The following is a 230,686-nucleotide window of genomic DNA, read 5'->3' as shown; positions in this document are numbered from 1 at the left end:
AGATTATTAAGGGCGAAAAGGCTAAATTCCCCATCGTTAATGACAGAAATATGGAGACGATTATGATTCTGCTGGTGGTTGCGACGATTCTTTGGAGTGTATATTTGTACTATCGTATCAATAAGAGCAACAAAGTCATCACGACCGGAAAATTGATTTTTTCATCGGTCGGAAGACTGTTCCCTACCTTGATTCTTTTGTTTCTGTCACCCTTAGCTACATTTATTGGCGCTGGGCGAGTTTTGCCTTGGTTTGGACTGTGGACCACCATGCCATCTTTGATTATTTGGCTTATTGTATTATCGCTGGTAAATATAATGTATATGGTATGGCGCTTCCGATTGAATTACCATGCTTAACTCAGAACAACTATTCCTTATTTCGATTGCAGGAATTCGAGCACGGTACTCAGGAATTCGGCTTGATACTCAACATTCGACAGATGAACTGCAGGTAGCATGACGAGCTTTGCGTTCGGCACCGTCTTGGCTATCAATTCACCGTGGCTAGGAAGAGTTACTGTATCATACTGGCCAGCAATTACTAGTGTGGGTCTGCTGATAAGAGCGACAGTCCGGCGCATATCCATATCACGGATCGCAGCCCAGCTCCCTGCAATTCCCTGCGGACGAGTAGCAAGTACCATCTTACGAAAAGACGGGACGAGTGCGTTCTCCGAATGCAGCATATGCGAAGGAAACCAGTTCTTCATGAACATATCAGCGAATTCGGTTAGGTTCCCTGGCTGCAGCACTGAAGTGATTAGGCCCTCCCATTGCTCTGCCGGCCCTAGGTAGGAGGAGGTATTGCACAGAATTAGCCGATCTATCCGATCGGGAGCATAGATGCCGAGCCATTGTCCGATGACACCGCCTAGCGACAGTCCAAGGAAATGCACACGGTCGATGTGAAGTACGTCGAGCAGTTCAATTACATCTCTTCCCAGTCTGTCGAACGAATAAGCACCGGCAGGCGTATCCGAGTCGCCATGCCCCCGATAGTCGTAGCGAAGCACACGGAAATGCCGAGAAAATTCAGGTAACTGGCCATCCCACATGTTCATCGAGGTGGCAATAGAGTTCGCAAGTAACAATACAGGCTTATCGGGTGATCCATTGATTCGATAAGCAATCCGAACTCCATCACCGGTCGTGAAAAAGTTTAACTCATCAGTCTCTATGGTTTCGTTTAATTTCATTGTTCTCATTCTCCCTTACTGTTGTTAGTGACATTTTATTGTAATCGGCCTACAATTTAAATGAGATTATTAAGAAGTTTAGGGCCCAAAAACTTAAAACTATCGTTGTTTTCCGGTCCTAACTTATAAAAATGAGGTGTTTTGATCATGGATCACATAGATTTCAAAATATTATCAACACTTCACGATAATGCCAGGATTACGATCTCCGAGATGAGTCGAATAATCGCAATGTCACAGCCGGCTGTAACGGAACGACTTCGGAAGCTAGAGGAGCAGGGGGTCATAACGGGCTATCAAGCGAAACTTTCTCCATCTAAGTTAGGCAAGTACACAACCGCGTTTATACTCTTTAAATCAAATAATTGTAAGGAGTTCGAAGCTTTCAGCGAGGCAGCCCCTGAGATAGTCGATTTCTACAGAACCAGCGGAGAGTATAATTATTTATTGAAGGTTGTAACCGAAACTAGCGGAACCTTGGAAAGCTTCCTTGAAACTTGCAACACATTCGGATTTTCATCGACCCTCGTTGTTCTCTCCACGCGATTCGAGGATAAAAGTCTTGTCACAATCGATGATGGATTTATTTAAATTTAACTGAGTTTAATAAACGACCAAGACGTGGCTGCTGGCATGGATCGGCAGCCGCGTTGTGCTAACTGGCAGTTATGCTTAAAACACCACCCACACAAGATTCAATAACTTAAGATGCTTGTTCCGTTCACATGATATCTATAAGCAGCTACAATTAATTCAACATATCCTTTGTAGTAAGGGAGTGGTAGACGTGGAAGAGAAGCATTTATCACATAAATCACAGGAAGCTGTTCAGTCCATTATTTCAGCTATTACCGAGCATTTGGTTGGACGAACCAGTCCTTTGGTCGTGTCTTTGGATGGAGGGAGTGGTGCAGGTAAATCTACGTTGGCTGCTGAGGTTGCTTCGCAACTGGGTGCAGTAGTCATCCACTACGATGACTTCTTCGATGCGACTATCACTAACGATGAATGGGACTCCTATACATCGGAGCAAAAATGTCGCCATTGTATGAACTGGCAGCGTATGCGAACTGAGGCATTATTACCAATGATTAGAGGTGAAAAAGCAGAATATCACCCTTTTTCCTTTTCGTCCGGGAATGGATTGGCATCGTACTTAGTTACAAAAGATCCTTCACAGGTAATTATTCTTGAGGGAATTTATAGCTCGCGCCCCGAACTATCCGATGTTGTCGATCTTACAATTCTCGTGGATGTATTACCCCAACTACGACGCAATAGGCATAATATTAGAGAGGGTACTGACGATGTGGAATGGCATCTTCGATGGGACTCGGCAGAGGACTACTATTTCTCAGTCCTTCGTCCTCCATCATCATTCGATTTAATAGTGGCTAACAATTGAGTTTTGGGAAACGTGAATTTCATCTGAACCTCCACTTGATGTAAATTTATACCAGAAAAAATCCACGTTAAATATTATCACTATTGAGTCAAATGTTGAATAATAAATAAAATTTGGAGACGAAAAGGCCATCAAACCCCTATAAGATCAACTCCGCAAGACGATGAATCCCCTGCTCAATCGATGCTTCATCTACTTTTGCAAACCCCAACACCCATCCCTTTCGTTTGCATTCCAAACAATAGGGCCCAAGAGGGTATATACGTATTCTCTTTTGAAGGGCTAACTTTGTCACGGTTTCTTCGTCGTATGACTCTTCAGCTTCAAGGAACATATGCAATCCCGTTTCTACTCCACTTAGTGTGAAACGCTCCCCTAAACCGCTAGCCATAATAGCCTTTGTCATGGCTTCGTGTCTTCGTCGGTACACATTTCTCACCCTTCTCATATGGCGCATAAAATGCCCATTCTTGATGAAGTGGGTTAGTGTTAGCTGATCCATAATTGGAAGATGGCGGTAAGTCAACTCCTGTACCCTAGCTAGTTGAGCAATGGCCTCGACAGATCCAACGATAGCCGAAATACGAATGCCTGGAGCAATCATTTTAGAAAAACTCATGAGGTACAAGGTATTATTAGATGCCTGACTAAACAGCGTTGGAAGCGGCTCCCCACGATATCGAAATTCACTATCATAATCGTCCTCAATGATCCAAAATTGTTCTTGAGCTGCTTTATGCAGCAATTGTTGCCTGCGCGGCTCCGACATAACGACCCCGACCGCGCATTGGTGCGAAGGGGTAACAAAGATCAGTTTGGACTGTGGGTGAATACGCTCAACCACAAGACCATACTCATCAACGGGAACCGGCACCACATTCATACGCCGATATTTCATCGCTATCCAGGCAGCTGGAAAACCGGGATCTTCTACAGAGACAGTATCCCCATCAGATAAAAGCGATTGTGCTATTAAGTCAATGCTATGCTGAGCTCCTGAGGTCAACAGAATCTGATTTGCTTGGATATGGATTCCTCGTTCAAGTGATAAATAACGCTGAATTTGCTCACGTAATGGTGTGAAACCATAGGGATTACCGTAAGCCCAGCTTGATAATTCCATTGCAGCGGAAGCGTGGAGAAGTGATTGTCGCCAGTTCTTTTGAAATTGTCCATCCAAATAAGGTTCATGGGGACTAAAATCAATATCCACTTCTCGATGTTCTTTGCCTCTGAACCAGTCATGTAATTGATCGACCGCCGAGTTCAACAAGGGGAGTGAGGGGGGGATGGGGCCATAGGCTATTGTTTCCTTCGTAGACTCAGTGACGTGATTCCATTTACTAACTCGCGTTCCTCCTCGGCGAGATGTAACCGTATAGCCCCGGCTTAGCAATTCCTCATAGACAATCTGTATAGTTGAGCGAGAGACACCTACTAGATGAGCGAGTTCGCGGGAAGGAATCAGCAATTCTCCTGGGGCCCAGATTCCGCTTGTAATATTATGAATCGCTTGATCAAGCAATTGCTGCCAGATCGGTCTCTTATCATTACGAATTACTTTCAACATCGTGCACACCTCCAGATAGAAAGCTCTAACCAAATAATAATAATTATGGATTGCTTGAAACTATGATGTTTGGATGTGTAAACACACTCCATTGACTGATATACTACCGTAATAACGCTGGTATTTGCAATCTGGTCGTTACTGCACTCTAGAAGAGAATCGTGGTTAAGACAATTGGAGTGGGATGAATATCTTATGAGTGAAAGGAGAGATTTTGAAATGGATTCGGTTCGTTACAAGATCAGGGAATGTCAGGATCAAGAGAAAATTGAAAGTTTCCTTCACCAAGCGAGAATTGGGTATCTTGGATTGGTTGATGGGAACCTGCCCTATGTTGTACCGCTTAATTATGTATGGATTGATGGGAAGCTCTATTTTCACGGAGCTGGAGATGGAAGACGTAATCAGGTCATGAGTGAAAATCCAGAGGTATGTTTTACCGTATGTGAGGAATACGGGACCATTACGGATCCGGTACCTGCCAAAACGGATACGGCTTATATGAGCGTAATGATATTTGGACAAGCAGAGCCGATCACAGATTTGGATGAAGCCACCCATGTACTTCAGGAAATGCTCAATAAATATGTACCTGGCTATTATAACCGCTCCTTGCCCAAGCAGCATGTGGAGAAGTATAGGTCGGCTGTATTCGGCGGGCCGGTTCAAGTTTGCCGGGTAATCCCGCACCATGTTACGGCAAAAGAAAGTCCTATTGAAGCAGAAAAAATGTATAGAACGGTCATGAATGTCAGACGAGAGATTTAACGACAAAATACCGTTCTACGCAAGATTCCTCTCTTCGGCAGCAGACATTGTCTCTACTTACTTAGCCATGCCAAATGAGTCGTCAAGCTATTTGTATTGAACTAGAGGGGAACTATAGCTTAATAAACAATGAAGAAGCGGCTACCGGTATGGATCGGTAGCCGCCTTACGCCGTTAACGGGCAGATAGTTTCAATATGTGGTAGTGTTTGAGGTTAGTGTGACAAATGGGAAAACAATTCTTCGCATCGTTTAGTGTTATACTCCGCTCCCTGTGACTTGGATGCGGAGATTTTTTTGTACATAATGAACTTTAATAACCTCTGCGATCTCTTATCTATGAAAAGGGGTGAGAACATGAATGTAAGCCGTCTTGTCAAACAAGCCCAAAAAGGCAACAAGGAAGCCTTATTGCAACTAATCATAGCCGATCAGGACGCTTATTATCGTCTTGCCTACAGCTATATGAGAAATGAGCATGACGCGATGGATGCAATGGAAGATATGATTGTTACGCTTTATGAAAAGCTGGATCAATTACAAAAGGGCGAAGCCTTCTACAGTTGGAGCAAAACAATTCTCGTTAATCGTTGCAAAACATTACTCCGCAAAAAGGAACGATTTATTTCACTGGAAGACGAGCGAGAACAATCAATTGCTGCCTTAACTGACGATAATCCATATCGCTATACGGAGTCTGAGATGGATATGCAACTGCTACTCTCTCATCTGAATACACGGCAACGGGAAGCGATCGAACTTCGTTACGTACATGATCTTCCGTATCAGACGATTGCGGACATGACCGGTGCACCAGTTGGCACAATCAAATCAAGAATTTCGCAAAGCATACAAAAACTGAAAGTCATGATCGGAGGTGATCGTTATGAAAACGATCGAGGAGAGATTACAGGAACACAAACAGACCTTGAATATCGTACAGGCTCCGTCAGAACTTGAGGGCAGACTTCGAAATGCACTTGAGCGTGTTCCCACTAAGAAAAGAAGCATGAGTAGAGCGATGATATGGGTTGCATCATCAGCTGCAGCATTCCTTCTGATCGCTGGAACTTATCAATATCCTGCATTTGCTTATTACGGAGGTAAGCTGCTTAATAAAATCGAGCTGATCTCTCTAAGCTTTTCTGAAGTGGCAAAGCAAGGATACGGACAACCGGTCAACAAAACCAAAACGCTTGATGATGGCACGGTCATTACCATCAATGGGATTATTGCGGACAATAACGCATTGCTAATGTATTACACTATTGATCGACCAGCAGGCTCCGTATTTACTGACAATAGCTCATTTCGTTACGACGTAGGTAAAATGAAAGGGTTCTTGACTGATTCAGATCCGAAAGAAGGAAGTGGAAATTATAGCAAAGACGAGACCCAGTACGAGGGGGTATATAAATTCGAGCCGGTTAGTCCATTCTCCAGAACATTAACCGTTACATTCAGTGAGTGGCTAGATAATGGAGAACGGGCATCATATCCGATCTCCTTCAAGTTTGAAGCGAATAAAGCAATGAACAGTATGCTAGAGAAGGGCATTTCAAAATCCGTTTCTGTCGATCAGGGGACTGTCCACTATGACTCCATTACGGCTTCGCCAACCTCAACTATCGTGAAGGGACATTATGAAATGGATTATGAGGGATACCCGAGATTTTCAGCTGAAACAAAGCTTTATGTGAATGGAACAGAAGTGAAATCATGGGGAATGCGGTCGGATCGTTTCGCTGAAGAGGGCGTTCCTGGATTTGAACTTGAATATGATGTGATTCCGACAGACAAGATAGAGAACATTGAGCTTGTACTTGAAAATTTTTCCGGATATCAGAAAGTAGAAGAGCTCATCTCCCTAGCCTCACCATCAGATCAATCCATCAAAATTGGCGATGAAAAGGTATGGATTCGAAGCGTCACAAGAACCGATACAGGCTATGACATCGTTATCGCCAGAAAACAATTTACAATCTTGGAAACGAAAAATTTATCCGTTCAAGCTAGTGGTATCGTAGTTCCCGTATCATCAATTTCCTCATCACGCCAGTGGGATCTGAAAAACGGTAACATCCTGTGGGAGCAGACGTTTTCTTTTAATACAATGGAAGAACCGGATCTCCTGCTGCTGGACGGATTTCATTATATTAAAACTTACGACAAGACAATATCTATTCCTGTAGATATAAAAAAATAAATGAATATGCTTGTTACCACCGCTTAATATATTCAAACCTATCGAGCAAGCGACTATACTATAATAAGAACACACAAAAGAACGATTTCAAGTGCAGACTAAACTGTAGCCCGGAAGTTACACACTTTTGGGACTGAACTAACGGGACACGTTAGCTGAAAATTGAGAAAGAGCTGCTAAGGTGCTCTTATACTTCCAATTCGATTAGAAATTGAGGTGTTGTATTTATGAAATTAGCGATGATCGGTGCTACCGGGCACACCAATTATGTGTTCGGTGGGCTGCGCGAGTTGCCGGAGGTCAAGCTGGCCGCCGTGTCCGTCGGTTCCGCCGGCGAGACACTGGACAAGGTCATACAAACAGCGCATAAGGAGGGCCACTCGCCCGTCGTTTATGCGGATTACATGAAGTTGCTGGACGAAGTAGAGCCGGATCTTGTGGCGGTCGCTTGTCATTTTCACGACCATGCCCGAATTACTGCTGAGGCGCTGCTCCGAGGCATCCACGTGTTTGTCGAAAAGCCAATCGCGACGACGCTGGACGACTTGGCTATGCTGCGTGAGGTGTATGCTGTTGCAGAGGGCAAAGGCGTGCATCTCGCAGCGATGCTCGGTATCCGTTATCAGCCTGCTTTTTTGACTGCATGGCTTGCGGTTTGCGACGGGGCGGTGGGCGAAGTGCGGCAATTGCAGGCACAGAAGTCATACCGGCTCGGCCGCCGGGGTGAGCCTTTTACGAAGCGGCAAACTTATGGCGGCACGATTCCTTGGGTCGGCAGCCATGCAATTGATTGGGTCCGTTGGTACAGCGGTCAACGGTTTGAAACGGTGTACGCAACGCATTCTACCTTATATAATGAAGGGCATGGCGAGCTGGAGCTTACGGCACAGTGCCAATTTACCATGTCCGGCGAAACCAGCGCCTCGGTCAGCATCGACTACTTGCGGCCGAACGAGGCGCCGTCGCACGGCGACGATCGGATTCGCATCGCCGGAACGTCCGGCGTGCTAGAGGTCCGGGATCAGCAGGTGCTGCTGATCAATGAACGGCAAAGTGGCGTGCAGGAGCTACCGCTGGTGCACAAACGCGAAATATTCGCCGACTTTGTGCGACAGATTAACGGAGAAGGGCACTGTTTGGTCAGCGCCGAGGATTCGTTTTACGTGACGGAGGCTTGCCTCCGGGCACTTATGTCGGCAGATGAGAAACGAGTCGTTCATTTTGGGTAAGGAGCCATAAGCATAAACCCCCGGGTACTAAAGTATCGGGGGTTTATGCTTATGTTCCGTTAACATTCGGGATTTTGTTATAGATCCAAATGTTGGGGCAAAAAGATTTTATGAAAAAAATAATTTTATTGAAGTTTCTTGTTTTGTTGAGCATACTTACATTTCATAATCTATCATACAGATTTTGTTGAGTTAACGGGCACGATAGTTCAATAAACTACAAAGATGCGGCTGCCGATCTATGTCGGCAGCCGCGTTATGTTATCAGGCAGTTGTATTAATAAAAGGAATTTAATGAGAATTCTAGTATTAATATACTAAATGAATTATCAGAGGAGTTGAGAAAATGAATATACGTAAAGCAGATATTAATGACATCCCGCAATTAATAAGCATGCGGTGGCAATTTACTTTAGAACATGAAGTTGTGCAACCTGAAGTATATAAAGAATGTACAGATATTTATGCGGAATTTTTAAAATCGGCATTAAATGATTCACGATGGACTATTTGGCTATCCGAAAGAGAGGGTAAAATACTGTCTCATGTTTATATTCAACAAGTGGATGTAGTTCCTCGACCGGGTAAGAAGCTTTCTCCTTTAGGATATGTTACAAATGTTTATACTCTTCCAGAGTATCGAAATAGAGGAATATGTGGAGAGATTCTTGAAAAGGCAAAATTATTTGCAAAAGAGGAAAATTTAGAGTTACTTATAGTTTGGCCAAGTAATAAAAGTATTAACTTTTATCAAAGACATGGCTTTTCACAAAATACCGAGAACATGGTTGCGGTTTTAAATGCCTATTAACCTTATACACACAGACAAGGAACAAGTTGCTAGCGCTGCTATTACCTGAATAGTTTGGGTTTTGAGATGGCCTTGAGTTGCTTTACATGTCGTTAAAAAAATAATATTTTCACATGATGTAGAAATCCATCGATCGGGCTCGTCATTATTTGTGAAAGACGTTGTGAAACAACCCACTATGAACTTTGAGAGGAGCAATAACCATGAATTACACATTGTTAATGTATGAAACGACAGAGGATTTCGCCAAACGAACCGATCCGGTTCACAAGGAGGCATATGCCGCAAGCTGGGCTCATTATGTCACAGCGTTGCGCGATTCCGGCATTGTTGTAAGCAGCGCGGGTCTCCAGTCCCCGGAGACAGGGACCACGCTCAGCCGTAAGGACGGCAAATTGCTGGTTCAGGATGGCCCGGTTGCTGAAACGAAGGAGCAGATCGGGGGTTTGATTATCATTGATGTGTCGGATATGGACGCCGCATTGGAATGGGCGGCACGTTGTCCGGGGAGCTCGGTTGAGGTCCGCCCCAACTTGCAACCGATTTTGAAATGAGCGACATGCAAACTCGCCAAATAATCGAACAGACGGCCCGTGAATCTTACGGCCGTCTGGTTGCATTTCTGGCTGTTCGTTGGCGCGATCTGGCCGCGGCGGAGGATGCGCTTGCAGACGCTTTTCTGGCCGCGCTGGAAAAATGGCCTGTGACTGGAGTGCCGGATACACCAGAGGCATGGCTGCTCACCGCTGCACGGCGTCGGCTGATCGACGGCACCCGGCATACCCGCGTGGAAGCCGGTGCAAAGCAAGCTTTGATTACAATGGCAGAAGACGCACAGCAATGGGCCGGAACCGAGACATCATTCCCGGATGAACGGCTCAAGATGCTATTTATTTGCTCTCATCCCGGAATTGACCCTGCTGTGCGCACACCGCTTATACTCCAGTCCGTGCTTGGCCTTGACGCGGCCCGCATTGCTTCGGCTTTTGTCGTTAAACCTGCTACGATGGGGCAGCGTCTTACCCGGGCTAAAGCTAAACTGAAGAGCGATGGCATTAGATTCGACTTGCCCGGAAAGGATGAATGGCCGGAGCGCCTTGATGCCGTGCTTGAAGCCATTTATGCAGCTTATGGAAGCGGCTGGGATGATATAGCCGGCATAGATCCGCGCAGGAAGGGGCTGGCCGAAGAAGCGATTTTCATGGGAAGGCTGATTGTGCGATTCATGCCGGACGAACCGGAAGCGCTCGGATTGCTGGCTCTTATGTTGCACTGCGAAGCGCGCCACCATTTGCGGCGCGAGGAGGCAGGCGGCTATGTACCATTATCCGAACAGGATCATTCACGTTGGTCGATCGAGATGATCGAGGAAGCGGAGCATTGCCTTCGTACTGCCGCTCAAGGGAAGCGCATCGGGCGGTTCCAGCTTGAAGCGGCGATTCAATCCGTACATGCTCAGCGTGCCTGGACTAGCCGTACGGAATGGGAAGAGATTGCTCTTCTGTACGAGGGGCTGGTAGGCATCGCTCCAACGATCGGCGCAATTGTCGGCCGCGCGGCAGCAGTTGCCGAAGCGCGCGGCACCGAATCCGGGATGGCGCTGTTGGATGAAATACCGGCAGAAGCGGTTAAGAGCTATCAGCCATATTGGGCGCTACGCGCCCATTTGTTCAAAAAGATGAAGAGATTCGAGGAGGCTCGCGCTGCATACAGCAGGGCCATCGGACTGTGCATGGATCAATCCATTCGAGAGTTTCTGGAGAAGCAATCCGTCGAATGTTAGGCAGATGATACGATAGCGCAATAGTCACCATCACGAGGCTGCCGTTTTGGAACCAATATATTAACACTGGCTAACCCAGGTGATTTGTATTAGTTTGACCCACGAATTTTTCCTTCTAAGCATCAATTTTGATTTGAATGACAGATATGAGATTATACGGGGTATAAAAAAAACGCCGGTGACCTTAAGCAGGTGACCGGCGTTTCCATATTAGCGTTTCGGCATTTTGCTCTCATCCATGTACAGCAGGTTCCAGCGGTGACCGTCCAGGTCGGCAAATCCTGCGCCGTACATCCAGCCGTCAATTTCACTCGGCTTGCCAAAGATGCTTCCTCCGGCAAACTCTACTTTTTGAATAAAGACATCTACTTCTTCTCTGCTTGCAGCGCTGATGGAAAATATTACCTCTGCGCTATGGGAAGTATCTGCGGTTTTTGAACCTGTAAATTGCTCAAACGCCGCATCCGGGAACAGCAGAATCGTTGTTTGGCCTATGGCAAGCTTGGCTCTCTCGTTACCAACACTCACCGCATGGAATCCAATCTCATTGAAAAAGGCAGTTGATCTCTCAACATCTTTGACCGGCAGGTTAATCCAAATCTCCTGTGACATGGCTATAGCCTCCTGGAATATATTTTCAACTACTCCTACTATACTCTACTTCTGGTAGCAAAAGCGAATCTTATAAAAGAAACCGCAAGGTATGACATTCCCGTCATGAATCCTGCGGTTTCCTTAGGAAACTTATTTACTTGTCTGCAGCTGCTCCCTGTTTTCGTTAAGCTAAAGGGCTGGATACTTGAATAGGTTGAATTACTTGGCCAATAATATTAAAATTGATAACTTATAACTTTTTAGATATTGGGGGAATGAAACAATGCAAATTCGTGAAATTGAAGAAAAGGACAATCAAACAATAGAGTTAATTATTAAACGCTCATTGAAATCATTTAACCTAAACATTCCGGGAACAGCATATTTTGACCCTCAACTGAACAGTCTGGCACAATATTACAAGGAACAATCAAATTCAAAGTATTGGGTTGCAGTGAATGATCAAAATGAAGTGGTAGGTGGTGTGGGGATTGCACCATTTGGACAAGAACCGGGAATTTGCGAGTTGCAAAAGCTATACATTACACCAGAAGCTCAAGGTATGGGTCTGTCGAAGGATCTTATGAAAGTAGCACTCGACTTCGCCAAGGAACACTATACACACTGTTACTTAGAAACATTGAAGAAACTTCAAACAGCAAATCTCCTATACATCAAATTAGGTTTCCAACAACTTGAAAGACCACTAAATGGTTCAGAGCATAATGCTACGGACGCTTGGTTTATAAAAGATTTATCGTTTTTGGGTTAGTGTAATTTTAAGAAATAATTCATTCAACTAAACATTCCTGTTAGTCCTAAGCAAAGGACTTTGTCAAAAAAGGAGCGCCTCGGTATGATGGGTTTGTCAACGGGTTTGATACCCAACACCATCAGGGAGGCGCTCTTACTATGAAATTTAAACAATCGGATAGACAAAATCAACGGCTTGAACGAATTACCACCTCTCATCTTGTTATCGGAATTGACATAGCCAAGGAGACGCATGTAGCGCAAGCTACAAATTTTCGTGGTATTGTTCTTACGAATCGGCATCTTTCGTTTAAAAAAAACACACAGGGCACTATTCGAACAACCTTGCGAATTGGCTGGTTGGGAAGGGATTCAACGTCTTTTCGTGAATCCAGCGACAACGAAACGAAACAAGGAAAACAGGGATAACTGCCCTTCCAAGAGCGGTCCCAAAGACGCTCTCGTCATTGCAGGCGTTGTCAGCTGTGGATATTACTACGATTACACTCGGCATTTCTTCTATTCCTGCATACCTAAAACAGGGTTTCCCAGTACCCAATAGCTTAGAATTCCGATAAAGGTTACATAATTAGTTGATGAAATCCTGCGAAGGAGTGAGTATATGTGAGATAGACCCTTAAAACCGGGACGGGTGCGAGAGTTCAATAAAAAACTAGGACGAGGCAGCCTGCAAAAATCGAAGGCCTCGTTACGCTAACTCGTATATTAATTTATTGAAAATTAACTAGATTATGGTAATATAACAAGCGATAATATTACCAAGGGGTGTATTTAAACTACATGGATTCAGGATCAGTATTTTCGATTTTATCGGTATTGCCGATAGTTTTGTTTATTATCTACGGATTATTTATACTGCTTGGGTTATATAGCCTCTATTTATTCATTAAATTTATGATCAGGGGGATTACAGCATTGGATATATACATTGATGAAAAGAAAAATAAGCGATTATAATCCAGATAATCCTCACATTGCGTAAAATCGTTTGAGTGGACGAAGCTTTCAACATTTTTATCCTCAGTACGTTGATTTACTCCTCGAAGCAGCCCCTGACGTATGACTTGAACCTGGTGTCCCGGATTTTTTATCAACATAATCCACCAAGATTTGAGACCAACGCCTTTTGTCACATTTTATGATAATGTCTATAATACTGGTATCCCGCGAGAAATAGGTTAGGTACATGTGGCGGGTGTAACTGTATGAACCTCCGCTCCGATCGATCGGTGACCATGGTTTTCATGAATTCAGTTGTTTACTCATGGCCGGACCGTCGTCAAGGGAGACGTCCCGCTCGCACGAGGTCGGCTTTAAAAGGAGGCGACCGTAGTGAATACGATATGGTCCATTCGAACCGGAATTCGGGATTTCCTTGAGGCCATCTACCGAACTTACCAAGCATGGATTGAGAAATATCCGTTTATTAAAACGGTGTATATGATTTTTTCCTGGTTGTCGCTGATCATGTATGTTGTAAGCTTGTTGTTCGTTAAAGAATCGCGCACCATGATGGTTCAATATTTATGGTCGTTTTATGTACTGCTGCAGTTTTGGTTTCTATGTCGAAGCAAAACCATGCCGTGGAAATCGATAGTTCTGTTCGTTCTGGCAGGCGTTTTTCTTGTCGTACCGTTCACGACGCTTACGGTCAATGCTTTCCACGTTCTTTTCGGCGGAAAAACTGCCGACACTTGGTCTATTGCTGTTATCACGCCAATTTTCGAAGAATTGTGGAAGCTCCTTCCAATCAGTATATTCCTATTGTTTTCACGTCGAGCCTCCGCCTTGAGTTTGAGCGATTATACACTCATCGGAGCGGCGACCGGCGTCGGCTTCCAACTGATGGAAGAGCTGTCCAGAAGGTGGCTAAGTACCGGGATTCTTGCGAAAAAGTTCGGTTACAGCTTTACGATGCTGGGCGGCGAAACGATCCATTGGGACTTTTTTTCGCTGTTTCCCGGGCGTTTCGAAGAAAGTGTTTTTCCTACATTAATGACCGTCGGTCATCCCGTACATACCGCCATGATCGCGCTTGCGTGCGGAATTGCCTATCGGCTGCGGGCAAGACTGACGAAATGGTTTTTTCTGCTCCCGGCAATCTTTTTGCTTTGGTCTATCCTGGATCATGCTGCGTATAACGGCCAACACAAGCTGCCACGTTGGGTGTTCCGGCTTCATGATTGGACCGGCAGCGGTTATAAAACTCAACCGGTTTTCCTGCTGATGCTGGCTGGATCGCTCGTTGCCGATTACTGGTCGCTGAACAAAATACGAAACCGTCTTCCGTTGCTGCCGAACGAGACGCTTCTTAATCCGTTCACAGAGCTGTGGAATATGATCCGCTCTTTTTGTCTGGACAGGGGGAAATTCATATATTGGCTAGGCTTTTACCGGGAGCGCAGGGAGCTGGGATTTCATATGCTCTACGGGAACGAGGAAGCGGCCGATAGGCAGGAGCCTATCCGGATGCGTGTGAATGGTCTTTGCCAGGCGCTGACCGGGCTCGCGGTAATTTTACTTGTTGCCGGTCTGTTCGCAGGCATTGGGGCTCATACGGGCGGAGGGGAAACGGCGTGTTTCGCCTGCATGTTCGATTCGCTGCAAAATTGGTGGGATCGGCTGGAATGGTATGAGCAGGGAGCGATCGTGCTCGGTGCCCTTGCCTTGTCACTGCTGTTCGTCGGATTCTGGCCGGCATTAGGCTTCGCGATGACTGCGGCGGGGGTTGCCGGGAGTGGACATGAGATTGCCGGTTACATCCGCGATCCCAGGAAGCTGCTGACTCCAGAGAATTTGCTTTCCGTGGCGGTAGGCATTGTACTAAACCGAATCCCGTTCGGCAAAGCGTTAAGATTTGCAGGAGCGAAAGGGCGCCGGTATGTGCGCAAGCTTCTGGATAAGCTCGGCTCTCGGAAGCCGGATGTTGACGTGCCGCGTAAACCTCCGAAAACCGAAGGTAAAAGTCCAGATAAGCATCCAGACGATCCCGAGAAACAGAATAAGGATACGCCGAATAAGGATAAAGCCGATGAGGGGACGGGAGACCTAAAAACCGAAGAGGTTATTGCTCCACAGAGTGGGAAAGCAATTAAGGTTTATACAGATGGGAATACGATAATACCCGTTGATAAAATCGAGAAATATTTGAGGGGTAAGGTCAACGTTAATATTCAAGAAGTGACACAAGAACTTCGAGATTTAAAGCAATTAAGACAGACTCAAAGAAAGGTATTTGATGCAGACCCTCAAAACGCCAAACGAATTAAAAGACTTGAACAGATGAAACATAATTTTGACCGTTCGGACGATATGAGACAAAAACTCGAGTCGATAGGACTTAGTGATACAATAGAGAATAACCAGTCTATTGCAAAACATTTATTAGAAGTAGGCCAACAGATCAGACCTGAAAATACGCTGGATTTCCCAAGTCTACTGGAAGGTCCTAATGGAAAACTCAAAGTTTTAACAACATGGAAGATGGTTGATGGACAGCCGTATTTATCAACTATAAAATTAATCCCAACTACCATTTAGTTATGGAGGTGTATTATGGAAGACAATAAGAAAATAGCAGACGCAACAGCCTTGGACAAAATTGTTAATTATGACACGTATATTCCCAATATGAATAACGACCAATTAATTGCGATTGTAAACAGTTTAGAAAATTTTGACGAAGTCGCTACTACTTTAACAGAACTATCAATAAGGGATAAGGATAAAGCGATACCTTTCTGCTCTAAGATACTGGAAGAAAACTTGGGTGATGAGTTTCTCCAAGCGGTTGCATTTAATTTGCTTTATGAAGGTGACCATGAAAAAGCTATGGAGATAGTTAACAAAAATGTATTAAGTGCTCCTGCGGCATTATTAGGGGCAATCATGGATAACTTGTCCACGGATAGTTTACAACCATTTGGACAGTCACTTTCTTCGGGGGTTCTAACTTCAATTATAGATAGATATTTAGAATTGAGTGATGCTGATAAGAAACGTATTCATGAGAATTATGAATGGTTTCAGGAATCCTATGAAGACAAACTTGTATAAAATAAGGTTCTAATAGTAAATACGTCAATATAAAAGCAAGAGCCACTCCTGTTTGTTGGAGTGGTTTTTTTAGATAGATCTTCTTATTCATTTTTATTTAGTATTGTTATGCTGTATAGCAACAATATGGAATTACATGGTATAATTTTATTTTAAAGGAAAATCATTTCGAGGGGGTTTAAGATGAGTCTACGATATGGGCATCCTAATGAAGCGGGAATGTGTGAATCGCGAATTGCCAGATTGGAATCATTGCAGCAGCAATGGGTTGACAGCGGAGTGTCCCCGATTATAGTTTCATTAATTGCGCGCAAAGGTATCATTGTTTCGCATAAGCTGTTTATTGACCCCGCATACGATAAAGCGTACGGTCCGATGGACCTCAATACCATATTTCAGCTTGCTTCTATCTCGAAGCCGGTGACGGCTGCAGCTATCCTGCTATTAGCGGAAGAAGGTAAGGTTGCGGTTGCTTTACCCGTACAAGATTACATACCGGAATTTGTCGGCGAGAAAAAAGAAAACGTTCTCATCCATCATTTAATGACTCATACGTCCGGAATCGATGTATCAAAAATTTGGCAATCGGCGAATAACGGTGAGGCTGGAATCGATATGAGCCAATGTCCAGAGAATCAGCATCCTGGAGTATACAAATATGTAACGGCGGGGTATGCGGCGCCATTGTCTTCATTTCCCGGGACGGAAATGAGCTACTGCAGCTACGGCTTTGTATTGTTGACTGAAATTATCCGACGTGTGACGGGTCAAAGCTTTGAGAATTTCATGACGGAGCGCCTATTTCGACCGTTAGGTATGAAGGACACATCGTTCATCGTACCGCCAGACCAATATCCAAGGGTAGCCAAACATCCGTCGAATGCACCGTTTCCGCGCTTTGCCGATTACGAGAACTTGACTGTTCCTTGGGGAAGCAGCGGGCTATGCTCAACGGCATACGATATGGCGGTGTTTTGCCAAACTTTCTTAAATGGCGGGATATATGACGGTCACAGGCTTCTTAGCAAGCTGAGCGTGCAAAAAATGACCATGAACCAAGTCCCGGGTGTTTCCTCTCGATTGGGTGACGAATTTTTTAAAGAAGCTTACTGGGGATTAGGCTGGAACGTTAGCGGGACCAAACACGATTACACGGGGACCTTAAGGTCCGAGAAAACGTATTCACATTCCGGACGCGGCAATACGCAAATTATGGTTGATCCGGAGAATGAGCTTATAACGATTAATTTTCAAGTGACGATGAAACGAGTCAAAGACCGGCCTTATCATCATTTTGAATATTTTAATGATGCTGCGTTAGCTTGTATTGTAGATTGATTTTTACTTGAGACAGCAGGGAGCTTGCTTATCAGCGGCTCCTTGTTTGTAGTTGAAATGGGAACCTACGTTTGGTAAAATAAGGATTACTTACAAACATTCGGGCTTTAGTGGAGCTGATGAAGCAGATGAAGAGGCACTCTCGCGATCCCTATTTGAGACAGATCGAATTGATACGCGATCGCATTCCTTCTTTTCAACAATACCCGTTCAATTTGGGTTCTATTAAGAGCTTGCATACATTATCCTTCCATCCCAAGGTTACCTATATAGTGGGAGAGAACGGAATGGGAAAATCGACGTTAATGGAATCTATTGCCGTTGCATGGGGATTTAATCCCGAGGGAGGCACGAAGAACTTCTCATTCTCAACGCAAGCCACTCATTCAATACTGCATGAGTACATTCGGTTGGTGAGCGGCGGGCGTAAGCCTCGGGACGGATTCTTTTTTCGAGCGGAGAGCTATTATAATCTGGCATCACATATTGAGGAGTTGGATAGCGAGTTTTCCTTCGGCCCGCCGATCAAGGATTCCTACGGTGGAAAGTCGTTACATGAGCAATCTCACGGCGAATCGTTTTTTGCCGCATTCCTTCATCGATTTGGAGGGCAGGGGTTATATATACTGGATGAGCCAGAAGCCGCACTGTCCCCATTCCGGCAGATGGCTATGCTGTCGCGTATTCATGAGCTGGTCCTACAAAATTCCCAATTCATTATCTCGACGCATTCGCCTATTCTGATGGCGTATCCAGATTCGACAATCTACTATTTGACACCAGATGGGATAGAGAACAGACGGTTGGAGGATACGGATCATTTCATCATCATGAAGCAGTTCCTCAACAATAAGGAGCGGATGATCGATGAACTGTTTGATAGTCGTGATGAAGAATAATTATCAACTATACCTAGCAAGCCAAAGGCGCTCGGTATCATCCGCGGCGCCTGAAGGAAAGCCTTATTAATCGTATTTCTCATCATCGATTCTAATCTTATTTTCCACAATAAGCTCGGCTTCTGTTTCAAAGTTCAAGTACAACGGTACCGGGAGCTGGTCCGTAATTTCTTGAACGAAGGGATGCTCTAGCAATTCATCTAGGGTTTGTGGCCGTGATTCTAACTCATTTACCCATTCGCGTACAGCTTCAATGAATCTATAAAAGGATGCTTCAAATGCATTTGCCATCTCTTCCGCCTCATCTTGGTCTGAGCGCGACATGGAATTCCAATGGTTTAAAGTTGTGTCCAGCGCCTTGGTTACTTTCTCATTCATCCTAGATCCCCCCTAATCCAATCGTATGTTTCCTATATCCTATTATACTTGCGTTTCACTATAGAATCTCTCTATCCGCTAAAGATATGATTTTTGTTTGAAAGATGACAAAAATGAGGTGTCGACATTGCTGGCTAAGGATGACCGAGTATCGATTCGTTTAATGATTGATACCAATGAAGATTATTCAAGACTAATGAAATGGCTCAATGACGAGCAGGTGCTGCGCTACATCGAAGGACCCGGAACCCAGTATACCCTAGAGCAAATAATGGATAAATATGGACCTCGGGCAAGAGGCGAGCATTACGTAACACCTTGTATGATAGAGCTTGAGCATGCTCCTATAGGTTTTTTACAGTTCTATCCTTTGCAGCAGGAAGAGATCGAAGCTTACGAGGCCAAGGAGGATAAACCGCAGTACGGCATGGATATTTTTATTGGAGAAAGCGATTATTGGAACCAAGGGATCGGGACAGCGGCCTTGCGGTTGGCGATTCATTATTTATTCGACGAGCAGGGCGTGGAGGACATTTACATCGATCCCCGAACCTGCAATACAAGAGCAATCAGAAGCTACGAGAAATGTGGATTTGAAAAGGTTAAGGTGTTGTACGGACGCGAGTTGTTCGATGGGGAGTATAAAGACAACCAGATCATGCGGCTTTCATCTGATGCATAGGAGGAGGAAACTATGGATATCCGGGAGCTTCTGAGGACGGACTAAAGTCGGAGAAGAATGTTTCAAAATGGATTGGAAAGCGTTGCTATCCAAGTACAGTCAGCGCATTGCAGGAAGCGGAATACTTATTGCTTGCAGGGGCAACCATGCAAATCTATAATGAAGCTAATCTTTCAAATGAGGTGAAATGAATGCAAATCCGTACGATTCGAGATATTTAGTTATCGGGCTGGGTAAAACGCGTGCCAGCTATCAAGGGGGAGCTCTGCTCTTTTGATCGTATGACTAAGGCTTGAGTGGTATGGATGTATGTATTCTCATTTTGAAAGGTGGTAATTCCATGAATGGTTTTGATTATAAAAACTTTTACGATAAGGTTGGAGCTATAAACGGATGGGATTTCAGTCGAATCCAGTGTCACTCTGAAGGAGTGAAATGGGACTTTTACCACGAGGTGGCACAAAGGTGCAAGCAGTCGCATCTATTGCTGGACATAGGGACTGGCGGAGGAGAGCAGCTATTAACTATCGTTAACGAGGTGCTGCTGTTAGTAGGAATCGACATTTCGGACAGTATGATTCGAACAGCGAATAGCCAGCTTGCCAAAGAGAGCAATGTCCGTTTTTTGCAAATGGATGCGGGGAAGCTATCATTTCCTGATTCATTTTTTAATGTGATTTCATGCCGTCAATCCGACTTTACTGCTCTTGAAGTGGCTAGAGTATTAGCTGAAGATGGGGTATTCCTCACTCAACAGGTTGCCGAGGGCGATAAGCTCAACTTGAAGCAGGCGTTCCAACGGGGACAAAGCTATGGTGAAGTGGATGGGCTACTGAAACACCAATATATACATGATCTGCAGGAGGCTGGCTTCAAGGAGATTCAATCCTTTGAGTATGACGTAACAGAGTATTATCGAACCTATGAAGATCTAGTATTTCTGTTAAAGTATACTCCGGTTATTCCGAATTTTGGTCAAGAGGAGCATGACTTCGACCGGCTTCGGTCATTTATAGAAGAAAACGGCACCGCCAAAGGGATACTGACGAACATAAAGAACGAGGTACCTGATGATGTTTACGATTAGAGAAATGAAGATTGAAGATTATGAGCAAATGATTGCTTTATGGCAAGGTATCGATGGACTGGTGTTAAGAGAAGCAGACTCCAAGGAAAATATTGAAGCCTATTTACTTAGAAACTCAGGACTAAGTTATGTATGTGAGGATAACGATTCTGTAGTCGGAACGGTACTATGCGGGCATGACGGGAGAAGAGGATTCATCTACCATGTAGCAGTGAATCCGGACTATCGGAAGCAAAAGATCGGACACAAGCTTGTTGAAATCAGTTTAAATAAGCTGAAAGAGCAGGGGATTGATAAATGCCACATTTTTGTTCTTGAGGACAATAGGATCGGAAATCAATTCTGGACAGCAAGAGGATGGGAAAAGAGAAGCGGGTTTTATGTCTATACCAAAAGTACCGGTCAGAAAGCAGCCATCGGTAAATAATAATCGTTTCCGAGGTGAGGTAGATGATCTTTTTTGATTTGGATGGAACGTTAATGGATTTTAAAGCGGCGGAGCTTTTGGGAGTTCAAGCTTTTCAGCAGCATTACGGCAACAGGTATGATTATAATTGCAGTCAGGAAGATTTTTACGATGCGTGGTGCCGTATTGGACAAAAGCATTACTCGCGTTTTTTGAGCGGAGAGTTGACCTTTGAGCAGCAGCAGGTGGAACGAATGAAAGAGCTGGTGTCTAAGGAGATCAATGATGAGGAAGCGGCAGCTTGTTATCAGACGTATATTCAACATTTTGAGATGCACTGGCAGCCTTATGAGGATGTAATTCCGTGTCTTCATAAACTCGCAGGTCGCCGACTAGGTGTGATTACGAATGGGGACTCCAATCAACAGAGGCTCAAGCTGGAACGGATGGGGCTGACGGATTACTTTGAAATGGTGATTACATCGGGAGAGCTGGGATACTCCAAGCCGGATGCCGCCATTTTCCATTATGCTCGTGAACGCGCAGGAACTGATTTACATGAGATGATCTATGTAGGTGATGATGTACGAACGGATATCGTCCCATGCGAAGCCCTCGGCATCAAGGGAATATGGCTGAACAGACGGAATGAAAGCCCAGCCGCACCCGTAAAATATAAGATAACTACGCTGAACGATTTATTCGAATATCTATCTTCATGATCAGAAAAGGGGAAATCCTATGAAAGCCATTCAACTTCGTCCTTTTATCCCGTCAGGGCAAGATTATGGTCTTGCTCAGCGTTTTTTCGAAGCACTAGGCTTTGAAAAAATATACTCGGATAATGGTTTGAGTATTTTTCGGATCGATGGTCAAGATTTTTATCTGCAAAATTTTCACAATCAAGAGTTTCAGGAAAATTTCATGATCGAGCTGTTAGTTGAAGATCTTGATGGCTGGTGGAATCAAATCCAAGCTTTGGAGCTTGTGAAGAAGTTTCCTGTTCGGGTGAAGGAACCGACTCTATACCCTTGGGGAAAGCGTGAAATTCATCTGATTGACCCGGCAGGGGTTTGCTGGCATATTGCTGAAGCATCCGCAAGATCCTAACAGAGCGAGGGATAAAACGATGCTTTCTATCTTTAAAGGATGAGATGGAACAAATTCCTCGATAAATTTCAAAAAAGCGTTGGGCTAATGTCAGATTATCAGCTTGTGATGGCATCCTTCATTTTATCAGGCAAAATGCCCTGAACAAATCCATTATTCAGGAGGCTTAAAATGAGCGTACAGATGAAATCGGAGGACCAAAACAAAACGTTTGAATGGAAAGGGTTAGCTTGTGTCTATATTCCAACAAGGGATGTAGTCAAGGCTTCGGAATGGTACTACCAAGTACTGGGGATGAAAGCTAGCATTCTTGAACCTGGAAGTCATGCCATGTTATCGATGCCTGGAATGGGATTGTTTTTAATTCATACCGATCATGAATCGACAGTCAACTTTTATAAAGAAGAAGGCGGCGAGCCGCAGGCTGCTTGGTGCTTTAGTGTCAAAAATATTGAAGAGCTTTACAGCAATTTGAAGGCCAATAACGTACAAGTTACGGAATTGAATGATCGTGACGATTGTGGGATTAACTTTCAGTTCTATGACCCAGACGGCAACTATTTTGATGTAAATGATGATCATCGGATTTTTGTTCCTTTGAATAGGGTTAAGAAGGAAGAAGAAATTTTTGCATTGCTAAAGCGTAAGATCGGATCGAAGGAAGCTTTGGCTGATTGGGATGCTGTTACCGAAGCATTAGGCAACAATAAAAGATTGCCGTGCCGGTTCGTCCTTCATGGTTGGGAGGAATTTGGTTCGAGCTGGCCAGCACAGGCGGCGGAATTAATGCAGCGGCTGGAGAAGCACAATGAGATACATGCAGATAGACGGGCAGAAGTTATTGTCCGATAATACGATTAAACTTATAGGATTTGAAAACGGTTGCTTCGGCTGCCGTTTGTTTTTTATTTCTAATCACTTTCAATAACGGAGGAATGTTCATAAATAAATGAATTTTTACTGCCGGGGTAAAGGAAGCATGTGGTAATTTGTTATTAGGGTGAAGAAAGGAGGGGAATTAGTATGATCCTTTTAGAAGGAAGCCGTATTTATTTGCGAGAATTTAACCTCCCCGATTGGGTTGGTGTACACGCCTATGCTTCGCAGGAAAGAGTGTGCCGATTCCAGCCTTGGGGACCTAATGATGAGGAACAATCGAAATCATTTGTTAAACAGGTCATGGTAGATGCTGAACAAATGCCTAGAACACGTTTTGTATTCGCCATAGTGGAGCGGGCTACTGAAAAGATGATAGGTGCAGGGGAATTCAATATTAGAAGTATGAATGACAGAAGCGGCGAGATTGGTTACATCGTCAATCCAGATTATTGGGGTCAAGGCATTGCTACGGAGACAGCTAAATTATTAGTGAATTTTGGTTTCGAGGAGTCCCAGATGCATCGTATTTACGCTACTTGCGACCCAAGGAATGTAGGATCGTCGAAAGTCCTTACCAAAATAGGGATGACTCAGGAAGGAAGATTAAGGGATGTACTTTTAATAAAGGACGGATGGCGTGATTCGTTTGTATTCAGCATCCTCGAGCATGAATGGAAAGCGGGGATGTGTAATCGCCCTGGAGCCTAATTTCGATCCCTCGATCAAGGATGAAAGGCTGAAGGATGTATTGGATATGATAAATGAGGAATTGATAGCAGCTAAGAAAATTATGAATATACAAAAAGTAAAAAAGGAGAATGGTCATGATGGAGAAGAACGGTAATATATCTAAGGTAGATAACGTTGCTAAACTAGAATCAGACCTTCCTGTTGGTTTAGCGAAGCCTGCATTAAGGGCACTCATAGGGGCTGGCTACTTACGTCTGGAGCAATTTACCAAGCTTAAGGAATCTGAGGTTCTTCAGCTGCATGGCATGGGTCCTAAAGCTATCGACCTGATTCGTCGTGCTCTTGCAGAGAAGGGACAGACCTTTGCAGATGGATCTTAATAAGTGCCAGCAGACACCAAACCAGACAGAGAGGAAGCAACATATGATTAGAAGCTTTGTACAGGGAGAAGAACCCTATATCATTCAATCCCACTATGCTTATTATAATAAAGAACATCAATTTGATTTATCCTTTAAGCAGTTTATCCAAGCTTATGCAGCATTACGATGAAGCTAAAGATCATTTATGGGTCGGATTGTTGGGTGAAGTAATTGAAAACTTCGCAAGTGGAATCATGCTAAGGAAAAACCTAAGTAAGATGATTCCGACAAAAACGACTGCCTCCTTAGTTATGCTGAATTCAGGATACTATTACCTTAAAATCTTTATGAGACGGTCGATCTCATTCAGCCAACCTTTTGCAGGGGCTTCCTGCAGCATCAATCCCGTTATTATGGAGAAATAGAGTATTAGTAGTTCGTAAGGATCCCCCTCGCAAAAATCCCCTGTTTGTTGTCCTTTCGTCAGTATGGGAACCAGTCGATCGATTGTTTCTTTAGGAGAATATTGAAGCAGGATTTCTTTTGCTTTGACGGGAACATCTTCTGATTTTTGGGCATTCTGCAGGAGGAGAAAAATATATTTGTGACTCTCATCAAGCATTTGTATCGTCAATGCTTTGATTTGCTCCAAGGGAGTACCCGACAGATGATGAATGTTATTTAATGCGAATTGGGCCTCTTCCATGGCTTCTTGCACAAGTATAGTAAAAATCTCTTCTTTGGATTCAAAATAACGATAGGAAAGTCCTTGGCTTACGCCGGCCTCAGACGCAATCATGCTCATTTTAGTACCGGTGATGCCTCGTTCTGCAAACACTTTAAGCGCCGCTTTCTTAATTCGTTCTTTCCGCTCATCTTGAGCGTGCTCGATTCCGGTTTCATTCGATGGTATCAACTTTATTCACACTCCAATTTTCGTTTGTCGTTTGTTCCATGCTTATTTCCCATAATTGCTTAGCTGCAGCCTTATTCTGAGCGGGTAGCGATGGAGTCTTTACCTGCATATTAGCATAGTAAAGTCCGCTTTGACCGGCGACCTCGTCTGAGTCAGCTAGCCAAACCAACGTTTCAGCACCTTTCTCGGGGCTGCGGGAAAATAATTTCATGGCTCCCATCGTCATACGTGCAAGCCGCCCGTTATTTTGATTGAAATTGGTAGAAACAAGGCCGGGATCAAAGCAATAGGTGGATACTCCAGTTCCCTCCAGCCGTTTAGCCAATTCAGTAGTAAATAAAATATTAGCCAGCTTGGTTTCCGCATAGCGAAGGGTTGCACCCCCTAGCACATTATGGGGAAAGCTGTACATGCGCTTCGCGCTGATATCTTCAAAGCGAATTCCCTGCTTTGCCATCTTATGCCCGTGGGAGGCGGTCGTAATGATGCGTGCAGCCTCGCTTTGTTTCAGCCGATCAAGTAACAGATTGGTCAAAAGAAAAGGGGCAAGATGATTGACTGCCCAAGTCATTTCTATCTCATCGTCAGTGAGCTGACGGGTCTCGAACATAGCCCCTGCGTTGTTAATTAAGATATCGATCTTGGGACACCGGGTCAAAATGTCGTTCGCAGCTTGTTGGATAGATGCTTGAGACGTCATTTCCGCTTGGAAAATGTCTACCGTTGTGTGTCCATTGGTTAGAGAGTGGATTTGAGCAGCCGCTTCATTCGCTTTGTTTTGATTACGGGCAACGATGCCTAAGTGCGCACCCCGAGAAGCCAGTTCCTTTGCCGCGGCCCATCCGATACCGCTGGTAGCTCCAGTAATGACAACATACTTGCCTTGTACCGTCCAATGACTATTATTCATTATTTTCTTCATGGTTACAATGCCTCCGTTAATGAATGAACAATTCATTCATTTTTATTCATTGTAACTCCATTTCCAGTTGTTGTAAACGGTTTTTGGTCCAGTCGATGCAAAAGATATCAATATCGTGAACAAGGGCAGTTCAACATAGGAGATTATGGCCATACTTATTTTTTCACTTCAAGGGCTCTTAATCTGTATGGTAAAATAAAACAATTAAGGATGTAGTTTGACGAAAACATAACGGGATAATTCACATACAGCAAGCAGTTATAAAATAGACAGGGAACTTGAAAGGATGGTTTCTATGCAGATTATCGATTTAACTATAGACGATAAGAAAAGTATACAAAAGGTTGCAGGCTTATTAATGGCAGGCTTTACTGAAGCATGGAATGACATTGAGGAAGCTCTGTCGGAAGTGGAAGAAAGCTTGCCGAAGGATCGAATAAGCCGAATTGCTGTTGAAAAAGACGGTACCGTCGTAGGTTGGATTGCAGGCCAAAGCAATTATAGAGGCAACGTATGGGAACTGCATCCGCTGGTCGTAGATGAAAGCTGCCGGGGTAAAGGCATCGGCAGAGCATTGGTTGCTGATTTTGAAGCGTGTGTCAAATCTAGAGGCGGTATCACGATATATCTAGGTACAGACGATGAAACGAACAGTACAAGCCTATATGGAAAAGACCTTTACCCGGATGTGCTAGGTAAAGTGATGAACATGACGAATCGGAACAGACATCCGTATGGATTTTATAAAAAGCTAGGGTATGAAGTGGTTGGAGTATTACCAGATGCGAACGGATTCGGCAAGCCGGATATTTTTATGGCAAAACGAGTCCAGGCGAGTGAGGAGAGCTTGTAGCATGGATTGTTTAGGCTGCCGAATTGCAAATGGTACTGAACCCGATGTCAAGGTGGTTTACGAGAATGAGCATGTAACCTGTGTTCTGGACATTGCTCCTTTTAACGAGGGACATACGCTCATCCTCCCGAAAAAGCATGTTGTGGATGTTGAGGAAATGGACATGGTAACCGCACATTGCATCATGGAAACCTCGATGAAGCTATCTTCGCTACTTAAACAAGTATTCCATCCGGATGGAATCTCGGTATGCCAGAATGGCGGCGTATTCAATGACTTGACTCATTATCATATGCATCTAATCCCAAGGTACAAAGAGGATGGCTTCAGTTGGAGCGAGCCTTTATTTTCTCATGGAGAGGACAAAAGATTAGAAGAAACGAGAGATAAATTGATAGAAGCACTATCCACTCAAAATAGCCTTTGCCGCAATGATGCGAACAAAGGCTATTAGGTTTCAGAACAGGCGTAATCAGCAGCTGTACCGCTGTCCTACTGTTGTTGACCTTCGGTAAAGATTTGGAAAGTGATACCGAACTTGTCCCTTACATTACCGAAAGCAGGACTAAAATGTGTTTCCTCCAGAGGCATTTTCACATGACCGCCCTGCTGCAAAGCTTCATACATTTGTTTGGATTCGCTCGCATCTCTAGTTGAAATGCAGATCGTAACTTGATTGCCGCTTTGGTGAGGCTGGCCTGGGAAGGTATCGGAGAGCATTAGGTCCGTTTCGCCGACCTTCAATAGTGCGTGAGCAATCAGCTCCTTAGCGGAATCAGGCATTGGAAATTCCGGATTTTCCGGCATATTCGCGAACGTCAGACTTTGAATTACCTTGGCATTCAATGCTTTTTCATAAAATTCAATAGCTTCCTTTGCGTTACCGTTCATGACTAAATAAGGGATCAATCTAACCGTCATAATATAATTCAGCTCCTTGAGTTCTTTTTAGTTTGATGATGCTTCGACTACGAATCGGATACCAATTGAACAACCCCACCTCCCATTATTACCCATAATACAAATGTATAACATAGAACATATGTTTGCAACACATTATTTTGACATGCCCGGTCGTTTCCATAGTTTTATGATAAAATGGAAGAGAGTTGTAAGTTTGATATTAGGGAAGCGGGGTGATTACCATTCGAATTTCAGAATTGGACCCTGATCGTTTAACGATAGAGCAGATGACGAAGTTATTATTTGAAGGAATAGCAGATGACGATCAATGCGGCGACTGCATTTTTGTTTTCGGAAGTAATAGAAGCTTAAAATATAGATTGCCGGCAGCGGTGGATTTATATAAAAAAGGCAGGGCTCCGAAGCTTCTCCTCTCTGGCGGTAACGTATGGGCGGGACAATCCAATAAATCCGAGGCTGTGTTAATGAGAGATAGAGCTATCGAGCTGGGTGTTGAACCGCAGCATATTTTAATAGAAACCGAATCGAAGCATACGAAGGAAAACGTTCTTTCATCGTTGCTGGTACTCGACAGAGCTTTTATGCTCCACAATATCCGAAGACTATTGGTCGTTACGTCCGCATATCACGTAAGAAGAGCACATTTGACTCTAAAAACCTATATGCCCCATTGGGTTGATTACACCCTATGTCCTGTAGATGACCAGTCAACAAGAAAGGATAACTGGTGGTTGAACACTGAAGGGGCTAAGAGAGTAGAAGCCGAATCCCGCAAAATTATAACGTATATAAAAATGGGCGCGATTGAAGACGACGTATTACCGTAAGCCATCAATAAAGAGGGGGATTCAGCATGATTAAGGCGGTTGTATTTGATTTTGACGGATTGATTATTGATACGGAAAGTGTATGGTATGAATCATATAAAGAAGTGTTCGAGATTTATCAAATCGAGTTTCATTGGGAACTGTTTGTGAGATGTGTCGGGACGGATGATTCCGTCCTGAACCAGTATATTGATGAGAAGGTTGCAGGTTTACAAGTGACCAGAGATGATATCAAACGTCAAGCCAGAGAGCTGCATAAAGTAAAAATGAAAGCGATTCCTATGAGAGAAGGGGTCAGGGATTATTTGAACGATGCCAAATCGTTAGGACTCAAAATTGGGCTGGCCTCCAGCTCTACAAGAGAATGGGTTGAATTTTTTCTGAAAAAATTGCAAATTGACGACTACTTTGAAGTCATTTCTACAGGGGATCAAGTAGAGAAGGTGAAACCGGACCCGACCTTATATTTGAGAACGTTAGAGCATCTAGAGGTATCAGCTCATGAATCCGTCGCTTTCGAAGATTCATCCAACGGGGCCAAGGCGGCAACAAGGGCCGGACTGAAATGCGTTATTGTGCCGAACGAATTAACTCAATTTTTAACATTCGAGAAGTATGATTTGCGACTCTCTTCTATGGACGAAATGAGTCTGGAGCAAGTCATTCAGCGTTTGAATTAAAAGACGATCAGGACACGATAACATCAAGGCCGGCTGCGAAGCCGGCTTTTTACTATGCATACAAAGCAGCAGGTTTAGTATCGCTTTGAATGATGTCGGTTAACGCTAAGTAGACATTCGGGGGAAACTCGGCAATTCGGTGGCATATGTACAAATACCATTCTTCTCCATAGGTGAGATAGATACGCACGGGGAAGCCGGCGGCATGCAGATTCGAGCTGAGCTCCGGACGAATCCCATACAACATTTCGAGCTCAAAATAAGAGATATCGAAATATCCTCGCTCCCTCATTTCCGTTATTAATGCATCATCATGGGTTGCCGCAGAGATAGAACAGCCAGCCTGTATACAGCGGGCCACGAGCTTTGAAAATTGATCGTTCAACGCCTTAGAACGAGGCATAGCGTCTAAGGCAGACTCTTGATAAGCCCCTTTCACAATACGTATGCATCCTCCTAGAGGCAGCAGCGTCTCCAAATCCTGCGGCGTTCGGTAGAGATGTGCTTGCAGTGTGATACCAAGATTGGAACAATGGACGATAGCTTGCTTATATACCGAAAGAATCAGATCTGTTTTGGCGGCTTCCTCCATGCTGATGAGGATCGTCAAGCTATGCCTTACGGCTTCCTTGGCTAGTAGAATAAGGTTGTTGTAAGCCAACTGAGGATTGATAGACAATCCGATGTGGGATAGGTCCAACGAAATTCTGGATGCCGCACCTGTTTCTCCGCAGGCCCGGATAAGCTTCAGAAACTCCTTTACGGCCTGCTCACAGTCGGACTGCATTCGAATATTTTCCCCTATATATTCCAGGGATACATTGTAGCCTTTGTTTCGGAGAAGTGTGCCTGCGTTTAAACCGTCTTCTAGGACATCACCGGCGACATATCGCCCTGCAGCCCGACTCAGCAAGCTATACAGTAGAGGAGTTTCTTTGATGTACGCCTTAATATCCTCGCGGCGTGCAACCGATTTTAAGGCTTCGGAAAAATGTTGTTCAATAAGCAGCGTGTTCAAGTCTCGTGCCCCCTTTAGGTCGTATTAGGCACATTATACTTCTGGTTGCACGGGGCGTATTGTATAAAATTGCTGGGTTATACTCTGATCGAGGATGCATATTTTTGCGGGGGAAGACCCACCGTGTTTATGAATAATTTGGTCATATGACTCTGATCATAAAATCCGGCTTCCAAAGCAATGTCTGCAATAGGTCTTGACCGGGATAACTCCTTCTTGGCGTAGTTGATTCGCAGCAGATTTAGATAGGCATGAGGGGGGAGGCTGCTCCCTTTTTTGAATAAATGGCTAAGATGAAATTTGCTGATCCCCGTCTCCCGTTCCAAGTCGTCTAATGTTATCTTTTCTTTGAAATGTTCATGCAAATAGTCTTTGATCAGATTCAAGTGCTTTGGCAATGATGCGTGACGAACATGCTTTATATTCTCGCTGTCGTTGTCTTTAATTGTCCTGATCATATCGATAAAGCTAACTTCAGTTTCCATGGGACCCATGGTGGTTTCCAGCGTGCTCACACATTGATTAACGCATGCGGCTGCCCTTTTATTATTATGGTTTTGGAACAGGAACGGAATGTCAGGGGACGTATCCTCACGGAAGGCAGACTGAATCCACTTGGGATGAATAAACAGCATTTTATATGTCCAATTATAGTTGGACTCCGGACTGCAAGCATGCGGCATATAAGCTGGAAAGCAGAGGACACTGCCGGCTTCGACCTGGAGCTTTTTCCCATCGCACCAAACCTTGCTTGTACCCTTGTCGATAAGGCCTATGGAGTGCTCCTCGTGAAAATGCTTTTTATAGGAAATCGCATATGCCTCGCACCTTTTGGCTTCCAATAGAGGCAATGATGCATTTCGATAATAATGTATGCCTGACATCTTTGCACATCCTTTCTTTCCACAGTAAGAAGATATAAAAGGTTATTGGATATTATACAATGAGAGGACAAGAAAGTGGAGACGTAACAAAAACACCGCAGCATCCCTTGAGAGGAGTACTACGGTGTAGTGATTATCTATCAACTGGGGTTACATTACATCGTATGAATAAACCGCTCCAGCTCGTTAGCCACGGCATAGAGGCTGGCCCGATTCTCGAATTCATGCCGGGTTTCCGGTAGCGGGAGAAGCTTATGATATTCGCGGATTGCGCGCAGCGTTTCTCGCAGATGAGCAGTAGAACGCCCTGAACTCGAGTCGCTGACCTCCAAAATAAAGTCCCCTATTCGAATGCCTTGTTCCATCTTAACCGATATTCTCGAAATGAATGGGAGCATTCGCTCCAGTATTTCGTACTGCTGCCTTTTTACATCAAAATAATGTTCGTAAGAGTTGGTTTTGCGCAGCAAATTGTTCTCGGCATCGAGTACCGCGAGCCTCTTGGCTTGCTGAAGCTCATCGCCCAACTGCAATAATTCCTTACCGTCCCAAAGAGTGTAGCCCTCCTTGAGATAGGCAGCCATTTCTTTTAGAATAACGGCAATGAGTCGGTCCACTTCTTCCTTACGCCGATTAAGCTCCTTATCGATACTGGGCATGTACCAATTCACCAGCAGCGCGACCCCAAGACCGATCAATATAACCATAAACTCATTGAGGAAAAAAGCCGGTTCTATGCCTTGATGCATATAGACATGCATGACGATGACCGAGCTGCTCGCAATGCCTTCCTGCATACGGAACCGCACACAGAAGGGGATGAACAACAGCAGGTAGACTAGAAAAGAATACGAATGATAGCCGATAATGACAAACAACAGGCTGGAGAACAGAAGCCCGGACAGACAGGCAAAGAATCGGCTGATGACGGCTTGAGTCGATTGTTTTCTTGATTTTTGAATACAAAGCAGTGTAAGAATGCCCGCTGCGGAATAGTATTCGAGCTGCAGCAGCTGGGCAAGTAAAATGGAAAGACTGACGCCGACGGCGGTTTTGAGGGTGCGAAAGCCGATCTTCATCTTCATCATGTTGTCACCACCATTTGCGTTTTGCTATATTGTATAGCGCATAGTCAAGTGTGTAAATATAATTCACGCAAAAACAACATTATTCAACACAGTTGTAGTGGAAAAAGGGAATATTTCGTCAAAATATAAGGAATCAGGTCTTTTTAAATAAAATCATGTCATATTATATTACATTACATTACATTAAAATGGATTAGGAAAAAAGTGAATAGACTCTTAATGTAAATAAGGCGCACCGCAGCGGAACGCCTTAAATCTTCTATGTTCTATGAAGCCGCAGCCTGTACGGCCGTTCTGCGGTTGGATATGGCTACGCCTGCAAGGATGAGAACCCCTCCAGCGATTTGCACTATCTGTATCGTATCTCCCAGAACCAAATAAGCCACGATAATCGCAACGAACGGAGGAATATTCATAAACATGGAGCTGGTGGATGCGCCAACTTCAGAAATGCCCTGATTCCACCAAAACCCGGCTAAGCCTTGGCCAAAGATAGCGGCACAAGCCAACACCAGCCACATCGTCATATGCAGGCTGAAATGCATTTGTCCTTGACTCGCTTCCCACAAAGCAGCAGGCGTCATCAAGACAGTGCCCATCACGGTAGCAAAAATGGTAATGTCGTAGGAAGGCATGCTGGTAGTCAGTTTACGGATGAACAGCAAGCTGACAGATAGAGCGATCATAGCTAATAGCAGCAGGATATCCCCTTGTGAGATGCCGATCGATTTGCCTCCGAACAATACGATAAGGACAACACCTACCAGAGCCAGGCCGGCACCGGTCAATTTGTTTACCGTGATGGCTTCTCTTAGAAAAATTCGGGCAAGCAAGGTCGTAGCGACCGGCGAAAGTGCAATGATGAGCGACGCATTGCCAGCTGTAGAGTGCTGGAGGCCTATGAAATAGAAGAACTGGTTGAACAGGGTGCCGAACAGGCCTGCAAACAGCAGGATAAGCCACTCTTGAACGGTTGGACGCTTCATTTTCCTATTGATTAAAGCGACGGAAATTAAGAAGAGCGAGGTTAATACTAAACGAGAGTAAGACAAGAAAATAGGAGAAAAATCTCTCAGCAAATAGGCGCTTGCAACATAATTGCATCCCCACAATAAAGAGACGCCAAGCAAACGCCAAATAACAGCCTGTTGGGCCATGGTTATATAATCCCTTTCGATTTTCATGAATGATTCGTCCATTATAATCAGCGGCAAGTTTCATTGTAAAACGAGAAATAAGGCAAAAAAAACAGAAATTCGAGCGTATGATCTCATTGTTGTGATTCAGCGGTGGCCGTTCTCAGGTTTATTACCGTTCGAAGCCTCTAAGTCTGCATAACGGGAAAAAAGTATTCTGGGGAAGCGGCTGCTGCTCTTTTAACCCATATATATGAAAAACAAAGGACGATTGGACTTCATTTCGCAAAAGTCGGCTTTTTTGTTGATTCGTTATATAATAGAATGGGTAATATAAAAAAATGCCCTCACGTTGGGGCTAGTTTTGCTTTTTTTTCGGACGTATCAACGAAAATCCGGACTAAAGTCCGAACTATATGAGTAAGATGGATAGGGTATTTAAAGAGAAAGGGGGCTGCTATAGATGGAAGATCGCATGGAACAGAGATATGTGCCTGAGCAACCAATCCTACCTTTGGACGGCGGAATGGTTTATATGGGTAAAGATTTATCGTTAAATCGAAAAGTCATTCTGTATTCTCTCGATATTCCGGACGATGAGTTTGTTCAGACATATACACAAATGATAGGGGAAGCATCCCAATTTACGGACAGGGCTTTCATACACATTTTAGATACCGGCTACAGCAGCACGGCTAATCGGCTAATTGCCGTGTTGAAGCCATGCAACGGCACGCTGCTGGTTGAAGAAATTGATAAAAAAACGATGAACTTTCCGGAAATGATATCCATTGTGCATAAGCTTGCGTTAGGTATGCAAAAAGCTTTGGAGGACGGCATCGTCGGGTTCTCCGTTCGTCCGGATAATATTTGGCTGGATTCGGAGCGGCACCCAGTCATTATGAATTATTGGGAGCAGGGAGCGAGCACACAGCGTGGGACTCGGGGGTTGAGCAGCTTACTGCTGCAAATGCTGTCAGGCTTGACTGGAACACAGCCGAGTGTAGATGATGCTGCTGTGCAGCAAGCGTTAAGGGATATCCCGACTGAACAAAGAAGCGTGCTAGTTCCGTTAATACAGCAGGCAATGACGGAGGATGTTCCGTTAAAATTATTTATTACCCAGCTCGCCCGTGTGGTAATCATGAGAAGCTCACAAAGCATGACGAGGACCGAGGAGCCCGAAGTGAAGAAGAAGCCGGTTTCGACTGTGATGAAATCATCAGCAGCCGAAGTGCCGACGCGCAAGAAGGCTGTAAACCTAGACGAGCCTGAACGACATGCTGCTAAAGTCGAGGAAGAAGATGAGGAAGAGGATGAGCCGCGTCGATTCACGGTGGGGAGCGTAATGAAAAAACTGCTCTTCATCGGCGGAGCGATCGTCGTCATCGGAATATGCTCGGTGCTTATTTTGATGGGACTTATCGAGACGTTGAAGCCGGATAAAGGCTACATTCCTCCGAGCAATGCCGTTACGGAAACGACACCAACACCGACACCCGAGCCGTCAGCAACACCCAAGCCGGATGCGCCGAAGGAGACGAAGCAGCCTGATAATGGCAGCGTGAAGCCTGAAGGCAGTCCGACACAGGTGCCGAGCTTGATTGGTATGACTCAGGAGGAAGCGGGCAAAGCTGCTTTGGCAGCGGGGCTTCACTTCAATTTTAATATTGAACCGAATGATATGGAAAAAGGAAAAGTGTTTAAGCAGGACCCGCAGCCGAATGCGGCGGCACAGGTGGGTGGCAACGTGACATTTTGGGTCAGCAAGGGCCAATAAGGAATTCAAATGACTAAGCCCGGTAACCGCTGTAAAGCGGGTTACCGGGCTGTTGATCGTTATTTTAAAAAAATGGATAAATGTGCGATTAAGTATAACTAAGACCGTTTAACTGAGGTAGCGGGATGGAAGTCCATCCAGGCAGCCGATCTGCGTGAGCGGATTCGGGATTGAACAGCAGAGAGACCATTTCCTCTGCTGTCAGCTCCAGGCTGCCGCTTCCATCAGGAAGCGCTACGCTGTATTGGCCATCCTGCAGTGCGGTGACTGCAGGAATAGGACTGCCGCTCGCGCGCAGATAGGGAGCGGCTTGCTCCAGCAGGCGCTTGGCGCTCACGACGAACACGGTACCGCTGTTCGTCCCAGGCGTCGAGGTTAAGCCTGCTTCGCGCAGCAGCTGCATGAGCTCCTGCTCATGCCAGCCAACCGCAACCTTGAGCTCCGCAAGGTTGAAGCGCTCTACCGCGTCGGCGAGCAGCGCGCCGACAGCTTCAGCCGGGCCGGCCCACTCGGTGGCCGTCGGCATTCTCTTGCTGTGATAGCGGCCGGGGGCCTCGATCACAGCGTAGCTGTCCACGCCGCCCCCAGCCGGGGCGGCGACGAGCACTTGCTGCGCCAGCTTCGTGCAGCTGGCGTGGGCTTCCGCACCGAGCAGCCGCTGCAGCTCGGTGACGCTTTGCGCGAACGCGACCTCGCGGGCGTTCGCGGCTGCCTGCATCGCGAACGCATCCGTTGGCGCGTGCTGGCGAACGGTGCGGCCGCTAGCACCTGCGGTTAACGTGCGAAGCCGGGCTGCGCCATCGGCATCCAGCGTGAACCGCTCCGTGCGGCCGAAGTGATAGCAGTGCGCCCGCGTGTACAACGAGCGGTCGCCCGAGATAAACACCAGCGACGCGCCGGCCTCCTCGGCGTGCTGCTTGCACAGATCCAGCAGGCGGCCGGCGGTGCCTTGGCCGCGGTAGTCGGGATGGGTGCATACCGAACCCATCGAGAATACATTCAGCCTTGCGTCGCCGACTTGCAGCACGAACGGGACAAAGCCCATAAAGGATACGAGCTTGTCTCCGACAAAGGCTCCGAAGGAATGGCTCTGTCCCGGCGAGAAAATAAGCGGGAAAGCGGTCCCCATCGAGGCTTGCTCAGAATCGCGGAAAATGTCGTCCGCCAGTTGAACGGCTTGATTCAATTCACTGCTTTGTACCAATCGAAATTCCAATTCTAGCGCCTCCTCTTTGGATCGTGTCAATTAAGGTATTTTTAGTATGCGATCATTGATGTCTTTACTTCAATGTATACTCGCAAGAGATCGCTTAGTCGCGGATTTCGACGATGATTTCGATTTCAACCGGCGTATGAAAAGGCAGATCACTCGTACCGATAGCGGAGCGGGCATGACGGCCGCTGTCGCCGAATACTTCGACCAACAGATCGGAGGCTCCGTTCATGACGTAAGGCTGATCTCCGAATCCAGGGGCGCTGTTCACGAAGCCGAGCAGCTTAACGATTTGGACGACGCGGTCCAAGTCGCCCAAGTATCCTTTTAGAACGGCTAGGCAGTTAATAATCACTTGACGAGCAGCTTTCTGGCCTTGTTCGATCGTTAGGTCGCTTCCGATCTTGCCTTCGTACATCAGCTCTCCGTTAATTCGGCAATCCTGCCCGGATAAATAAAGCAGGTTGCCTGTGCGTTTGCATGGAACGTAGGTGAAACGTGGCTCTGGGGACGGTGGAAGGACGATACCCAGCTCTAGTAATCTTTGCTCAACTTTGCTCATGACGATGACCTCCGTATAAATGGGAATAGGTTATGATTGCTGATCCAAAAAACTATAGGGGCTAATGGCTGCAGTAGTGATGCGCCCGAATAAGGATGCCTTCTTTGGCATGGGTGTGGCGATTCCCGAGCAGCGTCGGCTTTCCGCCCACCAGCACGTGGGAGATACCGGCTGGATACTGCTGCGGATCCTCAAAGGTCGCGTTGTCCTGAATCGTCTCAGGATCGAATACCGTAATGTCTGCTGCATAGCCGGGGACTAGCAGACCACGTTTACCGAGCTTGAACCTCTGTACCGGGAATGACGTCAGCTTGCGGACGGCTTGCTCCAGCGTCAACACCTTATCTTGACGTACATATTTGGCAAAGACGCGCGGAAACGTGCCGTATAGCCGCGGATGCGGTTTACCGGTTTCGCAGGTCAGGCTGTCTGATGCAATCAGCGACCGCTCGTAGCCAATGACCTGCTTCACATCCTCGTCGGCCATGTGGAAATAGACAATGGAGATACGGCCTTGCTCTTCGAGGAGCAGGTCCATCATGCAATCCGCAGGGTGCTGTCCGCGCTCCTCACTGATGTCAGCCATGTGCCTGCCTTCCAGATGCCGGTTCGCTTCATTGTGAACGGCGGATATGTAGACGCTCTGCCAGCCGGTAGAGCACACCAGATTGTCCCAATCCTCCTGCTCGCGGCTCAGCTCCTCGCGAATACGTTTACGCAGCTGGGCATCTCTGAATCGTTCCAGTACGCTCCCGATACCGCCTTCTAGCGCCCAAGGGGGGAGAACGGTCGTTAGTGTAGTGGAGCCGGCGTTATAGGGATATACGTCGCAGGTCACATCGAGCCCGCGGGAGCGTGCATCCTCAATGAGCTCCATCGCTTCCAGCACCTTGCCCCAATTGATTTTGCCTGCTGCTTTCAAGTGGCTTATATGAAGGGACACTCCGGCTTTCTCGGCAATCCAGATCACTTCCTTCACGGAAGGGATCAGATTGTTGCCTTCGCCGCGGATATGGGTGGAGAATAGCCCGTTGTACTTGGGCAGCACGGAGCACAGCTCGGCGATTTCCTCCTTCGAAGTATAGCTTCCAGGAGCGTACAGAAGACCGATGGAGAAGCCGATGGCTCCTGCCTTGAGTCCTTCTTCGAGCATGTGCTTCATAAGCATCAGCTCTTGGGAAGTCGCTGGACGATTGGCAAAGCCCATCACTGCGATACGCAGTGCACCGTGCGCGACGTAAGTAGCGATATTTTCCGATAGGGAGGACTTGGAAAGCGTTTGCATATACTGTTCGACGGTTTCCCAAGGCCATTCCCAGGATGTTTTCCCGAGTACCGGTTGGACGTAGCTCTGCAGCAGCTCCGCCTGTTCTCTGACGAAAGGAGCGGGAGCTAGTCCGCAGTTGCCTACCACCTCCGTTGTCACGCCTTGGCGAATTTTAATTTCGCTTAACGGATGATCCAGAATCATCAGGTCGGAATGGCAGTGGCCGTCAATAAAGCCGGGGGAGATGACCTGCCTGTGGACGTTTATCGAGTCGTGGGCCTCCATATCCAGCTGTCCTACCGTTGCAATCTGCCCGTCTTTAATGCCTACATCCCCTATAAACCAGGGGTTGCCCGTCCCATCGACAATACGTCCGTTTTTCAAAATAAGATCCAGCATGTCTTTTGAACCCTCCCTAAGGTCAACTAATTGTTAGAAATCATGTACAGCTGCGTGTGAGGCAAGCATTTCAATATAGGAAAAATAACTATCATTGCTTTATTCCAGCATTCCACGGCCCAACACGGCGAACGGCTCGAGCTTGTCGCCTTGCTGGAACAAGACACGATTATGCAAATTGACGGTACTGCAAATATGGTTAGGAATAATATGAAGTCGATCACCGACCTTTAAGCCTGCTTGCTGAGCTTCAGGCCCTAAGCGAAGCATGCCATGCTCCTCCGATAATCGCTCCAACACGGCGTCCTCCAAGCCAACGACATGGCCAAAGCCCTGCAGAAGGAGCGGCTCGGTATTAGGCTGTACATCGGTGGCGAACGTTTTGCTGCCGCCGTCGATAACGGCCAGATCTGCCGATGGACGGCTTACGACCGTGACGAGCACGCTGCCCGCGCAGTCCTCCATACCGCAGACGCCAAATCGAGCTTGCATCCGATCTTGAAATACGTACGTTCCCGGACGGATTTCGGTAACGCCTTCAATGGCTGCGGCGTAAGCACCTGTTGGGGTCGAGCCGACACTGACATCGGTAATAGGAATACCTTGGGCGCGAATCCGGTCAGCAAGCTCGACCATAATCCGACCTTCCTCTTCACCGGCACTTTTCAGATCCATAGTGGGCTTTTTGTTCATCAACGCTCCACGGAATGTGTAGATACCAGTAAGTCGAAGAGACTCCATCGCATGAATACTAGCTGCCAAGGCCAAGGCATCCTCGTACAGCACTCCTGTCCGCCTTAACCCTGTATCGATCTCTAGCCGCACGTTCAGCGTCTGGCCTAATCGGCTTGCCGTTTGGGACAGACGCATAGCGCCTTCCTCACTGTCTACGGCCAGAATCAGGTCGATCCGCTCGCTCAAAGCCACGGCACGCGTGATTTTGGAAACGGTTACGAGTGGATAAGCAATGAAGATATTTGAGATACCGTGCTGTGCCATCACCTCAGCTTCGGAGACTTTGGCGACCGTAATGCCTACGGCGCCTGCTTCAATTTGTTGATGGGCTACGTGAGGCATTTTATGCGTTTTGGCATGGGGGCGCAGGTTGACCCGATGCCTGCGGGCCGTATGCGCCATGCTCTGAATGTTATGCTTCATGATCTCGTCATTAATGATGATGCAGGGTGTTTCCGATACGAAAGACGAAGATACGGCGTCGTTCATGATTCCTCATTCCCTTCCGATTCCAGTAGTGTTTTGCCTTCCTCCAAGTAGTTATACAAGGTATACTTGGAAATATTCAAATAACCGCAAATTTTCTCTCCGCCTTTTTTAATCAGGAAGGCCCCCTTGCGGTCCAGCAGCTGAATCATCTTCATCTTGTCTTCTTTGGTCATGACAGCGACCGGCTTGCCGATCTGCTCTTGTGCTTCTTGAATCAGGGCATCGAGCAGGTCGCTGACGTTGCTGACGAACGATTCCTTCACTTCCGTTTGCAGACCCGTGGAGGTAAGGGATTGAAGGGTTTTCTCCGCAATCATCAGTTCGGTAATATCAAAGTTAATGCACAGCGCTCCGATCGTTTTGCCTTCACTGTTCTTCATATACATGGACGTTGAACGAAGAATACGTCCGTCCTTCGTCTGGGTGACGTAATTGAATTTGTTGCCGTCGACCTGGTTGCCGCGCAGCAGCTCAAGACCGAGATTCGTGCCTGGATCGCCGACCTTACGACCGGTAATATGACCGTTCTCAATGGCTGTAATCGTGCTTTCGTACGATCCTGTCAGATCATGCAGCACGACCTCACAGTTGTCGCCGAATTGGGCTGCAATGCCTTTAACCAGGCTGCTCAGAAATTCGGATTCCTCACGGATATGCTCCATAGGTAAGTGCGTCTCCTTTCTCCTGATCATCAGGGGACTGTTATGAGAACGATAGTATCATAACCGTTTTAAATGTCAAACAAAAAGTTTGTTCGAAAGAAAAAAAGTATGTTAGTATACAATTAAAAGATGAATGCGATTACAAATACGGGGCTGGGGGAACCTATCATGAGACGATGGTTCGGGAAATCATTAAAACGCAAGCTGTCCTTGTTCCTTCTGTTGGCGATTCTACTGCCTTTGCTGTTAACCGGAGTCGTTTCTTATACGATTGCCACCTCCATTACCGAGGATAAGGCGAAGCAGTCCGGGATGAACACGCTGCGGCAGATTGGAGGCAAGCTGGATTTTATTATCGAGGATGTGGAGAGCATGTCCTTGTTCATTATCGGGCAGCGGGATATTCAAGCTTATCTGGATGATGAAAAAGAGGATGTCGTCCGCTTTACCTTAAACGTCGGTTTTTTGACGAACCTGGCTTTTTCCAAAAAGCATATATCCAATATTACGATCACCAGCGATATAGGAAAGCCGCCGCTTTCCAACACGACTGTATTGCAGTCCGGTCTTTCCGAAGTACTTAAGCAAAATGAGCTGGCCTACAAGAGCAGCACACGCTGGTGGTCGCCTCTGTACGAGAATCAGACCACCGAAGGCTTGAAGAAGGTGATCTCGCTCGTGCGGCCTGTTCGCAGCATTAACAATTTTAAGCCGCTCGGGATGATTTCGATCAGCGTCGATGAGGCTGAAATAAACCGCTATTTGACGGAAGCCGGGTGGGAGGCTAGCGGCTTTGTGCTGCTGCTGGATCAACAGGACCGCATCTTGTCGAGCGGCAAGCCGGAATGGTTGAATCACATGGTCACGGATATTTTTCCGGATATAGGAGAAATGAATGAGGATAGCGGCATTCTGAATTACGGGACGGGCAAGGAGCAGAAGACCATTCTGTACTATACGATCCCCGGACAACGCTGGAAGCTGGTCGGTTTTATCCCGACCCAAATTTACACAAAGCAAAATGGCTTTGTGCTGATGGTTACAGCTGTGGCGGTTGGGCTTGCTCTCGTTATGGCTGCCGGGCTGGTGATCTATTTCCTCCAATGGGTGACTCGTCCGCTGACTAAGCTTACGCAAAATATGAAGGACATTAACCCTGATGAGCCTATTCCTCACTTCGAGGTGCGAAGCACAGATGAAGTAGGCTTGCTGCTGCGGAGCTATAACAAGCTTAGCGACCGTATTCAGCGCTTGAAGGAACAGGTGCAGAAGAACGAGGCAATGAAGAAGGAAGCGGATATTCAAGCGCTGCAGGCGCAGATCAACCCGCACTTTTTGTACAATACGTTGTCGTCGATCCATTGGATCGCCTTGATGAATAAGGATCGGCAAATCGCCGAAATGGTCGGGGCGCTCAGTGATTTTCTGAGATTCAGCTTGAACAAGGGGGAGGAATTTTGCCCTGTGCAGCAGGAGGTAGCTCATGCGCAAAACTATGCGTATATCCAGTCGATTCGCTTTCCCGACCAATTTGAAATTGAGTTTTTCATTGATCCGGCCATGATGCAGACCCCGATGCTGAAGCTGTTGCTGCAGCCATTGATTGAGAACAGCGTTATTCATGGGATACAGAAGAAAAAAGAAAAAGGTCACGTGTATGTTCACGGTGAGCTGTTCGGCGCGTCGCGGATGAAATTTGTCGTGGAGGATACGGGAATTGGTATGGAGCCTGCAAAGCTGCGGGAAATTCGCAGAAATATTACGGCGGAGGAGACCCGCACAGGGGTTACTTCGCCAAGATCCAGCTACGGGCTGCGCAATGTTCACCAGAGGCTGCTGCTGCATTATGGTCATGAATCGGGATTGGTTATAGATAGCGAGCTAGGGAAAGGAACGAAGATATCGTTCACCATTCCGGCAGGGGAGGAAACGACATGAGAATTATGATTGTAGACGATGAGGTTATTATCCGCACCGGATTGTGTACGGTTATTGACTGGAAGGAGCTTGGGTTGGAGCTGCTGGCGCCCGCCTCTTCCGCTGAAGAAGCGCTTGCCCGCATTCCGGAGGAGAAGCCGCATATTTTATTGACTGATATACGTATGTCCGGCATGGACGGAATTGAGCTGGCGCGTAAAGTGAAGGGGATACTTCCCGATACGGAGATTGTTATTCTAACCGGATACGACGATTTTTCCTACGCACAGCAGGCATTGAGGGAAGGCGTAACGGATTATTTGCTCAAGACAAGCCGTCCCGATGAGATAATTAAGGCCGCTATGAAGGCGAAGCAGCGCATATTGGAGAAATGGGAAGCGCTCAAACAGGAAACGGTCCAAACGGCGGCACTGCGCAGCCAATTACTGGATCGTTTGGTTACTCAAGGCCTTGAGCAGGAATCCGTTCATGAGCAGCTGCTTGTCTGGTTTTGCAAGAATGGTTTGCAGCAGGCGCAAAAGGATACAACTCCGATGCAGGTGATGCTGGTATCTGCTTTGGGCTGGGGAGATAACCCAATGGCTCGGCTGTTGCTTGGCGCTGCGGAGAATATGCTGTTCGAGCTGCTGCCGACCGTTACTCTGCTCAAAAAGGATCGGATCGTGCTTGTGCTGCCCGCTGCGCCAGGAATGGCAGATCGTGAAATGCTGGAGAGGGCACGGCTCCGGGTTGAGCAGACGTTGAAGTGCAGCGTCTATGCGGCGCTGGGCTGCACCGTTAACGATTATGCGGAGCTTAAATCGTCTTATATCGAGGCAGAGCATGTATTCTCCTTCCGTGGACTGGCGGGCGTGAGAGGGCTGTATTCGATTCAAGAGGTAAAAGACCGCAAGGGAGGCAGGACGGTGTGCTCCCAGAAGGAGGAAGCGGAGCTCTCCGCCATACTAATGAGCAACAATCCGACGGAGCTGAGGCACTGGGTGAATCAGAAGGTGCGATCGCAAATGGAGGATAGCTCCGTAACTGCCGCTTCTTTTCAGGCTTATTTACAATCCATTTTGTTATCCGGTCACAGGTGGCTGGATCGGGCTTGTACGGGTGCCGTGGAAAAAGCAGACCATCAGGATCAAGGCCGGACACAGACTGCCAATGCTCAGGTGGCACCCCACATCTTCACCTGGGAATCGCCAGGCCAGCCCGAAGAGGATGTATTCCGTCTGCTTTCGGTAATGATGTTGTCTTATCATGATTCTTTAGCAGAGGGTAAGTTCTCCTATATTCAAAAATCGATTGCTTATATTAAAGCAAATCTGGATCAAAACCTGTCGCTCCAGCAGGTAGCTCAATTCGTCCATTTGAACCCTAACCATTTCAGTGAAGTGTTCAAGAGGGAGGCAGGAATGAACTATATCGAGTTCGTAACACAGGAGCGGATGAGACAAGCGGCCGAGTGGCTGCAGGGCTCGCAGGCCAAAATCAGTGAAATTGCCAATCGTGTAGGATATGAGGATATCAAATACTTTGGTCAGCAGTTTAAGAAATATTCGGGACACACCCCAACGGACTATCGCCAATTGCTAAAAGGCTGAAAAAATTCCCCCATCACTCCGAAGTCTCTCCCGTTTTGCATACCGAGGCTGTCCCCTATACTTAAAACTGTAAAGAGAAGAGAATCAGGGAGGGTACAACAATATGAAAAAAGCGGCGGCGATAGCATTAACGGCTGTTATGGCAACAGGCATTCTGGCTGGCTGTAATTCGAGCGGCAGTACGGACGGCAAAGCGGCTGGAGATAGCGGCAGTAAAGATAAAGCGCAAGCCAAAGTCAAGCTTTCTATATGGCACAACTACACCGGCGACGACCTTCGTGCCAAAAATATGAGGGCCATTATGGAGCAATACAAGAAAGATCATCCTAATGTGGATTTGGATATTCAGGGGATTCCACCCGATGGCTATAAGGCGCGTTTGAAAACGGTTGCTGCGGCAAACGAAATGCCGGACTTGTTCGTTATGTGGCCTGGCGTTATGACGAAAGAGTTTGTAGGCGGCGATTTGCTCCAGCCGATTAATTCGCTGCTTGACAGCAAGCCGGATTGGAAAAATGGTTTCCTGCCGAACTCCTTCGACGACTTCACTATCGATGGCAAAACATACAGCGCTCCTATGGGATTGTCTCCTACATCGATTCTTTACTATAACAAATCGATCTTCGATAAATATGGCGTAAAGCCTCCAAAAACATGGGATGACATGATGAGTCTCGTGGATACGTTCAAAAAGAACAATGTCACACCGATTGCCCTTGGCAATAAAGCGGCTTGGCTGGCACAATCGAGCATTTTAAGTTCCCTGGCTGATCGTGTAACCGGTTCGGAATGGTTCTTGAATGCTGCCAATCAAAAAGGAGCAAAGTTTACCGATCCGGAATTCATCCAAGCGTTGACTTACTTGCAGCAATTGAGCAAAGCAGGCGCGTTCCAAGAGGGCTTCAATAGCATCGATAATACGCAAATGGAGCAAATGTTTGCTCAAGGCAAAGCGGCGATGATGATTGATGGTGGTTGGGCATTGACGAACCTTGCGGCAGGAGCGTCCAAAGAAGCTTTGGATAATATGGCAGTAACCTTGCTTCCTTCTGTACCGGGTGGTAAGGGGGACCCGAACACCTTGTCCGGAGTTGTCGGAACCGGTCTTGGCATGAGCAAGAAAACGAGCGGTCCTGCCAAGGAAGCGGCCTATGATTTGATCTATGCTCTGTCCGGCCCTGCTGCTCAAAAGACAACTCTGGAGAGCAATCAGTTGGTTAGCTATAAGGTAGAGCTGGATAAGACGAAAGTGACCTCTTTATTCGCACAAGTGTATGAATTGCTGGGAAAAGTGAAAAGAACACCTGTATATGATGGCGTGCTGAGCTCTGCGGCGAGCGACGTGGTGAACAATGGCTTGCAGGAGCTGCTGATGGGCGGAAAGCCGGAGGACATCGCGAAGAAGATTCAAGAGTCACAGGCTAAGTCATTGGGAGTCAAATAAATTAGCAGGACAGCAAGCGGCTCCAGTCTTGTCGAAAGGCCGGGGCCATTTGTTTCGCTAGAGCGAATCAGCTTGGTGAGAAACCGAGTGTGGGGACAAATTGGCTAGTGTTCCTCCGGTGAGATATGCCCCTCCAGCCGCTGTTGTTATCAGGAAATTTTGAATTTATCTTATAAGGTTACTTCCTGATAACAAAGGCGGACGCTCCGCTCTTCCGAGGCATATCTCACCTCCGTATTTACCCAATTTCTCGAGGTTAGGTTTCTCTGTTTGCCGAGTATCGCTCACGAGAAACTCAATTTATTTTTAATGGAGTTAGTTTCGCTAATGCGAAACTAGGCTTGGCGGTAGACCCTAATTTATTTGAAAATATAAGGTAGTAGGTGGGGTATCTCCTGCAGGAGCGATAGCGACCGCCTTTGTTATCAGGAAATAACCGCTGAAGAGCGGATCGATTAAAAATTTCCTGATAACAACAGCGGCCGGAAGGAGATACCTCACCGAGGAACCTTGTAGAATTTTTCATCTTTACAGGTTTTTCGACACACTGTTTCGCTTACGCGAAACTTTAGGAGGGAAGTCATGACATCAGCGGCACGCATACGGGGGTTCATAACGGTTGCGCTTCTTCCGGCCTTTGTGCTATACGCATTTTTTGTTATCATACCGGTGTTTTGGTCCGCATACTACGGTTTTTTCGACTGGAAAGGAATCGGCGCTGCGAAGTTTATCGGTCTCGATAATTACGCCGAGGTCATCAAGGACCCGATTTTTTGGAAGTCTTTCAAAAATAATATGCTGATCGTAGCCGCTTCTGTATTCGGCCAGGTGCCTATCGCATTGGTGCTTGCGATCCTGTTAATGAAAAGCACACTGTTTCAAAGAATGATCCGAGCTTCCATTTTTATGCCTATGGTGCTTTCTTCTGTAGTTGTAGGTATCATCTGGGGCTACATCTATCATCCGCAAATCGGGATTCTTAATTTTTTGCTTGAAAATTTAGGTCTAGCATCGTGGAAAAAGGCGTGGCTCTCCGATCCGAAGATATCGATGTACGCGATTATGGTGCCGATTATTTGGAACTTTATCGGACCTTACATGATTATGTTCATCGCGGCACTGCAAAACATTTCCCCGGAAATTGACGATGCCTCGCAAATCGACGGTGTTGGTCCGGTACGCAAGCTGTTCGTCATTACGCTGCCGATGATCTGGGATACGATCAAGGTCGCGGTAGTTCTATGTATTTCCGGCAGCTTGAAGGCATTTGACTTGATCTATGTCATGACAGGCGGCGGTCCTGCCCATTCAACGGAGCTGCTGGCCTCATATATGTACAACAACACGTTCAACGTGTTCCGTTACGGTTACGGAAGCGCAGTATCCACGGCGATCATTATTTTGAGCATGGCCTTGATCGTAGGAAGCCAATATTTAATGAAACGGGAAGTGAGATAAACGAATGGGAGGGAATACGATGGAGCCAGGATATGCAGTGAAGACGACCGCCTTCCCTCAGGGTCAAACCGGGCAAAAGGTAAAGAGGGGCTCAATCAACATCATGCTCACGCTTTATGCTTTGGTTACGCTGTACCCGTTATTTTGGTTGTTCATGAGTGCGTTCAAATCCAATGAGGAGTTTTTCTCGGCTCCTTTTTCCTTGCCGGCGCAGTGGCATTGGGACAATTTCAGCCGCGCATGGGAAGTTTCCGGTATGGGCATTTCGCTTATTAATTCAACTATTGTTACGATCGCTTCATTGGTACTGACTTTGGTGCTTGGGGCGCTTGCGGCTTATGTGTTGGCGCGATTCGAGTTTAAGTTGAAGTCTCTGATGATGGGACTGTTTCTGCTCGGGATGCTGATTCCGATTCATAGCACCTTGGTGCCGCTATTTATTATTATGAAAAAAATCGGGCTGCTCGATAGCTATGGCGCGCTTATCCTGCCTTATACCGCATTCGAGCTGCCACTTGCGATATTCGTTACCGCTGCTTATTTGACCTCCGTTCCAAAGGAAATTGAGGAAGCTGCTTTAATGGACGGAACGGGGTATTGGGGCATCTTTTTCCGAATTATGCTGCCGCTCAGCATTCCCGCTCTTTCTACTGTAGCGATTCTGGCATTTTTGCGGTTCTGGAATGACTTTGCCTTTGCCCTTGTATTTATTAGTAAGCCAGCGTTAAAAACGCTGCCGCTAAGTCTCTCGGTGTTTGCCACAGGGTATTCGACGGATTACAAGCTGACGATGGCTGCTTTGTCCATTGCGGTGCTGCCGACGATCATCGTGTTCCTGTTATTCCAAGAGCAGATCATGAAAGGCATGACGGCAGGGGCGGTTAAGGGTTAAAATGGAATGGAAGGAAAATAAATTCAACGAACATGCAGGGAGGAACGGAGAATGACATTGTCGAATCGCATCGGCGTCATCGTCGACAGCTTCGGTATCGGTGTACGCGAAGGGCTGAAGAAGGCGAAGGAGGTTGGCGCCGATGGCGTTCAAATCTACGCGGTGAGCGGAGAGATGGACCCGGCTGCTTTATCTGCGGAAGCGCGGAGGGAGCTTAAAGACTATATCGCTTCGCTGGGTCTTGAAATCTCTGCCCTATGCGGAGATCTGGGCGGGCATGGGTTCCAGGATGGTACAGCTAACGTGGCAAAAGTGGAGAAGTCCAAGCGTATTCTCGATTTGGCGCTTGATCTTGGCACGAACATCGTGACCACACATATCGGTATCGTACCGGAGGACGAGCAGAGCGAAGTGTTTCACAGCATGCAATCCGCTTGCGAAGAGCTTGGTCAATACGCCAAGAGCATGAACGCTTACTTTGCTATCGAAACAGGGCCTGAGCATGCCGCTCATTTGAAGCATTTTCTGGATTCTCTCAGCACGAATGGCGTTTCCGTCAACTTCGACCCGGCGAACATGGTTATGGTAACCGGTGACGATCCGGTCCAAGGCGTTCATTTGTTAAAGGACTACATCGTTCATACTCATGTTAAGGACGGTATCCGTTTTCGTGAAGTAGACCCGAGGGAAGTGTATGGCGCACTTGGCTTTGAGCCAATGGATCACGGCAAAATTGCGCAAATGGTAACCTCGGGTGAAGTTTTTAAGGAAGTACCGCTGGGTGAAGGAAAGGTACCGTTTGACGCGTACTTTGCCGCCCTTCAGGCAATCGGCTACAAAGGCTATTTGACGATTGAGCGTGAAGTGGGAGAGCAGCCGGAGATGGATATTCGCAAAGCGGTGGAATTTATCCGTCGATACAAGTAACATTGAATGATGAAACGAACCAATGAGTGTTAGTGGCCTCAGGCTGCTCAGAATAAGAACAAAAAAACAACCTGCTCTCAACGCGGGTTGTTTTTTTTATTGCTCCGCTTAAAAGCAAACCTCTACATTTACGATTTCTTCAAATCAAGCAAACACTCCATTGATAAAACCGGTTTAAAATCAAAATGTCAGGGAGATTAGATGCGATTAAGACTCCCGTTAGACACAGGTAATGCTTTGTTTTCAAACCAAAATTCAAAAATAACGGATAATTGAGGCGATTCTTATAAGTTCAATAAGATTATTGATATTCAGAAGTATTTCGCCCTTGAATTGGAACGTTCCATTTTTCAAATTGGAACGTTCCAATTCAAGGAGGAGCATAGGCCCCATCAATATAGGAGGTGATCCAACTGAGTCAAAAGGCTGTCAGAGTAAGGGTTGTCAGGAATAATAGGTTAAGCCGATTTTTACTGAGCTGTTTCAAATATAGAGGACTATTATTATTGCTGCTGCCTTCCTTCCTATGGTTTTTTATTTTCAAATACATACCGATGTACGGTGTCATTATTGCATTTAAAGACTATCAGCCGCTGCAAGGAATTATGGATAGCCCCTGGGCTGGATTCAAGTATTTTGAAAGGCTGTTTACGAACAGTCAGTTTTTTACGCTACTAAGAAATACGTTGATTATAAGCTTCTACAAGCTGATTTTTGTGTTTCCTGCACCTATTCTATTGGCGTTGCTTTTGAATGAAGTTCGGAATCAAAGGTTCAAAAAAACAATTCAAACGTTAACGTACCTTCCGCACTTTATTTCTTGGGTGGTTATTGGCGGATTGCTTCAAACCGTGCTTTCACCAACAAACGGAGTTGTTAATTACATCCTGGGTCTGGCGGGATTTGAACCGATCAAGTTCATGATGACACCCGAGCTTTTTAGAGGAATTGTGGTCCTTGCGGATATATGGAAGGAAGTCGGTTGGGGCAGCATCGTGTATTTAGCTGCGATTTCAGGAATAGACCAGGATATGTACGAGGCTGCGGAAATGGATGGAGCGGGAAGATTTCGGCAGGCGATCAACATTACTCTCCCTGCTCTAGTACCGGTCATCATCATGATGTTCATCCTGCGGATCGGCAATATGATGGATGCAGGATTCGACGGGATTATCAACCTGTACAATCCGACCGTTTACAGAGTTGCCGATATATTCGATACGTATGCGTACCGGGTAGGTCTGATCGATTTTAATTTCAGCTATTCGACAGCGATAAGCCTATTTAAGAATGTGGTCGGCTTACTCCTTCTCATCATTGCAAGTAAAGTGACGAAACGACTAAGCGGACATGGCATTTGGTAATTATGAATGGGATCGGAGGAAATCATGTTGTTTGGCAAAACATCAAACGCTGAAACGATATTCAGGGCATTCAATTCCTGTTTTCTCGTTATTATTGCTTTTCTTATGATTTATCCGTTTTGGGAGCTGCTGATCGTTTCCATCAGTCCAGCCGTGGAAGCGTCTAAAACCGGGTTGAAGCTGATTCCGAGAGGATTCACCTTGGAAGCTTACCGTACGGTGTTCGAATCCAAGACGATCGGATACGGATATTTCAATTCGATATTTCGGACCGTCGTCGGAACTTCAATTACTGTGTTTTTGTGCTTTTGTACGGCTTACCCTTTGGCCAAAAAGATGCTTCCCGCCCGCAACGCATTCACGATTTATTACTTAATTCCGATGTTTTTCGGCGGTGGGCTCATTCCAAATTTCCTGCTTATAAAAAGTCTCGGTCTTCTGGATACGATCTGGGCCTTAATCATCCCATCTTTACTGAGTACGTTTCAAATTCTAATTATGCGAAATTTTATTATGTCCATTCCAGAGTCTTTGGAGGAGTCGGCGCTTGTGGATGGAGCCAGCTTCTTCATGATCCTTCTACGAATCATTATCCCGCTTTCCATGCCGATTTTTGCGACAATTGCTTTGTGGGAAGCCGTGGGGCATTGGAATGCCTGGTTCGACGCGATGATTTACACAAGATCGAATCACAATGTGGTACTGCAGCTGTTATTGCGGAGGGTGCTTATTGAGCACAACAATGAGGGAATTACGGATAGTTTGCAAGGCGACGAGGGTATTATTACGAAGACGATGGAAGCCGCAACCGTTCTTGTTACGATTGGCCCTGTCGTTCTCATGTACCCTTTTTTGCAAAAATATTTTATCAAGGGCGTGCTTGTCGGTTCCTTGAAAGGATAACAAGACCTTTCCACACATAGGAGGAGAAACAAAATGTCTATGAGAAGAAAAAAAGCAATATCGGGTTTAGCGATACTGATATCCGCTTCACTTGCTTTGACTGCATGTGGCGACAAATCCTCGACTGAGAATAATACAGGAACAGCTGCTGGAGTGACAGACAAGCCGCTAGAAATCAAATGGCTGGGGAATGGAACGGCCGGCATGTATCCGGAAAAAGATGCTTATATCGTTCAAGAATTGAACAAACGTTTCAATGTGAAGCTGCTGCCTGTAAAAGCTGATTCGTCTAAAGATCAAGAGCTCAGTATGCTGTTTGCCTCAGGCGAAGTACCCGATCATATGCTTGTCAGTGCAAATAGCATCGGAAAAATTCTCAGCCAGGGCGTGGGACGAACGATCCCTGTCGACATGATTAAAGAGGTCGCGCCTAATGTGTGGAAATCGACGCTTCAGAACTATCCTCAGCTTGAGCAAATGTCCATTTACAAGGATGGTCAATTGCTTGCTCTTCCGGAAGGGACGAGAGAGCTGTTCCCTTTTACGGCAGTGAGAACCGACTGGCTGAAGAAGGTTGGGGCAAGCATGCCAACAAATTTGGAAGAATTCAAAGAAGTTGCCCGGCTATTTACAACCGGAGACCCGGATGGAGACGGTAAAAATAACACTTATGCGTTCTCACTAACGACAGGTTATTCTAATATTTATACGCTGGCGGCAGCATTCGGCTTTTCTTTACCCGGTGGAACCGTCAAGGACGATTCATGGCTTAAGGACAATAACGGCAGACTCATCCGGGCTCAAGTGAGCGAAAACTACAAAAACATGATTATTTATTTGGCTGACCTGTACAAGAGCGGATATATACAACCAGATGTCACCATTAAAGATCAGAATGCGTTATTCTCGGATGGGATTGTAGGGATGCAAACGGCAGGCTGGACCTCTTTGATGCCTAAGTACAGACCCAGCGACTGGTATGCCCTTACCTTCAAGAAAAATCCGCAGGCAGCTGCAGATTTCTTGCCTCCATTAAAAGGCCCTGGCGGTAAAGACGCCATTTTTGAAAACCAATCCAGCGTATGGCGTTATATGGTAGTTGGCAAAGATACCTCGGATGCGAAACTGAAAAAGATTCTTCAAATCCTGGATGGACAGCTTGTTGATGCAAAGGTCCACAATTTGGTCTGGAGAGGTGCTGAAGGTGTTCACTTTACTATGAATGAGGAAGGCATGGCTGAATTGACTAAAGAATACGCATCCAATGAAAAGCAAGCGGAAACAGGCATTAAGTTTTTCATTATTAACAATCGGAACGAGGAGCAGTTCAAGCTGTCATTCGGCAAAGAGGCCACTGTTCAATCCAATATTCAGAAGAATTACACAACCGTCAACCAGCTTATCCCAGCTGGAACAATCATTAAAAGCTACAATGAGTATGGCGCTGATGTTAAAAAGGTAGAGGATGAGTTTTTTATTAAAGCGGCTACTGGTAGCTGGGACGTCAATGCGGAATGGGATCATTATGTGAAGCGTTGGAATGCTGCAGGCGGTGATAAGATTACGAAGGAAGTTAATGAAACATACCAGAAGCTAAAGAAATAGATATTGGTTAAAAGGCAGGTGTATTTATGGTGGTTACCATTATGGATGTGGCCAAGGAGGCCAACGTTTCCAAAAGCACGGTATCACTAGTCATGAACAACAGCGATTCGGTGAAGCTGGAAACTAGAATCAAAGTGCTTGATGCAATACAAAAGCTTGGTTATGTCCCTAATATGGCGGCTCGTGAATTGACCACAAAGGTTAAGAATATTTTGGGGCTCGTCTTTTTGACGGACAATGCTACGAACAGATCCTATCAGTTCGATTCCGTCACCGAAACGCTGCTTTATGATACGTTCAACGGTATATCTTCCGGAATGAAGCAAACCGATTTTGGTTTGTTAAGCGAACGCTTCTCCGCTCTTGAGCCTAATCAGGAGTTGCCTTCTCTGCTTAAAAATAACCGTGTCGATGGTGTGTTTATTGTCGGGGGATTGTTTGATGATGCATTCATACAACGTGTTCAGCAGCGTAAAATTGCAGCTGTACTTGTAGGACGCAATTACCCGGGAATCGACTGGGTAGCTCCTGATGTGTTGGATGCCATGTATAAGGGAACAAAGTATCTGTTGGAGACGGGACATCAGGATATTGTGTTCCTTCTTGGCCCTCAAACCAGTCCTGTTGCTCACAAGAAGCTGGAAGGAATTTGCAAGGCACTGGACGAAGCCGGTTTGCCACTTAGGCCAGATGCTTTCAAATACTGCGACTATTCAGGTTCTTCTGGGTATAACTCAATGAAGGAGTTGTGGACTTCCGGTATAGGGATGGATGCTGTTTTTGCGGCAAGTGACGGAATTGCGATGGGTGCCATGCGATTTTTGTATGATCAGAAAGTGCGCATCCCGGATGATATCTCCATCGTTGGCTATGAGCAGTCGGTCATAACCGAACATGCCGTTCCGGCGCTCACGACGATTGATATTAATAAAGAAAGAATGGGAGAGGAAGCGCTTCGCATTTTGCTGAATCGGATTTCCCGGCCGAAGGCGAAGCCTGTTCAACTTATGATTGCACCCTCGCTCGTAATCCGTGACACCGTAAAAAAGCGGCGCTAGAGTCAACACCTCTGACATACACTAAGGAGTAGATTAAAAACAAGGAGATGAGATTGATGAGATTATCAACGATGACGAGCTTTTTTGGCAAGCGTTTAGATGGTGACTACACGCCTTTGATTGAGTCGGTACGCCGAAGCAAAGAGGTTGGCTTTCAAGTGATGGACGTTAGCTTTTGCCATGCCCTCTTTGGAAAGACGGAGCTAGTGAAGGACAACTGGGAGGCGCTTATCTCCGATCTTCGCAATGAAGCCGAAAAGCTTGGTGTCGAATTTTCGCAATCACACCCTGTGTTTCTTACTGGACATCCTGCCAACCATCCGGTTGAAAAGCAGGAGCTGTTTCAAGAAATGATGAGACGCTCCATCATTGCCAGCTCCATTCTTGGTGTTAAATGGGCCGCATTACACCCAATTGAAGAAAAGACAGAAGCGTTATTCGATACAGAAGCGAGCATCAAGGCAAACCTCGAATACTTCTCACCCATTGTGGAGCTAGCGATTAAGCATAATGTCGGAGTCGCATTCGAAAATATGATCGAACGTGCTGCTACGAAACGACGTTTCGCTAGTCATGCCGGTGAGCTTGCGGCATTGGTTGATGCATACAATGATAAGGCAGTAGGAGCTTGCTGGGATTTCGGTCATGGTAATTTCTTGTACAAGGATCAACGATTTGCGCTACGCACGCTCGGTAAGCGGCTTAAATCCACTCATGTGAATGACAATTACGGACAAGAGGATGAGCATATGTTTCCATTTCACGGGAGTGTCGATTGGGCTTCCATTATGCCTGTGTTAACCGAAATCGGATATGAGGGAGACTTTTCGTTCGAGACTCATAAAGAGTTCGATCGGCTGCCTGAGTCAATCAAAGATATTGTAGCAAGAAGCGGCTATGAAATTGGGAAGTACTGCCTGTCGTTGGCCTAGTGGCATAATAATCGCTTTGCGTATTGCATATAAAGAAGGGCTGCGGTGGCGGCCTTTTTTTGTTTGATTAATATGTAAGATGAGTAAGAAGAGAATATTTTTTCATATTTTGTCGAAGAAATTATGTAAAATTTTAATTATGAATCTAGTAATGTTGCATGCTTCATGTATAATGAATATCGCAGTACATAGTAGGACTAGTTACCTACAAGCTTAAACAATACATAGGAATGGGGATGAAGGCCTCAATAACGGGCAACAAGAGTAAAAATTTACAAGAAGGGATATGGTCAAATTAGATGTATAGTAATCGCTGTTGGAATGTCAGGCTGCGGAGTTTTATAGCCCAAGCTTTGGCCTTTTTGTTGATGGTAGGTTTAGTTCACTTAAGTCCTTCAACCGCTGCTGCTGATAGTGCATCTCCAAGGGCAACAGTCACCGGTACAGTCTACGTACAGGAAACGGCGGTACCTGCGGATGGTAGCAGTCAGACCATTGTATCGGCGCTGTTAAAGGATGGGAATGGTAGCGATCTGTCCATTGCTCCCGAAAGAATAAAATTCCATACTTCCCTGGGCAGCTTGGATTCTCAAGTAACGGCTTCGGTTTATGGACAGTATAGTTCTGTTCTCAGGGCCCCTGTTACGTCTGGGGTGGCGTATATTAGCGCAGAAGTAGATGGTATTGTGATTCCCGATATGGCCAGAGTGAACTTTACGGCAGGCGCTGTCTCTGCGTCCCGGACAGTTATCGTGGCAGAACATCAAACTTTGCCGGCCGACGGCTCTAGCCAGACGGTTATTTCGGTGTTTCTGAAAGACAATCATGGCAATGATATTGCAGATCGTGCAGATTCGCTCCAGCTATCTACTACGCTAGGGCAATTAAGCAGCGTAACCTATGTAACTTATGGGCGCTACGAAACGACACTGGTGTCTCCGCTTTATGGAACTCTAGGTCATATAACACCTAATCCTGAATCGGCTTCCCCTTTGGAAGTTAGTCTTGATAAAGGAGCTATTCCTGCAAATGCTCCGAATCAATCTCCAATACCAGTAACACTCTCCGCGACTTATGAGAATCACGGGTATTATAAGGCGATACTGAAGGCCCCATTATCTTCAGGTATTGCGCAAATTAATGGGGTTCTAAACGGAACGCCTATTGCCTCGGGTGCGACAATCATTTTTACAGGCGAAAGCACACAGAACATTCTTACGCAGTTGAGCTTTGACCAAGCGTCCTATTCCATAAGAAGAGGACAAGGGCAGAACACCGTTTTGGAAGCTACATACTCTAACGGCAGCGTAATCCAAGTATCTCCATATGCGAAGTATACCTTATCTGATCCTTCTATTGCTTCGGTAGACAGCGCTGGAAAAATCCAAGGTCTCCAAGGTGGACAAACCGTTTTGACCGCAACCTATGGAGGACTGACTGCCAGCACCAAAATTAATGTAATCGCTAGTAGTAGTGGCGGTTCTTCAGGAAGCGGAGGAGGCTCCCATTCAACACCTTCAGTACCGGATACGCCGTCAGGACTTCAAATTGGGATTATTACGACAGATGGATTGAATAAGCAGCAAGCTCTAACGACGGAGGATATCCAGAAGGGTACTATTGTAATTCAAACGTCGTCCGAGGGTGGGCAAGTTAATATTTCGGCTACTATTTTGAAGCAAATTCAGCAGTTGAATCCTCAGGCCGTATTGATTATTAAAGCGGGATCAGCAACGATGCAGCTGCCTATAGCAGAGCTGGACTTAAAAGCTATCAGCACAAAGTACGGATTTCCGGAAGCTTCTGTAAACTTACAGATTGGTATCCATAAGCCTGATCCGCAGACCATACAAACTATCGAAGCTCTAGGGAAAACCCTCAATGCTCGTTTACTGACGGAGCCGATGGAGTTTGAAGTTCAGGTGACAGGTGAAAATCATCAAAACGTATTTATTACTACTTTTAACCGATTTATAGAAAGGTCTTTATCTATAGGAAATACAAAACCTCCGGAAACGGCAACGGGTGTCTGGTGGGTTCCGGAAAGCAATCAATTCCGATTTGTTCCAACGCACTTTGATTCGAAGGAAGGCCAATGGTCTGCCGTCATGAAACGCCAAGGTACGAGTATCTATACCGTTCTTGACCGTCCTGTATCTTTTGAAGATTTGAACCATCACTGGTCAGAGCAGCTAGTGGAGCAGCTTGCATCCAAGCTTATTATTCAGGGGCGCAGTGACCAAGCATTTGATCCTGACTCTTCCATTACACGTGCTGAAATGGCGGCTTTGGTGGTCAGAGCTCTAGGATTGAACGAATCCAAGGAAGCTAGTCCATTCGCCGATACAAATGGCGGTTGGTATGAAACGGCCGTTGCAACAGCTTATAAGGCCGGCTTGATCGCAGGCTACGACGATGGGACATTCCGCCCTATGCAAAGCATTACGAGGGAAGAACTTGCTGGATTGCTTGTCAAAGCAATGAATTTTACGAAAGCTTCAACGACAGGAGAACGGTTCATTCAGCAGACATTCACGGATGAAGCAGCTATATCAAGCTGGGCGCTCAGTGATGTTCGGACAGCCATGCAGCTGGGAATTGTGGAAGGAAATGAGCAAGGGGAATTCAAGCCAGGGAGCTACACTTCACGAGCAGAAGCAACGACGATGTTGGGCCGGATGTTGAAGCTGATTGAGTTCATGTAATAAGAATTTATTTGGGGAGAGGGATTGGCAATGAAGAAAATCAGTAAATGGAGCATGGCTGCGGCTATCGCGTCTCTCACATTCGCATATCAAGGTAATACGGCACAAGCGGCAACTACACTGCTGGATTCTATTAACGTCTGCGTAAGCACTAGCGGACAAATGAACTTTTTAGCACCAGGAGCTAGCTGCGAGCCCAGTGAAAAGATGTATACATTAAAGCTCCAGGGAGATCAAGGGCCGGCAGGTCCACAAGGACAAAAAGGGGATACAGGCCCACAAGGAGCGAAGGGAGATAAAGGCGATCAAGGTGATGCCGGAGCCGTAGGTTCAGCGGGAGCCGTAGGCCCGCAAGGTCCGAAGGGAGATAAGGGTGACCAAGGGGATACAGGAGCCGCTGGACCAGCAGGAGCCGTAGGCCCGGAAGGCCCGAAGGGGGATAAGGGAGATCAAGGAGATACTGGAGTTGCGGGACCAGCAGGTGCAGTAGGTCCGCAAGGCCCCAAGGGAGATAAAGGTGATCAAGGGGATACTGGCGTTGCGGGTCCAGCAGGAGCTGTAGGCCCGGAAGGTCCAAAGGGAGATAAGGGAGATCAAGGAGTTGCTGGCCCAATTGGTCCTACAGGTGCCACGGGTCCCGCTGGTGCCACAGGTCCAGCTGGTCCAGCGGGCTCGACAGGTGCTACAGGCCCGCAGGGACCAGCTGGTTCGGGAGACGCGGTCAGCTTGTACGGCGACGGATCGGCAGGAGCATTGACGGTTACAACAACATTGGATTTAACCGTGGTCGGTACTGCTACGAATCTTCAATATACCAATCTTACGATTTCAGGCAATCTCAAAGTACCGAGCGGAACGATTATTCGCGCTACAGGGGATATTACGATTAACGGAACCATTACGGTTGAAAAAGGCGCCCGGGATAGCGGTAACGGTAATCCGAATCCTGGCATTTCCTTGGCTGAGGCGGGACCGTTGAACGGTGGGGTAGGTCTTTCTTATTTGCAAGCGGCCCAAGTTACTCTGCCTGGAGCTGCCGCAGGAGGAGCTGGAAGCAGAGATGCTGACGGATCGGGCGGCGAAGGCGGAGGAGCTCTTGTGTTAATAGCAAAAGGTAACGTTAATGTGAGTTCCAGTGCGATAATTAACGCGAATGGCAGCAATGGTATCAACCCGCAAACGGCAAGTTTAGGGATTAATGGAACTGGCGGTGGAGGAGGAGGCGTTGTTGTCATTGGTGGCAAAGCAGGTATAAATATTGGTGGAACTATCATGGCAAATGGCGGCAACGGCTCAGCTGGCTGGGATGGTAATGGAGGAGACGGCGAAGGTGGCGGCGGTGGAGGAGGAGGTGGCATTATCCATCTCATTTCATCCACAGCTCCAACCGTTACAGGAAGTCTGCAGGTAAATGGAGGGGCAGGAGGTGCTAATGCTGGAGCATCCTCCTACGTAGGATTTGGAAATGGAGGAGGAGCTAGCGGAGGAACTGGCGGCAATGGTGGAGGAGGCATTTTTACTCCCGTAGTTGCTAGCCAACCCGGACAGGCTGGCTATTCCATTACAACCGTAGTGCCTACTCCAGAGAATTTATTTATTAAATAAAGCTGGTAAATGAATCGAATCATAGGCATGGGCTATTCAAAAGTCGGCTTTAGACTTTTGGATAGCTCTCTTTGTATTTCTGTAAATGTAGAAAGTGTTATTTTAAAGGAGATTTACAATAAAATGTATAATTCATATACACGGGCATTTTGGGTAAAGGTCAGAACATTACGGATTTTGAGGAGAGTTTATGCAAAATATTCAAGCAGTCTTTATCGATCGTGACGGAACGATAGGTGGGACGGGGCGTTTCATTCATCCTCGTGACTTTGAGCTGTTCCCTTATTCATTGGAAGCGTTGAAACTATTAAAAGACCATGGGATTAAAGTTTTCGCTCTTACTAATCAACATAACATCGCGAAAGGCCTTGCATCCGAACAAGATTTTATTGAGCAATTTGCTTCCTATGGCTTTGATGCTTCTTACATTTGTCCACATGAATCGGATGAGGGGTGCGAGTGCCATAAACCACGACCAGGGATGCTGCTTCAAGCGGCAAATGAGCATGGGCTTGATCTAACCCGTTGTGCGGTAATTGGCGATGTGGGATCGACGGACATGTTAGCCGCAACAGCCGTAGGAGCTGTGAAAGTACTCGTCATGACCGGCTGGGGCAGTGCTTCTATGGATTCTCATCGATACAAGTGGTATGATCAAGCGCCACCGGATTTTGTTGCAAAGGATTTGTTAGAAGCCGTAAATTGGTTGGTAAGCGGGGAATAACCCTTATGACAATCAAGTGGTGTTAACTGTACTTATGATCATATTAAAGCATTTCCACGAAATGCTATCGGTGATAAACTAGAGTCATAGAATCAATGTAAATATTACATCCCTCAGGAGGCGGTTTCTGCAATGCCTAAAATCTTAATGACCTATCCGCAAGGTAAATTTAAAGTGCTGACAATGAGCTATGATGATGGAAGAGCAGCGGATCGCAGACTCGTCAAAATATTCAATGATTATGGGATTAAAGGAGCCTTTCATATTAACTCCGGTCTGATGGGAACCGGCGATAGGATTACGAAGGAAGAGGCCGCTGAGTTGTATAAAGGACAAGAGGTGTCCACCCATACCGTCACACATCCGACGATTGTAAGGTCTCCGAGAGAGCAGCTTCTCGAAGAGGTACTAGAGGATCGTAAAGCGTTGGAGAGTATTGTAGGCTATACGGTTCGCGGACTGTCCTACCCTAACGGTTCGTTCAACCGTCAGATTAAAGAAACGCTGCCTCACCTAGGCATCGAATATGCAAGAGTAGTGGAAGCGACCGGAGGCTTCGGGCTCCCGGATGATTGGATGCAGTGGAAGCCAACATGCCATCATAAGAGAAATCTAATGGCTCTGGCCGAATCTTTCGTAGAATTACATAAAAAGCAGTACCTATACATGATGTATGTGTGGGGGCACAGCTACGAGTTCGACACGGATAACAACTGGGATTTAATTGAGAACTTCTGCCAATATATCAGCAATAAAGACGATATCTGGTACGCTACGAATATTGAGATCGTTGATTATTTCAAAGCGTTCCGCCAGCTTCAATTCTCAGCTTCTTGCGATTTTGTATATAACCCGTCAGCGAAGTCCGTATGGATCAGCGTGGACGGCGACATCGTAGAAATCGCCGGAGGGGCTCAAGTATCCTTGGTATAACGCCAAGCATGGCAATGTTAGGTATGATTGGGTAAAATAAGCTTTGAAACCGCCAAAAGATTAGGAGATGCTTGCATGGACAATTCCAAATGGATTACCTATTTCGGCTCTTACGCAGATAAACAATCGCCAGGGATTTACACCTATGTTCTGGATGAGCAGACTGGAGAGCTTTCTAGTGTAGATACTGTATCGGGCCTGATAAACCCTACCTTTATGACCGTTAGCCAGTCCAAAGGGCTTTTGTATTCCTACACCCAGGCTGATGAGGGGCAGGATAGCGGGGCAGTACTCACGTACCGGATCGATCCGCAATCTGGCGCCTTGTCCTTGGCAGGACAGCAGCCTAGCTCGGACAAATCGGCTACACATATTAATCTCGATCATGCGGAGCAGTTCGCTATGACTGTAAGTTATTCCGAGGGTACGATCAATCTGTTCCCTATTCAGCCCAATGGTGAGATTGGTCCATTATCGGACAAGGTTCGGCATGAAGGATCGAGCGTAGTGGCAAAGCGTCAGGATAGCGCACACCCTCATTCCATCTATACCGATCCAACGGATCAGTTCGTTATGGTTCCGGATCTGGGAATGGATACAATCAAGGTGTACCGTCTAAATCGTGAGGAAGGAAAATTCGTTTCTCATGATGATGTTAAGCTGGCTCCGGGCTCTGGGCCGAGGCATTTTGCATTCCACCCGTCCTTAGCCTATGCGTATGTAATTAACGAATTGAATTCTACGTTAACGGTATTTGCTTACGACGGGCAAGCCGGGAAATTGCAAGAAATTCAAACAATATCTGCTTTGCCGGCAGATTTTAGCGGAACAAGCAGCACAGCCGAAGTGCAGATTTCTTCCTGCGGCTCATTCTTATACGGTTCTAACCGTGGACATGACAGTATTGTCGTGTTTGCTATCGATAAAAGCAGCGGCAAGCTTAGCTTGGTTCAGCATATTTCCACGGGCGGTGAGCATCCTCGCCATTTCAGCCTTACGCCAAGTGGTCGCTCATTGCTGGCGGCTAACAAAGATTCCGATTCGGTTCACGTCTTCACGGTCGATCAGGACAGCGGCAAGCTGACACCAACCGGACAGGTGATCACGATTCCTCAACCGACTTGCGTTCGATTTTACAAGCTGCCTTCATAAGAGACAACAAAGAACGGTCCTTTCCCTTAAGCGGGAGAGGGCCGTTTGCTGTCTTCAAGCAAGCTAATGAACATGATGTCCTTATTGAAACTTTTTGTAATCGGGATCGTCGTTGATTGGCTCATAATCTAGTTCAGCTATTTTGGAATAGGAGTAATGTCCGTATTCATCGTAATAATGAAACGGATTATCCAGTTGATTGGGGAGGAAGTAGTCTTTGAGAATCGTAAGGAAATTACGGATCATGGTTCCACCTCGGCAAAATGACTTATGTAAAGTATTTACAGTTTGGACGATACTATGCATCATTTGCTCTGGGGTTAAAAGTTTTCTTTTTAGAAAAACTAGCCTTTCCTTCTCGTTCCCAAGTTGGTGAAGCTGAGCAATATCGTCAAGACACCTAAGGCCGCACCGATCCATAATTGTTTATGATCGTTGATCGGTTGGATGAACGGTGTGATGGCCATGAACAAGCCTGTAATAAGAGTGATGAGATTAGGAAGTGAGTCGCCAACCGGTCTAAACATGGACCAGAGGGCAGCCATGATTTGAATCAATCCGACCAGGATGCTTGCCCACATAGCTGTGGTTTCTTGCGTGTAACCAAAATACCAAGGAGCAGCCATTAACCAAAGTCCGAAGAGTGCGATCAAGACGCTTCTTACTTTCATAATAAAGCACCTCCCAGTATTTATCATATGTAGGAACTGGGCTGTGTGTTACAAAAATAAAGCGATTTCATTTTATCATTGACAGATGCCAAGGTTTATTTTACAATTTTGGTAACGTTTCCGGTAACGTTACCAATTATCATGCTTATTCACAGTTCTCCTGATTAAACGGATTGGGAGATTATTTTTACAGATTAGGTTAAGCGCTTTCTCTTTTCTTAATATCAACGCTCACAAGGAGGGGGGATAGAATGATGAACATCCTCATTATTACGGTAGATCAGCTGCGCTGGGACGCGCTCTCATGTGCAGGCAACAAAGAAATCCATACGCCTCATATCGATAGACTGGCTGAGGAAGGAGTTCGATTCGCCCATGCTTTTACGAATGCTCCGGCGTGCATGCCGGCGAGGTCGTCGCTGCTCACAGGACGTTTTCCTCATGCGCATAGAGTTCGCGGCGGAGGCGTGCGATTATCCGTTGAGGAGGTGACTTTCCCGCACATCCTCAGCCAGCGAGGCTATCATACGGCTCACATCGGTAAGCTACATGTGCAAAACCATACGTATCGCGATCATACGGCGCCGCATCCGAGCTACGGATACCGTACACTCCAGGTTACAGATGAACGAGGAACTTACAGGGATCCGTACACACAATGGGTAGAGCGCAATCATCCGGAATATGCGGATGCCATTCGACTTGAACCAGGTGCTGTCCGTGTCAGGAGCCATACGGATCATCTGTCGGCCAGAGGAGACTTCCCAGCGAGCGCTTCGCACAGCAAGTGGGTCAGTACGGCATCCATTGAATTTTTGGAGCGTTACGGCGGGGCTCCCTTTCTTCTGTGGTCGAGCTTTTTCGATCCGCATTCTCCCTTTATCGTTCCGACCGATTTGGCCGACCGTTATGACCCTAAAGCAATGTCTTTGCCAAGAAACTGCGAGATCACGTCGGATAATGAAGAAGCCATTCGCCAGAAAAAGGCGGCGTATTACACGCTGGTCTCGCATGTGGATGATTGTGTAGGGGAGATACTTCGACACTTGGACGAATCGGGATTGGCGGATCGGACCGCCGTGTTATTTTCCAGCGATCACGGCGAATTTCTCGGCGATTATGGCCGTTGGGGCAAGGGCAGGTCCGAGGATGAGAGCATTCGTATTCCAATGATCGTAAGAACGCCAGAGATGAAGAAGCAGCCTCCTTCGTCCCGTGTAATTGAGGATGTCGTCCAATTGTTCGATCTGGCACCGACGATTTGCGATTTGACTGGCAGTATGAAGCCTCACTCTATGCAAGCAAGAAGCTTGCTGCCTTTGCTTAAGGGAGAGGGCGACCCGGGCAGGATTCCTTTTGCCTTAATCGAGAATAACTTCGAGGTGTCCCGTATCAATACGGCCGAGGTATTCGAAAAGACGCTGCGCAGCCGTGACTATCGCCTGACCGTGTGGAGCGATCGGGAGGATGGAGAACTGTTTGATTTGCAACAGGACCCACTGCAATCGACGAACGTATGGAATGAACCGAAGTACAAAGAAGTCCGCGCAGAGCTTTTATGGAAGCTGCTTCACAGATTGATGCAAACGGAAAATACGCTTCCGGTGAGGACGAATCCTTTTTAACTCGAAAAATCAAAAAAAAACTAGAAAGGAGATGTAGGTATGCAAAGCCAAAATGCACACCGTATCATCGATGTAGACAATAAGCTCGCACTGCCCAAAAAATTCCGAATGACCGCTCCGTTACCGGATGGATTAAGCGAGCAATCTAATCTAACCGGGTTGGCTGAATTGAATATATCCGGCAGCGGGCAATTTTCGCAAAAAGGGCTGCAGCTAATGCAGCAAACCATAGGCGAAACTCGCATAACGGTCGTGGATTTGCGTCAGGAAAGCCATGGTTTCGTCAATGGAATGGCAATCAGTTGGTATGGACTCAACAACGGCTGCAACAAGCATCTCACGCATGAGGAGATACTTATGGAAGAGGGGAAGCTTCTTCAAGAGGTTGCAGATTCACAGGAGCTTGTTTTCGACCGTTTGGAGAAAAAATCCGTTGATCTGGACAGCCCTGTCATCGGCCAGAAGACGGTCCTGACGGAGGAAGAACTGGTTAAATCCGAAGGTGCGGACTACATTCGTTTCTTTGTTACGGATCATCATAGGCCATCAGATAAAGAAGTCGACCGTTTTATTCGTTATGCGATTGGGCTGCCTCAGGGAGCTTGGCTTCACTTCCATTGCCGTGGCGGAGTAGGGCGCACAACCAGCTTTATGCTCATGTATGATATGCTGCACAATGCCCGCCGGATTAGTAAAGATGATATCATTCACAGACATATTCTGATAGGCGGCAAGGACGTAAACAGCGCAGACCCGAAGGATGAATATAAGTATGGCCCTGCCTTGGAACGACTGGCCTTTCTTCACCGTTTTTATGACTACTGCTCTGACAACCGGGACGACTATGTGACGACGTGGTCGCAATGGCTTGCAGCGAGCGAACCGCAATCTTGATTCATGCGAAAATATTGCCATCGGAGCAAAAGGTTTTCGTTGACAAAGAAAGCGGTTTATTTTACACTTTTGGTAACGTTACCGGAAACGTTACCAAAGGAGAATCCCAACTATGCTAACTATTAAAGATATCGCTAAACAGCTCGGTGTTTCCGTCTCGACCGTCTCGCGTGCACTTAACAATCATCCGGATATCCGGGAAGAAACAAAGCAGGAAGTGCTGGAGGCGATGAAGCGGTTTAACTATACGCCGAATGCTTTGGCCCGAAGCTTGATCCAACGCAAATCCAATACAGTGGGACTTATGATCCCGGACATCACCGATCCTTTTTTCTCGGCAATGGCTCATGATGTGGAGGAAGTGTTATCGGAAAATGGATACCAGGTCGTTTATGTCAATACCTCCCGTAGACCTGACAAGGAAAAACGGTTTTTGACCAGCGTCATGGAGCGGAAAATGGACGGCATTATTGTAACGCCGGATTTTCTGGATGATGAGGCGATCGAGCTGCTGCAAAGATTGAACATCCCGGTTGTCTTTCTCCGCAGACGGCCACCCGAAACGCTGAACATGCCTTTTGTAGACGTTAACCACTATGAAGGCACCTGTCGCGCGATGGATTATTTATTCTCCTTGGGACATAGGCAAATCGGCTTTATCGGAATGCCTCGTTATTCGTTTACCGGTCAGGAACGGTATCGCGGTTATATAGACAGCTTGAAGAAGCAGGGGCTTACCCCGGACCCCCAAGGAATTTCTTGGAACGGTCGGACGATCGAGTGCGGGTATAACGCCATGGGACGGTTGATGGAACAGCTCCCGGCTATGACGGCGGTATTCGCAGCTAACGATTTGCTTGGCATCGGTGCCCTGGAGTATACAGCAAAGAACAAGATAGCCGTACCGGCGCAGATCAGCATTATCGGCTTCGATAATTTGGAAGTAACGGATCTGCATTGGATCAAGCTGACGACAGTAGCGCAGCCACGCAAGGAGATGGGAAGAAAGGCGGCAGAGCTGTTAATGCAAATGATGTCGGACAATATGCTCACGGCAGACTCCATTACGCTGGAAACGCAGCTGATCGTGCGAAACACATGCTCATCAATTACGCAGCAATCTGCCTCAAAAGAATAGAGACTTCGATGTGTGACAAGTCTCCTTTTTTTATAGAATGGCAACGCTTACTTAAGGTGCTAACTTTGCTAATCGCAGGGAGGTCGGCTGTAGATGTCAAATACGGAAGGAACGGATTTGATCCGTCTGGTTGTTGAAAGAGAAAATATCGACCGGCTGCCCAAGCGATTTCGGATGCCATCGATGGTGTCCATACCAGCCGAAGCCGATTTGGATTTAACGGGATTTGGAGAGCTTCGGGCATCGGCTAGCGGTCAATATTCGCATCAAGAGCTGCAGAACCTTAAGCGAAGTGTCGGCCCAGTTCCGATCACGCTGGTGGATCTGCGCCAGGAAAGCCACGGCTTCGTCAATGGCATGGCGGTCAATTGGCTTGGTAGCCACAATGGTGCGAATAAAGGTTTGACCAATGAAGAGGTGCAGGCAGTAAACGATAGGCTGTTAAACAACCTGATTCGTGAAAAATCGATAAGATTCGATTATGTGGAAGGCAAGTCGGTGTTCATAGAGCATCCGCTGGAAGAGACTGTACAGGTACTGAGCGAAGAAGCTTTGGCACAGTTGGAAGGGGTCCAGTATAAACGATTTTTCGTTACGGACCATCATCGTCCTTCTGATGCGGAAGTGGATCGGTTCATTGCCTGGGTCAAAGAACTCCCGGATCCAATGTGGCTTCATTTTCATTGTCGCGGAGGCGTAGGGCGTGCCAGCACATTTTTCTGTATGTACGATATGATGAATAATGCTGCGAACGTTAGTCTTGATCATATTTTACAGCGAAATACCGCTATTGGTGGAAGAGATTTTAACCGTATGGACCCGAAGGATACGTACAAATACGAAGCGGCTCAGGAACGGCTAGCGTTTATCGGACGTTTTTACACTTACTGTATCCATAATAATCATAACCAATATGAGCTTTCCTGGACGCGATGGAAGGAAGAACAAGGCTCCTGATCGTTCTACTGTGAGGAGCTTGTTATTGACTATTAGGGAAAGCGCTTAATCTATTCAATGGCTGTATGTACACAATTAAAAGGGGGGTTACCATGAGCAAGGCAATAAGGAAGTCAACCTTGGCGGCATTGTTATGCTCGATCGCATTAACCGTAAGCGCATGCGGTGGATCAGGAGGAAGCAGCAAAGCCACCGGCGCTCAAGGGAGTTCAGGAACAGCAGCCGGATGGGCTGAGAAGGCGGGACTCAACAAGACGGAGACGGCAGCAGAGCTTTACGCTAAGGCTAAGGAAGAAGGCACGGTCGTGCTTTATTCCATGTCCAGTCGGGTTAGCGATGTCAAAGATTCGTTCGAGGCCAAGTACCCCGGCGTGAAGGTAGAAGCCTACAACATCAGCTCGGTCGATATGCTGGAGAAGCTGGTACGGGAGCATGGCGCCGGCGTTTATAATGCGGATGTTATTTTTACCAAAGACACGGGGGGCACCTTCACGATGGAGCTGCTCAAAAAAGGCATCGTTCACAAATATATGCCGAGCGATCTCGTAGGTAAAATGGTAGAACCGTATAAAACGCAAGTCGAAGGTCTTGTTCCTTATGTAGAAGTCAGAGGCATCTTTTATAACTCTGATGTGTACAAAACGCCTCCGATCTCCAACTGGTGGGATCTGACGACACCTGAATGGAAAGGACGTCTAATGATTAGCGACCCGATGAAATCGGCGGATACGATGGACTTATTCCTGGCTTTTGTACAAAATGCGGAAGATATGAAGCAGGCTTACAAAGAGAAATTCGGCAAGGACATCGAGCTGAACGGTTCACCGAATGCGGGATATGAATTCATTCGACGTTTATCCAAAAACGATCTCATCCTGACCAATTCGGGTGGAGATATCGTTAAAGCGGTTGGTAAAACAGGTCAAACCAAGCCGCCTATCGGGCTGGCTGTCTCAACCAAGCTTCGCGAAGCACAAGGGCAAGGGCTTAAGCTCGGCGTATCGTATGATATTAAGCCGAAGGTATCTCATGTGGAGCAGGCACTCCTGTATGTAGGCGATCAGTCGAAGCATCCTAATGCGGCTAAGCTGCTCATTCGCTGGATGTCTGGAGAAGCGGACGGAAATGCCGACGGTCTGAAGCCGTTCAATATTTGGGGGGCTTGGCCTACACGATCGGATGTTAAGCAGGTGGAGGATTTACCTCTAGCGAAGCTGAATGTATGGAAATATGACCCGGTCTTCTATTACGAAAATTCGCCTAAAGTTCGTGATTTCTGGCTGAAGCAACAATAAACGGCACCGCAATCGCAAGGGAATGAGAGTGATTCTTGCAAGCGTTATCAACGATGGATGTGCCTGCAAATAGGGAAACGGGAGGCTTCATCACAATGAGAACAAAACGCAAAGCGGTTACTGCGCTACTGGTTGCTTTTACGATGATGTTCATGCTGGCTGCGTGCAATTCAGCCCCTGGAAAAGGAAGTCAAGCGGGAGGGGATGGTAAGCAGGGAGCAGCAGGGAATGTTCAGGCAGCGAACGAATGGGCGGAGAAGAGCGGATTGAATAAAACGGAGACGGTCGACGAGCTGTATGCCAAAGCGAAGCAGGAAGGCAAAGTGGTTGTGTATTCCCAATCCAGTCGAATTAAGGATGTGAAGGCGACTTTCGAAGCCAAATATCCGGGAATCAAGGTGGAAGCCTTCAACTTATCGACGAATGATATTGTCGAGAAGGTCATTCGGGAGCAGGCGGCGGGCATTTACAATGCGGACGTCATTTTCGTCAAAGATGCCAGCGGGGCCGTATCAACGGAACTGACGTCGAAGAAGCTGGTCCATAAATATTTGCCGACTGACCTATCCGCGAAGATGGTGGAACCTTACAAGAGCAAGAGCAGTGGTTTGGTTCCGTACTTCAGCTTGCGGGCGATATTCTACAACACGGACGTGTACAAAACGCCGCCTGTTACGAACTGGTGGGATTTGACGATGCCGGAGTGGAAGGGCAAGGTGCTGTTGAACGATCCTATCGATTCGGCGGATATGATGGACTTGTTCCTCGCCATGGTCCAGCATGCGGATGAGATGAAGCAGGCCTACAAAGATAAGTTCGGTAAAGACATTGTCCTTGAAGGAACGGAAAATGCTGCCTATGAGTTCATCAAGCGTTTCCTTAAAAATGACCCCGTGCTGATGAAGTCAAGCGACGAAGTTGTTGAAGCCGTAGGCGTCACGAACCAAGGAAAGCCTCCTATCGGCATAGGCGCATCCAGCAAGCTGAGAGATGTTGTCGATAAAAAGCTGAGCATAGCTGCTACCTATGACGTGCTTCCACGCATATCGGTAGTTGGACCGTCTTACTTGTACGTAGCGGATAAAGCACCGAACGTTAATGCCGCAAAGCTGATGATTCGTTGGATGGCAGGAGAGGCGGATGGAAAAGCAGACGGATTCAAGCCTTTTAATGTCATGGGCTCCTGGTCGACTCGAACGGATAATGGTCGCACGGATCAGCTGCCCATCGATAAACTCCATGTGTGGGATTATGACTCCGACTTTTTTTACAAAAATTATGTGAAGTTCAGAGAGTTTTGGCTGAAAATGCAGTGAGGAACTCACTATAGGAAAGCAGGGGATTTAAATGAAAAAAGCGAGGATGACTTGCGTTTTACTACTGACCTTCAGCATGGTAATCGCAGCCTGCAGCACTTCAACCCCCAAGACTTCAACAGATAAAACGACAAGCGGAGCCGCAGAAGGACAGGGCAAATCGGAGTGGGCCGAACAAAACGGCTTGTACAAGACAGAGACGGCAGATGAGCTTTACGAGAAAGCCAAAAAAGAAGGTAAAGTGACGGTGTATTCTACTTCAGGACGGATTAACGATGTAGAAAAAACATTCGAGGCCAAATACCCCGGCATCCAGGTCGAGGCGTTTGATCTGAAATCCAACGTCATCATGGATAAGGTCATTCGGGAGCAGGCTGCTGGAATTTTTAATGCCGATCTGGTCCTAACGAAGGAAGTGGGCGGCGGCATCGAGGAGGAGTTGGTCAAGAAGGGCATGCTGTTCAAATATCTTCCGAATGATATCGCAGCTCATGTATTCGAGCCGTGGAGGAGTACGGGGATCGCTTTCGTCCCATACCTGGAATTCCGAACGTTGTTCTATAACACAGAGCAGAACAAGACGCCTCCGGTGAACAACTGGTGGGACTTGACGACACCGGAGTGGAAGAACAGAGTGCTCATGGTCGATCCGATGCAGTCTCCGGCGCAAATGGATATGTTCGTAGCGTTCGTCGTCCACGCGGACGAGATGGCCAAAGCGTACAAGGATAAGTTCGGCTCCGATATCGTCTTGAACGGAACGCCGAATGCGGGATATGAATTTCTACAGCGTTTCTATAAAAACGTCATTCTCGTCAAGGCGAGCGGTGACGGTCAGGACGCTGTCGGCAAAGCAGCGCCGAACAAACCGGCTCCCGTGTTCATCGGGGTGTCGGGGGATATCCGCAAAATGGCGGATAAAGGCTTGAAGGCCGATATCATCTGGGATATGAAGCCGAAGCTCTCGGTTGTAGACGAAGGCCTGCTGTTCGTAGGGAACAAAGCTCCTCATCCGAATGCGGCGAAGCTGCTGCTGCGCTGGATGGCCGGAGAAGCGAACGGCAAAGGAGAAGGTACGGCTCCGTTTAATGAGATCGGCTCTTGGATGACCCGTGACGATGTGTCGCATAAGAACAGCAAAAATATCAATGAACTGAATGTATGGCAGTACGACAGCGAGAAATTTTACAAGGTGTATCAGGATGTCGTCAATTTCTGGATCAAAAATCAATAAGTCGATAAAGTACCCAATCGAAACGGAGTGTTGGCCCATGATAGGTTTTTCGATACAAAGCCCTGTATTTCTTGGAAAAGCAAGCAAGGATAGTCCCAACGATCTGATTGCTCATTATGATAGAGTGGAGCTGCTGCTGGATGCGCTCAAGTCGAGCGGAGTCGGTTCCATTGAAGTAAGGATACTGCCTCGCGGAGCGGATGAGTGGGCTTACCGCGATCTGATCCAAACGATTTGGGATGTAGGACTTCAGGTGACCATTCACGGGCATGTGGCGGGGGAGCATCCAGGATCCCGTTTCGCCGAAATCTATCCTTCTATGAGCTATGTGCTGAAGCATTTTCATAAATACCAGGACGGCTTGACGATGGCGCTTCATGCCTTCGATGCCAAGACGGGCTCCGAGGAGGAGCTTCATCGCCAAACGGTCGACCTTTTACAGGATTGGGTCGGAATGATTGAAGCCGAGCAGCTTCCGCTTCGTATCGGGATCGAGAACAATCGCAAAAAGTCGAGTAAGGTAGACCCCGGCGACTCTATTGATGGCGTTCTAAGGATCGTGAACGAGGTGAACAGCCCTTATGTCGGTATCACATGGGATATGGGGCATTTCTACTCCAATCTGCTGGATACTCACGGTTTGAAGGAGCTGCCGGAAGAACCGATGCTCGATTTGCCTCCTGTTGAGTTTTTGCAAAAAGCGATTCATACGCATATTCACGGCATGGGAGCTACGGGGACTCATAATCCTTTGACCCGTAGGAACAGCCTTCCTTTGGAGCATTATGTTTCGGCCCTTCAACAAGCTGGATATAAAGGAAAATATAATTTGGAGCTCACGATGAACAAGTTCGATCAGGACCAATCGCTATGCGCGCATGTTCTGGATTCGGTCAGACGATTGCAGGCTGCGACATTACTCGAATCGACAACATAACAGCAATGGGCTGTAAAGGGGTGTAAGTGGTGAACAATATCGAATATTCAGGCAGGTCGGCTCCCAAGTACTCGATGACACGTGCCGTCAATCTGATAAAAGGCTTTTTTACGAATCCGTTATATTTGATCAGTACCATCGCCATCATTTTTCTTGGCTACACCATTGTCATTCCTATGTGGGAAATTGTGGCGCATACCTTTACCTGGCATCCGGAGGACATTAGAGCCAATCCCGGAGCCGTGCCGGGTGAGTTGACGCTGAATCATTGGCTCCATGTGCTGTACAGTGACATCAGTCAATCGATCTTTTACAAGCCGTTGTTAAACTCATTCAATATCGCTGTATTCGTTTCCGTGTTCTCTATGATTATTGGGGGCGGCCTAGCATGGCTCGTGACCCGGACCGATCTTCCTTACAAGAAGGCATGGGCGTTTCTGGCCATTATTCCTTATATGCTGCCTTCCTGGATCAAGTCGTTCGCGTGGCTGATCGTATTCAAGAATGACCGAGTAGGCGGGACGCAAGGAATGCTGCAATATGTATTCGGCATCAACCCTCCAGACTGGATATCATACGGTTTTCTTCCGATCTCCATCGTGCTCGTTGCTCACTATTACACGTTCTTTTACTTGCTCATTGCCGTATCACTCAGCTCGATCAACAGCAGCTTGGAGGAAACAGCGGATATTTTGGGGGCAAGCCGATTTGCCATTCTTAGAAAAATTACGTTCCCGTTGGTGCTTCCAGCTATTCTTTCCGCATTGATTCTGACCTTCTCCAAAAGTATGGGTACGTTCGGTGCGGCAGCATTTCTCGGTCTTCCGGTCAAATACTATACGATCGCCACGATGCTCTACGGCAGTATGAAAAACCGGATGATCTCTGATGCCTATGTGCTGAGCTTGATACTGATCATCATCTCGTCACTGACCATCTACTTCAACCAACGTGCCATTGGTAAGCGCAAGAGCTATGCTACTATCGGCGGTAAAGATTCAAGGAAAAATTTGAATCCGCTCGGGCGCTGGAAAATTCCTGCCGTCGCTGCCGTCTTCTTGTTTATGTTCTCTGCGGGGATTTTCCCGCTGCTGCTGCTCTTGTGGCAAACGTTCATGCTGCAAGACGGTAACTACAGTCTTAGCAACCTGACGACACACTATTGGTTCGGCGATTCTGACTTTTCTATAGCTTCTGGTGAAGTGGGAATTTTGAAAAGCGATACGATTTGGCTGGGCTTAAAAAATTCTTTACAAATCGCATTGCTGGCAGCATCAATCGCGGCTATAATGGGTTTAATATTCGGATATGTCATTTCCAAAGGAAGGAAAACTCTTTCCGGAAAACTGGTAGAGCAGCTATCATTCATGCCTTACTTGATTCCAGGCATATCCTTCGCCGCCATTTATTTGTCCATGTTCGCACAGCCGCACTTACTGCTTCCTGCTTTGTACGGAACCCTGTCCATCGTCATATTAATCACCATCGTCAAAGAGCTGCCATTCGCTACCCGGTCGGGTACGAGCACCATGCTGCAAATCAGCGGAGAGCTGGAAGAAGCAGCCAAGCTGCACGGAGCCTCCTGGTTCCGGAGATTCTTCAACATCATGGTGCCGCTAAGCCGCAAAGGTCTTATAAGCGCTTTCCTGCTCTTGTTTATAAGTGCAATGAAGGAGCTGGATTTGATCATCTTGCTCGTGACGCCGAAGACAAGCACTTTGACGACATTGACGTTCCGTTACGCGGAAAAGGGTTACCAGCAGTATGCTGACGCTATCGTTATCATTATTATCGCAATTATATTGATTACGAATTTTGTTGCGACGAAGTACGGCAAAGCCGATCTTTCGAAGGGCATAGGAGGATAATATGAGCGGAATACAACTGAGTAAGATTAATAAATACTTTGACAACAATCATATACTGAAGGATCTGGATTTATTTATCGAGGATGGCGACTTTATGACGCTGCTCGGTCCTTCGGGCTGCGGTAAGACGACAACACTTCGCGTAATCACCGGATTGGAGAATCCGGAGGGAGGCATCCTGACGATCAATGGCAAGGAAATGGTCAACGGGGCAAAAGGCTATTACGCTCCGCCTTCCAAGCGCGGATTGAATCTTGTATTCCAAAGCTATGCTTTGTGGCCTCATATGACGGTATTCGATAACGTCGCCTTTGGACTTTCCATTAACAAAACACCCAAGGTGGAAATTCGCACCAAGGTGGAAAGCGCTTTGGAAAAAATGCGAATTATTCAGTACAAAGACCGCTATCCTTCTGAGCTGTCCGGCGGTCAACAACAGCGGGTTGCAATTGCGCGAGCGATTGTAACCGAACCGAGAATCTTATTGCTTGACGAGCCGCTCTCCAATCTGGACGCGAAGCTGAGGCTAGAGATGAGAGCGGAACTGAAGAGATTGCACCGTGAGTTGAAAACGACGATCATCTACGTTACTCATGATCAAGTCGAGGCGTTAACGATGTCTACCAAGATAGCCATTTTCTTCGAGGGTAACCTCGTGCAGGTGGATACGCCAAGGAACATTTATCGCCATCCGGTCGATTTGCGGGTTGCGGACTTCATCGGCAATCCCAAAATCAATTTTATCGATGCCGACGCAGCGTATCATAATGGCAATATGACAGCGGATTCAGAGCTTGGTACCATGGTCATTCCAGGTGTTCAGCCTTTATCCAGCAAGACCGTATTGGCCGTCTACCCGGAGGATATTCGCATATCGCCGGACAAAACCGAGGGAGCGTTCCCATTAAGTATTTATTCGGTGATGCCCGCAGGCTCGGAAACGCTCATTCAGCTTACGACGCGCGGAGACAATCTGCTGCTGGTTAAATTGATTGGAGAAATGGATTATCCGGTCGGCAAGATTGTATGGGTTACAATCCCGCCGGAGAAAGTGAACGTGTACGACAAAGAGAGTGGAAGGCTCATTCCACGAACTAACGAGTCTGCACCAAGCAGCGAGCTGAAACGAAATATTATATGAAAATAACTTAATTTACTGAGCTGGGAGAGAAAGACATTGACAATGGTAAGCGGAAGCGTGTGGGAAATTACTCACTGGGAGCTGGTGCTCCGGATGATATTGGCCGTCGTGTTGGGCGGTTTGATCGGGATGGAACGGGAATGGAGCAACCATGCGGCAGGGTTTCGCACTCATATTTTGGTTTGCCTCGGATCGACTACGATCATGCTGCTGTCCAGCTACGGCTTTTCCCAATTTGTCAATGAGGCGAATGTACGTACGGACCCTGCCCGCTTGGCGGCACAGGTTATCAGTGGTATCGGTTTTCTGGGAGCGGGAGCTATTCTTCGCAACGGCAATATGATCAAGGGCTTGACGACAGCCGCTTCGGTATGGGTTGTGGCAGCCATCGGCTTGAGTGTAGGCGCAGGATTTTACACTGGTGCGTTCTTCTGTACCTTCCTCGTTCTGATCAGCTTGTTCCTGCTGAATAAATGGGAGAAGCATCTGATGAGAAACCGCAGATATCACGATGTCGATATCCAGATTATTGATAAGCCGGGCACCTTGGGCCGCATCGCGTCCATCTTCGGTGATCATGATGTTCAGATTGCCAATTTGAAAATGATGCCTGATGAGCATTCGTCTAGTGAGAGCTCCGCTTCACCATCCATGAACCTGCATTTTAGCTTGAAAATGAAAAAGCAGGAGCAGCTGGTTTCCGCAATGGAACAAATCGCTGCTATGGACGTTGTTATTTCTTTGGAATCCCAGCTGATCTCAGGCCTGAAAACGAATGGAAGTAAAGAGAATTCGCTTTCCATATAAAACAGACAGGGTGGCTGGAACATGTGAAAAATATACTACTCATTTCCGATTTGGACGGAACTTTATTGAATCAAACGCAGCAAATTAGTCCCGAGAATGAAAATGCCATTAGGCGGTTTAAGGAAATGGGCGGTTTGTTTACTTTAGCAACAGGACGAATGGAGGATGCGGTAGAGCCTTTTGTTCAAAAGCTTGGCGTGGATGTGCCTGTCATCTTATATAACGGGGCCAAGATTGTTGATCCTGTAACGAAAAAAGTATTGTATGAGAAAAAGCTGACGATACCCCTTATGTTGTGGTCCCGATTCATGGAAAGCCTGACAGGCTCAGATGATTTAGCGCTGCTTGTATATCGTAACGGTCAAGTCTACGCACCCGTTCGCAACGCTGTTCTGGAAAAACATGAGAACAAAGATGGCGTGGTGTGCTTGCCCTTCTCCGACGACATTATAGCGGAGCCTGTAACCAAGGTGATGATTATCAGCTCCTCGATAGATAAGGCCAAGCAATTGGAGCAGGTCGTTCTGGATAGCGGCTTGCCTTGTGAGATGGTCTACTCGGAATCGAATTATCTGGAAATACTGCCTCAGTATACGACCAAAGGAACGGCTCTGGTAGAGCTCCTGCGAATATTGGGAATCGATCAGCCCTACACGATAGCAGTCGGTGATAACTTGAACGATTTGGCGATGATCCGGCAAGCAGACTTCGGGTATGCGGTCGAAAATGCCCATCCTCAATTGGCGGCAGCCGCCGATGCGGTTACCGTGCACCATGAACGGCATGCCATTGCTGCGATCATTGGAGATTTTATCGAGAAGAGGAGAGAGCTGGCATGAGCTATTTGGAAACAGCAGGAAGAATAGCGAGAGAAGCGGGACGAATGATCCACTCCAAGATGAATTCGGATTTCTCAACCGAGCAAAAAAGCTCCGTCTTCGATGTTGTAACGGAGATTGACAGAGCATCGGAGCAGCTGATACGACAGCGCTTGATGGAGTCTTACCCGGAGCATGGTTTTCTCGGAGAAGAAGAATCATTCGCCCATGCTGGAGAGCTGGCTGACCGGTTGGAGCAGGCGAAGACAGAGCCGTTCATCTGGATCGTCGATCCGATTGATGGCACGAATAATTACGTGCAAGGGATTCCGGGCTTTACCGTATCCATTGCGCTGGCTTCCTACGGAGAGCTTATTGTCGGAGTCATTTATGACCCGTGCAGGGACGAAATCTTCTGGGCGGAAAAAGGGAAAGGCGCTTTTATGAACGGTAACCCGATTGCCGTCTCCGATGCGGTCGAACTGGCACAAACGGTAGTAGGAACAGGGTTCCCATCCAAAGCGGCGAACCGCCAGGCGGTAATGACAAGCCTTCAGGAGATCGCTCCTCAGTGTCGCTCTATCCGTTCCCTTGGATCGGCAGCACTGCATCTGGCCTATGTCGGAGCTGGTAAGCTTGGCGCCTTCTGGGAGTACGGACTTAACGCGTGGGATATTGCGGCAGGAGTTCTTATTATAGAAGAAGCCGGTGGCAGAGTCACCGACACATTGGGGAATCCTTACAATTTGAGTGTGCAACATGTGGTTGGAAGCAACGGCAGTGTTCACGATGCATTACTAAAGCCGATGAAACCTATAGGAATTTAGATACTTGGAATCCGACTTGCTATGGGCAAGTCGGATTTTTGTGGCCGTGGCTCTGTTTCGGATGAGGTTATAGTTCCAACACCTTTTCTCAGCTACTGGGCAGGTTAGTTTGCCAGATTGATGAATTGCAACAACATCTGTTTTCCATTATACTCATAAAAAGTGATTAATCACTAACAAACTGCAGAGGAGTTAGATCTTCATGGCTAAAGACGCAACGACCCCTGTTAACCGCAGATCAGACATCATTTCCGCCGCAATCGAAGTGTTTGCTGAGATTGGTTATTATCGGGCAACTACAGCACAGGTCGCTGAACGGGCGACTATATCGCAGCCTTATATTTTTCGATTCTTCCCAACAAAAGAAGCGCTTCTTATGACTGCATTGGAGGTTTCGTGGGGGCGTATTATTGAATCTTTTCGCCATGTCGTTGAGTCTGCTTCCCCGGAGAAGCTCGAGACAGATTTAATTAGTGCATATGAGAAAATTCTCGAAGATTACCGCAATGAGGTATTTCTTCAGATGCAAGCACAGACAATCCAAGAAGATTCTATCCGTGATACAATGCGGAATGGATTTCGGGAAGTACGTCAAATCGTGCTTGAAGCTTTCCGTAAGGCAGAGATCATGAATCCTGAAGAAAGAACGATGTTATTTCTGGCTAGAGGGATGTTATGCAACATTGCGGAAGCCATTAGCATGCCTGAATTAAAAGAAACGTGAGGGAAACGAAAAAAGGTCTCCCTCACCAAAGAAAGTGTCATTTTAGTAATTGACTAATCAATAACTGGATGATATGATGAGTTTAAGTTAGTGATTGATCAATAACAAAATGAAATGAGGTCGGTAATAATGGAAAAAGCAATAGTAATTGGAGCAACAGGCGGGACGGGAGCAGCGATTACGGAGGAACTTGTCAAACGCGGAGTAAGTACCATTGCTTTTGGGCGTTCTCGTCAGAAATTGGAACAATTAGCCGAAGGACTTGGGAATCCCACACATTTGACGCTTGCCGTAGGGGATGCATTGTGCTCTAAAGAAATTGTAGCTCAAGCAGGCGGCGCAGACGTACTATTCCATTGCGCGAATGTACCTTATCATGAGATGGCAGCCAAGTTGATACCGTTAGGCGAATCGGTAATGGAAGCAGCAGAACAACTCGCCATTAAAGTTGTAGCGATTGATGGGATTTATCCTTATGGAAAAAAACAGATGGATCTTGTCACAGAAGAGCATCCTAAACAGCCTCATACGAAAAAAGGAAAAGTTCGTCTGGATTATGAACGGATGTTATTCAGTAAAAGGTGGAGTAACGCAAAAGTCATGATTGTTCGCTTGCCCGATTATTATGGACCTACAGCTAATGAAGCATCGTATTTAGGTTCAACCCTGGAAGCGATTGCTGCCGGGAAAATGGCCCTTTTCGTTGGCAACATGCACGTTCCTCGAGAATTCGTCTATTTACCGGATGCAGCTAAGATGGTTGCCGAGCTGGCATGTAAAGACTTCGCTTACGGACAAAACTGGAATATACCGGGGGCTGGGCTCATTTCTGGTAGAGAGATCGTACGGATTGCTCGAGCGGCAAGTGGTCATGCTAATCCGGTCATTCCTTTGAAAAAATTAGGTTTATCGTTGCTAGGCATGAGCATGCCCGTCATGAAAGAAGTCGTCGAGATGCTTTATTTAACCGAAGAGCCGCTTACGCTTAGTGGAGATAAATACAAACGCTTCATCGGGCCGATCACCGCAACGCCGTTCCAGGAGGGGATTACCTCGACTGTGTTGGCATTGAAGGAGAGAAAGTTTTCGTTTAAACTTTAGTTATTGATTGATCAATAAATATCGCACCTCAGTCTTTACGAATACCCGGTACCGTATCCTATATGTTACTATGGAAATGACGAGTCCATAACTACAAGAAAAAGTCGAGGTGCCAAGTATGAAAGTAAATAAAGTCGTCTTATTCACATTGAGTGCATGTCCGACCGGAAGGTCTATGGGAACCGTATTAAGGGAAGTCAAAGAGAGAGTGAGCACAATAGAGTTAGAAACGGTATATGTCGATATTCAAATCGAGATTACGAATGAATACCGCATCAAGACCAATCCGACTACGCTATTCCTTGATCATGATGGCAAAGAGCTGTACCGGGTGGAGGGGTTCCAGGAAACGGAGCTTATCCTTGGGCTTATAGAACAACTGAATAATGAAGAGATCACTAAAGGGCAATCGTACGAAGCGAACGCAGAGAGTATGGAGACTTATACAGTTTACCTGTATAACCAAGATTCCATTGAGGCTGTTGAAGTACAGCATCCTAATAAAACTTCTGTTCGGGCGCCGCGTATAACAGCGGTTCAGGTTTTGTTGCAAGCACGTAAAGAGGGCCTTGAGAATCCGTTTCCTGGATCGGCGGCGCTCGAGCTGGTAAGGTTCAATGGAAGCTTTGGAGAAATTACGATCCATATGACCAGAGAGGATGAGCAGCAAGCCAATAAGGAAAAAATGAGGTTGGCGTTAGTCAATACGTTGAATCATTTTGGAATCGACGATGTTAAGCTGACTGTTACCCGCTAAAATAAAAAGCTGATTCACGCAAAGGGGAATCAGCTCCAGGCTGTCGATAAGCCTATCTCCACGAGAAATTGGCTATATAGGGAGGTAGGGCATGCCTCGGAGGAGTTTACGTCCGCCTTTGAAATTCGTGAAAATACCGCTAATTCTAATCAAATTCACGGGTTTCAACAGCGGTTGGAGGGGCATGCCCTATCGGAGTATATTGACAATTTCAAGTTTCTTAGGTTTCTCTCGTCAGACTCAAGCTGATTCACCCTAAGGGGAATCAGCTTTTTTCGCGTCTTCAATGAAATTATTGCCGAGGAAATTGTACGATACGATATTCGAATGGACCCAGCTCCAGCTTACCTGGCTGAACATTCGTTTGCGTTAAAATATCCATTCCTTGCTCAGGTAGGGTGACGGTTCCGCCGTTACCATTCATGTTGACGATGACCCACTGTTCATGAGTGTCTGTATGCCGCGGAGCTACAATGGTGCCAGGTGTCACATCGGTTCTAAGCGTTACACCGGCTTCTACAGCATAATGATCAATGAGCTTTCTTAGCAGCAGATCGCCTTCCTCTCCGATCGGTAGAGAGCCTAGCATCACGATTTTACCTTTGCCGCAGCGGTGTTCGGTAATAAAGGCTTTGCCTGGTGTCAGACCTTCTTCCAGAGTACCGACTGTGGAAGCGCCCTTTGCTTCAAATATTGAGCTCCACATGCTCAGTGACGCAGATACACCGAATGCATTGCCGAGCGTACCGGTGCCCTCCATTGGATACGTAAATAAAGTTTCTACACCCGCCAGCTGTTCCAACTCTTGGCTTAATGCAGCATCGGTATGAATCGTATGATTTTCCGTTCTGCCTCCCGTAAGAGGGCCTATGACCCAAATTCCACCCCGTTCAGCAAGTGCTTTAGCACGTTCTCTATATTCTGGAGAAACGTAATGTAGGAATGGAGTGAAGAGCAGCTTGTAGCCGTCAAGATCAGCTCCTTCCGGAGTCAGATCACGATGGATCCCCATAGAGACGAAACGTTCGTAAAAGGAAGTCACGATGCCCCGATGATTCAGCTTGCGGTGAGGTTCTGTTTTGAGGAACGCTTTGGCCTTATCCGAATACGTAATGGCAACTTCCGCTTGAGTTGGACGTGAAGCAACGATGATGGGCTCGATCTGCTTACGAGCCTGCTCGACCTCCAGCACACTTTGGTAGCCGACAGTCGGTTTGCCCCATGCGCTCAGCACGGAGCCGTGAGGCTGCTCGCAGCCTGCTCGCTGTTGGCGCCACAGCCAGTAACAAAACGCTTCTGCGCCCAGCGCATAGGCAGCCACCGCTTCGGAACGCAAGTAACCGTTCGGATGGGGCTTGGCGTAGCTTTCTAACGAAGCACTGAACGAAGTACTCGTTTCCATAATCCAGTAATCCTTGCCATGTTTGAAGTTTCGGAATAGGTCACAATTGATTAAGTATCCCGGCAAATTATCAAAGTTAGCATACGTATCGAATGAGGCGAAATCCAAATTTTTGAATAAACGCTCGTTATCTACGTGGAAGGCTACGCTGCTGTTATGAGTGATCGGTGCTTTTGAATATTTACGGATGATGGCAGCCTGCTCATCCGAAAACTCGGCTATTTTTTCAAATGAGAACAGCTGGTACATCGTTTTTAATGAAGAATTGTGCAGGAATGGTGCTGCTCCCGGCTGCGGAACTTGATCGAACGTGTGGTAATACTCGCTCCAGATGTCGGTTCCCCAAGCCTCGTTCAACTGTTCAACGGTACCATAGCGCTCTTGCAGCCATTGATGCCACAAGCCTTTGCAGGTCTCACACATACATTCGGCTACATGCGCCTTGAATTCGTTATCGATCTGCCAACCGATGACACCCGGCAGAGGGCCTACGGCCTTAGCGATATGTTCGGTAATGATGGCGGCTCTTTCTCTGAAATAAGCGTTATTGGTACACGCATGCTGTCTCGAGCCGTGGCCCATCACAGTGCCGTTCTCATCTACATACATCCGCTCCGGATGCCCGTGAGTAAACCAAATGGGCGGGGTGGGCGTCGGGGTACACATCACGGTTTGAATGCCGTTGTCATACAGTTGATTGATCACATTTACGAAGAAGCTCATATCAATTCTACCTTCTTCGGGTTCCATCTTGGACCAAGCGAATTCTCCGATCCGCGCTACGTTAATGCCTGCTTCTTTCATGAGCCTTATATCTTGAGCAACTACATCTGCACTCCAAAGCTCCGGATAAAAGGCGGCACCATGATATAATCTTTTTTCCATAAGTCATCTCTCCAACCTTCAGTTAGTTCGTATAATACTGCGATTTTACTCATCTTATTAAAATATGTCCTGCCGTTCAATTGAAGATTCTTGATATTGCCCATCATTTTCCTTAAACATTATTGATTTGTTTGCACTTTCTTGAAAAAAGCCGTTTTTTCAGCCGTTTTATGTGTCTTTTCCCTGTAACATCCATATGCCCAAACAGCTTTTTACAGGTTCCTCATGAACAAGTTAAATCAGGCTGATGGTGTGCCATACAAAATTAGCTAGAATGGGGATAGATGATGAAAGCAGTTGTTTCCCAAGGAGGTTGATACTTTGCTTCGAGCAAGCAAGCTCTTGTACAAATGCCTTAGTCTTTGTTTTATTTGCAGCGCCACATTGGCTATTGCGGAATTGTTTACAGGGAAAGATTCATCTTGGAAATTGTTTATGCTCATCTCAGGCAGTATGGCTTTGATGATGATGGGGCTATTTTACTTGCAGAGGCAATTCATTTACGTAGCTGCACTTAATCAGAAGCAAGGAGATAGTCATAAGGATGTCGTAATGGAAGCGCAGCTGCAATATTTGACTGAAATGAAAAGGCGCTTAGAGCATCAATTGGATGATCAGGCGGCTCAACTGAACCGCTATTTTCTGCAGCAGCTATTTCTCGGAGGCTATACACAGCCGGAGCTGCATTCGCGTCTGGCCCTGATCGGAGGGGCTCCTAGCGAACAAAGGCTGTTTGCGGTCATGACGCTGCGGATGGAGCCAATAGAACATACCCGTTTTGCTGAGAATGACCGGGATTTGCTGCTGTTTGCCATCCGTAATGTGATAGAGGAGCTTATTCCTTCCTCCTCACGACTAACGCCGGTCTCGATCGAAGATAAGATTGTACTTTTGACGGCTGATCCATGCCAGAGCAAAGATACATTCAGGGCCGTTATGGATACTTGGGTCGAAATGATTCAGACCGCGGTATCGCAATATTTATCACTGAAACTAAGCGTTGGGGTCAGTGCTGTGTTTGTAGACAAAATGAGTATTCCTAATGCATACCAAGAAAGCCTGGAAGCTTTTAAATATCGGATTTGGACGAAAGAACAGTCAATTTACTATTATGAAGAGCCTCTTGCAGGAACAATGAACGGCTATCCGCTGCCTCATGAGCTGGAGCAGGAATGGTTAGAGGCTGTCAAGCATTGTGAAATCGAGAGGGCGGATAATCTTCTGCACCAGGTTGTCAAAGAAATGGTTCATCATGCAGGCAACCCGCAAACGCTGGAAATGTCCATGGTACGTCTATTGTTTGCATTTATGGAGCACATGCGGCAGTGGGGAATCGTATACGATATTTGGCAAAACAGCCGGACATCCTTGATCCAGCAAGTAATAAAACTGCAGTCCGAAGCAGAAATCGAACGTTGGTTTAAGCAAGTGTTAATGGATCCATGTCTGACTACATTAGAGGGGAACATGAAATCATACAAAAAAAATCTGCTTGATCAAATCGTAACTATGATACGAGAAGAGTACGATACAGATCTGTCACTAGAAACCGTAGCCTCCCGGCTGCATTACAATCCTAATTACTTAAGCGGCCTGTTTAATAAAGAAATGAATATTACATTCAGCGAGTATTTAGCCAAGCAACGGCATGAAATGGCGCGCAAATGGCTGATTGAAACAGGATTGCCGGTGAAGGAAATCGCTTGTAAGCTGCAGTATAAAAACTCGCAAAACTTTATACGATCCTTCCGCAAAGGGCAAGGGATGACACCAGGCGAGTTCAGAATGAAATACGGCAGAAAGCCGATCTTTGAAGAAATGGGCTATATCACAGAAAGGGGAGCTGACCCTGTATTTGAATAGCTGCGTGACCTGAATAATCATGGGTTTACGATGATAATCACTAGATCATTTTTGATACATAAGTATAGATAAGATGATAGACCGTAACCATCCGCTCTTATATTCTGTTGTTGAAAGTTCAAAAAGAGCTTCAAGAACAAATTAGGAGGGGTCCGAATGAACGTGGGAAAGGGCAGAGTAAAATATAAAAGAAGAGCCGCAATATCTATTGCATGGTTAGCCATTCTTTCTTTGACGATATCCGCTTGTGGCGGCAACGGTTCAGGTGGTAGCGGCAGTGGAAGCAGCGGCACAGACAGCGGGAAGAAGGAAGAAGCCCCCAAGCAGCAATCCTTGGCTCCGGAAAAAGCGGATTTAACCATTACATCCAGCGGCGCGCTGAGCGAAGAGTCGTTCGAGGCGAACTACGGCAAATATTTGAAAGCCAAGTTTCCTAATTACACGTTCAAATACATTAAAAAGGCTACAGGAAGTTTGATCACCGATTTAATGACCGCAGGCACTCCTATTGACATCATATACGAAAGCTCCGGGAATATATTTGATGGGCTCATCAATCCAGGTTTGGCCATGGATATCAGCGATAAGCTTAAGCAGCATAATGTTGATTTAAACCGTTTCGACCAAGGGTCGATCGATGTTATGCGCCAATTGGCCAAAGGCGGAATATACGGTTTGCCTGTTAACGATATGACGATGGTTACTTATTATAACAAGGAAATATTCGATCGTTTCGGAGAAGCTTACCCTAAGGACGGTATGACTTGGGAAGAAACGCTTGATATTGCCAAACGGCTGACCCGAACGGATAACGGAAAAACTTATTTGGGTCTCGTCGTTTCACCTCTGCACTATATTCGGTTAAATCAGCTTTCAGTAGGTGCGGTAGATCCGAAAACGGAGAAATCTTTGGCGCAGGATGATCGTTGGAAACGAATATATCAGGGGATTTACAAAGCACAGGGCGATATGCCGGACTACAAAAAATACGTTGCCTCCAATTCCAACAAAATGCCGTACAAGAATGAGTTTTATAAAGAAAAAAATCTCGCCATGTTCGTCTATTTGTCCGACCTGTATTCGGCTAACACGAATGAGCTGGATCAAATGACATGGAACATGGTATCTTCTCCGGTGTTTAAGGATTCACCGAAAACAGGACCGCAATCTTATCCGACGTTCTGGAATATCGCGTCCATCTCCAAGCAGCAGGACGCAGCTATGGAAGTAATCAAATATTTGACCTCCGACGAATATCAAATGATTGTATCCAAACGCGGAGAGATGACCTCATTGAAAAATGATCAGATTCGTAAAGCAATGGGTCAGGATTTGAAAGTAAAAAACATTAATTTCCAATCCACTTACTTCCTTACTCCGGCAGCTAGCTCGTCACGCAGCTATTTAGAGCCGCTTGCTCAAAAACCATTGGAAGCTGCCATTGTAGAAGTGGCTACCGATGCGACAGATATCAATTCCGCCTTGCGGAAAGCGGAAGAGACGGCGAACAAAGCGATTGAAACGGAGAAGAAGAAATAAAGATTATAGTGTAGCAAATAAGGCATTATCGGGGTGCATTCCGATAATGCTCTTTTTATTTGGCTACAAAGTTAAATTTGGACTATGGATTGTAATCCCATTGTATACCAAGATAGAGAAAGGAACTGCAGTAATAAAAAGTGAATTTTTATGTAAAAGATCACTGTTTTTTAAGGAATAGGACAAACCGATGTTGATTGCAGTACCCTAAGCATTGCTGTATAATGAACCGGAGCCTTCAAAAGGCAGTTTTGTCATACAAACCAAATTGAGCAATCGGGACTTTCGTCTCATGCACAGCAAGTAATCCGTAGTACTGAGGTTGTAGTATATTCATATAGCCCATCTCCGCTTCCAATCGTTCTTTGCAGGATGTTAAGCGGTTTCATTAAATAGAGTGCAGCTAGAGCTGCCAGGCTGCTTACAGGAGGGAATCGTCAGATGCCGAAATATTTAGTGCGTTTGATCAGTTTTACTTTCATAGTAGCGGCGATTCCTGTTATTTCCATTGGCCTTATTTCTTATTTTATAGCTTCAGGCGATATTGAGGATAAAGTCAAGGAAGGAAACATGCAGGTTTTGCTGCAAACCCAGATGAGGGTCGAGCAGGTTCTGAAAACGTTGGAGCTCACCTCTCTTCAATTTGTAAATTCACCGTTGGTCGCTTCGTCCGTGAACGAGAATTTGAGCTATGACGACTTCGCGAAGCTCCGCGATTTATCCAAAGGTCTGTACAACCTGCAGACGTTTACTAGTGTTAGGGAAGCTTATCTGATTAACTTCAATATGGATTGGATGGTCAGTTTCTCTACATTCCGACGTCTTAGCACTCACCCTGACCGGGATGTTCTGACTTCTTATGCGAAGTATCCAAATAGCTTGTTCTGGATTACCCAAAATCCGAAATCGCAGGACAAGCCTGTCGACGAGGATGGCAACACTGAAGAAGCTTCTACGCTGCCGGTAATTCGGATGGTTTATAAAATTCCAGTTATCCCTATGACCAACCAGCCCAAAGGTCTTCTTGTTGTAGAAATATTGAACAGCCAGGTTAAAAACCTGTTGGTGAACAATAAAAAACTAGGCGAAGTATACGTATTGGATAGGGAGGGTCATAACTTCCTATTGGAGGATAATGAGGTAGATAACAATCAGGCTATTCATGCGCTGGTAGCTGACAGGGTTCGCGATACACAGGAAGATTCCGGCTTCTTTAACGCTTATGTTAATGATAAGGAATTAGGTATTTCGTACCGATCTTCTCCGTATAACGGATGGACTTACATATCTGCCGTATCCATCAATGATATTACGAAGCAGTCTAAGAAAATTGCTTGGGTTACTTTTATCGCATGCACGATCATCTTTGTTTTGGTAGGTATTCTTGCTTTCTACGGCAGCAGACGTATGTACTCTCCTATTAAAAGATTATTCGAATTTACGAAGCAAATCGAAGTCGAAGGTCAGGAGCATAAGGACGAAATTGTCCGGATCGAGCAGCGCTTCCGAACATTATTCAGTACGGAGAAACAGCTGCAGCAGCAGGTGCGCGGGCAATTCAGCCAACTTAAAGAGTTTCTCGTGCTGAAGCTGTTTACAGGACAAATTTCGGATAGCGACTTCGCCTACCGTTCGCAAACGTTCGGGTTTCCAATGGAGTGGAAATGTCTTGGTGTCCTAACGGTACAAATCGACACACTGCAGGAGAGCAGGTACCGCGATCATGATAAGGAGCTCCTGTTGTTTGCTATTAACAATATGGTTGGAGAGCTGATTCCGCAGCAGGATAGGTTTAGTCCCGTATTGCTGGATCAATCGCAAGTGACTCTGCTCGTTTGTCGGTTGGACAATGAAGCTGAGCGCAAAGCGTATTTCTTCCAGACGGCTGAAATGATTAAGCAAAAGATTCATGAGTTTCTGCAGCTTCCAATCAGCATTGGAATAAGCCGACCATTCGAAAAAGCAACCGAATCGGTACGGGCTTACGGAGAATGCCTTGAGGCATTGAAATGCAGAATCAGCTTAGGTCATGAAATCATAGTCCATTACGAGGATATTGACGCAGGCAAGAAAGAAATGGAGATTACAGTCTACACTCAGTTGAAGCTGCTCGAGGATCAGCTCGTCAATTCACTCAAGCTGGGTGAAGTTGACCGAGTCGATATGGTGTTTGATAAATATATTGCCGCTATTGTAGAGAAAGGCATTCATTTTAATGAGTATCCGGCTCTTATGATGCAGCTGATTTCTAAGGTATACCAGCTTGTACAGGAGCAGGGAGGCTCTGTGAAAAAGGTGCTCGGCAGTAAAGCGACGATAGACCAATTCCTCAAATTAAATACGCTAGAGGATATTATTAAATGGTTTAAGGTCGAGCTGTTTGAGCCGATTATCGGTTTCTTGAATCATCAGGCCGAGTCTCAGTACGTCAATATCGCCAATCAAATGGTGAAGCTGGTGCATGAACGATTTGATCAGGATATTTCGCTTGAAGCTTGCGCATCGATATTGAACTTCCATCCTGTCTACTTAAGCCGGGTGTTCAAGAAAGAGATGGGCATTAATTTCAGCGAATATTTGGCTGAATACCGCATGAATACAGCCAAAACCTGGCTGGAGAATACGAGTTTGAAAATATCGGAAATCGCCGAAAAGCTGAACTACACGAATACGACAGCGTTTATACGAACCTTCCGTAAAATCGTCGGCATGACACCGGGACAGTATCGTGATCAGTATAATAAAGATAACTCTTGATTGAGCAAACAAAGAAGGGCTGCCCCTAAAGTTCATCAGCGATGAAAAGGGACAGCCTTTTTTAATCAATAAGCGCTTCTGAAATTAAATGGGGCTAAAGTGAAGAGTGCAGGCCATTCCAACGCTTTGTACAAATGCTTCGTGATATTTTTTTTAGTATATTATTGGGTTGTTGAGCGGATATAAATTTAAATGGGAGGACCTTAAGAAATGAAGAGCAAGAAATGGGCTGTATCTTCTTTGGCTCTATTATTATTGAATGGAATCATCACAGGCTGCAGCAGTGGAAAGACAGGCACCACCGATTCGGCTAGAAAAAGTGCCGACAATCCTCCATTCACCATAAGTATCGCTACGGCGCAGGTTGGCGATGTTCCGGAGAAAGATAACGAAGTGGAATTGGCTCTGGAGAAATACACAAACACGAATTTGGATATTCAATGGATCCCGACTGCAGCTTATGACGATAAAGTCAATATTATGATGGCGTCCAACGAGATGCCGATGATGCTTAGAGTCAAATATATTCCAACAGCCATTAGCGCGATGAGATCCGGTTTATTTTGGGAGATCGGTCCTTATTTGAAGGAATTTAAAAATTTGTACGCACAAAATGCCCAGTTTTACGATAATATTGCGGTGGATGGTAAAATTTACGGTCTTCCCATCTATCGGGATATTGCCCGAAGTGCCGTTATCTATCGTAAAGATTGGCTTGATACGCTAGGACTTAAGCCTCCGACAACGCCGGAGGAATGGTATAACGTTTTTAAAGCAGTGGCTACGGGGGATCCGGACAAAAACGGTAAGGCGGATACATACGGGATGGTTCTCGCCAAAAAATACAATGATGGCTCTGCGGCTGTGACAACCCGAATTGCAACGAGCTTCGGTGCTCCGAATAAATGGGGAGTAGACGCCAGCGGGAAGTTTACACCTGAATTTATGACTAAAGAATTTATAAGCATGCTGCAGCTGTTTAGAAAAGCGTATAGTGAAAAGCTGATTAATCCAGACTTCGCAGTTCTGGATGATGCAGAGGTTGAAAAGGCTTACGATACAGGCAAAGGAGCTATTCGGATCGCCGTCTCTACCAACGCCAAAAGTATGCAGGATCGTCTGGTGAAGAACAATCCGAATGGTAAGTTCGATGTTATGCCGCCAACAGGTCCTAAAGGGGTTCGAGTAGCGGGCGAAGTAGGCAACAACGGGCTGTACGTCATCCCGAAATCAACGGTGAAAACCGAAGCGGATTTGAAGAAAATACTCGCATTTGCGGACAAGCTGATGGATGAACAGATGTCTACATTGCAGCTCCGTGGTGTGGAGAGCAAACACTTTGTCAAAACATCTGATGGTAAAACAGAAATGAAAGATTTTACGGCCTTTCAAAAAGAAGTAAAGCCCTATAGAGACAGCTTGTTTAATAATGAAGGCTACAATGTGCTTCCTTTAAAGGATACGGAGCTAGGTGAAAAAGGCGTAAAAATCGTTCAAGACAATTTGAAATCGGCGGTATCTAATCCGGCTTTAAGTCTGGACTCGGCGACCTATACGGAGAAAGGGAAAGAACTCGAAATTTTAATGATGGATGCTCAAACAAAGTATATAATGGGTAAGATTGACGATGCTGGATTCCAGGCGGAAATCGACAAATGGCGTAAAGCAGGCGGAGATTTGATGATTAAAGAGTATGAAGAGGCTTACGCTGCCGCGAAGGGTAAACCATGATGAATTGTTCTTAGGAGGGTCGTGAGTGAAACTGAAAAAAAGTGTGGCCGTTCTCAGCACAGCTGTACTAACAGCCGGAATAGCAGCAGGCTGCGGGGAAGGCGCAAACAGCAAGACCAGTCAAACTACTGCGAATAGTCCGTTCAACTTATCCATGGCATTAATGCAGGTTGGGGACCCTCCGAATAAGGGCAATGATATTGAGCAGGCCATTGAGAAGTATACGAATACGAAGCTGGATATTCAGTGGATTCCGCAGTCCGCTTTTGACGATAAAGTTAACGTAATGATAGCAGCCAATGAAATGCCCAAAATTATGAAGGTCAACTATGTTCCGACGACCATCAGCGCCATACAATCCGGGTTGTTCTGGGAAATCGGTCCATTCCTTAAAAATTATAAAAATTTATCCGTCCAAAACCCGCAGTACTTTGATAATATTTCTGTGGAAGGAAAAATTTACGGGATTCCTAACTTCCGTGATATCGGTCGTGCAGGGATCGTATACCGCAAGGATTGGTTTGATTCGATGGGATTGAAGCTCCCGACGACCGTCGATGAATGGTATAACGTGCTGAAGGCGCAAACGCAGAATGACCCGGATAAGAACGGGAAAAATGACACCTTCGGTACCGTATTATTTAAAAAGTACAATGAAGGTACTCAGCCGGTCATTACTCGTATTGCAGTAAGCCAGGGTGCTCCGAACCGGTGGGGAGTGGAGAATGGCAAATTCACCCCGGAATTTATGACTAAGCCTTATTATGATGTCTTGAAAATGTTCCGAAAGCTGTATGAGGAAAAATCAATCAACCAGGACTTTGCTGTATTTGATGATTCTGAAGCGATCAAGCTGATGGATTCCGGCAGAGTCGGCATGAAGCTGAACGGGGTTTATAACAATGGAAAGAGCTACCAGGATAAATTGGTGAAATCGGCACCTACGGGAGAGTATGATGTTGCTCCCTTTACAGGTCCGCAAGGTATTCGTCTAGCTGGTGAGCCGGGCAATTTTGGTTTTCTCGCTATCCCTAAAACTTCAGTCAAAACCGAAGAAGAGCTGAAGAAGGTTCTGGCTTTCTTGGATATGCTAATGGATCCTGAAATGTCGACGCTGCAGCTGCGCGGAATTGAAGGGAAGCACTACAAGAAAGTGGATGGCGATAAGACCGAATTTACCGATTTGACAGCGTATCAAAGAGATGTGAAGCCGTACCGCGACAACTTGGTTAATATCGAAGGCTACAATGTGGCTGAACAGAAAGACACCCCGCTTGGTGAAAAAGGAACCAAGATGACTCGCGAAAATATTAAATATGCGATTCCGAATCCTGCGCTAACGTTGACATCCGCAACGGTCTCCGAGCGAGGTAAAGAGTTGGATCAAATGATTTGGGATGCTCAAACGAGATACATTATGGGTAAAATCGATGATGCAGGGTGGCAGGCAGAAATCGATAAATGGCTAAAGGCTGGCGGAGACAATGTGATAAAGGAATACGAAGCCGCTTATGCAAAGACTGGTAAAAAGTAACGCTTCACTACACGCTTCAACGGCAGATTATGCTAACGGTATGCTCTAAGAAAAAAGGCTTCCCAAGAGTTGGTGAACTCAGGGAAGCCTCTTTTTATTTAGTTCGGACTGTCTGATTCTCTCTCTATCTCTGTGTGTAGCCCGAAATTCTTCAATATTCGTTACTTTGGGATGACTGCGTTTGCTTCGGGAGATGAAAAATCTAGGCAGATATAATACAGCGGATAGCAATAAAATAAAAACAAGTACAGCAATATCCGTATGCACAAGCATCACCTTCCGAAGTTTGGTTAATTGAACACTTTATGACAATCCAATTGTAACACAGGAGTTGTTATGATGGAAATGCATAATAAATATAAAAACTTATGCATTTAATGAATAAGTGAAATCTAGTGTGGCTGAAAAAATGTGATCTAGTGATTATCAAACCGCGTATGCTATAACTGGTAAAAAAAATGGTTTCCCGGTACAATTGAACAACAGGCAGCGAATGCGCAGCAGCCAGAAGACGCAAGTCTCCCGGCTGCTGCGCATATTTTCATCTTGCCAACGTATTAGTAAGGTACATATCAGGTTAAGTAAAAGAGCAATTGGAGGTGGTTATGATGAAAGAAAATTTCAAACAGACGGCACAGAGATATATTCATGCGGTGCAGCAGTATGCTGACTTGATGATGGACAAAGCGCGCGACCGATATGGCGCAGAGGCAACTCCTTTATTTGCGGACGGGGTTCATTCGGAAACCTATGAACCGGTTCGATGGCTCTCGGAGGGACAGACATGGACATTGTCTAACTTGGCTAATCAGCAAAACTGGCTGCGAACCTTGGATGGTTTGAGTGAGATAACAGGCGATGCTAGTTATAAGACTGCTGCTGAAAGCGCTGTCCGTTATTCCTTCGATAAGCTTCGTTATGGCCGTCTGATGTGCTGGGGAGGCCATATGGCCTTTGATCTGGAGAGTAAGCAGCAGGTGTTTGCGGCAGATAAGGGACCGCAGCATGAATTGAAGTGCCACTACCCTTACTACGAGCTGATGAATCGTGTCGATCCTAAGGCAACCGCTTCGTATATAGAAGCGATGTGGGAAGGGCATATCGCTGATTGGAGCAACCTTGAATTTAGCCGTCACGGCCAACCCGTTGACAGGAATAGGCAGGAGTATTCTATCTGGGAACAGGAATATAAGGCCGATTCTCCTGTGTTTTTTACGGGAAAGGGCTTGACCTTCATTAATGCAGGCAGCGATCTGTACTATGCGGCTGCGATGCTGCACCGTTTTGGAGGCAAAGAGAAGCCGCTAACGTGGGCTAAGCGGTTAGCTCACCGATATGTGGAAACAAGAAATGATAAGACGGGTCTTGGGGGCTACCAATTTAGTATTTCGGTGCTGCCTGGCCAGCGGGGAGACCGTGCCGTTGATCAGTTCGGCGAGCAATTGAAGGAGCATGCTCCTATTGAAGCAACCTTAACTACGGCAAGCCAAGCGCACACGATCATCGGAGAGGCCGCTTTGTGCCGGATGACTTTGGCTGAAGCACTGGGTCAAGCCGGCAAAGAATTTCTGGATTGGGCTGTGCAAGACCTGTTGGCTTATGGGCAATACGCATATGATGCCTCGAATAACACCATTCATCCTATGCTGACCAACGGTACGCGCTTAACCGGATTGGTTATGGAGAAGAGCGGCTATTACGGGCGAGAAGGGCAGCAGCTTCAAGCTCATAAGGTCGACTACTTACTGCTGTGGTCTTACGTAACGGCTTATCGTCTGTCAGGACATGAAGAGCTGTGGACGATTGCCAGAAGTATGGCTGAAGGGCTAGGATTCGGTAATATCGGAGATTCCGCAGGCACAAGACCTGCCTTGAACATGGAAGTACAGTGCACTCACCCTCATGGATTATTCGTTATGCTTGAGTTGTTCAAGACAACAAAGGAGCGGAAATTTATACAGCTTGCGCAAAGAATCGGGGACCGTCTGCTGCTTTATCGCAACCACAGAGGACTGTTTATGCCGAGTGCCGATCATGAATATGCTAAGCTGGATGCGGTGGAACCGCTGGCGCTGCTCCATCTTGCAGCTGAGCTGCAAGGTGTACGCAATCGATTGCCGGTATACTGCGGAGGCAGACCTTTCTTTGCAGCTGCCTACGACGGAGAAGGGCATATGACCGACAATACATTTATTTATTCAAAGGCGAAGACCAGGGCTGCACAATAAGCAGGTAAACCGATAGGAACGGATTATCTTTTATACTTTAATGCGGCGTCTGAAACTGGTATCATGGTAAGTGGTTTACTATACAAAAAGGAGATGACTGGAAAATGTCCGTAGGCATTTTAGCACACAATGTAGGAACGCTTCCTTATGCGGAACTGGCGGCCAAGGTTGCCTCATATCAATATAAATATGTTCAGCTCGCTTTATCCAAAGCGATTTCCGATGTAGATTGCAGCTTGGGGAAGCTGAGCCCAGGATTGGCTAACAGTATCGCTGAAGCATTCGATAGAAACGGAGTGAAAATTCCCGTTCTAGGCTGCTATGTCAGCTTGATCGAGCTGGATGACGCTGCATTCCGCCATAACGTAGACCGGTTTAAGGAACACCTTCGTATGGCCAAACATTTTGGCACAGCGATTGTAGCCACAGAAGTAGGCGTTCCGGATACGGATCAATATGATCGCTACTCTAAACGGCTGAAATCGGCTGTTCAGGAACTGGTGGAGGAAGCAGAGAAGTGGGGCGCATTCATCGGTCTTGAAGCCGCAAATCGTCACTTGATTGGTTCAGCGCCGCAGTTGGCAGAGCTGATCGATGAATTTCCATCTTCCAACATCGGAGTCGTTATCGATCCGGTTAACCTGATGACCCAAGATAATTTCGAGCGCCAGCATGAGGTCATGCAGGAAGCTTTTCGTCTGCTGGGCAATCGAATTGTAAGTGTGCATGCCAAGGATATGAAGCTGAACGAGGCTGGTAAGCTTACGACCGTTTCTGCCGGTAGAGGCATGCTGGACTACGGCATGTTCATGGATTTGGTGCGTCAGCATAAACCACTCGTACATATGACATTGGAAGGCGTAGATATGGAGAATATGGATTTCTCTCGTGAATACGTGTCGAAGCATCGGGCAGGGGTATAAATGTCCCATGTCTAAGGAAAAGGATAATTCGACATTGACAAGACCTAACGCGTTTTTGGAGCGATTGTACGCCGAGAACGTGAGCCATCATGAATCTTATTTCGGCAAGGGAGCGGTTAAGCTCCAAATGAGGGAGAAGCTGCAAGAACTGCTCGGTCCTTTACCCGGAGAGCCTGTGGAGCTTAATTCAGTAGTACTGGAAACGGTAGATTGCGGAGATTATATCCGCGAGCGAGTTGCCTTTTCTACTTATGACGATTTAACGATGCTCGCTTATGTACTGGTGCCCAAGGAAGTGAAGACAACGGGGAGCGGTAAACGACCTGCCGTTCTTGCCGTTCACGGACATGGGTTCGGCAGCAAGGAAGTGGTAGGTTTAACGTCAGATGGCTTGGACAATACAGGCAATTGGAATTTGTACAAGCATTTCTCGATTTCGCTCGTACGAATGGGCTTTATTGTCATTGCACCGGAGCTGCTCGGTTTCGGAGACAGGAGGCTGGAGCAGGATGCCAAGGCGGAGCCTGCCAGCAATTCCTGTTTCCGACTGGCGTCATCGCTCATGCTTATGGGCCAGTCATTGGCTGGTATCAGAGTGTACGAGCTGCTGCGCACATTGGATTATGCCCAGACTCGGGATGAAGTAGATCCGCATCGCATCGGGTGCATGGGAATGTCGGGAGGCGGCATGGTAACGGCGCTGGCTTCCGCACTCGATGAACGGTTCAAAGCAACGGTCATCAGCGGATATACGAATATTTTCAAATCCAGTATTATGGATCGGAATCATTGCTTGGACAACTATGTTCCAGGGCTGCTGCAGTACGGAGAAATGCCGGATTGGATCGGGTTGATTGCACCAAGACCGCTCTTTATTGAATCCGGTACAGTGGATACGGTGTTCCCGATTAACGGCTCCCGTGAGGCCATTACACGGCTGCAGAAGGTATATGAGGATGCAGGGGCAGGCGCACAATTCCAGTTCGATATATTTGAAGGAAAGCACGAAATTTCCGGTGCGCAATCTTACGATTGGCTTGCATCGAATTTAGAGCTTTAATAGATAAAGGACTCACCGTCATGAAGGCGGTCGAGTCTTTTTTTTTGCTCTAATGGCTATTTTTATCGATGCTATTCGGTGCATAAAAACAGGGGAATAATCCCAACCTATGAAAAAGGTGGTGAAGGATATGCTGGGCGATCAATTGAAGACTATGGAGATGGTAGTTCAATGCTTTGGAAATCATGCTGATTTTGTAACCAATTCTATTGTGCTGCTGGAGCAAACGGTCATCGTATGCTATCTTGAGTCGCTAGTCGATTATAAGCAAACGCAAGAAACCTTAAACATAATGGCCTACAGATTCAACGACTTGAATGAGGCTATCTATACGGTTCTGCTTCCTATGAAGGGGAGCTTGAACAGGGATTCAACAGGCATAATTGATGACCTGCTCAACGGAAAAATGGCCGTTTTTCTTAAAGAGGACGGCTCTGAAAATATAACCTTTGATCCGGCGCATCCATCACTCGAACGAAGCATATCCGAACCTCAAGCCGAGAATGTACTCCAATCCTCCTTCGATGCGTTTACAGAGAATTTGTCGACCAACATCGGGCTGATTCGCAAGCAGCTGAAAAACAAGGATTTAGTCATAAAAACGTTCCCTGTTGGAAAGAAGAATCCTTGCAATGTAGGTCTTTTTTATGTGAAAAACAAGGCCAATCCGAACGTCATTCAGCAAATCGAAACCCATCTGCAAAATGGAAAAGATGAGGAAGCATACAATATTCAAGAATTAACCAAAGTACTGGGGCTTCCAAGATATTCCCTCATACCTACTTATCTTTCTACCGAGCTTACTGCCGAAACGATGCACGATCTGTTGGATGGCAAAGCTATCGTCATGGTGGATCATTTTCCCATCGCGCTATCGCTGCCAGTGATCATTTCGGACTTTTGGGCCGTCAAGGTAGATAAAAACCAACCTATCCTGTTTATGCAGTTCTACCGTTTGCTCCGAATAATCGGAATGATTGTTACACTGCTGATGCCTGCACTATATGTCGCAATCGTTTCTGTCAATCCCGAAGTACTTCGTATTCAATTGGGCTTGTCTGTAGCTCAGAGCCGAGAAGGAGTCCCTTACCCCGCGCTGGTTGAGGTGCTTCTTATGATGATAATTATGGAGATGGTTGTTGAAGCCAGTATTCGTCTGCCCAAAAGTATCGGACCTACCATAACGATGGTTGGCGGTATTGTTCTCGGTCAAGCTGTTGTGCAGGCAAAATTAGTCAGTAATTTGCTTATTATCATTTTAGCGGCGACGATGATTGCCAACTTGACTTTAGCCGGCTACCAGAACGCTGTATCCGTCCGAATTACGAAATATGTCATTTTGTTCCTGAGCTCCATGTATGGGGTAATCGGGATTGCCGGAGGGGTAGTATGGCTCTGCTTTTATTTAGGTGGAATTACGACCTATCAAGTCCCTTTTTTAAGCTATAGTATGAAGGAAAATGTCCAGGATGAATAAATATGCCTTACTTACTGCTTTTTTTCTGATTCATTTTGATCTGGCCGCATTCATTTACCCTGGAAAAATTATGGGGTCAACGACCTCGGGCTTTTGGGAGCCGACGATGATCGGTTTTATTCTCGAAGGGCTGTTAATTTGGCTTTATTTAAAGGGATTATTCGCTTTCACGAAAGAAGATTTGATCGACATAATGAAAGACATGACGGGGAAATGGATGGCGCGCATTTTGCTGCTGCCGTTCGCCCTTTATTTGTTTTTGTACATGACTATAGTAATGTGGCACCATTCCGAAATGGTGATTATTACTTTTCTTCCGAGGTTTCCGGCATGGTCCATCCTCTTGCTTTTGGTTATTGTTTTTTACGGGGCATTGAAGGGGGTTCATGCGATATTACGGGCTAGCATGCTCCTTTTCATGCTGTGCATGCCGTTGATTGTATTCTCATTGGTTGCTTCGGTTCAAAACTGGGACTACCGTTACGCGCTTCCTCTTATAAACAAAAAGATAGAATTTTTATCGAACGGCAAATTTTACTTCAGCATGCTTTCTTTCTCATCTTTTTTGTTCTTGGGAATGATCCCTGTCCACAAATTTCCTGCTCTAAAAAAAAGAAGGTACCTCCTGTGGACCTACATAGGCTTGCTGCCCTTTTATTTGTTGTCGGTTTACAGCCCGATTCTAATATTCGGCCAGAAGTCCGCAGCCATGCTGAAGTACCCTACGATAGCGGTTATGGATACAATCGAGATCTCGTGGCTTATTTTCGATCGGGTGACTTTGTTTTACACGGTTGCGGCGCTCATAGGCTCGTTTTTATACACCTCACTCGCAGCATGGATGTTCAGTAAGCTGGTTCAAAAGCTGTATTTGCCAATTAGCAATCATTGGATTACCGCTTTCCTGATCACGGCTGTTTTTACCACGGTGCTATTTATTCCAAACTGGGATTGGGTGAAGCAGTTAGAGACGTTCATCACAGCTACTATCCTTTACTGTATGATTGTCATTCCGATGGCAGTATTCCTCCTGAGCAAGCTAGGAAAGGGGAAAAGGGTTTGATACGTAAGCTTCTTGTCCTGACGGTCATGTTCTGCTGTGTTGCCCTTCTTGGGGGCTGCGGCGGAGGTCACAAAGACATTAATAAACGGATGCTCCCGGTTATTGTGGGAATTAATGAGGGGAAAAATGAGAGCTATAAGGTCATTATTCGCATCCCCCAGCCGGGAGAAAAGAAATTCAGAGTCATAGAAGCGGAGGCGCCGACTATCTCCAAAGCGTTTGACCTTATGCGGACCAAAGCGGAAGTAAGTATCGATTTACTTCATTTAAAATTGGTCCTTTTTAGTGAAAGTATTGCCAAACAGGGGATCAAAGAATTTACGGAGTACGCTTTTCGTTCACGTGAAATTCCTCCTAAGATACTGGTAGCAGTTGCGCAAGGTTTAGAATCCATAATGAGTGACCAGAGGCCGACCAATGTTGGAGCCGCTGCTTTCGATTTTTTTAGCAGAGAAGCGGGATGGACACCCAATATTTCTATCGTTCCTTTGTGGAAAGCATTTCGCAGCTTGAATTCAGAAACCGAAGATGTGGCTATACCGATCATTTCCAAAGGCAAAGATACACTATTTGATTTCCACGGCTCCGCCATGATGCGTGAGGATCGAATGGTTGCTGCGATTTCCATGGATGAAACATTAATTTATAACTTGTTCGAAGGGTTGTTTGTCGGAGGTGTAGTGGAGGTGATGGAGCATGCTTCCGTTACGGTTGTGAAGACCACTGTTCTCAATCATGCTGAATGGAAGGACGTTCCCCGGATCCGAAGTGATATGAAAATGAGTGTCGTTATTCAGGAAGAGAGAGGAAATCCGAGCGAGGAGGACATCAAAAAAGAACTGGAAAAGATTATTCGGAACCGCTTCGAGCAACTAATGAAGAAGACGCAAGTCAATAAGTCCGATATTCTTGGACTTGGACAATATTTTACTAACAAAATGACCGAACAGCAAAGGAATCATTGGAAGGAGGAGTGGTTTCCCAAGCTGGAGCACGAATTTACATTGGAGATCAACATTCGTAATACCGGTAATTTGAAATAATGCTTCAAGTGAGAAGGGTCTCCAGCATAGTGGGCTGCCCGTCAGGAATTGGATGCATCATGTCCGATTGAGTTCTTCTTTTTTTCCGCCGGTGCGCATATGCTTTAACGTACATGCAGAGGATGTCTTATGACCGCATAGCAAGCTTTGCGTACGTTAGGGGGATACGGATGCTGGTTCTTAGGCGAAGATGGAGGAGCAGCCCTACGGGTGCAAAAAAGATCAAACGGAACATGCTGCTTCTCCTTATCATTATCGTGTTATTTACGGTGCAGTCGTTCGTTTATATCGAGAAAAACTTGCGGCCGCCCTTGGTTAACCTGGCTAAAGTACGAATCAAGCAAATCGCGACGCAGGCTATCAATACGGCGATTTCGGACCGGATTGCACGCGGCACGAACTTCGAGCAGCTGATCGATTGGCGTACCGATAAGAATGGGAAGACAACCGGATTCATGCTCAATTATGCTGAGCATATGCGCATCACCGCGGATACGATTACAACAGTGCAAAGCCAGTTATCCCAGCTTCAGGCCATCCCTGAGCACATTCCGCTGGGGCAGGCTATGGACAGCTCGATCATTGCTTCTTTTGGTCCGAATATTCCGGTACGGCTTGTTCCCGCAGGAAACGTCAAGGTAGATTTGAACACAAGATACCAGAACGCGGGCATTAATATGATTCTTGTTGAGGTTTACATTCATATCACGGCAGAAGTTAGTGTTATTATCCCATTTGATTCTGAGCCGGAGGTCGTGGAGACTGAGGTGCCCGTTTCTTACGCGCTGATCGTTGGTGATGTCCCGACGTATTATTTTGACGGCAAAGGGAATTCGACAGGTGCCAATACGCCGCCGCCTAATCTGGCATTGCCCCGCATGAACGCTCAACAGCCTAAGGAAGGAACAGAATCCGCATCTCACGGTAGCACAAGTACCGAAGTTCCTATTAAATAACGAACATAGCCGACCGTCTTCCGACTGTCGGTTTTTTTGCTTCCTCTAAGACATAGTTTACAGGCCTGTGCTTAATACTTCGTATTGTTCTTCATGACGTGAACAAAGGGAGTGGAGGGGAGGTCGTCGAATGTAGAATAGAGGGGTTTATGACAAAAAATTTATCAAGGGAGAGCTCGTTATTTATGAAGGACATTACCTATGGGATGTATACCATGTGCCTGGTACAGGACGGGGATAAAGTATTGCTATTAAATCGGCCGGATAAACGCGGCTTTCCTGGATATTTGGGACCTGGGGGAAAGCTTGAGTTTCCTGAGAGCTTTACGGAAGGGGCTGTTCGGGAGCTGCGGGAAGAGACGGGGCTGATTGTGAAACCTGAAGATTTAATTTATAAGGGAGTCGATGAATACATCGTTCCCGATAGAAATTACAGGTATATTGTATATAATTATTTAGCCAGAACATTTGAAGGGGAGCTGCTGCAAAATCCACCGGAGGGCGAGCTTGCCTGGATTCCGATTGAAGAAGCGCTGCAATTGCCGATGCAATCGTGGTTTCAACGTAGATTTCCGTTGTTTTTTCAGGAGGGAACGTTTGAGATATCCGTTGTGTGGAATGAAGAGACTAAGGAGCCCTTGGAAGAAAAGGTTAGACTTCTCAACCGATGACATTAAGTTGAAAAAAAACCGCCTTCCTTACAGCGTTATAAACTGTTGGATGAGGCGGTCTTTGTTAAGAATCTTATTTCTTTTTCCGCATGCGTTCTTCCCGTTCCCACTTTCGCAAGTGAGGGTATGGATCGAAGGACCAGTCGGTTAATCCATTATCACGATACATGCCGTAGTGGAGATGTGGGGGGAACTTCCCTGAAGTACCGGGTTTACCGTAGCCGGAGCTGCCGACCCATCCGATCACTTGTCCGGGAGTGACAATATCGCCTGACTTGACCTCCTTGTTGAAACCAGACAAGTGAGCATAGTAATGGTACACGTTATTTAGATCACGAATCCCAACACGCCAGCCTCCATAAGGATTCCAGCCCATTTCTTCAATGATGCCGTAAGCGGCGCTGCGAACGGGAACACCATAACCGGCGAATAAGTCGGTTCCTTCGTGGATACGGTAGCCGCCCCATCCGCGGCTGGCCCCCCAGGTGCTGCGATAAGAGTAGTCCGCTTTGAGGGGCAGGACGAAAGCATGCTCATGCAGCTCTAAGGTGTCGAACTTGCCGTATATTTTGGCGAACTCCTGGATTCGTTCTACGCTTCGCGTATTTTGATAATATTCCCATAAGCCAATTTTCAGATCTTCCTCAACGGACCCGTACTTCAACAACAGATGGGCCATTGAATATAACAAATCCTGATCGTTTTTCCGGTCTGCCTTGCCGTCTCCGGAGCCGTCTTTGCCAATACCGTCAAATAATGCGATGGTGCCTACATTCGTATCCTCATGATCGGGATTCATCATCCCGCACCATTGAAGCTCGGTGAAATAAATGCCTATCAATCCGCTGCTAGGCGGGCGTTTACGGGCTAAGTTAATGGTACGCTCGTACTGATCGATAGCTGCGAGATAATACCAGGGTATGCCAGTTACAGCGCTAATCTTATCGAACAAATCTTTGCGATCGGCAAAAACAGCCTTCATATTTTTGCTTTCCGTTCCAGGCTTTGAAGCTTTGGCTGCTGGTGCGGTCCATGCAGGTGAAGCCGTTCCAAGGAACAAACTGCTGCATAACGCTAGTATTAGGATAGGTTTCATCCATCTCGATGCCATAAATGTTTAACCTCCACAATTGGGCATATGACTTTTACAGTCCATTCATTCATAGTTAATCATAGGATGCGAAGAGGATAAGCATTTTATCCAAGAGAGAGAAAGAAGAGAACACAATGATTTATTTTCAGTAAACACAATATTTGATATAATGATGGAATTTATAAGCAACGGCAGGAATTCTGCTTGATTGGAGGGATATACCTTGGCATTTCAACACAGAGATGAGCATACAGATGATGGAATGCTTCTGCTGCAGGCCAATATCGACGACATGAATCCTGAGCTGTGCTCCTATATTGGGGACATGCTGTTCGAAGCGGGAGCGAATGATGTGTATTGGATTCCGATTATTATGAAAAAAGGCCGACCCGGCGTCATGCTCAATGTGTTGACGGACGAGGAACAGCTTGATCGAATGGAGGAAATTATTTTTCGAGAGACGACGACAATCGGGCTTCGTTATTTGCGCGCTTCATGCCATAGATTAGGCAGAGAATTTCAACAGATTTCAACGCCTTGGGGGCTAATAAGTGTAAAAGTCGGTTTTCATAAGGGAGAGATGGTTCAGTTTGCGCCGGAATTTAAGGAGTGTGAACTGGCGGCCAAAAGTTTCGGTATCCCTTTAAAGCAGGTATACGATGAAGTCAGGCGACGGTTTTTAAATCAAAATGTAAAAAAAGGGTTAGATGAACAAGCTTAAAGCCTGCTGCCCTTGTTGGATATAAAAAAGAACCATCCGATAAATTCGGATGGTTCTTTTTGCAAAATGCTGTGGGTTATTGTTTCACGCAAGACGAGCTGGTGCCGCTGTCTCCATGTGATGAATGCCCATGATCGTGCAAAAGCCCGTGCTTGTGATCATGATGATGGTCATGCGAATGATCGTGGTTATGATCATGGTCATCATGGTCGTGCGAATGCCCATGGTCATGATCATGGTGATGATCGTGTGAGTGTCCGTGGTCATGATCGTGATGATGATCGTGCGAGTGTCCATGGTCATGATCATGGTGATGATCATGCGAGTGACCGTGGTCATGATCATGATGATGATGATCGTGGTCATGATGATGATCAGCAACCGGTTGGATGCTTTCGTGATGAATTTGGAATTTATGCATGAATGGATCCGCCTTGCCGATAACAACTCTCAGGACATTCGGTTGGTTTGGCAGATCACGGGTACCTGCTCCATAACCGATAGACTCGACGATCATCGGAGGGAAGCCCTTCGCAAATTCATCAACCAGCCCTGAAATAATCCCTGCTCCGGTAGGTGTCGTCATTTCGACGGCATACGAGGTCGGCGCAATCGGCAGCCCGCGCATCATCTCTAATGTAGCCGGGGCAGGAACGGGATAAATGCCATGATCACAGCGAACCGTGCCCGATCCGAGAGGTACAGGCGATGAGAAGATTTTTTCTACATCCAAAGAATCCATTGCCAGCGCTACCCCGATGACATCGACAATAGAATCCATTGCTCCGACTTCGTGGAAGTGAACTCTTTCTATAGGAATATCGTGAATCTTCGCTTCCGCAACTCCGATTTTTTCAAAGATCGCCAAGCTAAGCTTCACTACACGTTCATTGAAGCCCGCACGGTGAATGTACTTCACAATCTCCGAGTAATGGCGGTGATAAGTCGGCGCCGTTTCCGGATCAAGGACAACGTCCATTTTTAAGGCAGAAATGCCTTTTTTATTGACACGCTTCCATTCCAATGTAAAAGGCTCAATTTCGAGTTTGCGCAGCTCATCTTCGATATAAGTGCGGTCAGCACCGGCATCGACCAAGGCAGCCAAGGTCATATCGCCGCTAATACCCGAAAAACAATCCAAGTAGGCTATTTTCATCGTTAATCCCTCTTTAAAGTAGTTTTATGTATTAATGCTGCATTATAACCTGCGCCGAAGCCATTATCGATATTGACAACGGAAACGCCGGAGGAGCAGGAGTTAAGCATAGCCAACAGCGCGGCTAGCCCTTGAAAGCTTGCGCCGTAGCCGACACTGGTCGGTACAGCAATAACGGGCTTCGAGACAAGACCTCCTACAACGCTGGTCAGTGCCCCCTCCATACCGGCTGCGACTACGATGGCTGTTGCGTCACGGATAACGTCTAGCTTCCGGAACAAGCGATGAATACCGGCTACACCTACGTCAAAAATACGTTCAACACGGCATCCCATAATCTCCGCTGTCAGGGCTGCTTCCTCTGCAACCGGCAGATCCGATGTCCCTGCGCAAACAACGGCAATGTAGCCTTTGCCTTCAGGCTTGCGTGCCGCTTCCGAGCCGTACCAGGTCAATACGCGCGCAGCTTGATGGTAAGTCACATCGCTGATCTTGCTTTGGACAAAGTCTGCTTTATCCTGACTGATCCGAGTGGCTAATACACGGTCCGATTGCTGCATTAACCGTTCGAAGATAATGGCGACTTGTTCCGCTGTCTTGCTCTCCCCGTAAATCACCTCAGGAAAGCCGGTTCTGCGCTCACGGTCAAGATCGAGCTGGGCAAAGCCAAGATCCTCGACTCGGTCGTTTGAGGAGGCTTTATTCGTGATTTCATCGAGATGTCTTTGCGCCTCTGAAACATCAAGATCTCCGGAACGAACGAGCTTTAGAATTGATTCTACATTTATCATAAAAAACGCATTCCTCCGAATATGATTTGTACTGGAATTGTTGTCATAATGTCTCTCCTAGTGTATCACAAATGAAATGGAAAGTGGATTGTTCTGACGTTCGTTGATATAATAGCTTCAAAGAGGTTGGACAAAGAACTAGAAAGCAGGGGCAGGAATATGTCTACTCGTCAAATAGAGCGAAAGCCGGATTGGTTGAAAATTAAGCTGACAACCGGAGACAACTTTAAAGAAATAAAAAATATGATGCGCGGCAAAACGCTGCACACTGTGTGCGAAGAAGCTAAATGCCCGAACATTCACGAATGCTGGGCGAATCGCACAGCGACCTTTATGATCTTGGGCGATATTTGTACGCGGGCTTGCCGATTCTGTGCGGTGAAGACAGGGCTGCCGACAGAGCTTGATCTTCAAGAGCCCGAGCGGGTAGCGGAGGCAGCGGAGCAGATGGGACTCAAGCATGTCGTTGTCACCTCGGTAGCAAGAGATGACTTGGCAGATGGTGGAGCATCTATTTTTGCAGCTACGATCACAGCCATTCGCAAGCGCAATCCGATGTGCAGCGTAGAAGTGCTTATTCCCGACTTCTTGGGTAACGAAGCTTCGCTTCGCACGGTGCTTGAAGCCAAGCCGGATATATTAAATCATAACATCGAGACGGTTGAGCGGCTTTCCGATAAAGTCCGTGCACGTGCAAAATACCGCCGTTCGTTAGAGCTTCTTCAGCGCTCCAAACAAATTGCGCCTCAAATTCCTACCAAATCTAGTATCATGCTGGGTGTGGGAGAGGAATGGAGCGAAATTTTGCAGACCATGGAGGATCTGAGAGAGGTTCAATGCGATATTATGACGATCGGCCAATATTTACAGCCATCTTTGAATCATTTGCCAGTTTCCCAATATTATCCACCCGCTCAATTCGCCGAATTGAAAGAGGAAGGGATGAAGCGGGGATTCAGCCATGTCGAGTCGGGACCGATGGTACGCAGCTCTTATCATGCGCATGAGCAGGTTAAATCAGCTCAGCAAGCGTAGCCTTTCAATTCCCCCGGAAGACCTTGGTCATTATCAATTATTTTAATATATCCGGGGACAACGGCGATATGAATAACATCCGCCCGCGCAGCTTGCAGTTTTTCACCGGACTCTTAGGAGGGACCCAAGTAAGTGATCCAAATAGCCAATAAAACGTACGAAGTGGTAGTTGACCATAAAAACGGCTGGAAGCCAGATGCATTCCGCGATCGTTACAGCGAGGTGCTGGAGCGTTATGATTTTATTGTCGGAGACTGGGGCTACAACCAGCTGCGCCTGCGCGGTTTTTTTAAGGATGCGCATCCTAAAGCGACTAAAGAGACCTCTATCGCGACGTTACAGGATTATTTGAACGAATACTGTAATTTTGGATGTGCTTATTTCATTATTGAGAAAATACCGAACAAGCAGCAAGCGAATCAACCTCAGGATTCGACGGAGGAAGCGGACCAGGAACTGCAGGAGAAGCCTGTGAATGAACAGCAGCAGACTCCAGAACAGCGGGAGCCCTCATCTAATCGGGAGCAGCCGAAGGAGAATCCGCAGCCTCAGCAGAACCAAAATCAGCATCCTCGACGGAATCATCCAAATCACCACAACAAAGAAAATAATCAGAATCAAAGACCGCCTCGCAATCAGCATTACAAGCAATCCCAGCAGCAAAAGCAGGCACAGCAAAATCAACAAAATCAGCAGCATGTGAAACAATGACCGGGTCCCCTTAATACGCAAGCAATATGAATGCCCAAAGCCAGTCCAATGCGGACTGGCTTTTTTGGCATATTTTCAAAATAAAGCGGGCTAAATGAAAAAAGCCTTAACCCCATAAGGTTAAGGTCTTCTTTCCTGGATAGGCTCGTATCCGATAAACGCCTCACGCACACGGCTCCAAAAAGGAAATGGGCGAAAACGCGCAAACTTTACTTTTTTCCCTGCTGCAACCATACTGCGAATCGAGATGATATCGTTACGCTGCATGATGACGTGATCGAGGGAGAGGAGAATGTTTTGATGACTTCTAGGATAAATATCGCAATGGTGGTGCTTAGGCAAAATAATGGGAGAGCCTAATGTTCTAAACACCCTGTTGTTTATAGACGCGATCTCAGCAATCTGGATTGCATCCAATGAGGGATGTACGATGGCTCCGCCCAAGCTTTTATTATAAGCTGTGCTTCCGGCAGGTGTAGAAATACAAATGCCATCGCCTCGGAACGTCTCGAACGGCTCGTCGTTAATACGGAGCTCGGCCATCAATGTGACATCAACGCCCTTTAACGTAAATTCGTTAAGGGCTAATTGTGTTTCAATGCCTTGAGCTGTCGTTATTTGAATTTCCACAAGCGGATATTTGACGACACGAAGGTCATTGAGCCGCGCGCATTCTCCCATCATGTCTGCGAGAAGCTCCACTTCATCCGGCTTCCAATCGGCAAAAAAACCGAGTCGCCCTGTATGAATACCGACAAATGCAATAGACTCTAATTGCTCTTTATATTGATGAAATGCATGCAGCATCGTCCCGTCTCCGCCGATAGAAAGCACGACATCGGGTTTTTCTTCTTCGAGAATCAGACCATGCTGAGCGACGAGTTTGTGGAAGGTTTGCATTAATTGGAAGGACACTTCATCGCCGCGGTGTACCACATTATATTTCAAATGAATATCCTCCTAAGGGTTTTCCGAAGGAAAACCTAACTTCGAAAGCTTGGGCTTGGGTTTTCCGAAGGAAAACCCGCCCTCCTAGCATACCATGTTAATCCTCGGATCGCGAGCAGTACTCGTCAATCTGATGAGTTAAGCTTTCCGGGACATCTCTGAATTCAACCGCTATCCGGTACGAATCATTGCTGAAATGGGTCACCCGGACGATTTCGCCATTAATCACGAATTTATTCGGATGATCGGGCAGCACAAAGCTAAGCTCCAAGAACAGCGGATAAAAAATCCGCGTATTCGTAATAAAAGATAGCCCGCCTGCGGAAATATCCTGAATCTGTCCAGAGAAAGCGATACCCTGATGGGTGGACGCTTTGCGAACGCCTATGATCCTGCAGGTAAGTGGAGTCCGCACTGGCAAATGGATACGTTGGAATCTACGATTTTGAAACGTACTTAAATCCTGTGGAGCAGACAGTGTTAAAGAACACACATTTCGTTTCGTCTCTACATGGAGCAGATCCACGAAAGCGTAGTAAAGAATTCCCCGTTCACGGAACGAGAATTCGATAAAGCACACATGGTGCAATTTTTCTAACGGATTCATCGTGTGAAATTCCATAGTGGCGACCATTTGCTGCTCATCCACTTTTTGCATAACGAAGCTGTCCTCGTAGCAGAACGGCATTCCTTCTTTAGTCTCACCGACGATAATTAGATTGCAGCTCATACGCGGTACAATCATTTCAAAAGATAAAGCTTGGTTCCAGTTCATAGGATCACCATTATGTAATATTAGTAAACATTAATTCCATAATAATCAATATTCCCGGATAACACAATGCCGGATCACACCAAAACGAAAATAACCCCCTACTAAAGACCCAATTAGGTCTTAAGCAGGGAGATGTTGAGTTCACAAAGTTGTCACTAAAGGAACCTCAAACGAGGTAGCGAAATTGGGGCTGACAGGATGCACACGAACCGAGAAATGAGCTCGATGTCGCAGGTGGGAAGGGATGACGGCACGGAATTGAATGGTGCGATCCTCTAGTTCCTTGGACGGCTCCATAGTCACTACGACAGGATGCCATCCATCCTCTCGTTCTTCGAAATAGACGACCTCTACTGCCGTATCCTTATACCAGATCGGTCCGAAACGGACTGTAGCAGTAACTTCTTTTACCTGCTGCCTCGAATCTGTCAAGGAAGCTTTGCTTTCCATAGACTTGCTAACATTATCATTGACCTCCAATATGCGGACGTAATGCCAGTTAGCCTGTATAAATTGTTTGAAATCCGCCACCTTGGTCGCCGTATCGTAATGGTCAGCAAGAAAAGCAAGGGTTCTTTTCAAGGAAGGAATATAAGTATGATTGGTGTAGTCCATCACCATACGATCTGTATTGTATAAGGGAGTCAAAGTTTGGATGGACCGTTTCATACGAGCAACCCATTGATGTGGAGGCTTGCCTTGGTTGTAATAGAGAGGAACGATTTCCTGCTCCAGCGTACGATATATCGATTCCGTGTTTTCACGTTCCTGAGTCTGCCAATCGGCATCGTTATTACCGTCAATGCTCCAGCCATTGCTGCCGTCGTAGCCTTCCTCCCACCAGCCATCCAGCACACTGAAGTTAATGACGCCGTTCATGGCCGCTTTTTGCCCGCTAGTTCCGCTTGCTTCATACGGCCTTCGGGGATTGTTCAGCCAAACGTCAACCCCTTGAACCAAATACCGTGCCAAGTTCATATCGTAGTTTTCCAAAAGAACGATTTTTCCTCGGAAGCGATCCATTTGAGCAACGCGATAAATTTCTTTTATCATCTCTTGTCCCGGATGATCTGCAGGATGGGCTTTGCCCGCGAACAATAACTGTACAGGGCGATCAGGATTATTGATCAGCCGATCCAAGCGGGATAAATCGTTAAAGATCAGATTTGCTCGCTTATAGGTGGCGAATCGGCGCGCGAATCCGATAGTCAAAGCATGAGGGGACAAGAAGCTGCGCACTTCCTCAACCTTATCAGCAGGTAGGTCATTGCGTCTTCTCTGCTCCCGAAGGTTAGCCCTGGCAGAACGAATCAGCCGTTCTTTCAATTGCATGTGAACTTCCCACAGAGATTCGGTTGGAATTAACTCCAAGGACCGCCATAAATCCACGTTAGCTTGGTTTTCGAGCCAGGTTCCCGGTAAAAAGCGGCTGTAGAGCTCTCTAAGCTCAGGCGCAAGCCATGTTTTCAAATGGACTCCATTCGTAATATGACCGATAGGCACTTCTTGCTCACCGATATTGCCATGGAAAGAACGGAACATATTCCTCGATACTTGACCGTGCAGCTTGCTTACTCCATTACGCAGCGCCGCTGTGTTCAGCGCCAAATGCGTCATATTGAACAGTGGCTTTGCTTCCTCAAGTCCGAGCCGCATCCAAGCTTGCTTGTGCTGCTTCCAGCGGGAGAAAAGAAAACTGAAATAGTAATCCATCATAGGCAGAGGAAACGCATCATGTCCTGCTGGAACCGGCGTATGTGTAGTGAATACGGAGCTGGCACGTATAACTTCGACTGCAACATGAAAGGGAACACCGGTCTCCAACTGCTCGCGAATGCGTTCAATGGCCTGGAAAGCGGCATGCCCTTCGTTTATATGATAGACCGCCGTCGGCAGATGCAGTACCCGCAAGGCTTTGACACCGCCCATACCGAGCAATATTTCCTGAGCGATGCGTATGTCCTGATTGCCCCCATACAGCTGTCCGGTAAGCTCTCTATCCCAGGGGCTATTACCCTCAATATCCGCATCAAGCAAAAAATTCGAATTTCGGCCGACCCGCACCTGCCAAATTTGAAGCTTTACGATACGGTCAGCGAGAGGAACCTCGATGGTCAGCTTCTCTCCTTGATCATTCAATACAGGAAGAATGGGAAGCTTGGAGAAATCGTAAGTAATGGCTTCTGACTGCTGTCGACCCTCTGAGTTGATCTTTTGATTAAAGTATCCTTTCTTGTAAAGAAGGCCTATGCCGACGAGCGGAATTCCGAGATCACTTGCAGACTTACAGTGGTCTCCGGCAAGGATGCCGAGTCCTCCTGAATAAATCGGAAGCGATTCATGGAAACCGAACTCCGCTGATAAATAGGCAATTTTGTGTTGACCGTGCTCAGGGTATGTTTTTTGAAACCATGTTGGCTCATTGTAATAATCGTCCCACAGTTGAATAACCCGTTCATAATGATGGATAAAGTCCTCATCCCGAATCAGAGCTTCCCATACCTCTTGTTCGGTTTCCAAAAGCAAGCGCACCGGATTATGTACGATTTGATCCCAGCGATTCCGGTCTATACGGGCAAAAAGCTCAAGTGCTTCGGAATTCCAGCTGAACCATACGTTGTAGGCCAGCTCAGGCAAGCGATCAATTGCTTTAGGCAGCTTCAAGAAAGCATGAGGAAACTTCGCATTCATAAGATCACCATCCTTTACGTCTTACGTCTTTAGACGGTCTTATTATCTAGTTAGATGAATCTCTTCATACATTGTTTAAACACATAGTGTAGGAGGAATAACACGGCAATGAAAATAATCGTACAGGTAAAAGTAAGCATTCCCCAGGGCAGTGTATACCGCCATAAAGTGGTCAAGGGCGACGTAACGTCGATTGCAGGTACAAATGCAGACAAGGTGCTTCGGGTGGACTGCATTGGCTCCCACAGAAGGAAGACGGCAATGAAAGCCATAAGACCATGAGCCAAACGAGATAAGCAAAAAGGAATATATCTTAAATCCGTACGATGCAGCAGACTGATGATTTGAGCGTGTACCGACAACCCTGCCCAGGATAACACGAAGGCTGCGATAGCGACCTTATATACCAGCGGGATTTGAGCGCCGGCCCCTCCGGCAGCCTTAGCTCCCAGCGTTACTTCAAAAAAACCGTTCGCAACTGCTTGGGAGAGCGCCAACGGGACGTCAAACTGTTGAAGCACCGCATTAATCCCTATGTAGAAAATGTTCATGATATGCGCAGAAGCAAGCACTTCCATGACGGCGGAGAAGAAGACAACCAACCCACCCACGACAAAAATTAGCAGCAACGAGGAAGAAATGGCCTGGCGCAGCATCTCGCCCAAGGGACGTCCGTCCTTCATTCTTGCGTCATGCATGGCATTAAAGGCACGAATCCAAATAGGCTGTGATGAAGTAGTAACTGGAATTAAAGCGGATGGCAATGCAGTTGCTGTCTGTCTCCTGCCGTGGTAGCGCATGACCAATCCAATCAGCATCGCCGTTCCATAATGGGCAGCTGCAAGAATGCCTGCCAAGCTTGCATCATGAAAAAATCCTATCGACACGGCACCGATCAAAAAAATCGGGTCGGATGAAGTAGTGATGGCCACGAGCCGCTCGCCTTCCTCGCGGTTCACGAGCTTTTGATCCCACAGCTGCGCGGTGAGCTTGGCTCCTATTGGGTAGCCGGCCGCAAAGCCCATAGCAACGACGAAGCCTCCGATGCCAGGAATTTTAAATACAGGGCGCATCAATGGATCGAGCAGCATGCCGAAGAAGTGAACAATGCCAATTCCAAGCAATATCTCAGAAATGACAAAAAAAGGGAATAAGGCCGGGAATAAAACGTCCCACCAGATAGACAAGCCTTTGATGGATGCTCGGAACACCTCAGCCGGAAACAGAAGCATGAGGAACATGAGGCTTAGGATCAGCAGCGAGATCAAGGTGAGCGAGCTGTATTTTTTTAACATGGGGTGATCCTCCTAAGAGTTTTTGCGCCAGCAAAAACTGGCATCGTAAGCGTCCACTGAGATTTTGCGGCCGTAATAAACGGCATCGAAAGTAAGTGCTTGAGTTTTACGCCAGCAAAGTGTACAACCATCATTTACTTATATGAAACAATTGGGTGAGACATGCCTCCGATGCCTTGTGGACAAACTGTCAGAAAAATATGATATTTTGCTGTAGAATTGCTGAATTTAAAGAACAGGTATGGTACAATAGTACCAATATGAGAATAGGAGTTGGTCAAATGACAGGTGTGATTGCTGGAATTCTCGTATGTGCGTTCGTATATGTCATTAGGGAAACCTTAATGACCTCCGGTGAAGAGGATTTGGAAAGTTAATGCCCTCGGATATTGCGGTTTCTTCTAAGGTCTGGATGCTAATCGCGCATGCATTAGCATCTTTTTTTGTTTCATAAAGGGAATAATTGAAATAAATACACTTCACAAAGAGCAGGTGAGAAGACGAGTGTCCGATCAGCAGGAAGCGCAGAGCATGACGCCCTATGAGGCACTGGGAGGGGCAGAGACGTTTCGTCGCATCGTGGAGGCGTTTTACCCTTTGGTACAGGCGCATCCGTTAATAGGGCCGTTATTTCCGGACAATATCGATCCGGTTATGGAGAAGCAATATATGTTTTTGAGCCAGTTTTTTGGCGGACCTTCATTATATTCGGACGTGCACGGCCACCCGATGATGCGTGCCCGCCATATGCCCTTCGAGATTACTTCTAAGCACGCGGATGCTTGGTTGGGCTGCATGAAGGAAGCATTAACCCAGGTAGGGCTTGCACCGGAGCTTCAAGTATTTGTGCTGGAGCGTCTGAAGGGGCCGGCATATCATTTTATTAACCGTAACATATAATTCAGAGGGTTCGATTTGAGCCTTAACCTGCGGATGGTTGACAGCCATTCGTTCATTGCGGCGTTGGACAAACTACATGACAAAGGAAGTGGGCTTGTGGTCGAGCCTTTATTTCAGGTGAAGGTGGATTGCGCATACTGCGAAACCTCCTTTCAGACTTCAAGAGTAAGGCCGAGCTTCAAGAAAGCGAAGCAGACGGATACTGATTTTTGCATTCATTATAAAGACATTAATCCTGATTTTTATGTCGTTCGAGTATGTCCGTCTTGCGGATATGCAAGCACAGAGAACACTTCCACCCAATTTTTGCCCTCACAAAGAGAGCTATTCAAAACTAAAGTAGCACAGCAATGGGTGATGAAGGACTATGGTGTGGAACGCAGTTGGGATGATGCGCTGTATACGTACAAGCTGGCTCTGCTGTGTGCCCAGCTAAAAAACGAGAAGGGCCGCATCATCGCAGGCTTGCTGCACCATATTGCCTGGCTGTATCGTTATAAGCAGGATACGGAGCAGGAAAACCGCTTTTTGCAGTTTGCGCTTGACGCCTACACAGGTGTATTCGAAACGGAGGGCGCTGAGATTAACAATGCCCGGCTTATGTATTTAATGGGGGATTTGAACCGCCGTCTCAAAAAATATAACGAAGCGGTCAAATGGTTCGGCAGGGTCATCAACGATAAGCGGATTATGGATGCGGCAATGATCAGGGCTTCGCGGGAGCAATGGGCTGCTACTCGTGAGGAGATGCTTGTGGAGAGATTGGAGCTGCCTCAGGAAATGATGGAGTAAGACTGGCTAAACCTACATACGTATAACAAATAACGCATAATGCTCATTCATTGGTTGAAGGATGCATTATGCGTTATTTACTGCCAGGCCAGTTTCAGATGTGAAGAATGTGTAACGGTTTTTCCCTGTATTCTTAGAGATGTATAGCGCTTCATCTGCTTCAGAAATCATGCGCAGAAGATCATCCTTATTGCTGCCAGAGATAGAGATACCAATGGAGATCGTCGTAGGTGAAGAACACGTTCCTTGATAGAGATGCTCTTCAACCGCACTGCACAGCCTCTGAGCATATTGTTCTAGCTGAGAGATGTCGACCGTATGGCTCATGATAATAAATTCTTCTCCACCATATCGGGCAGCATAATCTCTCTCGTCTATCAGGGAACGTAACAGTTGGCCGATGTCGCGCAGCAGCTTGTCTCCTTGCAAATGGCCGAACGTGTCGTTGTAGCGCTTGAAATTATCAATATCGATCATCATGATGGATAGCGGCCGTTGCTGGAATGTATTTCGAGCAATGGTCATAAAACTTCGCAAATTAGGAAGCCCCGTAAGGCCGTCCTGATTCGCAAGAAGTTCAAAACGCCGCTGCAAGATCATCGACCGGTTATCATCATTGTACATCACTATAAGAACCATAATAGCGAGTATCGAAATGACGAGCATAATCATATGAGAGAGAATGAGGCCGGCTGTCATCTCATACCGCAAATACACATGGATACCGAGTCGGATAGCGGCTAAAATTACACAGATCTTAATCCCGTCCTGAAAAGGGATCATTGCATAACCATTGTCATGCTCTTTCTTGTAATACAGGGAGCTGACCACAGCAGGAAGTACTAGATCCTGCATAATGCGCACAATCCCCAAGGGTTCTCCGATATGAAAAATATACAATGAAGGCAAAATGGCTGAAAGCAAGGAGACAGCTGAGCCAAACCTCAAACCGGCCATTATGATCGGTGCAAATCGTAAGTCCGTTAACAAGCTATCGTTTGGAAAAGGCTTAAGCATCATAATAATGCAGGCAATTCCTGTTAATAAGGAAGCGATGAGCAGCGTATGACGTTCCATGAAAAGCCGATTTTTTAATTTTAATGCCACATAGCTTAAAGCAATCAAGGTGCAGGCGTGCGTAAAGGAAATATAGTACATGCGTCTTATTCCACTCCTGATCAGAGTCAGCAACCGCTGCACGAACCTTCAGTTAGCGTTTGTTTCTTAAAGGCTGATTGGCAAGCAAATAATCTTGGTCGGCATCCACAATGGTTATTTTGTTATGACAGCAGTTGAATACAAGCAGCTTCTTGGCTCCCTCGCTAATCTCAAGCAAATCCTTTTTCTTGAATGGAAGTAGTACGTTAGACTTATTGCAGAAAGGGCATTCATGAACGTAAATGTCCTGCTGGATCTGCTCGTAGGGCCATGTGTTTTGAAAAGGAATCATCAGCTTATGGCTCCTGCTTGGAGCTGTCGGCATCTGTTTTATCACTGCTGGAAGCGCTTTTAGCAAGCTCGGCCAGCTTTTGCAATAAAATATGCTGAGGCATGTGCATGAGATGTTCTAAAGGAACATTGAGTTGTTTGGCCAGCTTTTGTGCTGTTTCGGGCGAGATCTGTAATGGTTTCATGTTGTCGTTCACTCCTGTCAATAGATCTATAGTCACCATTTAAACACACCCGTGATAACAATTCAACCAAAATATGGTGGATTTGCTATTTTGGGTTCCGCATTTTTTATGGTTTAATTAGTATTGTACTTAATTTTTAGGAAAGGTGCGATGTTTGCATGAAAACACCATTGCAGCAGACATGGAACTTGGAGCGGTTTTTCCCGGGCGGAAGCGGTTCCTCGGCGTTTCATGCTTTTTTGGAAGCACTTGAAAAAGATTTGAAGTCCTTATCTGCAATTCTAGATGAGCTGCGAGCGCCTCAAGCTGCGGATATCTCCGTGTTGATGCCTCCACTCCATTTGCTTCAATCGATTTTGAAAAAAATTAGGGAAGCGGACTCATTCGTTGGTTGTCTTGCAGCTGAGAATCAGGCGGATAAAAAGTCGATCATTCTCGCTGGACGCATCAAGACGCTATCGGCCACCTACGCAAGTGAGTTGACCCGATTCGATCAAATATTAACGGAAATTCATGATGAAGTATGGGAGAAGCTGATGGCGAGTCCAGAGCTTCAGAATGTTGCTTTTCCTTTAACGGAACGCCGAGCACAAGCGGCAGACAAACTGCCTCCCGAGCAGGAAGCTTTAGTAAATGATCTGGCCATTGATGGTTATCATGGCTGGGGAGAAGCTTATAATACGACTGTGAGCAAATTCCGCGTCCCTTGGGAAGAGAACGGAGAAACGAAGGAATTGTCTGCGGGGCAAGCAGCCAATCGGATGCACAGTGCAGACCGTTCCGTTCGTCAGCGATTGTTCGAGCTGTGGGAGAAGCAATGGGGAGAGCACGCTGATTATTGCGCCGATGCGTTGAACCATTTGGCTGGCTTCCGATTAAAGCTCTATGAACGCCGTGGATGGGATACGATACATAAGGAGCCGCTAGCGATTAACCGGATGTCCAAGGAAACGCTTGATTCCATGTGGGGAGTTATTGAACGAAGCAAAGGGATCTTCGTACAATACTTGGAGCGCAAGGCTAAGCTGCTTGGGATTGAGAAGCTGAGTTGGTATGACGTTGATGCTCCTGTCGGAGAAGGCAGCAAGCATTTCAGTTACGACGAAGGAGCTCAGCTGATCGTAGATCAATTCCGACGTTTCAGCCCGAAGATGGCCGATTTTGCTATTATGGCGTTTGAGAAGGGCTGGATCGAAGCGGAGGATCGCCCAGGCAAAAGACCCGGCGGGTTCTGCACCTCGTTTCCGATAGCGCAAGAAACGCGTATCTTCATGACGTACGCAGGTACTGCTTCGAATGTGGCAACGCTCGCCCACGAGCTGGGCCATGGGTATCATCAGCATGTCATGAATGATCTTCCTGCCTTGGCACAGGAATATGCGATGAATGTAGCCGAAACAGCTTCAACCTTTGCCGAAATGGTAGTTGCAGATGCGGCCGTCAAAGGCGCTGCGAACGAAGAAGAAAGGCTTACGCTGCTCGAAGACAAAATCCAGCGCTCCGTAGCCTTCTATATGAATATTCACGCTAGGTTCTTGTTTGAAACGCGGTTCTATGAAGAGCGTGCCAAAGGAATCGTTAGTGTGGATCGGCTCAATGAGCTGATGGTGGAGGCTCAGAAGGAAGGATACAGTCATGCTCTTGATGAGTATCATCCGCATTTCTGGGCTTCGAAGCTGCATTTTTACATCACGGAAGTACCGTTCTACAATTTCCCTTATACGTTCGGGTACATGTTCAGCTCCGGTATTTACGCAGAGGCACTGCGGCAAGGTGAAGCCTTCGAGGATAAATATATTGCGATGCTTCGCGATACCGGCAGTATGACGGTTGAAGAGCTTGCGCAAAAGCATTTGGGTGTGGATCTGCGTCAGCCTGATTTTTGGCAGCGGGCAATGGATTTGTCTGTAGAAGATGTTAAAGCTTTTATGAGCTTAACGGAATAAGCTTAAGGGACGCCTGCAAGAGCGAAGAGATAAGCTTGCAGCCGTATAAAGAAAGCCGGGGTGACATGCACCCCGGCCTTCCTATCCCCTGTGGGGGATCAATATGTATTTATAATTTAAATACCTGCATGGTTTGCTGCAAGCGTGTGACCAGCTTGGTCATCTGCTCGGACTGCTCTACAATGACTTGTACTTCGTTAATTTGATCATTCATGGACGCAGATACCTCCTGGGTACCGGCAGCGGACTGTTGGGTTATTGCAGAGATGCTTTCCATTGTAGCGGAAATGCGTTGAGCGCTGTCGAGCATCTGCTCGCTTTCGCGGGCAAAGGCAGCGATTTGCTCTGAGATAAATTTGACGCTATGTACGATTTCGGCGAATACGGTCTCTGTCTCCAGAATCAGTTGAGTCTGCTGCTGGACAATTTGCTCGTTCTCGGCCATATGAGTGAGCGCCTGTCGAATGCCATTCTCGATGCCTTTTACAAGCTGAAATACTTCCTTGGTGGACGTTGTTGATTCTTCTGCGAGCTTGCGCACTTCTTGGGCTACTACGGCAAAGCCTTTTCCGTGTTCCCCTGCGCGTGCAGCTTCTATGGAAGCATTCAAGGAGAGGAGATTGGTTTGCTCGGCGATATCAGAGATCGTCCTGGTCATTTGAGAGATGCCATTGGCTTGTTGGGCAAGCAAATCGATCGTTTGCGAAACATTAGCCGTAGCAGTAACATTGCGTTTCATGCCTTCGCTTTGGGTTTCGACGGATTGCATTCCTTTTTCAACAAGAGAAAGCATTTGTCCTGAATGGGAATCCATCTCTTTAGTGGAGGTAGTGTAGGTGGTGACTTTTTGCTCGATGTCCTTGGTGGCTACGGAAATACCTGAAATTTCTTCTGATATTTGGTTAGCGCCGGATGCTAGCTCATTAGAAGAAATGGCGACCTGCTCTAGCACCGTTTTTAAGTTTTCGTTCTTTAAGAAAATATCACGGCTAGAATCGAAGACATGCTTCGACATATTACCGGTATCCTGCAGAATTTCGCGGAGTTTGTCCATCATCTTGTTGAAGGCGGTACCCAGTTCCCCAAGGGCATCGTCGGATTGAACGTGAATTTTCTGGGAAAAGTCTCCTTTGGATACGTTCAAGGCTACCCGCGAAATTGTATTAACCGGCTCTGTAAGCGTTCTCTCAAACCAGCTTATAAAAGGAAAGGTCAGCCCGATCATTAAGACGAGAAACGAAATGCCCGCAATGAGATGCTCCGAATTTTGAAGGATCATAATAAGTAAAGCGATGGAATAAATGGTAACCAGTGTGTAGCAGCCGAACTGCAGTTTCTTTTTAAACGACAAGCTTTGTATCCAGTTCATCAGCATGTCCCCTTCAGGAATGGAATGTTAAAATCTTACTATGATGCATTATATCACCCAAAAGTACCATGGTCTATAGAATTTGTCCTAGTGGTTTTCTGAAAAATAGGGTATATGGAACGAGAGAAAAGCGATCTGAAAATACCCATTATTGGAAATATGCCAAAAGTCACAATATCGGGATTTATTGATGTTATTTTCAATTATCGAGGAGGAATAAAGATTGATAACTATCGAAGGTATTCATCATGTCAGTATTTGCGTGAGGGATTTGGAACGGGCAAAGACATTTTATAAGGACATTATCGGGCTTCAAGAAATTGAACGACCGCCATTTGACTTTCCTGGTGCTTGGTATGCATTAGGCCCAGATGGTCAGCAGCTGCATCTCATCGTACATAACGGAGAGACCTTGAGAGAGGGAGACATTCATACGCGCGACGGTCATTTTGCGATCCGTGTCAGCAGCTATACAGAAACCATCGAATGGTTGAAGCATAAGGAGATTCCGCATGAAGCAAGACCTTATCCGAAAGCTGGATTTCCACAGATTTACGTGCTGGATCCCGATCGGAATATGATTGAATTGAATGCAGCAGTTTGTGACCTGACATAAAAAAGATCCGTTGAGAATCACAAGAAAACAGGCAATCGCCGCTGGGTGGTTGTCTGTTTGTGTAGTATTTTGTAGAATCATGGGAAGTTTTTAGAAAATTGTAATTTATTGTTGATTAACGCATAATATTTACATATAATAGGGCTACAGCCCTAGAAAAACATACAGTTATTGGAAGTATACTACATACGAACTAGATAGGAGGATATTAATGATTTTAGAAAATGTGCCTTTAGCCAGACAGCTGGACTTTGTATTCCGTGAGATTAGGGAGGAGCTGGCTCATCTGACTTCGGGGACGGTGTTCGTGCAAATCCGCAACAATGTTATTGGTAAATTCGGGGTAAGGGCATTTCCCGTGGAAAGTAAGGGGAATCATTTGGAAGTTATGGACTCAGGCTTGTCTGAGGTACATGTGCAATCGTTTCGTCAAACGGCAGTGGAGTGTCTGAAGCTGAAAAGATGGACGCATGGGGAAATATTGTTCGAATTCGCAATGAAAAAGAATACGCTGTGCACGAGTGTAGCTTTTGAATCCAACTACAATATGGCAAGCATATTTGCAGACGCAGACAAGAAGAGAAAAATTTAATTATTTTATGTATGATGTATATTACAAAAAACCGATGTCCCAGTATTCGTTTGTGCACTTATTCCTTTAACATTTATTATTTCATTTGATCTTATTAGCTTCATACAATCGGTTTCCCTGCTGGCTGATGTCGTCGGCGGGGTTTTTCACGTTGAAAAACAGGAGTAAAACATAAAAGGGGCAGCTCTGTTTGGAGTCGCCCCTTGCGTAAGTATGGAGTTGAATCATTATCTTGTAAACTTGCCTGCCAATTGCTGTTCAGCGATTTGAACAAGACGACGAGTGATGTGGCCACCGATTGCACCAGTGTCACGAGTTGCCATGAAACCATAGTAACCGTCTTGAGGAATTTGAATTCCCAATTCTTGTGCCACTTCATACTTCAGTTGATCCAAAGCTTGAGAAGCTTGAGGTACCACTAAAGCATTGCTGCTGCGGGATTGTCCTTGTGCCATTGTAATCACCTCCGTTCACTAGGTAGTATGTACCAAAAGTAAAATTATACGCATAAAATAATTGGAAATTAATAGCAAATAAAGTCGACCGACAGGCTTCTTCTATACAAGTGTTTGTCGTTTTTTTATAATGAGGAGACAGGCGGCAAACGTTGGCATGTATTGGGTCGGCGAGAGGAGAGAGGCAAATGTTTGCATTGACATATACAGGATGGTCTTGGGATTCGGATTTGCAAATTATTCAAGCGGATGTCTTGCTGGAAATTGACGGGGAAGTCATTATAGATGAACCACTGTGCGTGGATGTCGGTCTGCCGGCTTTGCTGCTCAGCACTAAATCCGATGTGGAGCCCAATCGTTGGTCTGCTCCAGACTTGTGGCAGCGTATTCCATTTTTTTGCTGCGGCTGCGGCGACCCGGAATGCAGAGCCTATTCTTTTCGTGTTAAGCATTTGGAGAATGGGATGCTGGAATTAACGGAATTGGAGGAGCGGGAGCAAGGACCTTCTAAGGAGATCGGCACTTACCTGGTATCTGCTGATTCGTATAAAGCTCAAGTCGTAGCGATTGCTAGGACGTATTTGGATTTCGTTGAGGGCTTGGATTATCTCCCTTATTTTGCAGATACGGTTAAAGTGATCCGAGAGCTGCTGGCAGCCGAGCAGTAATCTAAGGAGTATAGAAAAGGCGGCATCCCTCTTACCTGACAGAGGATCGGTGAGATGAATGCGGTCGTCATGTTGACGGAGGTCTACGTAGACTGAATCGATTTTATCTTTCTTCTGAAGGTAGCCGGCGGACAGCCGTAGAAAGAAGAGAATTGGCGCGTAAAATAAAACGGGTTGTTGAATCCTACCTCTGCTGCGATCTCCGCAATGGACAGGGGAGTGAGTTCCAACCTTTTTTTTGCATGCTGCAAACGGATTTTAATGAGCATTTCCATAACGGACTCGCCCGTCTGCTTCTTGAATAAATGGGCGAAACGAGAAGGGGACAAATTGACATGGGAGGCTAACGAAGCTACCGTAAAAGGCTTGTAGTATTGTTCGTACAATAAATCGAGCGTTTCTTGGATCCTCGGATCCATTTTTTGCAGCTTAACCGCACGACTGCCCGCGATGAGGAGGAGCACTTCTTCCAAGGCGTTGAATGCAAGTCGCTCTGAGTAAGGTCCTTTGTCGAAATTGTAATGTACCAGACTGGAGAAAGCGGACGAGAGCCGCATGTTCATAAGCCCCGTATCAAGCCGCGCCCATTTGATACCCTTGATAGCCTCAGGCAGCTGCAGCAGCGGCATCCACTCTTCCCGGGGGATAAAATGGCACCAGTAGAACTGCCAGATCTCATTTTCGGCTGTAGCATAATAATGAGGCGTCCCCGGCGTAATAATGCTGATTTCCCCCTCAACGGACTCTCGCGACTCACTTCCATTATGAAAGATCCCTTTTCCTGAGCATGTATACGTTAAGTAAAAGTCCTCAGTCCCCTTGGACCTTGTGACCTTGTAGCCGTACGGCTGCTTGTATCGATCCGCAATCAAAATTCCAGGTATGGTAGTCAAATTCTCATTAGCAGTATCGTGCAAAAAGCTAGCCATATCCATCATTCCCCCCCTTTTACGTGTATATTATAATGAACTCAAAAGCAAATCAATATATTCAAAAAAAAACGGGTGAAAAATGTATCCGTTTACAAGGGGAGTGCCGATATGTCTGGAAATAAGATGTTTCTAATGCTTGTCATAGCAGCGGTAGCCACTTCGATTACGGCATGCAGCGCAGGAAAAGAAGAAAATAAATCCACTGATGCTGCAGTGAAACCTAAGTCGAATGAACCTGTAGAGCTCGTTGTGGTGTCCACCAGTGGTGATTCGGAGGATAGCTTCAACGAACGTTTTGGAAACGCTATCAAAACCAAATTTCCCAAATATACCATTAAATATATTCCATCTAAGAAAGAGTACGGGATTAAAGAAATGCTGGTGGCGGGGCAGCAAATGGACATTTATTTTGACTCCATCAGCTTTTTGACGGGCGGACTTATCGGCAACGGATTGCAGTTTGATATGAGTGATTTAATTAAACAGACCAAGCTCGACTTAAGCAGGATGGAGCCAAGCACGGTGGATGCGATGAAACAGCTCTCCGGCGGCAAAATGTACGGGATTCCCGTATTTAACAACAATGTTGTGATGTACTACAACAAGGATATTTTCGATAAGTCCGGTGTCCCTTATCCGAAGGATGGTATGACTTGGCCGGAATTTACCGATTTGATGAAGAAGCTTGTCCGTAACGACGGCAACAAGCAGATTGCGGGCTACGCTTCTTCGGGGACACACGTATTCCGGATGAACCAACTGTCTCTGCCTTACGTGGATGAGAAGACGGGGAAAGCGACCATCAATAACGAGCAGTGGAGCAAGTTTATCGATACGGCGTTTCTGCAGCCTCAGATTGCCGGGGGCTGGAATGATTTTGTCAAAGCGACCAACAAGTCGCCTTATACGAATGAATTTTTCAAAACGTATGAGGTCGCTACTTTCGCACTCTTGTCCTCGAGTATTTTTATTGATAAAAATTTTGAAACGATGAACTGGGACATGGTCTCGCTGCCAACATTTCCTGATTTACCGGGTGTAGGGTCGCAGCCATATCCAACCTATTTCAGCGTGACGACGAACAGTCAGCATAAAAATGAAGCCATGGACGTTATTAACTACTTGGCTTCTGAAGAAGTTCAAACGAAGCTGTCCAAGATGGGGGTAATGCCTGCCACCAAAAAAGAGGAGATTAAGAAACTGTTCGGGTCGGAAAGTAAATTTAAGGATAAAAATCTAAAGGCGATTTTTTACAATAAGTTTGCCCCGATCCCCTATAAATCGATCTACGACTTGTCCCTCGAATCTCCTTACACCCAAGCGGTCGGCAACGCGCTTAACGGTGATATGAATACGGCGTTACGGAAGGCGGAAGAGGAGGCTAACAAACGAATTCAGGATGCAAAAGCAAAATAAATGAAGTTCGCTGTCATGCAGTGATACTTTACTAGGGGGTGAAATGATGAGCTCGATTAGAGACACTTCCTGATCCATAAAAATGCTTACGAAGTAAGTTTTCTTACGAAAACTCTTAGTTAACGCTTACGAAGTAAGTTTTCCTTCAGAAAACTCTTAGGAGGTAAACAAATGCTAAAAAAAGTGAAACGAAAGATGAAAAAATCCGGTACAGTGCTGCTAGGCTGCGTGCTTGCAAGCTCGTTCCTGCTTCCACTGCAATCGTTCGTAAGTCCAGAGCAAGCTTCTGCCGCAGGTGTTGCAAGACAAATGGAAAAGCTGGACAGGGGCTTGGTTGCGGTGAAGACGGGAACTGGTGTGTTCGTAAGCTGGCGCTTGCTCGGTACGGAAGCCAGCAGCATTTCATTTAACTTATATCGAAACGGAACCAAGCTCAACAGCTCTCCTATCACCACAAGCACGAATTATCAAGATACAGGAGGAACGACCAGTTCAACCTACTACGTCCGTGCAGTTGTGGGAGGAGTGGAGCAGACAGCTTCATCTACGGTAAGCGTGTGGGGGAACAACTATTTGAATGTGCCTTTGCAGAAGCCTGCAGGCGGCACAAGTCCGGACGGAACAGCGTACACCTACAGCGCCAATGATGCAACGGCGGCCGATTTGGACGGGGACGGACAGTATGAAATTATTTTGAAGTGGGACCCCTCCAATTCGAAGGATAATTCGCAGGACGGTTATACGGGTGAAGTATTCGTCGATGCTTACAAATTGAACGGAACCCGTCTGTGGAGAATCAGCATGGGCAAAAACATCCGTGCGGGGGCGCACTACACCCAAATGATGGCATATGATCTGGATGGGGACGGTAAAGCCGAGATCGCTATGAAAACTGCAGACGGTACCAAGGATGGAACCGGAGTCGTTATCGGCAGTTCAACAGCGGATTATCGCAACTCAACTGGACGTGTGCTGTCCGGTCCCGAATATTTGACGATTTTCCAAGGAACGAACGGCAAAGCGCTCATTACAACCAATTACGAGCCTCCTCGCGGTACTGTTAACGATTGGGGAGACAATTACGGTAACCGGGTTGACCGTTTCCTGGCCTGCATTGCTTACCTGGACGGTCAAAAGCCGAGCTTGGTCATGGCTCGCGGGTATTACACTCGCACAGTGCTCGTTGCGTATAATTGGAGGGGCGGACAGCTGACGAAGCTGTGGACCTTCGATTCGAACACCTCTGGCAATTCCGCTTATGCGGGCCAAGGCAACCATAACTTAAGCGTCGCGGATGTCGATGGAGATGGCAAGGATGAAATCATTTACGGTGCTATGGCTCTTGATGATAACGGAGGCAAGCTGTATTCTACTGGTTTGGGCCATGGAGATGCTATGCATTTGGGCGATCTCGATCCAAATCGTCCTGGCTTGGAAGTGTTCCAGGTGCATGAGAATGCTTCAGCTGCTTACGGGCTAGAGTATCGCGATGCCAAAACAGGACAGACGATCTGGGGTGTCAATGCAGGTAAAGATGTAGGAAGAGGGATGTCCGCCGATATCGACCCTCGCTATCCGGGTGAAGAAGTATGGGCTAACGGAGGCCTGTATACGAGCACGGGTACCAAAATCGGCACGACGCTTCCTTCTTCCACGAACTTCGGTATTTGGTGGGATGGAGACGTACAGCGTGAGCTGCTTGACGACATCCGAATTGATAAGTGGAACTATTCTAACTCCACTACTTCGAACTTGTTGACTGCATCGGGAACGGCCTCCAACAACGGCACGAAAGCGACACCAACGCTCCAGGCCGACCTTCTGGGTGATTGGCGCGAGGAAGTGGTGTGGAGAACGACGGACAGCACCGCGCTGCGGATTTATACTACAACGGATGTAACCAGCACCCGTTTGTATACCCTGATGCATGATCCGGTGTACCGATTGGGCGTAGCGTGGCAAAATGTAGGCTATAATCAGCCTCCGCATACCAGCTATTTCCTTGGCAACGGCATGAGCACACCGGCGCAACCGAATATGTATACTCCATAGATTTAATATAAGTGCGAATTCGGCGATGACAACGCTGGATTCGTGCTTTTTCTTTTTCCGTGAGTGTATAAGTGTATTTGTTTGTGTTTTGTTGTATTTTGTGTTGACTAATTGTAATTTCCTTATACAATAAAAGAGCAGGTAGCTTTGGAAAAAACTATCAGGTTAGGGGAGAGGAACATGGGGGAGCAAAATTCGAATCCAATCAAAAGGGTTATTGTGATCGGTTGGGATGGTGCCGGAAGCTTTGTTCAGCATACTTCGACGCCTTATTTGGATCAATGGATGAAGCGGGGAGCTTCGACTGTTAGGGCGCAGACCGTATCACCGACGATTAGCGCACAATGCTGGGGATCGCTGCTCCATGGAGTGAGTCCGGATAAGCATATGCTGGATAATGATAAAGCGGCCGTTCAGCGGTATCCCGATGATTCGCCGTATCCTTCATTTTTCAAATTGGCGCGTGAAGCTTATCCAAGTCGTAAATTAGCAGCCTTCACATGCTGGAAGCCGATTATGGACGGAATCATCGAAGAAGGCATCGGAGTACATAAAGTGTCTGTGCCGGATGCAGAGCTGGGAGAGGCAGTGGCTGATTATATAAAGAACAACCAAGATTTATATTTGCTGTTCGTGCAGTTTGATTATCCGGATTATGCCGGACATAAGTTTGGCTACGGTACGCCGGATTATCTGGAGGCTATTACGGAAACAGATCGGTTTAGCGGTAAAATTTTCGATGCTATGGAAGAAGCCGGTTGGCTAGAGGATAGTCTCGTTATTATTACGACAGACCATGGAGGAGGGGGCGTGAACCCCAAAGGGCACGGCAGCGATGAACCCCTGGATAAGACGGTATTCTGGACCTGTGCGGGACCTGGTATTAAGGCGGGCTCGGAAGTTCCCGAAGAGCTGGGTCTTATGGATACGGCAGCTGTTGCTTGCCGGGCGATGGGCATAAAGCCGCCTCATGCATGGGAAGCCAAGGTTCCAGAGGGCTGGTTTAATAATTGATTGTTAGAAGGTAATACAAAAAAATCACGATGGAGGCTCATACAGCTTCATCGTGATTTTTTTTGGGGAGGCTGGTATCTTATTAACGAAACGATTTCTCTAGCTTGCGGAAATGGGACGGAGATAGCCCAAAATTACTTTTGAACACGCGATGAAAGTAAGTGTAGCTTCCGAAGCCGCAGCTTTCAGCGATGCTTTCCATAGTCATTCCTGTATGTCTCATGCGGTCTAGTGCAGTAGTCAGCCGATATTCAAGGGCATACTCAACCATGGTTTTACCATAGCATTCTTTAAAAAAATGTGATGCGCGCGAAATGCTTAAACACGCATGTCGGGCAACTTCCTCTACTTTGAAGGGATGATGAGCGTGTTCTTCAATGTACTGCTTCATTTTCAGAGCTGTTACGGCTCGACTGTATGAGGCGCTGGTGTCCGTTACAGCCCGATCGACGGATAAGCAGAGGACCCGAAGCAAATAATCGGTCAATTCTTGATTTTCTTCCGTTAGGCGGCGTGTTTCCTTAATAATTTGTCTCCAGGGATGCAAGATCGATTCACCGATTTTTATACGGGACTTTATCGGTTTAGGATAGCGGTTCCACCATTCATCCATCCAGTTTCCTTGACAGAACATGTAGTAATCTCCGCTTCCTGTTGTTACATCCACCTGGAGCTGATAGGAAGTACCCGGGTTTAGCAGGATAAGGTCTCCAGGCTCGATTTTTACCTCTTGGCCCTCAATTTCTGCTGTACTTGTCCCTTCCGTCTGCAGCCGCAGTAAATAGCTGTCCAAACCGAATCTTTTATCCCCTCGCCTGACCTTCTTTAAATGATAAGAATACCCGCATAAAAGAACTGTTTTTTCCATTGTCTCCTCCATGAATGAAATGACACAATAGTTCATGTTTTAATTATATTGCTCATTCAAATGTTAAGCAATGTAAGTTAGGATGAGGAGGTCATCAGATAATTCCAACCGTCAACACGAGGTATCAATTTCACTGAAAATGGTCAAATTCGTTGAAATATCGAACATGGAGGGCTGTAAATGAGATTGGGGAATAAAGTTCGAAGCTGTGTAGGGTTAGGCTTATCGGTGGTCATGCTCCTCTCCGGATGTGGAGGCAATGAGTCGAAAGATTCAGGAAATAACGAAAATGTGTATAATAATGAACCGGTCACTCTAACGTTCTATAACCATAATGCGGGAATATTGAGCGAAGCTGATTTGGAATCTCTGGTAACGAAGCCCGTTAAGGCGAAGTATCCTAATATTAATGTTCAACTGGTGATGGGAACCTCATTGGACAAACTCATTACAGCTGATCAGCTGCCTGATGTTATTTTAACAAGCAATTATTATTTGCATGATCTGCTTAAGCAAAACTTGGGTATGGACCTAAGCGATCGAATTAAGCAGCAAAACATCGATTTCAACGTTTTGGAACCAGAAGCGGTTAATTTACTCAAAAAATTCGGCCCTAAAGGTGAAATATACGGAATTCCTTATGCAATGAATTATGGTGTGATGGCATATAACAAAGACATTTTTGATAAGTTTGCCGTTCCTTACCCAAAAGATAATATGACATGGAACGAGGTCATGGAGCTTGCACGCAAAGTAACCCGACTTGAACAGGGCACTCAATATGTTGGACTTGATATGGGAGACCCTCAGGTGCTAAGTCGTGCTTACTCTCTCCCGGTGGTTGATGCGAAGCAGGAAAAATCGGTAGTAACCGGTGATCCATATAAAAAAGTATTCGGCCTTTATGATCAGTTGTATCAAATACCAGGAATCGTAGATGGCAATAAAAAATATACATACGGAATCGATTATTTCTTGAAGGATCAAAAGCTTGCTATGTATCCGTATTGGATTGCTAATTTGACGACCCGGTTACCTCAGCTGAAAGAGGCTAGCAAGGATTTCAATTGGGATATCGTTTCGTTTCCCTCCTATGATGACAAACCAGGGCTTGGCCGGGAAATTGACTTCCATATGGCAATGATTACACCAACCAGCAAAAATAAGAATGCTGCCTTCGCGGCTATTCAAACACTGATTAACGAAGAGGTCCAAAAGTCGATGAATAAAGGAATTCGACTTACGATACTTAAGGATTCGAATTTGAAAAAGCAGTTCTCTAGCGATACAAAGCTGTATGAGGGGAAAAATTTAGCCGGTATTTTTGCAGTAAAGCCTGCACCGCTGCCGGAAGCTACGCAGTATGATACTAAGATTTATTCGTTCCTGAAGGAATCCGTCAAGTCCATGGTAACGGAGAAAAAAGACATAAATACCGTTCTAAGAGAGGCTGGGGAGAAAGCCGATAAATATATTATCGAAATGGGTAAGCAGTAGCAACATTATAGGGGGATAAAAAAGAGACTGAACCGTGAGCAGCTATCTGCCTAGGGTTGCAGTCTCTTTATTGTTATTTATATACAACCTCCAGGTTGACTTCTAGCTCTAATGTTGCACCAGGCTCGATACCGAGCAAGCCGGTAACGTCTGCAGGCTGGTCGATATTCGGAGCGTTGGTGACCCAAGTATAAGGCTCCAGGCAGATGAAATCTTGCGCCTCACCCTTTGTGTAAATGACCCACTGCTTGAATAATTTAGAGCCGCTGTAACGGATCTCTACATCGTCCTTGGACAAAACAGCCAGACACGGATTATCGCCGATTTGGAAGACTGTGTCCAGATTATGGCCTTTTAGAACTACGCCTTGAAGCAGTGATTCGTATTGGCCTAACGGAACGATATCGCCAGTTGGGAGGTTCGCATCATCAAGCTGCCATATACCGCTCACAGGCAGCGTCAGCTTCCAGTTCTCCGGCTCGCCGTCCAGAAGAAACCAAGTATGAAGTCCGTAACCGAAAGGAGCAGGAGTAGTACCTTTATTCAGAACCTTCAATTGTTGACTCAGGCGGCTGCCTTCCAGCACGTATGTGACTTCAAGCTCCAACGGATGCGGATACTGCCGCTGAACGTTGGCGTCGTCGGCAAGATGGATGGAAGAGGTGATGAACAGCTTACCGTCTTGTTCACCGGATGCAGTTACAGTCCAAGATTGGCTGCGAAGCATACCATGAATATGGTTGCCTGTGGCATGATTGATATCGAATTGATACGATTGCCCGTTAAATTGAAAGCGGCCTTCACGAATCCGGTTCGGTGGCATCAAGATGGGAGTACCAAATTGAACCGGTTGCTGTTCCATTTCGCTTGGTGAGGATGGGACACGCAGCATTTCGCGATCCAGCGTCTTATCCCATATGCTGTAGGCATTGTTACCGAGAGCAGGGCAGATCGAAACGATCATCTTATCGTTCTCTAAGGTATAAGCCGGTGTTCCTTGCCAGTCTATTTGCTTGATCATGAGAAAAAATCTCCTTTTCCGTGTAAGAATAAAAGGTTATATATATCGTTTGAAACGACTGCTTGTTTTATTGTATCAAAGTCAGGCTCCTTCTGTCATGATGAAAAACAGCGTTAAGCGAGAATCAAATGAGAGCGACCGCAACACCATAGCGCTGGTTATCAGCGATAGAGTGCTGCGGCCGCCCTGTATCCAATCTTATCCCCGTTAAGTGCCGAAATCAAAGTTCGGATAAACATATTGCGATTTGGAAGGCTCAGCTTTGGCGATTTTCTCCACCTTAAGCATCATAATGTCCATGCCGTTGTAGTTCGTTTTTTGAATAGTGCCTGTGACGGTCACCCAGGAATCGTCGGCGAACGTACTGGCCCGGTCGTACTCGACTAGCACCCCGAAGGGTGCAGCATCAGCGGAACAGCATTGGATAGAGAAGCGTCCGACTACGAATTGGTTATCTTTCATTTCCTCCTGGCGGTAGACAAAGCCGGTAAGCTCCAGCTTTTTTCCGACAAAGCGGTCCATGTACAAATCAACCGTAGTCAAAGTCTCAAGAAACAGTTCTTCCTTAACGCGGATGATGTCGGACTTGTAAATTTGCTTGGCGTATTTGGCATAGTGCTCTGTAAATTTATCCGCTGGGAACATGTCGTCCAAGTTGGTGGCAGCTGCTGCTGCGGATTTCGGACTCGATGACGATGAGCCTGAGCTTCCTCCTGAAGGCTCAGGTGCCGGCGATGCTGGAGCAGCAGTGGCGCCTGTACCTGAGGGCTCTTTTTTTACATTGCTGGAGCTGCTCAGGTTCATGCCTTTCTTAGCTGCCAGGCTGCTTCCCATTGACGTATCCGGCAGCAGAAAGCCGAATAACAACGGGATGACGAATAAACCGTACAAGGCTATGTTTTTGAGCAGTGATGAAGAGGGAGTATGGTCATGGTCGCAATCGCACTCAACAGCTGTTCCCCACAAGGAACGGATTCCCAGATACACTTGATAAACGGCAATGGCATACAGTCCCAATGCAGACCATTTAACATAATCGATCATGCGCGGCGCTATATAGAACAGGATATTGTCCGTTTTGACCAAGTACACGATGTAGATGGCGAATCCAAACAGGATCGCGGACTTAATAAAGTGATGAAGGCTTAACATTCGCGGACTCACTTGGTCACGCTCCTTTATGTCAAAAATATTCGTTCAAACAAAATGGAGCATACAAAAACAACAACGATAATCAGCACCGATAATTTAAGCACAAATCTGGTTTTAAAGGCGGACAGCAGCATCAACATGCTCTTAATATCCAGCATCGGTCCGAACACAAGGAAGGTCAGCAGCGAGCCGGCAGAGAAGGTTGACGTGAAAGAGGAAGCCACAAAAGCGTCCGAGGTCGAGCAGAGAGATAGAATGAAGGCGAGCGCCATCATAAACAAATGGGACTGGACATCGCCCTGTCCTATGGATACGAGACTTTCACGGGCTACGACGGTTTGTATGGCCGCTGTAATCATGGCTCCGAAGATTAAATATTTCCCCATATCGAAAAACTCATCTGACGCGTGCCCCAGTACGCCAAAGAAACGCCCGGCCACACCTGTATGGGAGTGAGAATGAGTATGTACGTGATGATGGTGATCAGATGATGTGTCTTTTTCATTTGAATGATGGTGATGTTGGTCGTGAGTGTGAGTATGTTCGTGATGATGATGCTCATGACGGTGCACTGCAGCCGCAACCGGCAAGGAGCCGCGCAGTGGATCCGATTTGAAAAACTTGTACACGATCAGCCCGAGTGCAAGCGCTACGATAAACGCAAGCCCCATGCGGGAATATGCAATTTCCGGACGGCTTCTAAACGCCATATAGGTGGACGCATAGACGACGGGATTGATGATCGGACCAACCAAGATAAACACGACGGCTACATAGACGGGCATTCCCTTTTTCATCAGTCTCCGAATGACAGGAATCATCCCGCACTCGCACAATGGAAAAATGATCCCTACCACGCAGGCGAAAAGAATGCCGAGCACGGGATTTTTGGGGACAAGCCGGCGTATCGTTTGCTCGGAGACGAACATTTGCAGCAGGGCGGAGACCAGTACGCCAAGCAGGACGAAGGGGAATGCCTCCAAAATGATGCTTAAAAATAACGTTTTGAAGCTTTGCATTTCTGCGCTATTCAGAAAGCTGAGATCTAGCGGCTGCTTTTGAGTGTAAATAAGAAAAAGCATGAGAATACATAGGAGGGCAAGCACATTGGTCCCCCAGCGCATAAACGTCGTTTGCAATGGACATTTCTCCCTTTCTAATTCGTAATTATTATTATTATATAATATGCGGGACGGGCGGTATATAGGACAGGCGAAGAACAAAAATTGCGGAGAAAATGATATGAAAATAGCGGAGGATTGACACCGGCTTATCGTTTGTTTATGATAACAAGAAGCAAACTGTACATCATAACAGGTACAAGCAATGACAGGAGCAAGTAGACGACAACGAGTCTTTCAGAGAGCCGGTGGCCGCTGTGAACCGGTAGATAGGTGACGTTGAATGGGTCCTGGAGCTGACGGTTGAACGACTTGGGTAGCAGGCGTATGTAAGCTTGGGGTACCTGGTCATAGGCTGGTCCGGGCACTCTCCGTTAACAGAGCTGAAGGCTTAGCTGACCGACATATTTAAATGTTGAGAGGTTAGGCAAATTAGGGTGGCACCACGGTCCTTCGTCCCTTGCGGCGGGAGGGCCTTTTTTGCGTGGAAAATTGAAAAAAAGAACGATCTCAAGGAGGATTTCATCATGAAAAGAGTATTATCCGGGATGCAGCCGAGCGGTTTACCGACTCTAGGCAATTACATCGGAGCGATGAAAAATTACGTGGAGCTTCAGCATACACACGACTGCTACTTTATGGTGGTGGATTTGCATGCGGTGACTGTCCCTCAGGACCCGGCGGCACTTCGCGAGCAAACTGAGGCGGTAGCTGCGCTATATATCGCGGCAGGACTGGATCCAGCTAAAGCGACAGTCTTCTTGCAATCGCAGGTTCGCCAGCACGCGGAGCTCGGATGGTTGATGACTACGCTAACGTATATGGGTGAGCTGGAGAGAATGACCCAGTTCAAAGATAAAGCAGCGGGTAAAGACTCGGTTGGAGCTGGCTTGTTCACTTATCCGTCTTTGATGGCCGCGGATATTTTGCTGTATAATGCTGATCTAGTTCCTGTAGGCGACGATCAGAAGCAGCACTTGGAGCTGACGCGCGATTTAGCACACCGTTTCAATCAACGCTACGGCGACACGTTCACCATCCCGGATCCGTACATTCCTAAGGTTGGAGCACGGATCATGTCTCTGGACGATGCCTCCAAGAAAATGAGCAAAAGCAGCACTAACCAAGGCAGCTTCATTGCCATGCTCGATGCGCCGGATGTCATCCGCAAAAAAATAAGCCGAGCCGTTACCGACTCGGGCCGTGAAGTGAAATTTGATCCTCAGAACAAGCCTGAGGTTAGCAACCTGATGAGTATCTACGCTCAATGCTCCGATAAGTCTATTGCCGATATTGAAGCTCAGTATGAGGGCCTAGGCTACGGACCGTTCAAAAAAGAGCTGGCCGAGCAGGTCGTCGCTCATCTCGAGCCGATCCAGCAAAGATATTATGATATCCGCAAGTCCGGCGAAATTCATGACATTTTACGCCAGGGAGCTGAGCGTGCTGCAGTAGAAGCGGAGAAAATTACGAAAACTGTGAAGGAAAAAATGGGTTTCCTTTCGCTGTAATCCTTAACCGCCGTTACGTCTTCTCATTCTCGCTTTGACGACAAAGCCGAAGCCAATAAAACCGATAGATAAGATCGTAAATAGCAGAACGAGCCAAACGTTTCCTAGACTCAATCCGAGACTGATGCAGGCTAAAAGTAGGGCTCCTACGATTGCGAAAAAGAGAGCTAGTCCTTTGTTCATGCGGGGAAGTACCGCCTTTCTAAAGAGTATTTGAAAATCAAAAACATTTTTCAAAATGTGTGAATAGTTTTTGGTGTACGTCACATAATAACTTTGCAAGCTTGCAAATACATCAAAGATATCATTCAGATTGAAAGGAGTGCTGATCATCATGGCACAAGGACAATCCGGCAACAGTAACACATTGGTAGTTCCACAAGCTTCCCAAGCTTTAGATCAATTGAAGTATGAGGTAGCTCAAGAGTTGGGTATTCAAATCCCACAAGACGGGTACTACGGTTACATGGCATCCCGTGACACGGGCGCGATCGGTGGTCACATCACTCGTCGTCTGGTGCAAATCGCGGAGCAATCCCTGGCAGGTCAATTCCGTTAATCGAATGGTTGTTGAATCAACGTATCATCATAGAAGCTCAGGGAGCAATCCCTGGGCTTTTTTGTTACGCAATGGCAATCGATTGAAATAGCTTGTCCCTGTTGGACAAGGTAAAGAACGAAATAAAAGGGCTGTCGCAACAGCCCGATCGTTATTGCTTTGGAAAAGCTGATGAGTCGGAGGAAGAGTACTCCCACCAAGTCATATTTGTTCCCACTCAGTTCTTTACGTATTGACCCGCAGTTTTTTCTCCAATCTTGAATCACTTAGCCAGCCCACGTAGGAATCCAGAAAGTTTAATTCCTTATCCATCATGACTACAGCCACAAAAGGATACTGTCTCCGGTGACGGTAACGCACATCGATCCACCGTACCTCATAGCCCCATTCGTGATGGCGCATCTCTGCGCAAGCAAAAGACGTAAAATATAGGAAAGAAGCGATATCCTTATGTTTTTTTGACGCATCGACTGCGGGATGAGCCGCGCATGACGTTGTGTCTACCCATTTGATCTGATTATGCTTGTATTCGCCGAGAACGAAATGTCCATTGGTTTTTTTCTTAACGATCTGCCAAACATACAAATGAAAGGTTGGAATCAGATAATATCGATCACCTTTCTCATATTTGGAATCTTTCTGGTACAAGTTAGACTCTAAGTAATGATGATACCATGATCTCCAAATATAATATACTGCCAAGGCTGTGTATAAAATTGGAAAGATCACCTCAGGGCGAACCAGATGAACCGACCACATGAAAATGGCGATAAGATGAGAAATAAAAATGACCGGATCAAATATATGAATGATGTTCCAGGAGATCCACTTTTCCGAAAAAGGCCTTGCCGCCTGCGTCCCGTACGTATTGAACAAATCGGTGAAGACGTGGAAGGCTACCGCAATAAATACCCACATGGCTACATGCCATAGAGGCAAGTGGCGGAATCCGATCATAAGCCCGAGAGTAATGATCGCGGTCCATATGAGAAGAGCGGGCAGAGAGTGAGAGCGGCCTCGGTGATTTTTGATGTAAATGGCATTGCCTTTGAGTCGAAGCAGCGTGTCTGCATCGGGTGCTTGCGATCCCAGTACGGTTCCAATTAATACGGCAGTGGAAACAGTAGAGTCCGCTGCGACGATAGGGTCGATGTAAGCCAGTCCGGCTAACCCGAATCCTATCACTAGGTGTGTTCCGCTGTCCATGGTGTTTGTCTCCTCCTAAGAGCTTTCCGCAGGAAAGCTTGCATCGTAAGCATTAGCTGGGCTTTCTGCAAGAAAGCTTGCATCGTAAGCATAGACTTGTCTGCGGTTCTCGCATTTAATTTTGAGAAAAGCAGGCGTTTCAGCATATTATTAGTGTATCATTTTATTGTTTAAAATAAAGCAACGGGGTGAAAAAATGTCTATCGTATTTGTTGAATATCAAATCTTACCCGGATACAGGTCAAATTATTCAGATTGGATGATGGAAGTTCGGGCGCAGTACGACAATTTAGAATTATATGAAGGAAGTGATCAGCCGGGCTTGTTCGTCGAAATATGGAATGGCTTGTCGAAGGAACAATACATACAGCTAAAGCAAGCAAGGGGGAAGCAGGGACTAAAGGAGGACGAGACAGCTCTAAACAACAATCCATTTGGCAATACGGAGTGGTATCGGCTCGACGAATGGATAAAGGGCGGTAGCGAAAAGGTCCATATTTGGCATTTTGAAAAAGTAAAATAGTCCATAATATGAAGCAAGTAAATCCATGGTAAGTTTTCACCAATCACGGTAATCTTAACATTAGCTTATATACAAGACTCAGATTTTGCTTATAGAGATAGGCATAATGGGGAATACCTCGGGGGGAATACGGATGGAGAGGCGTAATATTTTTTGGGAACATGTAAAGAGGAACCGATGGCCTTACCTCATGGGATTTGCATTATTGTCCATATCCAGTTTACTGCAGCTGCTTATTCCGCTTCTGCTAGGACAGTTTACCGACAAATTGCAAAATTCGACATTAACGTATAACGAGACGATCAAGTTCGCTATATGGATGGTAGCTGTCGGCCTGGGAATCGCTTTCTTTCGTTCGACGAGCCGGATTTACTTGTTTCGCTTATCCCGGATGCTGGAAATGAGGGTGAGAGGGGAACTGTTCACCCATTGGGAGAAGCTTTCTGCGCAATATTTTAACAATCAGAGGATCGGGGATTTAATGTCACACGCGATCAGCGATGTCGGCGTTGTCCGCGAGGTTACGATGCAAGGATACTTCAATATTATGGAATCCATGATGCTGATTGTTATTTCGGTCATTGCCATGGTCACTTCCGTCAATCCGCTCCTGACACTGCTTACCATGCTGCCGCTTCCATTATTAAGCTTATTGGCGTATAAGTTTAACACGCGCATTCAGCAGCAGTCAGTGGACATGCAGAGGGCCATCTCGGATTTAACGAGCCGAGTGCAGGAATTCACGGCTGGCATTCGCGTAGTGAAAGCGTTTGTACAGGAAAAAGCGGAAAGCAAGCTGTTTACGCAGGACAATCAGCATGCCGTAGACATGAACCGTAAATTCGTAAAATCCAACTCGCTGTTCGGTGCGCTGAGCTCAGGGATTGTGGGCTTCAGCTTTCTCGTATCGGTCGTGCTTGGAGGTATTATGGTGCTTAAAAACGTCATAACGCTGGGCGAATTCGTTGCTTTTAATACTTATTTATCGCTTTTGATGGGACCGATTGAAAACTTGGGTAAAGTCGTTAATTTGATGCAGCGCGGCAAAGCGTCGGAGCATCGGTTGATGGAAATTTTTAATACACAACCGGAAATTGTTGATGATGTCGTAGCTAAGCAGGATATTAAGGATATTGACGGGGAGATCGAAATCCGCAATCTAACCTTCTCTTATCCTGAAGCGGTTCGTCCAACATTGAGAAATATTTCTCTTAAAGTGAAAAAAGGCAGCAGCCTTGCAATTGTCGGGAGGGTCGGCAGCGGGAAAAGCACGCTGGTGCATTTGTTGGTCCGTTTGTATAATCCGCCCAAAGGAACGGTATTCATTGACGGGCAGGATATTCATGAAATTCCGCTGCAAACACTTCGTGGTCAGATCGGGATTGTCCCGCAGGATCAATTCTTGTTTTCCTCCACCATTCGAGACAATATCGGCTTCGATCCGAAGCCTTACACGGATGAGCAGGTAGTCGAAGCATCCAAGGTAGCACAGGTGTACGATAATATCGTGGAATTTCCTGAGCAGTTCGATACGGCCCTCGGGGAACGAGGCATATCGTTGTCTGGGGGACAGCGTCAGCGTGTCAGCATTGCCCGGGCAATTATTAAGAAGCCTTCCATCCTTATATTTGATGACAGCTTATCAGCGGTCGATACGATAACCGAGGATCTGATTCTCGAAGGCTTGAAATCGGTTATGAACAAACGAACGACGATTATTATCGGGCACCGGATTTCCTCTGTTCAGGGAGCGGATCAAATTGTGGTCATGGATGAAGGGGAAATCGTCGAATCCGGCACTCACGAGAAGCTGCTTCGCCTAAATGGAATTTATGCGGATATGTATCATAAACAGCTGTTGGATCAAGAGGCGGAGCGCCAGGAGGGCCAAGAGCAAGAGCATTCCAAAGGCGGGCTTTTACAGAGGGGAGCAGGGGCATGAATATTCATAAAGAGAAAGACGTTAAAAATTTCAAAGACAGCCAGCTGCTGACCCGGTTAATGTCCTACGCCTTACCTTACTGGAAAATGATCATGCTATGTATAGCGTTATCTTTTCTTATTGTGGTTGCCGATTTGGCGCGGCCTTACTTGTTGAAAATAGCGATCGACGGCCATATTAACGGACTTCATAAGCCGATGCTTGCGGTGGAGAATAACCAAACTGATAAGCTTAAGGCGTATGGGGGGGCTGAGGCATCCTGGGATAACCGCAGCTACGTTCGGCTGGACCCCGATGCCGTAGAGAAAGGCAGCTTCCCGGACGGATTGGAAAAGAAGCAAATCGTTAGTGTAGGAAAGCAGGACTATTTGATCTCAGGTTGGCTGCCTACACAACAAACGGAAGTCAAGCTGGAACAGGAAGCGAACCCAGCTCGTCTGATCGCGGCAGACAAGACTTATGACGCGATTCTTCTGGATGACAGCGCTTTGGACGCATTTAAAAAGCAGGATTATAGCGGTTTTACCACACTAGGAATATTGTTTCTCCTAACCGTAGTGACGGGCTCGATTCTGAATTACCTGCAAAGTAATTTGCTTCAATTTACGGGTCAAACGATTATATTCAACATACGGCAGAAGCTGTTCAATCATTTGAGCCGGATGTCGATGTCGTATTTCGACCGCAACCCGGTAGGACGATTAGTCGTTAGGGTCACTCAGGATACGGAGTCATTGAACCAACTGTATTCTCAAGTTGTTGTGAACTTGGTGAAGGATGTCATCTTTTTAATCGGGACTATCGTGATTATGATGCAAATGAGCATGAAGCTCGCGCTGTTATCATTTGCGGTCATTCCGTTCCTTGCCGTTTTGACGTTCTGGTATCGTTCCGTCATTAGGGAAGCCCAGCGTACTTCACGGGTGATCTTGTCCCGATTAAACTCGTTTCTGGCTGAAAATTTATCGGGTATCCGAATTACCCAGCTCTTTATCCGCGAGCAGCGGCAGTGGGAACAATTCGATCATCATAATACCGGCTATTACCGTGCTGGGATGCGGGGAACCGTCATCAACTCGATTTTCCAACCGGCTATCGGCTTTCTGGGTAACGTAGCGATTGCACTCTTATTATGGTATGGGGGTGCGAGCGTGATTGAGGGGGGGATTACTTTCGGTATCGTGTATGCCTTCACTCATTACGTACGGCAGTTTTTCCAGCCGCTGATGAGTCTTGCAGAAAAATACAACCAGATTCAGACAGCTATGGTAGGGGCGGAGCGGATCTTCGATATGCTGGACGAAAAGCCGTCTATTGTTGATGCTCCTGTCACTAAAAGCTTGCCAAAGCAGGTACGCGGCGAAATTACATTCGATCATGTATGGTTTGCTTATAATAATGAGGATTGGGTGTTGAAGGATGTGAGCTTTACGATTCAGCCTGGACAGACGATAGCTTTCGTCGGAGCCACCGGGGCAGGCAAAAGCTCGATCATTCAGCTGATCAACCGATTCTATGATATTCAAAAAGGAAGTATCCGATTGGACGGTGTCGATATCCGGGAAATTCCGCTCGACGAGCTGCGCCGCAGCATTAGCATCGTCCAGCAGGACGTCTTCCTGTTCACCGGGGATATTGCATCCAATATCCGTCTGAACAACAAGGAGATAACGGATGAGCAAATCCGCGAGGCTGCTCAGATGGTACACATAGACGAATATATCAATGATTTGCCGCAAGGGTATAAGACGCCTCTAGGCGAACGTGGTGTGAACTTGTCGCTCGGTCAGCGGCAGCTGCTTTCCTTCGCAAGGGCGATTGCTTTCCGACCGGAAATTCTTATTCTCGATGAGGCGACGTCGAACATCGATACGGAGACCGAGATCGTTGTACAGGATGCACTGCACAACATTTCAGCAGGAAGAACGACACTCATCGTTGCCCACCGGCTATCAACCATTCAGCACGCCGACCAAATTGTCGTTATGCACAAGGGCAAGGTGCGCGAAATCGGCAACCACTACCAGCTGTTGGCGCAGCGCGGTTATTATTACCGCTTGTATGAGCTGCAGTATAAGGAGCAAAAGCCGATGCCAGCGGCGAAATAAATATATCTTAAAACCGGAATAAACGGACTTACTTATTTTTTCTCCTAGCAAAAGGACAGCCTTAGCGCTGTCGCGTTTGCGCACAAAAGCGCCTTCGCCAACCGGCGAAGGCGCAATTTTCGATTACAGGTACACTGCAGGATGGTCGCCGCGCACAAGCAGCGGCCCCTAGTTATTCGCCAACACGACCCGATCAATCGAGTCTCGATCTATGTGCCGAGCACTTTTTTTCCTCTTGGCTGTGTCCCCTCGGAATCCGGCTCCAGCGTAATCCCAATCGTATCGAATGCCAAATTGTCTTTATCGATGACGTACGTCAATACTCCGTTGCCATTGGCATCGACCCGGAATGTGCCGCTGTTGTGACGGCTGCCATTTTTCACAAGCCATACTTGATACGCTTGATTACCTTGTAAACTAGGCAGTCCGCTCATTTGTAACATAAGCTCCATGCTATCTCCCTTTTTCATTAGCCAGGCTTGGCCCACGGCAGCAGGTATCGTCGGATCGAACGACTTCAGGCTATACTGCTCGACCAGTTGAGCGGGTATATGCAAATCGGATTGCCCGGATGCCCGATCCAGCCGCTCCGTAACTTCCGTCCACCCCACAAAGCCGAGCAGCACGATCATCACCGCTGCCGCCGCATATGGCCAAAACCTTCGATTGCTGCGTCTGGACGTATTGCCCGGTATTATCCGAGGTACTAATGCGGGCATGGGTTCAGGCGCCGAAGAGGCATCTCGTACCGGATTTTCCTGAAAAATAGTCCCGAGCACTTCTGACTTCAGCTGACTCGGAGGCTCCATTTCGGCCATCGAGTAGGGGAGGGTGTCCCAAACCTGGTTCAACTGTTTCAGCTCTTTCCGACACGCTGGACAACCGGGAAGGTGGGATACGAAAGCCCGCTTCTCCTCTATCGGCAACTCTCCCAGAAAAAACGAAAATAACCGGTCGCAATTATCGTTAGCTCTGTTCATTCGATTCCCTCCTCCCTCTCCGGCGCCAAATGTTTCCGCAATATTTTCAAAGCTTGATGCAGCCTGCTCTTCACCGTACCAAGCGGCTCGCGGTTGCGTTCCGCTATTTCGCTGAGCGTATAACCTTCCCAGTAGAACGCTTGAAGTAAACTTATTTGGCTCTCTGACAAATACCGATAAGCCTCTTTGATATGGTGCTTCAACCAGTTGCGCGACGCGATTTCCTCTGGATGGTGCTGTGGATCATCAGGAATTTGCTCCCAGATAGAAGGTTCGAACGGCATGGCAGCCTCATGCTTTCTCAGCTTGCGCATCTGATCGATGGCCATATTTCGCGTAATCGTGAGCAGCCAATTGACGAATAGCCCTCTTCGGGGGTCATAACCGACTTCGGTCGTCCAAAGCCGCGTGAAAACGAGCTGGACGATATCTTTGGCAAACCCAGCGTCGCTGTTCGTTTTCATTGCGAATGAGTATACAAGCTTCGCATAACGATCGTAAAGCTCCTCTAGCGCACCGCTTCTCTTCTCCATGACCATGTGCATCAATTGCTCATCGGTGTATTGCCGCACTATAGAAACACTCCCCGCGTCGATCAACTCAAAGCGCTAATCCGATTCTATGTGATTTTCTAACATTCCGGCCGGATTTGCAAGATACGATATAGGCTAAATTGTACCACAGAGCGGATCTTATGCTTCGATGCGTACTGAATCGAGTTTGGCAGCATCCCTAAACGGCAACATCGGTTTTTCCCGAAAGCTGCTTCTTTCAGGAAAAACCGGATATTGATTTGGATAACGATCGCTATTTTACGATAATTTTGCCTTTCATATGGCTTTTGTGCGGCTCGCAATAGTATGTATATTCTCCGGGTTTATCGAATGTTAGTGTATAGGATTGGTCTTTGCCGAGCAGAGGCGTTTCAAACAACGGCTTGCCACCCTCGGTATCGTCTGACACCACATTGTGCAGAACTTCGTCGTTATTTGTAAACGTAATGCTCGCGCCTGCTTCGATCGTTATTTCCGGTTTCGAAAATTCGAATTTAATAATATCCATCGTGTAAGCTTTGCCAGCCGGCTGTTTCGTCTGTTCGGCTTCGGCTTTTTCGGCCTCGGATGGGTTGACCAAGTACCAGACGTTGTTAACGCCTTGGCCAAGCCTATCTCCAGCCTTCACGTCCTTGGCGAAATAGTACAGCGGCATTCCTTTGTACGTCGTCTGTTTCGTGCCGTCTTCGCGTACGATCGTGCCAAAATCCCCAGCCTTTAATTCATCGATGGCCGAAATGTACTCGGAATAAAATACAGGCCAGTTTGTTTCGCACGTCCCATAGCATACGCTCTTGTCCTTGCTGTCCTTCGTAAACAAATATAATGTTCTGCCTGTCGAATCGACCAAATAATTGCCGATGCCATCTTGGGAAGCGACCGTTACGGACGGGAAGTTCACGACATACCAAACCTTATTTACGCCTTGGCCGAGCGTATCTCCAGCCTTCGCGTCCTTGGCGAAATAGTACAGCGGCATTCCTTTGTACGTCGTCTGCTTCTTCCCGTCCTCGCGAACGATCGTTTTAAAGTCGGCCGGGTTCATGAGACTGGAAACCTGAATGTATTCCGAATAATATACCGGCCAATTGACAGCGCATTGGTCTTTGCAGGCGCTCGTATCCTTGTCGTCCTTCATAAAATAGTACAGCGTCTTGCCGTTTTCGTCGACGAGATAGGAGCCGAGCGCTGAGTCGTTTGCCACGCCTATGCGCGCATACTTCGTTAGTGCCGCTTTGTCCGATTGGATCACTTTCGCTTCGGCGAGCGATTCCGCAAGCGTTTGACTGCCACTTTTCAGCTTTGCTTTTAACGCTTCTACGATTGCCGTTGCAAGATGACTGTTGCGCAAAGCGCCCGCTTCGGCAATTTGGTCTATACCTTTGCTTTTAGCAAAAGCAAGCGTACCTTCGTATGTAAAATCGACTTCTTGCTTATAGCCTAGCGCTTCCAGCAGCACTTTATAAAACTGCTGTCCGGTGACGCCCGACAAAGGATCAAACTTGCCTTCTCCCGTCCCCGTCCAGCCAAGCGCCGGGTTCGCTTTCAAATACGACATTATCGCTTTGTTGGTGTCCCCGACCAAGTCGGCATCGGTAAAATTATCCGCTCCTTGAAAGGCAAGTGCCGTTTCCTCCAGTCCTTTCAACCGCAAAAACAAAGTGGCCGCCTGTATGCGGGTTGTCGCTTTTGCCAAATACCCTGCCGTCACTCCGCTGCCGTCCCCCTGCAGCACCCCGAGCTCGGCCGCAAGCTCCGCATCGCTCTTCACATTAGCGGATACCGAAGGCGCATCAGACGCAAATACAGGCACAGCTGACGAAAGCAGCATCCATCCGCTCAGCACCGCTACTGCCAACTTACTTCTTCGTTTGTTCATAATAGAAGTTCCTCCTCAAATTCATTTAGTTGCCTTGCATTGTGCTTCCTCCCTGTTTACGCAGATTTCCGCCCCGCGGTTTGACCGATTAAATAAAAAAAACGTCGTCAGTCTAAAAGATCGAGTTATACCCAAAAAAACTATCTATTTTCGGACAATTCTAGCTAACGATGATCCCGATTTCCAACGCTTTCTGAACGGCTTCTTCCTTGTTGCGTACTCCTAGCTTTATATAGGCTGAGGAGGCGTAGTTTCTGACCGTGCCGTCCGACAAATATAGCTTGGACGCTATCGTCTTGTACCGGAGCCCTTTGGCAACAAGCTGCAATATTTCTATTTCCCTGGCCGTCAGGTCATAGTCGGCAGCGGCTTTCGATTGCGGCGATTCGATGCTCTCATCGAGCTTCTCGAATATTTTATGGGACATGCCCTGACCGATTAACGTTCCTCCTCGGTGAATAAGCCGAATCGTATTGGCCAGCTCGAGCGGTGCGGCCGATTTCAGCAGGAAGCCGTCCGCACCGTTGCGCAGCAAGTCCAACGCTTGCTCCGTATCTTGAAACGTCGTAAAAATCAATACGCGGATATGCGGCCATTGCTGTTTGATCATTTTGGCTGCCTCGGCTCCGTCCATCCGCGGCATATCCAAATCCATAAGCACTACGTGGGGCTGAAGGCGCCCGCATAGGTCGACGGCTTGTTCGCCATCCTCGGCCAAGCCGGCTACGTTTAAATCTTGGTACCTGTCTAGAAGCGTCCGTAGACTTTCCCGAATAAACGGCTGGTCGTCGACGATCAGCAGACGAATAAGCTCTTCCGCTATATCCGCTTGTCGCGGCAAAGTACAGGCGACAAGTGTTCCATCCCCTGGCTTCGTATACACGGACACTTGACCTTGCAGATTCATCGCCCGCTCCTTCATTGCGTTCATGCCGAAGCCCTCCCGCCACTCTTCCATCCCTATTCCGTTGTCCTGCACCTCCAGCCTCGTATATTGCTGCTCGAATTGCAAGGAAACGGTAATCTCCGTCGCCTGACCGTGACGAACCGCATTCGTAAGCGACTCCTGCAAGCAGCGAATGAACGCTATCTTCGCTTGCCGGGACAGCTGGCACTCTTCTCCGAACGCTCGAAAGTTTACAACGACCTGGGCATGCTCCTGAAATTCTTCTCCAAGCCTTTGCAGAGACTGGACCAAGGAAAGCGACTGCTGCGGAGACTCCATTTGATGTAAGTAGCTCCTCACTTCCTCGATGCTATTGCGGCTCAGCTCAAGCAAGGAATCCAGCCTCTGTATTCCCGTTTCGGTAGCAAGCTCGGAGCGCAACGTTTCCATGCCCATGATGATGGAAGTATAAGCATGGCCGACCGTATCGTGGAGCTCCCTCGACAGCCTGTTTCGTTCTTCTGCGAGCGTAATGCGCTCGATTTGGGACATATATTGCTCAAGCACCGCATTTTGCTTGCGGATCGTTTCATTTTGCCGATGATTGACGATCAATAAATGAAAAGCGAATCCCATCACATAAGCAAGTCCGTAGTATGTGACTATGACCCAATAGCTGTTGCTTGGCGCAACCGCATGTAAAATACCAGGTATTAAAAAGACCGTTGCCGGTCCCGTCCAACGATAGGACAGATGAGCGCTGTTCGCTGCGATAAGAAACGCCGATACAAGAAATGAAGGGTAAGCATCCGGAAACAATGAGGTTAAATGTATACATAGTCCGCCAAATAGCAGAATTTCCGTGAACAAATAATATTTGTAGTTGAGCAGCAAGCAAACCCATGGAATGGAGAACGCGGCAATCTCCCAAAAAATAACGCTCCAAAGCGGCAGCGTTAGACCTTCCTGAAAGCTTATCGTCGTGAGGATGAGCGAAACGCTAGTCATAAGGCGGAGCGCCAGCATAATCCAATCATACCAAAACCACTGTTTAACCATATCCAACAAGTCGTTCAACCCCTAAGCAGCTTTCTGTTTCCTATAGTATTATAGATCAAACCTTAGTGCAGTGTCATATTGCTAGTTAATGCTGCTACACCTACACACAGGCCGGAAACAAAACAGCTATCGGTTTAGCTGCCGAATCATACTGCGCGTATAACCTCCGATTGTTTTCGCCAAACGCTCAGTCAGCTTGAAGCTTATTACGATAAGCAGGGCTCCCACAGCCATTATTAGGAGTGATTTCGCAAAAGAATCTACCTGCATGAAAATGACATTCATCTCGATGTATCGATACAATAGTGGTGCCAACAGGAATGCTAGCGGTACTAAAAAGAGAATCGCTGCGCTGACGAGACTGACGAGTCCGATCACTAACTTCTGCATTAACCAAAAGACGGCTGTCCAGTTGCGAGAATCCATAAGCTCGAATTTGGCTTGAGCCCAGACCGATGCATCCGTTGTTACTTTTCTGTCGTAAGGGGTCGTCGTAATATCGGTATAAATTTTCGTCTGCGTGCGCTCGAATTGGATAAAGGTTGTGGTAGTTCGCAATACGAGTGTAACTATTGGAATGCCGACTACCGTAAATGAAAGACTTAGACTGAGCAACAGAGCTACCATGTAAAAACAAAAGTAAAACAAACCTGTAACGAAAGTTAACAATAAAAAATAACCGTTTTGGATGAAACCTGATTTCATAAGGTTCATCGCTCCTCTCCGTATAATAACCGCATCGTACGGCTTCTTTAGTCAACTGCGCCAGTGTAAAAATGTCATATGACATTTTCGGTAAGTACTATAAAAGCCATGACATAATGCAGCTTGCCGTTGTGACATTCATATTGCGATACTAGTGCAAGTTAAATCTTGAATTGTATTCAAATTGCAAGAAAGTACAAGAAAGTGACGCTTAATAATTAAGTTAATTTTCAGTCGTTGCACTTGACGAACCGTTACTTTCATCAGGTACGATGCTGCATTACTATCAGGGAAGGGATGAGGTTTGATGATAAGCATATTTTTCAATACCGGCATAACGTCATTACTGTTTGGCGCGACTTTGCCTACAGGGTGTACAGCTGCAGGTAGAAATGAGGAAGATCCGATGACATCAGTCATGAATGCAAGTGAGAAAGAACCGCAGGACGAAAGCCTACCAACCGATCTTGCACAAGATCAATCAATCGTATAGAAAAAAGCCCTTTTGCTTAAATTGTGCATTGGATGGCGAAACGAATGGTTGTCCGGCAATTGGCCATTCGATAACATAAACCCCGTAGTCCATGAACTGAGTCCGACAAGAGTACCTGTTATGGATGGAACTGGGATGAATACGTTCAAACAATATAATGATCAGCAGAGGGTGGAAAGAATGACACAAAAGAAAAAATACGTATTGGTTGGAACCGGCGGAAGAGCAGAGTTCTTCTATTCGGCGATAGTGACGCAATTTAAGGAAACGTCGGAGCTGTTGGCATTTTGCGATATCAACCAAACGCGCATGGATTATGCCAATCGGATGCTGCAGGAGAAATATGATCATGCGCCGGTACAGACATACAAATCGGATGAGTTCGATACGATGATTGCGAAGATGAAGCCGGATGCCGTTGTTGTAACTAGTGTGGACCGTACGCATCATACGTACATCATTCGGGCTATGGAGCTGGGCTGTGATGTCATTACGGAGAAGCCGATGACGGTAGATGAAGATAAATGCCAGCAAATTTTGGATACGGTTGAACGGACGGGTAAAAATGTACGTGTTACCTTCAACTACCGTTATGCACCGCATCATACGAAAGCTCGCGAGCTTATAGCCGATGGTACGATCGGAAAGGTGCTCTCTGTCCATTTCGAATGGCTGCTTAGCACCAAACATGGCGGGGACTACTTCCGCAGATGGCACCGTGACAAACGCAACAGCGGTGGCCTTCTGGTGCACAAGTCGACGCATCATTTTGACCTCGTCAATTTTTGGATCGGCTCCGAGCCTGAATCGGTATTTGCTTTCGGAGATCTGCTCTTCTATGGTCGGGAAAATGCCGAACAACGCGGCGTAACGAAGTTCTACGATCGGGGAACTAACAATGCGGTTGCGGCGGAAGATCCGTTTGCCCTTCAATTGGATACAAATCCACACTTGAAAGCCATGTACTTGGATGCAGAGCATGAAGATGGCTACCGACGCGATCAGAGCGTATTCAGCGACGGCATTAATATTGAGGACACGATGGGTGTATTGGTCCGCTATAAAAATAAAGCCGTATTGACCTATTCCTTGAACTGCTACATGCCATGGGAAGGCTACCGTATTGCATTTAACGGTACCAAGGGCAGAATTGAAATGGTAGTAGGCGAGAAAGCCTATGTCAATTCAGGTGGAGATAAAGCACAAGAAGGAGCTGTGAAACACAGATCCATACAAGTGCAGCCAATGTTCGGGAAGCCGTATGAAGTAGCAGTGGAAGAAGGTAAAGGAGGTCATGGCGGAGGCGATCCTATTCTGCTTAATGATATTTTCGGTACCCCGGTGGAGGATCGGTTCAATCGCGCCGCCAATCATATCGATGGAGCCAGATCCATTCTGACAGGGATCGCGGCAAACCGTTCTATTCGTAAGGGAGAAGTAGTGAAGATTGATGATTTGGTAAAGTTCCATTCCTAAAGCAACAAACTGCATGTAGATAAATACTGACCATGAACCCCGCCGCAGATTATGTGTCGGGGTTTCATATTAGCAGCAGCCGTGCAACACGACATTTGGGGATAATGTTCCGAGAAAAAAAGGGATTCCGAACCGCCATGTTGAACCTAAATGAAATGGACCTACTCATAGAAGTGGCAATAATAGCGGCAATAATGGAGACCCAACGCGTATCCTAGGACAATCAAGCTGCACAGAAGGCGGGGATAAGCTATGGTTAAGCCTGCACAATGGCTGAAATATTATTTGTCGGACACACAAACCCGACTGGTCTTGATGCTGACGATTTTCGTTTCTTTGATCATTCTAGCGGTCGGTCTGACATCTTACTATACGTCGAAATCTGTACTGCAGAGCGAATTAAGCGAGCCTCAGCATCAGTCTTTGCGTATTGGCATGAATTATATAGATAAATATATTCAAGATACGAACTATATTGCCATCAAGGTAGCTTTGCAATCCAACGTCTACAATTTCTTGACGATGCAGGAGCAGAACTCGTACAGCAACATTAATCAGCTGTATCAGTTTCTTGAAACACTGCTGGGCAACTCGCCTTATATCGAGAGCATTTATATATATGACCGGGCCCGTGAAAGCTTTGTAGGGTATCCCCAAGGCTTTAGCTCCAGGGCGGTAACATTCGCCGATTCGGATTGGGTCGATGTGGCTGATCGGTTCGGAGATAAACTAATGCTAGTGAGTTCCCGGGTAGTGGCTGCTTCCGGGAATAACCCCGCCTCAAATAAAGTGACTTTGTTCCGCAAAATATTGATCCAGGGACAGTTTAAAGGGATTGTTGCAGTCAATTTTAAAAGCGATCCATTATTCCATAACATGAATCCCGAATATGTATCCGGCTTGAATCGGATGCAATTTATCATAGGCAAGGAAGGCGAGCCGATCTACTCTGCAGGCAACGGGACGATAGAAATAAGCACAGTGCGCAAGGCGCTGCAGCAGCTTAATGGCGAACCGTTCGGCGATTTTGACTATAATGGCAAGCGACTGTTAGTTTCCCATGCGCGTTCACCTGTTACGGATTGGGATTATGTATCGTTTGTTCCGCAGGATAATTTGCTGGCTAAGTCGACATCAATCCGCAATGTGGTACTCGCGGTATCTTTTATTGCCTTGGTATTTGGCGGAATTGGGATCTTCTACACACATTCCATTGCTTTCAAGCCGGTACGGCGGATGAGGAACATGTTAACGACTTACGGACAGGACGAGGTCAGCCCGGATCTGATCGATTTGGAGAAAATCACAGGCAAGCTACTTAAAGACCATGAAAAGCTGGCTGGCCTGGTCCGGCAAACGATGCCGGAAGCGTCTTCTAAATTTTTGCATGATATGTTTGCAGGGAATATGAAATCAAAGCGTGAAATATCTGAGAAATGGAAGAGCTATTTTCCGGAGTGGTCTGATGTTCCTCTTACTGTAGCCGTCATCTCGATTGACCGTTATTCGGAATGGGCAAAGGGTTTTCCGGAAAAAGATCATTTACTTCTCAAATACGCGCTGGCCAACATCGCTTCAGAGCTGCTGTCTACTGGCTGGCGAAACGTTTGTGTAGATTTGGGAAGAGATCAAACGGCCGTACTGCTTCAGCCTATTGCCGGCACTACACAGCCACTGCAAGAGAAACTGGCTGAAACCGTGCAGATTATACGACGTCTGCTTAATTTTAGCGTATCGGCTGGATACAGCGAGCCCCATGCGGAAGCAGGTAAGCTCAAGCTGGCGATTTATGAAGCGGAGAATGCGCTTAGCTACAGACTATACCGGGGCTACGGAAGTGTCATTTCATACGAAGCGGTGTCAGAGCATGAAATGTCCGATACCTTTACTAACGAAGCTATCATTGATGACTTGACGAGCTCTATAGAAACGGGTACCGAGGAGCGGGCACAGCGTATTTTGGAACGGATTCTTCATGATATCCGTGAAGACTATTGGTATCCATCTGAGGCGCTCTCGTTCCTTGAAACCGTCACGGCCAAGCTGAACCGGATTGCGCGCGGGAAAGAGTCTGGGGTTTGGGAAGAACCGGATGTGGACCGTTCCTATCGAACCATGGATCTTCATGATATCGGAAACATTTTAACCGAACGGACGAAATCCTTGGCTGAACGCTTCGGCGATCTGATCCAAAGCAAAGAGTTTATTATGGTGCAGAACATGATCGATTATATGAAAAAGCACCTGGGAGAAAATGTAGGTGTTCAAGAGATTTCAGCTTCTATTGGCATCAGCGTCAGCTTGGCGAGTCAAATATTCAAACAGGAAACGAACGAAACGATACACGAATATTTTACAAAGCTTCGAATCGAACGTGCCGCTGAGCTGCTTTTGGAAACAAGCAGTAAAATATCGGATATTGCACAGATGGTCGGCTATCAGCATGAAAACAGCTTTATTCGCGTATTCCGAAAATATAAAGATATCACTCCCGGGAAATACAGGGAGCTGATGCGAAATCATGATGCTACGTTCAACAGTTTGAATTCGTAAATAAGCACCTCCCCAGTTCGCATGAAGCGGCCGTTCGGGGAGGTGCTTTTTGTCAACGATAATAGGGATATGTTCGGACAACCAACCGATGCTCCAAAGGACAAACCGATCCTCCAGGAACGGTCCCTATTGCATAATCTGCGCATGAATTGGTCAAACGATGTGTTGTCTCAGACTCGGAGCCCGGGCTAAGATAATAAACGTCAATGAACAAATTCATACAGATAGGTGGTCGGTTGCATATGGCCAGGGCGATGCTCAGCGAGAAGGCAGGTCACACAGCAACAACAGCGAGAGTGTCAAAAAATCGGTATCTCGAAAACATAAGGAAACACGGGCTGCTGTATTTAATGATTCTTCCCGGCATCGTATTTTATATCGTTTTCAAATATGTACCGTTGGCAGGAAGCGTCATAGCGTTTCAGAAATATCAGATTATGAGAGGTATTTTTGACAGTCCATGGGTCGGGCTCGATAACTTCCGGTTTATATTTACTTATAAGGATTTTTACAATGTGCTAAGAAATACGGCATTAATTGCGTTCTATCAGCTTGTATTCGGATTTCCAGCGCCGATCATATTGGCCCTTTTGTTTAATGAAGTACGTTCAGCGCTCGCAAAGCGGACGTTTCAGAGCTTTTTCTATCTGCCCCACTTTTTATCATGGGTCGTAGTAGGCGGGATCGTATTCGAATTGTTAGCTACTAAAGGAATTGCCAACACGATGAGAGGATGGTTCGGGTTGGAGCCGCTCCTGTATATGCAGGAACAACGGTTTTTTCGCTCGATACTAGTCATCTCGGGGATTTGGAAGGAAATCGGTTGGGGCACAATTATTTATTTGGCGGCGTTGGCCGGGGTGAACCCGCATCTATATGAAGCGGCGGTTGTTGACGGGGCGAACCGATGGAAGCAAACACTATACATTACGCTGCCATCGCTGTTTCCAACGATTTTGGTTCTCTTCCTGCTGCGGATAGGCAATTTTCTGGAGCTTGGATTCGATCAGGTATACAACCTGCTCACGCCGATGACTTATTCGGTAGGGGATATTATTGAGACCTACGTATATCGTGCAGGTGTTCTGCAAGCGCAGTACAGCGTAACGACGGCTATCGGCTTATTTCAATCCGTTATTGGATTTGTTCTGCTTTGGATTTTCAACCGATTTGCAAGAAAAATGGAACAGGGGTTGTGGTGATGAAGCCAACATTAGGAGAAAAAAGTTTCAGTGTCGTGAATTATGCGGTGCTTGCAGTGGCTTCATTAACCATGCTGTTCCCGCTGATTCAAATGCTTGCCGTATCGTTCAGTTCGCCTTACGCAGCCGACGCCAAACAAGTTTTTATACTACCGGTTGAGTTTACGACAGCGTCATGGGATTTCATTTTACACAAAAAAGATTTGTGGCATTCCTTCTGGGTGACGATATTTATATCTGTCGTTGGTACGTTGTTGAGCATGCTGTTCACCGTCATGACGGCTTACCCGCTTGCACAGCAGGCGTTTCTCATTCGCAAGCAGGTCATGCTGCTCATAGTGATCACGATGATTTTCAATGCTCCGATGATTCCTTTCTTCCTTACCGTCAGGGAGCTTGGGATGTTGAATTCGGTATGGTCGCTTATCATTCCGGGCTTGATCAGTACCTTTAATATGATTATTATCCGAACCTTCTTTATGGGGATGCCCCAGGAACTGGATGAATCGGCCAAAATGGATGGCTGCAACGATTTCCGGATTTTGTTCCAAATTTATTTGCCTTTGTCAAAGCCTGTTTTGGCGACGGTCAGTTTGTTCTACGCTGTCGGCTACTGGAACACATTCCAAAGGGCGGTTATGTTTATACGAGATCCGAATTTGTGGCCTCTGCAGATGAAGCTGAGGGAGTACCTTATGAATACGGAGGAGATTCTGCCTGTTAATCAGATGGTTGGGACATTCGATTTTAATGCAACGACGCTGAAGGCGGCTACAATCATTTTTGCAACGGTTCCTATTCTGCTGGTATATCCTTATTTGCAAAAGTACTTTGTCAAGGGAGCGCTACTCGGCTCGGTGAAGGGATAATGTTAGTTAGGCCAAGCCCCGGCTTAATATATAAGAGCTTAAGGGAACTAGAAACGAAAGGGTGAGTCAAGCATGTCCAAACGTAAACGTATGAAGAAAAGTATTGCTCCAGCAATGGTTCTAATCCTCGCTGCTTTATCCGCAGCCGGCTGCAGTACGGCAGGCAAATCGGGGGGAGGGGACGCTGCTCAAGGAGGAGGAAATGGTCCTGTTACCGTTAAAGTATTTAAAACCCATATGGGGAAGGGAACGATTCCCGACAACAATAACGCTCACGTGAAATATGTTGCTGAAAAAACCGGGGTACAGTACGCGCTGTCCACTAGCCCGCCGGGGGCAGATCCTACAGAAAATATTAATGTCATGATCGCTTCGGGCGAACTCCCGGATATTATGCGTCCGATCGGCGGCGTGGAGCAGACACTCATTCAACAGGGGGGAGCCCTTGCGCTCGATGATTTGCTCCCTAAATATGCACCGAACGTATGGAAAAGCATTCCGAAGGAAGCTTGGGATGTTGTGCGTACGGCCTCGCCGGACGGCAAAATCTACTATATTCCCAAGGTGTACATGATCCCGGAACGGGTTCCGATGATCCGCAAAGACTGGATGGACAAGCTGAACTTAAGCATACCTAAGACGAAGGATGAATACGTTACTTTGTTAAAAGCGTTCAAAGATCAGGATCCGAATGGCAATGGCAAAGCGGATGAAATTCCTACACTGGGACGGGAATTCGGAACGTGGATGGATCATCTGTTCGCCATGTATGGTGTTGCTATGTGGGAAGGGAAGCCGGAGTGGGATATTTACGAAGGCAAAATCCAATATGCAGGTACTTCAAAAAATATGAAAGCAGCCATCGGTTTTATGAGAGAGCTGTATTCGCAAAAGCTGCTGGATAACGAAACGTTCTTGAATAAAGGCGATGTATGGCAAGCCAAAATCAACAACAATCTGGTGGGCAACTGGTATCACCTTCCTGCTTCATTGAAGGATAAAGTGGATGCTATGCGCAAAACGGCACCAAATGCTTATGTGACGGCTCTAGCATTGCCGAAGGTGGACGGATTTAACGGATTTATCACCCAGAAAAGCATTGGGGAAGCCGAATGGCTGATTCCGAAGGCTTCAGAGAAGCTGGCACCGTACTCCTTGAAGCTGCTCGACTTTTTCTATGACCCGGCCAATGAAGATTTCGTCCGATTCGGTGTTGAAGGACTTCAGCATGAGGTTGTGAACGGTAAGAAGAAGCTGCTGCCGCAAACCGAAGACAAACCGCTCGCGTTGGATATGCAAAACTTTACGACGAAGGAATCGATGGACAAACGGTTGGATCAGCTTTATCCGGAAGATCAAGCCAAGATGGTCAAGGATATCTTTGAGGTTGGAACCAAAGACGCACGGAGAATCGCCGGCGATGGAATGCCGAGCTCCGTCTACGAAGGGTTCCCTGACATTCAATCCCATAAGCTGTTCCAGGAGTATTTGGCAAAAATCATTATTGGTGAATGGCCGATTGAGAAGTTCGATGAGTTCGTGGACAAATGGAATAAATCCGGCGGTGACGCTGTAACCAAACGTGTTCAAGAATGGTACGACAAAGTGCAAAAATACAGTAAACAATAACCATATGGCGGCATTGCCTTCTTGCTGAGGCAATGCCGTTATGATAAGGAGAGCTTGTAATGAAACCGAGCATTGACCGCAAAGCACTGGTTACTCGACATAACCCTGTAATTCACGCACTGGATCCATTATCACCACTTTCTGTAGGCAATAGCGAAATCGCCTACACCGTAGATTTGACCGGAATGCAGAGCTTTCCCAACGACTACACGTTCCCATTAGGAACTCAATCGCAGTGGGGATGGCACAGTTCCGGCAATCCGGACAAGCACCAGTTGGAGGAGCTTCGGTTGAAGGAATACGAAACCTATGGTCGTAAGGTCGGTTACGAAACCGATCCTGAAGATCAGGAAGAGGTATTTCATTGGCTTCGGCAAAATCCGCATCGACTTCAGCTCGGTCGGGTCGGGCTCGCTATTCGGACAGAAGACGGCAAACGGATAGCCATCGCCGATGTCCAGGATGCCAAGCAAACGCTCGACATGTGGAGCGGAACGATTACGAGCCGCTTTCGAGTGGAAGGTATGCCGGTAGAGGTGATAACGTGCTGTCACCCACATAGTGACCAGATTGGTATCCGGATTGATTCGCCACTTTTGGCACAAGGCCGATTATCTATTGAGATTGCTTTTCCAGATCCGGAGCCGGTATCTCGTAACTGGGGCAAATGCATGGCCGTGGAGTGGGGGCATGATGAGACCCACGAGACGAAGGTTGCCGACGTTTCGTCCGGAAAGGCCGTGTTTGAACGAACGATGGATAGCGACGGATATCGAATGGATGCCGAATGGTCTGGCAGCGCAGAGCTGAGCCGTGATGCGAAGCACTCATTTACGCTGACCCCTTCGGCGTTAACAGAGACATTCTCTTTCACTTTCGGATTCGTTAGAACCGGAGGAGAGATTGAGCTGCTTCCGGCCGATGCGATTCAAGTGGAGAGCAGCTTCCACTGGGAAGCATTCTGGAACGACGGAGGTGTGATTGAGCTGGCAGAAAGCCAAGACGAACGAGCCCTCGAGCTGGAGCGTCGTATCGTGCTGTCGCAATTTTTGACGGCAATCCACTGTGCCGGGTCACTCCCTCCTCAGGAGACAGGCTTGCTGTACAATAGCTGGTTCGGCAAGTTCCACCTGGAGATGCATTGGTGGCATGCGGCACATTTTGCGCAGTGGGGGCGCATCGGTTTGTTGAAGAAGAGTCTCGATTGGTACCGGAGGATTCTTCCGGTCGCTGAGAAGCTGGCCCGCTCGCAGGGGTACGAGGGCGCAAGATGGCCGAAGATGGTAGGGCCCGAAGGCCGGCAAAGCCCTTCACCGATCGGAGCGCTGCTCATTTGGCAGCAACCGCATCCAATTGATCTTGCAGAGCTGTGCTACCAGGCGGAGCCGACCCTCGAAACGTTGGATTGGCTGAAGGACGTCGTCATGGAAAGTGCGCGGTTTATGGCTTCTTTTGCCGTGTGGGATGCAGATCGCAAGGCTTATGTACTCGGACCTCCGGTGATTCCCGCTCAGGAGAATCATCGCGGGGAGGATTCGATCAATCCTACGTTTGAACTGGAATATTGGAGACATGGCTTGGAGATCGCCTTGAAGTGGAGAGAGAGACTCGGGATGCCGACGGAAGCTCTTTGGGAGCGGGTACGGGACGGGCTTGCTCCGCTGCCTGTAGGGGAAGAAGGCGTATATATGGCGCATGAACGCTGCCCGGATACTTATACGAAGATGAATATCGACCATCCTTCGATGCTCGGCGCGCTAGGGATTCTTCCCGGCAAAGCGGTCGACCACGATGTGATGCGGGCGACTTTGAACAAAGTGGTGACCGAATGGAAGTGGGATACCTCGTGGGGCTGGGACTTTCCTATGTCGGCAATGACGGCAGCTCGTCTCGGTGATGGGAATAGGGCCGTTGACCTGCTGTTGATGGACGCCACGAAGAACACTTACCTGCTTAACGGCCACAATTACCAACGCGATAATCTGCTTGCTTATTTGCCTGGCAACGGCGGACTGCTGGCAGCTGTCGCGCTCATGGCCTGCGGATGGCAGGATGGCCCGGACACACATGCTCCGGGATTCCCATCAGACGGTACTTGGACGGTTCGGTGGGAAGGGCTGCGTCAGCGGCTGTAGCCAGAGGATTAAAGCGATTCGCACTCCCTTACTCCACCGATGTTCGCCATTGGCTCATCAGCTGCTCGCGGACACGAGCTGCTATATCGAAGCGGTAAGCTGGATATAAATTTTCCAGCTTGACGGAAGCGAGCAGCGGATTCACAGGAATGTCAGGTGTAACTGGAAAGGAGAAGGCGATATTCATATAATCCGCCTGCACCTCGCGCGATAGCATGAAGTCAACAAGCTGCTTTGCCGCAGCAGGATTGTTGCCACCCTTCAGGATCGAGATCCCGCCAATCTCCCAGCCGGCCTGCGGCGGGATGACCGAGCGGATATCATAGCCAGAGTTTTTGAAGCGCAGCTGGTCGCCGAGGAAGCTGACAACGGCAGCGACCTCACCTTCAGCCAGACGCTGCGCGCTCGTAATGCCGGCGAATGTAGTGGAGGCGCTATGCTTCTTCAGCTTCTGCATGAGGCTGATGGCCTCTCGTTCACCACGCTGTTGCGCAAGCGAAGCGAGCAGAGTGTAACCTGTACCTGAGGTTTCCGGGTCGGGAATTTGGATCTTGCCCTCCAGCTCCGGCCGCAGCAGGTCCTCGTACTGCTGCGGCATCGGCAGCGAGGCCAGCTGCGGATCGCGCTGCCATACGCTCTGATTGACGCCGATGGCGAGAGCGCCCATGTACATGCCTGTCCAGTAGCCGTCGCTGTCCTTATATTTGGCTGGAATACTGCCGACGGCGGGGGAAAGGTAGTGAACGGATTTGCTCTTGTTCTTCAGCTGCTCATGAAGGTCGGCAGGACCGCCAAGCACGACGTCGATTCCCGTTTTGCCGAGCGTAAGCAAACGATAACTCGCTTCACCGCTAGACATACGGATGAGCTCATAGGGCTGATCCGTCTTTTTTTTGAACGTCTCCAGCAAGATGCGTCCCTCGTCCTCTTGGAAAATAACGTACACCTTGAGCGGCTGGTTGCTATTTTTTTCGCTGAACAGCATGATGCCAGCAGCGACTGCTATGACCAATGCCAATGCGATGAGCCATTCCTTTTTCCGCATGATCCTGCCCCCTCCTGAACAGCCAAAAAAGGAAACGCAGGTTTCCTTTTGGTTGAATCATAAATTATGCTGTAGTTTTAATCAAATGGATTTTTTCTGCGGCTGCGCTGATCATAACATTCCCTTCGAAGCGGGTTTGACCGATATCGTACACGTCGACTATCCATTCTTTCATCGTATCGTCAAGGATGAAATAGCGTTCCTTCTCGCCGAGGAACATGGAGGACTTGACGAAGCCGCTAATGACAAAGTCGTTGTCGGAATGAGCAGCGTTGATGCGCATCGACTCGGGGCGGATGCTGAGCAGCACCTGTTCGCCTGGCTGCACGGTTTCATTGGTGCTAGCTACGGCGGTACGCGCCTTTCCTTTGATTGCGTACTCAACGGTAGCTTGCCCACTGGCAGTTTGTCGTACGACGGCATCCGCGAAATTCGTTGTCCCAATGAAATCAGCGACATAAGGCGTACGCGGCTTATAGTAAATCTCATGCGGCGTACCGTATTGATCGATGGCGCCTTTGTTGAAGACAACGATGTAGTCCGACATCGACAAAGCTTCCAATTGATCATGCGTGACGTAAATAACGGTCAAGCCGAGCTCCTGCTGGATCGTGCGCAGCTCGACACGAACCTCCTCACGAAGCTTGGCGTCCAGGTTGGAGAGCGGCTCGTCGAGCAGGATGATCGGCGAGTTCATGACAAGCGCCCGCGCCATGGCAACGCGCTGCTGCTGCCCGCCGGACATTTGGTGCGGATAGCGCTCCTCCAGTCCGGTCAGCTTTACCTTGGCGAGTGCTCCTGCAACGCGCTCTTGTACTTCCGCCTCAGGCCTCTTCTGAATATCTAACCCGTAAGCGACATTATCGAATACGGTCATGTGCGGGAAGAGAGCATATTCCTGGAACACCATCGGCGTTCCCCGCTTATAAGGAGGAAGATCGTTGACGAGCTTGCCGTCAATGAGAATTTCGCCCTCATCAATCGTATAGAAGCCTGCGATGGAACGAAGCAGCGTCGTTTTGCCACAGCCGCTCGGACCTAGGAACGTAATGAATTTACCGCGTTCAATTTGCAGATGAATCTGCTTGAGGACGTGATTATCGCCAAATACTTTGTTGACATTTTTCAAATCGAGTAACACTTGCGAGCTCATGCGCCTCACTCCTGACATTTTTAGAAATCAAATATTTTAACCTTCGAACGGAAAATTAACTTCATGATACCGAGTGTTGCCAGTGTCGCACCCATCAAGCCTACGGCGACAGCGGCTGCCCAGTAATAGGTGCCGGTCTCAGCGTAGTTGAAGATGGAGACAGCGGCGACAACCCATTTGGGAGTAATCAGGAACACGATGGTGCTTAAGGTGTTCATATTTTTCATAAAGGCGTAGACGAAGTTGGCGACGACGGTTTTTTGCAGCATCGGGAAGACAATTGTGGTGAGCGTCCGTCTGCTGTCCGCACCCAGGTTCGTAGCCGCTTCTTCAATCGATTTGTCTACCTGCTTGAAGGAGGCGGTTAGGCCGCGATACCCGACAGGCATCTGCTTGAGCAGCATGGCTACAATAATCAAGATGGCCGAGCCTTGAAGGACAATCGGTCCCGTGCTGAAAGCGACGATTAACGCCAGTCCGACGAACGTACCTGGCAGGGCAATCGGAAGTACGGCGATGAAATCGAGCCATCTTTTTCCTGGGAAAGGCTTGCGGACAATCACATAGGCTAATACGAGTGCAAAGGCAACAGCCAGGAACGAGCTGACTAATGACAGAACTAGACTGTTCATAACGGCTGGACTGGACGGATTAAAGACGATTTTCATAATATGGTCTAACGTAAATGTGTTGTCCCGGCCGAAATTGTTGGTAAAAGCGAACAAAATCGTGATAGCGAACATCGCCAGAATGAAAATCGACATGATGCTGTTGAATGTAAACAATGCGATATCGGTTTTGCGGGACGTCGTCACACGGTTCAGACCCGATACCGGCTTGCCTGTAATCGTTGAATAGGAGCCCTTAGACAGCAGCTTGTTCTGGATGACGAACACGAGCAGAGCAGGGATGACCAGAATAATACCCATGACGGATGCAAGACCCGGCTCATTATTAATAATTTCACCATAAATTTCAACGGCCAGAAGCGAGTAATTACCGCCGATCAGCTTCGGATTTCCGAAATCCGCAAAGCAGTTAATGGCAACGAGCAGGAATGCGTTAATGACACCCGGCAGCGCCAGCTTGAGTGTAATGGTGCGGAACAGGTAGAAGCCGCGGGCACCCAAGTTTTGGGCTGCGATTTCAAGATTGGGCGAGATAGCCCGAAGCACACCGGTAATGGTCATATAAGCGAGCGGGAAATAGGAGATCGTTTGTACGATCCATAGTCCCGGCAGGCCGTACAGATCCAGCTCTACGCCGAACCATGCTTTCATCCATTGGGATACCATACCGCCTCTGCCGAACAATAGCAGGAAGGCGAGACCAGTCATAACCGACGGTGCAAGGATCGGGAGAAAGGCGATGAAACGGAAAAACTTCTTTCCTCTGATGTTGCTGTAGTGGATCGAATAGGCGTAAATAAATCCGCATACCGTAGCGGTCAGAGCGGATAAGGTGGAGCTGACGACCGTGTTAAGCAGGGCGGTACCGTAACGGCTTTTGCTGAAAAAGGTCATCCAGTTATCCGCACCAGGCAGAGCTACGACATAAATGAGAGGGTACACGACAAAGAGACAAAGCACGGCAAAGCTGATGAGAACCAAAATCAGGGAAGAAGGATCTTTGACCAACCGACTGACCGATGCGCCCATGCCTGTTTTTTCTATAATCATAGGAGGCTATGACCACCTTCCGAATTCATTGTTATGAGGGATGGGAGTCCGGCAGGACAAGACTGCACTGCGCGGACTCCTACTGCATCCCGGAATGCCGACGGCTTATTTCAAGTTTTTCAACGCGTCCTGCAGCTCTTTACGCTGATCAGCCGCTTTCCATAAGCTGTAGGATTGATTGTATTTTGTTGTTTTGATGTCGATACCGTTCTTCGGAACCGGTACGCCCGGTTTCACGGAAACGGCCATAGCGGACTCACTGTAAAGGACGCCAGGCTCATTGGTCAGCATGTAGTCCATTAATTTTTTAGCGTTAGCTGTGTTAGGTCCGCCTTTGACGATTGCGAGACCGCCTACCTCATAACCTGCAGCTTCAGGAACGATACTGACAATCGGATTGCCTTGATTTTTGATTTTCAATTGGTCGCCGAGGAAGGTTACACCGATGGTGTACTCACCCTTAGCTGCTTTTTGAATCGGCTCGATACCGGATTTCGGTCTTTCTTTCAGGCTAGGCAGAAGCTGTCCCACGTACTTGAGCATTTCATCCTTGCCCCATACTTGTGCGAGGGAAGCGACGGCTGTGTAAGCTGTACCGGATGTAGCAGGGTCGGACATACCGATCTCACCTTTGAACTTAGGGTCCAGCAAATCCTTGAACGTTTGCGGATATGGAGCGCTTCCGTACTTCTCTTTCCAGCGCTGCTCGTTAATGCCGATGGCAACTGGATTCAAATAAAATCCGGTCCAGAAGCCTTCTTTATCCTTCATGTTGTCGGGAATGTCTGACGCGTTCTTGGAGATGTAGCTCTCTAGAGCGCCTGCTTTCTTAAGTACTTCATGCGAATCGGCGGGACCGCCCATCAGGAAGTCGGCCTGTGGTTTGCCCATCTCATTCTGAACGCGGGTTACTGCTTCTCCACTCGGAAGGCGGAGTACCTCGTAATCGATGCCTGTTTCGGCTTTGAACTTATCCAGAATTTTACGCGCTTCTTCTTCCTGGAAAATCGAGTACACGGTAATCTTGCCTTTAGCCTTGTCCGAGAACATCCCTGATTTGTAAGTGAAAAATCCTGCTATCAAGACAACGATAATAACGGATACGATCATGACCGAGCTGTTGCTTTTCTTTCTAGCCATTTCTATCAACCATCCCCTCTGTAAGTTAGGAGGCTTCTCTTAGCTTGAAATAGGCTTTATGGTTCGTCTCGTCGAGTAAATCAAAGACAACGAAGTAAGCGTTGTCATACCTATCGATATGCAGCCAATGCTTCCGGTTCTTCTCCTCTCCGGCAAGCTGCACGACAAAGTGGGAGCTCGGCGGTTCTTCAGTGAAATTGAAGTGACTGAAGTCGATGAGTCGCACGGACGTACGCATTTGCATCGTTAGAGAGGCTCGTTCGCTGGCAGACAAAGGTGTAAGAATGCCATTCTCCAGCCTGAAAACCTCATGCTCTGCATTCTCGATGGCGGTACCTACAGTATCTGCAGTCAAGGTTTTGTCGATCAGCATATTCTGAAGTTTGCGGATCTCCGCACTAACCTCTAAAGAGTTTACCGAATCGGAGCCGAAAAGAAAGCCGCTGGTTCCTATTTGGAACGAGATATCTTCCTGATCCAGGTACGCGATGGAACCGGATAGCAGCATACGGGAAGCGTTTGCACGATTTTCCTGACGGCCTGTGTTGAGCAATCGGGCGAAAGATTCCTTCCAAGCAATAAGCTCCTTCGGATCCTCGATAGAGATGGTGCCGACCCCGGGATAAGTAATATTCATACGCATGGGAACGCCGTCGAACATATCGCGGCCGTTCGGTTCCCGGGGAATAATCCTTACTTCATCAACGCCGATACGGAACAAATAGGCAAAGATACCGATCAGTGTACAACCGATGACGATTTGCAACAAGATGAGACGCAACCATGAAAGCCCTTTCTTCTCCTCTTGCATGTAGAATACTCTCCTTTTATCTCAAAAAAATCGTAGGTTTGTATCAGTTTTGTAACAAAACGGGGGCAGGCAGTTTTTGTGTCTGAAAATGCAGCTGAACCACGGTTCCTTGTCCCGGCCGGCTGCGGATATGGATGCTTCCGCCCTGCAGCTCCATCAATTGCTTGCACAGAGGCAGCCCGAGTCCATGAGAATGACTCGATATCGGGCGGGGTTCTTTTTGCTCGCTTGGGAGGAACAGAGCCTGAACCTCCTGCTCAGTCATGCCTTTCCCGTTATCGGAAATGCGAATGAAACAGCTGCTGTCCATGGTCTCGGACTCAAGCTCAATGTGGAGCTGAGTGCATTCGCTGTGTTTGATCGCGTTATCGATCAAGTTGAAGAGCACCTGTTGGGTACGCTTTGGATCGAAATAAGCGTAGCAGGGTTCCACTGAAAGCGTCGTAGCGATCAAAGACTTTTGCAGCGTAGGCTCAACGATTTGCAGACTGTCTGCAAGCACAGCAGCGAGATCGGCATTCTCGGTCTGTACTCTCCATGCTTCGTCGCCCTTGAGTGACGAGTGGAGAAGCTCCTCGACCATTTGTAGAAGCCGGGTGCTTTCTTTACGGATATACCCATTGCAGCTGCGGATATCATCGATTCGTTCCAGCTTGTCGATTAAATCGGAAAACCCCATAATCGAGGTAAGAGGCGTTTTCAGTTCATGAGTTACGTTATCGTAAAACTTTTTCTGCTTGCCCTGCTCGTAATGCAGCAGCTCGATATGCTCTTGCAGAGCCCTGGACATCTGATTGAAATCGTTCGCGAGCTCCCTTACTTCGTCATGGCTGCGCACTGTGATCTTCCGGCTGAAATCGCCGACGGCCACTCGCTTCAGCGCCTGCTGGAGCGCTTGCAGGGGCTGCATGATGAAGAACGAGAAGGAGTAGCTCGCCAGCAGGGCGATCAGTAGGCATCCCACCGCAACGCCGATGAACCAGCGGCGCATCTCGGTTAGCGTCTGCTCATGCTGGTTCAGATCGAGCAGGTAGCGGAAGCCGCCGACGATTTTTCCTTCAAAGGTAAAAGGGGAGGCATAGATCAATAGCTTCTGTCCCTCAACCTCCGTGATGACCGATGCAGTCTGACCGTCCAGCGCAGCGTCAATGTCACTTCGCTTGATCAGATCTTCCCTGTTTCCGCTATCCCCGACTATAGTACCTTCGGAGTCGAACAGTTGCACTTGAAAGTTGCTGTTGGCTGCCAAATGCGATGCAATCAGGGGGGCGTATGTACCTGAAAACAGCTGTTCAATGCTAATTTTTTTATCATTGACGATCTTGAGCGCTTCGATCCGGTGCAGAGAGTAGTATTGGCTTAAAGTCTGGGTATCGCGCTCGATCATGCTTTTGCTCAAAGTGTAATTAATGACCACGTACATTGCTGCTAACAGCATGATAATGGTGATCATATGCTGAATGAACAATTTATTGCGCAGTCTCATGATTTAGACCTCCAGCTTATAGCCCATCCCGTGAACGGTGGCGAGTACATGCTCATGGGGTCTCAATTTCTCCCGGAGACGGTTCACCAGCATATCTACGGCACGCGTTTGTCCATAATATTCGTAGCCCCATACTTGATCGAGCAGATGCTCTCGGGAGAACACCTTTTTTGGATTTTTGCAAAGCAGCCACATGAGCTCGAACTCCTTGCTTGTCGTCTTCACCAGCTTGCCGGCTACCTTGAGAGTACGCTCGGTCCGGTCGATTTCCAGAACACCAATCTGAAGGCAATCGGCAGAGGATTCCATTGTATCCGCTTTCATACGGCGCATGACGGCGCGTATCCGCAGGATCAGCTCGCGGGTTTCGAAAGGCTTCGTCAAATAATCGTCGGCGCCGAGCTGGAAGCCCAATATTTTATCATTCATTTCGTTCTTGGCTGTCAGAACAATGACCGGAATATCTTTATAAGTATGGCGAAGCTGCTTCAATAGCTCGAAACCTGATTGGTCGGGCAGCATCAGATCCAGCAGGATCAGATCGATAGAGTGGGAGGACAGCTCGTTGAGCCCAGCGCTAACCGTGCCGGCAACAATGGGTTGAAAGCCTTCAACCTCTAGGCTAAGTTTCAGCAGCATTTGGATGCTGGAGTCGTCTTCGATAATTAAAATGTTCACCGGGAGGCTTCCTTTCCGTAAACGGTTATAGTACTTTTGACTAGTGCAAATAGGCCGTTAGTTTATACGTTCATTCTACACGAGTCTTTCTTGTTGTAAAGCTTGGATGGTTGGAAACAGATGGTGATACAGCTACAACTAATTTGATTGCTTTACTGTGTTTGTGGTACAATACTGTTGTACTTAGGTCCGTAGCTCAATGGCAGAGCAACCGGCTCTTAACCGGTAGGTTGTGGGTTCGACCCCCACCGGGCCTATCCAACTGATATTCATACGCAAAGCCCTCGTTCCTTTGGAACGGAGGGCTTTTTTTGAAGCAATCTATCGATTCAATTTACGAATCAGACAGCAAAGGAGCCTCTTCTATAACCGAAGAGGCTCCTTACATTTTATTATCTGAAATCCGGCGGAATTCTTCTAGCCACTCCGGTTAGGATGGCGGCTTCAATAATTCCTTTGCGAACGTTGGTGACGACTCGCTCATTGAAAATACTCGGAATGATGTAATGCTTGTTAAGCTCGGCTTCTGTCACTACTGCAGCGATGGCGCGGGCCGCGGCGAGCTTCATAGGCTCGTTGATGCTTTTGGCACGGCAGTCCAGCGCTCCGCGGAAAATGCCGGGGAACACAAGCACATTGTTGATTTGGTTCGGATAGTCGCTTCGTCCTGTGGCAAACACACCTACATGAGGCAGCGCTTCTTCCGGATCAATCTCCGGCTTAGGATTCGCCATGGCGAATACAATACTGTCCGAAGCCATCATTTGGATATCTTGCGCGTTAAGGATTCCGCCTCGGGATACGCCGATGAATACATCGGCGCCTTTTAGAACATCCTTTAAGGTTCCTTCGGTTGTTTCAACCTGAGGCTGCTCGGATAACCACTGCCACATCGGGTGGTGGGAGTAGGTTCCGCCCCGAACGATCGCACCTTCACGATCAACCGGGACGAGACGGGTTACACCGGACCCGAGCAGCATTTTGCAAATGGAGACACCGGCTGCACCGATGCCGTTAACGACGACACGGATTTGATCGATCCGCTTGCCGACCACCTTCAAAGCATTCAATAGCCCTGCAATGACCACTACTGCAGTACCGTGCTGATCATCGTGAAAGACGGGGATGTCGAGCTCATCTCCCAGTCTTTTTTCAATTTCAAAGCAGCGGGGAGAGCTGATATCCTCCAAATTAATGCCGCCGAATATCGGGCTAATCGCCTTAATCGTGCGGATGATTTCCTCCGTATCCTTCGTGTCGAGACATATCGGAAACGCATCGACTCCAGCAAGCTGCTTGAACAGCATCGCCTTACCTTCCATTACCGGAGCGGCGGCATGAGGGCCGATATCACCAAGTCCCAGAACCGCTGTTCCATCCGTGATCACGGCAACGGTGTTGCGTTTAATCGTTAGCGAGAACGCTTTTTTCGGATTTTCGTGAATGGCGGTACAAACCTTGGCTACTCCCGGTGTATATACGCGGGACAGGTCCTCGCGGTTTTTGATGGGCAGTGTAGGCTGCGTAGTAATTTTACCGCCCAAATGAACCAAGAATGTACGATCCGAGACGTTGATCAGCTTGATCCCATTCAGCTTGGATAAGGAATCGATCACGCTAGATTCGTTAGACTCTGCTACATCGACGGTAATATCGCGAATAGAAGATTCTTTTCCTGCCCGAATGACGTCGATGGACGTAATGTCCCCGGATGCTTTGCTGATGGCAGAAGCGACATCACCGAAGGTGGTAGTTTCATGAAACAGCTCCACACGCAAAACAATACTAGTATGTGACATTTCTGCTCTCATCCAATCCTGTTGTTATATTTGTCTATTGCTGATAGGTCGGAGTCGATTAGTAATCTTCTCCGGCAATATGGCTCGCTTCAGTGGGGGGAAATGTATCCGAATACTAGGCTTCCCCAAAAACGTCCGATTAAAGCAAAAACTACCGATGAATCCGGTCCAGATTGCTTCCAAAGCAGGCACTCCTAACACAGCATATCAATTAAGCCTGGTAATTCTACCGATCTCCGCCTCTGGTGCTAAGCATGACCGAAGAGGGAGAATAGCCTCTATATTGCTTGAACTGTTTGGAGAAGGAATACGGATCGGGGTATCCGAGAAGATTAGCTAGCTCCTTCACGGAATGGTTCGAATGCTTGAGTAAATACTCCGCATACTCCATTCTTGTGCGAATTTGGTACTCCTTTACGGGCATGCCGAAAGCTTCGTGGAACAAAGCAGAGGTATATTTGGGAGAAAGCCGGGCAATATCCGCCAATTGCTGTAGACTGTAGCGTTCTGCCGGGTGCTCATCGATGGTACGCTTCAAATAGCTTACTCCGGGATGTACCGGATGGGGACGGTGCAGCTCCTCGAGCTCACGAAAACAAGATGCCAAGACTTCGGCGATGGCTGAATGACATAATGTGTCTTTGATGACAGACGGCTGGAGCTGGTTATAGCTGTGTACTTTTTCAAAAAGCTGCTGCATAGCCAAGCCGTTGTGAGGCTTGAAGTGCATATAGAATGGCTCGGAACGATCGGATACGTATTGTTTGTCCTTGGGAGCAAAGAGTCTGAACCGGGTGGGGATAATCCGGAAAGGAATAGCTTTATTGCGGTACGCCTGATGCCGTACTTGATCAGAGATAAATAATATGTGATTTTGATCCAATTCGACTGTTGTATCCTCCACGATGTATGTACCGGAGCCGGAGACGACGTATAGCATGTGGAAATGGTCCAGCACCCGTTCCCGAATAAGCCAATTGGTGCTTACGCTCACGTTGTAGCTGGCCAAAATGCGAAATATATAAGGCTCATCCAGCATCCTGCCGAGAAGTCTTTGCAGCCCTTGAACGGCTGTGTAAGGAATATACCTATTTGACATGTTATTCTCCCGTTGTTCATTTAATAAAACCATAATAAGTCCGCCGATTTCTGCTGTCAATGCGCAGGAAAGTCGAATAAAAAAGGTAGGCTTTTTTGACATGTGTTTCTTCCATTATGACATGGGACAAAAGCGGCAGGTTTTGTACTCTTAAAGAAGCAAATGCATAGGGAGGAATACGATGTCGAAGCAGTCTAATGTAGTATTCATTATCTCGGATGATCACCGTTACAGTGCGCTTAACTGCGCTGGAGATAAGACCGTAAACACACCGAATTTGGATGCCTTAGCATCCGAAGGTACGCGTTTTGAGCAGACGCATATTATGGGAGGGATGAGCGCGGCGGTATGCATGCCGTCCAGGTCTTGCATTTTGACAGGAGCAAGTGTATTTCGCTGCGTTAAGGATAACAAGCTTGATCCAAGCTTTGTTCTATGGCCTGAGGCAATGCGTCAAGCTGGTTACAGTACATATGGCATCGGCAAATGGCATAATGGTACTGAGGCGTTTAACCGCTGCTTTGCCGAGGGAAACCGTATCTTTTTCGGGGGAATGAACAGCCACTATGAAGTGCCGCTTCATGAGTTCGATCCGACGGGAACCTATTCGAATGATTCGAGGTATGCGTTACAGGAGCATTCTACGGATATTTTCACGGATGCGGCGGTCCGCTTCCTGGAGGAGTACGATAGCGGGAAGCCGTTTGCGCTGTATCTGGCTTACACCGCGCCCCATGATCCCAGGACTGCGCCTGAAGAGTTCCGAGCCCGCTATCGCGATGAAGACATGCCTTTGCCTCCGAATGTGCTTCCGGAACACCCGTTTGATAACGGGGAAATGTCCATTCGTGATGAGCAGCTGGAGGCTTGGCCGCGAACCCCGGAGGCTATCCAACGACATATAGCCGATTATTATGCCATGATTAGTCATATGGACGACGGAATAGGTAAAGTGATGCAGAAGCTGGAGGAACGCGGCTTATCTGAGGATACGATCATTGTGTATACCGCCGATCATGGTCTTGCCGTTGGCCAGCACGGTCTGATGGGCAAGCAAAATATGTATGATCACAGCATCCGGGTCCCGCTAATCTTTAGAGGTCCAGGGGTTCCTCACGGTAAAACGGTCTTGGGCCTGAATAATCAGTTGGATCTTTTCCGTACGCTGTGCGATTTAACCGGAGCGACTGTCCCTGAAGGTGTGGAAGGCTTGTCTTTGCTGCCTTATTTCCAAGAGGATAACAGCTCATCCGTAATCCGGAAAACCGTATGTTCGGCATATAAGAACCTGCAGCGTATGGTGAAGAATGAACGTTGGAAGCTGATCTACTATGTTTCTCCTGAGGACACGACGAAGGTCAGAATACAGCTCTTCGATCTGAAGCTGGATCCATGGGAATTGGAGGACGTATCAGGAATTCCGGGCAATATGGAGCACATAAAGGATCTGTATCAAGAGCTGCTTCTATGGCAGATGGAGGCAGGAGATTCCCTCGAATTACCGCTGCCCTATTAAAGATCGAAAAGGAATCCATAGTATTAACGACAACGCAGCAGCATTCCTCAACGGAAAAAACGGCTTTATTCGCACATTGCGGATAAGCCGTTTTTCTTTCGTCAGGTTCTAAGCATTTCTGACTGTAAAAACCTAACCGTCCAGCTGATTCCAGCGGGAGAGAGCTTCCATCTTCATACTTTCAATATGGGATTGCAATACGCCTGTGAATGTGGGCAAGTCGCGTTTTTCCAGGGCATCACAAAGTAGATTATGATCGCTATGACGCTTCTTCGTGCTTTCAAATGAGGTGGAATAGACGACTCGCGCCAATGTTGCGTGAGCATTCAATGAAACGTAAATGGCTAAAACTTTTTGATTGCCGGTCCATTCTACGATCGTTTGATGAAATCGTTTATCCAGCTTGCTGTAAAGCTCAAAGGGAAAAGGGTCGGTCTCTTGATTGTTAACCAGTCCGTCCATTTCAGAGGTGATTTGCAGCAGATCAGCTATATGCGATTCGGATATGCTGTTGATGACTTGAGTAATGGCCCAGGTTTCAATCATCAGACGAGCATCAAGAATATCTACAAAATCCTTAGGGTTTGATTGGGTTACATAAGTGCCTTTACGCGGTAAAACTTCGATTAATCCGTCGTGGACCAACTGATTGAACGCATCCTTGACCGGAGAACGACTGACACCGAATTCGGAGGCAAGTTTATGAATATCTAGCTTATCGCCCGGAGCATATTTACCGCCCATAATATTTTGTCTTAATGCTTTGTACACTTGTGTTGCCAATAGGGAAGTTTCAACAACTGTATTACTCAAGGCTAATACCTTCTTTCCGCGTTACACCCGTTAATTCTTGTTAATTGGATTATAATTGATTTTTGCAAATCAGGTCAAACCTCTAGATACAAAAAGCAAAAAAAGGGTGTTGACGAAAAGGCTTTCATAGGGTATCTTTATTAAACGTAATATGTAACATGTTACATGTGATATGTCAGAAAAACCAAAATACAGCTGCAATGCTGCCGATTTTAGTTCAGAAAAAGGAGATTTTACGATGAAATGTATTGTTTGTGAGCAACCGAATCAATTTACAATGACGGAAGTGCCGATGCCAACCGTAAGACCAGGTGAAGCCCTAGTTCGGATTCGCCGAGTAGGGATCTGCGGCACCGATCTTCATGCTTACCGTGGGCGCCAGCCGTTTTTTTCATATCCCAGAGTTCTTGGTCATGAGCTAGCAGGAGAAATTGTAGAAAGCCATAGCCCAACGAGCGATTTGCAGCCGGGAGATCGAGTGACCATTCTGCCTTATCTGGAATGCGGGCATTGTATTGCATGCCGAAGCAGCAAACCGAATTGCTGCGAGCAGGTGCAAGTGCTTGGAGTTCATACGGATGGCGGGATGCAGGAGTATGTTTCAATCCCAACAACACATTTGATACAAACAAACGATATTACACTGGATCAGGCGGCGACCGTCGAGTGCCTCAGTATTGGTGCACATGCCGTTAGACGCGCAGCGATTCAGCCTAGAGAATATGCACTTGTGATCGGCGCAGGACCTATCGGCTTGGGTGTCATGAAATTTGCGAAACAAGCTGGAGCCAAAATAATCGCCTTGGACATGAACGAAGGACGGTTGGCGTTCTGCTCCAAATGGGCGGATGCGGATTATACGGTCAAAGCATCGGAGGATGCTGTGGACCAGATTAAAGCGATTACCGAGGGAGCCTTCCCTACAGTAGTGTTCGATGCAACAGGCAACGCAGGGTCCATGATGAATGCTTTCAAGTTCGTAGCTCACGGCGGCAGATTGGTGTATGTAGGATTGGTTCAAGGTGATATTACCTTCTTCGACCCGGATTTCCACAAACGGGAGATGACGCTTTTATCCAGCCGCAATGCAACCAAGGAAGATTTCGAGCATGTGATGAACGCGATTAAACAAGGAGTCGTTGATACGGATTCCTTTATTTCGGCAAGAACGACTTTTGATCAGATGATCGATGAATTTGAATCGTTCCTAAAGCCAGAGTCCAATATCATCAAAGCCGTTGTAACTTTGTAACAACTTGGTAAACATAAGACAGATTAAGGAGGACTACAACGATGCTATCTAAAGGGCGTGGCTTTGTCTTAGTCATGTTGTTTATTGCGGGAGTTATCAACTACATGGACCGCTCAGCACTATCTATTGCTGCACCGTTCATTCAGAAGGATCTTCAGCTGGATGCAGCTCATATGGGGATGATTTTCAGCAGCTTTTTCATTGGGTATGCGATATTTAACTTCATCGGGGGCTTTGCCTCCGATTACTTCGGAGCCAAAAAGGTTCTATCCGCTTCGATGACCTTTTGGTCCATTTTTGCGGGTGTGACGGCACTGACCTTCAATTTTATCTCATTGTTTATTGCACGCGTTTTGTTCGGTATGGGGGAAGGGCCGCTGTCCGCATCCCAAAGCAAAATGGTCAACAACTGGTTCCCTAAGAAATCCCGTGCAAGAGCTTTGGCTATCGCCATGGCAGGTACCTCGCTTGGCGGTGCTCTCTCTGGGCCCGTCGTTGGGATGGTTGCTATAAACTGGGGATGGAAAGTTTCATTCGTTGTTATCGCCATTATTGGTCTGATCTGGACTGTGATTTGGATGAAATTTATCAAGGAGCTTCCAAGTGGGCAGGAAGTCGATGAGCAGGATGATGATGTGATTCAAGTCAACGCACCAGTTGGTAAGTCAGGTAAAACTCCATTGACCTTCTATTTGAAACAACCTACGGTATTATTTACGGCTGTTGCCTTTTTCGCATACAACTATATATTGTTTTTCTTTTTGACCTGGTTCCCAAGCTTTTTGACTGATGCAAGGCATTTGAATGTTAAAGAAATGAGCTTTGCCACCATGATTCCTTGGACAGTAGGCTTTATCGGCTTTACTATGGGTGGTTTTATTATCGACTACATTTACAAGAAGACGGGCAATGCGTTGTTCTCCCGTAAAGTTGTTTTGGTAACATGCTTGCTAGGATCTGCAGTTAGTATCGGTTTTGCCGGTCTTGTCACTACTACGACAGGAGCCGTAACTTTGATGGCATTGGCGGTATTCTTCCTGTATCTTACTGCAATTACCTATTGGTCGATCATTCAGGATACGGTGGAAAAAGAGCGTGTCGGCGGTGTAGGCGGTTTCATGCATTTTTTGGCTAACATTTCAGGTATTATCGGGCCAACGGTTACCGGATTCATAGTTCAATCGACAGGCAAATTTACGAGCGCTTTCCTGCTGGCCGGGGGAATAGCGGTGATCGGCGCTCTTTGTGTTGCATTTTTTGTAAAGCCTATCGGAGAAAAAAACAAGCCTTCAGCGATAAACAGTAAATAGCTTTATGCAGATAGAGGTGGATACAAATGGCCAAATTCAAAGTGGTTATTACAGATTACGAATACAACAGTCTGCAAATTGAGCGGGATGTGCTGAGTCAGCTTGATGTTGAATTTATTACAGCGCAATGCAAGACCGAACAAGAGGTTATAGAAGCGGCACAGGACGCCGACGGTATATTGAATCAATATGCGCCTATTACAGAACGTGTTATCGAGCAACTCAACAATTGCAAAATCATTTCCCGCTATGGTGTTGGAGTCAATACGATTGACGTGGAAGCGGCTTCACGCAAAGGTATCATAGTTGCCAATTGTACCGATTACTGCTTGGATGAAGTGGCGGATCATGCAATGGCATTATTATTAGCCGCTGCCCGTAAAGTAGCTTTGTTGGATCGTTATGTGAAGAACCAAGCATGGGATTATAAAAAGGCGATCCCGATCTATCGTTTAAGAGGAAAAGTATTGGGCTTGGTCGGATTCGGTAAAATCCCCCAAAATCTCAGCTTGAAAGCCAAAGCGTTCGGGTTTGAAGTAATAGCATACGACCCATTCTTGAGCCAAGAGTTCGCATCCAAGCTTCAAGTCGAGCTTGTAGATTTGGACACTTTATGCTGCACAGCTGATTTTATTTCCATCCATGCCCCGTTAACCAAAGATACTCAAGGCTTGCTTGGAAGCAAACAGTTTAATCAGATGAAGCCTGAAGCCGTTGTCATCAATACATCCAGAGGTCCTTTGATTGATGAGTCGGCACTGATCGAAGCGCTTCGTACTTCACAAATCGCAGGTGCCGCGCTGGATGTGCTAGAGAATGAACCTGTTCATTCTGATAATCCACTTTTGGACATGGAGCAGGTCATCCTTAATCCGCATGTGGCTTGGTACTCGGAAGAATCCGAGCAAGAATTAAAAGGAAAGGTTGCACAGAACATTGTAGATGTTCTCTCCGGCTTCTACCCTGATTATTTCTTTAACCGAAATATTAAGAATAAGGTGCTCCTCCAAGAAAAAAGCTTAAGCTTATAGCCAAGCCATATATATTATTTTTCATCTAAAGGTCCTGCTCCCGATAGCAGGGCCATTTTTCTGATCTCTTTGAAGAAGCTCTCACCCATAGCGAAAATCTTTGATTCATTCGAACTATTATTGAGGAAAAAGTAAACCTTTCGTGCCATTCCTTCGTCTAATACATACTGCCTATAATTAGAAACAAGAGGCGCAGTAGGCTGAGTACATGACGAGTCGAATTAGAGCATAGAGAAGGATTGAACCTATCTATAGGGTAGCTCGTCCATAATTGAGGTGGCAGTATTGGAATCAGAAGCGAATTTAGAATATTTGAGATATTTGTCTGCAAGCACCGATAAAAAAGCGATCTTGGAAGAGCTGATGGTCGCTTATGGCAAGGATGTTTGGAATTATGCTTTTAGTATGACGCGCAAGTGGGATCAAGCCGACGATATCACTCAAGAAGTATTTATTAGGGTGTACCGTAATTTATATACATTTCGTCAGGAATCCTCTGTGAAAACATGGATTTTGACCATAACCCGCAATATGACGGTGGATTATCGAAGATCGGCCTTTTATCGAAAGGTGACCCTGATGGATTACATAACTCCTTCAAGCACGCAAGAGGCGACCGAACAAACGGTCATCGAGCAAATGGCGGTCAATGATGTGTGGAAGATGGTGCTGAAGCTGCCTAACAAGTATCGTGAGGTACTTCTGCTGTATGCGCATTATCAGCTTTCCATGAAGGAGATTGCACAAATATTGAATGTTACCGAGGGTACGGTCAAATCGCGATTGTTCCACGCCCGTAAAAAAATGGTCAAACAAAAGGAGAATCAAAGCAATGGAGCCGATTGACGACGAGTTGAAACAAGGGATGGCTGATGGACCTCTGATCCGGAACGGATTTTCAGATGCGTTAAAGAAACGCATTGGAGAGCGCATAGAGGAACAAGTCGGCAGAAAAAAGAAGCAGTGGATACCTTGGTGCTCTGGCTTTAGCGCCGCTCTGATTGCTGTCGCTCTACTCCTGTCCTTGGATTGGCATAGTAGCCCGCTTGCGGAGCTTGCTGCCGACGTTTCCTCGAATGAATCGATGACTCCCAAGTCTTCGCTGCCATTGCTGAATACGACGCTCAAAGCCGATCCTGTACATTCTGCCGTTCTGATCGGTTTGAGAAAGGATCATTCTCCTGTTGGGGGTAATCAGGAATCCAGTACTTACCGGACGGTGCTGCTGGCGGAGGAACAGGGTGATCTTCGTAAAGTGGCTGAGGGCAACGGGATCCTTATGCCTTATAAAACAGAATTTATTAGAATTGTTCCGCAAAATATACAAAGTGTGGATGCGACGTATCAGAAGATTGCGGTTTCTGTCGCTACGGAAAAAAACATCAATCCGGTTCAAGAAAAAGTGAACTCGGTAAAGCAAGTGAAGCTGAGGGAAAAGCTAGTGTTTGCGGGGAATCAGTACTTGTCGGTAGCTCAAACGGTACAGCAAAAAGATAACAGCAAGGATGCGGCATTCGACTATGTATGGGTTAAGGATGTCGAGGATTTAACGAAGTCGAAGCTTCCAGCCGCACTAGCACCAGAAGAGGAACCTCATGTTTCGTTGAGCAAGCTGTATGGCCAATCGATATCGTCGGATCTTCAGAATGAACGCGGCGAAAGCTGGACCATTACGCGCAAAGAGGGACAGTGGGTTCCTCAGGTAGCCTCTTACACTGGAGCGATTGGGCAAAGCCAAACCGTAGCCCAGCTGCGGGAAGTTCCGCTGAAGCTGCCTGAATCGGTCGTTTCCTATGATAAGCTATCCGCGAACTGGAGTGATATTAGACGAACAAAACCGGACGCAGTCGATGCCTTTTCTTCGCCTAACGGGGAGATGGTCGGTGTCGTATCCGAGAAGGACATCGTCGTCTATCCTTTTAAGAGTCAGTTGATTCCTACACCGCTGCTTTCTGTTAATCTGGATGCTGATGAATCCATTGTCATGATACAATGGGCTGTAGATGAACCGTTTGTCGAGCTGTGGAAGCAGCGTGCCAAATTATTGCTTGGGAAATGACGATGGTTTCATTATGAATAGGTAACAATACAGTAGTCAGGTAGATATCGTAACAGGAGCGGATAAGAATGAAACGGATTACCATTCTGATAGCGGATGATGAAGCCGAGATCGCGGATCTGATTGCGCTGCATTTGGAAAAAGAGGGGTACCAGCTTATTAAAGTACCGGACGGGAAAGAGGCTCTTCGCGTAATTCAATCCCAACCGATCGATTTAGCTATTTTGGATATTATGATGCCAAAGCTAGACGGCTATGAGGTTACACGTCAAATTCGTGAGCAATACCATATGCCTATCATATTTTTAAGTGCGAAAACCTCTGATATGGACAAGATTACAGGGCTTGTGATGGGCGCTGACGATTATATGATCAAGCCATTCAATCCGATGGAGCTGGTTGCTCGAGTGAATGCGCAGCTTCGCCGGTATATGCAGCTGAATCGACCCTCCGTGGATAATGAAGCTGTGTTGGAAACGGGCGGTCTAAGCATTTACCCCGATCAACGGAAAGTGGTGCTTTATGGTGAGCCCATCGAATTAACGCCCAAAGAGTTTGATATTTTATATTTATTGGCTAGCCATCCTAAGAAAGTATTTAGTGCGGATCACATTTTTCAGCATGTGTGGGGCGAGGCTTATTACGAAAGTGGCAATAATACGGTCATGGTGCACATTCGTACGCTTCGCAAAAAAATCGGGGACGACAGCAATAAAAATAAATTAATCAAAACGGTATGGGGGGTGGGCTACACATTCAATGGTTGATAGTTCATCCCTTGCGGTTGGTGTAGATATTCAGTAAAAGTGGGAGCACCTCTTAAGAGATGCTCCCACTTTGATTTCAACTCAAATCTCCATAATAATAGGCAAAATCATCGGTCTTCTGCCGGTATTCTCGTATAGATAGCGTCCGAGAGCGTCCTTGACGCTGACTTTAAGTGAGCTCCATTGATATATATTCTCAGCCTGCAATTTATTGATTGTCTCAGTGACTATGCGGTTGGCTTGCTCCAAGAGTGCTTCCGACTGCCGAACATAAACGAAGCCGCGGGATATAATATCCGGTCCCGATAATATATGGCCTTCGGTTTTGCTCAATGTGATAACAACGACGAGAATCCCATCTTCGGAAAGATGCTTCCGGTCGCGCAGTACGATATTACCGACATCGCCGATACCCCAACCGTCTACGAATGTGTTCCCGGCAGAAACCTTCCGTTTTTGTACGGCTGTTTGATCCTCAATATCGACAACATCCCCATTGTTTAAAATAAATGTGTTGCCGCGCGTCACGCCAACCGCTTCAGCTAATAAGCGATGCTGATGAAGCATGCGGTATTCCCCGTGAATGGGAATGAAGTAGGTCGGCTTCATTAAAGTGAGCATCAGCTTGAGCTCCTCTTGGCTCGCATGCCCCGAAACATGCATACCGGTGACTGTCCCGGAGCCGTAAATCACATTAGCCCCCAGTCGATACAAATTATCGACGATTTGCGCGACATTGCGTTCGTTTCCGGGAATCGGACTCGCGGATAAGATGACAGTATCGCCGGGCATAATTCTGACTTGCCGATGCGTAGAGGAGGCAAGGCGGGCGAGAGCTGCCATAGGCTCCCCCTGACTACCAGTGCAAAGAACCGCTACCCGTTCGGATTCCAGCCCGGCAACTTCACCTGGCTCCACCAGCATCCCTTCAGGTATGCTCAAATAGCCGAGCTCCGAAGCGATTTTCACTACATTAACCATGCTCCTGCCTAATAGTGTCAGCTTGCGGTTCGTTAACATAGCTGCATCAATAATTTGCTGAAGCCGGTGAACGTTGGAAGCGAACGTGGAGATGACTACCTTTTGCCTCGCTTTGGTGAACGCTTCTTCAATTGACTCTCCGACGTTTCGTTCGGAAGGTGTGAACCCCGGACGCTCTGCATTGGTGCTTTCGGATAATAAGACAAGAACGCCGTTTTTACCGATTTCGGCCATTTTGTGGATATCGGGGTATTGCTCGTTGACTGGGGTGAGATCGAATTTAAAATCACCTGTATGTACGACCGTCCCTTCCGGTGTTTGGAAAGCGATGCCGAGGCAATCGGGAATGCTGTGATTGGTTTTGAAAAAAGTAGCGCTAATCGTCCCTAGATCGACTTCTGAATTCGAAGTAATTTCGATTAATTTCGTGTCTGCAAGCAACCCGGCTTCCTTTAACTTGACCTCAATCAGCCCGATTGTTAATCGGGTCGCATAGATGGGCATACTGCATTGCTTCAATATATATGGGATGCCTCCGATGTGATCCTCATGTCCGTGAGTTATGATCATAGCACGCACTTTATCTCTATGTTCCATTAAATAAGCGATATCAGGGATAATTAAATCAATCCCTAATAGGCTCTCATCAGGGAATTTGGAGCCGCAATCAATAACAACGATATCGTCCGCATACCTTAGAACATACATGTTTTTACCGATTTCATTAACGCCTCCAAGGGCGAAAATGGACAACTTCCTCTTCTCGCTGCTCAACAACGATCCCCCCATCCAAGATTCCGGCACTTTTCAAGCATAGATTGAGCCAAGCTCCATTCTCCTATTCGTGGCAATTAGTGGTGAGGTTATTATTTAGTTTATTTAAGAAAAATTTTAGGATTATTCTACTTCTTTTTAAACCGTCTCCTTTATTCTGTTTAGACATGAACAAAGGAGGAAATCAACATGAAGAAGTGGGTGTTTCTGCTTGTAGTCGTGCTGCTGCTGGGCTATGAGGCTGTTCAACACAAGATGGAGGACGCCAACGGAAGTCCTGAACATGAAGAAGCAAAGGTTCAATCATCCAGCTCTGCCGCTGTGCAAACGAAACAAGGAAAGCTATCCAAACAAACGATTGCGATTGCGAAAGATCAGGTGTACAAAGGCAAGCTAGTGCTGGTCAATAAAAAATATGCGGTACATGAAGAAGGAATTCAATCGGATGTAGTCCGGTTGTTTAGCCATAAGGAGCTGATCAAAGGCTTCGCTCTACTGGACAATACGATTCGTCTGTCACAGGATGTGACGAAGTCATTCGGGGAGATGGTCGAGGCTGCCGATAAAGACGGCGTCCGACATTTCATGATAAGCAGCGGCTACCGGAATGAAGACGAACAGGACGAGCTGTATCAAGAAATGGGTTCCGACTATGCTTTGCCGGCAGGTAACAGTGAGCATAATCTGGGCTTGTCCTTGGATATAGGATCTACACAAATGGAGATGAATCAGGCTCCCGAAGGGAAGTGGCTTATCAAAAATGCGTCGAAATACGGCTTTGTGCTGCGCTACCCGAAGGACAAGACGGCCATTACAGGAATTCAGTATGAGCCATGGCATTTCCGCTATGTTGGCTTGCCTCACAGCGTTATTATGAAGGAAAAGAATATGACAATGGAGGAATACTTAGATTATATAAAGGAGCAAAAGAACCTGTCTACCCAAGTAGAAGGAATCCCTTATGAAATCTCGTATTACCGATATTCTAAAAATATGACGATATCCATTCCAGACAAGCAGCGTTATGACATTTCAGGCGATAACAGAGACGGAATTATTGTAACAATGTATCCATAACAACACATAACAACAGAGAGATCATGGAAGCGAGGTGATTTTTGTGAAACGAATCCATAGAGGAAAGGATGTCCTCGTACTGCCGGTCCTATTTGCGATATATTTGTATTTGCTGATTAAAGTGATTTTATTCAAGTTCGGTCCAATAGAGGTGGACTATTTGATGGATCGGCTGCAGAAGAATTGGCATAACCCGAATGATATACTGCAGCGTTTCCATGCCGCGGGTAATATAACTCTGTTCAAGGAAATCGCTCGCGACTTGAATCACACACCTGATCTTTTACAATTTCCTCCGGGTAATCTCGTCGGCAACATTGAAGCATTTATCCCCCTTGGAATTTTAGCCCCCATGGTGTTCAGCGGCCTTCGCAGGACATGGATGGGTATGTTCTTGGTTTCCTTTTTCTTGAGCTTCGGGTTTGAAGTGATACAGCTTCTATTATCGATCGGAACTTTCGATGTGGATGATATTCTATTGAATGTAACAGGGGGGATGCTAGGATATGCCGTGCTCCGGCTGTTCGCTGTGCGGAGAAGGACAGGGCATCAAGCGGAACAAAAGAAAGAGGACTTCAGCCGACAGCTAAAGTCCATTAAGGAATAAGTGCAATTATTCTGCGCTGATCTTATTGGCAAGCGTTCCAATGTGATTTACTTCAGGATGGAGAATAACAGCATATCTGTATCAGCGAGCTGCATAACCTGGCCATTGAGTCTGGTTTCCAATGTCAAAGTTTGACCATCAGCAATTTCTCCGCGAGTGACCATCCAGAAATATTGCTAGTATACTGCAGTAGGGTATGCCCCTCCAGCCTGTTTTTTTGCTCCGCTAGGGCAAAGCAGGGTTGCGGGAGGAATCACGCACGATGAGCTGAGACTCAAGTATGATCACTCGATTCTCCGTCATTTCACCGCTCTCCAGCTGATCGATCAGTCTATCGACGATAGCTCCGCCCATTTTGTTCTTAGGCTGATTCACCGTACTTAACTGAGGTGTGATATATCGGCTAACACGATTGTTGTCTACGCCGATGACAGCGAGCTGCTCAGGAATCTTGATCCCAAGCTCCCCGCAAGCTTGATAGATACCAAGAGCCATTTCATCGTTAGCGGCATAGATGGCAGTGAATTTGACCTGCTTCTCTACCAGGCGCTTTAACGCTTCATAGCCGCCTTGCTTGTTAAAGTTTCCGTTCTCGATCCATTCGGGACGAAAAGGAATATGATGCTCGCGAAGGCCCTTCAGATAGCCTTCCAATCTTTCGTAGCTGTCAATAGCATCTGCATAGCCGCTTAAGAAGGCTATTTCCCGATGCCCCTGTTCTACCAAATGATTGACCACTTCTTTGGAAAACTTGACGTTATCCGTATAAACGCACGGAATTTTATCGTGTTCAATGTACCGCCCTACGATTCCTATGGAATAGTCCAAATCGGCCCAATGGCATATTTCATCATCGGACATCATGGGAGTCACAAGGATCATGCAGTCTACGGTTTTATTCATGAGCAGATTGATGAATTCCAGCTCTTTTTCTTTGTTGTTGGATGTATCGCAAATGATAACTTTATATTTTAGGGCATAAGCCTGGTTTTCAATGCCTTTGATCACTTCGGCATAGTAGGAGTTGTTGATTTCGGGAACGATAACGCCGATTGCCATTGTTTTCTGGGAACGAAGATTTTTGGCGGCGGCATTCGGTTGATAGCCCAATTCATGGATAACTTGCATGACCCTGTCTTTTGTCTTGGATGTAACATTGCTGTTGTTGTTCAACACCCGGGACACTGTTGCGGGAGAAACGCCTGCTTTGGCAGCTACATCGACAATTTTTATGTCCATTCTCATCAACCTTATACGGATTTAAGTTCTGAAAAGACTATAACCTATTAAGAAATCGATTGCAATACTCACCTTTTCATAGATAGCGAGAGGGATCGATAGATTTGTAAAGCTTAAATACGGAATTTAGTTGTCCTGTAGGCAATTGTAGTGTATGAAAATAAAAGCCTGAAATTGTAAAATCGATTTCATTTTCAGTCAATTCTTGTTTTTTCATTGAGAAATGGCGAGGATTAAGGGATAACCCTATACACAAGGGTATTTATAGATTTAAATATTTTTTATTTGACAATTATTCCAACTGCTGAGTATAATACCTTCATGAAATCGATTTCACTGATTTACAAGTTATGAACTATTCTTCAAAGGCAATGCATCTAAAGTAAACAAAAAGATGAGGCATTGTACCATTGTCGGTCGGTTGTTGAAACATATCAATTATGAAAGCGGTTTAATACGAATCGCATAGGGAGGTCAATTCAATGAAAAAGCATACTTTAGCGTTGGCGGGAACGCTGCTGCTTGGATCGATTTTATCAGGGTGCTCCAGCTCGAAGACGGAGCCGGCTGCAGCGGATGGTGCGGCAGCGGCAGCCAATATGAAGCCAGTGGAATTATACTTCTATCATAATGGGAATATTACGGAAGAACAGTTTCAAACTCAGTATGGAAATTACATAAAACAAAAGCTGCCGAACGTGACGACTAAATTTGTACCCAAAGATAAAAGCGTCAGCTTGGCGGAAATGATTACAAGCGGAACGACTAAAATCGATATTTTCATCGATTCCATAGGCCAAATCGGCTTGAAGGGATCGCTTCTGGATATTGGATTGAACCAAGATTTAACTGAGCTGGTGAAGAAGCATAATGTTGATTTGAGCCGATTCGAGCCATCAACAATCGATGCCATCAAGGTCATGGGGGGCTTATATGGTCTTCCGATCAGTAATAGCGCCTTGGTATTGATGTATAATAAAGAAATTTTCGATAAATTCGGAGTTGAATATCCTAAGGACGGAATGACTTGGGATCAGTTGGCGACACTGTCGCAAAAGCTGACCCGAAGCGATAATGGTGTGAATTATGTAGGGTATACGACGTCGATCAATCACTTTTTAAGATTGAATCCTCTATCGCTTGCTAATGTCGATGCTTCAACTAAGAAAGCTACGCTCGAAACGGATGCTTGGAAAAAGCTGATTCAAGAAACGCTGATCAAGCCGATGCAATCCGAGGGTTACGGCCAAGTGCTTGAGGATCTTAAAAAACAATGGTACAAGGTTCCATACATCGATGAATTCTCGAAGAACCGCAATGTTGCCATGTTCAGCTTTATGTACGGTGATTACAACTGGACCCAAGACATGAACTGGGATGTAACGGCGCTGCCTACGTTCAAGGACAATCCAAAAGTCGGCAGTCAGTCTTATCCGACTTATATGTTCATTACCTCTACAAGCGAGCATAAAGATGAAGCCATGGAAGTTGCGAAGCTGTTTATCACCGATGAGTATCAAACGCAATTTTCCAAATCAGGCGGTATTACGATTTTGAAAAACGATGCCATTAAGCAAGTATTCGGTCAGGACACGGCGTTGAAAGATAAAAATATTAAAAATGCGGTATTCAGCAACACGTTTGCGACGGCGTCGCCGAAAACCAGATACGATACGTATGTGGAGGATGCCATTCGGAGCCAAATCACCGACCTGTTGTTAGGCAAAACCGACCTGAATACAGCTCTTAGAACCGGACAGGAGCAAGTGAACAAGAAGATTGAATCTGAAACCAAATAACGAGATCGATTCAAGCATAAGGGGCAGGTTATTTACTGCCTCTTTGCTGTTTTTGTCGGGATGCATTCCTGCGTTTCTAAGTTGACAATGCTTCTTGGCAATGTTAGTTTGTAGACAGGATTATAGAAGCAGCTAAGCTGTTTATTGTCGACCGTACCGATGGAGACATTTTCTTTCTGAATGAGGGAGAGGAATGTCTTTTCTCCTATTTCCAAGAAGGAAAAGCTAATAATTTATCGAAAAGGGGACTTCAACTTGGAACGAACTGCGCAAAATACGGTGATTGGTTTTATAGGAACGGGTGTCATGGGCAAAAGCATGGCCGGACATTTAATGAGTAAAGGCTACAAGCTCCATGTATACAGCCGAACGAAGGAAAAAGCCCATGAGCTGGTTGCTCAAGGCGCTGAATGGCACAATACCCCGTCCTCATTAGCTCCATTATGCAATGTAATCATCACGATGGTCGGCTATCCTCATGATGTTGAAGAAGTGTGTCTGGGGGAACAAGGCGTCATTCCTCATGCTAACCCTGGCACTATTATTATAGATATGACGACTTCTAGTCCAACGCTCGCAAAGGGCATAGAAGAAGAAGCGCAGAAGCGTGGAATATTCTCGTTAGACGCTCCCGTTTCAGGCGGGGACATCGGTGCGAGAGAAGCTCGCTTATCGATTATGGTAGGCGGCAGTAAGGAGGCTTTTGATCAGGTAGCTCCGGTTCTAGAAGCCATGGGAACTCAAATTGTTCATCAAGGACCTGCAGGAGCGGGACAATTTACGAAAATGTGCAATCAAATCGCTATTGCATGCAATATGATGGGCGTTTGCGAGGCGTTGAGCTATGCTCAAAAGGCTGGCCTCGATCCGTCTACCGTGTTGAAAAGTATCCAGACTGGGGCGGCAGGAAGCTTCTCCTTAAGCCATTTGGCTCCGCGAATGCTCAACGGGGATTTCGCACCAGGCTTCTATGTGAAGCATTTTATTAAGGATATGCAAATTGCTCTGGACTCCGCGAAGGAGATGAATCTCGAGCTTCCTGGATTGTCGCTTGCGCGTTCTCTGTATGAGCAGCTCGCTCAAATGGGTGAAGAGGACAGTGGTACGCAGGCATTGTTTAAGGTGTATCAACAGCAGTTGTAATATCTAGTGCTAATATAAAAGAGGGAATCCAAACCGGATTCCCTCTTTTATATTCTCATTCCTCCAGGGATGAAAGTAGAAAGTAACACAACAAAATTTAATTTCCTAGTTGACACATTGGAATTAAAGGTATTATGATAAAGGCAGTTCAAGGATACTTCTAATTGCCTTTTAGCCGATCGGAAAACCGAAGGCCTTATTGTTTTATTGAAAGCTACAGTAAGGTTTTTTTGTATTTTCACACAAGATGGGATCGGAAAGAGGAGTCAATATGAGAAGAATAAAATGGTTGTCACTTTTAATAGTAGTTACGTGGGGATTACTGCTGCTTGCAGGATGTGGCAGTACGCCTAAAACAGAAGTTAATGGCAAGTCCAGCAATAGTGCGGCATCATCCGTCACAAGCTCCAAAGAGCCTTTGGTCGTCAATATCGGTATTCAACAAAGCATTTGGCCGATTTTGCTCGCCAAGCAGAAGGGCTGGTTCGAAGAGGAATTTTCTAAGGTTGGAGCCAAGGTAAATTGGATAGAATTTCAAAGCGGCCCATCTTACTTCGAAGCGATTGCCTCGAATCGGCTTGATTTTGGGAGGGTAGGAGACCTTCCAGTTATTTCGGGCCAAGCAGCGGACGTCGCTTTTACAGAAATTGCAGCAGCCAGCTTTGGATCCAAAGGCAATGCTATTTTGGTTAAAAAAGATAGCCCGATCAAAACAATTCAAGATTTGAAAGGGAAAAAGATCGCGTTTGCCAAAGCCAGCTCGGCTCAAACGGTCGTCTATAAGGCACTGGAAAAGGCTAATCTGAAGCCGACCGACGTTCAGATCATTTCGCTTCAACCGGACGAAGCTCAGCCGGCATTTGAGACAGGTTCTGTGGATGCATGGGCCATATGGGAGCCGTTCATGTCTACTCAAAAGGTGCTGAATGGAGCACGGGTCTTGGTGGATGGAACAGCCTTTGACGCTAAGGGCGCAGGGTTTCAAATTGTCCGCAACAAGTTTGCGGAAGAGCATCCCGATCTTGTGACGCTGTATCTGAAAGTGGAAGAAAAGACGCAGCAGTGGCAGAAGCAGCACCTAGAAGAGGCGATTGACGTCTACGCCCAACTGAAAAAGGTAGACCGCGAAATTATTCGTCAAGTCATTGAAAACACGGAACCGACCAACATGCCTATAACGGATGAAATCATCAAAATTCAGCAGGACACGGCCAACTCGATTTATGAGCAAGGAGCGATCAAGAAAAAGATCGATACATCCAAGGTCGTCAATAATCAATATATAAACAAGGCGTTAGAGCAGTATAAATCCGAACAGCAGAAATAGCTGTGAGACCATAGTAATTAGGTCAACCGGAACACCGGAGACTTCCTTAGGCTATATGCAGGGCCCTAACTAGGGCTTCAATAGCGATAAAGGGAGTCTCTTTTTGTTTAATGACAAGCCTGAAAGGGGATTATCTTATGTCTATTACCCTCGAAATTAATGGACTGCATAAACGTTTTGCAACTCCGCAAGGCTCCGTACAAGCACTGCGTGATATTGAGCTCCGTATCAAGCAGGGGGAATTCGTTACTGTCATTGGACCCAGTGGCTGCGGTAAAAGTACTTTGTTAAAAATTATTGCAGGACTCGATACGAGCTATGAGGGGACAGTGCTGCTGGAAAATCGGCCTGTGGACCGTCCAAGTATCGACAAAGGGTTCATTTTTCAGGAACATCGTCTGTTTCCTTGGTTGACTGTGGAGAAAAATATTGCTGCTGATTTGCGGTTAAGTGATCCTGAGGTTCGACGCCAAGTCGATGAGCTGATTGAGATCGTTCGTCTAAAAGGATTCGAGAAGGCGTATCCCCGTGAATTATCGGGAGGCATGTCCCAGAGAGTAGCTATCGCCAGAGCACTTTTACGTAAGCCTAAGGTGCTGCTGCTGGATGAACCGTTCGGCGCGCTAGATGCGTTTACGAGAAGCCACATGCAGGAGGTGCTGCTTGATATATGGCAGCAGAACAAGACGACGATGATTCTGGTCACGCACGATATTGATGAAGCGGTATTTTTGGCTAACCGGGTCGTCATTATGAATGCTCGCCCAGGCACGATTCGCAAAATTATTCCTGTGGATCTTCCTTTCCCAAGAAAAAAGACGACCTCTTCTTTTCAGGAAATGCGTCATAAAGTTCTCAACGAGTTTGAACGTGTGGATGAGCTTGAACTGATAGATAGCTCGGGGATATAAAGAAACATACTCAGAGAGGTGATTGGAATGATAAATCCAACAGGTACGATCACAGGTCCGGCCAAGGCGGAAGCTATCGGGGGGGCAACGCAGCAAGCAGAAGGTAAGGATACGGCAGTTCGTCGAAAGCGTAATGACAAGTGGGCGATTGTTGTCCGAGGCTTGATCTTACCTATTTCCGTGTTGATTATATGGCAAATTGCCGGCAGCTTAGAGCTCATTTCCAAAACGCTGCTGCCTACCCCTTTAGCTATTTTCCAAGCTTTTATCGAACTGGCCTCCTCCGGAGAGCTGATCAAGCATTTGAAAATTAGTGTGTACCGTGCGGCTGTAGGATTTTTGTTAGGCGGCGGCCTTGGGCTGCTGTTAGGCCTTGTGAGCGGCTTGTTCCGAAGGGCGGAGGAAACGCTGGACCCTACGGTACAAATGCTGCGCATGATCCCGCATTTGGCAATTACCCCGTTGTTTATTTTGTGGTTCGGCTTTGGAGAGCTGTCCAAAATATTGCTGATTGCCAAAGGGGCATTTTTTCCTTTATATGTGAATACGTTTCTAGGTATCCGCAGCGCCGATTCCAAGCTGTTTGATGTGGCCCGTATTCTGGAGTTTAATCGCTGGAATCAGATTACCCGTCTAGTCATCCCGGCAGCGATGCCGAACTTGCTGTTAGGCTTGCGATTATCTCTTGGCGTTGCTTGGTTAGGTCTGGTCGTAGCTGAGCTCATGGGTTCGAGTGAAGGGATTGGCTACTTAATTATGGATGCAAGACAGTTTTCTCAGACGCAGATTGTGTTTGTCGGCATCATTATTTTTGCCATCGTAGGCAAGGTGACGGATTCGTTAGTGAGGCTGCTGGAGAAGAAGCTGCTGAAGTGGCGCGACAGCTATAACGGATAATTATATTAATGAAGGAACGCGAAACTAGAGCAACTGAGGGAAGGGGAGCGGGCAGGAGTCCTAATGGATCATACTCACTGTTCTTCTCTCCCATATCTGTTGAATGACTCTACTATTCCCAGCGTTTATTCATTTCATCATCCATAGAGGTTCTCCCTGTACAAAGTTCAAGAAAAGAATTAGCCACCTGAACACATCCCTCGTAATCCAAGTACCCCGAATGTGCGACAAGAATCGGATACTCATTGTGCTTCATATCCTCTCTCATATCAAATAGATAGTGATTGCCGCAGCCGTCCATAGCAAAAGATACCGCAGCCTCCATGTATTCCGGTAGTTCATAAGCTAAATTGTATTCTCTGAACTGATTCGTGCTGAAAAACTGGAAATATCGTTCCCCGTTCTGAAACTCCCCACCGTTCGAATACTTCAAAAATTCAATATAACTGGCGGGTAATTGCTTTTGTGGTATTACCCATAGAGTTGGATCAAATGGTTGGTATTGACTGTGTAGTTCATGGCTAACAGGAAATGGGTTACTCTGCCTGCTGACGATCTCGTCAACCTCCGCTTCCGACAATTTCTCATTCCAGGTAGTAAGAAATTGTTGAATCTCTTCTGGAGTTACTTCTTGCCCTTTCACATACTCGGTTTCAAAAAGGTTGTTCCACATGGCTTCCCGGCCCTCCGAATTGTACTGGAATTTATCTAAACTCCAGATTATCAAATATTTTGGCAAAAATCTTCGCAATATTTCTCGCGTCATCTATTCCCCTGTGATGAGTGCCTTCCAAAGGCAGCTTAAGCATGTGCAGAGCTCTCTCCATACCAACGCCACGTTCTCGACCTATCATCTTCCCATGCTGATGCTTGATACTGATATGATTCTTCAACCAGATCGTATTCACCTTGTTCAAATTGTAATCCTTTGTCAATTGATTCTTATCATATTGACCCCAGGAACATAAGAAATAAGGTTCACTGCCAATCCAATCCCGGAACCTACTAACTGCTTCTGGAAAATAGGGGGCATTGGATTTTTCTGTATATTTATTGGTTCTAAAAAAATTCTCCCGTCCGGATAAAGAAAAAACGGCCCAACAAAATGTTCATTTCGTTGAACCGTCACTTTCCTGGAAAGCATAACGGATTTATTTTTTATCCTTCAGTTCCTTCAATGCTTGCTCTACGAATTTGCTTTCGAGTACTTGGCTTGTATCAAGTTTCTTGTTGATAGCGCCAACGGAGAAGAGAAAATCAGCTTGCTCTTGATGAGCTTTGGCGAATTCCGGTGTGATCGGAGAGAGGAGCGGTTCGGTGTTTTTCAATACGGTGCTGATGATTTCACGTTCTAGCTTCTGAGACTTGGATAGCTCCTCGGTCACTTCGTCGGTATGCTCTGTGTAATATCTACGAACTTCCTCATAGGTTTTGAGGAATAATACGGTTAGATCAGGATGATCCTTCGTGAATTTTGTACGGGCAATGAGAAAGCCGGGTGCGTTAATGTTCAGATCTTGACCAGTTACCAATATTTTAGCCCCGGTCTGAAAAACAGCTGTAGTAGCGTAAGGCTCCCAAATCGACCAGGCGTCAATGGCGCCGGAATCAAGAGCTGGTCTGGCTTCATCGGGTTGAAGCTGAATGACTTTGACGTCATCCCCTTTGAGTCCTATTTTGTCAATTGCCAGATAGAGGAAGTTGTACGCGCTGCTGCCCTTGGCTACCCCGATCTTTTTCCCTTTCAAGTCCTTCAGCTCTTTAATCGGACTGTTCTTGGGAATGACTATCATGTTGCCTTTCTTGCCGTCGCCGGTCACTGCAATAGCTTTGAAATCGATGCCTCCTACCTGTCCTGATACGACAGGCGTCCCTCCAACGGAACCGAAGTCTATTCGTCCTGCAGCCAATGCTTCAAAGTGCGGGGGTCCGCTCGCAAATTCATTCCATTTCACTTCAACCCCAACGGCTGCAAAAGCTTTCTCAAATGCTCCTTTATCTCTTGCATAGGGAAGAATGCCGGTTTTGCCTTGGACACCGATGTTGAGGACGATCTTCTCCTTGGACTTCTCCGCTCTTCCCGCTTGAGCAGCGGACGTTGTATCGGAAGCGGTAGTCTTACCGCAGCCCGTTAAAGCCATTGATAAGAAGATAATGCTTAATAGAGTGGAAATTAACGTTTTATTTAACCACGCTGCCATAGTGATAACCCCCTTTTATGGTTACTGAATCGATATGAACACTAATTGGCTTGCTGCTGCTTGTGGCGTTCTTGCTGGAATTTGTTGCCCGGGATTTCAAGCCCCAGGTGGTCACGTAATGTTGTACCGCTATACTCTGTTCGGTATAAGCCCCGCTTTTGCAATATAGGAATAACGTGATCGACGAATTCCTCCAATCCTCCGGGCAAATAAGGGGGCATAATGTTAAAGCCGTCGCAGCCCCCGTTCGTAAACCAGCTTTCCAGATGGTCGGCAATTTGCTCAGGTGTGCCGTGAATCGTTTTATGTCCGCGTGCGCCGGTAACTCTGGCCACCAGCTGCCGGATGGTCAGCTTGTCACGACGAGCCATATCGACGAGGAGCTGGTAACGGCTTTTGCCTCCGTTTATGCTCGTAGCATCCGGAAGATCGGGAACCGGCCTGTCGAGAGGATAGGAAGACAGATCTATTCTTAATGTTCGTGACACCATCGATAAGCCGACTTCGGGCAGTACCAGTTCCTGGAGATAAGCTTCTTTTTCACGTGCTTCTTGTTCTGTTGAACCGATCACCGGCAGCACTCCAGGTAAAACTTTCAAATGGTCCCGTTTACGTCCGTATTTGCCAAGACGTCCTTTCAGACTGCTGTAGAACGCTTGCGCTTCCTCGAGAGTTTGCCATGCCGTAAACACGACCTCTGCTGTCTTGGCAGCAAAATCCTGCCCGGTCTCGGAGGAGCCCGCTTGAACAAGTACAGGGCGGCCTTGAGGAGTTCGGGGGATGGAGAGAGGGCCTTGAACCGAGAAATATTTGCCCTGATGGCGAATGGCATTTACTTTATCGGGATCGGCAAATAGTCCGGTGGCTTTATCAATACGGAGCGCACCGTCTTCCCAGCTGTCCCACAGCGAGGTGACGACCTCTACGAATTCTTGTGCACGTTCATAACGAATGGCGTGATCCAGATGATGATCTTGGCCAAAATTTTGGCTTGTAATCTCCATGCTGGTTGTAACTGCATTCCAGGCCGCACGGCCACGGCTTAAGTGATCAAGGGAAGCAAATTTTCTGGCCACATGAAAGGGCTCGCTGTAAGTCGTTGATACGGTACCGGCTAATCCGATATGCGAGGTGACGGAAGCAAGGGTGGACAGCAGAGTTAGCGGTTCGGCTCGGACGGGGACGGTATATTGTATTGCGGTTTCAAGCTGTTCGGGTAGAGCGGGAATATCCTCGATAAAAATCATATCGAATTTTCCTCGTTCAGCTGTTTGCGCAAACTGTTTGTAAAATTCAAAAGTGAACAATCCTAGCGAATCTGTCAGGGGATATCTCCAGGCTGCGATATGATGGCCTACTCCGTATATGAAGGCTCCTAGATGGAGCTGGCGTTTTGTTTCTCCCATAGTCGTTTCACTCCTCGTTTAAGTGTATGCTACAAGTAGTTGATGAAGGAAAAGTCTTTCATGCTTAGTGAATAGATGAGGAAGCGGGGGGACGGCTGAATTTACTAGCAGGTCGTTTCAAACCGAGATGATCTCGAAGCGTTGCTCCACTGTATTCGGTACGGAACAGACCGCGATTTTGCAGCTCAGGAATGACCTGATCGACGAACTCTTCTAAGCCTCCCGGCAAATATGGCGGCATGATGTTGAATCCATCGCAAGCATTTGCATGGAACCAAGATTGCAATTGGTCGGCAATTTGTATGGGGGTACCATAGATGGTGCGGTGACCGCGTGCTCCGGTTACACGATATATTAGCTGCCGGATTGTAAGTCCGTCGCGTTTAGCCATATCAGATACGAGCTTGAAACGACTTTTTCCACCGTTAACAGCTTCGAGCTCAGGCAGCTCCGGCAAAGGACCGTCCAGCGGATAATTTCTCAGATCGACATTCAACGATCCTGATAGCATGGACAAGCCGACTGTCGGCAGCACCAGCTGCTGCAGTAATTGCTCTTTTTCCCTTGCTTCTGCTTCTGTGCTGCCAATGACCGGGAAAATACCAGGCATGATTTTTAGATCATCCTGAGACCTCCCATACTGTGCAAGCAGTGATTTTACATTACGGTAAAAAGTCTGAGCCTCTTCAATGGTTTGCCATGCGGTAAAAATAACCTCTGCGGTTTCCGCAGCGAGCTGCTGTCCCGTCTCGGATGAACCGGCCTGGATAATAACCGGCCTCCCCTGGGGTGACCTGGGAGCATTAAGCGGCCCTCGGACTCTGAAATGCTCCCCCTGATAATCGATTGGATGCACTTTACCCGGGTGAGCAAACTGGCCGGTTGCTCGATCGAATACGATCGCATCATCTTCCCAGCTGTCCCATAAGGAAGTGGCAACTTCAATAAACTCTCTCGCGCGTGCGTAGCGAATTGAATGCTCAGGATGCTGTTTTTTGCTGAAATTCGCTGCCTCCTCATTTCGGCTTGAGGTTACCACATTCCAGGCTGCCCGCCCCCCGCTTAAATGATCAAGTGTAGCAAATTCACGGGCTAGGTTGTAGGGCTCGTGATAGGTCGTCGATACGGTGGCGGCCAAGCCAATTCGTTGGGTGACCCCTGCCAAATAAGACAGCAGGGTGATCGGCTCTGGGCGGACGGAAACGGTGTGGGAGGGGGAACTGCCGAGCAATGCCAATGAATCTGCCAGGAACAGCATATCGAATTTACCTCGTTCCGCCGTTTGGGCGAAACGCTCGTAGAATGCGGGATCCAAGATCCCGTGAGCTTCCGTTTCCGGATAGCGCCATGCAGCGACATGATGCCCGACACCGAATAAAAAAGCGCCTAAATGCATTTGTCTAGCTTTACCACTCATAAGAAATCTCCCTTCCTTAACCCGGATCACAGGTTACTGCTTATTTATTGATACTGCGGTTGTGCAGCGAAAGAACTTTGCGGATAAGGCAGTCCATAATGTTCGCGCAGCGTACGGCCCGTGTACTCGGTACGGAACAATCCGCGACGTTGAAGCTCTGGTACGACATAATCGATGAAATCATCCAAGCCGCCATTCATTAATTGAGGCATAATGTTAAAGCCATCGGCAGCGCCTTCCTTAAACCAGACTTCAAGCTCATCAGCAACCTGCTTTGCGGTACCTGCAATAGTACGGTGACCACGCCCCCCAGCAAGACGTAAGAGCAGCTGACGCAGGGTCAAATTTTCATTATGCGCAAGCTCAATAATGAGCTGTGCCCGGCTCTGATGCCCACGGGATAAGTCATTTTCCGGTATATCAGGCATGGGTCCATCGAGCGGATAGGAGGTGAGATCAAAGCCTATTCGGTTTGATAGCTGAAGCAGACTATACTTCGGATTGGTCAGCTCGTGGAGCTTGGCTTCTTTCTCTTTGGCTTCAGCTTCGGTTTCCCCGATGATAGGGCAAATGCCGGGTAAAATGATGACATGCTCGGGGTTACGTCCGCTTTGGCGAATACGAGCTTTGACATCGGAATAAAAGGCTTGAGCGTCGGCAAGCGTTTGTTGAGCGGTAAATATCGCATCCGCTACAGTAGAAGCAAAGTGGCGTCCGTCTTCAGAGGAGCCGGCCTGCACCAGGACGGGGCGGCCTTGTGGTGAACGGGATACATTGAGTGGTCCGCGTACGGAAAAGTGCTCTCCCTTGTGATTCAGCTCATGTACTTTGCTGCTGTCGGCATAGGCGCCGGCAGCCTGATCAAGAATTAATGCATCTTCTTCCCAGCTGTCCCACAAGCGCGTCGCCACCTCGACAAATTCTTGAGCCCGCTCGTAACGCTCCGCATGTCCGGGGATTTGCTCATAATTGAAATTTCGTGCTTCTTCATCCGTACCGGAGGTTATAATGTTCCAGCCGGCTCGGCCTGAGCTAAGGTGATCGATCGTAGCGAATCGGCGTGCTACATTGAAAGGCTCGTTGAAGCTTGTAGATACGGTGGCAATGAGGCCAATCCGTTTGGTGACAACGGAGAGAGCCGTTAGGAGTGTAAGAGGCTCCAATCCTGTCAATGCCCCGTAAGCGACGGCTCTTTTGGAGGTGGAATAACGGTCGGCCATAAATAAAGAATCGAATTTGGCTTGTTCTGCCTTTTGCGCTATTCGCTGAAAGTGCTCAAATTGTAATAATTGATTCACATCCGTATCCGGATGCCTCCAGGCTCCTTCGTGATGTCCTGCCGGGACAAGGAATAAATTAAGATGCATCTCACGTTTTGTTGTACTCATAATGTAGGGTCCCCCTCGTCTAAAAAATAAAAGACTCCCTTAATTGTCGCGTATTCGTACAACGACAGTGGGAGCCTTTGGTTATCCAATCGGCGCTATAAACCGTATAGATGATGTTGATAGAAATCTTAGCATTATTAATCCGACAATTCAAGTAGGAAAAGTAAAATTATTTATAAAATTAAAAAAACCGCGTTCGCACGCGGTACAGGGAGAAGTAATTAGGATTGAGCTGCAATGGGGTTTAGCTGAAGACGATGGCGAAATTCTTGGACGAATTCCTCCGTAGCAGCTGTAAGGCGCTGCCCGAGCTCTTCATCCAGCTCGAACGTACCGTCTTCATTGCGTTGAACCTGGGTATCCAACGCATATACACCTGGCAATTGTATCCTTGCACCTAATGCAGCAAGCACTGGCTTTAATGCATAATCCAACGCGAGCAGGTGGGCGATCGTCCCTCCAATAGCGACTGGGAGAATAACCTTTCCCTCCAGCCCTTTTTGAGGAATCAGGTCTAGAAAGGTTTTGATTACACCTGTATAAGAAGCTTTGTAAATAGGGGTGGCTACTACGACAGCATGGGCTTCAGCTATCCGTTCATTGGCTTCAATAATGGCTGGGCTTTTGAAATTCGTGTAAATAAGGTCTTCCGGTGGAAGATTGCGGACATCGATCCAGCTTAATTCCAAACCTTCCGCAAGAAGCTGGGATTGGATGGTTTGAAGTACTCCGTTCAAACGGGAGCTAACGGAGGGGCTTCCAGAGATCACAACAATTTTGGCCATGGGACAACACTCCTTCAATAGTAGGTAAATAAAAAAGAGACTCCATTTACCAATAAGCGGGTAAGGGAGTCTCCAGTTAGCTGGTCGACAAACAATTTTATAAAACCAAGTAAATAAGTGTGAATAATATATATTGTGATCGTATCATTCCCGATGAAATCCGTCAAGTATCTACATCTATATGAGACTTAAGTAGATGGTGTCAGCAGTGAAAGCAAGATAGTACATGTTTTGCAGCATGGAAATCCATGGTTTCTTTCATTCTATGGGAGTAATCTAACAATAGTCCTTATGGCTAGTGCATTCCAGAGGGTTGTTGCACAAATTACTAGTAAAGAAGGTCTATCCAAGATGGAAGCATGGAAGCGCAATTTGTTCATATTATGGTTCGGTACTTTTTTCAGCTCCGTCGGGATTGGAATGATTATTCCTTTTTTGCCACTGTATGTTCAGGAGCTTGGCATTCATGATGTAAAGCAGGCGGCCCTATGGGCAGCGATGATTTTTGGAGTCAATCACTTGATGATTGCGATTGTATCACCCTTTTGGGGGAAATTCTCGGATAAGTACGGCCAGCGATTAACGATGATTCGATCGGGCTTTGGCTTGGCGATCATCATCGCTGCAATGGGTCTTGTACATACGCCGCTTCAGCTGCTGATACTTCGAGCGCTCTTTGGTACGATGGGGGGCTTCTCGACATGTGCGGTCGCTCTAATGGCGATTGAAACGCCAAAAGAACAAGTAGGCAAGGCTCTAGGCACGCTTCAAACGGGGCAGGTTTCAGGTCAATTGCTCGGTCCTTTGCTTGGCGGTGTAATGGCTGAATGGCTGGGCATGCGGAATTCGTTCTTTTTTACGGGCTTTTTCATTTTTATTGCAGCCATTTTCGTCTTGTTCGGTGTTAAAGAAACACGCAAATATGCCAAATTCCGGTTTCAGGATTTGAAATGGAAGGCATCAAGGGAGCAAAAACCGGAGAGAACGAGCCTTAAAGAGGTAATGAAGCACAAGCCAGCTATATTAACGTTATTTATTTCCACGTTTCTTATCGCTGCAAGCTTTCAGAGTATAAGTCCTATTATTACGCTCTATGTCAAAAGCATGCATATTGAAAACCACGTAGAAATTATGGCAGGTCTTATCTTCGCATCTAGCGCATTAGGGACGATGATTGCCGCTCCGATCTTGGGGCGGATGGGGGACAGGCACGGGCATTTAACCATTTTGCTATGCTCATTGCTGCTGATTTCGGTATTATATATCCCGCAAGCGCAAATTTCGAATCCATGGATTTTAATGGGAGCACGTTTCTTATCTGGGTTGTGTGTAGGCGGGTTAATTCCGTCGATTAGCTCATTGCTAAGGAGCTTAACTCCTTCGACCATTCAGGGGAGCGTCTTCTCCTATAATGCCAGTGCCAACTCGTTAGGCAACGTCATTGGGTCTTTATTTGGTGGTGTTGTTGCAAGTAATATGGGGATTCCGATTGTATTTTATATCATCTCGGCGGTTTTCTTCCTCCATTTTATAATGCTAACCTTCCAAGTGAAAAAGATTACGGAGTCACGAAAGACAGCGGAATCGGCTTGATAGGAAAAAGCGTCCTGTTTATACAAACAGGACGCTTTTTTTGTGTGTTATAGATCGGAGTTAATTTACATATATTGTAAATTAATTCTGGTGAAGGTAGTTGTATTAATGCGCTGGATCTGGATATACATCCACCGACTGCGATTTATTTCCGCTAAATACAGTGGCGGTAAAGGAAATGATTCGGCTTCCGCCTGGTCCCGGTTCGTACACATAGACGCCTGTACCGGCTTGCGTATCGATATCTATACGGATAACACCTGGATTTGCAGGATCCGACCACTTCGCATTACTGATAGTGAATTTAGTTCCGTAGAAATCGGCTGACCGGTATACCCCGTAGTTTTTATATTCGGTGTAGCCGTATTGGTCCTTAAGCTTCAAATCACCGAATGTTTTCTTGCGCTGAGTCGCCCCATTAACAGCGGAATCCCCGGAGTGAAGAGGAAGCTTGTTCAGCAAGGATAACCATACTTCTTTAGCTTTGCCGTTTTCTCCGGCAGTGAGTGAAGCTGTTGTTGCATATTCTTTTTTAACTTGAATTTTGGTTAAAGTAGCTATGCGAGTGCCCGAAACATTGGATGGCAAGAAGGTAACTGCAACATCCGCAGATCCTTCTTTAGTACCCAAGATACCATAGGCGTCAAAGTTAAAAGAATCTACTTTAATTTTTGCAACGGCTACGGCTGATCCACCACTCACGCTAATTTGTTGAATAAGGTTATTCGGTATTGCGACATTATCATTGAAAGAATTGGTCGCTGACAATTCAATTTTACCGGCGAAGTAGCTTTTTAATACATCAACATCGTTTTCCGGTGTTTTTACGATAGGCAGCGTGAACGGTGCCAGATTGGCTGACGGATTGCCAGCGAAATTATTGGTGTTAAGCTCATCTGTCGCTACAAGCCCATTAGCAAACGATTTAAGCGAGTATTTTAATTTTTCGGCTTCTTTAGCCTTAATTAGATCTACTGTACGGGTAACTGAAGACACTTCCGATCGGTTGGTACCTGTTTTATAGAGTCGTGCAGTCATTTGATAGGTGGCTTCGTTGTTGTCTCCAGTAATTGGTGTAAAGGTGAGATCGGTATCCCTGATAGATTTGATAGTTGTGCTGGCAGCGCTGTAGCCCTCCGCACGAGTATCGTCGCCTTTAAACGTAAGAACGCTAGTATATTTGGATGAAGCCTCATCAGCAGCTAATACCCATGTCGGTGTTCCTGTGAACGAACCCTTTGAGAAATAAACGGCGTTCGTAACGGTACCGTTAGTGCTTTTCAAGCTTAGATCCACTTCGTAACCGGAATAGTCTTTGTCAAAATCCTCACCATACTGATCTTTAAATTTAAGCTTCATTTTGTTCTCCACCAACATATTGTTGGTCGATATTCCAAAAGCAGTCATCGAAGGAAGCATTTTCGGTTTAGGCTCGGATGAAACGTAGACTTGCTCTGGATGCCTTTTTTCAGATACCGTCGTACTGAAGCTTGTTTTTTGATCCGAGTTGCCAACAACGGCTTCAATCTTTAAGGTGCCCGCTTTACGTGTGTCCTCATCGGCCACTTTAAGACCGCCGATTTTGACCTTTCCTTTGAACACACCTTCAGTAGCGATTCTTGAGTCTACATCGACTCTTGCTGAGCCGGTGCTGTAGATCCGGATATCATCGACGAATTGAAGAACATCATCGGTGCTTAATATATTCCCGGATTTATCTTTAACCTCAATAGGAAGGTAGGCATCGTCATCTCCCCAAGCTATCATATTGGAGCTTAGCTTACCAAAGCTAATATCGTATGGAACATTTAGAGGAGTAACGACAATTTTCGTTGTTGCCGTTTGTCCCGATGCATTAGCTGTTACTGCAAGCGTCATTTCCTGGTCGGCTGATGAGGATCTGGAATCTATCTGGGCCGTATTTATTTTTAAATCCGGCTTATTGTCATTATCTTCGTCATCGTAGAAACCGAAGCCCTTGTCTACTCGAACCTTATTATCCGTTATGGTTCCTGACTCTAAAGCATCTGCTCCAGTGACATAGGTAATCGTTTCCTCACGCAGTGTAGTAAGGTCGGTTACCAGGAAGCCGTACTGATCATAGGCTTTGTATTCGAGAACGGCTGAATCTCCAGCTTCAAGTTTCTTCTTCGTTCCTTTCAGTATCAGTTTACCTAATTCTATCTTGGCAACCGATTGTCTATCTCCAACCCGGTAATTTTTGCTGGCATGTACAGAATTTTCGGGTGCTGAAATCGTAAAGGAGATATTATCGTTACGGTCAAACGAATCATCGATACGAATGCTGAATGTTTGATCGTTAACGGACGACTGAACGGTCAAGTTCGGACTGGTTTTAATATCAAAGCGAGAAGCAGGGATGTCGGACTGTTCGTTGTATTGATTTATCGCTTTGAAGGAGATGGTTACTTTATTGCCTTGAGCAATGGTATCGGATGCAGATAGAAAATCAATTTTGGTTATGTTTTCTTTTTGGACGGTTACATCCGCTTTTCCTTTATCTACTGTAAGTCCGCCGTCCTTGACGGCCTCGATCTTGACGGTATAGGTACCTTCGCTCATTGCACTTTCTGTCACCAATGAGAACTGGTGTTTAGTATCGTTCCATTTCACAGTTGCCGGAACGGCAGTTGCCCCACGGGATACGGTTGCATTCAGCTTGGCGGTGTCTGCCAGAGCTCCGTTAAGTGTGACGGAAATCGTCTTGGCTCCTGTTACTTCCGCTTTCTCTATAGAAACCTTCGTTACCGTTTCGATCTTTGAGACTGTATTCAGCTTGCGCGCTTCATAGGCCGAGAGTACCAGCAGATCACGGGTTGCTGGAGAAGTGCCCTCGAATTTCCCGCCTGCTCCGTTGGACATCAGCTTATTCTCGATCGCCAGAGCGACATAGCCTTTTGCCCAATCCGATACAGTATCATCTTGAACACCTTTGGTTTCCTTCAGCTTGGCATCAAGCTTCAAGCCTTTGATTAAGAAGGCAGCCAGCTGCTCCTTGGTAACTTGTCCCCCTGGATTAAACAGTCCTTCGCCGTATCCATCTGTGATGCCTGCTTTGGAAATAGCGTCTATGTATGGCAGTGCATAACCGTTAGTCGGATCATCCGCTAAAACATCGGTGAAAGTAGAGGTCTTTAACGCCATGTCTGTTTTTAACTGAAAAATGAGTGATGCGACTTTGGCAAACTGCGCACGAGTCATTTTATCTTTGAGACCAAAAACTCCATCCTGTACTCCGTCAAATATGCCTGCTTTAAGCATCTCATCAAATTTGGCCTTTGAACCTGCATCAAGATCTTTTAAATCGCTGAAAGCTGAAGAATCCTTGGGAGCGTCAGTCGCTCCAACGATACCGGGTGCCATCGAGAAAGCCATCGATAAAGATAAGACGGTAGAAAGAATACGTTTCATTGCTGCCCCTCCATACATGTTTTTTTGTTGTATTGAACCCACTCAGTACCATTTAAAATCTCTCTCTTTTTGTAAATCTCTTTTGAAGCTATTTATAATAAAGTGCATGTGACGGAGAATGGACTAACAGCCACAGCATCTTATTTTTTTGAAAAAATAGAATAAATTTCCTTGATAAGCAAAGTGTTAGCGCTTACAATAAGAAAAAGTTAGCGAGAATAAGTTCATGATTGTAAGGAACTTAGAGCAGCTTGATGAAGTACATAGATGATGAGGTTGGGTTTTAGACACTGACGAGTTTGAGAAGAGGCCATCCTTGGCTTCTTGCTAATTAGGTAATTGGTTCCACGCTATGCAAGAGATCATGATGGTTAGGTTATGTCCAATAGGTCTTTCGGTGGGAAATGTATGAACAAAGTATTGTTTTTTGAATATACAAGAGAATCAGTCGAGTGTTTCTGAATAAAGCGTTTACAAGAATAACAAGTCTTTTCATAGTTAACCCCTCTAGTAGAGAATAGTCGTTTTTTTATAGAAGAACGCTATACTTACGCGGTTTTTCAGCTAATAAACAGCTTTCTTCTTATACTCTCTCGTTGTCTAAAGCTTGCTTCCTGATTGACATGTCTCATAATAACATCTAATATTTTATGGAATCAATCAGACTATTTTGTGATAATATAACAATATTAAACTGTTAGAGGGAGTGGTGGACTTGAATCCTAGCCGGAACATATGGAATACCCCGACAGAAGTAGACGTACATTTGCCTCTCTATATAGCATCTATTGGGGGATGGAGGAATCAGCCGGAAGTTAATCGAAGGAACGGTCTTCCTACCTTTCAGTGGATTCAATGCATCAATGGAAAAGGGATACTTAAGATGGCTGACAAGGAAATAACCGTGTCCAAGGGACAAGGTATGCTGTTGTTTCCTACGGTCCCGCATCACTATTATGCTGTAGAGACTCCATGGACAGTCCAATGGATTGAGTTCCAAGGCAGATTGGCAAAAGAAATATTGAGAACGCTTCATTTTCACGAGTCAACTGTACTTGATCTAGCCAATCCCGATCAAATCCTAAACCGGATTCAAGAGATGCTTGCCTTGTTCAGCACCAAACGGGTGCCATTAAGCCATGATTGCTCACAATCTGTTTACGCCCTGTTGCTGGACCTGCATCGCTGCTCCACGAACTTCACTGACAACGACTCCAATGATGAATATTTTGATATGATTCAACCGGCATTGGCTTATATCGATCAGTACTATGGCAAAACAATTACATTGCAGGACTTGGCAGATCAGATCGGTGTATCGACTCCCTATACGTGCGTGCTTTTTCAACAGACATTAGGAACTCGCCCGATAGAGTACCTTAACCGCATTCGCGTTCAGAAAGCAAAGGAGCTGCTGACACAAGAGGATCTGGAGGTTAAGAGCATTGCGGAGATGGTGGGGTTCGATCATCCAAGTTATTTTATAAAAATATTTAAGCGGAACGAAGGGTTAACTCCGGCCGCTTTTCGTAAGTTTTATCAAGTTAAATAAAGGGTATATAAATTAAATGTCGAATCGTGAAGAATAATGTCGTATGAAAACGACGAAGGATGAGTCGACGCTCACAGTAACTTGTCGATTAGCAGAAATGGGTGCAGCCTATTAGCAAGTTCTACTGCCGAACGGGGATCATGCCGCTTCCGAAACATTCCTCCTGCGCAAGCTGAAGGAAACGAAGGCTGCTGCCAATGCAGCAGCTAGAATGCAGCTTGCAATCCATGGGTGATAAAACACAGTGGCCGTTGTTTTAACCATTATCCCCCCTACACTTGCACCTACTGCAACTCCCAAGTGAAGAATCGAAGTGTTCAAACCAAGAACCAGATTGGACGATTGAGGAGCTTGTTGAATAAAATAGGTTTGAATGGCAGGAACCATCATCGACAACGCGAACATCCAAATGAGGATTAAGACGATTCCGACGGCTAGCGATGAATGAAATATAGGAAGCAGTGCCAGAGAGGCTGCAAGAATCGTTAGGCAGATGGAGATCATTCGAACGGTACCCCAATGATCGACTCCGATTCCCCCAATACGAGAACCGATCACGCCAGCAATTCCAAGAGCAAGCATCATAAAGCCGATGGAAGAGAATTGCATATGAAGAACATCTAATAAAAATGGGGTCAAATAAGTATTCATGAGTGAGCAGCTCGAAGTCATGAACAGGGAGAGAAGCAAACCGCTGACAATGACCGGATTGCCCAACACTTTGAACTGCTGCTGGAACAATACCGGAGTATCCCCTTCAATCTGTGGGAGCATGCGGACCATTCCAAGCAGAACTAGCAAGCAGACACCGCCCAGCAGGGCAAAGATGGCCTGCCAGCTCCACCATCCGACAATGGCTACGCCTACGGGTACTCCGAGCACCATGGCACTGCTTATTCCGAGCGCTATCATACCGATAGCGCTGCCTGTTTTTTCGGGGGGAACCAGCTTGGCAATTGAGCTAAAAGCAACGACAGTATAGATGCCAGCGCTTAAACCAAGAATGATACGGGAGCCCATTAAGAAGGTATAATCGAAGCTTATGAAAGAAAGCAGACAGCCTATAATAAAAAGACCGAGTGAACTTAGTAGCAGCGTTTTACGTCTTACACGGGAAGTCACTGCCACGAGGATAGGAGTGCCGACTGCAAATGACAGTGAAAAGACGGTAATCAATTGCCCTGCCAAGGCGATGGAGATGTTCAGATCGTTGGCAATGGCAGGCAATATTCCGACAACAATTAATTCAGCGGTTCCTGTTACAAAAGCACCTAAAGCAAGAAGATAAATATTTAGACGATTCATTCGTATCATTCCTTTCGGTGGATCTCTTTCTTGAACCGAGCTGATACAGATGCATGGCTAGCTCATGTCTGATCAGCAATTCGACTGTTATATGGATCCCTTGATTGACATTATAAGGAGGTCAGTATAATAATGAAAGAAGGCAAAGTATTTGGATATTGTCCTGATAAATGGACTAACTAATTATTAGTAAGTGAGGTGGCGCGGGATGGAACCTTTGCAAGATAACGAACCTGCTGGCTCCAACATATGCGAGGTGCTTCGAATTCTTGGTGCCAAGTGGGCTTTTCTGATCATTGCAGAGCTGCATAAAGGTCCAAGAAGGTTTAAACAGCTGCAAAGAGACGTAGCTATCGTCAAAACCCAGTCACTGACCGACACGCTGCGCCACTTGGAACAAACCGGGGTTGTTCGTCGTGAGGTTTTTCCAACCGTTCCGGTTACTGTGGAGTATTCTTTAACGGAAAAGGGGATTGACTTTCGGGCAGCCCTGAAGGAAATGGATAAATGGGTTGTGAAATGGGGTAACCAACAGCCGTAAGAAACCAGCCGCCTGCCCAATAATTTCGTCGAAGTTTACAGGCGCTCTGGAGGACGTACGGATCTTCATTCGAATCAAACGGATGGGGCGGCAAAAAGCCTGCAGATGGCTTCCTAAAGGAAGGCTGCTGCAGGCTTTTTTGTGCGTGCTATAGAGTAATGTGCTCCCCAGGACGCATAACGTTTCCTTGAATTCCGCGGCTTTTCAGCATATCCACGAAGCTGGCACCGTCTTGTTGAATCAGCTCGAAGGTGTTGTAGTGTACGGGAACGACCTGCTTGGCTTGCAGCCACTCTGCAGCGACGGCTGCGTCCTCCGGTCCCATGGTGAATAGATCCCCTATCGGCAGAAATGCCAAATCAATGGAATTGCGTTCTCCGATCAGCTTCATATCAAGGAACAGGTTCGTATCTCCGGCATGCAATATCGAATGCCCGTTCCAACGAATAATAAATCCGGCAGGCATACCGGCATATATAATTTCTTGCTTACTGTGGTCGATGATGCCGGAGCTATGGAAGGCTTGAACCATTTGCAGCTCTGCAAAACCGAGCGACAGGCGGCCTCCAATGTTCATATCTCTGACCTTGATACCCTGCCAGCTCATATAAGTAGCCAGTTCATGGATGGCAATCAATGTAGCGTCATTTGCCTTTGCGATTTCGACAGCGTTCTGAATATGATCTGCATGAGCATGAGTGAGCAATACATGCTGAACGCGAATCGATTTCGGCTTGACGATAGCCGAAGGGTTATCGGTAAGAAACGGATCGATAATAAGGGAATGCTCTCCGTCAGACAGCTGAACGCAGGAATGGCCATGGTATTCCACTTTTAACATAACGGCACCTCTTCGTTTTTATTTGGTTTTATAATTTTATTATAATAGACCTGGGAACGGCATTCAAACGAGCCATCAGATGACATCTCTGCATAGCATCAGCAAGTCGTTGACATAAAAGAGGAGACTGTCATACAATATTGGTAACGTTACCGGAAACGTTACCAACACAATCAAATCAATCTTTTTTAACTGAACAATGGAGTTAAGACAGTTATTTTTGTATTCGCTTACAATTCTAACGATTGGAAGGTTGGATATGCTGATATTTCGCAGTAACGGTAGCTTTAAGATCGTTCAGTTCACCGATATACATTGGAAGCTGGGGTTGGAAGACGACCAACGTTCTGCCTCATTTATGGCTCATGTGATTGAATGGGAACGACCGGATTTGGTTGTGGTAACAGGCGATATGATCGATAAGAAAGAATGTCCCGATCCCTTGGAAGGCTTTGCGTCTGCGGCGGCACCGCTATGCAAGAGCGGAATACCATGGGCATTCGTCTTCGGGAATCACGAAAGAGAATCGGGGGCAGCTGTTGAACAATTTGCAGCGCTGCTTCAATCGCTGCCCCATTCACTGTACCAACCCGGACCGGACAATGTACACGGGGCGTCCAATTATGTACTGAAGGTTCAAAGTAATCGCTCGGAAAAGCAATTAGGAGCAGTGCTGTATATGCTGGACTCCGGAGCTAAGACGAATAGGGCATTCGGAGGAACGGAATGGCTGCAGCGCTCGCAAATCGATTGGTACTGCATGCAGTCCGACCACCTCACCCTAAGTAATCGAGGGGAAGCACTGCCTTCTCTTGCGTTCTTCCACATTCCTTTTCCTGAGTACAACGAAGTATGGGATTACGGGATCTGCTATGGGCTGCAGCAAAAAGCGGTCGATAGCCCTAAGATCAACTCCGGTATGTTTGCGGCTATGCTAGAGAAGGGGGACGTGATGGGAACGTTCACAGGCCACAGCCATTTAAATGACTATGCCGGGGATATGCATGGAATCCGGCTGGTCTGCAGCCGCTTAACGGGCTTTGGAGCAAAGGGACCGGCTGATTATATGCGCGGTGCGCGAGTGATTGTACTGTATGAGGGTGAGCGGCGATTCGATACTTGGCAGAGGCTGGAAGACGGCAGCTTGTATGATCAGCCTCCGATCCATTTGCCTGAATGCTCTGATCCGTACGGTAAACGAACCTTAGTGAAAAGGGAGATAGCGGATGCTTCTTCAGATGACGAGAAACCAGTTATTTAGAGTGTAGCTACTGGCCGGAAGGGGGTACACCACAGGAGTACTACATACTCTGAAGTTTTATGGGTTTCTTGTCAATCTAAAGAGAGCAGCTGCTCTCTCTTTTTGTTTCACTAGCTTCCTTCAACATCGGTCGGCTTAACATCGCCTCCTACGGCATCCCGATACGTGCCGGGCGTGACGCCAACCTGCTGCTTGAAGACGAGGGCAAAATGCTTCGGGCTCTGATATCCGGACAGCCGAGCTATGTTATACACCTTTAGATGGGTGTGGGAAAGCAAATATTTGGCTCTTTCCATTCGGATATCGGTAATGTAATCGGATAAATTTTGACCGGTTTCGCCTTTGAATAAGTGGCTGAGGTAGGCGGGATGCAGGTCGACGAAGTCGGCGATCGTCTTAAGACTCAGATCGTCCTCGGGATGGGCAGCGATATATTCTTTAACGGTACGAATCGTGAAGTTATGATTTCCGTTTAACACAGACGAGGCAAGATACGGATTCCCCTCTTCCTTTGAGTCCATGCCGTGCATCTTGTTCAGCTTACCGCGAATTTTCTCCAATGCCGTCAAAAAGGCTCGTCGGTTGATCGGCTTCAGCAAATAGTCGGTCACCTCGCAGCGGATTGCTTGCTGGGCGTAATGAAAGTCCTGATAGCCGCTGATGATCATAATAGGAAGCTCTGCATAACGCTTGCGGACTTCCTGTATGAAGGAGATTCCGTCCATCTCGCGCATGCGAATGTCCGAAATGATTAGATCAGGCATGCCGCTGTCCAAGTAAGTCAACGCTTCCTTGCCGTTAACCGCTTCCATAGCAACGGTGAAGTCGCTGGATAATTGTTCTATCAGCCGCTTAATCCCTTCTCGAATTAATTGCTCATCCTCCACTAGCAGTACTTTGTACAAAGTCCTCACTCCTTACTATTACCGGGATAGTGACCGTTATAGAAACGCCTTGCCCCGGACTTCCGTCAATAAGCAATCCGTACTGTTTTCCGAACATCAGAACCAGCCGTTGATTCATATTGCGCAAGGCCAATCCGTTTGTTGATTCCTCCTCTAGACCAGGAGTGGAGATCTTTTGCTGGAGCGTGTCAATCTCTTCTTCATTCAGCCCCTTGCCGTTATCGGTTACGGTCAGCAGGAGCTCATCTTCAAAACGCGCTGCGGAGATCCATATCGAGCCCGGTCGGTCGATTCCATCGATGCCGTGATAAATCGCATTCTCTACCAAGGGTTGAAGCACCAGCTTGGGAACATAGAGAGAAAGCAGTGCTTCATCTATTTGAAATGCGACATGGAGATGATCACCGTATCGGAGCTGCTGAATGCTCACATACGAAGCGATGGAGGCGATTTCATCCTCAAGCAGGACGAGTCGGCTGTATGTGCCAACAGAGTGGCGGAGAAGCTGTCCAAGCGATGACACCATGTCGGAAATTTCATATGCTTCTCTTCGAATCGCCATCATATTAATGGACTCCAAAGTATTGTATAGAAAATGAGGATTCATCTGGGTCAGCAAAGCAGACAGCTGAGCTTCCTTTTCTTTAAGCCGAATGGCATACACCTCGTTCACGAGTCGGTCGATCTCCTCAGACATCCGGTTAAATCCGCTGCTAAGCTGGCCAATCTCATCCTGAGAATGAATCGGCATTTGTTGCTTCAGCTTCCCTTGCTCCACCAAATGCATTTTTTCCTTCATCTCCATGAGCGGGCGGCTAAGCTTATAGGAGAACCAAATAGCGGCTCCACACGCAGCAGCCAAACAGACAATTAGAGTAAGTAGGGTAAACCGCCGGAACTGCTCTGTCTCCTGGTGAAGCGAGGATACCGGAATAAAGCTAACCATTTTCAACCCCGAGAAGGAAGAGCGGTCAACAATAGTTAGAAAGGAGGCTCCGGGTATTTTGCTGCTAGCAATCCCGTTCTCGTTAGGCAAGCTCGACTGAAGTAAAAGGGCTTTGGTCTGTTCACTCAAATGCTCGTTATTTTGTTCATAGAACAGCTCATTATTCTCGTTAAGCACCATCAGATTGCCGATTTGGGCAAATCGATAGCTTTCCGAAATATTTTGGAACACGTCCAGTCTAAAATCGATTTTCATCAAGCCTTTGATCTGCCTGGAGCCCGGTTCGCGAATGATTCGCGCAGCCGCAATATATGGACCTGATTTGGAGTCCTCCAATAAGTAGTCCGGCCGATGCTGGGGAATAAGCACCCATTCTCCGTTACCCTGCTGAACTCTAGCATACCAAGGCTCGTGATCCCAACGAATCGAGGGACGGACCAGGTAAGGGTCCATACTGGAGAAGACGCTCCCGTTATTGGAAATGATTTGGACACCTCTTATTTCAGAGTAGTAAGAGGTTGTGCCTGCGATGGCGTGAAACATTTGACTGCGCTCTTCTAGTGTAGGCGTGGTCGAGGATAACTGAAGGTCACTGTATTTGTCGATAATATCGCGGACCTCGGTATTGTATAAGGGAAGCAGCGATATATTTTGCATCTGCTCCTTTAGCGTCTGATCCATGCTCCGGTTTATTTGGCTTAGAATCTGAACTGTGTAATTGACAGTCTTGCGTTCCACAGACGAGGAAAAATCGATGTACGTAATAATTCCTTGGGCTACCAGAGGGATGGTTATTAATAAAATAAAAATAAGTACGATTTTTTTTCTTAAGGTCATCGACATAAGCAGCAGTCCTTTTGGGTTCTAAAGCTTGCAGAGGCGAGATTCGCCGCTGTTGAATTCCTATTTTATCATAAATAGCTGTTGGGAAAGGCTCCTACCTTAACATTTTGTACCATTCCTTAAGACTAGAGGGTTTCTATCCTTAACGGATTTCCCTATAATGATGGAAACCGAAGCATCGAAGGAAGATGGATATGAACAAAAGGATGAGCACCGCTACCGCCGTTATTCTTATCACGGTCCTTCTAGCAGTTGGCTGCAATAACGACACCTTGCAGGTAGGTTCCGATACGCTTCCTAAGACGAAGACCGAGCTGACTTTTTATTATCCGATTGATGTCGGAGGGCCGGTTACGGCTACTCTGGAAGGCATGACGGAGCAATTCATGAAGGAGCATCCGGATATTCGCGTAAAGCCGATTTACATGGGCAGTTACAACGATACGACGATCAAAACGCAGGCATCCTTACTGGGAAACAATCCCCCGGATGTTGCCGTGCTTCCTTCGACTCAGTTGTTTACTTTGCTTGATATGAATGCCATAGTTCCGCTGGACCTGTTTATTGCCAAAGAAGGCGGCATTACATACTTGTCGGATTTTTACGAGCCTTTCTTGGTAAATTCACAGACAGGAGGCCATACCTACAGCATTCCATTTCAACGCAGCACAGTGCTGCTGTACTACAATATCGATGCGTTTCGGGAGGCGGGACTTGATCCTTCTAAGCCTCCGGAGAGCTGGGACGACTTGATCCGGATCGCCAAGCGGCTGACCACCGATAAGCAGTGGGGGCTTGAAATACCGTCCTCGGGAAGTACGAACTCCACTTGGATGTTTCAAATGCTTGCTTTGCAAAACGGGGGCATGCTGATGTCTCCTGACGGCAAACGGGTATTTTTCGATACCCCCGAAAATGCGGGGGCACTGGAGTATTGGCTTCGTCTTTCGAGAGAACTACATGTGATGCCGGTTCATCCACTTCATTGGGCAGCGCTTCCAGCCGATTTTTTAAGCGGCAAAGCAGCTATGATGTACTATACTTCCGGGAATTTGACCAACATGAGAAAGACGGCCTCATTTCCTTTTCACGTTGCCTTCCCACCGAAGAGCAGGCGTTTCGCCACTCCGACCGGAGGCGGCAACTTCTATATATTCAAAGGGACTAGCGAAGAACGGCAGGAGGCGTCTTGGACTTTTGTACGCTGGATGACGGAGCCTAAGCGAGTGGCTCAATGGAGCATCGACACCGGTTATGTTGCCGTCCGCAAATCGGCCTATGACACGGACAAGATGAAAAGTTACACAGAGCAATATCCTGACGCACTCGTTGCAAGAGATCAGCTCATCTATGCCGATGAAGAGCTATCCACCCACAATAACGATAAAGTGTTAGGTGTGCTGGAAGAGGCGATTCAGGCGGCTTTATCCGGCAGGCAGTCCCCGAAAGAGGTACTGAAGCAAGCTCAGACCAAAGCGGATAAGGCGCTGGAGCCTTTCCAATAGGGTACCGGAATGAGAATTTAGGGTAATAAGAAGATGACAGGAGGCTGAACCGATGGAATACGATTATTTAATTCGCGTCATTATTGCCGGCATTTGCGGAGCATTTATAGGATATGAACGCAAAAACCGAATGAAAGAAGCGGGGATTCGAACTCATTTTGTTGTTGCAATAGGAGCCTCTCTCATGATGTGTATTTCCAAGTACGGCTTTCAGGACCAAATAGGATGGGAGAATCTCGTGGTAGACCCCTCCCGTATCGCTGCGCAGATTGTAAGCGGAGTAGGGTTTCTTGGAGCCGGCATGATCTTTATGCATAAGCATACAGTTAAGGGACTGACGACAGCTGCAGGTATTTGGGCTACAGCCGGCATCGGCATGGCTATTGGTTCGGGCATGTATTTAATGGGAGCCGGGGCGACCATTATTATTATTTTGGCGCAAATTATTTTGCACCGCCGGTTCAATTGGCTTGCTTCTCCGAAGACAGAGCAGGTCACCATGCAAATTTCGAATATACCCGGATGCATGGAAGGTATCCAACAAATGCTGAAGCAAAAAAATATTGCAGTACTGAGTCTGCAGGTTGAAGAGCATTCGGACGATATGATTCACTTGGTTATGCTGGTGCGGCTTCCAGGGTCGTATGGAGTTGAAGATTTTCTTACGTTCATACAGGAAAATCGGATCGTCAAATCGATTGAAATTCATTAGTTTATATTAAAAAGGCCGTCCTTGCTGTCTTAGCAGGGACGGTCTCTTGCTTTATAGCTTTATTTAGCTGCCGCATGCAGCTCCTGCCAGTATTGGCAGAGTGTCGCGATACCCTTGTCGAAATTCTCAAGATGAAAATGCTCGTTAGGCCCGTGCATGTTCTCACCGGGAAGACCGAAATCCATCATGACCACGGGAGCGCCTAATACTCGCGAGAATACTTCTACAATCGGAATGGAGCCGCCGCTGCGAATATAAACCGGCGCTGTGCCGAACCCGGATTCATATGCCCGTGCAGCCGCCTGGATATAGGGATGCTCCGGTGAAATATAGAATGGTTTACCGCGGTGAGTCTGCTGAACCTTCACGGTAACGCCAGCCGGCTTGTGCTTCTCGATGTGAGCTTCGATCCGTTTCATAACCTGGTCAGGCTCTTGATTGTCGACCAGTCTGCAGGAAATTTTGGCTCCAGCCGTTGAGGGAACGATAGGCTTGAGTCCTTCGCCCTGATAGCCACCAAATATGCCGTTAATCTCTAGGGTTGGGCGGGCCGTTGTTCTTTCCAGGAACGAGAAGCCTTCCTCACCAGTCAGCTCGGGAACCGCCAAATCTTTGGCTTGCTTAGCATCATCAAAATGAAGCGCCCGGAATGCAGCGCGTTCCGCTTCCGATAATTCATTAACTCCGTCATAGAAGCCTTCGATCGTAATATGCCCATCATTCGCACGCATAGAAGAGAGCAATTGGACTAAGGCAATCGCTGGATTAGCGACGCCTCCGCCGTACAAGCCGGAGTGCAGATCGTTCTTCGGCCCTTGAATATCCAACTGGAAGCCGCAAAGACCTCGTAATCCATAGCAAATCGATGGGATGCCTTCGTCGTGCATCGGACCGTCCGAAATAACGATAGCATCTGCCTTCAGCCGCTCGGCCTGATCCTGCAAAAAGGCAGGCAAGCTTGGGCTTGCAATCTCTTCTTCTCCTTCGATGCAGAACTTCACGTTGACCGGAAGCTTCCCGCTGGTTTGCAAAAAAGCCTCGACCGTTTTTACGTGAGTATAGAGCTGCGCTTTATCGTCCGTTGCGCCGCGGCCATATAGCTTGTTGTCACGAATAACCGGCTCGAACGGAGGGGTATCCCATTGGTTCAACGGATCGGCAGGCTGTACATCATAGTGACCGTAGATCAGAGCGGTCGGTTGACCGGGTGCATGAAGCCAATCGCCGTAAACGACTGGGTGACCTGCAGTAGGAAGCACCTCCACATTTTCCAAGCCTGCCTTGCGAAGCGCTTCTGCCAGCCATTCGGCGGCTCTAGTCATATCAGGCTTATGCTCTGTACTAGCACTAATACTCGGGATACGGACGAAGTCTATCACTTCCTCCAAATGGCGTTCCCGGTGCTCTGCCAAATAAGCTTGCAATGCAGATTCCATAAACGATTCACCTCAAAAATAATAGTTTGGGTTCTTCTGATTGTGTATGTAGTCGCTCCTCTTTCGAAACTTTAACAGAGGTTTATTTCAATATATCATAGTTTCTTGCCGACACCGAATACAGGGATTAACTATGAGGCAATGTGGTTTACGGAACTTGTCAGATAAGTTATGCTGATCATTAATACATGGCTGTCTGAAAGCTTCTAACAGATCCTGATTACAGCCGAACTTAAATTGAAAAAAAGGAAGTGAAGTCTGAATGTACTTATCAGGTCATCAGGGGACTAAACCGGAATCATCCGCCGCAGCTATAGCGGCATCTATTCAGTCTTTAGACGCTCCCACCCAGGGGCAAACCATTCTCGCACTACCGACTATGCCTGCGGGGTTTGAGATCCAGATCGTAAGCTCGAGCCGAGAAGATGTAGTACCGAAGGATGCTCAAATTTTCCCGGTCATCGGGCAGGATACCGTAGTGGTGCTGGTGCTTGAAGTGACGGAGCAAGCGAATGGCGCTTCAGCCAAGACACAGCCTCTGCAGCTTGTCATACCTGGTATTGCATCATCGGCATCCATTCAGACTGCATCGCTGCAAAGCGTGCTAGCGCAGGCTAAGCAGCATTATGAGGCAGCGGATCGGGATTCGGCGTCTTACAGTATGGAGCTGCTGAAAGCATTGGGGGACGCTATCCATGAAGCGGAGAGTGTGTGTACAAACCCTGGATTGGGCCAAGATGCGGTCGATACGGTTCAGGCTAGGCTGCATCGTTCCATCACCGCACTGCTGGCTAACGAGGATAAGATGAATTCGGGCTTGCGGTTAGAATCCGTCACTTTGACAGCGGATACATCACTGCTGCGTCTGGACGGCCGGGCGGAACTAACGTTGAGCGGCAAGATGTCTGATGGAAGTGAAGCTGATCTTCGGCATGCGCAAATCCAGTACATAACGAGCAATGCCAATAGGATCGCAGCAGTTCAGCCGACATCAAAAGGTGCGGTAGTACAAGCAGGGACAAAGCTTGAGTCAGCAGGGACAGCAACGGTTACGGCACTTGTTACTATGGATGGCACGACCCGGACGGCCGAGGCGTCCTGTACGGTGGAGTTTGCACCGGATCAGCCTTTCAACCATGCGTATCATCAAACGCTAGCGATGAAAATGTTCATGGCCGACCGTAAAGGAGAGGTATTCATTACTTTTGAGCAGGCGCTTGATATCATGAAAAGGGTCGACCGAATAACAAGAGGTATCCCCAAGATCATCTACCTTGTTGGCTGGCAGTTCGAAGGACATGATACTGGCTATCCGGCGCTTCATGTCGTTAATGAAAAGCTGAAGCGCAGGGAGGATGCGACGGCGGAAGACAGCTTGAAATGGCTGATGAGCGAAGCGCGGCAATACCATACGACGGTCAGCCTGCATATCAATTTGCTGGATGCCAGCGATACAAGCCCGTTATGGCAGGAATACGTGGACAAGGATGTTATTGCCAGATTGGAGGATGGGAGTCTTCGCACTTATGTATGGGGCTACCCGATCAGCTACACTCGCGAGTGGGAAGAGGGATTGACACAACGACGCATCGATCAGCTGCTTCAACTTCTTCCCGTACAAGAGGCAGGCACGATTCACGTGGATGCGTTTCACCAGCATATCCCACAGCAGCAGATCGATCCGATTAGCCCGTATCACGGCATCCCAGTAGAGAAGGAGATTGAGGCCCAGAAGCAGATCATCCGTTATTTCCGGGATCGAGGGATCGATTTTACAGCTGAATTCGACAAAAGCTACCGCAGTGATCCATTGATCGGACTTCAGCCGTTTGCATGGCATGTCCGGTTCCAAGCGGAGGAGCAGCTAAAGATTCCAGCCAGCTTGTATTGTGGAGGTGACGGAGGCGATCCGCGTTTTGGCACCAGTATGCTCGGTGAGAGCATCATGAAGAAGGACCCTATCTTGCTTGCCGGTTTCCTTCAAGATTTTGCGCTGAATACACTGCCATGGTACTTCTTGAACCGATTGGACAGGCTGACGGATGAATCCGGCACCCTTCATTTCTCGGAGCAGGTCACAAGCTCCAACAAGGACAATTATCGCATCATTAAGCAAGCAAACCGATTGCTTAGGGATGGAGACGACGTCTTGTTCCCCGCACTGTGGAACAAGGATGCTATAGAATGGATTGCTTACAGCAAGCAGGGATATACCGACAAGGAATGGAGGCTTCCGGATACCTGGAACGAAATATCTCAAGCTGTTCTATATGAGATCGGTCTTGAGGGGCTTACAGGGGAGCCCATCCAACTTCCTATAATCAACGGGACAATCAAGCTGACTTTACAAGCGGATCAGGGTGTATCCTTATTCCCGGTGGGGATGGAACCCGTAAATCGCTAGATTTCCTGGCAGCCCGAGCGCAAGAATTGTTAAGTTGCATTATTCTGAGCATGTATTGTGTAGAACGTCGCTAAGGGATTGCTTTACAATGATATTGCATGCAGCAAGTCGGATCCGGCCTTATTTGGAGAGAAAAAAGGAGCTTCGCAATGACTGAGCAACGTATCGTTGAAGCGGGCGGTGCGGGTTTCCGTGCAGAGGATGTCCGCATCCCCATATTCCCAGAATGGACCTGTTCCGTTACCGACTACGGAGCAATAGGCGACGGGATAGTTAAAAATACAGATGCTTTTAATGAAGCAGTGACGGCGTGCGCCGCTGCCGGAGGGGGAACCGTTATCATCCCCAAGGGGATTTGGCTGACAGGTCCTATTATTTTGCAGAGCAAAGTAAGATTGCACGCTGAGGCAGGGGCTCTAGTTACCTTCAGCCGCGATTTTGACGATTATCCGCTCATTCCGAGCAATTATGAGGGGCTGCAGGCTGTACGGGCTATGCCTCCTATCTATGGTGAAAACTTGATTGACGTTGCTATTACGGGCCCAGGAATTTTTGACGGCTCTGGGGATGCCTGGCGCTGCGTCAAAAAGCACAAGATGACCGATCGGCAGTGGAGACACATTGTGGCTTCAGGCGGCTTCGTTGATGCCAACAATTTATGGTGGCCGACGCAGGAAGCCAGCGACGGAAGGCGTGTAACGGAGGCTCTTCAGGCTGAGGGGAATATGGAGATAGCTGCCTATGAGCCATATAAAGTGTATTTGCGGCCGGTTTTGGTTGGACTGACTGGCTGCAGCGGCGTGCTGCTGGATGGGCCGACCTTCCAGAACTCCGGAAGCTGGAACTTGCATCCTCGGTTGTGTGAGCATATAACGATCCGTCATGTCACGGTGCGCAATCCATGGCATTCCGTTAATGGAGACGGGCTTGACCTGGAATCATGCCGGTATGCTAATGTCATGGATTCAACCTTCGATGTTGGTGACGACGCGATCTGTCTCAAATCAGGGAAGAACGAGCAGGGACGGCGGACAGGCGTGCCAACCGAATACGTGACGATCCGCAATTGTACGGTGTACCATGGCCACGGTGGTTTTACAGTCGGCAGCGAAATGTCTGGCGGCGTCCGGCATGTGGACGTATCGGACTGTACGTTTATCGGTACCGATAACGGGTTGCGCTTCAAAAGCACCCGGGGACGCGGGGGAATCGTTGAAAATATCAAAATATCCAATGTATGGATGAAAGATATTATTAAAGACGCAATTGTATTTGATATGTATTACGAGATTAAGCAGGAATACGCCGATATGGCTCCGGTGACGGAGGAAACGCCATGCTTCCGGAACATTTCGATAACGGACACTTACTGTTCCGGAGCTGAAAAGGGGATTTTTATCCGCGGACTTCCGGAAATGCTTTTGCAAAATTTGCGCTTTGAGAGAGTGACCGTCGCTGCGGACGAAGGACTGACCTGTATCGATGCGGAGAACTTGGTGTTCCGTGAAGTGCAGGTAGCCGCTAAGCCGGGTACAGAGTTTAAGGAACGCAACTGCCGAAACATTCGCTTTGAAGACGCGGCAGGCAAGGAGTGCGAAGGGCCTCGATCATATGTGTTCGAGACATCATCTAAATAAAGGAGATTGGAAACCATGAGTGTCAGCAGTCAACAAAAGCCGGTTTGGTACGCCGACTTAGGCGACGGAACCTACCGTAATCCGATTATTTATGCCGATTATTCGGACCCCGATGTTATTCGTGTAGGAGAAGACTTCTACATGACCGCATCCAGCTTCAATAGCACACCAGGACTTCCTATCCTACATTCGAAGGATTTAGTCAACTGGACGCTTATCGGACACGCAATCCAAGAGCTGCCAAAAGAGTTTGACGGCGTACGCCACGGAGACGGAGTCTGGGCCCCAAGCATTCGTCATCACGACGGGAAATTTTGGATTTACTTTGGCGCTCCAGATGAAGGGATTTTCATGACGACGGCAACCGATCCTGCGGGCCCTTGGACTCCGCTCCATTTGGTTAAGGAAGTCAAAGGCTATATCGATACATGTCCGTTCTGGGATGAGGATGGTCAAGCTTATCTTGTCCATGCTTTTGCAAAAAGCCGCTGCGGCATCAAAAGCAAGCTTCAGGTTTGCCGGATGAAGCCAGACGGTACGGAACTATTGGATGAAGGGACTTTGATTTTTGACGGTACGGAAAATCACCCTACTCTCGAAGGCCCGAAATTTTACAAGCGCAACGGATATTACTATATTTTTGCACCTGCAGGCGGGGTATCGGTAGGATGGCAAACGATTTTACGCTCCAAAAACATTTTTGGACCTTATGAGGATAAAATTGTTCTACATCAGGGAGATTCCATTGTTAACGGCCCGCATCAGGGAGGCTACGTGGAGCTGGAGTCGGGTGAATCCTGGTTCATTCACTTCCAGGACCGTGAGGCGTACGGACGGATTGCTCATTTACAGCCGATGTCCTGGGAGAACGATTGGCCGGTTATGGGCATCGATACGAACGGGGACGGGATCGGTGAGCCGGTGCTTGTTCATAAAAAACCGAATGTTGGACATGAGTATCAGTCAGCGGTGCCAGACACTAGCGATGAGTTCGACAAGTCTGTATTGGGACTCCAATGGCAGTGGCAGGCGAATAACCGTGCGGAATGGTACTCTCTGGAAGATCGCCCGGGGCATCTTCGACTGCATGCGCAGCCGCTAAGGGAAGGAACAAGCACGTTCTATGATGTGCCAAGCATTCTTTGCCAGAAGCTTCCGGCGCCGGAGTTGACAGCAACAGCCAAGCTGGAGTTCACGCCAGGGGCTGCACATGAACGGGCCGGCTTGACGGTGTTCGGCCACGATTACCGTTATGTTGCCTTGGAGTCTTTAGAGGAAGGGCTGCAGCTTGTATTCGTTAAAGGGAGCGGCAACAAGGAAGGTTCCTCTGAGGAAACGGCTGAGACAGTCTCGATACCAGCTTCCGCGAAGACGGTATATTTCAAAGTGAAGGTCGTGCTCGAAGCTCAATGCACTTTCGAATACAGCTTGGACGGCACTACGTTTACTGCAATCGGTGACGTCTTCGAAGCGATTCCGGGTCACTGGGTTGGTGCCAAGCTGGGATTGTTCTGCTTGAAGCAAGACGCTGCATCGAGCGCCCAAGGCTTTGCGGATTTCGATTGGTTCCGAATCGAATAGATGGGATACATCAACGGGACCGGTAGCAATGCCGGTCCCGTATCCATCTTTATTTTTCGCTGTGGGTGTTCCTATGTGGAGCGATTTGAATCATTTTCTTGTACGTAAGCGGTGCCATACCCGTTACTTGTTTGAACGTACGATTAAAATGCGTGATGGTGGAATATCCTACCATCTCGGCAATATCGATCATTTTACCGTGTTCTTCCCTTAATATTCTTTGAGCCTCTCGAATACGCAGTGTATTAATGTATTCCGGAAAGTGGAATCCTGTGGATCGTTTGAATAAGCGGCTGAAATAGTACGGGCTTATGAAAAATTGGGATGAGACTGTTTCAAGAGTAAGCGGTTTCCTGTAATGCTCATTGCAGTAGCCGATAATCTCCGTCATTTTGCCATCCATAGGCTTTGGCGTTATTTGCTCGGACTCCATGCATATCCGGGACATATAGAGCAGCAGCTGGACAAGCAGCGCCTCGAAGAATTCCGCTCGGCCCGGCAGCTTGGTGTCCAAATACTCTTTTTTCATCTGAAAAAGAAGATTCTCAATGTAGCTCTGCTGCTGATTATTAAAAGGGATCACCTTGCTGCTTGAGCGAAACGGTGACAGGAGTAAGCTCAGCTGTTCCGGCTGGAAGCGGCTTAAAAACCGGTCAGTAAAGTAGAGAACCGCACGGTCATGCCCGATTCCGCCTTCGAGCGTTTTATGAATATCATTCTTGTTTACGAATACAACGGAGCCTTTGGTTACGTGATATATATGGTTTTCTAAATAGTAGTAGCGTTCTCCACCGAACAAATAATAAATTTCATAAAAGTCATGGTAATGGTACATATCCATCGCCGGATTCTCGGCTTGCTTGGAAAAATGGATTTCAAAATCCGTTTTCAATGCGGGTTCCCCCCTCATCGCCTAGCATAGCAAGACAATGTCAGCAGTGCAAGGGCATGTACAGCGATCCAGCCGTGAATCGACAATGAAACGGCCTACTTATGCTCGAACAAACGGTTGCACCGCAAGGGAAGGGGATATAGAAAATGTCCAAATTTTTAGTGCGGCTGCTTAGCTTCAGTCTTCTGCTCGGGGCGCTGCCAACCGTGTTTATTGGTCTTGTTTCTTATTATATGGCATCGCAGGATATGGAGAAAAAGGTCAATGAGGGCAATATGCAGCTGCTGCTGCAAACCCAAATGAGGGTTGAGCAAATGTTGAAATCATTAGAGATGTCTGCAACTCAGCTGGCTAATTCATCTTTAGTGCAAGCGGCTATGAACGGATCTCTTACAGGTGAAGATTTCATACAGGTAAGGGAGCTTACCACCGAGCTGACTAATTTGCAGTCCACCTCCGTTATCAAACAGGCTTATCTTGTGAACCTGGAAAAGGATTGGGCCGTGAACCTCGGGGTCATGAAGAAATTAAGCGAGTATGAAAACAAAAGTGAATTTCTCAACTATGCCGCCTATCCGGCTAGCATGTTCTGGAGTACGACGAAGTGGACTGCCCCTTCAAGAGACTCGTCCGATGAAGATGCTCCCGTCCATTCTCCGAAGTCAGGTCAGACCAAGACACTGGATACGGTCAGTCTGGTTGAGAAAATTCCGTTGCTGCCGAGAACGAACACGCCGAGAGGGCTTCTCATTATTCAGATAGCTGCGGCTGACATTCGATCCATCCTAACGCCGAATAGCATCCCGGGAAGCAATAGTAATTATATTTTGGATTCAACAGGCCAAGCTTTTTTGTCATCCTCTGAACAAAAAACAGCTTATGCAGATATTAACCGTACTGTCCTAGAACAGGTTGGCAGCTTGCCGCAAAAGCAGGGGTTTCTCAATGCTAAGCTGAATGGGAAGGAAGTTGCCGTACTATACCGGGCGTCGGGTTATAACGGATGGACCTATGTCTCCGTAGTCTCAATTGCTGAGATTACAAAGGATACGAAAAAAATCGCCATACTTACAGCTGCTGCATGTGCATTTATACTCATCATTGTTTTAATCATCGGCTATTTCGGAAGCCGACGCATGTATTCGCCGATACGCAATTTGCTTGAATTAACTCAAAAGATCGAACCAGAGTATTCTCCGCATGAAGGCATAAAAAGGGATGAGCTGGAATACATCAAGGAAAGCATAGAGACGTTGGCTGTGTCCCGCAGCCGTCTGGAGCAGCAGATGCAGGGGCAATCCGGACATTTGAAGGAATTTTTTGTGCTGAAGCTGTTCACAGACCAAATTTCTGAAGGCGATATTGTCTATCGTTCCGAGCTGTACGGGTTCCCAACGGAATGGAAGCGTTTGGGTGTGCTTACGTTACAAATCGATAATCTGCAGGATACGAGGTATCAGGAGCAGGATCGGGAGCTGCTTTTATTCGCTGTCAATAATATCGTAGGGGAGCTGCTGCCCGCAGGGACAAGGTTCAGCCCAATACTGCTCGGTACCTCCCAAGTCACTTTGCTGGCAATAGCAAACGAAGAACCGGAACAATTGAAGGCCTATTTGTATCAGTGTGCGGAATTGATTAAGTCGAAGGTAGAACAGTATTTACAGCTTCAGGTAAGCATCGGGATCAGCAGAGCATTCAGCCAATTATCAGAAACGGTTAAAGCTTACGGTGAAAGTATGGCTGCCTTGAAATGCAGAATAAGTCTAGGCCCCGATATTATTGCTCATTACGAGGATATCGAGAACAACGAAGAGGTTGAATCTGCCGTATATGCTCATTTGAAGCTGATGGAGGACCAGCTTATCCAAGCGCTTCAGGAGGTTAAGTTGGAGAAAGCCGTAGATATCTTTAACCAGTATTTATCGTCTGTTCTGAATAAAGACGGCTTTATGAATGAGCATCATATATTGCTTGTTCAGCTCATGTCGCGAGTATTGCATATTGTTCAAGACCAAGGAGTTTCCGTAAGGAAAATATTAGATGGGGAAAGTGCGGTTGAACGTTTATTGAAGCTGCAAACCCGAGAGGAAATTGCTCTTTGGTTCCAGTCCAGACTGTTTGCTCCGATTATCAAAATGCTTTCGGAGAAGGCGGATACCCAGTATATAAACATTGCTGACCGTATCGTCAAAATGATCCACGATCTGTATGACGGAGAAATATCATTGGAGTCGTGTGCAGCAAAGTTGAATTTTCACCCAGTTTACTTAAGCCGAGTATTCAAAAAAGAAATGGGTATTTCGTTCAGCGATTACTTGTCCGAATACCGAATGAATATGGCGAAGGTCATGCTGGAGACAACGACAATGAAAATTTCCGAAATCGGCGAGAAGCTTCAATATAAGAACATTAGTGCTTTTATTCGTACCTTTCGTAAAACATTCGGTACGACACCCGGACAATATAGAGAATTGCTGGATAAGGAGCATCCGTAGAACAGGCTCTCAGTGGAATCTACGCAGCACGCATATGCCTGAGATAACTAAATGCCCTGCAAGTTTTATTTAGAGGCATGATGAAGTTATATGCAGACTATTGTCGAATCGGTTCCAGCTATCCGTTTATCTTAACGTTATCGCGCCAAGAGAGTTAAATGCTAGTTATAGCAATACATCGGCAGGCGTCGGATAATGGGGACATCACGGAGCTGGGGGAAGCCCACATGAAGATGGATTCGACATTGCCCGCTGGGCGGAGAGAAATGAAAGCCTGGTACATCTCTGCGAGGGCACGGGTTAGAAATGTAATTCGGGACAAATGGCTGTATATGATGCTGCTGCCCGGAATCGTTTATTTCATAGTATTCAAATATGTTCCGATGTACGGCATCATGATGGCGTTCCAGGATTATAAGCCCTATCTCGGATTCAAACATAGCCCCTGGGTAGGCTTAAAGCATTTTGAACGTTTTTTCGGAGAGCCTCAATTTTGGATGCTGTTCCGGAATACGGTTGTGCTTGCGTTGTATAACATGATTTTTTTCTTCCCGCTGCCGATCCTACTGGCCCTTATGCTAAATGAACTTCGTTCGGAACGGTTTAAACGCTTCGTGCAAATGTTCGTTTATATCCCGCATTTCGTATCATGGGTTGTCGTCGCAGGGATTTTCTACATGCTGCTGACAACGGAGAACGGTATTGTGAATGAATGGATTTATAAGATCTCGGGAGAAAAAATTGCCTTTCTGCTTGAACCGGAATGGTTCAGGGCGATCATCGTGACTCAATCCATATGGAAGGAAGCAGGGTGGGGTACCATCATCTTCCTGGCAGCCTTGTCCGGCGTAGATATGCAGCTGTATGAAGCGGCGCGTATCGACGGGGCGGGACGCTGGCGTCAGTTGTGGCATATTACGCTTCCAGCGATTCGGAATACCATCAGCATCCTGCTGATACTTCGCCTCGGACATTTCCTGGACTCGGGCTTTGAGCCTATTTTCCTCATGCTGGCTCCGACGAATCGCGAGGTTGGTGAAGTATTCGATACCTACGTGTATGTAAAAGGCTTGACCCAAGCTCAATACAGCTATAGTGCGGCGGTTGGTTTGTTCAAATCGGCTGCCGGCCTGCTGCTTGTACTCGGCTCGAACTGGCTTGCGAAAAGATTCGGGCAAGAAGGTGTCTATTAAAGCAGACTTGCCGTCAGTATGGGGGGATCAGCTCAATGGTTTACGACAAAACGGCAGGCAATCGAATCATCGATGGGATTATTTATATTGTGCTGACTTTTACCGCATTAGTATGCGTGCTGCCTTTTCTGTACGTGCTTGCAGTTTCCTTGACAAGCCCGCATGAAGTGGCAAAAGGAGGGATACTCCTCTTTCCGAAGGAATGGTCCTTTGCAGCCTACCGGTATATTTTTTCCACGAATACGTTGGTAAAAAGCATGCTTGTGTCGATCTATATCACGGTCGTGGGAACTTTCATTAACCTGCTGTTTACGGTTTTAATGGCTTACCCTCTATCCAAGCGGCACTTGGAAGGCCGACGCATCATTATACTGGGAGTTTTGTTTACGATGCTGTTCGGAGGCGGTTTGATTCCAACGTATTTCGTTGTGAAAAATTTGCAACTGACCAATACACTATGGTCTCTCATGATACCAAGCGCCATTAGCGCGTTTAACCTGATCGTATTGAAAAACTTTTTCTCGCAAATTCCTGACGATTTGGAGGAAGCAGCCAAAATGGACGGCAGTAACGACGTCGGAGTGCTGTCTCGAATTGTACTTCCTCTGTCAATGCCGGCGATGGCTGCCTTAGCCTTGTTTTATGCGGTTGCACACTGGAATCAGTTTTTCAACGCGGTGCTGTACATTAATGACAACGCCAAATGGCCGATTCAAGTATTGATGCGCGAGATTGTTATTATGGCGCAAAGCAGAATCGGAGACACGAGCATGGATGAGGCAGACATTCAGCCTTTGACGATTCGTATGGCGGTTATTGTGTTTGCAACGCTGCCAATCTTGATGGTATACCCGTTTTTACAAAAGCATTTCACCAAAGGTGCTTTGCTAGGATCCGTTAAAGGATAGAAAGGTGAGGAAAGACTATGTTAAGGAAAAATAATCGGATGGCCGATCCTCTGCATTGGGCTAGACAATTCATGGCTCGTTATCAAAAATCGGATGGAGGCGGATTCCTGACCAAGCGGTGGCACTATGAAAACGGCTGTTTTCTCCGGGCTCTGGAAGCCTGCTATAAGAAAACCGGTGATGAGCGATACTTGCAATATATCCAGGAAATGATGGATTTGTTCGTACTAAATGACGGTACGATCCACAATTACAAGGTAGAAGACTATAACCTGGATCAAATCAATCAAGGAAAGCTGTTGTTCCTTCTTCTTGAGAAAACAGGAGAGGACAAGTATCGCCAAGCGATAGAGCGGTTAATGTCTCAACTGAAGGGACATCCGCGAACCGAAGAAGGCGGCTTTTGGCATAAAAAGGGTTATACATCGCAAATGTGGCTTGATGGACTTTATATGGCTTCGCCATTCATGGCACGTTACGGACTTTTGACAGGAGACACGGCTTGGCTTGATGAGGCTGCCCATCAGCTTCTGCTGGTGGAAGAGAAGACACGCGATGAAGAGAACGGGCTGCTGCGCCATGGTTGGGACTCATCGCTTCAACAGCAGTGGGCTGAGCCAGGTACAGGCCGATCGCCCCATGTGTGGAGCCGTGCCATGGGATGGTACATGATGGCTCTGGTGGATGTTCTAGAATGCTTGCCGTCAGACCTCCCTAAACGAGAGGAAGTGAAGTCTGTGCTGCAGAAGCTTGCTGAAGCAGTGAGCAGGGTTCAGTGTAAAGTTACAGGCTTATGGCCGCAAGTATTGGACCAAGCCGGACGGGAAGGCAACTATCTGGAATCGTCGGGAACCTCCATGTTCATTTATGCGTTGGCAAAAGGCACTCGTCTTGGGCTGCTAGGCAGCGAAGCCTTGGAAAATGCAGTGCGCGGCTACCAAGGTTTGCTGGATCATTTGGTCATTGAGGATGAAAAAGGGCTCGTTCATTTAACTCAATGTAACAGCGTTGCAGGCTTGGGGGGGAACCCTTACCGCGACGGCTCTTACAACTATTATATTGGTGAGAACATCGTTCACGACGATCCGAAAGCTGTTTCTCCTTTTATCTTGGCGGGAATAGAGGTTTATGAGACGGATTAGATCTTAGCTGACTATAGCCGACGCATCCGATTGAAACAATACGGTATAATGGAGGGTTCAAAGATGGGGAAGAAGCACTTGGCACTAACAATGGGCTCTGTATTGCTGTTGTCCTCCGTATTATCGGCATGCGGCGGCGATGAAGCATCCGAAGGAAAGAAAGGTATGCTGGTGGATGCTGCCGATGCACCGTATCTTCTGACTTTAGTAGTGAATCAAGTGGGAGAAATTCCACCCAAGGATAACGAAATGGAAAAAGCGATTAAAGCTTATACGAATACAGATTTGCAAATTCAATGGATTCCTACCTCCAGCTACGATGAGAAAGTGAATGTGATGATCGCTTCTAACGAGCTGCCCAAGCTGATTAAGCTGAATTATACGCCTACAATCATAGGTACGCTGAAATCGGATTTGTTCTGGGAAATCGGTCCTTATTTAAAAGAATACAAAAACTTGTCCTCCCAAAATCAGCAATTCTACGACAACATTGCTGTAAACGGGAAAATATACGGTGTCCCCTTATTCCGCGAGCTGGGTCGAGCTGCCGTCCATTATCGCAAGGATTGGTTTGATGCTGCAGGCTTGAAGCTGCCCCAAAGCCTCGATGACTGGTACAATGTGATCAAAATAATGACCAAAGGCGATCCTGACAAAAATGGCAAGGACGATACGTACGGATTCATGCTGGACAAAAGATATAACCAGGATGCCTCGTCAACCTTGACTCGCATATCGGTTACTCAGGGGGGACCCAACAAATGGAAGGTTGAGAATGGCAGCTTTATTCCCGAATTCATGACAGAACCTTTCTTCGATACGATGAAGCTGTTCCGTAAGCTGTACGAAGAGAAGCTGATTAATCAGGATTTCGCGGTAGTTGATGCTACCGAAATTGATAAAGTATACGAATCGGGCCGTACGGCTATCCGTATTTCTGGTGGCAACGCGCAGAGCATGCAGGAAAAATTGGTGAAGGCCGCTCCCACGGCTGTTGTCGATGCCTCTGCCGTAGAAGGTTCTAATGGCAGAAGACTGCCTGGAGAAAGCGGTAATGCCGGTTTTCTGGCAATCCCTAAGGATACTGTGAAATCGGTTGATGAGCTGAAAAAGGTGTTGACCTTCATCGATAAATTAATGGATCCTCAGATGGCGACATTGCTTGTCAAAGGAGTTGAAGGCAGGCATTGGGGAGATAAAGGCGAATTCACCGTACCCTTGAATTCGGAAGCAGATGCGAGAGAGGTTAAGCCATACCGTGATACGCTGCCGCAGCGTAACGAAAGCTATAATATAGCAAAACCGATGAAGCAGACGGATCTATTCCGTAGAAACGTTCAAATTACGAAAGAAAATGAGAAATATATCGTCGTTAACCCAGCGTTGACGCTGGACTCCGCTACCTTCTCCGAAAGAGGCAAAGAGCTGGAGCAAATCATAAGCGATGCTGAGACCAAATTCATTATGGGTAAACTTGACCAAGCGGGTTGGAAAGCGGAAATCGAGAAGTGGAAAAAAGCTGGCGGCGAGAGGATGGCTCAAGAGTATAAGGAAGCTTACGAGAGAAGTCAGAAGAGATAAGGTACCAAATAACAGTTGAAACATCCAGGTCCGTCCAGCTCGGATAGGATGTTTTTTAGTTTGAACTCTATGTTCAAGCGGATTCCCATATGGTTAAGTTTAGCGTATCTGGAGTTAAATACAAGCTATCTCAGCAGGTTTGGGACCAAAATCGCACCGTTTCGGCATGAAGTTATCTTGTAGGTATAGCTATGCATGCGTTATGGGAGCATAATCGGTTCGTAGAGGTTCGAATAGGATTAAAAGCGCTTCCAAGTATAGTCAGGTGGGGAATCCAATATCCGGGAGGTGATTGGCACGGATCGGTTTTGTTTAAGATCAACAAGATGTAACCGCATCCATTTTAAACAAGCAAGTGCTAACAATGGTTACTTAGGAGGAGAAGTGTCTTGAAGAAGGCTTTAAGTTCTGTTTTGATCGCAGCCATGATGGCCACGTTCGTACCTGTTCAAGTGTTTGCTGACACATCTGCTGCGAAGCTGCCCGCATTTCCGGGAGCGGAAGGCGGAGGCAAATATACGTCCGGCGGACGAGGCCAAGAGGTGTACGTCGTTAATACGTTGGCCGACTATAAAAAAAACGAGCCGCCTATTCCCGGATCCTTGCGGGACGCGGTGAGTCAAAGCAACCGTACGATTGTGTTCCGTGTCGGCGGTACGATTCATCTTAAGGAATCCCTCAAAATATTGGGCTCCAATCTTACCATTGCAGGACAAACAGCTCCGGGAGATGGTATCACAGTAAGTGATTATACGACGAGCATCGAAGCGGACAACGTTATCATTCGCTATATGCGTTTTCGTTTAGGAGATCGTTATGCAAGTGAGGATGATTCATTCGGGGTACGCTATCACAAGGACCTTATGATTGATCATAGTTCGTTTAGCTGGTCCGTTGATGAAGTAGTCAGCCTTTATGAAAATACAAATACAACAGTGCAATGGTCCATTTCGGAAGAAAGTATGCTGATGACAAGTCATCATAAAGGACGTCACGGCTATGGCGGCATATGGGGTGGAAATAACGCTACGTTCCATCATAACTTGATCGCTCACAGCGTAAGCCGTAATCCGCGTTTTCCTACCATAAAGCAGCTGCTAGATATAACGGATGCAACCAACAATGTCATTTATAACTGGGGCTTTGCTTCCTCATACGGAGGCGGGGAGGGCTTCTACAATCTCGATCATAACTACTACAAATATGGTCCGAATACTTACCGCAATGTTCGTAACGTATTGTTCACCGAGGTCATTCCCGACAGCAAAATGTACATTAACGGCAATTATATGGATGGAGATCCGGGCGTTACCTCGGATAACTGGAAAGGTATTCTAAGCGTAATCGATCCGTCATCTTCTAAACAATCCACCAGAGCCGATGTTGCCGGCTATGTTCCGGAGCCAGCCCAGGATGCCTATGTCAATGTGTTGGCAAATGTGGGTGCTACATTGCCCAAACGGGATGCTATCGATGCTCGGGTTATCAACGACGTCAAGAACAGAACCGGCCAGCATATTAATTCACCGAAAGAAGTGGGAGGCTTTGCCGAATACCCGGAGGTTCTCTCTTCGGTTGTAGATAATGACGGAGATGGAATAGATGATGCTTGGGAAGCGGCACACGGACTTTCCTCCTCGGATCCGAATGACCGTAATTTGACAACGCTTTCTCCTGAAGGATACACGAATCTTGAAGTATATTTGAATGATTTGGTTGTAAAAGGAAATGCTTCCGGCAGCAATACCGACAACCCGGTAGCTGCCATCACTTCTCCGGCAAACAATATCATCAAGGAAGCTGGCAGCGATGTATTGATCAATGCAACAGCAAGCGATAAGGACGGTATAGCCAAAGTCGAATTTTTTATTGACGGAACGAAGGTCGGCGAGGCTGATACAGCCCCGTATAGCTATAATTGGACCAATGTGGAGGATGGAACACATTATGTGGTCGCTCGCGCTATCGATAATACCGGTGTTGGGACACAATCCGATAATGTGACGGTACATGTCAATACGACAGGATCGTTGGGGTCATGGCAAACACAGGATATCGGAAATGTAGGAATTAAGGGGCATACCCAGCTAGGTGCTGATTCCAAGACACTTACAGTCAAATCGGCTGGAGATATCGATGGATCAGCGGATGCTTTTCAATTTGCTTATCAAAAGCAAAGCGGTAATGGCGAAATTATTGCCAGGGTAGAGCAGGTCACTGGTACGGATGATAACGCGGAAGCGGGTGTGATGATTCGCGAATCGCTTGATCCTTCCTCCAAAATGGCTTTCCTCTCCATTCCTTATGTAAAAATGGGTAAAAAAGGGGTCATGATCAGCCGTTCCTCAACGGGAGGAAACTCAACCAGAATTGAACCGGAAACGTTCATCAGCACGCCTTATTGGGTGAAACTGGTTCGGCTTGGGGATCACTTTACAGGACTCATCTCGGACGACTTGGTAAACTGGCAAAAAATTGGAACCCTTACTATCGATATGGCAGATGAGGTATTCTATGGCTTAGCAGCAGATGCTTCCAAAGCCGATAACGAGATTGACAAATACAATACATCCCGCTTTAGCGGCGTGGAAATCCATGCTTTGGATGCAGACTATCCGGCAGAACCAACAGGTCTTAAGGGCACTGCAGGGGATAAAGCAGCTTCACTTGCATGGGACCAGGACGCTTCGGCAGCTTCCTATAATGTGAAGCGCAGCGACGTACCGGGTGGGCCTTATACTACTATGGCAACCAGCATTACGGGTACAAGTTACACGGATACAAAGCTAACGCCTGGGAAGGCTTATTACTATGTAATCAGTGCTGTGAACAACAAGGGTGAAAGCTTTAATTCATCCGAGGTCAGCGTAGAGCCAACGGGAGAGCCAGAACCGATTTACTACGTGGATGAAGATTTTGAGAACGTCGCTTTGGACACAACACCAGCGAATTATGAAATAACGCCAATTCCGCAAACATCCCTAAATAAAGTGGTAGCTTCAGGAGTACCGGCAGATTCAACAGGGAATTCATCGAGCAAAGCGCTGTATTTGTATGACAAAAGCAATGTGAATACTCAATTTATCCGAAAGTTCACCCCTCAATTCGGGACCGTGATCATTGATACGGATTTTTATTTCCCGGAAGAGTCCGGAACCTCGGTACCGCTTCAAGTGCAGAATGCAGATGGATCGAAGACAGCTTTTGCTATCGAAGTCAGGAAGCCGACCCTGCCTGCAGCTTCAGGATCATATACTTTAACTTATAATAAAGGCAGCAGCAACTATTATAAGCTGATGGACCCTCCGCAAAGCACTAAGACCTGGCACAACATGAAACTGGTGGCTAATGTAGCAGCGGATAAGGTCGATATTTATATCGACAATGCCTTCGTACAAACCTTTGACTTTACAACAACCAAATTCAAGGATTACGGAATAGGACGTATATTGTCCAAAACGCCTGGAGGAGGAAACGGAAGCTTCTATTTCGATAATATGAAAGTATACGTTGAACCGGCGGCGACTCCAAAAGGACTGAAGGCGTTACCAGGCAATGGCGCTGTTGAATTGACATGGACCGAGCCTCAGGGCGCGGACTCGTATAACATTAAGCGAAGCGAGACAAGCGGTGGACCTTATACCGTCATTAAAGCCAATGTAACCGGAAGCTCTTATATCGATAATACGGTGACCAACGATACGACGTATTACTACATTATTACGGCTAATGGAGTTGGAGGAGAAACGGGCAATTCCAATCAAGTGCAGGTAACGCCGACGGAAACAGCGGAGAAGCCATCTGCACCTGGTGGACTAAAAGCGGAATCGAGAAATGCACAGATTGATTTAAGCTGGAATGCCATGAACAATGTGAATTTTTATACGGTGAAAAGAGCGATCAACCCGCCAGGGTCTTTTGAAGTGGTCGCAACTAACATTACAGGAACTTCCTACCGTGTAGGAGGACTGAACAATAATACGCCTTCTACCTATGTTGTTTCGGCAACTAATGTGGGAGGAGAGGGAGCCAACTCGGCACCGATTATTGCTTCGGCCTATGCTCCGCTGGAAACGCCGCAAGTGACGGCTCAAGCGTCAAGCGGTCAAGTAATGCTTCAATGGTCTTCCATCCCAGGGGCTGATCATTATGTGGTGAAACGCTCGTCTTCTCCAGATGGTACTTATGCGGTGTTGACCTCTAATGCAACAGGAACAGGCTATACGGATAAGAATCTCACGGACGGAACCCCGTATTATTACAGGGTTTCCGCTATAGGTTCGAACACAGCCGGCATGGAATCGTCTGTTGTTGCTATAAAACCGGGGGCAGTCTTTGGACAGCCGGAGATACCGACAGGCCTGAAGGCCGAAGCCGGGGACGGTCAGGTCCAATTGACCTGGAGTCCTGTTAGCGGGGCTTCTTCATACCAAGTAGTTCGGAGCACCAGCCAATCAGGACCTTATACTGTAGTGGGCAGCGATGTAACAAGCCCGACATTGACAGACACAGGTTTGAATTTAGGGACCGCTTATTATTATGCGGTTACAGCGATCAATGATAAAGGATCGAGCTATACGTCCGTACCGGTTAAAGCTATACCTGCAAAAGTAATACGGGTCTCACAAAATGCAGCTGATCCGAGAGATTACGCTACCATTACCGAGGCTGTTAATGCGGTACCTGATAATAGCACCATCCCTACGATCATCCGTGTAAAAAATGGGATCTATCATGAGAAGCTGTACATTAATGCTTTCAAGAAGATGATCACCATGATTGGGGAAAGTCGGGAAGGTACCGTATTGGTAAACGGTGATTCGGCCAAAACCCCTGGTCCGAATGGAACGGAGCTCGGCACAAACGGCAGCTACACACTAAGAGCCGGCGGAACCGATTTTACATTAGAAAATATGACGATTGAAAACAGCGCGGGACTCACAGCGGGTCAAGCGGTTGCACTGTATGCCGAAGGGGATCGTGGCATATATCGCAATGTGAAGCTGCTCGGTTACCAAGACACGTTGTTTGCTGATAAAGGCAGACAGTATTTTGTAGATAGTTATATTGCAGGCAGCGTCGATTTTATTTTTGGCAGCTCTCCGGCTGTGTTTGAGAATTCCATTCTTCACAGCAGAGCTCCTGGCTATGTGACGGCAGCCTCATCTGCTGAAGGTCAACCGGGCTATGTATTTATTAATAGCACCTTGACAGCGGAGCCTGGCATAACGGCACAAGTTGAGCTGGGAAGACCGTGGCGGCCGAATGCCAGTGTTACTTATATTAACAATACAATAGGTGAGCACATCAAGCCAAACGGTTGGAACAATTGGGGAAATACTGCAAATGAAGCTACGGCAAGATATGCAGAGTATGCAAGCAAAGGACCTGGAGCTAATGCGGACAAGCGGTACACATGGTCGAAGCAGTTGAACCCATCGGAGGCAGCCCAGTTCACTATTCAGTCTACCCTTGGGGGAACGGATAACTGGAATCCGAAGATTTCAGGCGTACTGTGGGCTGATACAGCTGCTCCGCCTAAGCCAGAGCAAGGAGCAACTGGCATCATCGTAGATAAGCCTGTCGTGCAGCTGGAAGCGGGGGAATCGGTACAGGTCCAAGCGACGGTCCAGCCTACAACCGTAGACCAGAAGGTAGCTTGGTCAGGCGGTAACGACAAGGCAAGCGTAAGCGCAACAGGACTTATTACCGGCTTGAAGCCGGGAGCTGCAAAAGCAACGGTAACGAGTGTGACGTACTCAACCTATAGTACGGATGTGAACGTGACGGTAGTGGATACGAAAGCGCCGG

The 230,686-nt window shown here is 46.9% G+C and carries 197 protein-coding genes, 1 tRNA gene, 2 pseudogenes and 1 other annotated feature (1 of these 201 cut by a window edge); of the genes and pseudogenes, 130 read left to right on the top strand and 70 right to left on the bottom strand.

The genetic code is table 11. The features are described 5' to 3' along the window. Positions 1 to 359, top strand: partial view of a serine hydrolase domain-containing protein gene (locus BP97_RS0113600; protein WP_028549594.1) — the end only. It extends 1,087 nt beyond the left edge of the window; only the last 359 of its 1,446 coding nucleotides appear in the window; its start codon lies beyond the left edge, outside the window; the stop codon is at positions 357 to 359. 17 nt (positions 360 to 376) lie between these two features. On the opposite strand, the gene BP97_RS0113595 is transcribed toward BP97_RS0113600, so the two are convergent. Continuing rightward, positions 377 to 1,198: an alpha/beta fold hydrolase gene (locus BP97_RS0113595; protein ID WP_028549593.1), complete on the bottom strand. Its 822-nt coding sequence runs from the start codon at positions 1,196 to 1,198 to the stop codon at positions 377 to 379. A 147-nt stretch (positions 1,199 to 1,345) separates the two neighbouring features. On the opposite strand from BP97_RS0113595, the gene BP97_RS0113590 reads away from it, so the two are divergent. Both BP97_RS0113590 and BP97_RS0113585 read left to right on the top strand, forming a co-directional pair. Further along, a complete protein-coding gene (locus tag BP97_RS0113590; RefSeq protein WP_028549592.1) occupies positions 1,346 to 1,789 on the top strand; it encodes an Lrp/AsnC family transcriptional regulator in 444 nt (147 codons plus the stop codon). A 196-nt stretch (positions 1,790 to 1,985) separates the two neighbouring features. Continuing rightward, positions 1,986 to 2,603, top strand: a complete 618-nt coding sequence (locus tag BP97_RS0113585) for a uridine kinase family protein (protein ID WP_028549591.1) — start codon at positions 1,986 to 1,988, stop codon at positions 2,601 to 2,603. A 139-nt stretch (positions 2,604 to 2,742) separates the two neighbouring features. Here the strand turns inward: BP97_RS0113585 and pdxR are convergent, their stop codons facing one another. Further along, the gene (gene pdxR, locus BP97_RS0113580) at positions 2,743 to 4,173 is read right to left on the bottom strand and encodes a MocR-like pyridoxine biosynthesis transcription factor PdxR (protein ID WP_028549590.1); all 1,431 of its coding nucleotides are present in this window, start codon (positions 4,171 to 4,173) and stop codon (positions 2,743 to 2,745) included. 219 nt (positions 4,174 to 4,392) lie between these two features. Here pdxR and BP97_RS0113575 point away from each other — a divergent pair, with 219 nt between their 5' ends. From BP97_RS0113575 to BP97_RS0113545, 7 genes are all read left to right on the top strand, one after another. After that, on the top strand, positions 4,393 to 4,941 hold the full coding sequence (locus tag BP97_RS0113575; RefSeq protein WP_028549589.1) for a pyridoxamine 5'-phosphate oxidase family protein: 549 nt from the start codon (positions 4,393 to 4,395) through the stop codon (positions 4,939 to 4,941). Between the two features lie 356 nt (positions 4,942 to 5,297). Beyond that, entirely contained in the window at positions 5,298 to 5,900 is a 603-nt protein-coding gene (locus BP97_RS0113570) for a sigma-70 family RNA polymerase sigma factor (protein WP_028549588.1), read from the top strand. Beyond that, entirely contained in the window at positions 5,827 to 7,146 is a 1,320-nt protein-coding gene (locus BP97_RS0113565) for a DUF4179 domain-containing protein (RefSeq protein WP_028549587.1), read from the top strand. The genes BP97_RS0113570 and BP97_RS0113565 overlap by 74 nt, the downstream gene beginning before the upstream one ends. A gap of 227 nt (positions 7,147 to 7,373) precedes the next feature. After that, complete coding sequence (locus tag BP97_RS0113560; protein WP_028549586.1) at positions 7,374 to 8,375, top strand: Gfo/Idh/MocA family protein; 1,002 nt, start codon at positions 7,374 to 7,376, stop codon at positions 8,373 to 8,375. A gap of 346 nt (positions 8,376 to 8,721) precedes the next feature. Beyond that, a complete protein-coding gene (locus tag BP97_RS0113555; RefSeq protein ID WP_028549585.1) occupies positions 8,722 to 9,186 on the top strand; it encodes a GNAT family N-acetyltransferase in 465 nt (154 codons plus the stop codon). Between the two features lie 203 nt (positions 9,187 to 9,389). Beyond that, on the top strand, positions 9,390 to 9,740 hold the full coding sequence (locus BP97_RS0113550; protein ID WP_028549584.1) for a YciI family protein: 351 nt from the start codon (positions 9,390 to 9,392) through the stop codon (positions 9,738 to 9,740). A gap of 5 nt (positions 9,741 to 9,745) precedes the next feature. Then, positions 9,746 to 10,969 carry an RNA polymerase sigma factor gene (locus BP97_RS0113545; protein ID WP_036745854.1) on the top strand — a complete coding sequence of 408 codons (1,224 nt, stop codon included), beginning with the start codon at positions 9,746 to 9,748 and terminating at the stop codon, positions 10,967 to 10,969. Positions 10,970 to 11,179: 210 nt separating this feature from the next. On the opposite strand, the gene BP97_RS0113540 is transcribed toward BP97_RS0113545, so the two are convergent. Further along, positions 11,180 to 11,581 (bottom strand): VOC family protein, encoded by a 402-nt coding sequence (locus BP97_RS0113540; protein WP_028549582.1) that lies wholly within the window; start codon positions 11,579 to 11,581, stop codon positions 11,180 to 11,182. 265 nt (positions 11,582 to 11,846) lie between these two features. Here BP97_RS0113540 and BP97_RS0113535 point away from each other — a divergent pair, with 265 nt between their 5' ends. The 6 genes and pseudogenes from BP97_RS0113535 to BP97_RS0113505 all read left to right on the top strand — a co-directional run bounded on the left by BP97_RS0113535 (position 11,847) and on the right by BP97_RS0113505 (position 18,630). Continuing rightward, positions 11,847 to 12,335 carry a GNAT family N-acetyltransferase gene (locus BP97_RS0113535; protein ID WP_028549581.1) on the top strand — a complete coding sequence of 163 codons (489 nt, stop codon included), beginning with the start codon at positions 11,847 to 11,849 and terminating at the stop codon, positions 12,333 to 12,335. 140 nt (positions 12,336 to 12,475) lie between these two features. Beyond that, positions 12,476 to 12,827: pseudogene (locus tag BP97_RS0113530) on the top strand (IS110 family transposase); the annotation flags it as partial. Between the two features lie 842 nt (positions 12,828 to 13,669). Beyond that, the gene (locus BP97_RS36195; protein ID WP_051620561.1) at positions 13,670 to 15,877 is read left to right on the top strand and encodes a PrsW family glutamic-type intramembrane protease; all 2,208 of its coding nucleotides are present in this window, start codon (positions 13,670 to 13,672) and stop codon (positions 15,875 to 15,877) included. A gap of 15 nt (positions 15,878 to 15,892) precedes the next feature. Then, the gene (locus tag BP97_RS0113515; RefSeq protein WP_028549579.1) at positions 15,893 to 16,393 is read left to right on the top strand and encodes a hypothetical protein; all 501 of its coding nucleotides are present in this window, start codon (positions 15,893 to 15,895) and stop codon (positions 16,391 to 16,393) included. Positions 16,394 to 16,576: 183 nt separating this feature from the next. Then, positions 16,577 to 17,731, top strand: a complete 1,155-nt coding sequence (locus BP97_RS0113510; RefSeq protein WP_028549578.1) for a serine hydrolase domain-containing protein — start codon at positions 16,577 to 16,579, stop codon at positions 17,729 to 17,731. A gap of 128 nt (positions 17,732 to 17,859) precedes the next feature. Further along, entirely contained in the window at positions 17,860 to 18,630 is a 771-nt protein-coding gene (locus BP97_RS0113505) for an AAA family ATPase (RefSeq protein WP_028549577.1), read from the top strand. A gap of 66 nt (positions 18,631 to 18,696) precedes the next feature. Here BP97_RS0113505 and BP97_RS0113500 read toward each other — a convergent pair whose 3' ends face one another. Continuing rightward, entirely contained in the window at positions 18,697 to 19,008 is a 312-nt protein-coding gene (locus tag BP97_RS0113500; RefSeq protein ID WP_028549576.1) for a hypothetical protein, read from the bottom strand. Positions 19,009 to 19,105: 97 nt separating this feature from the next. On the opposite strand from BP97_RS0113500, the gene BP97_RS0113495 reads away from it, so the two are divergent. The 8 genes from BP97_RS0113495 (at position 19,106) to BP97_RS0113455 (ending at position 24,242) form a co-directional block, all read left to right on the top strand. Continuing rightward, positions 19,106 to 19,690, top strand: coding sequence for a GNAT family N-acetyltransferase (locus BP97_RS0113495; RefSeq protein ID WP_156043207.1), 585 nt, complete (start codon positions 19,106 to 19,108; stop codon positions 19,688 to 19,690). A 340-nt stretch (positions 19,691 to 20,030) separates the two neighbouring features. After that, positions 20,031 to 20,777, top strand: coding sequence for a class I SAM-dependent methyltransferase (locus tag BP97_RS0113490; RefSeq protein WP_028549574.1), 747 nt, complete (start codon positions 20,031 to 20,033; stop codon positions 20,775 to 20,777). Beyond that, positions 20,761 to 21,204: a GNAT family N-acetyltransferase gene (locus BP97_RS0113485; protein ID WP_028549573.1), complete on the top strand. Its 444-nt coding sequence runs from the start codon at positions 20,761 to 20,763 to the stop codon at positions 21,202 to 21,204. The genes BP97_RS0113490 and BP97_RS0113485 overlap by 17 nt, the downstream gene beginning before the upstream one ends. A gap of 23 nt (positions 21,205 to 21,227) precedes the next feature. Beyond that, positions 21,228 to 21,905 (top strand): HAD family hydrolase, encoded by a 678-nt coding sequence (locus tag BP97_RS0113480; RefSeq protein ID WP_028549572.1) that lies wholly within the window; start codon positions 21,228 to 21,230, stop codon positions 21,903 to 21,905. 19 nt (positions 21,906 to 21,924) lie between these two features. Further along, positions 21,925 to 22,293: a VOC family protein gene (locus tag BP97_RS0113475; protein ID WP_028549571.1), complete on the top strand. Its 369-nt coding sequence runs from the start codon at positions 21,925 to 21,927 to the stop codon at positions 22,291 to 22,293. Between the two features lie 171 nt (positions 22,294 to 22,464). Next, positions 22,465 to 23,145: a VOC family protein gene (locus BP97_RS38840; protein ID WP_051620560.1), complete on the top strand. Its 681-nt coding sequence runs from the start codon at positions 22,465 to 22,467 to the stop codon at positions 23,143 to 23,145. Between the two features lie 171 nt (positions 23,146 to 23,316). Continuing rightward, entirely contained in the window at positions 23,317 to 23,880 is a 564-nt protein-coding gene (locus BP97_RS0113465) for a GNAT family N-acetyltransferase (protein ID WP_197035461.1), read from the top strand. A 116-nt stretch (positions 23,881 to 23,996) separates the two neighbouring features. Next, the gene (locus BP97_RS0113455) at positions 23,997 to 24,242 is read left to right on the top strand and encodes a helix-hairpin-helix domain-containing protein (protein WP_051620559.1); all 246 of its coding nucleotides are present in this window, start codon (positions 23,997 to 23,999) and stop codon (positions 24,240 to 24,242) included. A gap of 313 nt (positions 24,243 to 24,555) precedes the next feature. Here the strand turns inward: BP97_RS0113455 and BP97_RS0113445 are convergent, their stop codons facing one another. Further along, complete coding sequence (locus tag BP97_RS0113445) at positions 24,556 to 25,140, bottom strand: TetR/AcrR family transcriptional regulator (RefSeq protein ID WP_028549568.1); 585 nt, start codon at positions 25,138 to 25,140, stop codon at positions 24,556 to 24,558. Then, positions 25,124 to 26,062, bottom strand: a complete 939-nt coding sequence (locus BP97_RS36185) for an SDR family NAD(P)-dependent oxidoreductase (protein ID WP_051620558.1) — start codon at positions 26,060 to 26,062, stop codon at positions 25,124 to 25,126. The genes BP97_RS0113445 and BP97_RS36185 overlap by 17 nt, the downstream gene beginning before the upstream one ends. Before the next feature lie 295 nt (positions 26,063 to 26,357). Between BP97_RS36185 and BP97_RS0113435 the strand changes: the two genes are divergently transcribed. After that, entirely contained in the window at positions 26,358 to 26,915 is a 558-nt protein-coding gene (locus tag BP97_RS0113435; RefSeq protein ID WP_028549567.1) for a GNAT family N-acetyltransferase, read from the top strand. Position 26,916: 1 nt separating this feature from the next. Next, entirely contained in the window at positions 26,917 to 27,369 is a 453-nt protein-coding gene (locus BP97_RS0113430; RefSeq protein ID WP_028549566.1) for an HIT family protein, read from the top strand. A 38-nt stretch (positions 27,370 to 27,407) separates the two neighbouring features. Here the strand turns inward: BP97_RS0113430 and BP97_RS0113425 are convergent, their stop codons facing one another. Further along, complete coding sequence (locus BP97_RS0113425) at positions 27,408 to 27,836, bottom strand: VOC family protein (protein ID WP_028549565.1); 429 nt, start codon at positions 27,834 to 27,836, stop codon at positions 27,408 to 27,410. A gap of 215 nt (positions 27,837 to 28,051) precedes the next feature. On the opposite strand from BP97_RS0113425, the gene BP97_RS0113420 reads away from it, so the two are divergent. Together BP97_RS0113420 and BP97_RS0113415 are read left to right on the top strand one after the other, a co-directional pair. Next, positions 28,052 to 28,666 carry a YdcF family protein gene (locus BP97_RS0113420; RefSeq protein WP_231506293.1) on the top strand — a complete coding sequence of 205 codons (615 nt, stop codon included), beginning with the start codon at positions 28,052 to 28,054 and terminating at the stop codon, positions 28,664 to 28,666. A 26-nt stretch (positions 28,667 to 28,692) separates the two neighbouring features. Next, positions 28,693 to 29,346, top strand: coding sequence for an HAD family hydrolase (locus BP97_RS0113415; RefSeq protein ID WP_028549563.1), 654 nt, complete (start codon positions 28,693 to 28,695; stop codon positions 29,344 to 29,346). Positions 29,347 to 29,398: 52 nt separating this feature from the next. Here BP97_RS0113415 and BP97_RS0113410 read toward each other — a convergent pair whose 3' ends face one another. From BP97_RS0113410 to BP97_RS0113395, 4 genes are all read right to left on the bottom strand, one after another. Next, positions 29,399 to 30,364, bottom strand: coding sequence for a proline dehydrogenase family protein (locus BP97_RS0113410; protein WP_028549562.1), 966 nt, complete (start codon positions 30,362 to 30,364; stop codon positions 29,399 to 29,401). Between the two features lie 77 nt (positions 30,365 to 30,441). Beyond that, entirely contained in the window at positions 30,442 to 31,248 is an 807-nt protein-coding gene (locus BP97_RS0113405) for an AraC family transcriptional regulator (RefSeq protein ID WP_028549561.1), read from the bottom strand. Positions 31,249 to 31,403: 155 nt separating this feature from the next. Continuing rightward, complete coding sequence (locus BP97_RS0113400; RefSeq protein WP_051620557.1) at positions 31,404 to 32,336, bottom strand: aromatic acid exporter family protein; 933 nt, start codon at positions 32,334 to 32,336, stop codon at positions 31,404 to 31,406. Positions 32,337 to 32,602: 266 nt separating this feature from the next. Further along, complete coding sequence (locus BP97_RS0113395; protein WP_028549559.1) at positions 32,603 to 33,520, bottom strand: DMT family transporter; 918 nt, start codon at positions 33,518 to 33,520, stop codon at positions 32,603 to 32,605. A 415-nt stretch (positions 33,521 to 33,935) separates the two neighbouring features. Here BP97_RS0113395 and BP97_RS0113390 point away from each other — a divergent pair, with 415 nt between their 5' ends. Further along, complete coding sequence (locus tag BP97_RS0113390) at positions 33,936 to 35,252, top strand: PASTA domain-containing protein (RefSeq protein ID WP_028549558.1); 1,317 nt, start codon at positions 33,936 to 33,938, stop codon at positions 35,250 to 35,252. 88 nt (positions 35,253 to 35,340) lie between these two features. Here the strand turns inward: BP97_RS0113390 and BP97_RS41020 are convergent, their stop codons facing one another. Further along, on the bottom strand, positions 35,341 to 35,778 hold the full coding sequence (locus BP97_RS41020) for a hypothetical protein (protein ID WP_231506303.1): 438 nt from the start codon (positions 35,776 to 35,778) through the stop codon (positions 35,341 to 35,343). 81 nt (positions 35,779 to 35,859) lie between these two features. Here BP97_RS41020 and BP97_RS41015 point away from each other — a divergent pair, with 81 nt between their 5' ends. Continuing rightward, positions 35,860 to 36,030, top strand: a complete 171-nt coding sequence (locus tag BP97_RS41015; RefSeq protein ID WP_231506302.1) for a hypothetical protein — start codon at positions 35,860 to 35,862, stop codon at positions 36,028 to 36,030. A 144-nt stretch (positions 36,031 to 36,174) separates the two neighbouring features. Here BP97_RS41015 and BP97_RS41010 read toward each other — a convergent pair. From BP97_RS41010 to BP97_RS0113365, 5 genes and pseudogenes are all read right to left on the bottom strand, one after another. Next, positions 36,175 to 36,438, bottom strand: a pseudogene (locus tag BP97_RS41010) (GNAT family N-acetyltransferase); the annotation flags it as partial. A 124-nt stretch (positions 36,439 to 36,562) separates the two neighbouring features. Beyond that, entirely contained in the window at positions 36,563 to 37,027 is a 465-nt protein-coding gene (locus BP97_RS0113380; RefSeq protein ID WP_028549556.1) for a RidA family protein, read from the bottom strand. Positions 37,028 to 37,088: 61 nt separating this feature from the next. Beyond that, positions 37,089 to 38,693: an N-acyl-D-amino-acid deacylase family protein gene (locus BP97_RS0113375; RefSeq protein WP_028549555.1), complete on the bottom strand. Its 1,605-nt coding sequence runs from the start codon at positions 38,691 to 38,693 to the stop codon at positions 37,089 to 37,091. 99 nt (positions 38,694 to 38,792) lie between these two features. Next, positions 38,793 to 39,917 (bottom strand): alanine racemase, encoded by a 1,125-nt coding sequence (locus BP97_RS0113370; RefSeq protein WP_028549554.1) that lies wholly within the window; start codon positions 39,915 to 39,917, stop codon positions 38,793 to 38,795. Further along, positions 39,914 to 40,579, bottom strand: coding sequence for a helix-turn-helix transcriptional regulator (locus BP97_RS0113365; RefSeq protein WP_028549553.1), 666 nt, complete (start codon positions 40,577 to 40,579; stop codon positions 39,914 to 39,916). The genes BP97_RS0113370 and BP97_RS0113365 overlap by 4 nt, the downstream gene beginning before the upstream one ends. A 168-nt stretch (positions 40,580 to 40,747) precedes the next feature. On the opposite strand from BP97_RS0113365, the gene BP97_RS0113360 reads away from it, so the two are divergent. The 16 genes from BP97_RS0113360 (at position 40,748) to BP97_RS0113285 (ending at position 61,808) form a co-directional block, all read left to right on the top strand. Further along, complete coding sequence (locus BP97_RS0113360) at positions 40,748 to 42,517, top strand: cache domain-containing sensor histidine kinase (protein ID WP_028549552.1); 1,770 nt, start codon at positions 40,748 to 40,750, stop codon at positions 42,515 to 42,517. Then, a complete protein-coding gene (locus BP97_RS0113355; RefSeq protein ID WP_028549551.1) occupies positions 42,514 to 44,106 on the top strand; it encodes a response regulator in 1,593 nt (530 codons plus the stop codon). Before BP97_RS0113360 ends, BP97_RS0113355 begins: the two co-directional genes overlap by 4 nt. Before the next feature lie 103 nt (positions 44,107 to 44,209). After that, on the top strand, positions 44,210 to 45,550 hold the full coding sequence (locus BP97_RS0113350; RefSeq protein ID WP_028549550.1) for an extracellular solute-binding protein: 1,341 nt from the start codon (positions 44,210 to 44,212) through the stop codon (positions 45,548 to 45,550). A gap of 582 nt (positions 45,551 to 46,132) precedes the next feature. After that, positions 46,133 to 47,008 (top strand): carbohydrate ABC transporter permease, encoded by an 876-nt coding sequence (locus BP97_RS0113345; RefSeq protein WP_028549549.1) that lies wholly within the window; start codon positions 46,133 to 46,135, stop codon positions 47,006 to 47,008. A 103-nt stretch (positions 47,009 to 47,111) separates the two neighbouring features. After that, a complete protein-coding gene (locus tag BP97_RS0113340; RefSeq protein ID WP_231506298.1) occupies positions 47,112 to 47,900 on the top strand; it encodes a carbohydrate ABC transporter permease in 789 nt (262 codons plus the stop codon). A gap of 51 nt (positions 47,901 to 47,951) precedes the next feature. Further along, complete coding sequence (locus tag BP97_RS0113335; RefSeq protein WP_028549547.1) at positions 47,952 to 48,827, top strand: sugar phosphate isomerase/epimerase family protein; 876 nt, start codon at positions 47,952 to 47,954, stop codon at positions 48,825 to 48,827. A gap of 506 nt (positions 48,828 to 49,333) precedes the next feature. Then, positions 49,334 to 50,191, top strand: a complete 858-nt coding sequence (locus BP97_RS0113330; RefSeq protein WP_231506292.1) for an ABC transporter permease — start codon at positions 49,334 to 49,336, stop codon at positions 50,189 to 50,191. Positions 50,192 to 50,215: 24 nt separating this feature from the next. Then, positions 50,216 to 51,094 (top strand): carbohydrate ABC transporter permease, encoded by an 879-nt coding sequence (locus BP97_RS0113325; RefSeq protein WP_028549545.1) that lies wholly within the window; start codon positions 50,216 to 50,218, stop codon positions 51,092 to 51,094. Positions 51,095 to 51,127: 33 nt separating this feature from the next. Then, entirely contained in the window at positions 51,128 to 52,699 is a 1,572-nt protein-coding gene (locus tag BP97_RS0113320) for a type 2 periplasmic-binding domain-containing protein (RefSeq protein WP_028549544.1), read from the top strand. A 26-nt stretch (positions 52,700 to 52,725) separates the two neighbouring features. Further along, entirely contained in the window at positions 52,726 to 53,757 is a 1,032-nt protein-coding gene (locus tag BP97_RS0113315) for a LacI family DNA-binding transcriptional regulator (protein WP_028549543.1), read from the top strand. 56 nt (positions 53,758 to 53,813) lie between these two features. Continuing rightward, positions 53,814 to 54,689 (top strand): sugar phosphate isomerase/epimerase family protein, encoded by an 876-nt coding sequence (locus tag BP97_RS0113310; protein ID WP_028549542.1) that lies wholly within the window; start codon positions 53,814 to 53,816, stop codon positions 54,687 to 54,689. Positions 54,690 to 54,988: 299 nt separating this feature from the next. Continuing rightward, positions 54,989 to 57,394 carry an S-layer homology domain-containing protein gene (locus tag BP97_RS0113305; RefSeq protein ID WP_028549541.1) on the top strand — a complete coding sequence of 802 codons (2,406 nt, stop codon included), beginning with the start codon at positions 54,989 to 54,991 and terminating at the stop codon, positions 57,392 to 57,394. Between the two features lie 30 nt (positions 57,395 to 57,424). Continuing rightward, positions 57,425 to 58,999, top strand: coding sequence for a collagen-like domain-containing protein (locus BP97_RS41410; protein WP_051620556.1), 1,575 nt, complete (start codon positions 57,425 to 57,427; stop codon positions 58,997 to 58,999). A 190-nt stretch (positions 59,000 to 59,189) separates the two neighbouring features. After that, a complete protein-coding gene (locus tag BP97_RS0113295) occupies positions 59,190 to 59,723 on the top strand; it encodes an HAD-IIIA family hydrolase (protein ID WP_028549540.1) in 534 nt (177 codons plus the stop codon). Between the two features lie 132 nt (positions 59,724 to 59,855). Further along, positions 59,856 to 60,656 carry a polysaccharide deacetylase family protein gene (locus BP97_RS0113290; RefSeq protein WP_028549539.1) on the top strand — a complete coding sequence of 267 codons (801 nt, stop codon included), beginning with the start codon at positions 59,856 to 59,858 and terminating at the stop codon, positions 60,654 to 60,656. A 75-nt stretch (positions 60,657 to 60,731) separates the two neighbouring features. Next, positions 60,732 to 61,808, top strand: a complete 1,077-nt coding sequence (locus tag BP97_RS0113285; RefSeq protein ID WP_028549538.1) for a lactonase family protein — start codon at positions 60,732 to 60,734, stop codon at positions 61,806 to 61,808. A gap of 81 nt (positions 61,809 to 61,889) precedes the next feature. Here BP97_RS0113285 and BP97_RS40180 read toward each other — a convergent pair whose 3' ends face one another. After that, positions 61,890 to 62,054, bottom strand: a complete 165-nt coding sequence (locus tag BP97_RS40180; RefSeq protein WP_156043205.1) for a hypothetical protein — start codon at positions 62,052 to 62,054, stop codon at positions 61,890 to 61,892. Between the two features lie 98 nt (positions 62,055 to 62,152). Further along, positions 62,153 to 62,479 carry an SPW repeat protein gene (locus tag BP97_RS0113275; protein WP_028549537.1) on the bottom strand — a complete coding sequence of 109 codons (327 nt, stop codon included), beginning with the start codon at positions 62,477 to 62,479 and terminating at the stop codon, positions 62,153 to 62,155. Positions 62,480 to 62,730: 251 nt separating this feature from the next. Here BP97_RS0113275 and BP97_RS0113270 point away from each other — a divergent pair, with 251 nt between their 5' ends. The 16 genes from BP97_RS0113270 (at position 62,731) to BP97_RS0113195 (ending at position 79,918) form a co-directional block, all read left to right on the top strand. Continuing rightward, entirely contained in the window at positions 62,731 to 64,104 is a 1,374-nt protein-coding gene (locus tag BP97_RS0113270) for a sulfatase family protein (protein ID WP_028549536.1), read from the top strand. Positions 64,105 to 64,143: 39 nt separating this feature from the next. Then, a complete protein-coding gene (locus tag BP97_RS36175; RefSeq protein WP_036745805.1) occupies positions 64,144 to 64,998 on the top strand; it encodes a protein-tyrosine phosphatase family protein in 855 nt (284 codons plus the stop codon). Positions 64,999 to 65,110: 112 nt separating this feature from the next. Continuing rightward, the gene (locus BP97_RS36170; protein ID WP_051620555.1) at positions 65,111 to 66,136 is read left to right on the top strand and encodes a LacI family DNA-binding transcriptional regulator; all 1,026 of its coding nucleotides are present in this window, start codon (positions 65,111 to 65,113) and stop codon (positions 66,134 to 66,136) included. A gap of 93 nt (positions 66,137 to 66,229) precedes the next feature. After that, the gene (locus BP97_RS36165) at positions 66,230 to 67,093 is read left to right on the top strand and encodes a phosphatase domain-containing protein (protein ID WP_051620554.1); all 864 of its coding nucleotides are present in this window, start codon (positions 66,230 to 66,232) and stop codon (positions 67,091 to 67,093) included. A 92-nt stretch (positions 67,094 to 67,185) separates the two neighbouring features. Continuing rightward, positions 67,186 to 68,388, top strand: coding sequence for an ABC transporter substrate-binding protein (locus tag BP97_RS0113250; RefSeq protein ID WP_028549535.1), 1,203 nt, complete (start codon positions 67,186 to 67,188; stop codon positions 68,386 to 68,388). Positions 68,389 to 68,483: 95 nt separating this feature from the next. Continuing rightward, positions 68,484 to 69,704, top strand: a complete 1,221-nt coding sequence (locus tag BP97_RS0113245) for an ABC transporter substrate-binding protein (protein ID WP_036745802.1) — start codon at positions 68,484 to 68,486, stop codon at positions 69,702 to 69,704. Positions 69,705 to 69,735: 31 nt separating this feature from the next. After that, a complete protein-coding gene (locus tag BP97_RS0113240) occupies positions 69,736 to 70,938 on the top strand; it encodes an ABC transporter substrate-binding protein (protein WP_028549533.1) in 1,203 nt (400 codons plus the stop codon). A gap of 37 nt (positions 70,939 to 70,975) precedes the next feature. Then, positions 70,976 to 71,875, top strand: a complete 900-nt coding sequence (locus tag BP97_RS0113235; RefSeq protein ID WP_028549532.1) for a sugar phosphate isomerase/epimerase family protein — start codon at positions 70,976 to 70,978, stop codon at positions 71,873 to 71,875. A gap of 29 nt (positions 71,876 to 71,904) precedes the next feature. Further along, positions 71,905 to 73,743, top strand: a complete 1,839-nt coding sequence (locus BP97_RS0113230; RefSeq protein WP_028549531.1) for an ABC transporter permease — start codon at positions 71,905 to 71,907, stop codon at positions 73,741 to 73,743. A gap of 1 nt (position 73,744) precedes the next feature. Continuing rightward, complete coding sequence (locus BP97_RS36160) at positions 73,745 to 74,884, top strand: ABC transporter ATP-binding protein (protein WP_051620553.1); 1,140 nt, start codon at positions 73,745 to 73,747, stop codon at positions 74,882 to 74,884. A 42-nt stretch (positions 74,885 to 74,926) separates the two neighbouring features. Continuing rightward, positions 74,927 to 75,691: an MgtC/SapB family protein gene (locus tag BP97_RS0113220; RefSeq protein ID WP_197035464.1), complete on the top strand. Its 765-nt coding sequence runs from the start codon at positions 74,927 to 74,929 to the stop codon at positions 75,689 to 75,691. 23 nt (positions 75,692 to 75,714) lie between these two features. After that, entirely contained in the window at positions 75,715 to 76,530 is an 816-nt protein-coding gene (locus BP97_RS0113215; RefSeq protein WP_051620552.1) for a Cof-type HAD-IIB family hydrolase, read from the top strand. Next, positions 76,527 to 77,336, top strand: coding sequence for an inositol monophosphatase family protein (locus tag BP97_RS0113210; protein WP_028549528.1), 810 nt, complete (start codon positions 76,527 to 76,529; stop codon positions 77,334 to 77,336). The genes BP97_RS0113215 and BP97_RS0113210 overlap by 4 nt, the downstream gene beginning before the upstream one ends. A 202-nt stretch (positions 77,337 to 77,538) precedes the next feature. Continuing rightward, the gene (locus BP97_RS0113205) at positions 77,539 to 78,060 is read left to right on the top strand and encodes a TetR/AcrR family transcriptional regulator (protein ID WP_028549527.1); all 522 of its coding nucleotides are present in this window, start codon (positions 77,539 to 77,541) and stop codon (positions 78,058 to 78,060) included. Positions 78,061 to 78,189: 129 nt separating this feature from the next. Next, positions 78,190 to 79,161 (top strand): SDR family NAD(P)-dependent oxidoreductase, encoded by a 972-nt coding sequence (locus BP97_RS0113200; RefSeq protein WP_028549526.1) that lies wholly within the window; start codon positions 78,190 to 78,192, stop codon positions 79,159 to 79,161. Positions 79,162 to 79,279: 118 nt separating this feature from the next. Next, entirely contained in the window at positions 79,280 to 79,918 is a 639-nt protein-coding gene (locus BP97_RS0113195; protein WP_036745800.1) for a thioredoxin family protein, read from the top strand. A gap of 292 nt (positions 79,919 to 80,210) precedes the next feature. Here BP97_RS0113195 and BP97_RS0113190 read toward each other — a convergent pair whose 3' ends face one another. Continuing rightward, a complete protein-coding gene (locus BP97_RS0113190) occupies positions 80,211 to 82,205 on the bottom strand; it encodes a beta-galactosidase (protein ID WP_028549524.1) in 1,995 nt (664 codons plus the stop codon). A gap of 321 nt (positions 82,206 to 82,526) precedes the next feature. On the opposite strand from BP97_RS0113190, the gene BP97_RS0113185 reads away from it, so the two are divergent. The 13 genes from BP97_RS0113185 (at position 82,527) to BP97_RS0113120 (ending at position 101,050) form a co-directional block, all read left to right on the top strand. Continuing rightward, positions 82,527 to 84,068 (top strand): helix-turn-helix domain-containing protein, encoded by a 1,542-nt coding sequence (locus BP97_RS0113185; protein WP_028549523.1) that lies wholly within the window; start codon positions 82,527 to 82,529, stop codon positions 84,066 to 84,068. Between the two features lie 156 nt (positions 84,069 to 84,224). Beyond that, positions 84,225 to 85,607 carry an ABC transporter substrate-binding protein gene (locus tag BP97_RS0113180; RefSeq protein ID WP_028549522.1) on the top strand — a complete coding sequence of 461 codons (1,383 nt, stop codon included), beginning with the start codon at positions 84,225 to 84,227 and terminating at the stop codon, positions 85,605 to 85,607. Positions 85,608 to 86,048: 441 nt separating this feature from the next. Continuing rightward, positions 86,049 to 88,364 (top strand): helix-turn-helix domain-containing protein, encoded by a 2,316-nt coding sequence (locus BP97_RS0113170; protein WP_028549521.1) that lies wholly within the window; start codon positions 86,049 to 86,051, stop codon positions 88,362 to 88,364. 210 nt (positions 88,365 to 88,574) lie between these two features. Continuing rightward, a complete protein-coding gene (locus BP97_RS0113165) occupies positions 88,575 to 90,095 on the top strand; it encodes an extracellular solute-binding protein (RefSeq protein ID WP_028549520.1) in 1,521 nt (506 codons plus the stop codon). Between the two features lie 31 nt (positions 90,096 to 90,126). After that, positions 90,127 to 91,629, top strand: a complete 1,503-nt coding sequence (locus tag BP97_RS0113160; protein WP_156043212.1) for an extracellular solute-binding protein — start codon at positions 90,127 to 90,129, stop codon at positions 91,627 to 91,629. A 605-nt stretch (positions 91,630 to 92,234) separates the two neighbouring features. Continuing rightward, positions 92,235 to 93,857, top strand: a complete 1,623-nt coding sequence (locus tag BP97_RS0113155) for a hypothetical protein (RefSeq protein WP_081824120.1) — start codon at positions 92,235 to 92,237, stop codon at positions 93,855 to 93,857. Positions 93,858 to 93,961: 104 nt separating this feature from the next. Continuing rightward, positions 93,962 to 94,780: a sugar phosphate isomerase/epimerase family protein gene (locus BP97_RS0113150; protein WP_028549517.1), complete on the top strand. Its 819-nt coding sequence runs from the start codon at positions 93,962 to 93,964 to the stop codon at positions 94,778 to 94,780. 7 nt (positions 94,781 to 94,787) lie between these two features. Further along, entirely contained in the window at positions 94,788 to 95,840 is a 1,053-nt protein-coding gene (locus tag BP97_RS0113145; RefSeq protein ID WP_156043204.1) for a dienelactone hydrolase family protein, read from the top strand. A 109-nt stretch (positions 95,841 to 95,949) separates the two neighbouring features. Next, complete coding sequence (locus tag BP97_RS36155; RefSeq protein WP_051620551.1) at positions 95,950 to 97,317, top strand: spore germination protein; 1,368 nt, start codon at positions 95,950 to 95,952, stop codon at positions 97,315 to 97,317. Further along, positions 97,310 to 98,380, top strand: coding sequence for a GerAB/ArcD/ProY family transporter (locus BP97_RS0113135; RefSeq protein WP_028549514.1), 1,071 nt, complete (start codon positions 97,310 to 97,312; stop codon positions 98,378 to 98,380). The genes BP97_RS36155 and BP97_RS0113135 overlap by 8 nt, the downstream gene beginning before the upstream one ends. Then, positions 98,377 to 99,423, top strand: a complete 1,047-nt coding sequence (locus BP97_RS0113130) for a Ger(x)C family spore germination protein (protein WP_028549513.1) — start codon at positions 98,377 to 98,379, stop codon at positions 99,421 to 99,423. The genes BP97_RS0113135 and BP97_RS0113130 overlap by 4 nt, the downstream gene beginning before the upstream one ends. 170 nt (positions 99,424 to 99,593) lie before the next feature. After that, a complete protein-coding gene (gene yunB, locus BP97_RS0113125) occupies positions 99,594 to 100,379 on the top strand; it encodes a sporulation protein YunB (protein ID WP_036745798.1) in 786 nt (261 codons plus the stop codon). Between the two features lie 185 nt (positions 100,380 to 100,564). Next, a complete protein-coding gene (locus BP97_RS0113120; RefSeq protein ID WP_028549511.1) occupies positions 100,565 to 101,050 on the top strand; it encodes an 8-oxo-dGTP diphosphatase in 486 nt (161 codons plus the stop codon). 73 nt (positions 101,051 to 101,123) lie between these two features. On the opposite strand, the gene BP97_RS0113115 is transcribed toward BP97_RS0113120, so the two are convergent. Continuing rightward, positions 101,124 to 102,161 (bottom strand): M23 family metallopeptidase, encoded by a 1,038-nt coding sequence (locus BP97_RS0113115; protein ID WP_197035460.1) that lies wholly within the window; start codon positions 102,159 to 102,161, stop codon positions 101,124 to 101,126. 205 nt (positions 102,162 to 102,366) lie between these two features. Here BP97_RS0113115 and larC (BP97_RS0113110) point away from each other — a divergent pair, with 205 nt between their 5' ends. After that, the gene (gene larC, locus BP97_RS0113110) at positions 102,367 to 102,864 is read left to right on the top strand and encodes a nickel pincer cofactor biosynthesis protein LarC2 (RefSeq protein ID WP_028549509.1); all 498 of its coding nucleotides are present in this window, start codon (positions 102,367 to 102,369) and stop codon (positions 102,862 to 102,864) included. A gap of 76 nt (positions 102,865 to 102,940) precedes the next feature. On the opposite strand, the gene larC (BP97_RS0113105) is transcribed toward larC (BP97_RS0113110), so the two are convergent. Together larC (BP97_RS0113105) and larB are read right to left on the bottom strand one after the other, a co-directional pair. Then, positions 102,941 to 104,020 (bottom strand): nickel pincer cofactor biosynthesis protein LarC, encoded by a 1,080-nt coding sequence (gene larC / locus BP97_RS0113105; protein ID WP_028549508.1) that lies wholly within the window; start codon positions 104,018 to 104,020, stop codon positions 102,941 to 102,943. A gap of 2 nt (positions 104,021 to 104,022) precedes the next feature. Then, the gene (larB, locus tag BP97_RS0113100) at positions 104,023 to 104,811 is read right to left on the bottom strand and encodes a nickel pincer cofactor biosynthesis protein LarB (RefSeq protein WP_028549507.1); all 789 of its coding nucleotides are present in this window, start codon (positions 104,809 to 104,811) and stop codon (positions 104,023 to 104,025) included. A gap of 159 nt (positions 104,812 to 104,970) precedes the next feature. On the opposite strand from larB, the gene lipA reads away from it, so the two are divergent. Then, positions 104,971 to 105,846, top strand: a complete 876-nt coding sequence (lipA, locus tag BP97_RS0113095) for a lipoyl synthase (protein ID WP_028549506.1) — start codon at positions 104,971 to 104,973, stop codon at positions 105,844 to 105,846. A 132-nt stretch (positions 105,847 to 105,978) separates the two neighbouring features. Continuing rightward, a complete protein-coding gene (locus BP97_RS40175) occupies positions 105,979 to 106,557 on the top strand; it encodes a YutD family protein (protein WP_028549505.1) in 579 nt (192 codons plus the stop codon). Between the two features lie 120 nt (positions 106,558 to 106,677). Here BP97_RS40175 and BP97_RS0113085 read toward each other — a convergent pair whose 3' ends face one another. From BP97_RS0113085 to ylbJ, 4 genes are all read right to left on the bottom strand, one after another. Further along, positions 106,678 to 107,505, bottom strand: coding sequence for an NAD kinase (locus BP97_RS0113085; RefSeq protein ID WP_028549504.1), 828 nt, complete (start codon positions 107,503 to 107,505; stop codon positions 106,678 to 106,680). Between the two features lie 97 nt (positions 107,506 to 107,602). Beyond that, on the bottom strand, positions 107,603 to 108,280 hold the full coding sequence (locus tag BP97_RS0113080) for a flagellar brake protein (protein WP_028549503.1): 678 nt from the start codon (positions 108,278 to 108,280) through the stop codon (positions 107,603 to 107,605). 141 nt (positions 108,281 to 108,421) lie between these two features. After that, positions 108,422 to 110,971: an alpha-glucan family phosphorylase gene (glgP, locus tag BP97_RS0113075; protein ID WP_028549502.1), complete on the bottom strand. Its 2,550-nt coding sequence runs from the start codon at positions 110,969 to 110,971 to the stop codon at positions 108,422 to 108,424. A 50-nt stretch (positions 110,972 to 111,021) separates the two neighbouring features. Beyond that, positions 111,022 to 112,266, bottom strand: a complete 1,245-nt coding sequence (ylbJ, locus tag BP97_RS0113070) for a sporulation integral membrane protein YlbJ (protein WP_028549501.1) — start codon at positions 112,264 to 112,266, stop codon at positions 111,022 to 111,024. A 531-nt stretch (positions 112,267 to 112,797) separates the two neighbouring features. On the opposite strand from ylbJ, the gene BP97_RS0113060 reads away from it, so the two are divergent. Together BP97_RS0113060 and BP97_RS0113055 are read left to right on the top strand one after the other, a co-directional pair. Further along, entirely contained in the window at positions 112,798 to 113,166 is a 369-nt protein-coding gene (locus BP97_RS0113060) for a globin domain-containing protein (protein ID WP_036745839.1), read from the top strand. Positions 113,167 to 113,262: 96 nt separating this feature from the next. Continuing rightward, on the top strand, positions 113,263 to 113,958 hold the full coding sequence (locus BP97_RS0113055; RefSeq protein ID WP_028549499.1) for a DUF2225 domain-containing protein: 696 nt from the start codon (positions 113,263 to 113,265) through the stop codon (positions 113,956 to 113,958). 66 nt (positions 113,959 to 114,024) lie between these two features. On the opposite strand, the gene BP97_RS36150 is transcribed toward BP97_RS0113055, so the two are convergent. The 3 genes from BP97_RS36150 to BP97_RS0113040 are packed head-to-tail and all read right to left on the bottom strand — an operon-like array spanning position 114,025 to position 115,592. Continuing rightward, positions 114,025 to 115,116 carry a diguanylate cyclase gene (locus tag BP97_RS36150; protein ID WP_051620550.1) on the bottom strand — a complete coding sequence of 364 codons (1,092 nt, stop codon included), beginning with the start codon at positions 115,114 to 115,116 and terminating at the stop codon, positions 114,025 to 114,027. Between the two features lie 52 nt (positions 115,117 to 115,168). Beyond that, on the bottom strand, positions 115,169 to 115,408 hold the full coding sequence (locus BP97_RS0113045) for a hypothetical protein (protein WP_028549498.1): 240 nt from the start codon (positions 115,406 to 115,408) through the stop codon (positions 115,169 to 115,171). Between the two features lie 4 nt (positions 115,409 to 115,412). Continuing rightward, positions 115,413 to 115,592, bottom strand: coding sequence for a YycC family protein (locus BP97_RS0113040; RefSeq protein ID WP_028549497.1), 180 nt, complete (start codon positions 115,590 to 115,592; stop codon positions 115,413 to 115,415). Between the two features lie 158 nt (positions 115,593 to 115,750). On the opposite strand from BP97_RS0113040, the gene BP97_RS0113035 reads away from it, so the two are divergent. Next, positions 115,751 to 117,538 carry a M3 family oligoendopeptidase gene (locus tag BP97_RS0113035; RefSeq protein ID WP_028549496.1) on the top strand — a complete coding sequence of 596 codons (1,788 nt, stop codon included), beginning with the start codon at positions 115,751 to 115,753 and terminating at the stop codon, positions 117,536 to 117,538. 109 nt (positions 117,539 to 117,647) lie between these two features. Here BP97_RS0113035 and BP97_RS0113030 read toward each other — a convergent pair whose 3' ends face one another. After that, positions 117,648 to 118,907: a methyl-accepting chemotaxis protein gene (locus BP97_RS0113030; protein WP_028549495.1), complete on the bottom strand. Its 1,260-nt coding sequence runs from the start codon at positions 118,905 to 118,907 to the stop codon at positions 117,648 to 117,650. Between the two features lie 223 nt (positions 118,908 to 119,130). Here BP97_RS0113030 and BP97_RS0113025 point away from each other — a divergent pair, with 223 nt between their 5' ends. After that, positions 119,131 to 119,523: a VOC family protein gene (locus BP97_RS0113025; protein ID WP_028549494.1), complete on the top strand. Its 393-nt coding sequence runs from the start codon at positions 119,131 to 119,133 to the stop codon at positions 119,521 to 119,523. 211 nt (positions 119,524 to 119,734) lie between these two features. Further along, positions 119,735 to 120,115, top strand: a complete 381-nt coding sequence (locus BP97_RS0113020; protein WP_028549493.1) for a hypothetical protein — start codon at positions 119,735 to 119,737, stop codon at positions 120,113 to 120,115. 227 nt (positions 120,116 to 120,342) lie between these two features. Here the strand turns inward: BP97_RS0113020 and BP97_RS0113015 are convergent, their stop codons facing one another. After that, positions 120,343 to 120,570 (bottom strand): alpha/beta-type small acid-soluble spore protein, encoded by a 228-nt coding sequence (locus BP97_RS0113015; protein ID WP_028549492.1) that lies wholly within the window; start codon positions 120,568 to 120,570, stop codon positions 120,343 to 120,345. A gap of 188 nt (positions 120,571 to 120,758) precedes the next feature. On the opposite strand from BP97_RS0113015, the gene BP97_RS0113010 reads away from it, so the two are divergent. Next, the gene (locus BP97_RS0113010) at positions 120,759 to 121,238 is read left to right on the top strand and encodes a hypothetical protein (protein WP_028549491.1); all 480 of its coding nucleotides are present in this window, start codon (positions 120,759 to 120,761) and stop codon (positions 121,236 to 121,238) included. Between the two features lie 83 nt (positions 121,239 to 121,321). On the opposite strand, the gene BP97_RS36145 is transcribed toward BP97_RS0113010, so the two are convergent. Then, positions 121,322 to 122,167, bottom strand: coding sequence for a helix-turn-helix domain-containing protein (locus BP97_RS36145; protein WP_197035459.1), 846 nt, complete (start codon positions 122,165 to 122,167; stop codon positions 121,322 to 121,324). 111 nt (positions 122,168 to 122,278) lie between these two features. Here BP97_RS36145 and BP97_RS0113000 point away from each other — a divergent pair, with 111 nt between their 5' ends. The 3 genes from BP97_RS0113000 to BP97_RS0112990 all read left to right on the top strand — a co-directional run bounded on the left by BP97_RS0113000 (position 122,279) and on the right by BP97_RS0112990 (position 126,652). After that, a complete protein-coding gene (locus BP97_RS0113000) occupies positions 122,279 to 123,586 on the top strand; it encodes an ABC transporter substrate-binding protein (protein WP_028549490.1) in 1,308 nt (435 codons plus the stop codon). A gap of 195 nt (positions 123,587 to 123,781) precedes the next feature. After that, on the top strand, positions 123,782 to 125,638 hold the full coding sequence (locus BP97_RS0112995; RefSeq protein WP_442952363.1) for a rhamnogalacturonan lyase: 1,857 nt from the start codon (positions 123,782 to 123,784) through the stop codon (positions 125,636 to 125,638). Positions 125,639 to 125,818: 180 nt separating this feature from the next. Further along, the gene (locus BP97_RS0112990) at positions 125,819 to 126,652 is read left to right on the top strand and encodes an alkaline phosphatase family protein (RefSeq protein ID WP_028549488.1); all 834 of its coding nucleotides are present in this window, start codon (positions 125,819 to 125,821) and stop codon (positions 126,650 to 126,652) included. Positions 126,653 to 126,734: 82 nt separating this feature from the next. Here the strand turns inward: BP97_RS0112990 and BP97_RS0112985 are convergent, their stop codons facing one another. Beyond that, entirely contained in the window at positions 126,735 to 127,520 is a 786-nt protein-coding gene (locus tag BP97_RS0112985; RefSeq protein ID WP_028549487.1) for an AraC family transcriptional regulator, read from the bottom strand. Positions 127,521 to 127,700: 180 nt separating this feature from the next. On the opposite strand from BP97_RS0112985, the gene BP97_RS0112980 reads away from it, so the two are divergent. Further along, on the top strand, positions 127,701 to 129,017 hold the full coding sequence (locus BP97_RS0112980; protein WP_028549486.1) for an ABC transporter substrate-binding protein: 1,317 nt from the start codon (positions 127,701 to 127,703) through the stop codon (positions 129,015 to 129,017). A gap of 73 nt (positions 129,018 to 129,090) precedes the next feature. Here BP97_RS0112980 and BP97_RS0112975 read toward each other — a convergent pair whose 3' ends face one another. The 3 genes from BP97_RS0112975 to BP97_RS0112965 all read right to left on the bottom strand — a co-directional run bounded on the left by BP97_RS0112975 (position 129,091) and on the right by BP97_RS0112965 (position 132,329). After that, positions 129,091 to 130,038: an aldose 1-epimerase gene (locus tag BP97_RS0112975; protein ID WP_036745795.1), complete on the bottom strand. Its 948-nt coding sequence runs from the start codon at positions 130,036 to 130,038 to the stop codon at positions 129,091 to 129,093. Between the two features lie 207 nt (positions 130,039 to 130,245). Next, on the bottom strand, positions 130,246 to 131,202 hold the full coding sequence (locus BP97_RS0112970) for a TIGR03943 family putative permease subunit (protein WP_028549484.1): 957 nt from the start codon (positions 131,200 to 131,202) through the stop codon (positions 130,246 to 130,248). A 14-nt stretch (positions 131,203 to 131,216) separates the two neighbouring features. Next, positions 131,217 to 132,329 carry a permease gene (locus BP97_RS0112965; RefSeq protein ID WP_028549483.1) on the bottom strand — a complete coding sequence of 371 codons (1,113 nt, stop codon included), beginning with the start codon at positions 132,327 to 132,329 and terminating at the stop codon, positions 131,217 to 131,219. Positions 132,330 to 132,507: 178 nt separating this feature from the next. Further along, positions 132,508 to 132,775, top strand: a binding site (T-box leader). A 63-nt stretch (positions 132,776 to 132,838) separates the two neighbouring features. Between BP97_RS0112965 and trpS the strand changes: the two genes are divergently transcribed. Beyond that, entirely contained in the window at positions 132,839 to 133,822 is a 984-nt protein-coding gene (trpS, locus tag BP97_RS0112960; RefSeq protein ID WP_028549482.1) for a tryptophan--tRNA ligase, read from the top strand. Positions 133,823 to 133,825: 3 nt separating this feature from the next. On the opposite strand, the gene BP97_RS0112955 is transcribed toward trpS, so the two are convergent. After that, on the bottom strand, positions 133,826 to 134,005 hold the full coding sequence (locus BP97_RS0112955) for a DUF5325 family protein (protein WP_028549481.1): 180 nt from the start codon (positions 134,003 to 134,005) through the stop codon (positions 133,826 to 133,828). A gap of 151 nt (positions 134,006 to 134,156) precedes the next feature. Between BP97_RS0112955 and BP97_RS0112950 the strand changes: the two genes are divergently transcribed. Beyond that, on the top strand, positions 134,157 to 134,381 hold the full coding sequence (locus tag BP97_RS0112950) for an alpha/beta-type small acid-soluble spore protein (protein WP_028549480.1): 225 nt from the start codon (positions 134,157 to 134,159) through the stop codon (positions 134,379 to 134,381). Positions 134,382 to 134,606: 225 nt separating this feature from the next. Here the strand turns inward: BP97_RS0112950 and BP97_RS0112945 are convergent, their stop codons facing one another. After that, positions 134,607 to 135,587: a metal-dependent hydrolase gene (locus BP97_RS0112945; protein WP_028549479.1), complete on the bottom strand. Its 981-nt coding sequence runs from the start codon at positions 135,585 to 135,587 to the stop codon at positions 134,607 to 134,609. A gap of 196 nt (positions 135,588 to 135,783) precedes the next feature. Here BP97_RS0112945 and BP97_RS0112940 point away from each other — a divergent pair, with 196 nt between their 5' ends. The 3 genes from BP97_RS0112940 (at position 135,784) to BP97_RS0112930 (ending at position 140,160) form a co-directional block, all read left to right on the top strand. Continuing rightward, positions 135,784 to 136,110 carry a hypothetical protein gene (locus tag BP97_RS0112940; protein ID WP_028549478.1) on the top strand — a complete coding sequence of 109 codons (327 nt, stop codon included), beginning with the start codon at positions 135,784 to 135,786 and terminating at the stop codon, positions 136,108 to 136,110. A gap of 133 nt (positions 136,111 to 136,243) precedes the next feature. Further along, complete coding sequence (locus BP97_RS0112935; RefSeq protein ID WP_028549477.1) at positions 136,244 to 138,052, top strand: ABC transporter ATP-binding protein; 1,809 nt, start codon at positions 136,244 to 136,246, stop codon at positions 138,050 to 138,052. Then, entirely contained in the window at positions 138,049 to 140,160 is a 2,112-nt protein-coding gene (locus tag BP97_RS0112930) for an ABC transporter ATP-binding protein (RefSeq protein ID WP_028549476.1), read from the top strand. Before BP97_RS0112935 ends, BP97_RS0112930 begins: the two co-directional genes overlap by 4 nt. Positions 140,161 to 140,369: 209 nt before the next feature. Here BP97_RS0112930 and BP97_RS0112925 read toward each other — a convergent pair whose 3' ends face one another. The 5 genes from BP97_RS0112925 to BP97_RS0112900 form a co-directional block, all read right to left on the bottom strand. Further along, positions 140,370 to 141,140 carry an anti-sigma factor gene (locus tag BP97_RS0112925; protein ID WP_028549475.1) on the bottom strand — a complete coding sequence of 257 codons (771 nt, stop codon included), beginning with the start codon at positions 141,138 to 141,140 and terminating at the stop codon, positions 140,370 to 140,372. Next, positions 141,137 to 141,712 (bottom strand): sigma-70 family RNA polymerase sigma factor, encoded by a 576-nt coding sequence (locus tag BP97_RS0112920; protein WP_028549474.1) that lies wholly within the window; start codon positions 141,710 to 141,712, stop codon positions 141,137 to 141,139. The genes BP97_RS0112925 and BP97_RS0112920 overlap by 4 nt, the downstream gene beginning before the upstream one ends. 235 nt (positions 141,713 to 141,947) lie before the next feature. Further along, positions 141,948 to 143,573 (bottom strand): plastocyanin/azurin family copper-binding protein, encoded by a 1,626-nt coding sequence (locus BP97_RS38830; RefSeq protein WP_051620548.1) that lies wholly within the window; start codon positions 143,571 to 143,573, stop codon positions 141,948 to 141,950. A gap of 160 nt (positions 143,574 to 143,733) precedes the next feature. Further along, positions 143,734 to 145,527, bottom strand: coding sequence for a helix-turn-helix transcriptional regulator (locus BP97_RS0112905; RefSeq protein ID WP_028549473.1), 1,794 nt, complete (start codon positions 145,525 to 145,527; stop codon positions 143,734 to 143,736). A gap of 117 nt (positions 145,528 to 145,644) precedes the next feature. Further along, a complete protein-coding gene (locus BP97_RS0112900) occupies positions 145,645 to 146,223 on the bottom strand; it encodes a sensor domain-containing protein (protein ID WP_028549472.1) in 579 nt (192 codons plus the stop codon). A gap of 307 nt (positions 146,224 to 146,530) precedes the next feature. Between BP97_RS0112900 and BP97_RS0112895 the strand changes: the two genes are divergently transcribed. From BP97_RS0112895 to BP97_RS0112865, 7 genes are all read left to right on the top strand, one after another. Beyond that, positions 146,531 to 146,716, top strand: a complete 186-nt coding sequence (locus BP97_RS0112895; protein WP_028549471.1) for a hypothetical protein — start codon at positions 146,531 to 146,533, stop codon at positions 146,714 to 146,716. A 180-nt stretch (positions 146,717 to 146,896) separates the two neighbouring features. Then, entirely contained in the window at positions 146,897 to 148,192 is a 1,296-nt protein-coding gene (locus tag BP97_RS0112890; protein WP_028549470.1) for a Gfo/Idh/MocA family oxidoreductase, read from the top strand. 252 nt (positions 148,193 to 148,444) lie between these two features. Continuing rightward, on the top strand, positions 148,445 to 150,745 hold the full coding sequence (locus BP97_RS0112885; protein WP_028549469.1) for a helix-turn-helix domain-containing protein: 2,301 nt from the start codon (positions 148,445 to 148,447) through the stop codon (positions 150,743 to 150,745). A gap of 242 nt (positions 150,746 to 150,987) precedes the next feature. Continuing rightward, positions 150,988 to 151,947, top strand: a complete 960-nt coding sequence (locus tag BP97_RS0112880) for an ABC transporter permease (protein ID WP_028549468.1) — start codon at positions 150,988 to 150,990, stop codon at positions 151,945 to 151,947. Then, positions 151,947 to 152,816: a carbohydrate ABC transporter permease gene (locus BP97_RS0112875; RefSeq protein WP_028549467.1), complete on the top strand. Its 870-nt coding sequence runs from the start codon at positions 151,947 to 151,949 to the stop codon at positions 152,814 to 152,816. The genes BP97_RS0112880 and BP97_RS0112875 overlap by 1 nt, the downstream gene beginning before the upstream one ends. A 72-nt stretch (positions 152,817 to 152,888) precedes the next feature. Further along, a complete protein-coding gene (locus BP97_RS0112870) occupies positions 152,889 to 154,445 on the top strand; it encodes an extracellular solute-binding protein (RefSeq protein WP_036745793.1) in 1,557 nt (518 codons plus the stop codon). 59 nt (positions 154,446 to 154,504) lie between these two features. Continuing rightward, positions 154,505 to 156,580, top strand: coding sequence for a glycoside hydrolase family 65 (locus BP97_RS0112865; protein ID WP_036745791.1), 2,076 nt, complete (start codon positions 154,505 to 154,507; stop codon positions 156,578 to 156,580). A 28-nt stretch (positions 156,581 to 156,608) separates the two neighbouring features. On the opposite strand, the gene BP97_RS36130 is transcribed toward BP97_RS0112865, so the two are convergent. The 7 genes from BP97_RS36130 to BP97_RS0112830 form a co-directional block, all read right to left on the bottom strand. Further along, positions 156,609 to 157,625 carry an extracellular solute-binding protein gene (locus BP97_RS36130; protein ID WP_051620547.1) on the bottom strand — a complete coding sequence of 339 codons (1,017 nt, stop codon included), beginning with the start codon at positions 157,623 to 157,625 and terminating at the stop codon, positions 156,609 to 156,611. Between the two features lie 64 nt (positions 157,626 to 157,689). Continuing rightward, on the bottom strand, positions 157,690 to 158,778 hold the full coding sequence (locus BP97_RS0112855; RefSeq protein ID WP_028549464.1) for an ABC transporter ATP-binding protein: 1,089 nt from the start codon (positions 158,776 to 158,778) through the stop codon (positions 157,690 to 157,692). A 20-nt stretch (positions 158,779 to 158,798) separates the two neighbouring features. Then, entirely contained in the window at positions 158,799 to 160,457 is a 1,659-nt protein-coding gene (locus tag BP97_RS0112850) for an ABC transporter permease (protein ID WP_051620546.1), read from the bottom strand. 105 nt (positions 160,458 to 160,562) lie between these two features. Then, entirely contained in the window at positions 160,563 to 161,597 is a 1,035-nt protein-coding gene (locus tag BP97_RS0112845) for an ABC transporter substrate-binding protein (protein WP_028549462.1), read from the bottom strand. A 25-nt stretch (positions 161,598 to 161,622) separates the two neighbouring features. Beyond that, a complete protein-coding gene (locus BP97_RS0112840) occupies positions 161,623 to 162,408 on the bottom strand; it encodes a DUF3919 family protein (RefSeq protein WP_028549461.1) in 786 nt (261 codons plus the stop codon). Positions 162,409 to 162,451: 43 nt separating this feature from the next. Beyond that, the gene (locus BP97_RS0112835) at positions 162,452 to 163,894 is read right to left on the bottom strand and encodes a HAMP domain-containing sensor histidine kinase (RefSeq protein WP_028549460.1); all 1,443 of its coding nucleotides are present in this window, start codon (positions 163,892 to 163,894) and stop codon (positions 162,452 to 162,454) included. Between the two features lie 3 nt (positions 163,895 to 163,897). Next, positions 163,898 to 164,572, bottom strand: a complete 675-nt coding sequence (locus BP97_RS0112830; RefSeq protein WP_028549459.1) for a response regulator transcription factor — start codon at positions 164,570 to 164,572, stop codon at positions 163,898 to 163,900. 185 nt (positions 164,573 to 164,757) lie between these two features. On the opposite strand from BP97_RS0112830, the gene BP97_RS0112825 reads away from it, so the two are divergent. Then, positions 164,758 to 164,829 (top strand) — tRNA-Lys (locus BP97_RS0112825). Positions 164,830 to 164,964: 135 nt separating this feature from the next. Here BP97_RS0112825 and BP97_RS0112820 read toward each other — a convergent pair. Next, on the bottom strand, positions 164,965 to 166,371 hold the full coding sequence (locus BP97_RS0112820; protein WP_028549458.1) for an NAD-dependent malic enzyme: 1,407 nt from the start codon (positions 166,369 to 166,371) through the stop codon (positions 164,965 to 164,967). A gap of 226 nt (positions 166,372 to 166,597) precedes the next feature. Beyond that, positions 166,598 to 167,470 (bottom strand): helix-turn-helix transcriptional regulator, encoded by an 873-nt coding sequence (locus BP97_RS38825; RefSeq protein ID WP_197035458.1) that lies wholly within the window; start codon positions 167,468 to 167,470, stop codon positions 166,598 to 166,600. Positions 167,471 to 167,651: 181 nt separating this feature from the next. Here BP97_RS38825 and BP97_RS36120 point away from each other — a divergent pair, with 181 nt between their 5' ends. After that, on the top strand, positions 167,652 to 168,986 hold the full coding sequence (locus BP97_RS36120; protein WP_051620545.1) for a sulfatase family protein: 1,335 nt from the start codon (positions 167,652 to 167,654) through the stop codon (positions 168,984 to 168,986). A 132-nt stretch (positions 168,987 to 169,118) separates the two neighbouring features. Here BP97_RS36120 and BP97_RS0112805 read toward each other — a convergent pair whose 3' ends face one another. Continuing rightward, a complete protein-coding gene (locus tag BP97_RS0112805) occupies positions 169,119 to 169,799 on the bottom strand; it encodes a GntR family transcriptional regulator (protein WP_028549456.1) in 681 nt (226 codons plus the stop codon). Positions 169,800 to 170,037: 238 nt separating this feature from the next. On the opposite strand from BP97_RS0112805, the gene BP97_RS0112800 reads away from it, so the two are divergent. The 6 genes from BP97_RS0112800 to BP97_RS0112775 all read left to right on the top strand — a co-directional run bounded on the left by BP97_RS0112800 (position 170,038) and on the right by BP97_RS0112775 (position 176,218). After that, positions 170,038 to 171,051 (top strand): zinc-binding alcohol dehydrogenase family protein, encoded by a 1,014-nt coding sequence (locus BP97_RS0112800; RefSeq protein ID WP_028549455.1) that lies wholly within the window; start codon positions 170,038 to 170,040, stop codon positions 171,049 to 171,051. A 41-nt stretch (positions 171,052 to 171,092) separates the two neighbouring features. Beyond that, positions 171,093 to 172,361, top strand: a complete 1,269-nt coding sequence (locus BP97_RS0112795; protein ID WP_028549454.1) for an MFS transporter — start codon at positions 171,093 to 171,095, stop codon at positions 172,359 to 172,361. Between the two features lie 26 nt (positions 172,362 to 172,387). Continuing rightward, positions 172,388 to 173,392, top strand: a complete 1,005-nt coding sequence (locus tag BP97_RS0112790; RefSeq protein ID WP_028549453.1) for a C-terminal binding protein — start codon at positions 172,388 to 172,390, stop codon at positions 173,390 to 173,392. Between the two features lie 285 nt (positions 173,393 to 173,677). Further along, the gene (locus BP97_RS0112785) at positions 173,678 to 174,238 is read left to right on the top strand and encodes an RNA polymerase sigma factor (protein ID WP_028549452.1); all 561 of its coding nucleotides are present in this window, start codon (positions 173,678 to 173,680) and stop codon (positions 174,236 to 174,238) included. Further along, positions 174,225 to 175,451, top strand: a complete 1,227-nt coding sequence (locus BP97_RS0112780) for a hypothetical protein (RefSeq protein WP_028549451.1) — start codon at positions 174,225 to 174,227, stop codon at positions 175,449 to 175,451. The genes BP97_RS0112785 and BP97_RS0112780 overlap by 14 nt, the downstream gene beginning before the upstream one ends. Positions 175,452 to 175,519: 68 nt before the next feature. Then, on the top strand, positions 175,520 to 176,218 hold the full coding sequence (locus BP97_RS0112775; RefSeq protein WP_028549450.1) for a response regulator transcription factor: 699 nt from the start codon (positions 175,520 to 175,522) through the stop codon (positions 176,216 to 176,218). 81 nt (positions 176,219 to 176,299) lie between these two features. Here the strand turns inward: BP97_RS0112775 and BP97_RS0112770 are convergent, their stop codons facing one another. After that, positions 176,300 to 177,988 carry a ribonuclease J gene (locus BP97_RS0112770; RefSeq protein WP_231506291.1) on the bottom strand — a complete coding sequence of 563 codons (1,689 nt, stop codon included), beginning with the start codon at positions 177,986 to 177,988 and terminating at the stop codon, positions 176,300 to 176,302. Positions 177,989 to 178,162: 174 nt separating this feature from the next. Between BP97_RS0112770 and BP97_RS0112765 the strand changes: the two genes are divergently transcribed. Further along, entirely contained in the window at positions 178,163 to 179,050 is an 888-nt protein-coding gene (locus BP97_RS0112765) for a D-Ala-D-Ala carboxypeptidase VanY (RefSeq protein WP_028549448.1), read from the top strand. Positions 179,051 to 179,093: 43 nt separating this feature from the next. Beyond that, positions 179,094 to 179,657 carry a VanZ family protein gene (locus tag BP97_RS36115; RefSeq protein ID WP_051620544.1) on the top strand — a complete coding sequence of 188 codons (564 nt, stop codon included), beginning with the start codon at positions 179,094 to 179,096 and terminating at the stop codon, positions 179,655 to 179,657. A 225-nt stretch (positions 179,658 to 179,882) separates the two neighbouring features. On the opposite strand, the gene BP97_RS0112750 is transcribed toward BP97_RS36115, so the two are convergent. Then, positions 179,883 to 180,896 (bottom strand): LacI family DNA-binding transcriptional regulator, encoded by a 1,014-nt coding sequence (locus tag BP97_RS0112750; RefSeq protein WP_028549447.1) that lies wholly within the window; start codon positions 180,894 to 180,896, stop codon positions 179,883 to 179,885. Positions 180,897 to 181,378: 482 nt separating this feature from the next. On the opposite strand from BP97_RS0112750, the gene BP97_RS0112745 reads away from it, so the two are divergent. The 5 genes from BP97_RS0112745 (at position 181,379) to BP97_RS0112725 (ending at position 186,973) form a co-directional block, all read left to right on the top strand. Then, positions 181,379 to 182,695 carry an ABC transporter substrate-binding protein gene (locus BP97_RS0112745; protein WP_028549446.1) on the top strand — a complete coding sequence of 439 codons (1,317 nt, stop codon included), beginning with the start codon at positions 181,379 to 181,381 and terminating at the stop codon, positions 182,693 to 182,695. Positions 182,696 to 182,950: 255 nt separating this feature from the next. Further along, a complete protein-coding gene (locus BP97_RS0112740) occupies positions 182,951 to 183,838 on the top strand; it encodes an NAD(P)-dependent oxidoreductase (RefSeq protein WP_028549445.1) in 888 nt (295 codons plus the stop codon). 271 nt (positions 183,839 to 184,109) lie between these two features. Next, positions 184,110 to 185,165 carry an aliphatic sulfonate ABC transporter substrate-binding protein gene (locus BP97_RS0112735; RefSeq protein ID WP_081824110.1) on the top strand — a complete coding sequence of 352 codons (1,056 nt, stop codon included), beginning with the start codon at positions 184,110 to 184,112 and terminating at the stop codon, positions 185,163 to 185,165. Positions 185,166 to 185,302: 137 nt separating this feature from the next. Continuing rightward, positions 185,303 to 186,076: an ABC transporter ATP-binding protein gene (locus BP97_RS0112730; protein ID WP_028549443.1), complete on the top strand. Its 774-nt coding sequence runs from the start codon at positions 185,303 to 185,305 to the stop codon at positions 186,074 to 186,076. A gap of 27 nt (positions 186,077 to 186,103) precedes the next feature. After that, entirely contained in the window at positions 186,104 to 186,973 is an 870-nt protein-coding gene (locus BP97_RS0112725) for an ABC transporter permease (RefSeq protein WP_036745790.1), read from the top strand. A 112-nt stretch (positions 186,974 to 187,085) separates the two neighbouring features. Here the strand turns inward: BP97_RS0112725 and BP97_RS0112720 are convergent, their stop codons facing one another. From BP97_RS0112720 to ssuE, 7 genes are all read right to left on the bottom strand, one after another. Beyond that, positions 187,086 to 187,646 carry an SMI1/KNR4 family protein gene (locus BP97_RS0112720; protein ID WP_028549441.1) on the bottom strand — a complete coding sequence of 187 codons (561 nt, stop codon included), beginning with the start codon at positions 187,644 to 187,646 and terminating at the stop codon, positions 187,086 to 187,088. A gap of 31 nt (positions 187,647 to 187,677) precedes the next feature. Next, positions 187,678 to 187,890 (bottom strand): hypothetical protein, encoded by a 213-nt coding sequence (locus tag BP97_RS39660; protein WP_331281309.1) that lies wholly within the window; start codon positions 187,888 to 187,890, stop codon positions 187,678 to 187,680. A 234-nt stretch (positions 187,891 to 188,124) separates the two neighbouring features. After that, positions 188,125 to 189,174: an aliphatic sulfonate ABC transporter substrate-binding protein gene (locus BP97_RS0112710; RefSeq protein WP_036745789.1), complete on the bottom strand. Its 1,050-nt coding sequence runs from the start codon at positions 189,172 to 189,174 to the stop codon at positions 188,125 to 188,127. Between the two features lie 41 nt (positions 189,175 to 189,215). Beyond that, entirely contained in the window at positions 189,216 to 190,580 is a 1,365-nt protein-coding gene (locus BP97_RS0112705; protein WP_028549438.1) for an LLM class flavin-dependent oxidoreductase, read from the bottom strand. A gap of 64 nt (positions 190,581 to 190,644) precedes the next feature. Further along, positions 190,645 to 191,997, bottom strand: a complete 1,353-nt coding sequence (locus BP97_RS0112700) for an LLM class flavin-dependent oxidoreductase (protein WP_028549437.1) — start codon at positions 191,995 to 191,997, stop codon at positions 190,645 to 190,647. Positions 191,998 to 192,041: 44 nt separating this feature from the next. Beyond that, positions 192,042 to 193,385, bottom strand: coding sequence for an LLM class flavin-dependent oxidoreductase (locus tag BP97_RS0112695; protein WP_028549436.1), 1,344 nt, complete (start codon positions 193,383 to 193,385; stop codon positions 192,042 to 192,044). A gap of 221 nt (positions 193,386 to 193,606) precedes the next feature. Beyond that, positions 193,607 to 194,170 carry an NADPH-dependent FMN reductase gene (gene ssuE / locus BP97_RS0112690; RefSeq protein ID WP_028549435.1) on the bottom strand — a complete coding sequence of 188 codons (564 nt, stop codon included), beginning with the start codon at positions 194,168 to 194,170 and terminating at the stop codon, positions 193,607 to 193,609. A 351-nt stretch (positions 194,171 to 194,521) separates the two neighbouring features. On the opposite strand from ssuE, the gene BP97_RS0112685 reads away from it, so the two are divergent. After that, complete coding sequence (locus BP97_RS0112685) at positions 194,522 to 195,763, top strand: MFS transporter (RefSeq protein ID WP_028549434.1); 1,242 nt, start codon at positions 194,522 to 194,524, stop codon at positions 195,761 to 195,763. A 105-nt stretch (positions 195,764 to 195,868) separates the two neighbouring features. On the opposite strand, the gene BP97_RS38820 is transcribed toward BP97_RS0112685, so the two are convergent. After that, positions 195,869 to 199,195, bottom strand: coding sequence for an S-layer homology domain-containing protein (locus BP97_RS38820; protein WP_051620543.1), 3,327 nt, complete (start codon positions 199,193 to 199,195; stop codon positions 195,869 to 195,871). A 715-nt stretch (positions 199,196 to 199,910) separates the two neighbouring features. Between BP97_RS38820 and BP97_RS0112675 the strand changes: the two genes are divergently transcribed. Continuing rightward, positions 199,911 to 200,747 (top strand): AraC family transcriptional regulator, encoded by an 837-nt coding sequence (locus tag BP97_RS0112675; RefSeq protein ID WP_036745788.1) that lies wholly within the window; start codon positions 199,911 to 199,913, stop codon positions 200,745 to 200,747. Positions 200,748 to 200,885: 138 nt separating this feature from the next. On the opposite strand, the gene BP97_RS0112670 is transcribed toward BP97_RS0112675, so the two are convergent. Further along, entirely contained in the window at positions 200,886 to 202,052 is a 1,167-nt protein-coding gene (locus BP97_RS0112670; protein ID WP_028549432.1) for an MFS transporter, read from the bottom strand. 208 nt (positions 202,053 to 202,260) lie between these two features. On the opposite strand from BP97_RS0112670, the gene BP97_RS0112665 reads away from it, so the two are divergent. Beyond that, positions 202,261 to 202,593 carry a winged helix-turn-helix transcriptional regulator gene (locus tag BP97_RS0112665; protein ID WP_028549431.1) on the top strand — a complete coding sequence of 111 codons (333 nt, stop codon included), beginning with the start codon at positions 202,261 to 202,263 and terminating at the stop codon, positions 202,591 to 202,593. A 148-nt stretch (positions 202,594 to 202,741) separates the two neighbouring features. Here BP97_RS0112665 and BP97_RS0112660 read toward each other — a convergent pair whose 3' ends face one another. Beyond that, on the bottom strand, positions 202,742 to 203,434 hold the full coding sequence (locus tag BP97_RS0112660; RefSeq protein WP_028549430.1) for a metal-dependent hydrolase: 693 nt from the start codon (positions 203,432 to 203,434) through the stop codon (positions 202,742 to 202,744). 259 nt (positions 203,435 to 203,693) lie between these two features. Here BP97_RS0112660 and BP97_RS36105 point away from each other — a divergent pair, with 259 nt between their 5' ends. Then, the gene (locus BP97_RS36105; RefSeq protein ID WP_051620542.1) at positions 203,694 to 204,695 is read left to right on the top strand and encodes a metallophosphoesterase family protein; all 1,002 of its coding nucleotides are present in this window, start codon (positions 203,694 to 203,696) and stop codon (positions 204,693 to 204,695) included. 110 nt (positions 204,696 to 204,805) lie between these two features. Here BP97_RS36105 and BP97_RS0112650 read toward each other — a convergent pair whose 3' ends face one another. Continuing rightward, the gene (locus BP97_RS0112650; RefSeq protein WP_028549429.1) at positions 204,806 to 205,600 is read right to left on the bottom strand and encodes a response regulator transcription factor; all 795 of its coding nucleotides are present in this window, start codon (positions 205,598 to 205,600) and stop codon (positions 204,806 to 204,808) included. Continuing rightward, positions 205,572 to 207,389: a cache domain-containing sensor histidine kinase gene (locus BP97_RS36100; protein WP_064745692.1), complete on the bottom strand. Its 1,818-nt coding sequence runs from the start codon at positions 207,387 to 207,389 to the stop codon at positions 205,572 to 205,574. Before BP97_RS36100 ends, BP97_RS0112650 begins: the two co-directional genes overlap by 29 nt. A gap of 194 nt (positions 207,390 to 207,583) precedes the next feature. Between BP97_RS36100 and BP97_RS0112640 the strand changes: the two genes are divergently transcribed. Next, positions 207,584 to 208,894, top strand: coding sequence for an ABC transporter substrate-binding protein (locus BP97_RS0112640; RefSeq protein WP_028549428.1), 1,311 nt, complete (start codon positions 207,584 to 207,586; stop codon positions 208,892 to 208,894). Positions 208,895 to 208,946: 52 nt separating this feature from the next. Beyond that, positions 208,947 to 209,606, top strand: a complete 660-nt coding sequence (locus tag BP97_RS0112635; protein WP_028549427.1) for an MgtC/SapB family protein — start codon at positions 208,947 to 208,949, stop codon at positions 209,604 to 209,606. A gap of 59 nt (positions 209,607 to 209,665) precedes the next feature. Here the strand turns inward: BP97_RS0112635 and BP97_RS0112630 are convergent, their stop codons facing one another. Then, positions 209,666 to 211,042, bottom strand: coding sequence for a dipeptidase (locus BP97_RS0112630; protein ID WP_028549426.1), 1,377 nt, complete (start codon positions 211,040 to 211,042; stop codon positions 209,666 to 209,668). Positions 211,043 to 211,304: 262 nt separating this feature from the next. Between BP97_RS0112630 and BP97_RS38815 the strand changes: the two genes are divergently transcribed. The 3 genes from BP97_RS38815 (at position 211,305) to BP97_RS0112615 (ending at position 216,664) form a co-directional block, all read left to right on the top strand. Continuing rightward, entirely contained in the window at positions 211,305 to 213,446 is a 2,142-nt protein-coding gene (locus tag BP97_RS38815) for an endo-alpha-N-acetylgalactosaminidase family protein (RefSeq protein WP_051620541.1), read from the top strand. A gap of 149 nt (positions 213,447 to 213,595) precedes the next feature. Next, a complete protein-coding gene (locus BP97_RS36090; RefSeq protein ID WP_051620540.1) occupies positions 213,596 to 215,083 on the top strand; it encodes a glycoside hydrolase family 28 protein in 1,488 nt (495 codons plus the stop codon). 15 nt (positions 215,084 to 215,098) lie between these two features. Next, on the top strand, positions 215,099 to 216,664 hold the full coding sequence (locus BP97_RS0112615) for a glycoside hydrolase family 43 protein (RefSeq protein WP_028549425.1): 1,566 nt from the start codon (positions 215,099 to 215,101) through the stop codon (positions 216,662 to 216,664). Between the two features lie 49 nt (positions 216,665 to 216,713). Here the strand turns inward: BP97_RS0112615 and BP97_RS36085 are convergent, their stop codons facing one another. Beyond that, positions 216,714 to 217,556, bottom strand: a complete 843-nt coding sequence (locus BP97_RS36085) for a helix-turn-helix transcriptional regulator (protein WP_051620539.1) — start codon at positions 217,554 to 217,556, stop codon at positions 216,714 to 216,716. 146 nt (positions 217,557 to 217,702) lie between these two features. Here BP97_RS36085 and BP97_RS0112605 point away from each other — a divergent pair, with 146 nt between their 5' ends. The 6 genes from BP97_RS0112605 to BP97_RS39380 form a co-directional block, all read left to right on the top strand. After that, positions 217,703 to 220,051, top strand: coding sequence for a helix-turn-helix domain-containing protein (locus tag BP97_RS0112605; RefSeq protein ID WP_028549424.1), 2,349 nt, complete (start codon positions 217,703 to 217,705; stop codon positions 220,049 to 220,051). Between the two features lie 266 nt (positions 220,052 to 220,317). Then, positions 220,318 to 221,244: an ABC transporter permease gene (locus BP97_RS0112600; protein ID WP_231506296.1), complete on the top strand. Its 927-nt coding sequence runs from the start codon at positions 220,318 to 220,320 to the stop codon at positions 221,242 to 221,244. A gap of 35 nt (positions 221,245 to 221,279) precedes the next feature. Further along, positions 221,280 to 222,152, top strand: a complete 873-nt coding sequence (locus BP97_RS0112595; protein ID WP_028549422.1) for a carbohydrate ABC transporter permease — start codon at positions 221,280 to 221,282, stop codon at positions 222,150 to 222,152. 17 nt (positions 222,153 to 222,169) lie between these two features. Further along, positions 222,170 to 223,294 carry a glycoside hydrolase family 88/105 protein gene (locus BP97_RS0112590; protein ID WP_231506290.1) on the top strand — a complete coding sequence of 375 codons (1,125 nt, stop codon included), beginning with the start codon at positions 222,170 to 222,172 and terminating at the stop codon, positions 223,292 to 223,294. Between the two features lie 63 nt (positions 223,295 to 223,357). Beyond that, a complete protein-coding gene (locus tag BP97_RS0112585; protein ID WP_231506289.1) occupies positions 223,358 to 224,875 on the top strand; it encodes an extracellular solute-binding protein in 1,518 nt (505 codons plus the stop codon). A 389-nt stretch (positions 224,876 to 225,264) separates the two neighbouring features. Further along, positions 225,265 to 230,686: pectinesterase family protein (locus tag BP97_RS39380; protein ID WP_064745690.1), on the top strand; the 5,422-nt coding region annotated here is incomplete at its 3' end.

This window comes from Paenibacillus sp. UNC451MF (genome assembly GCF_000686845.1).
In the GTDB taxonomy this organism is placed as follows: domain Bacteria; phylum Bacillota; class Bacilli; order Paenibacillales; family NBRC-103111; genus Paenibacillus_S.
Note: the sequence above shows the minus strand (reverse complement) of the source record. Positions and strands in the feature narration are given on the sequence as shown.

What these genes read in the sequence shown, in the direction of transcription:
- BP97_RS0112925 (WP_028549475.1), bottom strand. Translation starts at nt 141,140, where the DNA reads ATGAACAGAGCTAACGATAATTGCGACCGGTTATTTTCGTTTTTTCTG.
- BP97_RS0113200 (WP_028549526.1), top strand. Translation starts at nt 78,190, where the DNA reads ATGGAAAAAGCAATAGTAATTGGAGCAACAGGCGGGACGGGAGCAGCG.
- BP97_RS0113170 (WP_028549521.1), top strand. Translation starts at nt 86,049, where the DNA reads ATGCCGAAATATTTAGTGCGTTTGATCAGTTTTACTTTCATAGTAGCG.
- BP97_RS0113570 (WP_028549588.1), top strand. Translation starts at nt 5,298, where the DNA reads ATGAATGTAAGCCGTCTTGTCAAACAAGCCCAAAAAGGCAACAAGGAA.
- BP97_RS0113270 (WP_028549536.1), top strand. Translation starts at nt 62,731, where the DNA reads ATGATGAACATCCTCATTATTACGGTAGATCAGCTGCGCTGGGACGCG.
- BP97_RS0112820 (WP_028549458.1), bottom strand. Translation starts at nt 166,371, where the DNA reads ATGTCACATACTAGTATTGTTTTGCGTGTGGAGCTGTTTCATGAAACT.
- BP97_RS0112900 (WP_028549472.1), bottom strand. Translation starts at nt 146,223, where the DNA reads ATGAAATCAGGTTTCATCCAAAACGGTTATTTTTTATTGTTAACTTTC.
- BP97_RS0112870 (WP_036745793.1), top strand. Translation starts at nt 152,889, where the DNA reads ATGTCCAAACGTAAACGTATGAAGAAAAGTATTGCTCCAGCAATGGTT.
- BP97_RS0113325 (WP_028549545.1), top strand. Translation starts at nt 50,216, where the DNA reads ATGTTGTTTGGCAAAACATCAAACGCTGAAACGATATTCAGGGCATTC.
- BP97_RS0112595 (WP_028549422.1), top strand. Translation starts at nt 221,280, where the DNA reads ATGGTTTACGACAAAACGGCAGGCAATCGAATCATCGATGGGATTATT.
- BP97_RS0112945 (WP_028549479.1), bottom strand. Translation starts at nt 135,587, where the DNA reads ATGGACAGCGGAACACACCTAGTGATAGGATTCGGGTTAGCCGGACTG.
- BP97_RS0112640 (WP_028549428.1), top strand. Translation starts at nt 207,584, where the DNA reads ATGAACAAAAGGATGAGCACCGCTACCGCCGTTATTCTTATCACGGTC.
- BP97_RS0113510 (WP_028549578.1), top strand. Translation starts at nt 16,577, where the DNA reads ATGAGTCTACGATATGGGCATCCTAATGAAGCGGGAATGTGTGAATCG.
- BP97_RS0112990 (WP_028549488.1), top strand. Translation starts at nt 125,819, where the DNA reads ATGGGGGAGCAAAATTCGAATCCAATCAAAAGGGTTATTGTGATCGGT.
- BP97_RS0112795 (WP_028549454.1), top strand. Translation starts at nt 171,093, where the DNA reads ATGCTATCTAAAGGGCGTGGCTTTGTCTTAGTCATGTTGTTTATTGCG.
- BP97_RS0113120 (WP_028549511.1), top strand. Translation starts at nt 100,565, where the DNA reads ATGAAGGACATTACCTATGGGATGTATACCATGTGCCTGGTACAGGAC.
- BP97_RS0113240 (WP_028549533.1), top strand. Translation starts at nt 69,736, where the DNA reads ATGAAAAAAGCGAGGATGACTTGCGTTTTACTACTGACCTTCAGCATG.
- BP97_RS0113205 (WP_028549527.1), top strand. Translation starts at nt 77,539, where the DNA reads ATGGCTAAAGACGCAACGACCCCTGTTAACCGCAGATCAGACATCATT.
- BP97_RS0112765 (WP_028549448.1), top strand. Translation starts at nt 178,163, where the DNA reads ATGAAGAAGTGGGTGTTTCTGCTTGTAGTCGTGCTGCTGCTGGGCTAT.
- BP97_RS0112875 (WP_028549467.1), top strand. Translation starts at nt 151,947, where the DNA reads ATGAAGCCAACATTAGGAGAAAAAAGTTTCAGTGTCGTGAATTATGCG.
- BP97_RS0113060 (WP_036745839.1), top strand. Translation starts at nt 112,798, where the DNA reads ATGACGCCCTATGAGGCACTGGGAGGGGCAGAGACGTTTCGTCGCATC.
- BP97_RS0113115 (WP_197035460.1), bottom strand. Translation starts at nt 102,161, where the DNA reads ATGGCATCGAGATGGATGAAACCTATCCTAATACTAGCGTTATGCAGC.
- BP97_RS0112950 (WP_028549480.1), top strand. Translation starts at nt 134,157, where the DNA reads ATGGCACAAGGACAATCCGGCAACAGTAACACATTGGTAGTTCCACAA.
- BP97_RS40180 (WP_156043205.1), bottom strand. Translation starts at nt 62,054, where the DNA reads ATGATCCGTAATTTCCTTACGATTCTCAAAGACTACTTCCTCCCCAAT.
- BP97_RS0113275 (WP_028549537.1), bottom strand. Translation starts at nt 62,479, where the DNA reads ATGAAAGTAAGAAGCGTCTTGATCGCACTCTTCGGACTTTGGTTAATG.
- BP97_RS0112750 (WP_028549447.1), bottom strand. Translation starts at nt 180,896, where the DNA reads ATGGACATAAAAATTGTCGATGTAGCTGCCAAAGCAGGCGTTTCTCCC.
- BP97_RS0113355 (WP_028549551.1), top strand. Translation starts at nt 42,514, where the DNA reads ATGAGAATTATGATTGTAGACGATGAGGTTATTATCCGCACCGGATTG.
- glgP (WP_028549502.1), bottom strand. Translation starts at nt 110,971, where the DNA reads ATGAATGCGAAGTTTCCTCATGCTTTCTTGAAGCTGCCTAAAGCAATT.
- BP97_RS0113190 (WP_028549524.1), bottom strand. Translation starts at nt 82,205, where the DNA reads ATGGAAAAAAGATTATATCATGGTGCCGCCTTTTATCCGGAGCTTTGG.
- BP97_RS0113145 (WP_156043204.1), top strand. Translation starts at nt 94,788, where the DNA reads ATGTCTAAGGAAAAGGATAATTCGACATTGACAAGACCTAACGCGTTT.
- BP97_RS0113505 (WP_028549577.1), top strand. Translation starts at nt 17,860, where the DNA reads ATGAAGAGGCACTCTCGCGATCCCTATTTGAGACAGATCGAATTGATA.
- BP97_RS0113315 (WP_028549543.1), top strand. Translation starts at nt 52,726, where the DNA reads ATGGTGGTTACCATTATGGATGTGGCCAAGGAGGCCAACGTTTCCAAA.
- BP97_RS36175 (WP_036745805.1), top strand. Translation starts at nt 64,144, where the DNA reads ATGCAAAGCCAAAATGCACACCGTATCATCGATGTAGACAATAAGCTC.
- BP97_RS36185 (WP_051620558.1), bottom strand. Translation starts at nt 26,062, where the DNA reads ATGAAGAAAATAATGAATAATAGTCATTGGACGGTACAAGGCAAGTAT.
- BP97_RS36145 (WP_197035459.1), bottom strand. Translation starts at nt 122,167, where the DNA reads ATGGCTAGCTTTTTGCACGATACTGCTAATGAGAATTTGACTACCATA.
- BP97_RS0113465 (WP_197035461.1), top strand. Translation starts at nt 23,317, where the DNA reads ATGATCCTTTTAGAAGGAAGCCGTATTTATTTGCGAGAATTTAACCTC.
- BP97_RS0113245 (WP_036745802.1), top strand. Translation starts at nt 68,484, where the DNA reads ATGAGAACAAAACGCAAAGCGGTTACTGCGCTACTGGTTGCTTTTACG.
- BP97_RS36170 (WP_051620555.1), top strand. Translation starts at nt 65,111, where the DNA reads ATGCTAACTATTAAAGATATCGCTAAACAGCTCGGTGTTTCCGTCTCG.
- BP97_RS0113500 (WP_028549576.1), bottom strand. Translation starts at nt 19,008, where the DNA reads ATGAATGAGAAAGTAACCAAGGCGCTGGACACAACTTTAAACCATTGG.
- BP97_RS0113430 (WP_028549566.1), top strand. Translation starts at nt 26,917, where the DNA reads ATGGATTGTTTAGGCTGCCGAATTGCAAATGGTACTGAACCCGATGTC.
- BP97_RS0113290 (WP_028549539.1), top strand. Translation starts at nt 59,856, where the DNA reads ATGCCTAAAATCTTAATGACCTATCCGCAAGGTAAATTTAAAGTGCTG.
- BP97_RS36165 (WP_051620554.1), top strand. Translation starts at nt 66,230, where the DNA reads ATGTCAAATACGGAAGGAACGGATTTGATCCGTCTGGTTGTTGAAAGA.
- BP97_RS0113080 (WP_028549503.1), bottom strand. Translation starts at nt 108,280, where the DNA reads ATGAACTGGAACCAAGCTTTATCTTTTGAAATGATTGTACCGCGTATG.
- BP97_RS0113035 (WP_028549496.1), top strand. Translation starts at nt 115,751, where the DNA reads ATGAAAACACCATTGCAGCAGACATGGAACTTGGAGCGGTTTTTCCCG.
- BP97_RS0113010 (WP_028549491.1), top strand. Translation starts at nt 120,759, where the DNA reads ATGTTTGCATTGACATATACAGGATGGTCTTGGGATTCGGATTTGCAA.
- BP97_RS0112995 (WP_442952363.1), top strand. Translation starts at nt 123,782, where the DNA reads ATGAAAAAATCCGGTACAGTGCTGCTAGGCTGCGTGCTTGCAAGCTCG.
- BP97_RS0112700 (WP_028549437.1), bottom strand. Translation starts at nt 191,997, where the DNA reads ATGAGTGGTAAAGCTAGACAAATGCATTTAGGCGCTTTTTTATTCGGT.
- BP97_RS41410 (WP_051620556.1), top strand. Translation starts at nt 57,425, where the DNA reads ATGAAGAAAATCAGTAAATGGAGCATGGCTGCGGCTATCGCGTCTCTC.
- BP97_RS0112865 (WP_036745791.1), top strand. Translation starts at nt 154,505, where the DNA reads ATGAAACCGAGCATTGACCGCAAAGCACTGGTTACTCGACATAACCCT.
- BP97_RS0113350 (WP_028549550.1), top strand. Translation starts at nt 44,210, where the DNA reads ATGAAAAAAGCGGCGGCGATAGCATTAACGGCTGTTATGGCAACAGGC.
- BP97_RS0113565 (WP_028549587.1), top strand. Translation starts at nt 5,827, where the DNA reads ATGAAAACGATCGAGGAGAGATTACAGGAACACAAACAGACCTTGAAT.
- BP97_RS0113390 (WP_028549558.1), top strand. Translation starts at nt 33,936, where the DNA reads ATGGAAGATCGCATGGAACAGAGATATGTGCCTGAGCAACCAATCCTA.
- BP97_RS0113150 (WP_028549517.1), top strand. Translation starts at nt 93,962, where the DNA reads ATGTCCGTAGGCATTTTAGCACACAATGTAGGAACGCTTCCTTATGCG.
- BP97_RS0112745 (WP_028549446.1), top strand. Translation starts at nt 181,379, where the DNA reads ATGAAAAAGCATACTTTAGCGTTGGCGGGAACGCTGCTGCTTGGATCG.
- BP97_RS0112585 (WP_231506289.1), top strand. Translation starts at nt 223,358, where the DNA reads ATGGGGAAGAAGCACTTGGCACTAACAATGGGCTCTGTATTGCTGTTG.
- BP97_RS0112855 (WP_028549464.1), bottom strand. Translation starts at nt 158,778, where the DNA reads ATGAGCTCGCAAGTGTTACTCGATTTGAAAAATGTCAACAAAGTATTT.
- BP97_RS38825 (WP_197035458.1), bottom strand. Translation starts at nt 167,470, where the DNA reads ATGTCAAATAGGTATATTCCTTACACAGCCGTTCAAGGGCTGCAAAGA.
- BP97_RS0112615 (WP_028549425.1), top strand. Translation starts at nt 215,099, where the DNA reads ATGAGTGTCAGCAGTCAACAAAAGCCGGTTTGGTACGCCGACTTAGGC.
- BP97_RS0113370 (WP_028549554.1), bottom strand. Translation starts at nt 39,917, where the DNA reads ATGAACGACGCCGTATCTTCGTCTTTCGTATCGGAAACACCCTGCATC.
- BP97_RS0113550 (WP_028549584.1), top strand. Translation starts at nt 9,390, where the DNA reads ATGAATTACACATTGTTAATGTATGAAACGACAGAGGATTTCGCCAAA.
- BP97_RS0113345 (WP_028549549.1), top strand. Translation starts at nt 46,133, where the DNA reads ATGACATCAGCGGCACGCATACGGGGGTTCATAACGGTTGCGCTTCTT.
- BP97_RS0112975 (WP_036745795.1), bottom strand. Translation starts at nt 130,038, where the DNA reads ATGATCAAGCAAATAGACTGGCAAGGAACACCGGCTTATACCTTAGAG.
- BP97_RS0112670 (WP_028549432.1), bottom strand. Translation starts at nt 202,052, where the DNA reads ATGAATCGTCTAAATATTTATCTTCTTGCTTTAGGTGCTTTTGTAACA.
- BP97_RS36130 (WP_051620547.1), bottom strand. Translation starts at nt 157,625, where the DNA reads ATGCGGAAAAAGGAATGGCTCATCGCATTGGCATTGGTCATAGCAGTC.
- lipA (WP_028549506.1), top strand. Translation starts at nt 104,971, where the DNA reads ATGTCTACTCGTCAAATAGAGCGAAAGCCGGATTGGTTGAAAATTAAG.
- BP97_RS0113040 (WP_028549497.1), bottom strand. Translation starts at nt 115,592, where the DNA reads ATGAAACCATTACAGATCTCGCCCGAAACAGCACAAAAGCTGGCCAAA.
- pdxR (WP_028549590.1), bottom strand. Translation starts at nt 4,173, where the DNA reads ATGTTGAAAGTAATTCGTAATGATAAGAGACCGATCTGGCAGCAATTG.
- BP97_RS38815 (WP_051620541.1), top strand. Translation starts at nt 211,305, where the DNA reads ATGTACTTATCAGGTCATCAGGGGACTAAACCGGAATCATCCGCCGCA.
- BP97_RS0112695 (WP_028549436.1), bottom strand. Translation starts at nt 193,385, where the DNA reads ATGAGTACAACAAAACGTGAGATGCATCTTAATTTATTCCTTGTCCCG.
- BP97_RS0112770 (WP_231506291.1), bottom strand. Translation starts at nt 177,988, where the DNA reads ATGGGGGGATCGTTGTTGAGCAGCGAGAAGAGGAAGTTGTCCATTTTC.
- BP97_RS0112735 (WP_081824110.1), top strand. Translation starts at nt 184,110, where the DNA reads ATGAGAAGAATAAAATGGTTGTCACTTTTAATAGTAGTTACGTGGGGA.
- BP97_RS0112980 (WP_028549486.1), top strand. Translation starts at nt 127,701, where the DNA reads ATGAGATTGGGGAATAAAGTTCGAAGCTGTGTAGGGTTAGGCTTATCG.
- BP97_RS0112705 (WP_028549438.1), bottom strand. Translation starts at nt 190,580, where the DNA reads ATGGGAGAAACAAAACGCCAGCTCCATCTAGGAGCCTTCATATACGGA.
- BP97_RS0112800 (WP_028549455.1), top strand. Translation starts at nt 170,038, where the DNA reads ATGAAATGTATTGTTTGTGAGCAACCGAATCAATTTACAATGACGGAA.
- BP97_RS0113415 (WP_028549563.1), top strand. Translation starts at nt 28,693, where the DNA reads ATGATTAAGGCGGTTGTATTTGATTTTGACGGATTGATTATTGATACG.
- BP97_RS0113575 (WP_028549589.1), top strand. Translation starts at nt 4,393, where the DNA reads ATGGATTCGGTTCGTTACAAGATCAGGGAATGTCAGGATCAAGAGAAA.
- BP97_RS0113590 (WP_028549592.1), top strand. Translation starts at nt 1,346, where the DNA reads ATGGATCACATAGATTTCAAAATATTATCAACACTTCACGATAATGCC.
- BP97_RS0113595 (WP_028549593.1), bottom strand. Translation starts at nt 1,198, where the DNA reads ATGAAATTAAACGAAACCATAGAGACTGATGAGTTAAACTTTTTCACG.
- BP97_RS0113515 (WP_028549579.1), top strand. Translation starts at nt 15,893, where the DNA reads ATGGAAGACAATAAGAAAATAGCAGACGCAACAGCCTTGGACAAAATT.
- larC (WP_028549508.1), bottom strand. Translation starts at nt 104,020, where the DNA reads ATGAAAATAGCCTACTTGGATTGTTTTTCGGGTATTAGCGGCGATATG.
- BP97_RS0113235 (WP_028549532.1), top strand. Translation starts at nt 70,976, where the DNA reads ATGATAGGTTTTTCGATACAAAGCCCTGTATTTCTTGGAAAAGCAAGC.
- BP97_RS0113210 (WP_028549528.1), top strand. Translation starts at nt 76,527, where the DNA reads ATGAGCTATTTGGAAACAGCAGGAAGAATAGCGAGAGAAGCGGGACGA.
- BP97_RS0113375 (WP_028549555.1), bottom strand. Translation starts at nt 38,693, where the DNA reads ATGCTGGATCTTATTTTGAAAAACGGACGTATTGTCGATGGGACGGGC.
- BP97_RS0112940 (WP_028549478.1), top strand. Translation starts at nt 135,784, where the DNA reads ATGTCTATCGTATTTGTTGAATATCAAATCTTACCCGGATACAGGTCA.
- BP97_RS0112725 (WP_036745790.1), top strand. Translation starts at nt 186,104, where the DNA reads ATGATAAATCCAACAGGTACGATCACAGGTCCGGCCAAGGCGGAAGCT.
- BP97_RS0113490 (WP_028549574.1), top strand. Translation starts at nt 20,031, where the DNA reads ATGAATGGTTTTGATTATAAAAACTTTTACGATAAGGTTGGAGCTATA.
- BP97_RS36120 (WP_051620545.1), top strand. Translation starts at nt 167,652, where the DNA reads ATGTCGAAGCAGTCTAATGTAGTATTCATTATCTCGGATGATCACCGT.
- BP97_RS0112635 (WP_028549427.1), top strand. Translation starts at nt 208,947, where the DNA reads ATGGAATACGATTATTTAATTCGCGTCATTATTGCCGGCATTTGCGGA.
- BP97_RS0113335 (WP_028549547.1), top strand. Translation starts at nt 47,952, where the DNA reads ATGACATTGTCGAATCGCATCGGCGTCATCGTCGACAGCTTCGGTATC.
- BP97_RS0112935 (WP_028549477.1), top strand. Translation starts at nt 136,244, where the DNA reads ATGGAGAGGCGTAATATTTTTTGGGAACATGTAAAGAGGAACCGATGG.
- BP97_RS0112720 (WP_028549441.1), bottom strand. Translation starts at nt 187,646, where the DNA reads ATGTGGAACAACCTTTTTGAAACCGAGTATGTGAAAGGGCAAGAAGTA.
- BP97_RS0112600 (WP_231506296.1), top strand. Translation starts at nt 220,318, where the DNA reads ATGAAAGCCTGGTACATCTCTGCGAGGGCACGGGTTAGAAATGTAATT.
- BP97_RS38830 (WP_051620548.1), bottom strand. Translation starts at nt 143,573, where the DNA reads ATGAACAAACGAAGAAGTAAGTTGGCAGTAGCGGTGCTGAGCGGATGG.
- BP97_RS0112885 (WP_028549469.1), top strand. Translation starts at nt 148,445, where the DNA reads ATGGTTAAGCCTGCACAATGGCTGAAATATTATTTGTCGGACACACAA.
- BP97_RS0112835 (WP_028549460.1), bottom strand. Translation starts at nt 163,894, where the DNA reads ATGAGACTGCGCAATAAATTGTTCATTCAGCATATGATCACCATTATC.
- BP97_RS36090 (WP_051620540.1), top strand. Translation starts at nt 213,596, where the DNA reads ATGACTGAGCAACGTATCGTTGAAGCGGGCGGTGCGGGTTTCCGTGCA.
- trpS (WP_028549482.1), top strand. Translation starts at nt 132,839, where the DNA reads ATGAAAAGAGTATTATCCGGGATGCAGCCGAGCGGTTTACCGACTCTA.
- yunB (WP_036745798.1), top strand. Translation starts at nt 99,594, where the DNA reads ATGCTGGTTCTTAGGCGAAGATGGAGGAGCAGCCCTACGGGTGCAAAA.
- BP97_RS0113295 (WP_028549540.1), top strand. Translation starts at nt 59,190, where the DNA reads ATGCAAAATATTCAAGCAGTCTTTATCGATCGTGACGGAACGATAGGT.
- BP97_RS0112605 (WP_028549424.1), top strand. Translation starts at nt 217,703, where the DNA reads ATGTCCAAATTTTTAGTGCGGCTGCTTAGCTTCAGTCTTCTGCTCGGG.
- BP97_RS0113015 (WP_028549492.1), bottom strand. Translation starts at nt 120,570, where the DNA reads ATGGCACAAGGACAATCCCGCAGCAGCAATGCTTTAGTGGTACCTCAA.
- BP97_RS0113400 (WP_051620557.1), bottom strand. Translation starts at nt 32,336, where the DNA reads ATGATGAAGATGAAGATCGGCTTTCGCACCCTCAAAACCGCCGTCGGC.
- BP97_RS38820 (WP_051620543.1), bottom strand. Translation starts at nt 199,195, where the DNA reads ATGAAACGTATTCTTTCTACCGTCTTATCTTTATCGATGGCTTTCTCG.
- BP97_RS0113020 (WP_028549493.1), top strand. Translation starts at nt 119,735, where the DNA reads ATGATTTTAGAAAATGTGCCTTTAGCCAGACAGCTGGACTTTGTATTC.
- BP97_RS0113555 (WP_028549585.1), top strand. Translation starts at nt 8,722, where the DNA reads ATGAATATACGTAAAGCAGATATTAATGACATCCCGCAATTAATAAGC.
- BP97_RS0113480 (WP_028549572.1), top strand. Translation starts at nt 21,228, where the DNA reads ATGATCTTTTTTGATTTGGATGGAACGTTAATGGATTTTAAAGCGGCG.
- BP97_RS0112790 (WP_028549453.1), top strand. Translation starts at nt 172,388, where the DNA reads ATGGCCAAATTCAAAGTGGTTATTACAGATTACGAATACAACAGTCTG.
- BP97_RS0113560 (WP_028549586.1), top strand. Translation starts at nt 7,374, where the DNA reads ATGAAATTAGCGATGATCGGTGCTACCGGGCACACCAATTATGTGTTC.
- BP97_RS0113545 (WP_036745854.1), top strand. Translation starts at nt 9,746, where the DNA reads ATGCAAACTCGCCAAATAATCGAACAGACGGCCCGTGAATCTTACGGC.
- BP97_RS0112590 (WP_231506290.1), top strand. Translation starts at nt 222,170, where the DNA reads ATGTTAAGGAAAAATAATCGGATGGCCGATCCTCTGCATTGGGCTAGA.
- BP97_RS0112840 (WP_028549461.1), bottom strand. Translation starts at nt 162,408, where the DNA reads ATGCAAGAGGAGAAGAAAGGGCTTTCATGGTTGCGTCTCATCTTGTTG.
- BP97_RS0112630 (WP_028549426.1), bottom strand. Translation starts at nt 211,042, where the DNA reads ATGGAATCTGCATTGCAAGCTTATTTGGCAGAGCACCGGGAACGCCAT.
- BP97_RS0113435 (WP_028549567.1), top strand. Translation starts at nt 26,358, where the DNA reads ATGCAGATTATCGATTTAACTATAGACGATAAGAAAAGTATACAAAAG.
- BP97_RS0112775 (WP_028549450.1), top strand. Translation starts at nt 175,520, where the DNA reads ATGAAACGGATTACCATTCTGATAGCGGATGATGAAGCCGAGATCGCG.
- BP97_RS38840 (WP_051620560.1), top strand. Translation starts at nt 22,465, where the DNA reads ATGAGCGTACAGATGAAATCGGAGGACCAAAACAAAACGTTTGAATGG.
- BP97_RS0112665 (WP_028549431.1), top strand. Translation starts at nt 202,261, where the DNA reads ATGGAACCTTTGCAAGATAACGAACCTGCTGGCTCCAACATATGCGAG.
- BP97_RS0113250 (WP_028549535.1), top strand. Translation starts at nt 67,186, where the DNA reads ATGAGCAAGGCAATAAGGAAGTCAACCTTGGCGGCATTGTTATGCTCG.
- BP97_RS0113365 (WP_028549553.1), bottom strand. Translation starts at nt 40,579, where the DNA reads ATGGAGCATATCCGTGAGGAATCCGAATTTCTGAGCAGCCTGGTTAAA.
- BP97_RS0113180 (WP_028549522.1), top strand. Translation starts at nt 84,225, where the DNA reads ATGAACGTGGGAAAGGGCAGAGTAAAATATAAAAGAAGAGCCGCAATA.
- BP97_RS0113030 (WP_028549495.1), bottom strand. Translation starts at nt 118,907, where the DNA reads ATGAACTGGATACAAAGCTTGTCGTTTAAAAAGAAACTGCAGTTCGGC.
- BP97_RS36160 (WP_051620553.1), top strand. Translation starts at nt 73,745, where the DNA reads ATGAGCGGAATACAACTGAGTAAGATTAATAAATACTTTGACAACAAT.
- BP97_RS0113220 (WP_197035464.1), top strand. Translation starts at nt 74,927, where the DNA reads ATGGTAAGCGGAAGCGTGTGGGAAATTACTCACTGGGAGCTGGTGCTC.
- BP97_RS0113135 (WP_028549514.1), top strand. Translation starts at nt 97,310, where the DNA reads ATGAATAAATATGCCTTACTTACTGCTTTTTTTCTGATTCATTTTGAT.
- BP97_RS0113155 (WP_081824120.1), top strand. Translation starts at nt 92,235, where the DNA reads ATGATGAAAGAAAATTTCAAACAGACGGCACAGAGATATATTCATGCG.
- BP97_RS0112890 (WP_028549470.1), top strand. Translation starts at nt 146,897, where the DNA reads ATGACACAAAAGAAAAAATACGTATTGGTTGGAACCGGCGGAAGAGCA.
- BP97_RS0113380 (WP_028549556.1), bottom strand. Translation starts at nt 37,027, where the DNA reads ATGAGCAAAGTTGAGCAAAGATTACTAGAGCTGGGTATCGTCCTTCCA.
- BP97_RS0113320 (WP_028549544.1), top strand. Translation starts at nt 51,128, where the DNA reads ATGTCTATGAGAAGAAAAAAAGCAATATCGGGTTTAGCGATACTGATA.
- BP97_RS36155 (WP_051620551.1), top strand. Translation starts at nt 95,950, where the DNA reads ATGAAAAAGGTGGTGAAGGATATGCTGGGCGATCAATTGAAGACTATG.
- BP97_RS36100 (WP_064745692.1), bottom strand. Translation starts at nt 207,389, where the DNA reads ATGTCGATGACCTTAAGAAAAAAAATCGTACTTATTTTTATTTTATTA.
- BP97_RS0112880 (WP_028549468.1), top strand. Translation starts at nt 150,988, where the DNA reads ATGGCCAGGGCGATGCTCAGCGAGAAGGCAGGTCACACAGCAACAACA.
- BP97_RS0113360 (WP_028549552.1), top strand. Translation starts at nt 40,748, where the DNA reads ATGAGACGATGGTTCGGGAAATCATTAAAACGCAAGCTGTCCTTGTTC.
- BP97_RS0112895 (WP_028549471.1), top strand. Translation starts at nt 146,531, where the DNA reads ATGATAAGCATATTTTTCAATACCGGCATAACGTCATTACTGTTTGGC.
- BP97_RS0113395 (WP_028549559.1), bottom strand. Translation starts at nt 33,520, where the DNA reads ATGAAAATCGAAAGGGATTATATAACCATGGCCCAACAGGCTGTTATT.
- BP97_RS36150 (WP_051620550.1), bottom strand. Translation starts at nt 115,116, where the DNA reads ATGTACTATATTTCCTTTACGCACGCCTGCACCTTGATTGCTTTAAGC.
- BP97_RS0112955 (WP_028549481.1), bottom strand. Translation starts at nt 134,005, where the DNA reads ATGAACAAAGGACTAGCTCTCTTTTTCGCAATCGTAGGAGCCCTACTT.
- ylbJ (WP_028549501.1), bottom strand. Translation starts at nt 112,266, where the DNA reads ATGTTAAAAAAATACAGCTCGCTCACCTTGATCTCGCTGCTGATCCTA.
- BP97_RS0113425 (WP_028549565.1), bottom strand. Translation starts at nt 27,836, where the DNA reads ATGACGGTTAGATTGATCCCTTATTTAGTCATGAACGGTAACGCAAAG.
- BP97_RS0112660 (WP_028549430.1), bottom strand. Translation starts at nt 203,434, where the DNA reads ATGTTAAAAGTGGAATACCATGGCCATTCCTGCGTTCAGCTGTCTGAC.
- BP97_RS0113405 (WP_028549561.1), bottom strand. Translation starts at nt 31,248, where the DNA reads ATGTCAGGCATACATTATTATCGAAATGCATCATTGCCTCTATTGGAA.
- BP97_RS36105 (WP_051620542.1), top strand. Translation starts at nt 203,694, where the DNA reads ATGCTGATATTTCGCAGTAACGGTAGCTTTAAGATCGTTCAGTTCACC.
- BP97_RS0113045 (WP_028549498.1), bottom strand. Translation starts at nt 115,408, where the DNA reads ATGATTCCTTTTCAAAACACATGGCCCTACGAGCAGATCCAGCAGGAC.
- BP97_RS0112930 (WP_028549476.1), top strand. Translation starts at nt 138,049, where the DNA reads ATGAATATTCATAAAGAGAAAGACGTTAAAAATTTCAAAGACAGCCAG.
- BP97_RS0112845 (WP_028549462.1), bottom strand. Translation starts at nt 161,597, where the DNA reads ATGGCTAGAAAGAAAAGCAACAGCTCGGTCATGATCGTATCCGTTATT.
- BP97_RS0112780 (WP_028549451.1), top strand. Translation starts at nt 174,225, where the DNA reads ATGGAGCCGATTGACGACGAGTTGAAACAAGGGATGGCTGATGGACCT.
- BP97_RS0113455 (WP_051620559.1), top strand. Translation starts at nt 23,997, where the DNA reads ATGATGGAGAAGAACGGTAATATATCTAAGGTAGATAACGTTGCTAAA.
- BP97_RS0113535 (WP_028549581.1), top strand. Translation starts at nt 11,847, where the DNA reads ATGCAAATTCGTGAAATTGAAGAAAAGGACAATCAAACAATAGAGTTA.
- BP97_RS0113165 (WP_028549520.1), top strand. Translation starts at nt 88,575, where the DNA reads ATGAAGAGCAAGAAATGGGCTGTATCTTCTTTGGCTCTATTATTATTG.
- BP97_RS0113485 (WP_028549573.1), top strand. Translation starts at nt 20,761, where the DNA reads ATGATGTTTACGATTAGAGAAATGAAGATTGAAGATTATGAGCAAATG.
- BP97_RS0113000 (WP_028549490.1), top strand. Translation starts at nt 122,279, where the DNA reads ATGTCTGGAAATAAGATGTTTCTAATGCTTGTCATAGCAGCGGTAGCC.
- BP97_RS0113285 (WP_028549538.1), top strand. Translation starts at nt 60,732, where the DNA reads ATGGACAATTCCAAATGGATTACCTATTTCGGCTCTTACGCAGATAAA.
- BP97_RS0112710 (WP_036745789.1), bottom strand. Translation starts at nt 189,174, where the DNA reads ATGGCAGCGTGGTTAAATAAAACGTTAATTTCCACTCTATTAAGCATT.
- BP97_RS0112685 (WP_028549434.1), top strand. Translation starts at nt 194,522, where the DNA reads ATGGAAGCATGGAAGCGCAATTTGTTCATATTATGGTTCGGTACTTTT.
- BP97_RS0113195 (WP_036745800.1), top strand. Translation starts at nt 79,280, where the DNA reads ATGAAAGTAAATAAAGTCGTCTTATTCACATTGAGTGCATGTCCGACC.
- larB (WP_028549507.1), bottom strand. Translation starts at nt 104,811, where the DNA reads ATGATAAATGTAGAATCAATTCTAAAGCTCGTTCGTTCCGGAGATCTT.
- BP97_RS0112985 (WP_028549487.1), bottom strand. Translation starts at nt 127,520, where the DNA reads ATGGAAAAAACAGTTCTTTTATGCGGGTATTCTTATCATTTAAAGAAG.
- BP97_RS0113305 (WP_028549541.1), top strand. Translation starts at nt 54,989, where the DNA reads ATGTATAGTAATCGCTGTTGGAATGTCAGGCTGCGGAGTTTTATAGCC.
- BP97_RS41020 (WP_231506303.1), bottom strand. Translation starts at nt 35,778, where the DNA reads ATGCCGACGGCCACCGAGTGGGCCGGCCCGGCTGAAGCTGTCGGCGCG.
- ssuE (WP_028549435.1), bottom strand. Translation starts at nt 194,170, where the DNA reads ATGGCCAAAATTGTTGTGATCTCTGGAAGCCCCTCCGTTAGCTCCCGT.
- BP97_RS0113310 (WP_028549542.1), top strand. Translation starts at nt 53,814, where the DNA reads ATGAGATTATCAACGATGACGAGCTTTTTTGGCAAGCGTTTAGATGGT.
- BP97_RS0112730 (WP_028549443.1), top strand. Translation starts at nt 185,303, where the DNA reads ATGTCTATTACCCTCGAAATTAATGGACTGCATAAACGTTTTGCAACT.
- BP97_RS0113475 (WP_028549571.1), top strand. Translation starts at nt 21,925, where the DNA reads ATGAAAGCCATTCAACTTCGTCCTTTTATCCCGTCAGGGCAAGATTAT.
- BP97_RS0112850 (WP_051620546.1), bottom strand. Translation starts at nt 160,457, where the DNA reads ATGATTATAGAAAAAACAGGCATGGGCGCATCGGTCAGTCGGTTGGTC.
- BP97_RS0113340 (WP_231506298.1), top strand. Translation starts at nt 47,112, where the DNA reads ATGCTCACGCTTTATGCTTTGGTTACGCTGTACCCGTTATTTTGGTTG.
- BP97_RS0113540 (WP_028549582.1), bottom strand. Translation starts at nt 11,581, where the DNA reads ATGTCACAGGAGATTTGGATTAACCTGCCGGTCAAAGATGTTGAGAGA.